This window comes from Paenibacillus sp. FSL H7-0331, from assembly GCF_001956045.1.
On the sequence record NZ_MRTH01000009.1, the window covers coordinates 115343 to 295594 of the forward strand.

157 protein-coding genes and 1 pseudogene (1 of these 158 running past the window's edge) are annotated in these 180252 nt (G+C 45.0%); 128 read left to right on the plus strand and 30 right to left on the minus strand.

The genetic code is table 11. From position 1 onward, the window contains the following. The 3 genes in view from queA to yajC are tightly spaced (at most 34 nt apart) and all read left to right on the plus strand, a layout consistent with a single transcriptional unit that may run on beyond the window. Positions 1-339: the 3' portion of a tRNA preQ1(34) S-adenosylmethionine ribosyltransferase-isomerase QueA gene (queA, locus tag BK127_RS15325; RefSeq protein WP_076231625.1), read on the plus strand. The gene continues 714 nt to the left of window position 1, outside the view; 339 of the gene's 1053 nt are visible here — the last part of the coding sequence; its start codon lies beyond the left edge, outside the window; the stop codon is at positions 337-339. Between the two features lie 34 nt (positions 340-373). Beyond that, positions 374-1507, plus strand: coding sequence for a tRNA guanosine(34) transglycosylase Tgt (gene tgt, locus BK127_RS15330; RefSeq protein WP_076231627.1), 1134 nt, complete (start codon positions 374-376; stop codon positions 1505-1507). Positions 1508-1538: 31 nt separating this feature from the next. Then, a complete protein-coding gene (gene yajC / locus BK127_RS15335; protein ID WP_076231629.1) occupies positions 1539-1871 on the plus strand; it encodes a preprotein translocase subunit YajC in 333 nt (110 codons plus the stop codon). Between the two features lie 62 nt (positions 1872-1933). On the opposite strand, the gene BK127_RS15340 is transcribed toward yajC, so the two are convergent. Then, the gene (locus tag BK127_RS15340) at positions 1934-2293 is read right to left on the minus strand and encodes a TIGR04086 family membrane protein (protein WP_076231632.1); all 360 of its coding nucleotides are present in this window, start codon (positions 2291-2293) and stop codon (positions 1934-1936) included. A 137-nt stretch (positions 2294-2430) separates the two neighbouring features. Here BK127_RS15340 and BK127_RS15345 point away from each other — a divergent pair, with 137 nt between their 5' ends. Continuing rightward, positions 2431-3732, plus strand: coding sequence for an ArsB/NhaD family transporter (locus tag BK127_RS15345; RefSeq protein WP_076231634.1), 1302 nt, complete (start codon positions 2431-2433; stop codon positions 3730-3732). Positions 3733-3832: 100 nt separating this feature from the next. Here BK127_RS15345 and BK127_RS15350 read toward each other — a convergent pair whose 3' ends face one another. Genes BK127_RS15350 through BK127_RS15365 form a run of 4 tightly spaced genes read right to left on the minus strand, consistent with a single transcriptional unit; the run spans position 3833 to position 7421 of the window. Beyond that, positions 3833-4729: a metal ABC transporter permease gene (locus BK127_RS15350; protein WP_076231636.1), complete on the minus strand. Its 897-nt coding sequence runs from the start codon at positions 4727-4729 to the stop codon at positions 3833-3835. After that, positions 4726-5661, minus strand: a complete 936-nt coding sequence (locus BK127_RS15355) for a metal ABC transporter permease (RefSeq protein ID WP_076231639.1) — start codon at positions 5659-5661, stop codon at positions 4726-4728. The genes BK127_RS15350 and BK127_RS15355 overlap by 4 nt, the downstream gene beginning before the upstream one ends. A 5-nt stretch (positions 5662-5666) precedes the next feature. Beyond that, positions 5667-6431, minus strand: coding sequence for a metal ABC transporter ATP-binding protein (locus tag BK127_RS15360; protein WP_076231641.1), 765 nt, complete (start codon positions 6429-6431; stop codon positions 5667-5669). 21 nt (positions 6432-6452) lie between these two features. Next, positions 6453-7421, minus strand: a complete 969-nt coding sequence (locus tag BK127_RS15365; RefSeq protein ID WP_076231913.1) for a metal ABC transporter solute-binding protein, Zn/Mn family — start codon at positions 7419-7421, stop codon at positions 6453-6455. A 275-nt stretch (positions 7422-7696) separates the two neighbouring features. Here BK127_RS15365 and BK127_RS15370 point away from each other — a divergent pair, with 275 nt between their 5' ends. Then, on the plus strand, positions 7697-8365 hold the full coding sequence (locus tag BK127_RS15370) for a DUF421 domain-containing protein (RefSeq protein WP_076231644.1): 669 nt from the start codon (positions 7697-7699) through the stop codon (positions 8363-8365). Positions 8366-8392: 27 nt separating this feature from the next. Here BK127_RS15370 and spoVB read toward each other — a convergent pair whose 3' ends face one another. Beyond that, complete coding sequence (gene spoVB, locus BK127_RS15375; RefSeq protein WP_076231646.1) at positions 8393-9958, minus strand: stage V sporulation protein B; 1566 nt, start codon at positions 9956-9958, stop codon at positions 8393-8395. Between the two features lie 160 nt (positions 9959-10118). Between spoVB and BK127_RS45545 the strand changes: the two genes are divergently transcribed. From BK127_RS45545 to BK127_RS15445, 15 genes are all read left to right on the plus strand, one after another. After that, positions 10119-10649, plus strand: coding sequence for a post-transcriptional regulator (locus tag BK127_RS45545; protein WP_305954300.1), 531 nt, complete (start codon positions 10119-10121; stop codon positions 10647-10649). Between the two features lie 113 nt (positions 10650-10762). After that, a complete protein-coding gene (gene secD, locus BK127_RS15385) occupies positions 10763-11989 on the plus strand; it encodes a protein translocase subunit SecD (RefSeq protein WP_076231649.1) in 1227 nt (408 codons plus the stop codon). After that, on the plus strand, positions 11979-12890 hold the full coding sequence (secF, locus tag BK127_RS15390) for a protein translocase subunit SecF (RefSeq protein ID WP_076231651.1): 912 nt from the start codon (positions 11979-11981) through the stop codon (positions 12888-12890). Before secD ends, secF begins: the two co-directional genes overlap by 11 nt. 54 nt (positions 12891-12944) lie before the next feature. Then, entirely contained in the window at positions 12945-13907 is a 963-nt protein-coding gene (locus BK127_RS15395) for a cation diffusion facilitator family transporter (protein ID WP_305954301.1), read from the plus strand. A 63-nt stretch (positions 13908-13970) separates the two neighbouring features. Continuing rightward, complete coding sequence (gene recJ / locus BK127_RS15400; protein WP_076231655.1) at positions 13971-16412, plus strand: single-stranded-DNA-specific exonuclease RecJ; 2442 nt, start codon at positions 13971-13973, stop codon at positions 16410-16412. Continuing rightward, on the plus strand, positions 16409-16921 hold the full coding sequence (locus BK127_RS15405; protein ID WP_076231657.1) for an adenine phosphoribosyltransferase: 513 nt from the start codon (positions 16409-16411) through the stop codon (positions 16919-16921). Before recJ ends, BK127_RS15405 begins: the two co-directional genes overlap by 4 nt. Positions 16922-17066: 145 nt before the next feature. Beyond that, complete coding sequence (locus BK127_RS15410; RefSeq protein WP_076231659.1) at positions 17067-19259, plus strand: RelA/SpoT family protein; 2193 nt, start codon at positions 17067-17069, stop codon at positions 19257-19259. Between the two features lie 22 nt (positions 19260-19281). Next, positions 19282-19722 carry a D-aminoacyl-tRNA deacylase gene (dtd, locus tag BK127_RS15415; RefSeq protein WP_076231661.1) on the plus strand — a complete coding sequence of 147 codons (441 nt, stop codon included), beginning with the start codon at positions 19282-19284 and terminating at the stop codon, positions 19720-19722. 148 nt (positions 19723-19870) lie between these two features. Then, a complete protein-coding gene (locus BK127_RS43705) occupies positions 19871-20047 on the plus strand; it encodes a hypothetical protein (protein WP_179097493.1) in 177 nt (58 codons plus the stop codon). A gap of 260 nt (positions 20048-20307) precedes the next feature. Beyond that, positions 20308-22266, plus strand: a complete 1959-nt coding sequence (locus tag BK127_RS15420) for an FAD-dependent oxidoreductase (protein ID WP_076231663.1) — start codon at positions 20308-20310, stop codon at positions 22264-22266. Between the two features lie 442 nt (positions 22267-22708). Further along, positions 22709-23986, plus strand: coding sequence for a histidine--tRNA ligase (gene hisS, locus BK127_RS15425; protein ID WP_076231665.1), 1278 nt, complete (start codon positions 22709-22711; stop codon positions 23984-23986). Between the two features lie 49 nt (positions 23987-24035). Beyond that, positions 24036-25817 carry an aspartate--tRNA ligase gene (aspS, locus tag BK127_RS15430; RefSeq protein ID WP_076231667.1) on the plus strand — a complete coding sequence of 594 codons (1782 nt, stop codon included), beginning with the start codon at positions 24036-24038 and terminating at the stop codon, positions 25815-25817. Between the two features lie 244 nt (positions 25818-26061). Continuing rightward, positions 26062-26814: a tRNA threonylcarbamoyladenosine dehydratase gene (locus BK127_RS15435; RefSeq protein WP_076231669.1), complete on the plus strand. Its 753-nt coding sequence runs from the start codon at positions 26062-26064 to the stop codon at positions 26812-26814. 161 nt (positions 26815-26975) lie between these two features. Next, positions 26976-28301: a replication-associated recombination protein A gene (locus BK127_RS15440; protein ID WP_076231671.1), complete on the plus strand. Its 1326-nt coding sequence runs from the start codon at positions 26976-26978 to the stop codon at positions 28299-28301. A gap of 331 nt (positions 28302-28632) precedes the next feature. Next, positions 28633-29973 carry a hemolysin family protein gene (locus BK127_RS15445; protein WP_076231672.1) on the plus strand — a complete coding sequence of 447 codons (1341 nt, stop codon included), beginning with the start codon at positions 28633-28635 and terminating at the stop codon, positions 29971-29973. Positions 29974-30081: 108 nt separating this feature from the next. On the opposite strand, the gene mnmA is transcribed toward BK127_RS15445, so the two are convergent. After that, positions 30082-31173, minus strand: a complete 1092-nt coding sequence (gene mnmA, locus BK127_RS15450) for a tRNA 2-thiouridine(34) synthase MnmA (RefSeq protein WP_076231674.1) — start codon at positions 31171-31173, stop codon at positions 30082-30084. A 169-nt stretch (positions 31174-31342) separates the two neighbouring features. Here mnmA and cymR point away from each other — a divergent pair, with 169 nt between their 5' ends. The 5 genes from cymR (at position 31343) to BK127_RS15475 (ending at position 34981) form a co-directional block, all read left to right on the plus strand. Further along, on the plus strand, positions 31343-31762 hold the full coding sequence (gene cymR / locus BK127_RS15455; RefSeq protein ID WP_076231676.1) for a cysteine metabolism transcriptional regulator CymR: 420 nt from the start codon (positions 31343-31345) through the stop codon (positions 31760-31762). A gap of 25 nt (positions 31763-31787) precedes the next feature. Further along, on the plus strand, positions 31788-32936 hold the full coding sequence (locus tag BK127_RS15460) for a cysteine desulfurase family protein (protein ID WP_076231678.1): 1149 nt from the start codon (positions 31788-31790) through the stop codon (positions 32934-32936). 50 nt (positions 32937-32986) lie between these two features. Next, a complete protein-coding gene (locus BK127_RS15465) occupies positions 32987-33511 on the plus strand; it encodes a PRC-barrel domain-containing protein (RefSeq protein ID WP_076231680.1) in 525 nt (174 codons plus the stop codon). Between the two features lie 11 nt (positions 33512-33522). After that, positions 33523-33720 (plus strand): hypothetical protein, encoded by a 198-nt coding sequence (locus BK127_RS15470; protein WP_076231682.1) that lies wholly within the window; start codon positions 33523-33525, stop codon positions 33718-33720. 190 nt (positions 33721-33910) lie between these two features. Continuing rightward, the gene (locus tag BK127_RS15475) at positions 33911-34981 is read left to right on the plus strand and encodes an AI-2E family transporter (RefSeq protein WP_076231684.1); all 1071 of its coding nucleotides are present in this window, start codon (positions 33911-33913) and stop codon (positions 34979-34981) included. Between the two features lie 735 nt (positions 34982-35716). On the opposite strand, the gene BK127_RS43710 is transcribed toward BK127_RS15475, so the two are convergent. After that, a complete protein-coding gene (locus BK127_RS43710; RefSeq protein WP_179097494.1) occupies positions 35717-35872 on the minus strand; it encodes a hypothetical protein in 156 nt (51 codons plus the stop codon). A 160-nt stretch (positions 35873-36032) separates the two neighbouring features. Between BK127_RS43710 and alaS the strand changes: the two genes are divergently transcribed. The 9 genes from alaS (at position 36033) to BK127_RS15520 (ending at position 46056) form a co-directional block, all read left to right on the plus strand. Then, positions 36033-38669, plus strand: a complete 2637-nt coding sequence (alaS, locus tag BK127_RS15480) for an alanine--tRNA ligase (RefSeq protein WP_076231686.1) — start codon at positions 36033-36035, stop codon at positions 38667-38669. 105 nt (positions 38670-38774) lie between these two features. Next, entirely contained in the window at positions 38775-39038 is a 264-nt protein-coding gene (locus BK127_RS15485) for an IreB family regulatory phosphoprotein (RefSeq protein ID WP_076231688.1), read from the plus strand. A gap of 61 nt (positions 39039-39099) precedes the next feature. After that, the gene (gene ruvX, locus BK127_RS15490) at positions 39100-39519 is read left to right on the plus strand and encodes a Holliday junction resolvase RuvX (protein ID WP_076231690.1); all 420 of its coding nucleotides are present in this window, start codon (positions 39100-39102) and stop codon (positions 39517-39519) included. A gap of 5 nt (positions 39520-39524) precedes the next feature. After that, on the plus strand, positions 39525-39836 hold the full coding sequence (locus BK127_RS15495) for a DUF1292 domain-containing protein (RefSeq protein ID WP_076231692.1): 312 nt from the start codon (positions 39525-39527) through the stop codon (positions 39834-39836). Beyond that, positions 39837-40169, plus strand: a complete 333-nt coding sequence (locus BK127_RS15500; RefSeq protein WP_256711328.1) for a DUF1292 domain-containing protein — start codon at positions 39837-39839, stop codon at positions 40167-40169. Positions 40170-40226: 57 nt separating this feature from the next. Beyond that, positions 40227-41339 carry an endolytic transglycosylase MltG gene (gene mltG, locus BK127_RS15505; protein ID WP_076231696.1) on the plus strand — a complete coding sequence of 371 codons (1113 nt, stop codon included), beginning with the start codon at positions 40227-40229 and terminating at the stop codon, positions 41337-41339. A gap of 26 nt (positions 41340-41365) precedes the next feature. Further along, a complete protein-coding gene (locus BK127_RS15510) occupies positions 41366-42295 on the plus strand; it encodes a peptidase U32 family protein (RefSeq protein WP_076231698.1) in 930 nt (309 codons plus the stop codon). Between the two features lie 33 nt (positions 42296-42328). Then, positions 42329-43609, plus strand: a complete 1281-nt coding sequence (locus tag BK127_RS15515) for a peptidase U32 family protein (protein WP_076231700.1) — start codon at positions 42329-42331, stop codon at positions 43607-43609. A 386-nt stretch (positions 43610-43995) separates the two neighbouring features. Beyond that, positions 43996-46056, plus strand: coding sequence for a methyl-accepting chemotaxis protein (locus tag BK127_RS15520; RefSeq protein WP_372237357.1), 2061 nt, complete (start codon positions 43996-43998; stop codon positions 46054-46056). 64 nt (positions 46057-46120) lie between these two features. On the opposite strand, the gene BK127_RS15525 is transcribed toward BK127_RS15520, so the two are convergent. Together BK127_RS15525 and BK127_RS15530 are read right to left on the minus strand one after the other, a co-directional pair. Beyond that, entirely contained in the window at positions 46121-47050 is a 930-nt protein-coding gene (locus BK127_RS15525) for an NAD-dependent epimerase/dehydratase family protein (RefSeq protein ID WP_076231702.1), read from the minus strand. A 53-nt stretch (positions 47051-47103) separates the two neighbouring features. Continuing rightward, on the minus strand, positions 47104-48129 hold the full coding sequence (locus BK127_RS15530) for a metallophosphoesterase family protein (protein WP_076231703.1): 1026 nt from the start codon (positions 48127-48129) through the stop codon (positions 47104-47106). A gap of 369 nt (positions 48130-48498) precedes the next feature. Here BK127_RS15530 and BK127_RS15535 point away from each other — a divergent pair, with 369 nt between their 5' ends. From BK127_RS15535 to BK127_RS15560, 6 genes are all read left to right on the plus strand, one after another. Beyond that, the gene (locus BK127_RS15535) at positions 48499-50316 is read left to right on the plus strand and encodes an APC family permease (protein WP_076231705.1); all 1818 of its coding nucleotides are present in this window, start codon (positions 48499-48501) and stop codon (positions 50314-50316) included. Positions 50317-50403: 87 nt separating this feature from the next. Beyond that, positions 50404-52992, plus strand: coding sequence for an ATP-binding protein (locus BK127_RS15540; RefSeq protein ID WP_076231707.1), 2589 nt, complete (start codon positions 50404-50406; stop codon positions 52990-52992). After that, the gene (locus BK127_RS15545; protein ID WP_076231709.1) at positions 52989-53480 is read left to right on the plus strand and encodes a chemotaxis protein CheX; all 492 of its coding nucleotides are present in this window, start codon (positions 52989-52991) and stop codon (positions 53478-53480) included. The genes BK127_RS15540 and BK127_RS15545 overlap by 4 nt, the downstream gene beginning before the upstream one ends. 28 nt (positions 53481-53508) lie before the next feature. Continuing rightward, positions 53509-53874 carry a response regulator gene (locus tag BK127_RS15550; RefSeq protein WP_076231710.1) on the plus strand — a complete coding sequence of 122 codons (366 nt, stop codon included), beginning with the start codon at positions 53509-53511 and terminating at the stop codon, positions 53872-53874. A gap of 246 nt (positions 53875-54120) precedes the next feature. Continuing rightward, entirely contained in the window at positions 54121-55350 is a 1230-nt protein-coding gene (locus tag BK127_RS15555; RefSeq protein WP_076231712.1) for a DUF2157 domain-containing protein, read from the plus strand. Then, positions 55343-55885 carry a GDYXXLXY domain-containing protein gene (locus BK127_RS15560; protein WP_144026469.1) on the plus strand — a complete coding sequence of 181 codons (543 nt, stop codon included), beginning with the start codon at positions 55343-55345 and terminating at the stop codon, positions 55883-55885. Before BK127_RS15555 ends, BK127_RS15560 begins: the two co-directional genes overlap by 8 nt. Positions 55886-56076: 191 nt before the next feature. Here BK127_RS15560 and allB read toward each other — a convergent pair whose 3' ends face one another. Together allB and BK127_RS15570 are read right to left on the minus strand one after the other, a co-directional pair. Then, positions 56077-57477, minus strand: a complete 1401-nt coding sequence (allB, locus tag BK127_RS15565; protein WP_076231714.1) for an allantoinase AllB — start codon at positions 57475-57477, stop codon at positions 56077-56079. Between the two features lie 185 nt (positions 57478-57662). After that, positions 57663-58394, minus strand: coding sequence for an IclR family transcriptional regulator (locus tag BK127_RS15570; protein WP_076231716.1), 732 nt, complete (start codon positions 58392-58394; stop codon positions 57663-57665). A gap of 592 nt (positions 58395-58986) precedes the next feature. Between BK127_RS15570 and BK127_RS15575 the strand changes: the two genes are divergently transcribed. The 8 genes from BK127_RS15575 to BK127_RS15610 all read left to right on the plus strand — a co-directional run bounded on the left by BK127_RS15575 (position 58987) and on the right by BK127_RS15610 (position 65087). Beyond that, positions 58987-59811, plus strand: a complete 825-nt coding sequence (locus tag BK127_RS15575; protein WP_076231718.1) for a substrate-binding periplasmic protein — start codon at positions 58987-58989, stop codon at positions 59809-59811. Between the two features lie 46 nt (positions 59812-59857). Further along, positions 59858-60514, plus strand: a complete 657-nt coding sequence (locus BK127_RS15580) for an amino acid ABC transporter permease (protein ID WP_076231719.1) — start codon at positions 59858-59860, stop codon at positions 60512-60514. 37 nt (positions 60515-60551) lie between these two features. Beyond that, complete coding sequence (locus tag BK127_RS15585; RefSeq protein ID WP_076231922.1) at positions 60552-61301, plus strand: amino acid ABC transporter ATP-binding protein; 750 nt, start codon at positions 60552-60554, stop codon at positions 61299-61301. A gap of 47 nt (positions 61302-61348) precedes the next feature. Continuing rightward, positions 61349-62323 carry an NAD-dependent epimerase/dehydratase family protein gene (locus BK127_RS15590; protein WP_076231721.1) on the plus strand — a complete coding sequence of 325 codons (975 nt, stop codon included), beginning with the start codon at positions 61349-61351 and terminating at the stop codon, positions 62321-62323. Positions 62324-62389: 66 nt separating this feature from the next. Continuing rightward, positions 62390-63145, plus strand: a complete 756-nt coding sequence (locus BK127_RS15595) for an SDR family NAD(P)-dependent oxidoreductase (RefSeq protein WP_076231723.1) — start codon at positions 62390-62392, stop codon at positions 63143-63145. Between the two features lie 64 nt (positions 63146-63209). Next, positions 63210-63995, plus strand: a complete 786-nt coding sequence (locus BK127_RS15600) for an SDR family oxidoreductase (RefSeq protein ID WP_076231725.1) — start codon at positions 63210-63212, stop codon at positions 63993-63995. A gap of 18 nt (positions 63996-64013) precedes the next feature. Further along, a complete protein-coding gene (locus tag BK127_RS15605) occupies positions 64014-64640 on the plus strand; it encodes a fumarylacetoacetate hydrolase family protein (protein ID WP_083689356.1) in 627 nt (208 codons plus the stop codon). 48 nt (positions 64641-64688) lie between these two features. Next, positions 64689-65087, plus strand: a complete 399-nt coding sequence (locus BK127_RS15610; protein WP_076231729.1) for a VOC family protein — start codon at positions 64689-64691, stop codon at positions 65085-65087. A 131-nt stretch (positions 65088-65218) separates the two neighbouring features. Here BK127_RS15610 and BK127_RS15615 read toward each other — a convergent pair whose 3' ends face one another. The 7 genes from BK127_RS15615 to BK127_RS15645 all read right to left on the minus strand — a co-directional run bounded on the left by BK127_RS15615 (position 65219) and on the right by BK127_RS15645 (position 74412). Next, positions 65219-67402: a cellulose biosynthesis cyclic di-GMP-binding regulatory protein BcsB gene (locus BK127_RS15615; RefSeq protein ID WP_076231731.1), complete on the minus strand. Its 2184-nt coding sequence runs from the start codon at positions 67400-67402 to the stop codon at positions 65219-65221. 64 nt (positions 67403-67466) lie between these two features. Next, positions 67467-68258 (minus strand): diguanylate cyclase domain-containing protein, encoded by a 792-nt coding sequence (locus BK127_RS15620; protein ID WP_179097496.1) that lies wholly within the window; start codon positions 68256-68258, stop codon positions 67467-67469. Positions 68259-68612: 354 nt separating this feature from the next. Continuing rightward, positions 68613-70361 carry a hypothetical protein gene (locus BK127_RS15625; RefSeq protein WP_076231735.1) on the minus strand — a complete coding sequence of 583 codons (1749 nt, stop codon included), beginning with the start codon at positions 70359-70361 and terminating at the stop codon, positions 68613-68615. Positions 70362-70388: 27 nt separating this feature from the next. Beyond that, entirely contained in the window at positions 70389-71618 is a 1230-nt protein-coding gene (locus BK127_RS15630; protein ID WP_076231738.1) for an efflux RND transporter periplasmic adaptor subunit, read from the minus strand. Positions 71619-71662: 44 nt separating this feature from the next. Next, positions 71663-73270: a DHA2 family efflux MFS transporter permease subunit gene (locus tag BK127_RS15635; protein WP_083689332.1), complete on the minus strand. Its 1608-nt coding sequence runs from the start codon at positions 73268-73270 to the stop codon at positions 71663-71665. A gap of 38 nt (positions 73271-73308) precedes the next feature. After that, positions 73309-73962 carry an HlyD family secretion protein gene (locus BK127_RS15640; RefSeq protein ID WP_076231740.1) on the minus strand — a complete coding sequence of 218 codons (654 nt, stop codon included), beginning with the start codon at positions 73960-73962 and terminating at the stop codon, positions 73309-73311. Positions 73963-73986: 24 nt separating this feature from the next. Continuing rightward, positions 73987-74412 carry a MarR family winged helix-turn-helix transcriptional regulator gene (locus tag BK127_RS15645; RefSeq protein WP_076231742.1) on the minus strand — a complete coding sequence of 142 codons (426 nt, stop codon included), beginning with the start codon at positions 74410-74412 and terminating at the stop codon, positions 73987-73989. 243 nt (positions 74413-74655) lie between these two features. Here BK127_RS15645 and BK127_RS15650 point away from each other — a divergent pair, with 243 nt between their 5' ends. Next, positions 74656-75084, plus strand: coding sequence for a MarR family winged helix-turn-helix transcriptional regulator (locus tag BK127_RS15650; protein WP_076231744.1), 429 nt, complete (start codon positions 74656-74658; stop codon positions 75082-75084). An 89-nt stretch (positions 75085-75173) separates the two neighbouring features. Further along, positions 75174-76019: a lipoate--protein ligase family protein gene (locus tag BK127_RS15655; protein WP_076231746.1), complete on the plus strand. Its 846-nt coding sequence runs from the start codon at positions 75174-75176 to the stop codon at positions 76017-76019. A gap of 365 nt (positions 76020-76384) precedes the next feature. Here the strand turns inward: BK127_RS15655 and BK127_RS15660 are convergent, their stop codons facing one another. Beyond that, positions 76385-77110: an alpha/beta hydrolase gene (locus BK127_RS15660; protein ID WP_076231748.1), complete on the minus strand. Its 726-nt coding sequence runs from the start codon at positions 77108-77110 to the stop codon at positions 76385-76387. Between the two features lie 210 nt (positions 77111-77320). Between BK127_RS15660 and pdhA the strand changes: the two genes are divergently transcribed. From pdhA to BK127_RS15730, 14 genes are all read left to right on the plus strand, one after another. Continuing rightward, the gene (gene pdhA, locus BK127_RS15665) at positions 77321-78394 is read left to right on the plus strand and encodes a pyruvate dehydrogenase (acetyl-transferring) E1 component subunit alpha (RefSeq protein ID WP_076231750.1); all 1074 of its coding nucleotides are present in this window, start codon (positions 77321-77323) and stop codon (positions 78392-78394) included. A 19-nt stretch (positions 78395-78413) separates the two neighbouring features. Next, positions 78414-79394, plus strand: coding sequence for an alpha-ketoacid dehydrogenase subunit beta (locus BK127_RS15670; RefSeq protein WP_076231752.1), 981 nt, complete (start codon positions 78414-78416; stop codon positions 79392-79394). 165 nt (positions 79395-79559) lie between these two features. Next, on the plus strand, positions 79560-80975 hold the full coding sequence (locus tag BK127_RS15675) for a dihydrolipoamide acetyltransferase family protein (RefSeq protein ID WP_076231755.1): 1416 nt from the start codon (positions 79560-79562) through the stop codon (positions 80973-80975). Between the two features lie 4 nt (positions 80976-80979). Further along, entirely contained in the window at positions 80980-82398 is a 1419-nt protein-coding gene (gene lpdA, locus BK127_RS15680) for a dihydrolipoyl dehydrogenase (protein ID WP_076231757.1), read from the plus strand. Between the two features lie 158 nt (positions 82399-82556). Then, complete coding sequence (locus BK127_RS15685) at positions 82557-84746, plus strand: alpha-galactosidase (RefSeq protein WP_076231760.1); 2190 nt, start codon at positions 82557-82559, stop codon at positions 84744-84746. Between the two features lie 145 nt (positions 84747-84891). Beyond that, positions 84892-87363: a bifunctional diguanylate cyclase/phosphodiesterase gene (locus BK127_RS15690; protein WP_076231762.1), complete on the plus strand. Its 2472-nt coding sequence runs from the start codon at positions 84892-84894 to the stop codon at positions 87361-87363. Continuing rightward, complete coding sequence (locus BK127_RS15695) at positions 87357-88400, plus strand: HD domain-containing phosphohydrolase (RefSeq protein WP_076231764.1); 1044 nt, start codon at positions 87357-87359, stop codon at positions 88398-88400. The genes BK127_RS15690 and BK127_RS15695 overlap by 7 nt, the downstream gene beginning before the upstream one ends. A gap of 18 nt (positions 88401-88418) precedes the next feature. Next, on the plus strand, positions 88419-88976 hold the full coding sequence (locus tag BK127_RS15700; RefSeq protein ID WP_076231766.1) for a heme NO-binding domain-containing protein: 558 nt from the start codon (positions 88419-88421) through the stop codon (positions 88974-88976). Continuing rightward, positions 88969-90666 carry an ATP-binding response regulator gene (locus BK127_RS15705; protein ID WP_076231768.1) on the plus strand — a complete coding sequence of 566 codons (1698 nt, stop codon included), beginning with the start codon at positions 88969-88971 and terminating at the stop codon, positions 90664-90666. Before BK127_RS15700 ends, BK127_RS15705 begins: the two co-directional genes overlap by 8 nt. A 5-nt stretch (positions 90667-90671) precedes the next feature. Then, on the plus strand, positions 90672-90827 hold the full coding sequence (locus BK127_RS44810; protein WP_332843720.1) for a response regulator: 156 nt from the start codon (positions 90672-90674) through the stop codon (positions 90825-90827). A 168-nt stretch (positions 90828-90995) separates the two neighbouring features. Then, a complete protein-coding gene (locus BK127_RS15715) occupies positions 90996-91589 on the plus strand; it encodes a TetR/AcrR family transcriptional regulator (RefSeq protein ID WP_240414267.1) in 594 nt (197 codons plus the stop codon). Between the two features lie 25 nt (positions 91590-91614). Next, positions 91615-92820, plus strand: coding sequence for an HlyD family secretion protein (locus BK127_RS15720; RefSeq protein ID WP_076231772.1), 1206 nt, complete (start codon positions 91615-91617; stop codon positions 92818-92820). After that, entirely contained in the window at positions 92801-93955 is a 1155-nt protein-coding gene (locus BK127_RS15725; protein ID WP_076231774.1) for an ABC transporter permease, read from the plus strand. The genes BK127_RS15720 and BK127_RS15725 overlap by 20 nt, the downstream gene beginning before the upstream one ends. Beyond that, positions 93952-95766: a hypothetical protein gene (locus BK127_RS15730; protein WP_076231776.1), complete on the plus strand. Its 1815-nt coding sequence runs from the start codon at positions 93952-93954 to the stop codon at positions 95764-95766. Before BK127_RS15725 ends, BK127_RS15730 begins: the two co-directional genes overlap by 4 nt. Positions 95767-95837: 71 nt before the next feature. Here BK127_RS15730 and BK127_RS15735 read toward each other — a convergent pair whose 3' ends face one another. Continuing rightward, complete coding sequence (locus BK127_RS15735) at positions 95838-96359, minus strand: NUDIX hydrolase (RefSeq protein WP_076231778.1); 522 nt, start codon at positions 96357-96359, stop codon at positions 95838-95840. A 137-nt stretch (positions 96360-96496) separates the two neighbouring features. Here BK127_RS15735 and BK127_RS15740 point away from each other — a divergent pair, with 137 nt between their 5' ends. After that, positions 96497-97180: a DUF2238 domain-containing protein gene (locus BK127_RS15740; RefSeq protein WP_076231780.1), complete on the plus strand. Its 684-nt coding sequence runs from the start codon at positions 96497-96499 to the stop codon at positions 97178-97180. Between the two features lie 81 nt (positions 97181-97261). On the opposite strand, the gene BK127_RS15745 is transcribed toward BK127_RS15740, so the two are convergent. Beyond that, on the minus strand, positions 97262-97957 hold the full coding sequence (locus BK127_RS15745) for a hypothetical protein (protein ID WP_179097497.1): 696 nt from the start codon (positions 97955-97957) through the stop codon (positions 97262-97264). Between the two features lie 102 nt (positions 97958-98059). Here BK127_RS15745 and BK127_RS15750 point away from each other — a divergent pair, with 102 nt between their 5' ends. The 26 genes from BK127_RS15750 (at position 98060) to BK127_RS15870 (ending at position 130074) form a co-directional block, all read left to right on the plus strand. Then, entirely contained in the window at positions 98060-98728 is a 669-nt protein-coding gene (locus tag BK127_RS15750; RefSeq protein WP_076231783.1) for an HD domain-containing protein, read from the plus strand. Positions 98729-98835: 107 nt separating this feature from the next. After that, the gene (locus BK127_RS43715; RefSeq protein WP_179097498.1) at positions 98836-98988 is read left to right on the plus strand and encodes a hypothetical protein; all 153 of its coding nucleotides are present in this window, start codon (positions 98836-98838) and stop codon (positions 98986-98988) included. Positions 98989-99118: 130 nt separating this feature from the next. Continuing rightward, the gene (locus BK127_RS15755; protein ID WP_076231785.1) at positions 99119-99856 is read left to right on the plus strand and encodes a DUF429 domain-containing protein; all 738 of its coding nucleotides are present in this window, start codon (positions 99119-99121) and stop codon (positions 99854-99856) included. 188 nt (positions 99857-100044) lie between these two features. Further along, positions 100045-103401, plus strand: a complete 3357-nt coding sequence (locus tag BK127_RS15760; protein WP_076231787.1) for a glycosyl hydrolase — start codon at positions 100045-100047, stop codon at positions 103399-103401. 70 nt (positions 103402-103471) lie between these two features. Further along, positions 103472-104386, plus strand: a complete 915-nt coding sequence (locus BK127_RS15765; protein WP_076231927.1) for an ABC transporter permease — start codon at positions 103472-103474, stop codon at positions 104384-104386. A 98-nt stretch (positions 104387-104484) separates the two neighbouring features. Next, a complete protein-coding gene (locus BK127_RS15770) occupies positions 104485-105351 on the plus strand; it encodes a carbohydrate ABC transporter permease (protein ID WP_076231789.1) in 867 nt (288 codons plus the stop codon). Positions 105352-105472: 121 nt separating this feature from the next. Further along, positions 105473-107815 (plus strand): AraC family transcriptional regulator, encoded by a 2343-nt coding sequence (locus tag BK127_RS15775; protein ID WP_083689336.1) that lies wholly within the window; start codon positions 105473-105475, stop codon positions 107813-107815. Positions 107816-107974: 159 nt separating this feature from the next. Continuing rightward, on the plus strand, positions 107975-109540 hold the full coding sequence (locus BK127_RS15780; RefSeq protein ID WP_076231790.1) for an extracellular solute-binding protein: 1566 nt from the start codon (positions 107975-107977) through the stop codon (positions 109538-109540). A gap of 168 nt (positions 109541-109708) precedes the next feature. Then, a complete protein-coding gene (locus BK127_RS15785) occupies positions 109709-111496 on the plus strand; it encodes a sensor histidine kinase (protein WP_083689337.1) in 1788 nt (595 codons plus the stop codon). Next, positions 111489-113039, plus strand: a complete 1551-nt coding sequence (locus tag BK127_RS15790; protein WP_076231792.1) for a response regulator transcription factor — start codon at positions 111489-111491, stop codon at positions 113037-113039. The genes BK127_RS15785 and BK127_RS15790 overlap by 8 nt, the downstream gene beginning before the upstream one ends. Before the next feature lie 109 nt (positions 113040-113148). Beyond that, entirely contained in the window at positions 113149-114477 is a 1329-nt protein-coding gene (locus BK127_RS15795; RefSeq protein WP_076231794.1) for an ABC transporter substrate-binding protein, read from the plus strand. A gap of 246 nt (positions 114478-114723) precedes the next feature. After that, positions 114724-116070 (plus strand): ABC transporter substrate-binding protein, encoded by a 1347-nt coding sequence (locus BK127_RS15800; protein WP_076231796.1) that lies wholly within the window; start codon positions 114724-114726, stop codon positions 116068-116070. Positions 116071-116264: 194 nt separating this feature from the next. After that, positions 116265-117587, plus strand: coding sequence for an ABC transporter substrate-binding protein (locus tag BK127_RS15805; RefSeq protein WP_076231797.1), 1323 nt, complete (start codon positions 116265-116267; stop codon positions 117585-117587). Positions 117588-117777: 190 nt separating this feature from the next. Next, on the plus strand, positions 117778-118617 hold the full coding sequence (locus BK127_RS15810) for a carbohydrate ABC transporter permease (protein WP_256711337.1): 840 nt from the start codon (positions 117778-117780) through the stop codon (positions 118615-118617). After that, positions 118614-119429, plus strand: a complete 816-nt coding sequence (locus BK127_RS15815) for a carbohydrate ABC transporter permease (RefSeq protein ID WP_076231801.1) — start codon at positions 118614-118616, stop codon at positions 119427-119429. The genes BK127_RS15810 and BK127_RS15815 overlap by 4 nt, the downstream gene beginning before the upstream one ends. Before the next feature lie 105 nt (positions 119430-119534). Then, complete coding sequence (locus tag BK127_RS15820; RefSeq protein ID WP_256711331.1) at positions 119535-121244, plus strand: cache domain-containing sensor histidine kinase; 1710 nt, start codon at positions 119535-119537, stop codon at positions 121242-121244. Next, on the plus strand, positions 121241-122767 hold the full coding sequence (locus tag BK127_RS15825; protein WP_076231802.1) for a response regulator transcription factor: 1527 nt from the start codon (positions 121241-121243) through the stop codon (positions 122765-122767). The genes BK127_RS15820 and BK127_RS15825 overlap by 4 nt, the downstream gene beginning before the upstream one ends. A 99-nt stretch (positions 122768-122866) precedes the next feature. Beyond that, positions 122867-123853 (plus strand): S66 family peptidase, encoded by a 987-nt coding sequence (locus tag BK127_RS15830; protein WP_305954304.1) that lies wholly within the window; start codon positions 122867-122869, stop codon positions 123851-123853. Between the two features lie 156 nt (positions 123854-124009). Beyond that, on the plus strand, positions 124010-124909 hold the full coding sequence (locus tag BK127_RS15835; RefSeq protein WP_076231806.1) for a carbohydrate ABC transporter permease: 900 nt from the start codon (positions 124010-124012) through the stop codon (positions 124907-124909). A 1-nt stretch (position 124910) separates the two neighbouring features. Continuing rightward, on the plus strand, positions 124911-125753 hold the full coding sequence (locus BK127_RS15840) for a carbohydrate ABC transporter permease (protein ID WP_076231808.1): 843 nt from the start codon (positions 124911-124913) through the stop codon (positions 125751-125753). Positions 125754-126341: 588 nt separating this feature from the next. Further along, positions 126342-126887: an RNA polymerase sigma factor SigY gene (gene sigY / locus BK127_RS15845; RefSeq protein WP_076231810.1), complete on the plus strand. Its 546-nt coding sequence runs from the start codon at positions 126342-126344 to the stop codon at positions 126885-126887. After that, positions 126868-127236: a YxlC family protein gene (locus tag BK127_RS15850; protein WP_076231813.1), complete on the plus strand. Its 369-nt coding sequence runs from the start codon at positions 126868-126870 to the stop codon at positions 127234-127236. Before sigY ends, BK127_RS15850 begins: the two co-directional genes overlap by 20 nt. Next, on the plus strand, positions 127233-127439 hold the full coding sequence (locus tag BK127_RS15855) for a sigmaY antisigma factor component (protein WP_076231815.1): 207 nt from the start codon (positions 127233-127235) through the stop codon (positions 127437-127439). Before BK127_RS15850 ends, BK127_RS15855 begins: the two co-directional genes overlap by 4 nt. Before the next feature lie 2 nt (positions 127440-127441). After that, positions 127442-127816, plus strand: a complete 375-nt coding sequence (locus BK127_RS15860) for a hypothetical protein (RefSeq protein WP_076231817.1) — start codon at positions 127442-127444, stop codon at positions 127814-127816. 27 nt (positions 127817-127843) lie between these two features. Next, on the plus strand, positions 127844-128950 hold the full coding sequence (locus tag BK127_RS15865) for a rhamnogalacturonan acetylesterase (RefSeq protein ID WP_144026470.1): 1107 nt from the start codon (positions 127844-127846) through the stop codon (positions 128948-128950). 38 nt (positions 128951-128988) lie between these two features. Further along, positions 128989-130074: a Gfo/Idh/MocA family protein gene (locus tag BK127_RS15870; protein ID WP_076231820.1), complete on the plus strand. Its 1086-nt coding sequence runs from the start codon at positions 128989-128991 to the stop codon at positions 130072-130074. An 85-nt stretch (positions 130075-130159) separates the two neighbouring features. Here BK127_RS15870 and BK127_RS15875 read toward each other — a convergent pair whose 3' ends face one another. The 3 genes from BK127_RS15875 to BK127_RS43720 form a co-directional block, all read right to left on the minus strand. Further along, on the minus strand, positions 130160-131161 hold the full coding sequence (locus tag BK127_RS15875) for an ABC transporter substrate-binding protein (protein ID WP_076231822.1): 1002 nt from the start codon (positions 131159-131161) through the stop codon (positions 130160-130162). A gap of 179 nt (positions 131162-131340) precedes the next feature. Continuing rightward, complete coding sequence (locus BK127_RS15880) at positions 131341-132030, minus strand: response regulator transcription factor (protein WP_076231824.1); 690 nt, start codon at positions 132028-132030, stop codon at positions 131341-131343. After that, positions 132023-132754, minus strand: a complete 732-nt coding sequence (locus BK127_RS43720; protein WP_179097499.1) for a sensor histidine kinase — start codon at positions 132752-132754, stop codon at positions 132023-132025. Before BK127_RS43720 ends, BK127_RS15880 begins: the two co-directional genes overlap by 8 nt. 911 nt (positions 132755-133665) lie before the next feature. Between BK127_RS43720 and BK127_RS15890 the strand changes: the two genes are divergently transcribed. Together BK127_RS15890 and BK127_RS15895 are read left to right on the plus strand one after the other, a co-directional pair. After that, positions 133666-134013 carry a helix-turn-helix domain-containing protein gene (locus BK127_RS15890; RefSeq protein WP_083689340.1) on the plus strand — a complete coding sequence of 116 codons (348 nt, stop codon included), beginning with the start codon at positions 133666-133668 and terminating at the stop codon, positions 134011-134013. Positions 134014-134063: 50 nt separating this feature from the next. Then, the gene (locus BK127_RS15895) at positions 134064-135509 is read left to right on the plus strand and encodes a discoidin domain-containing protein (protein WP_179097500.1); all 1446 of its coding nucleotides are present in this window, start codon (positions 134064-134066) and stop codon (positions 135507-135509) included. Between the two features lie 60 nt (positions 135510-135569). Here the strand turns inward: BK127_RS15895 and BK127_RS15900 are convergent, their stop codons facing one another. Then, a complete protein-coding gene (locus BK127_RS15900; protein WP_076231830.1) occupies positions 135570-136151 on the minus strand; it encodes a TetR/AcrR family transcriptional regulator in 582 nt (193 codons plus the stop codon). Between the two features lie 162 nt (positions 136152-136313). Here BK127_RS15900 and BK127_RS15905 point away from each other — a divergent pair, with 162 nt between their 5' ends. The 21 genes from BK127_RS15905 (at position 136314) to BK127_RS16005 (ending at position 160651) form a co-directional block, all read left to right on the plus strand. Further along, complete coding sequence (locus BK127_RS15905; protein WP_076231832.1) at positions 136314-137597, plus strand: MFS transporter; 1284 nt, start codon at positions 136314-136316, stop codon at positions 137595-137597. Positions 137598-137800: 203 nt separating this feature from the next. Continuing rightward, positions 137801-138580 carry a response regulator transcription factor gene (locus tag BK127_RS15910; protein WP_076231834.1) on the plus strand — a complete coding sequence of 260 codons (780 nt, stop codon included), beginning with the start codon at positions 137801-137803 and terminating at the stop codon, positions 138578-138580. After that, entirely contained in the window at positions 138577-140379 is a 1803-nt protein-coding gene (locus BK127_RS15915; protein ID WP_076231835.1) for a sensor histidine kinase, read from the plus strand. The genes BK127_RS15910 and BK127_RS15915 overlap by 4 nt, the downstream gene beginning before the upstream one ends. A gap of 161 nt (positions 140380-140540) precedes the next feature. After that, on the plus strand, positions 140541-141314 hold the full coding sequence (locus BK127_RS15920; protein WP_076231837.1) for a helix-turn-helix domain-containing protein: 774 nt from the start codon (positions 140541-140543) through the stop codon (positions 141312-141314). Between the two features lie 209 nt (positions 141315-141523). Then, positions 141524-142360, plus strand: coding sequence for a phytanoyl-CoA dioxygenase family protein (locus BK127_RS15925; protein ID WP_076231839.1), 837 nt, complete (start codon positions 141524-141526; stop codon positions 142358-142360). 84 nt (positions 142361-142444) lie between these two features. Next, complete coding sequence (locus BK127_RS15930; RefSeq protein WP_076231840.1) at positions 142445-143560, plus strand: amidohydrolase family protein; 1116 nt, start codon at positions 142445-142447, stop codon at positions 143558-143560. Between the two features lie 212 nt (positions 143561-143772). Continuing rightward, positions 143773-144183: a Rieske (2Fe-2S) protein gene (locus BK127_RS15935; protein WP_076231842.1), complete on the plus strand. Its 411-nt coding sequence runs from the start codon at positions 143773-143775 to the stop codon at positions 144181-144183. 54 nt (positions 144184-144237) lie between these two features. Continuing rightward, positions 144238-145320, plus strand: coding sequence for an amidohydrolase family protein (locus tag BK127_RS15940; RefSeq protein WP_076231844.1), 1083 nt, complete (start codon positions 144238-144240; stop codon positions 145318-145320). A gap of 68 nt (positions 145321-145388) precedes the next feature. Next, the gene (locus tag BK127_RS15945) at positions 145389-146897 is read left to right on the plus strand and encodes an extracellular solute-binding protein (protein ID WP_076231846.1); all 1509 of its coding nucleotides are present in this window, start codon (positions 145389-145391) and stop codon (positions 146895-146897) included. A 94-nt stretch (positions 146898-146991) separates the two neighbouring features. Beyond that, the gene (locus BK127_RS15950) at positions 146992-147957 is read left to right on the plus strand and encodes an ABC transporter permease (protein ID WP_305954303.1); all 966 of its coding nucleotides are present in this window, start codon (positions 146992-146994) and stop codon (positions 147955-147957) included. Between the two features lie 18 nt (positions 147958-147975). Then, complete coding sequence (locus BK127_RS15955; RefSeq protein ID WP_076231850.1) at positions 147976-148854, plus strand: carbohydrate ABC transporter permease; 879 nt, start codon at positions 147976-147978, stop codon at positions 148852-148854. A gap of 437 nt (positions 148855-149291) precedes the next feature. Then, complete coding sequence (locus tag BK127_RS15960; RefSeq protein WP_076231852.1) at positions 149292-151640, plus strand: AraC family transcriptional regulator; 2349 nt, start codon at positions 149292-149294, stop codon at positions 151638-151640. 219 nt (positions 151641-151859) lie between these two features. Beyond that, a complete protein-coding gene (locus BK127_RS15965) occupies positions 151860-153377 on the plus strand; it encodes a type 2 periplasmic-binding domain-containing protein (protein ID WP_076231855.1) in 1518 nt (505 codons plus the stop codon). An 83-nt stretch (positions 153378-153460) separates the two neighbouring features. Next, the gene (locus BK127_RS15970) at positions 153461-154381 is read left to right on the plus strand and encodes an ABC transporter permease (protein ID WP_076231857.1); all 921 of its coding nucleotides are present in this window, start codon (positions 153461-153463) and stop codon (positions 154379-154381) included. Positions 154382-154396: 15 nt separating this feature from the next. Then, a complete protein-coding gene (locus tag BK127_RS15975) occupies positions 154397-155266 on the plus strand; it encodes a carbohydrate ABC transporter permease (RefSeq protein WP_076231859.1) in 870 nt (289 codons plus the stop codon). Between the two features lie 46 nt (positions 155267-155312). After that, positions 155313-156116 carry a histidinol-phosphatase gene (locus BK127_RS15980; RefSeq protein WP_076231861.1) on the plus strand — a complete coding sequence of 268 codons (804 nt, stop codon included), beginning with the start codon at positions 155313-155315 and terminating at the stop codon, positions 156114-156116. 23 nt (positions 156117-156139) lie between these two features. After that, positions 156140-157108 (plus strand): ComEC/Rec2 family competence protein, encoded by a 969-nt coding sequence (locus BK127_RS15985; protein WP_076231863.1) that lies wholly within the window; start codon positions 156140-156142, stop codon positions 157106-157108. A gap of 34 nt (positions 157109-157142) precedes the next feature. After that, positions 157143-157871, plus strand: a complete 729-nt coding sequence (locus BK127_RS15990; RefSeq protein ID WP_076231865.1) for a glycerophosphodiester phosphodiesterase — start codon at positions 157143-157145, stop codon at positions 157869-157871. A 57-nt stretch (positions 157872-157928) separates the two neighbouring features. Then, on the plus strand, positions 157929-158933 hold the full coding sequence (locus tag BK127_RS15995) for a zinc-dependent alcohol dehydrogenase family protein (RefSeq protein WP_076231867.1): 1005 nt from the start codon (positions 157929-157931) through the stop codon (positions 158931-158933). An 85-nt stretch (positions 158934-159018) separates the two neighbouring features. Then, entirely contained in the window at positions 159019-159723 is a 705-nt protein-coding gene (locus tag BK127_RS16000; protein ID WP_179097504.1) for an MgtC/SapB family protein, read from the plus strand. 49 nt (positions 159724-159772) lie between these two features. Continuing rightward, entirely contained in the window at positions 159773-160651 is an 879-nt protein-coding gene (locus BK127_RS16005) for an ROK family protein (RefSeq protein ID WP_076231871.1), read from the plus strand. 456 nt (positions 160652-161107) lie between these two features. Here BK127_RS16005 and BK127_RS16010 read toward each other — a convergent pair whose 3' ends face one another. Then, positions 161108-161680, minus strand: coding sequence for a substrate-binding domain-containing protein (locus BK127_RS16010; protein WP_076231873.1), 573 nt, complete (start codon positions 161678-161680; stop codon positions 161108-161110). 4 nt (positions 161681-161684) lie between these two features. On the opposite strand from BK127_RS16010, the gene BK127_RS16015 reads away from it, so the two are divergent. Together BK127_RS16015 and BK127_RS16020 are read left to right on the plus strand one after the other, a co-directional pair. Further along, a complete protein-coding gene (locus BK127_RS16015) occupies positions 161685-162038 on the plus strand; it encodes a beta-galactosidase trimerization domain-containing protein (protein WP_179097501.1) in 354 nt (117 codons plus the stop codon). A gap of 92 nt (positions 162039-162130) precedes the next feature. Further along, a complete protein-coding gene (locus BK127_RS16020; RefSeq protein ID WP_179097502.1) occupies positions 162131-162691 on the plus strand; it encodes a hypothetical protein in 561 nt (186 codons plus the stop codon). On the opposite strand, the gene BK127_RS45685 is transcribed toward BK127_RS16020, so the two are convergent. Further along, positions 162648-162887 (minus strand): spore germination protein, encoded by a 240-nt coding sequence (locus tag BK127_RS45685; protein WP_083689345.1) that lies wholly within the window; start codon positions 162885-162887, stop codon positions 162648-162650. The two genes, BK127_RS16020 and BK127_RS45685, sit on opposite strands and share 44 nt — an antisense overlap. Positions 162888-163026: 139 nt before the next feature. Then, complete coding sequence (locus BK127_RS16030; RefSeq protein ID WP_076231880.1) at positions 163027-163224, minus strand: hypothetical protein; 198 nt, start codon at positions 163222-163224, stop codon at positions 163027-163029. A gap of 386 nt (positions 163225-163610) precedes the next feature. On the opposite strand from BK127_RS16030, the gene BK127_RS16035 reads away from it, so the two are divergent. The 5 genes from BK127_RS16035 to BK127_RS16055 all read left to right on the plus strand — a co-directional run bounded on the left by BK127_RS16035 (position 163611) and on the right by BK127_RS16055 (position 171400). Then, the gene (locus BK127_RS16035; RefSeq protein WP_076231883.1) at positions 163611-165392 is read left to right on the plus strand and encodes a cache domain-containing sensor histidine kinase; all 1782 of its coding nucleotides are present in this window, start codon (positions 163611-163613) and stop codon (positions 165390-165392) included. Positions 165393-165396: 4 nt separating this feature from the next. Next, positions 165397-166587, plus strand: a complete 1191-nt coding sequence (locus BK127_RS16040) for a response regulator transcription factor (protein ID WP_076231885.1) — start codon at positions 165397-165399, stop codon at positions 166585-166587. Positions 166588-166610: 23 nt separating this feature from the next. Next, positions 166611-167891, plus strand: a complete 1281-nt coding sequence (locus tag BK127_RS16045; RefSeq protein ID WP_076231887.1) for an ABC transporter substrate-binding protein — start codon at positions 166611-166613, stop codon at positions 167889-167891. A 262-nt stretch (positions 167892-168153) separates the two neighbouring features. Next, on the plus strand, positions 168154-169668 hold the full coding sequence (locus tag BK127_RS16050) for a glycoside hydrolase family 68 protein (RefSeq protein ID WP_076231889.1): 1515 nt from the start codon (positions 168154-168156) through the stop codon (positions 169666-169668). A 115-nt stretch (positions 169669-169783) separates the two neighbouring features. Beyond that, positions 169784-171400 carry a glycoside hydrolase family 32 protein gene (locus BK127_RS16055; protein ID WP_083689347.1) on the plus strand — a complete coding sequence of 539 codons (1617 nt, stop codon included), beginning with the start codon at positions 169784-169786 and terminating at the stop codon, positions 171398-171400. On the opposite strand, the pseudogene BK127_RS46075 reads toward BK127_RS16055, so the two are convergent. Then, a pseudogene (locus BK127_RS46075) lies at positions 171341-171607 on the minus strand (IS4 family transposase); the annotation flags it as partial. The gene BK127_RS16055 and the pseudogene BK127_RS46075 overlap by 60 nt on opposite strands. 341 nt (positions 171608-171948) lie before the next feature. Here BK127_RS46075 and BK127_RS16065 point away from each other — a divergent pair. The 7 genes from BK127_RS16065 to BK127_RS16095 all read left to right on the plus strand — a co-directional run. After that, positions 171949-173409 (plus strand): glycoside hydrolase family 32 protein, encoded by a 1461-nt coding sequence (locus BK127_RS16065; RefSeq protein WP_076231891.1) that lies wholly within the window; start codon positions 171949-171951, stop codon positions 173407-173409. Between the two features lie 45 nt (positions 173410-173454). Then, positions 173455-174810: an ABC transporter substrate-binding protein gene (locus tag BK127_RS16070; RefSeq protein WP_076231893.1), complete on the plus strand. Its 1356-nt coding sequence runs from the start codon at positions 173455-173457 to the stop codon at positions 174808-174810. A gap of 88 nt (positions 174811-174898) precedes the next feature. Further along, complete coding sequence (locus BK127_RS16075) at positions 174899-175792, plus strand: carbohydrate ABC transporter permease (protein ID WP_218639015.1); 894 nt, start codon at positions 174899-174901, stop codon at positions 175790-175792. Then, the gene (locus BK127_RS16080; protein WP_076231895.1) at positions 175792-176625 is read left to right on the plus strand and encodes a carbohydrate ABC transporter permease; all 834 of its coding nucleotides are present in this window, start codon (positions 175792-175794) and stop codon (positions 176623-176625) included. Before BK127_RS16075 ends, BK127_RS16080 begins: the two co-directional genes overlap by 1 nt. Before the next feature lie 77 nt (positions 176626-176702). Further along, positions 176703-178448, plus strand: a complete 1746-nt coding sequence (locus BK127_RS16085; RefSeq protein ID WP_076231897.1) for a sensor histidine kinase — start codon at positions 176703-176705, stop codon at positions 178446-178448. Positions 178449-178477: 29 nt separating this feature from the next. After that, complete coding sequence (locus tag BK127_RS16090; RefSeq protein ID WP_076231899.1) at positions 178478-180046, plus strand: response regulator; 1569 nt, start codon at positions 178478-178480, stop codon at positions 180044-180046. 78 nt (positions 180047-180124) lie between these two features. Continuing rightward, the coding region (locus BK127_RS16095; protein ID WP_144026472.1) for a hypothetical protein at positions 180125-180252 on the plus strand (128 nt) is incomplete at its 3' end.

The following is a 180252-nucleotide window of genomic DNA, read 5'->3' on the forward strand; positions in this document are numbered from 1 at the left end:
GAAGAGGCGGCAGCCCGTATTAATGCGGCCAAAGCAGGAGGGCACAAGGTAATCGCTGTAGGCACCACTTCGGCGAGAACGCTGGAAACTGCAGCACGTAACTGTCAGCAATCCGGGCAAGTTGAGGCAGGCAGCGGATGGACGGGTATTTTTATTTATCCAGGCTATACCTTTCAAATTGTGGACGCCTTATTAACGAATTTTCATTTACCGAAATCGACACTGCTTATGCTCATCAGCGCTTTGGCTGGGAGAGAGCAGGTACTGGCCGCTTATCGCGAGGCCGTTGATCAGGAATACCGTTTTTTTAGCTTCGGAGATGCAATGTTTATTTATTAGTTCGATATTAGTTCAGCAGGAAGAGTGATTAGAGATGGCAATAACCTACGAGCACATCAAGACATGCAAGCAATCGGGAGCCCGTTTGGGACGAGTTCATACACCTCATGGGATTATCGAGACACCTACGTTTATGCCCGTAGGTACTCAGGCTACCGTAAAGACGATGAGTCCGGAAGAATTAAAAGCGATGGACGCGCATATCATTTTAAGTAACACCTACCACCTGTTCATCAGACCAGGACATGATATTGTAAGACGTGCAGGCGGACTGCATGGTTTTATGAATTGGGACCGTCCGATTTTGACAGACAGTGGTGGCTTTCAAGTATTCAGTCTTAGCAACATGCGTAAAATCACGGAAGAGGGCGTTGCCTTCAAGTCGCATCTGAATGGCGACAAGCTGTTCATTTCTCCTGAGAAATCGATTGAGATACAAAACTCGCTGGGAGCCGATATTATTATGGCTTTTGATGAGTGTCCACCGTATCCTGCCGAGCATAGCTATGTGAAGAAATCATTGGAGCGGACAACCAGATGGGCGGAACGCTGCTTGCAGAGTCATGCTCGCCCGCAGGATCAGGCGTTATTTGCGATTGTACAAGGCGGAATGTACGAGGATCTACGTAAACAAAGTGCAACTGAGTTGACTTCCATGGATTTCCCGGGTTATGCTATTGGTGGACTGAGTGTTGGTGAATCCAAGCCGCTAATGTATGAGATGCTGGATTACACGGTTCCAATCCTGCCTGCGAATAAGCCCCGTTATTTGATGGGTGTCGGTTCGCCCGATGCACTTATTGAAGGTTCAATTCGCGGAATTGATATGTTTGACTGTGTTCTGCCAACTCGTATTGCCCGTAATGGTACGGTTATGACCAGTTCGGGAAGACTAGTGATTCGTAATGCCCAGTACGCAGAGGATTTTGGCCCGCTTGATCCTGAATGCTCTTGCTATACCTGCACTAATTATTCCAGAGCATATATCAGGCATTTGATTAAAGCGGATGAAACGTTTGGTATTCGTCTCACGACCTATCATAACCTTCATTTTTTGGTTGAGATGATGCGTCAGGTTCGACAAGCGATTCTTGAGGATCGTCTGCTTGATTTCCGTGATCATTTTTTTGACAAGTATGGATTACATGAGAACGGAAGAGGTTTCTAAACTATAGTTTAAGTTAAAAGGGGAGATTGAAATGTCGTTTTTAGTTGCAGCTGATGCTGCTGCTGCTGGAGATCCGGGACTACAAGGGTATTTGGTTACATACGGTCCGCTTGTACTGATGTTTGTTGTGTTGTATTTCTTATTGATTCGTCCTCAACAAAAGCGTCAAAAAACTCGCGGTATGATGCTGGGTAATTTGAAAAAAGGCGATAAAGTCGTAACGATTGGTGGCCTTCATGGTACTATTCTGGAGATTTCCGACGATACGATCGTTTTACGAGTTAATGATGTGACGAAGCTTACATTCGAACGTTCAGCAATCAATGCCGTTTCGAACCAACCTGCCGTAGATGAGAAGAAATAGGTTGCTGTAAGGGAAAATGCGAGCCTCCACTGATATGGATGGACTCGCATTTTTGTTGTACGTTATTTTTTGAAGTTAATGCCGAGGATGCCTCCGAGTGCACCTGATACAAGTGTCAGCGCTGTCAGGTACAAGGTTTGTTGACTAAATCCGGCATCATAAGTCAGAAATCCAATGAGCCATATGATACAGGTGTACACCAACCCAAGCATGCCTCCGTGATACCAGCCTTTAGTTCCACTTCGTTTGCCCGCTGTCATGCCACCGATCAGCATGGCTATTCCATGAATGGACATGGTGTAGCTGTACAATGAGCTTTCCTGTAAATTGGTCGCAAGCATCAGCAGCGAGGTCATAAGTGTTCCGAGCAGCATGAATATCATAGCAACCATTAATCCGGATAATAAGGGGGAGGACTTCATTCCGGCTCTCTTCCTTTCAGATAGAGGTTCTTATCATCATTGTATGGGCCCGTACATAAAATTAGTACAGGTTGATCCGTTCCTGCACAATCAAAAATCGGGGAATGGCATTATTGTGAGTGAAAGGAAGTGATTGTATGGGTACGGTTCACACCCTTGCCAACTGGCAGGTACTAGCTGCTATTATTATTGCTTTATTCACTTTAATTTGGATTGTCACTGGACTGATTCATCGCACGTATGTAGCGCTTGGCGCCGGACTGCTGATGGTCGTATTGGGCATTGTTGAAGCTGGATCGGTCTTTTGGTACCATCTGCCCTGGCAGGCGATTGGGCTTTTGATGGGCTTGATGATTATGATCGGATTGACAAATCGAACGGGCGTTTTTGCGTATGCGGCTGCCAAAGCAGCGCAGAGCTCGAAGGGAAGGCCGTCCATCCTGCTTATTGCTCTGGCGCTGCTAAGCACCGTAACAGCCGCTTGGCTGGATAATTTAACCGCTATTTTATTGCTCATTCCAGTTACCATTTCCATCGCCAAGGTGATGAAAATCAGTGCGGTTCCTTTCGTGATCACTATCATAATAACCGCGAATCTGGGTGGTACAGCGACGATGATTGGCAGTCTGCCCAATAGTATCATTGGAACAAAGGCCGGACTGACCTTTAATGATTTCTTGATGAATCTCGTGCCTCCTGTGCTTATCATTTGGATAGTGACGGTAGGACTGTTGAGCCTTATTTATGCAAAAAGCTGGAGGACTACACAAATTTCGATGGTTGAACTGATGTCCATACAACCAGGCTCCTATGTTAAGGACAAAGGATTGGTTATTAAGGTCTTGACGGTATGGGCTCTTGTTCTGGCCTCTTTCATGCTGCATCCGCTGCTGCACTTTGAGGTAGCCTATGTAGCGTTAGCAGGCGCAGTATTGATGTCTCTGGTCAATTATAAAACGTACAGCTGGACTGAGATTTACAGCTCTGTGGATTGGAACACCTTATTATACATTTGTGGTTTGTTCATTGTAGTTGGCGGGCTCATCGAAGCTGGTATTGTTCAAATTATCGTGGTAAAAGCAATGGAGCTTACCTCTGGTAATTTGATGTATGTCTCGATGCTGATTCTATGGTTAACAGGACTGGTTTCAGCAACAACGGATCACACCATGTTTGTTGCACTAATGGTTCCCATCATTCAGGATCTGGGTTTACAATCCCAAGGTGCATTACATCCACTATGGTGGTCATTAGCACTTGGGGCGGGATTAGGGGGCAGTGGTACATTAGTTGGGGCAACAGGCAATCTAATTGCGGCTGGACTCGCTGGTAGAGCAGGGCATCCCATCTCATTCGGAGCTTTTTTGAAAGCAGGAGCGCCAATTACGCTGGTCTCGCTTTTAATAGCAACCGCTTATGTGAGCTATATGTATTATTAATACAAGCTTCTTAATAACTTGGCAAACAGCCGTGCTCGTCTTGATGACGAATACGGCTGTTTGGGTATTGACAGATTGCTGGCGTACCTAACGGTTACCGTTACACCTGTGTTTGTGTAACGTCTTCGTGAATGAATTGTTTTTGTTTCCATTTACGAACCAATACACCGTGTGTAGGTGAAAATAACAAAGCCAGAACGAAGAAGAAGCCTGCTATACTGATCATGCTTCCGGCAATCGAGGCGTCTAGTAGATGAGCGACATAATAGCCAATAATGGAGCAGAAGCAGCCAATGATGATGCTGTAGATGATCATCTTGCTTAATTTTTCTGTAAGCAGATAGGCTGTTGCGGGAGGTATGACGAGCATACCTACAACGAGGATAGCGCCGACACTTTCAAAGGATGCTACGGTACTGATAGAAACGAGGCCCATCAACAGGTAATGAAACAAAACAACCGGAATTCCTACCGCAGCAGCCATTGCCGGGTCAAACGAGCAAATTTTGAACTGCTTGTAGAACAAGGAGATCACAATAACAGTGAGCAGCAGAGCCAGACCGACACCCCAAACCGCTTTGGGTCCGATCTCAATCCCACCGATATGAAGTGTATTCCAGGGTACATAAGCAATTTCCCCATACAGCACACAGTCGAGATCGAGATCAATATCCTTGGTAAAAATGCTGATCAGAACAACCCCAACTGCGAAAAGTGCAGTAAACACAACACCAATCGCTGCATCGGATTGCACACCGCTATGATGGAACAATTGAATCAGAAAGACGGTTATGAGACCAATCGCCGCAGCGCCAAGCATCATAAATAAAGAGTCTCTGGAACCGGTGATCAGAAAGGCTATGACGATACCAGGAAGTACGGCATGACTGATTGCATCTCCTATCATCGCCATCTTTCGCAGCACTAGGAAGCAGCCTACAATTCCACAGGTGCTGGCGACCAAAGCTCCCGTTAGTATAATCCAGAAGGTGCTCATCCCACTTCACCTCTCTGCTCCAGTTGTAGTGTGTTTTCCTCTTGCAGTACATGGTTGCGAACCGAGGCGCGAACGAGCAGCTTGGAGATGACACCCCTGCGGGGAGCGGCTAATAATGAGAGGACAAAGAGGGCGGTCGCCGCAAGCACAGTTAAGGGGCCCGTCGGTAAATTGTTGCCGCTCGCGCTGATCAAAGTGCCTATGAAACCACTCAGGGCACCGAACAATCCTGATATCACAATCATGATACCAAGCTTATCGGTCCAATACCGTGCGGATACAGCTGGGGTAATGAGTAGAGCAGCCATTAGAACGACGCCTACCGCTTGGATTCCCACAACGACGGCTATGACTATGAGAAACATAATTAACTGCTCCAGAAAGGCAACAGGGTACCCCATACCGCGGGCAAATCCGGGATCAAAGCTGACCAGCTTGAATTCCTTGAACAATAGCGCACTGACGCTGAGCAAGAGCAGACAAATGATCGAAATAGTAATCACATCGGATCTAACCATCGAAGCGGCCTGACCAAACAGGAATTTATCCAAGCCACTTTGATTACCGCTCCCGCTGTGCTGGATCTGCGTGAGCAGCACGATACCGAATCCAAAAAACACAGAGAGTACGATAGCGAGCGCGGAGTCCTGCTTGATTCGGGTATGCCGTGTCACATAGCCAATTCCGAATGTAGCAATGATTCCTGCAATAGCTGCCCCAACCAGAAACAGAAGAATGGACTTGGAGCCGGTCAACATAAAAGTGATGCAAATTCCGGGAAGTGCCGCATGCGATAATGCATCTCCCATTAAGGATTGCTTACGCAAATAGGCAAAGCAGCCGATAACGCCACTGCTTAATCCAAGCAGCATACAACCGAGCAGTATCCACTGTGTATTCGGATCGAGAAATAATTGAAACCACGAGAACATACCTTTCACCTCGTATCTATAAGTAATGCCGAGCGGTTATCGTGATCCAGCATCGTGAGTCGGCCACCATATGTTTCCTGGAGCTTAGCCGATGTAAAAGCATGCTCCGTTGGACCAAAGGCAATGATCTGTACATTCAGCAGCATGACCCAATCAAAATACTCCTTCACTGTGGCGAGATCATGATGGACGACCAGCACAGTCTTTTTTTGCATTTTCAACTCGTTCAGCAGTGTGATAATAGCTTTTTCTGTAGCGGCATCGACACCAACAAACGGTTCATCCATAAAGTACAACTGAGCATCTTGAGCCAAGGCCCTTGCCAAAAAAATCCGCTGCTGCTGACCGCCGGAGAGCTGACTGATTTGCCGATCTGCAAAGTCAGCCATACCGACCTTTTCAAGGCATTCCATGGCGATTTTCTTTTCAGCCTTGCCGGGACGTTTAAACCATCCCAGATGTCCATAACGTCCCATCATGACGACATCAAGCGCATGGGTAGGGAAATCCCAGTCAACGGATTCACGCTGCGGTACATAGCCGACAAGATTCCTTTGTTCTGCATAGGGACGTCCGTAGATAGATACGTCACCTGTCAGGCTTGGAATCAGTCCGAGCGCAGCCTTGATTAAAGTTGATTTTCCAGCGCCATTCGGACCAACAATTCCAATCAGCTTTCCCTCAGGTGCTTCAAAGGTAACATTGCGAAGTACAGGCTTCTTTAAATACGCGACAGACATATTCGTAATTTGCAGCGGCGTTGTGCTCATCGTTCATTCTCCTTTTTGAACTTATTTTAGGGCTTTGACGATCGTATTGACATTGTGACGAACCATCCCGAGATAGGTGCCTTCAGGTGTACCGGATTCACCCATAGCATCGGAAAACAGCTCACCGCCGATAGTCAATTCGTGGCCCTTTTCCTTGGCTCCTTGAATAACGGCATCGATCGCTTTTCGAGGAACACTGGACTCAATAAATACGGCTTTTATTTTATTTTTGACAAGAAAATCACGCAGGTCTGTGACATCCTTGGTTCCTGCCTCGGATGCTGTGCTCATGCCTTGCAGACCCATTACCTTAACTCCGTAAGCATCTCCAAAATATCCGAACGCATCGTGCGCGGTAACGAGCACTCGGCTTTGCTCTGGTATCGATTTAATCTGTTCAGCTACCTCCTTATGCAGGACATCCAACTGCTTGAGATAGGCTTCTGCATTTTTCCTGTAATCCTCGCTGTGTGTTGGATCTTTCTTGATCAGAGTGTCACGAATCGATTCCGCTGCCTGCATCCAGTGTCTGACATCAAACCAAATGTGTGGGTCGAATTCACTGTCCATTTCGGCACCGGAACGCAGCTTGGAGCGATCGATTTTTTCGGATACAGCGACAGTTGTTTTCTTTTTGGCCATCTTTTCGAAAATCTCGCCCATTTTCCCTTCAAGATGAAGACCATTGTAGAAAATAACGTCGGCATTATCCAGCTTTTGAATATCTCCCTGTGAGGCTTTATACAGATGGGGATCAACACCAGGCTTCATCAAACCTGTAACTGCAACATGATCTCCACCAATCTGCTGCACTACGTCTGTAATCATGCCTATGGTGGTTGTTACCTTGAGCTTAGGCTCACCGGATGCCGGTTTGCCAGACGTATCGATGGTGGAGCAAGCGGCTATAAAGGCCATAAAACTTATACTGCATACAATAAAAATTAACTTATGAAGAGCTGAGGATGCTTGTTTCTGACTTACCTTCATCATTGTGATCACTCCTTAAAATGTTTTCTGGATACAAATATTTTGGTGTAGGGAAACAATTAGGGCAAAAAAATAGGCTCGAACCTATATCTATATGCATTTTATCCTACAGCAAAAATGTTTGCCATGCAACAATTATTTTCCGTAAGACAAATAATTTCCTTTGGGAAACATTTGAACGCTATGCTGGCAACAATTCGCAAATCAACTTGAGTATGAGGGGTATACATAGAGGTCACAATAGGCTTGGAATATGCTCAGGAGGGTCAACCCATATGCTGATGCTTTTTTTTCGCACCATTTTCGTGTACTTTATTGTGTTTGTTACGATGAGAATTATGGGAAAAAGAGAAATTGGCAAGCTGTCCGTTTTTGATTTGGTGATTTCGATCATGATTGCAGAAATTGCTGTATTTGTACTTGAGGATATGAATAAGTCGCTTATGGATGGTATTTTGCCGATGTTCACGCTGGTAGGGGTTCAACTGATCATTGCCTATCTGTCTTTAAAAAATGAAAAGATTCGCAGACTTTTTGAAGGCAAGAGCTCATTGATTATTGAGAATGGAAAACTCAACCGTGAGGAGATGAGACGACAGCGCTATAATCTGGATGACTTGTTGCTGCAGCTGCGTCAAAGTAAAGTGATGGACGTAGCCAATGTCGAGTTCGCCATTCTCGAGCCCTCGGGCAAGCTCACTGTCGTCGAGAAAAAGGAATCTGCTGCAGCACCCGCCGAGGGGAAAAGTGTTTTCCGTTACGAGGGCTTGCCGTTACCACTGATTATGGATGGCAAGGTGCAGGATGAGAATCTGGAGAAGCTGGGGAAAACACGGTTCTGGCTTAAGAGTGAACTTCAGCTGCAAGGAATCAAAGAGTTCAAGGATGTATTCTTCTGTACTTTTGATCACCGTGGAAAATGGTTTGTGGACCGCCGCAGGTAACATCTTATTCACTAGCTTTGAATAAGTTTACTTGATAAGCTTGCGTCCAAGCAGAAGAACACGCGTCAGATCACTGCGGTCAATAAGTCGCAACAGAACTGAACAGGATAAGTAGATAATCACGCCAGTGATACACGATACCGCGAAACGCACAGCTTCGACATCCATCCAGTGCGTATACATCAGGATATAGCTGCACCAGCCCGATACCAGCATGGCTAAGCCGACCTTGGCAAAGTCAATCATCTGCATCCGGAAATGAAGCAGTCTTACCACACTGTGCCAATGCAGTACCGTCACGAGCATGATATTGATATTGATAGCCATTACAGCCCCGAGAATGCCAAACTGAGGCTGACCTGCAAGTCCGACTATAAGAGCAAGCTTGATCACTGAGCCAATTAATGTATTAACCAAAGCCGAGCCGGGTCGATTCAATGCCTGCAGGCTGGCTTGCAGGGGTGCCTGAAAATAAATAAAGAGAGCCACCGGAGCCATCATTTTCAACATAGGAGCGATTTGGCTTTGTCCATACATCAGATCACAAAGCGGCTCGGCCAATACAAACATAATCATGACAAAAGGGGCTCCTGTAACTAAGGCTAGCTTGAGTGATTGATGAAGCCGATTATGAATGGTTTGCATATCGTTACGTGCGGCCGCTTCCGACAATGAGGGAATGAGCGAAACGGATAAGGAGTAGGTCAACGCGCTTGGAAGCAGCAGAATCGGAATAATCATACCCTGAAGCATCCCATATTGTGCTGTCGCCAGCTTGGTTGCAATTCCTGCCGCGGCGAGACTGCGAATAATGAGAATCGATTCAAGAAAATAAGAGCATGAGCCTACCAGCTTACTTCCGGTGATGGGCATGGCCAGCTTCAAGAGATGTTTCAGATTTGCCAAACGGCCGACAAGCGGCACGCTTCCGATTTTTGCAATGGGAAAAGGGGTTGTCTGGCTGCGACTGCGTCGATAATAGAGGTATAGTACCAACAGAGCAACGGCTTCTCCCACCATGACTCCAGCCATTGCTCCTGCGGCCGCGTATTCAATACCATAAGGAAGCAAGGCATAGGCAAAGGCGAGCACAGTGAAAATACGTATGAACGTTTCTGCTACCTGTGATACTGCAGTCGGGATCATATTTTGTCTGCCCTGAAAGTAACCGCGCAGCACAGAGCCAATTCCGACCAAAATGATAATTGGAGTCATACACAAGAAGGTGTAATAGACTCTGGAATCGGTTAGCAAATGGTTGGCAATCCATTGTGCGCCAAGCAGACTGGCCAGAGTGAACAGGATAGCGAGCGACACCGTAAGTGTCATCGCCAGCCGGAGTATGCGTCTGATTCTGCTTTCATTATTTTCTGCTTCTGCTTCAGCAATAAGCTTGGCGACAGCAATCGGTATGCCTCCGGTTATTAAGGTTAAAATAACAATCATAAACGGGAAACCCATTTGATATAACCCCACGCCTTCTGCTCCGATAAGTCTGGGCAGCGTAATTCGGGGAATAAAGCCAAGAATACGATTTACAATTCCTGCTGCCAGTAATATAAGCGTTCCCTTCAAAAACGATTGTTTGGTCACATCGATTCCTTCTTCCTCCCGAGACTACTAACATGGATATGCAGTACCTGTCCCTATGCATGCACAATATTTAACATGGAGATCAGGATACAGAAGGAAAATCCTGCTTGGCAGCGAATATGAGTAAGAGGAAGATGGTTTAGGGCAGGAGGTTGTGAAGGTGGAGCATGATGGGCGCAAGGAAGAGCAGGATGCTCAGCATTCAGAAGATCAAACGAAGCAAGAAACTATCGAGCAAAAACAGACTTTTCTTGAGCTGACTACGGAAACCGAATTGGACGAGACAGCAGCCGATGTGCAACAGACAGATCCTCTTGTAATTGGACAGGAGGACATTCCTGAGGTCATTATGACTAATGACGATGTTAGTGACGATGTCGAGGAGCTTGAAGATGGTGAGGAATTGGAAGCTTTCTCAAGTGAGGAGCTTGATGAGGAGCCTGTTACATTATCGGAAATGGAACTTAACGAGCTAATTGAGAGCATCTGTACAAGTAAGGCGGAGGAATTTAGAATGATCGGCTATGAGCATGTTACCGGTAGAGAAATCTGGGAATGCGTTAGCGATAAATATCAGAAAACAGGGATGCCTGCGCTTCATCAAATTGTGAATGACATTTTGTCGTTAAAGGTGACGAAATTTATGAACTGGATGACGATGAGTATATATAAAAGCAACCCTTTCGCTTAGAAGGGGTTATTTTTTTGCTGCTGGCAGAGACGTGTCGTAAATCATCAAATTGACTCGTTTTTAGCAGGTGAGTATAATAGGACTATTGAGATTGGAAGGAGATCGTTACTCATATGAAACGGATTGCAATATTTGTGGCTGTAGTGCTTGTTACATTGGCGCTAGTGGCCTGGACAAGCCCGAGTTTAGTTAACAAAATTAAATTGGGTTTGGACTTAAAAGGTGGTTTCGAAATTCTTTACGTAGCGGAGGCTATAGAGGAAGGTAAGCCCGTTACTGCGGAAGCTTTAAAAGAGACAGCGAACAGTTTAATGAAAAGGGCGGATGAGCTGGGTATTGCTGAACCAGAGATTACGACCGAAGGAAAAGACCGGATTCGTGTACGTTTGGCTGATGTAAAAAATGAGGATGAGGTTCGTAAGGTTATTAAAAAGCCAGCCGAGCTCACTTTCCGCGGTCCAGATGGAACGAAAGAAATGCTGGGCAGTGATTTTGTGGAAAACGCAGCCAAAATTGGCTTCGACCAATCCAATCGTCCGCAGATCAATATCAAGGTCAAAGATCCTGAGAAATTTAAAAAAGTAACCGAGAAGCTCGTAGGCAAGCCTTTGGCTATCTATCTGGACGAGCGTCAGCTGTCTGCACCGGTTGTTAATACGGTTATTACAGATGGCAGTGCGACGATCTCCGGTAACTATACGTTTGAGGAAGCTACTGAACTTGCATCAACCATCAATTTGGGTGCATTGCCGTTGAAGCTGACTGAAAAGTACACACAGGTTGTGGGAGCATCCTTGGGTAAAGCTTCGTTGGAGCAAACCGTAAGAGCGGGTTTGATCGGTTCCATCCTGATTTTAATATTCATGATTATTTTTTATCGCTTGCCTGGCTTTGTTGCAGCGATAACTTTGATTACATATACATGGCTGCTGCTGGTCGTGTTTGACTGGATGAATGCCACCTTGACACTTCCTGGTATTGCCGCCTTTGTACTCGGTATCGGGATGGCTGTTGATGCCAATATCATCACCTATGAACGGATTAAAGAAGAGATTCGCAGCGGAAAAAGCTTGCTGTCCTCTTTGAAATCAGGCTCCAAGCATTCCTTCCGGACGATTATGGATGCTAACATTACGAATATCATCTCTGCCGGTGTGCTTTACTATGTAGGTAATGGTGCCATCCGTGGGTTTGCGCTTACGACCATTATGAGTATCGTACTAAGTGTTTTGACCAACATATTTTTTTCAAGAATGTTATTGTACTTAATTATTAAAAGTAACAAGTTCAAGAAACCTTCTTATTACGGTGTAAAGGAGGCGGAAATTCGTGGATTATAGAGACCATTTTGATTTTATGAAAAACCGCAACAAATTTTTCACCATATCTATCGTTTTATTGATTGTAGGAATAATCGTCACATCGATTTTTGGCTTGAATTTCGGTGTTGACTTTAAAGCAGGTACGGGTCTTGATATTAACGTAGGTCAAGCTGTAACGAAGGAAAAAGCGGAAGAGGTCTTTACCGGCATCAATCTGAAACCTTCGGTTGTATCCATAGGCGGGAATAATGATCATGTCTCCGCCAGATTTGATATCATACTTACAGATGATCAAATCAAACAAATTAATGCAGCTATGGTTTCCACTTTCGGGGATAAGGTTTCCCAGGAGGTCAACACCGTATCTCCGGATATTGCACGTGAGTTAGGACTTAAGGCGATCTATGCCGTAGCTATTGCAAGTATCGCGATTTGTATTTATGTAAGTATCCGATTTGAGTGGCGTTTTGCTCTCGCTGCCATTATTGCGATTTTACATGATGCTTGTGTCGTTATTGCGATGTTTGCGATTTTCCGTTTTGAAGTCAATCTGCCATTCCTGGCAGCAATTTTAACTACTATCGGTTATTCCATCAACGATAAAATCGTTATTTTTGACCGGGTTCGTGAGAACCTTCGTTTTTCTAAAATTAAATCCACACAAGATCTTTCCAATTTGCTGAATAATAGTATTTGGCAGACGATGAGAAGAAATGTTTACACAGTTCTTACTGTATTGCTCGCAGCTATTTGTTTGTTTGTATTTGGTAGCGAATCGATCAAGCTTTTTGCACTTGCCAAAATTATCGGATTAACATCCGGAGCTTATTCTTCGATTTGCATAGCCAGCCCATTGTGGTATTTACTGAAAAACAAATCATTGAGTTCTAAACCAAGAGCAACTGCAGTAAAAGAATAATAGCTGGCCGCGTGAACTGAACGGTTCCGCGGCCTTTCTATCAATTTTTAGGGAGTGGCTCTTTTGACAGAGGAACGTTTTCAAAAAACGGAATTCGCCTACTGGATCGGAATCATTGGAAATATTTTTCTTGCTGCCCTGAAAGGTGTATTCGGTTATATCTCAGGAAGCAAGGCGCTCATTGCTGATGCCTTGTACTCAGTTTCAACTGCTGGACATTCATGTGCCATGCTGATGGGACAGCGTGCTGCCAAACAACAACCGGATGGAAATCCTCTCTATAAGCAAGGGAAGGCTGAATCCATTGCCGCCATTATTGTGTCGGTATTACTATTGGTTATTGGTATCGAGATTTGTTTTTCATCCGTTAAAACGATTTATTATGGAGTGGATTCGCCTCCGAAAGCTACTGCACTCATTGCGATTGTGCTGTCGATCATTCTTAAAGAAACGATGTTCCAATATCAATACCGTCTGGGTAAAAAAATGTCGAATCAAGATTTAATTGCAAGCGCCCGGAAGCACCGTTTGGGGATGTATTCTTCATTTGTCGTATTGATCGGTGTAGTGGGTGCGCTATCAGGTAATTACCTGGGAAATAATTATTTATATTACCTTGATCCGCTTGCAGGCTTATTGGTAGCCGTACTTGTTGTGAGAATGGGCTACCGTCTTGTAATGGAGTCCATTCACCAGACATTAGAGCATGTACTTCATGATGAGGATGTAGCAGAGCTGATGCGCACGGTGCAGGTTATTAAAGGGGTAATTGCTGTCGAATATTTGCGTGCACGTGAACAGGGACACTATGTGATTGTGGATATCAAAATCAGTGTAAACCCACGAATCAGTGTGCTTGAAGGCCATGACATTGCAAAAACGGTTAAGCAAGCCTTAATGAAGCGGCATATCCATGTTGCTGAGGTTTATATTCATGTCAATCCATATGATGCGGGATATCCCTATAAAAATAATATTGATTTGGAGCAGGACCAATTTTCATCGATGCTTCATTAGGAAAGCTAAGTAGATGCTTAACGAAGCTAGTTTTGCAACGCAAAACTTTCAGGAGGGTAAAATATGCTTCACGCAAAGGCAAAATGGAACATAACTGAAGCGGATGACGATCAAGTGGAAAAGCTGGCGCAGGAGCTTCAGATAGAACCATTACTTGCTCGTCTGCTTATTGCCCGAGGAATGACGAATATTGAACAAGCCAAAGCTTTTCTTGACGAAGGAACGGATTGGAATCATGATCCGTTCCTTTTGGATGGAATGGGAGAAGCGGTTTCCCGTATTCGATTGGCTATTGAACAAGGTGAAAAGATTCGCATCTACGGAGATTATGATGCAGATGGGATCAGCAGCACCGTATTGATGATCCATTTGCTGAATCAAATGCAGGCAGCCTTTGATTATTACATACCGCACCGGATTCATGAAGGGTACGGGTTAAATAACAAAGCTCTCGATTTAGCTCTCCAGCACGGAGTTCAATTAATCATTACGGTTGATACGGGTATCAGCGCTGTTGAGGAAATTGCTTATGCCAGACAGTTGGGTCTTGAAGTGATTGTGACGGATCATCACGAACCACCGGAACACCTGCCGCAGGAGTGCATCATTATAAATCCCAAAAAACCAGGCTGTCCTTATCCGTTCAAGCAGTTGGCTGGTGTAGGTGTAGCTTTCAAGCTGGCTCAGGCTTTACTGGGCCGTTGGCCTTCGGAGCTGCTGGAGTTCGCAGCCATCGGTACGGTCGCCGATTTGATGCCCTTATTGAATGAGAATCGAATGATCGTCAAGCAAGGACTCAAACGCATGCAGTCTTCATCCAATCCTGGGATACGCGCTCTGTTTGATGCGGCGGGTATTAATTTGAAGGATGTCAATTCCACGCATATCGGCTTTACTCTGGCCCCTCGAATCAATGCCAGTGGAAGGCTTGAACATGCCGACGATGCCGTTCGTCTGCTCATTACTGATAATCAGCAGGATGCCGAACAGATGGCCTATCAGCTGGATCAGCTAAACAAAGAACGGCAAAGAATTGTTGAAGAGATGACCAAGCAAGCCTATGAGATTGTTCAGGAAAGCAAATCAGCGCCGCTCAAGCAGGTGCTGGTCGTTGCCCAAGAGGATTGGAATGTAGGTGTGGTAGGCATTGTCGCCTCCAAACTGGTTGACAAATATTATCGCCCCACGCTTGTGTTAAGTATTGATAAAGAAACGGGCTTGGCAAAGGGCTCTGCACGATCGATAGCAGGCTATGATTTATATCAGGCATTAAGTCATTGTCAAGATCTGCTTGATCATTACGGAGGACATCAGGCTGCCGCAGGATTGACGCTCTCGCGAGAGCATCTGCCTGAGCTGGAAAGGCGTTTGAATTTGCTGGCTGAAGAATGGTTGTGTTCGGACGATTTTACCCCCTATATGAATGTAGATATGGTTTGCTCGCTAAAGGAAATTGGAGTGACAACGGTTCAACAGCTGGAATTGCTTGGGCCTTTCGGTATGGGGAATCCCACACCCAAGGTCATTATTAGCAATGCTGCATATAAAGAGCTTCGTACCATAGGTAAAGAACAGCAGCATGTAAAAATAACATTAAAGACAAGCAAGGATGAAAGTGCCGCTACCCTTGATGCCGTAGGCTTTCATAAAAGCGCGCTGCTGCCCTGGATTTCTTCTACAGCAGCAATGGATGTTCTTGGAGAGCTGTCCATAAATGAATGGAACGGAGTCCGTAAGCCTCAGGTAATGATTCAGGATTTGCGGATTGCTCATATGCAGATGTTTGATTGGCGGGGCATTGCCAAGATAGAGCCTAAGCTCGCCGAGCTGGCGGAACGTGTTGATGGGCGAAGCTCAGGTGGTGACGCACGGGCTGGTATTCTCATGTTTCATGCCAGTAATACAAGCATGCTTGGCTCCATCGTGAACAAGCTTCCGGTGTGGGTGTTGGCGAAAGAGAATGGCAGCAGCCTGATGCCTTCGAACGAGCTGGCTAGACAGAGCAATCTGTCCATGGTGACCGATATGATTCTTTTCGATCTTCCTTCAGAATTATCAAGCCTGGGTGCAGCTCTTAGTTCAGCAGTCGGTATGGAGCGTGTCTATGCGATATTTTATCAGGGTGGAACTGTTTATGAAGGTGCTCTGCCATCGCGAGATATGTTTAAGACCGTGTACGGAGCCGTTCAACAGCAAGCAGCAGCGAGTCCGTCTGCAGCTTTCATAGCCAGTCTGTCGAAGCGTTCAGGTCTTTCTTCCAGTCTTATTCAATTTATACTGGATGTGTTTACCGAGGTGGGCTTAATTACACAATCTGCAGGCAGCTATAGGCTCGTAGTCAAACCTGACAAAAAAGATCTCACTCAATCTCAGATTTACCAAAATCGACAGCTTCATGTCGAGGTAGAGCAGGCATTGCTCTATTCAAGTGCTCAGGAGCTGCATGAATGGCTGATGGAGCAAAAGCAACAATCAAACAAACCATTACTGGAGGGTATTATATGAATTTCAAACCGTATATCCGTGTTATAGAAGATTTCCCGCAGCCTGGTATCAGCTTTAAAGACATCACGACCTTATTGCAAAATGGGCCCGTTTACCGGGAAGTTATTAACGAGCTGGCGCGTCAGTTAAAGGAAGTCGAAATTGACTGTATCGCCGGACCGGAAGCAAGAGGATTCGTTATTGGTGCGCCGCTCGCCATCGCTCTCGGAGTAGGCTTCATACCGATTCGGAAAAGCGGCAAGCTTCCCGGCCATACCATTGAAGCGGATTACGCTTTGGAATACGGCAAGGATAAGCTTGCCATGCACCAAGACGCGATTCAGCCAGGTCAAAAGGTGCTGATTGCTGATGACCTTCTTGCCACAGGAGGAACGATAGCGACCTCGATCAATCTGATTGAGCAGTTGGGTGGACAAGTGGTCGGAGCTGCCTTTTTGATTGAGTTGTTAGAGCTGAATGGACGCGAAAAGCTGGGTCCGATAGATATTATTTCATTGGTAACCTACTAAAAGGTACGCTTTGAAACAAAACCCGGACAAAGGATCCGGGTTTTGTTTTCGACAAAATATGTCGAAATGTCGTAAATAAGTTGACGTATTGCCTATGAAAAATGCATAATGGACTAAAATCGAATTAAGGGAATGAGTAAAGCGAATGGGGATTGAGCAGCTTCTTGAAAAGGCGTCGGGGTTTATAAAAGAACATGATTTGAAGCGTATCAGGGAAGCATACGAGTTTGCTGAGCAGGCCCATTCCGGGCAAGTTCGCAAGTCGGGCGAGCCCTATATTTTACATCCATTAGCAGTTGCGGATATTGTTGTCAACATGCAGATGGATGCAACTTCAATCATCGCCGCGCTGCTCCATGACGTTGTTGAGGATACAACCGTTTCGCTGGACATTGTTAATGCCAAATTCGGGAAAACCTGTGCCATGATTGTAGATGGCTTGACCAAGCTTGAGAAAATTAAATTCAAGAGCAAAGAAGAGCATCAGAACGAAAATTACCGCAAAATGTTTGTTGCGATGGCTCAGGATATTCGGGTTATTCTTATCAAATTGGCCGATCGCCTGCACAACATGCGCACATTAAAATATCAGTCCGAGGAAAGCCAGCGGCGTATTGCTGATGAAACACTGGAAATATTTTGTCCAATTGCCAATAGACTGGGGATCTCTGCGATCAAATGGGAAATGGAGGACATCGCTCTTCGTTACCTCAACCCGCAGCAATATTACCGGATTGTCAATTTGATGCAAAAAAAGCGTGTCGAACGTGAGCAATATATCGAGGACGTCGTGCATAATGTCAGCGAAAAGCTCTCCGAAATGGGAATAGAGCCGGATATTTCAGGGCGCCCCAAGCACATCTACAGCATTTATAAAAAGATGACAGCTCGCAATAAGCAGTTCAATGAGATTTACGATCTGCTAGCGCTCCGTATCATCGTGGACAATATAAAAGATTGCTATGCTACACTTGGTATCATTCATACACTTTGGAAGCCTATGCCAGGTCGGTTTAAGGACTATATCGCTATGCCCAAATCCAATATGTACCAGTCTCTGCATACGACAGTAATTGGCCCCAAGGGGGAGCCGCTAGAGGTTCAGATCCGTACAGGTGAAATGCATAGAACCTCGGAATACGGTGTAGCAGCACATTGGGCCTATAAAGAGGGCAGTGTCGTACCGTCAGGCAGCTTTGAAGATAAGATGAGCTGGTTCCGGGAAATATTGGAGCTTCAGCAGGATGCCGAGGATGCTTCCGAATTTGTAGAGTCATTAAAGATGGATTTTTTCTCCGATCTTGTGTTTGTTTTTACGCCCAAAGGCGAGGTCATCGAGCTGCCAGCAGGTTCAGTCCCGCTTGATTTTGCTTATCGCATTCATACCGAGATCGGTAACCGTACTATTGGTGCCAAAGTAAATGGTCGTATCGTTTCGCTGGATTATCGTCTGAAAACCGGAGATATCATTGAAATATTAACCTCTAAGCATTCCTATGGACCGAGTCAGGACTGGATCAAGCTGGCCCAATCCTCACATGCTCGCAGCAAAATCCGGCAGTGGTTTAAGAAGGAAAAGCGCGAGGAGAACGTAGAGAAGGGTAAAGAAGCAATCGAGCGCGAGCTGAAGCGATTGGGACTGGAGCCATCGGCTCTTATGAAAGACAACGAGCTTATGGAGGTCGCCAAAAAGTTCAACTTCCATGAAGTCGAAGATATGTTCTCTGCGGTTGGCTTTAGTGGAATTACTGCTGCACAAATCGTTACCCGTCTTACCGATAAAATACGTAAAGAAGCGGAAGAAGCACAGCAGCAAGCGCTCCAGCTTACCAATGAGATTAAAGAAGTCAAGGGAGCCACAGCCGAGAAGAAAAGTCGGCCTACACACGGAGTTCGAGTTAAAGGCGTAGACAATTTGCTCGTTCGTTTTGCACGCTGCTGCAATCCGGTTCCAGGGGATGTTATTGTTGGCTACATTACTCGTGGCCGAGGTGTTTCGGTGCATCGTGAGGATTGTACGAATATTCCCGCAGACGATGGGAGCGAAGAAGGTAATCGCCTGATCGAGGTGGAGTGGGTAGATTCGGTTGAAGCCAGCTATAACGTAGAAATTGAAATTGCGGGACATGATCGAATGGGCTTGTTAAATGAAGTGCTGCAGGCCGTTTCCGAAAGCAAAACAATCATATCGGCTGTCTCTGGCCGTTCGGACAAAAACAAGATGGCGGTTATTCATATGTCGATATTGATTCGCAATATTGAGCATTTGCATTCTGTCGTTGAAAAAATCAAACGGATCCGTGATATTTATTCGGTACAACGGATCATGCAGACATAAACTTAATTGAGGTGTGCGCAAGGTGCGTATTGTTGTTCAGCGTAGTAAGCAGGCTAGCGTTGTGGTGGATGGAGTCACGGTCGGTTCGATTCGGAACGGTCTTGTGCTGCTGGTTGGTGTCACTCATGAGGATACCGAGCAGGATACCCGATATGCAGCTGAGAAAATAGCCGGGTTACGCATATTCGAGGACAAGACAGGTAAAATGAATCTGTCCATCACCGAGACAGCAGGCCAAATCTTGTCGGTTTCACAGTTTACGCTTTATGGGGACTGCCGTAAAGGAAGACGTCCCAACTTTATGGCTGCTGCCAGGCCGGAGCAAGCTGAACCCTTATATGAGCAGTTCAATGAGCATCTTCGCAGGCTTGGCTTACAGGTGGAAAATGGAGTGTTCGGCGCAATGATGGATGTAGCCTTAGTTAATGACGGCCCGGTTACCTTAATTATTGATAGCCGATAGCTGTTCTTTCTGCCTCAAACCGCTCTTACGATATGCTGCGCATACGGTATGGCATACGGATAAATGCAATTCAATGTGGAAATAATAAGCTCAGCAGTGAACGAGCCGTCAACTCGATCAGCTAGTACTGAAAAGGAGCTTGTTTCCTATGCATAAGTCTGTTAATCAAAATATCGTTTATCGACCTGAGCAGCAGCTGCTATCCTGCGGCTTGGGGGAGTCTGTAGGAATGGTTGCTGCCAGTTTGAACGGCAATGAAGTCACTGCAGACTATTCATCGGTTACAGAGCAGCTAAAGCAGCAGCCTCGCCGAACCTATCGTTAACCACATGCAGATCAAGTAAATCGTCAGGGCATGCTCTGGCGGTTTTTTCTTTTGTCTCTTCCTGACCTGTGATACACTTAGTCTAGTTTTGGGTTCATTCATGGGTCGATTAGTAGCGGACAAGCATTAAATTATGATCATTTGTTGAATTTTAGCGAACATTTGCAACCATTGTCACCTATAGCTCGTATTTAAAAGGTGCGGGTAATTTTAACTCACAATTTTATCGAATTATAAAAATGATACTTACGAGGTGCAGGATGGGGAAAGCAGGTTATTCAAGTGGAAATAGTAAGGGATGGCAGCTGGCAGTGTTTGCTGTGCTGCTCGTGGCCGTAATAGGAGCAGGTACATATTTGTTAGCTACGAAGATGACTTCATCAGGAGGACCTGGTAAGCCACAGCAGCTAACCGTAGTGAAAAGCAGCAAAATTATTAAAAGCAGCTATGATCTTATAGTAGTGGGAACTGATCCGGAAGGCTTGGCTGCAGCGGTATCGGCAGCACGTAACGGTCTCAAAACACTTTTAGTGGATGGGTATGATCGTGAGATCCTCGGAGGATTAATGACACTGGGGTGGCTGAACAGTCTGGACATGAACTATGAGCCCAGCAAAGGCTTATTGTCGAATCATGACATTCTGAATAAAGGGATATTCAGTGAATGGTATGGACGTATTGAAGGGGATTCCTTCGATGTGGTAACAGCGGCTAATGTGTTTAATGATATTGTGAGCAAAGAAGATAATATCGATTTGCTGTTGAAAACAAAGAAGATCGAGCCGCAGATGGCCACAGCAGGAGCTGGAGCGCTTGCCCGTGTAACGGGTATAGTCGTTACCAAATCAGATGGCAGCAGGGTTGCTATCGAAGCGAAGGCGGTTATTGATGCAACACAGGATGGAGACATAGCAGCAGCAGCAGGTGTTCCTTTTACAGTGGGACGCGAAGATTTGATGGACCCCAAAAGCCGGATGGCGGTCACAGCTGTATTCAGACTTAGCGATATTACGCCTGAACGCTGGGCCAGCTTTAGCAAGCCGATACAAGCTGAGGACAAAGGGCTTGGTGTATACGGAATCAATGAAATGAGTCTGTGGGGATTAACCAAAATGCAGGACTACCCCGCTGTTAATAAAGAAAAGGTAAGAATGCGCGGCCTAAACGGTGGACGACAAAACGATAATACGATGCTCGTTAATGCACTGCAAATTTTTGGCGTCGATCCTTTTGATCCTAAATCACGGCAGGAAGCCTTCCAGATTGCCAAGGACGAGCTTCCTAATGTTCTGGCATATCTGAAGGAGCAGTACCCTGAATTTGAAGGTGTAGAGCTGGCAGGAATTGCACCTGAGCTATATGTGCGCGAATCACGCCATATGCAGGGTGAATACAGATTGTCGATTATCGATTTGCTGGAAAATCGGGATCAATGGGACCGTATCGCATTTGGCGGATATCCGGTTGATATTCAACGGACAAGCCCCAAAGATAATGGGGCAGTCGTGATTGATCCAGATAAATATGCGGTGCCTTACCGCAGTATTGTACCGCTTAAGGTAGATGGATTGCTGGTCGTTGGCCGAGCCGCGAGCTATGATACACTTCCTCACGGCAGTGCGCGAGTTGTACCGGTGGGTATGGCTGAAGGCGAAGCTGCCGGTGCATCGGTGAAGATCGCAATCGATAAAAATATAAGCTTCCGGCAGCTATCGGCATCCAAAGAATCCATTGCCAAGCTGCATACGATGCTGAATGACCAAGGAATGGACTTAAAGCCGTATAGTCTCAAACCTGCCCCTTACATGGAACACAAATCGTATGAGGGGTTAAAGACAGCTGTAAGCCTGGGACTTTCCAGCGGTGGTTACAGGAATGAATTCGATCTGGATAAAGCTTCGAATCAGCAGCGGATGGTCAATATGCTGGAAGGCATGCGCAAGTTCAAACCCGGAGCGATGTCAGGCAGTGCTTCGGCGGTAATCGCCAAGGCTAATGAACCTGCCAAGCAATCATTGACGCTGGATTCAGCCGCGCAAATGATTGCATCCTTGCTGAAGCAGGACGCTACTCCAGCGAATGCTTTGAACAATTTATTGACTAAGGGCATCCTGAACAAAGAGACCGTAGACGGGATTACCAAAAAACAGGAATTGTCGAATGGGGATACTTACATGCTCATTAATGATGTATATAAGTATATTAAAGCGGCAAAATAAACTTATTGAACGCAGTGCTTAAATGGAATAACACACATTATCAAGCAAATGGCTTGACTTTGCCAAAATTCGCTATTACAATAATGGTTATTGAATAGGATTATATATCCGTTGATGGGATCAAGTACTTCGTATCCTCGCATATCCAGAGAGGGAAGCTCAAGCTGCAAACTTCCTTATGTGAAACGAACGAACAGACCTCCCGGAGGACAATCGGGGAACCACAGTAAATGGATACTGTGCAGTAGTCGAATTGCGTATTGCGGGCGTTAACCGCTTTGAGTGTGTATCTTGATGGTTAAGATGTTAAGATGCAAATCGTGGGTGGTACCGCGGGAAGACTTCGTCGATAAGTCTCTCGTCCCTGACAAATTGATGTCGGGGGCGGGAGCTTTTTTAATTTCCGTCCATATCCGGCAAAAGAAGAAAGGAGCAGCCTTATATGAGTATTCAGAAACCGAAGGGGACCCAGGATCTGCTTCCTGGAGAGATCGAAAAATGGCAGTATGTAGAATCCAAAGCACGTGAATTGTGCCAACGATTCAATTATCGTGAAATTCGCACACCGATCTTTGAGAACACCGAGCTATTTCAACGGGGTGTTGGTGAAACAACGGATATCGTGGAGAAGGAAATGTATACGTTTGAAGCTAAAGGTGATCGCAACAAGCCGCTAAGCTTCTCGCTGCGTCCGGAAGGAACAGCTGGTGTTGTCCGTGCCTATGTGGAAAATAAGCTGTTCGGTGAGCCAGACGTCAGCAAGCTGTTTTATATCGGACCGATGTTCCGATACGAGCAGCCGCAAGCCGGACGATATCGCCAGTTCCATCAGTTTGGCATTGAAGCCTTCGGATCGGTGGACCCAAGTATTGATGCGGAAGTGATCGCGCTGGGATACACATTTTATAATGAGCTTGGTATCAAGAATGTGACCGTCGATATTAACTCGGTTGGAACTATTGCTTGTCGAGACGTATTCAAGCTGAAGCTGCAGGAGTTTTTTGCCCCGGTAAAAGACCAGCTGTGCTCCGATTGCCAATCCCGCTATGATCGAAATCCGATGCGGATTCTGGATTGCAAGGTGGATCAAAAGTTTTGCGAGGGCGCCCCGACCATTCTGGAATATTTGGACGAGGAATGTACCGCTCATTTTGCCGCGGTCCAAGAACATCTGAGTGCCATGAACATTCCCTACCGTATTAATCCACGCTTGGTCCGCGGACTTGATTACTACACGCATACGGCATTTGAGTATAAGGCGGCAGGTATTGGAGCTATTGATACAATTGGTGGAGGCGGCCGTTATAACGGACTTGTAGGCCAAATTGGTGGCGGCAGCAACGATCAGCCTGGAGTTGGTCTTGGACTGGGTCTGGAACGTACTCTGCTAATCCTACAGGCGCAAAATGTGGAGCTTCCTGCTGTGAAGCTGCTCGATATTTATCTGGTTGGTCTGGGAGAAGCTGCAGAGAAGGAAGTTACCAAGCAATTGCAATGGCTTCGACTGGCTGGCCTGAAGGCAGAAAAAGATTATTTGGGCCGTAAAATTAAAGCGCAAATGAAATCGGCTGATCGTTACAAAGCTTCCTATGTTGCAATTCTCGGTGACGATGAGCTTGAACGCGGTGAGATCACGATCAAGTCGATGGTGAGTGGCGAGCAGCAAACCGTGAAGCTTGACCAATTTGTAGCACATATGAAGTCTATAAAGCTGAACTAAGAATTTTGATCTAACTTTATCTAACAAAACCTGGAGGTTGATGATAGTCATGTTGTTGAAAACCCATCATTGTGGAGCGTTAACGAAAGCAAATGTAGGAGAGACCGTTATTCTGAACGGCTGGGTACAAAGAAGACGCGATTTGGGCGGCGTATTGTTCATTGATTTGCGTGACCGCAGTGGTTTGGTACAAATCGTATTCAATCCTGATTTTTCAGGTGAAGCCTTAACTATAGGTGACCGTGCACGTAATGAATACGTTCTGGCAGTCAGTGGTAAAGTTGTTGAGCGTGATGCAGCTACGATTAATGCCAACCTGCAAACGGGTGAAATCGAAATTCAGGTTACTGAGATTGAAATCTTGAATGCTGCCAAAAACCCGCCATTCTTCATCGAAGACGGAATCGAAATCGACGAATCTTTACGTTTGAAATATCGTTACCTGGACCTGCGTCGTCCGGAGATGCAGCGTACGCTGATGCTGCGTTCCAAAGCTGCCAAAGTATTCCGTGACTTCCTTGATGCCAATGGCTTTTTGGAAGTAGAAACACCGATTTTGACCAAAAGCACGCCTGAAGGCGCGCGTGATTATTTGGTGCCAAGCCGTGTGCATCCGGGTGAATTTTTTGCTTTACCGCAATCTCCACAAATCTTTAAGCAGCTGCTTATGGTAGGCGGCTTGGAGCGTTATTACCAGATTGCACGCTGTTTCCGCGATGAAGATTTGCGTTCGGACCGTCAGCCTGAATTTACACAAGTCGACATCGAGACCTCCTTCCTGTCGCAGGATCAATTGCTCGATATGATGGAGGAGCTTACTGTTGAGCTGTTCAGAGTGACTACTGGCACCGAGCTTGCACGTCCGTTCCAGCGTATCAGCTATGCTGATGCTATGGGCAAATATGGCTCGGATAAGCCAGATTTGCGTTTCGGCCTTGAGCTTAAAGATGTATCCGATATCGTAGTAAACTCCGGTGTTAAAGTATTTGCTTCCGTTGTCGAAAAGGGCGGTCAAGTCAAAGCGCTTAATGCCAAAGGCTGCGGCAGCTGGAGCCGTAAGGAAATTGATGACTTGGGCGTATTCGCTGGACGCTATGGCGCTAAAGGTCTTGCTTGGGTAGTGCTCAAGGAAGGCGAAATGAAAGGCCCGATCGTTAAATTCTTCTCCGAAGAAGAGCTTGCCGCGTTAAAGACTCGTCTGGAAGCAGAAGAGGGAGATTTACTGTTATTCTCGGCAGACAGCAAAAAGGTTGTTGCTGATGTATTAGGTAATCTTCGTTTGAAAATCGGACGCGATCTTGGTCTGATCGACGAGAACGAATTCAAATTCGCGTGGGTTATGGACTTCCCGCTGTTGGGCTATGATGAAGAAGCCAAACGTTATGTTGCCGAGCACCATCCGTTCACCCGTCCTAATGAAGAAGACGTACATTTCTTCGATACCGACCCAGGCAAGATCAGAGCGCAAGCTTATGACTTGGTACTAAACGGCTACGAAGTTGGCGGCGGCTCCATGCGGATCTACAAGCGTGAGGTTCAAGAGCAAATGTTCCAAGCTCTCGGCTTCAGCAAAGAAGAAGCACAAGAAAAATTCGGCTTCCTGCTGGAAGCTTTTGAATACGGAACTCCTCCACACGGCGGTATTGCCTTCGGTTTTGACCGTCTCGTAATGTTAATTACAAAACGCACCAACCTGCGTGAAACGATTGCGTTCCCTAAAACCGCGAGTGCTACCGACTTACTAACAGATGCACCAGGCCCAGTAGACGACAAACAGCTGGAACAATTGTCAATCCGCTTAGCCCTTAAGCAACCCGCTGCAAAAGCGTAATAAGTAGTAAGTAAGCCCTGCACCAACAGTCAAGCTTGTCCCGTAGGGGCTAAAGCGCTCCGAGAAATCGCAGTCTATCAACCAAGCATCATACCAACAGTCAAGCGTGTCCCATAGGGACGGAAAGCGACCCGAGAACCACACCGTCTGAGCACAACAAAGGGAGTCCAGAGGGCAAAGCCCTTTGGGGCCCTCCCTATAGGGAGGGTTTGGGAGGGTCACCACCGAAAGGAGTAGTTTTTTCATGCTGCACCAGTTTTCAAGAACGGAGCTTGCCATCGGACCGGAAGGTCTGGAAATCCTGCGTAACAGTTGCGTAGCGGTATTAGGCATCGGAGGCGTAGGCGGGATGGCTGCTGAAGCATTAGCCCGTACAGGGATTGGGCGGCTCGTGCTGATCGATAAGGATGTAGTCGATATTACGAACATTAACCGTCAGGTGCATGCTCTGATGTCGACAGTTGGCCAGCCCAAAGCCGATTTGATGCGCGACCGTATTTTACAAATCAATCCTGAATGCGACGTCGTTTCCTTGCGAATGTTTTATACGGAAGAAACGTACGAGCAGTTGTTTGCTTATCCTTTGGATTATGTTGTGGATGCTTCGGATACAATCAGCTACAAAATTCATTTGATCAAACAATGCCTGGAACGTAAAATACCGATCATATCGAGTATGGGTGCGGCTAACAAAATGGATCCTACCAAGTTTCAGGTTGCCGATATTTCCAAAACCTCCATGGACCCATTAGCCCGTGTCATCAGAAACAAGCTGCGTAAGGATGGAATCAAAAAGGGAGTTAAGGTCGTCTTTTCGACGGAAGCCCCCCTTAAGCCGAGAGTGGACGTTACGCAGAAAATCGTTCCGGAAAATGCGCCTGAAATTCGTAAGGCTAAGCAGCCACCGGCCAGCAATGCCTTCGTGCCGCCTGTAGCGGGATTGATTGCAGTCAGTGTGGTAGTGAAAGATTTACTGGAAAAATCGAATCAGGACTGAGGATTTTGGAGTGTAGTGGGCACAAATGTGACCACATTTTGTAAACGCCTAAAAAGTCCTTTATAATGTAAAGCATAGGGGAAGCTCCGTAAGGAGTTCTCCTGTGCTTTTTTTACTATTTGAAATCTAGATATGAATACGATAGAGGTTGTGAATGAAGCATGGATTTATTTTCATTAGCAGAGGAGAAAAGCCCGGCAGGGAAGCTGCTCGCAGATCGGATGCGACCGGTTACGCTAGATGAATATATTGGTCAGGAACAGATCGTCGGTCCGGGTAAGCTGCTGCGCCGGGCTATAGAAGCAGATCAGGTATCATCCATACTGTTATACGGCCCACCAGGAACAGGAAAGACAACGCTTGCGAACATTATTTCGCATGCTACACAAGGCACTTTTATCAAATTGAATGCGGTGGATGCTACCGTCAAAGATGTGCGTGAAGTCATTGAACAAGCCAAAGACAATAAGACGCTGTACGGTCGCAAAACCATTTTGTTTCTGGACGAGGTGCATCGATTCAATACGTCACGTCAGGATGCGCTGCTTCCTGCTGTCGAGCAGGGTATTATCGTGCTCATTGGGGCTACGACCGAGAATCCATTTCATCATGTGAATGGCGCACTCTTGTCAAGATCCACGCTGTTTGAGCTGCAGGCCTTAACTCAAGAGCACTCGCTTGTGGCGCTGCACCGAGCGCTTACTGACCGAGAGCGCGGCCTTGGCTCGTTGCCTATCGCAGCTACGGAGGAAGCGCTTGCGCATATTGCTCGCATGGCTGGGGGCGATATTCGCCGCGCACTTAATGCGCTTGAACTTGCTGCGCTAACGACTCCGCCGGATAGGAGCGGAGCGGTACACATTACGCTGGAGGTGGCAGAGGAGTCGATACGGCGTCCTACCGTCAAAGCAGATGAATCGACTCAGTATGATGTGCTCTCAGCCTTCCACAAGAGCATCCGCGGCTCCAGTGACGCAGCGCTGTTCTGGTTCCTCTATGCGGTAGAGAAGCTGGGCATGGATCCGATGACCTTTCTGCGCCGCCTGATAGTAGCGAGCAGCGAGGATATAGGTTTGGCTAATCCACAGGCGATGCTGCAATCCGTAACGGCGATGGATGCCTATCATAAGATCGGCTGGCCGGAATCAAAATATGTGATTGCTCAAGCCATTTTGTTTGCTGTTGAAAGTCCCAAATCCAATGCGATTCCACTCGCTATTGGCAAAGTCATGGGAGCCTTTGAGCTTCTGGGCGCAGCCGAGGTACCCCTGCATTTACGTGATGCGCATTATAAAGGTTCGGAGAAGCTTGGGCATGTTGGTTATCAATATCCTCATAACTTTCCTGGGCACTATGTGGACCAGCAGTATTTACCGGACAAGCTCAAAGAGCAAACCTTCTACGACGCAACCGAACAGGGCATGGAGGATAAAATAAGGCTTAATCAAGAGCGCAGAAACGGGCAAAAGCAGCGAAAATCGCGATAATGGGTCAGGCTGGCCCATTTTAGCCTCATTTAAGGCTAATTCTCGGTATAAGTTTAACTGATCAAGCTTTTTGACTGTTTTGTTTAACTTTTAAGCATAGCCCACGGTTTGACTGTATAGTTTAATCATATATAATTTAATTATAGAGTTATATTATGCTCGTAAAAGAATGACGAAGGCTTCTTAATTAAGCATCGAAACATTTTTTTGCATACTATACCAATATTTATGTTGATAAGCTCTCACATATATCAGTTTCAAATGTCTCAAAAAATTGTGAATTTAGGGGAGGTGTACCTATTCATCTCGAACGAGGAGAATAGGAAATTAATTGAGTAGTGACCCATTACCGATACTTTGGAATTTAAGTTTAGTTTTGCTTTTGGTATTCTTAAACGGCTTTTTTGTGGCAGCAGAGTTTGCTTTGGTCAAGGTTCGTCATAGCCGCATTGATGTGCTGGTTAAGGAAGGTAACCGCAATGCCAAGTTTGCTCAAATCATCATGAGAAACCTTAACGGATACTTATCAGCCTGCCAATTGGGAATTACGCTTGCTTCCCTTGGGCTTGGTTGGATTGGTGAACCAGCAATAGCTAAACTGCTCCAACCGGTGTTGCAGCCGCTGCAAATCCCTGAAACGATCCAGCATACGATTTCGTTTATTATTGCTTTTACGATCATCACCTCTTTTCATATCACACTGGGAGAACAATTCCCCAAGACCTATGCGATTCGCATGCCAGAGAAAATTACGCTGATGGCTGCGGGCCCGATGATTCTGTTTTACAAAATCATGTTTCCATTTATTTGGTTTCTTAATGGTACTTCCAACTGGATGCTGCGCAAATCTGGAATAGAGCCTACAGACGAGCATGAGACAGCTCATACGGAACAGGAAATTCGCGGCTTGATGAAAGAAAGCAATAAAAGCGGACTCATTGATAATGCTGAATTAACTTTAATGGACAATATTTTTGAATTTTCGGAAACCAATGCCCGTGAAATTATGATTCCTCGTACTGAAATGATATGTTTGTACGCTAATCTATCCTACGAGGAAAATCGACAAATTGCTGTTACGGAAATGCACACCCGTTATCCGGTCTGTGATCCAGACAAAGATAATGTCATTGGGTTTGTGCATATCAAGGATTTGTTGAAGTCAGACCGCGGTATTGGCAATATCAAAAAAATTATTCGTCCGATCACCAAAGTCCCCGAGTCGATGCAAATCAGTGCGCTGCTTAAGCTGATGCAAAAAAGAAAAACGCAAATGGCGCTGCTCATTGATGAGTATGGCGGCACATCGGGATTAGTCACTTTTGAGGATATTATAGAAGAAATTGTCGGCGAGGTTCAGGATGAATTTGATGAAGAGCGTCCGCAGATCGAAAAGCGTGATGATTCAACACATTCCATTGACGGGCGGATGCTGATTGAAGAAGTGAATAGTTATTTTGGTGTAGAAATCGAATCTGATGACTACGACACTATAGGTGGTTGGATTTATGCACAGGTAGAAATGCCTCCAAAAAGAAGCCAACGGATAGATTACAATAATGAATATGAATTTGTGATTGATGAAACCGATCATTTACGAATCTCGCGAATTTTGGTCATTAAACGCAGTGAGCAAGATGAACAAGAGGTTACGCTCCCAATGAGCATGTAATAAAAAAAACGGATATCCACCTGCAGCATGTACTCTTACAAAGAGTGGCTGCAGCGGATAGTCCGCTTTTTTGTGTGTTGTGAAGTTCTTAGCTGAATTGAGGAAAGGTTAAGTTATAACCGTATCGATAATAGCACCGCCAAGACAAAGCTCGCCATCATAAAATACGACCGATTGGCCTGGTGTGACCGCCTTTTGCGGTTTGTCAAAAATAACCTCGCAGGTACGTTCCTTCTCGTTAAAAGTGACGCTAACCCCTTGATCAGGCTGCCGATAACGGAACTTGGCTGTACAGCGGTATTCCTGTTGAGGCAGCGTTCCGCTGATCCAATTTAGATCTGTTGCTCTCAGTCCCAAGGAATAAAGGCTTGGATGCTGCTCACCCTGCACAACATACAAAACATTAGTTTCCAGGTTTTTGCCTGATACGAACCAAGGCTCTCCACTGCCGGAGCCGCCACCGATACCAAGACCCTGCCGCTGTCCTAAAGTGTAGTACATCAATCCGTCATGCCGTCCTTTGACTTCCCCCTCCAAGGTCTGCATATCACCAGGCTTGGCCGGCAAATAGCCGCTTAGAAATTCCTTAAAGTCCCGTTCCCCGATAAAGCACACACCTGTGCTATCCTTCTTCTTCGCAGTTGCAAGACCTGCCCGCTCCGCTATGGCTCTCACTTCCGGCTTCGGTAGATGTCCGATCGGGAACATGGCCTTGGACAATTGGTATTGATTAAGTGCATTCAAAAAATACGTTTGATCCTTGTTGCCGTCAATACCCCGTCGTAAGCGGTATATACCATCCTGCTGGTCTACTTGCGCATAGTGTCCGGTTGCAATGTAGTCTGCACCAAGCTCAAGCGCTTTGTTCAGAAACTCCCCGAATTTAATTTCACGGTTGCACATCACATCCGGATTCGGTGTCCTGCCCTTGCGATATTCATCCAGAAAGTATTGAAATACCTTATCCATGTATTGTTTCTCAAAATTTACCGTATAATAGGGAATGCCGATTTGGTCGCATACTCTGCGGACATCCTCGGAATCTTCTTCAGCGGTGCAGTGGCCCCACTCGTCTGTGTCATCCCAATTTTTCATAAAAACACCGATAACTTCGTATCCTTGCTCCTTTAAAAGCAGAGCTGACACGGAGGAATCGACACCGCCGGACATACCGAGAACGACTCGTGTTTGCTTATTCATTATGGATTTTCTCTCCTTGCTGCTTTACGTTTATCTTGTATTATACATGGGTTATACTGAATAATAAATATTTCATCAATATGACACGGTTTTTCTCCCAAAATACAAGGATTTATGATACCATATATACGATACCAACATGTATTGAAATGTAAATGAGGTGCTTGACTTGAAAATTTCTACCAAAGGCCGATATGGTTTAACAATTATGATGGAACTGGCGTCCAGGTACGGAGAAGGACCCACCTCATTAAAAAGTATTGCCGAAAAGCATCAGCTTTCCGAGCACTATTTGGAGCAATTGGTAGCCCCTTTGCGTAATGCAGGTTTAGTTAAAAGTATTCGAGGAGCCTATGGGGGCTATATTTTGTCCAAGCTGGCAGAAGATATTTCTGCGGGCGATGTGATTCGGGTACTGGAAGGACCGATCAGCCCTGTTGATTTCACGGAAGAGGATGATCCAGCCAAACGCGACCTGTGGGTACGCATCCGGGATAGCATCGCAACAGTGCTTGATTCCACCACATTGAAGGATTTAATCAGCTTCAAGGGTGAAGGCGTCAGCGATAGCTACATGTTCTATATTTAATTCAGATGAAGATAATGGAGTTATCATGACGATCTATTTGGACCATGCAGCAACAACCCCGGTTCATCCCGAGGTTCTCGAAACCATGCTGCCCATTTACACACATTACTTTGGAAATGCCTCCAGTACGCATAGCGCCGGTAGAGAAGCACGTTCTGTTGTTCAACGATCAAGAGATTCGATAGCTTCTTTACTTGGCTGTGCGGCTTCACAGCTTGTTTTTACAAGCGGAGGTACCGAAAGCAATAACATGTCTATATTAGGTGCAGCTGCTGCGCGCTCATCTTTGGGCAAGCATATTATAACGGTACAGACTGAACATCATGCTGTATTGCATACATGCCAGTATCTAGAAAAGCTGGGCTTTGAGGTAACCTATTTGCCTGTTGACACGAATGGTCAGATCGAATGGAATCTGCTTGAACAGGCGATTCGATCCGATACTATTTTGATCAGTGTGATGTATGGCAATAACGAAGTAGGGACGATTCAACCGATTGTGAAGATTGGGGAACTGGCCAGAAGTAAAGGGATCTGGTTCCACGTCGATGCTGTTCAGGCTTTGGGAGCAATGGAGCTTAGTCTGAATAGTCTTCCTATTGATTTAATGAGCTTTTCTGCGCACAAAATTCAGGGACCCAAAGGAATCGGAGCCCTTTATATAGCTAAACAAATTCAGCTAGAGCCGATTTTGCATGGTGGCGCTCAAGAAAGAAAGCGGCGTGCAGGTACCGAGAATGTACCGGGAATTGCAGGTTTTGCAAAAGCATTACAAATTTTTATCGATCATAGGTATGAAATGCAACAAAAGATGGAAAAACTACGTATAGAGATGATAACGAGGCTGCAAGAGCAATTGGGAAAAGACCAAGTGGTGGTCAACGGTCACCCGACAGCGCGTTTGCCCCATATACTCAACCTTAGTTTTCCTGGCATTTCATCCGAAACGATGCTGATGAACCTCGATATGGAGGGAATCGCTGCTGCCAGCGGATCTGCTTGTACTTCGGGATCATTGGAAGTATCACATGTGCTTCAAGCTATGAAGCTATCTGAGCAGGTAACCGCATCAGCTGTCCGATTCAGCTTCGGATTCAGCAGCAGTTTACAAGATATTATGACTTGCACAGAGAAAATTGTAACCATTGTAACTCGTATACGTAATAATTATTAGTAAGAAGTGTTTCATTCATTTGCAGCTATTGCATCGGGAGGATACAGCGCTTGAAAAAAGCTCGTGATGTGATAGGATTACCGATCCTTTGTGTACAAACAGGTAAACAAGTCGGTACAGTCAAGGATCTATTGCTGGATGAAGCTTGGCAGATTGAGCTCGTACTTCTGGAGAACAGGCATTGGTTTTCAGTATCAAACTGTGTTGCCTGGAAGGATGTTATTGCACTGGGTGAAGATGCTATAACCATTCACAACGAAGAGGCTGTCATCCAGTTGGATGCTCAGGATCAAGTGTACATCTCGTTGCTGAATGGGGACCATAAGGTGAAGGGAATGCCTGTTGTAACCGTCAATGGTCAGCATTTGGGTATTGTGGATGATGTTTATCTGGACCCCGAGCTGGGTAAAAAAGTAATAGGCTATGAATTGACCGAAGGTTTTATTTCCGATCTGAAAGAGGGGCGCAAATGGCTGCCCTTACCGGATTCTGTAACAATGGGTGAGGATGCAATTATAGTCCCCGTTCACTGTAATGAATGGTTGACTGAAATAGTCAAATCAAATGAGGAATAGGGTGATACCAAATGTTACGTTGTCCGAATTGTAATTCGAAGGATATTGGCAAAATAGGCTCGCATCAGTTTTATTGCTGGGGCTGCTTTATTGAACTTAGTGTGAACGGAGAGAAAATGTCCGTATATCAAGTTGAAGAAGACGGTACTTTAAGCTCTCTCGATGATCTGTTTTTTGAAGAGGAAATGCCGCATATTCATGCAAACTGATAAATTATCGAATCAGATGTATGTCGAATCGCATTCGCCCTAACCGCTTGAATCATGCAGCGGCTGGAAGCGAATGCGATTTTTTTGTGTTATCCAAGGGGATTAAGATGCAGGGTTGTACATATACTTATAGAAGTTGAGCGATTTGGACAAGAATGGCTTGGACATGGAACTGAGGTGGTGAGAACGCATGAATCATTTTTACAAAAGCAGAGTATTTTCAATTATGATACATATACTGCTGGGTCTGCTGATCCTGCTGGTTTTATTGAAAATTCGTCCGATCTGGCTCGGAATTTATCATTTTCTGCTTGAGATCCTGGCTCCTTTTATTATCGCAATGATCATATCGTATGTATTGAATCCTGTTGTATCCCTGCTTAACGCACGCAAGGTGCCGAGGACGGTGGCTGTTCTACTGATTTATGCGGTTTTCATTGTGTCCACAACGGTTATACTAATGAACTTGATTCCGATGTTCATTAACCAATTGAATGAATTTAATGAGCATATTCCACAGCTGGAAATGAAGGCTCAAGGCGTTGTCGATACGATGAACAGTATGCAATTTGTACCGGACACTATCCGGACTGGCATCAATCAATCTCTGATGAAGCTGGAAAACGGCGTATCACATGCCATATCGAAGTATATTGACGGAATTGGCAGTACGATCAATATGATATTCATTGCTTTTATCGTACCTTTTTTGGCTTTCTACATGCTCAAGGATTTTCAACTGATAGAAAAAACCGTACTGGCTACGGTACCTAAAGCAAAGCGCAAACAGGTTTACAAGCTGCTGATGGATATCGATACGGCTCTCGGTAATTATATTCGCGGACAGTTTTTAGTATGTGTGATTATTGGAATACTGGCGTATCTGGGTTATTGGCTGGTGGGAATGCCGTACGCGCTGCTGTTGGCTTGTCTGGTTGCCGTGTTTAATATTATCCCTTATCTGGGCCCTTTCTTTGGGGCGGCCCCCGCTCTTATAATGGCCTCGACCATTTCCTTTAAGATGGTGCTGATGGTCGCTGTAGTGAATGCAGTCTGTCAAATTCTCGAAGGCAATGTCATTTCGCCTCAGGTAGTAGGTCGCTCGTTAAAAATGCATCCGCTCCTGATTATATTTGCTCTGCTTGCGGGTGGGGAGATAGCGGGTGTAATCGGCTTGATTCTGGCGGTTCCGTTGTTTGCTGTCATCAAGGTAATTGTTCAGCATGTTTTCCAATATTATGTACATCGGAGAACAACGTAAACAAGAAGATTGAATTGTTCTCCAGGCGCATCTTCCTAATCCGCTGCTTGGCCGGCTTGTTGACATTCCTTTCAAGAAACGTATATAATCGTATACAAGTATATAACTGAAAGCGTTGATGAAATCAAGTAAACCATAGTCCATTATCCAGAGAATAGGTTATAGCCCATTGCTGCTTGCACGAGGCTAGCTGAGAGAACCTTACTAATGAAGGATGGTTGAAAGCTCATTTCGGAGTGCGGAACAAATCCGCCGGATGGACTCGTTACAAGTCTTGTTCAAGGAGATTGTACAGCAGGCTTGCGTCTTAATTGACAGCTGTGCAGTAACCAGGGTGGTACCGCGATCAATTCGTCCCTGTTAGCAGGGGCGTTTTTCTGTTTAAAAGAGGTTTTGGGGAGTGGAATCGAGGTTTTGCTTGGCTTGCGGAGAAGTAAAGTTCAAAGGCGGGGAATTTGTGCAAATGCTAATGTCCCCTGCGTGCGCAAGGGATGTGCCTTCGGCCGCTGTTGAACCTGGATGATCTTGATTAGACGAAGTGGTAATCATCCATGTTCAAAGGCGGCACGTAAACTCTACGGCACAATCCCTTGCTCCCTCCGGGACCCATTTGCACAAATTCCTTCCTGCGGAAGAACTTTACCTGCTTCGCTTGGGGGCAAAACTCCTACTCCATCCCCAATAGGGGGTGGAGTAGTGAACCCCACGCTGCGCGAAGCTTCCCTTATCTAAAGGCTAGCGTGTCCCGCAGGGACGATGCGGCTCCAGAACCAAAACAGCAGCACCCAGCAAGCGCACGTACTTGAACTTGTACTCACGCACTTGCTCAAACACCACAGTCAAGCGTGTCCCGCAGGGACGAAAGCGGCCCGAGCACACGCATGAACTCAAAAGGCATAGCACCACAGTCGAGCGTGTCCCTGAGGGACATAGCGGCCCGAGAACAACGCAGTCCGCTACGCTCCCACGGGAGTCCAGAGGGCAAAGCCCTTTGGAGCCCTCCCTTTAGGGAGGGTTTGGGAGGGTAAAAAAACCACCGGAGGTATTTAATATGAAAGCCAGTGAAATCCGTTCCAAATGGCTCGCATTTTTTGAAAGTAAAGGACACCGCATTGAACCGAGCGCGCCGCTCGTTCCGCACAACGATCCATCCTTACTGTGGATCAACGCAGGGATGGCACCGCTCAAGGCTTATTTTGACGGACGTATTGTTCCTGAGAATCCGCGGATTGCCAATTCGCAAAAATGTATTCGTACCAATGACATTGAAAATGTCGGCAAAACACGCCGTCATCATACTTTTTTTGAAATGCTCGGTAACTTTTCAATCGGTGATTATTTTAAAGAAGAGGTTATTACCTGGGCATGGGAATTTCTGACGAGCCCGGAATGGATCGGCTTTGATCCGGAACGTTTGTCGGTGACGGTGTACCCTGAGGATACCGAAGCTTTTGAATTTTGGAACAAAAAAATCGGGCTTCCGGAAGAACGGATCTATAAGCTTGAAGAAAACTTTTGGGATATTGGCGAAGGACCTTGCGGACCTTGTACCGAAATTTTTTATGACCGTGGCGATGCGTATGGGGATTTGAGTGATCCGGAATGCTGGCCTGGCGGAGAAAATGAACGTTTCCTTGAAGTATGGAATCTGGTGTTTTCCCAGTTCAACCATAACAAAGACGGCAGCTACACACCGTTGCCTAATAAAAATATCGATACAGGAGCAGGTCTGGAGCGTTTTGCCTCGATTTTGCAAAATGTGGACTCCAACTTTGATACGGATTTGTTCATGCCGATTATCGAGCAAACTGCCAAGCTTGCGGGTGTGAAGTACCATGTGAATACAGAAACCGATGTAGCGTTAAAGGTTATTGCCGATCATATCCGTACGGTTGCCTTTTCGGTAGGTGACGGCGTGCTTCCTTCCAATGAAGGGCGCGGCTATGTCATTCGTCGTTTACTGCGTCGTGCCGTACGTTACGGGAAAGTAATCGGTCTCGATAAACCGTTCCTGCACACGCTGACCCCCATTGTTGGTGAAATCATGGGGATGTACTATACGGAGGTTGTCGACAAACGTGAGTTTATCGAGAAGGTGATTCGCACCGAAGAGGAGCGTTTCCATGAAACCTTATCCGATGGTTTGGCTATACTTGCTGAATTAACGGAAAAAGCCAGCTCCGAGGGCAAAACACAGATCAGCGGCGCGGATGCATTCAAGCTGTATGACACGTACGGTTTCCCTTTCGATTTAACAGAGGATTTTGCCTCGGAAAAAGGTTTGACGGTAGATCGTGAAGGGTTTGACAGCTCAATGCAGGAGCAGCGTAATCGTGCCCGGGCAGCTCGCCAGGATTCGGACAGTATGAAGGTACAGGGCGGACCACTTGCTGAGCTGACGGTTAAAAGTGAGTTTGTTGGTTATACTGAATTGGTAACTACTGCTAAAGTGATTGCTGTGGTGCATGAGAATCAATTTGTCGATTTGGTCGGTTTGGGCGAGACGTGTCAGGTGGTGCTGGATGTCACTCCTTTCTACGCGGAGAGCGGTGGACAGGTGAGCGATCACGGCTATCTTGCTTCAGGGGATGTCCGTTTAAAAGTAGTAGATGTCAGCAAAGCACCGCATGGTCAGCATGTGCATACTGTTGTAGTTGAATCGGGTGTGCTGCGTAAGGGTGATACCGTTCAGGCAGCGGTCAGTGAAGAAATGCGCGAGGACATTATCAAAAATCATACGGCCACTCATTTGCTGCATAAAGCTTTGAAAGATGTGCTGGGTGAGCACGTGAATCAGGCTGGCTCATCGGTAGCTCCAGAGAGATTGCGTTTTGACTTCTCGCATTTCGGCAGCATTACTGCTGAAGAGCTGCAGGATGTCGAAAAACGGGTTAACCAGCAAATCTGGAAAAGCACGCAAGTTTCGATTACACTTAAACCAATTGCTGATGCAAAAGCAATGGGGGCGATGGCTTTATTTGGTGAGAAATATGGCGATGTTGTCCGTGTTGTTCAAGTAGGCAGCTACAGTCTGGAGTTGTGCGGAGGCTGTCATGTGGCCAACACTAGCCAGATTGGTCTGTTCAAAATCGTCAGTGAATCAGGGATCGGCTCCGGAGTTCGCCGGATTGAAGCCGTGACTGGCCGTAATGCTTATATGTATATAGATCAACAGCTGCAGCTGCTGCGTGATTCGTCAGGACTGCTGAAATCCAACATTCAAGAGGTTCCCAAACGAATCGAGGGTCTGTTTGTTCAACTGAAGGAATTGGCAAGAGAGAATGAATCCCTGAAGTCGAAGCTTGGCAAAATCGAGGCGGGCTCTTTAACGGACCAGTTGAAAACCATTGCAGGAGTACCCGTGCTAGCCGCGCAGGTCAATGCTGGGGATATGGATTCACTTCGTAGTATTGTGGATCAAATGAAGGTTAAGCTTGGTTCAGCAATCATCGTGTTGGGTGCGATTGCGGATGACAAAGTGAATCTGGTAGCAGCCGTAACACCGGACCTTGTGGCTCAAGGCTTTCATGCCGGTAAGCTGATCAAGGAAACAGCTGCAATTGTTGGCGGCAGCGGTGGTGGCCGTCCCGATATGGCGCAAGCAGGAGGCAAGGATGCTTCCCAATTGTCGGCGGCACTGGAGAAGGTAGGACATTTTGTAGAAAATCAAGCGATGTTGAAAAAATAATTTTGCACTGTCAAGAGGAATCTTTCGACAAATAGCGAATATCTAAGTAAGGTAACGTGTTTTGTTAGCTACTATTCATCATTTTTGTTTCTAGGGGGTGTAGGGATGAGCTCGATGGATAAAACGATGAAGTTCAATGTAAAAGCGGAAGAAATCGAAACATCACCCAAGGAAGTTATATTGGCTGTATATGACGCGCTGCAGGAAAAAGGCTATAATCCGATTAATCAAATTGTAGGCTACCTATTATCCGGCGACCCGGCTTATATTCCACGCCATAATAACGCTAGGAGCATCATTCGCAAGCGCGAACGTGACGAGTTGATTGAAGAGCTGGTCAGATCATATTTGCAGCAGCATAAATCATAAGATGCAGGGCAGGAAATTTAAAATATCACATGATTGCCTGCCGTTGGGAGTTTAGCATAAGATGGAACGTTTGATGGGTTTGGATTACGGAGACAAAACGATAGGTATCGCCCTTAGTGACGAATTGGGCTGGACAGCTCAAGGTCTTGAGGTCATCCGGAGAACAAGCTCAGAGAAAGATATGGCAAGACTTCGTGAATTGATTGCGCAGTACAACGTTCACGGACTTGTCGTAGGCTTGCCCAAGAATATGAACAATACCATAGGTCCTCGTGCAGAGCTGTGTATCGCTTTTGCCGAGTCCCTGCGAGAAATTTTCGCATTGCCCGTACATCTATGGGATGAGCGGTTGACAACGGCCTCTGCACAGCGTGTGCTGATTGATGCTGATGTCAGCCGCAAGAAAAGAAAGCAAGTCATCGATAAGATGGCAGCTGCGCTCATTTTGCAAAATTATATGGATTCCAATACGAAGAGGTGATTGGCGTGACTAAAGAAGAACAACTTCAAGAAGAAGAACCGGAAATTATTTATATCCCGGATGAAGAAGGTAATGAAGAAGAGTTTGAAGTCATTATGAAGTTCGAGGTTGACGGTTCCGATAAAAAGTACATGATGGTTGTGCCGGTCGACGCGGAAGAGGAATCCGATGAGGTGTATGCTTTCCGTTATGAAGAAGACGGAGACGACCTGCAGTTGTTTACGATCGATAACGAAGAAGAATGGAATATTGTCGAAGAGACCTTTAATACATTGATGGATGAGGATGTCGAAGAGGAAGAAGAAGACTCCAATTAATTGAAACGACAACAGGAGGCGTTCTTTTTGTTCACATTAAAGGATGTAAAGTTAATAAGTCAGTTGCGCAGCACCTACGGAGATGATATTATCTTGTATGATGATAATGAACAATCCGTTGTTTACAAGCTGCTTACTGAGTTTCAACTGGGTGATCAAGGCTATGCGGTTGTGAAGCAGGATCAGCCTGTTATTGGAGAGCCTGAGGTTTTCCGGGTTACAACAGGCCCAGATGGAGAGCTTGAGCTGGAAACCATAGATGATGATGACGAATGGGAAAACGTGACTGAGCTATATGATGAGATGACGTTTTCTGAGGATAGTGCGTTGTAAACAAGATGTTGGTTTCAAACGGAGTGAGCGGAGACAATCCGCTCTTTTTCGTTGTTTATGCGTACTTGGTCGAAAGGAGTAGTAGTGGCACCGTTCAGTAGAGTGAAAACCATTATAGGTACATTGATTGTGATAGTTTTAATAGTAGTCGTAGTAGCTTCTGTAGGCACGACTTTATATGTGAAGCAAGCCTTACAGCCTGTTCCTGAATCCTCTAAACCGCAAACGATTATGATCCCACCAGGTATGAGCCCGTTCTCCATTGCTGAGCTGTTGGAACGTAAAGGTTTGATTCGCAGTGCACGAATTTTTACTTATTATTTGAAATATGTTCAGCAGGGCAGTAAATTTCAGGCAGGCGAATATGAAATGCTTCCCGGGATGACCAACGATGCCATTATTGATACTTTAAATAAAGGTTTAACAGTTAAAGAGCAGGGGATCAAGCTTACCGTACCCGAGGGTTACACCGTAAGGCAGATCGCGGATAAGGTTCAACAGCAATTTGGAATCGATCCGGCATTATTCATAGAGAAGGCACAGCAGGAGAGTCACTTTACGGCCCAAGTATTCACGAAAATGGCAAATCAAGCACAGCTGAAAAGCAGGCTGGAGGGGTATTTGTTTCCTGAGACTTACGAATGGAGCAAAGACATTAAAGTGGAGGATATGCTCAATAATATGATGCTGGAGCTCGACAAGAAGCTGGAGCAGCTTCCGGACAACTGGCAGCAAGCGATGGCGGACCGTGGACAAAGCTTTCATGAGATGCTGACCATTGCTTCGTTGATCGAACGTGAGGCTGTATTGGATGAAGAGCGTCCTCTCGTCAGCGGCGTCATTCATAATCGATTGCGCAAGAAGATGGAGCTGCAAATCGATGCCACTGTTCAATACTTGTTTGATAAGCCAAAGGATCGATTATTTGAAAAGGATTTGCAGACGGAAAGTCCGTATAACACTTATTTGCACAAAGGCTTGCCACCTGGTCCTATTGCGAGCCCAAGTCTTTCGTCAATTAAAGCGGCGATATACCCGGCAGACAACAACTACCTGTATTATGTCACGAAAAAGGATGGCACCAAAGCGCATTACTTTGGCGAAACCTTTGATCAGCACCAAAAAAATATAGCGGTCAGCAAGAAAAACGAAAGTACGCTTAAAAAGTAATTTTTTTATTGAAGGGTGAGAGTACAATGAAAAAACCAGAACTGTACATTTCTGCCGGAACAGCAGAAGAAGCACGGCGTTATGTAGAGGCCGGAGCCGATGCGGTATCGGTCGGTGAGCACCGTTATGGCATGCGGTTATCTGGCGAGGTCATGCTGGACGAGTTAAGTGATTTAATTCCCTGGTGCCATGAACGTGGTGCCAAGGTATATGTGATGGTTAACAAAATTATCGATAACGAGATGCTTGCGCAGCTTCCGGATTATTTACAACGTGTGCAGCAACTGCAGGCAGATGCGGTTGTATTCGGCGATCCAGCCGTTTTAATAGCAATGCGCCAGGCTGCACCGGGTTTGCCGCTGCATTGGAATGCCGAAATGACTTCCACGAATTATGAAACAGCCAATTATTGGGGCTCCAAGGGATCGAGGCGGGTCGTCTTGGCCCGGGAACTGAATATGGATGAAACCCTTGAAATAAAAAGCAAGCTGCCGCACATGGAAGTACAGGTGCAGGTGCACGGCATTACGAATATATACCATTCCAAACGCAGCCTGGTAACCAATTACGAGGACCATCAGGGACGCGAACAAGGCGCATCGAAGGGGCTTGAGGATGGACTGTTTCTGATCGAGCAGGAACGTAAGGATGAGCGTTATCCGCTGTACGAGGACGAGAATGGTACGCATATTATGAGCTCTGATGATATTTGTATGCTTGAAAACCTGCATGAGCTGATTGAAGGTCATATCGATAGCTTGAAAATTGAAGGCTTATTAAAGTCACCTGAATACAACGAAGCTGTAATCAAAGGGTATCGCCTGGCGATTGATACCTTCTGCTCTGACCCGGAAAACTACGTATTCGAAGAACAATGGGTGGATGCAATTCGTGAGCTGCAGGACCCAAGACGTGAGCTGACGTTCGGCTTTTTCTTTAAAGAACAAGTGTATTAAACTAGAATTGGATAGGTAAAAGGAGTGATCGTGATGACGATGATACAGCAGCAGCTTCTTGGCAAGCGAGTACGTCTGGATAAACCGGAGCTACTGGCCCCGGCTGGTAATCTGGAAAAGCTGAAATTTGCTGTCCATTATGGAGCTGACGCCGTCTATATTGGGGGTCAGCAGTATGGACTGCGTTCCAATGCGGATAATTTTTCATTCGATGAGATGCGCGAAGGTGTGGAATTTGCAGAACGTTACGGGGCCAAAGTGTTCGTTGCTACTAATATTTATGCCCATAATGAAGATATCGAAGGGTTGGAGACCTATTTACGAGGTATTCAGGATGCTGGTGTAGCAGCGATTATTGTCGCGGACCCGGTTATTATTGAAACCTGTAAGCGGGTTGCTCCCAAGCTTGAAATTCATTTGAGTACCCAGCAGTCTACGATGAACTGGCAGGCTGTGCAATTTTGGAAGGAAGAAGGCGTGGATCGTGTTGTGCTCGCGCGTGAAGCGAGTATGCAGGAAATTGAAGATATCAAGAAAAACGTCCATGTGGAGATCGAGGTTTTCGTTCATGGCGCGATGTGCAGCTCCTATTCAGGGCGCTGTGTCTTATCCAACCATTTTACCGACCGTGATTCTAACCGTGGTGGCTGCTCGCAATCCTGTAGATGGAAATATGATTTGTTTACAACGGAGCAGGATCAGCAGATCGGGATTAAGGAGCTTCCTTTATTTCAGGCCGAGGACGACGCCTTTTCGATGAGCTCCAAGGACTTATCGATGATCGAGCATATTCCTGAGCTGGTACGCTCGGGTGTAGATAGCTTCAAAATCGAAGGCCGGATGAAAAGCGTTCACTATGTGGCTACAGTCGTTAATGCATACCGTCAAGCGATCGATGCATATTTTGCTGATCCTGAACATTATGAGATGAAGCCCGAATGGCTTTACGAAATCCAGAAGGCTGCCAATCGGCCTTTGAATACAGGATTTTTCTATGAGCATCCGGATCATGAAGACCATATCTTTGAGCCGGAGGATAAAGCAGCGCCTTATGATTTTGTAGGTGTAGTCACAGCTTATGATGCGGACAGCGGCATAGCGACCATTCAGCAGCGTAATCATTTTAAGCCGGGTCAAGAGATTGAATTTTTTGGACCTACGGGAACCTTTTTCAAGCAAAACGTTCCTGCTATCTATGATGAATCGGGGCAAGAACTCGATGCAGCGCGGCACCCTCTTCAATCGATCCGGATGAAGCTGGATCAGCCCGTTCAACCTATGGATATGATGCGTAAAAGAATGCGCAAAGCATAAAAACGGATAAAAGAAGCCTCTAACTCCTGAGGCTTTTTTTGTCTAGGGTCATAATACCCATGGACAGTAATGGAAAAAAGTAATATGATCCAAATGGTCGAAAAAAATGCAAAAATCGCCAAAAAATTTAAAAATGAAGCATTTGGACTATTTTATTTCCAATGAAAGCGATTTATAAAAAGGAATTACAAAAACGATGTCGAATATCATTTTTAATGTTATTATGTCATCACTATTGTGCAGAAGAAACTATATCAGATTAGGTGGTGGTTCCTTTGAAAGGAATACTGTCTGTGCTCAACGAATGGACAGCAAAAATCGGCAATTTCTTTAAAAATCTTATGTCAAAAAATGAATCCAACAAAGGAGCTTCGAGTTCACAGCATATGAAAAATTCGATGAGTGGTCTTCGTTTGGAAAATCCAATTAAATCCGTCGGCATGAAATTATTTTTAATTTTTCTCGTGAGCATTCTCTTTTTCGTATTGACAGTAGGATTCACGTCGTACAACATTTCCAAAGGTGTGATTCAGAAAAAGGTAGCAGATGCTTCTGAGCAGACGATCATTCAGGCAGGTCAAAAGCTGGATATCATGTACACGGTCTATGAGGATCTGTCGATGCAAATTTTGTTGGACGACGAGATGAAAAGGCTGCTTGTTGACTCGGAAGCCGTTAATAAAGGAAGCTATGATTATTTGCAAATGCGCCAAAAAATCAGTGATAAATTAAACGTGTATACATACTCGAACAAAACGATTAAAGCTTTGCATTTATTTCGTCCTACAGGTGAGCCTATCGCCGCTTCGGGAGGCTCTACAAGCAAAGAAACTTTGATTCAGGAACCGTGGTTCAAAAAAATTACGGATGACAACGGTCGTGCCTCCTGGATCGAAACTAGAACCTCAGGCTTTGTAGATACATCCTCAGGAAGCAACACCGCGGCCTTTGCTCTTGGACGTGTATTGAAAAATACTTCCACCAACAGCACACAAGCGGTTCTGCTTATGGAAATTAACGTAGATGCTGTAGGAAAAGAATTAGCTGATATTCAAATGGGTGAAGGTGGACAAACCATTATTATTACCCCTGAAATGAATATAGCTTATGCTACTGATAAAGCTGCTATTGGCAAGCCGACCGTTTTGGATATCACTCCTGATATTCTGAAGGATGAAGCGCGCAGCGCGATGAATGGTAAAAAGGACTTGCAGCTGGTGTACTATAAATCGGCCAAAACAGGGTGGTACCTGCTGGGTGCAATGCCAATTGCTGAGCTTGTTAAGGATGCTAAGGCTATTTCCAATGTTACATGGATTATGGCACTCGTAGCAGCATTGATTGCTGTAGGTATCGGGATTCTGGTAGCCAAAATGATTGGAAAGCCTGTGATTATGCTTCGTAACCTGATGAAAGAAGGAGAACAGGGGAATCTGACTGTTCGGATGAATGTTCAATCACAGGATGAGATCGGCCAATTGGGTCATAGCTTTAATCAGATGATGGAGAAAATTACCGTACTGGTTCAGCAAACCAATCGTTCGGCTCAAGAAGTATTAGAGACTGCAACCGAGTTATCGGATGCGTCCAAGAAAACGGCTACTTCCGCTAAGGAAATTGCGATTGCCACAGAAGAAATAGCCGGAGGAGCTTCAAGCTTGGCGGTTGAATCGGAACGTGGTAATGAGTTGACACATAGCATCGGCATGCAAATGAAAGCTGTCGTCAATTCCAATATTGTCATGGGTACAGCTGCAACAGACGTTCAGAAATCCAGTGAACAAGGTATTCAATACATGTCCGAGCTGATTCTGAAAACGAATGCTACCGAAGAAATGACCAGGAATATGGTTGAAAAAGTCGATAATCTGAAAGAAAGCACGCGCTCCATCCGTAAAATTCTTGAAGTATTGAGCAATGTCTCCAAGCAAACCAATATATTGTCCCTTAACGCAACTATCGAAGCTGCCCGTGCGGGTGCTGCCGGTAAAGGTTTCATGGTTGTTGCTGACGAAATTCGCAAGCTTGCTGATCAATCTCGTCAATCGATTGCAATCGTTGGACAAATAACCGAGACGATTCAAAAGGAAATTGATGAAACGGTCAAAGCTTTATCGAATGCGTACCCGATTTTTCAGGAACAGATCTTGTCTGTAAAAGAAGCTGATTTGATCTTTAAGGAAGTACAGAGTCATATGGGCGGATTTATTGGACAGCTATCCGAGGTAACAGAATCAATCAGCCAGCTTGATGCGTCCCAATTGGTTCTTAATGACGCGATGACTAATGTTAGCGCGGTTGCAGAGGAATCCTCGGCAACATCACAGGAAGTCGCATCACTCAGCTCCGAGCAGTTGAACATTAGCTCCGGTTTGGTTCGTTTGTCAGACAAGCTTGAGCAGTTATCCAACTCGCTGCAAGAATCTCTTTCCAAATTTGATGTTTAATTAAGCTGATGATGGCATGCAGCAAAAAACCTCCAACCACTTAAAAATGGTTTGGAGGTTTTTCTCATTTCTGTACCGTATAGGCAGCATGATAATAATTGCACGTTTCCTGCAAGCCTTGCCGTAAAGTATAAACGGGTTCCCATCCCAGATACTGCTTGGCTGCCGTGTTATCCAATCGACTGTGAAGAATATCGCCAGCGCGTGGCGATTCGAATTTAGGTGAATAAGGAGTATCACACAGCTCACACATCAACTGGAGCAGCTCGACAACAGTCGTTTGAACGTTCCAGCTGATATTGTAAATGCCCCGGCTCCCATGTGTCAAAGCTGCCATATTGGCTCTAACGATATCTTTTACATAGATGAAGTCTCTCGTCTGATCCCCATCTCCGAAAATTAACGGCTGCTGCTTCTGCAGCAGCTTGTCCACGAATATGGATACGACTCCGCCTTCACCTTTGGGATCCTGACGAATGCCATAAACATTCGCATAGCGTAGAATCGTGTAATCCAATCCGAATAAAGAGGAGAAAGCTTCAATATAATGCTCAGGCGTGTGCTTCGAGATGCCATAAAATGAAAGTGGTTTTAGGGAGTGACGTTCATCAACACCCAAATATTCAGGTGTACCATAAACGGCTGCCGATGAAGCATAGATCAGCTTTCTCACGCCATGATTACGGCAATGCTCGAGAATAGCTATAGTGCCCAGGATATTAATCTTGGCATCAAGGAGTGGCTGCTTGAGAGAGGTCTGTACATCGATTTGCGCGGCGTGATGAATGACAATTTCTGGATGTATCGCTTCAAATAGTTGAGAGAGCTGTTCGCCCAATATATCAGCCTGATAGAAGGATGCCTGGGGGTTAATGTTACTTGTTTTGCCTGTAGAGAGGTTATCGAGTATATGTACGTGGTGTCCGTCCTCAATCAGCTGATCTACAATGTGAGAAGCAATGAAGCCTGCGCCTCCTGTTACAAGAACATTCATGAGTAAACCTCCAATGATAAATTAGAAGAAATTTCTAATAGAAGCTACAGAAACTACTTTAACAGAGGTACTGTCCAAGATGCATTGTCAATCCAGGTACGGTTGCTGAACTCCCGCCCTTTGATAACGACCTGGTGCGGATACACTTCAATATACATGCCTTGAGCAAGTGATGACGTTTGTCCTGGCAATGTACTACGGGTACGACCAACAGATGCATTGTTAAACCAATGGAAGGGGGTTTTCCAGTTATAGTGATCTTCGCTCTCAAAGCTTCTGTGTGTATGTCCGGATATGACGAAAACATTTTTATAGGGCTTCAAAATACCGATAAACTCATTCGCGCGGATCAATTGATGAGTTCGTCCATCTGTCCCAAGAGCAGGCAGCGGTTGATGAATAAATACGAGTGATGGTTTACCGTCCTCATGAGACTTCATAATCTCGCGAAGCCAATCGAGCTGCTCGTCCGAGTACCAGGCTCCCTCGCCAACCTCCGGTCTTTCTTCTACATAAGCCTCCTGTGAGACCATAATCAAATGAACTCCGTTAATCCAGGCGTCGATATAAGGTTTATTCCCATAAGCCCCATAAGCGAGAAAATTCTGGAATCGGGCACGGGACATGGCATCGGTCTTGCCGTTAGGTACAGTTTCTGTTGAAAATTCACCCTTGGCCGTCAGCCAGACATCGTAATAATCATGATTGCCCATGTTGCCATAAATTTGTGGAAGCTCGTATTGATTCAAAATCTTTTTGAGTAACATATAATCGCTTAATCGACCAAAATCAGTTAAATCCCCCCCAAGCACGATAGCATCGAGTTTCGTTTCCCAATTGGTAATATCTTGAAGTGCCAAGTGCAGTTTGTCTGACATGGATGATTCATTGATCGTGATATGTAGATCGCTAAGCACGAATAATGAAATTAAGGGTTCATTGGATACGGCTTCAATGAAGCCAGCGGTGGAATCTGCTGTTGTTTCTGCATTGACAAAAGGTAGGGAGCTTGCAGCTCCAGCAGATAAGAAACCTAAAGATAGTAAGCTTTTTTTGATAAAATTTCTGCGTGTTATCACAATCGTATCACCCAATCAGTCTAGGGCCTGTATGAAATCTGGTCTGACAGGTCACCCTAAAGTTTGTTTTATAATGAAGTTTCTCTTCTATTATAACTATACGAGAGGATGATCTCAATCCAATCAGAAATCAAGTATAAATTAAACTTCCAAATAATCGAGATAAAGGGGCAATAAGTGGCGATATAGTTAGGGAGATCAGGATGAATACGCTATTTTGAGCCTATTCAGTCTTAAAACCGTATTAAATCTAATATTCAAGGAACTACTGCGACTTTACGGTAAGAGCCTCGCGATTGTATTATACATCATGTGTGTAGTTAACAGGTTTAAAACGAACCTAATCAGGGAGAAGAGGAAGTCAATCACATGGTAAGTAGAGTAAAACGTCTTTTTATTGGAAGGCCTATGAAATCAGAAGAGCTTGGTGAAGAAAAGCTAAGTAAGTTAAAGGCTTTGGCTGTATTGTCATCAGATGCTCTATCCTCGGTAGCTTATGGAACCGAACAAATTCTACTCGTTCTCATGACGGTGGGTGTGGCTGCACTATGGTATTCGATTCCCATTTCTGTGGCGGTTCTGGGACTGCTAACGATTCTGATTTTATCTTATCGGCAGACCATTTTTAATTATCCTGCAGGCGGAGGAGCTTATATTGTAGCCAAAGATAATTTGGGTCTGTCAACGGGCTTAATGGCGGGCGGTTCTTTGCTTGTAGACTACATTTTAACAGTTGCGGTTAGTTCCTCTGCCGGCACGGATGCCATTACCTCAGCATTCCCCAGCCTTCATGACCATCGTGTATTGATTTCCTTGATTATGATCACGTTTTTGACGGTATTGAACCTGCGCGGCATTTCAGAGTCTGCTTCTGTGCTGGCTTTGCCGGTTTATTTGTTTGTTTGCTCAGTTTTTATATTGATTGTTTGTGGAATTTATAATTATATAACGGGCGGGGTCAGTGCGCCACAGCCGGTCTCTGGAATGACGATGTCGGGTGTCGGCTTGTTCCTGCTATTAAAGGCGTTCAGCTCTGGCTGCTCGGCGCTTACGGGGGTTGAGGCGGTGTCCAATGCAATCCCTAACTTCAAAAAGCCAGCTGAAAAAAATGCCGCCGCGACGCTTGTAATGATGGGTGTTATTCTCGGAAGCATGTTTATCGGGATTAGTCTGCTAGCTTACTGGTATGGGATTCAGCCAACGGAAAAAGAAACGGTTGTTTCACAAATAGCGGCATCTACCTTTGGCCGGGGAACGATTTATTACATCATTCAGGGTGTTACTGCCCTTATCTTGTTTTTAGCCGCAAATACTGCCTATTCAGCCTTTCCTCTGCTGGCATTTATGCTGGCCAAGGATAAGTTTATGCCGCATATGTTCATGGTTCGTGGTGATCGGCTTGGATTTTCCAATGGCATTATTATATTGGGTGTTCTGTCTGCACTGCTTGTCATTGTATTTCACGGAAATACGGAAAATTTGATTCCACTCTATGCGGTTGGTGTGTTTATTCCGTTTACTTTATCGCAGCTGGGTATGATGGTCAAATGGATCAAGCTCAAGCCGAACGGCTGGGGCTTGAAGCTGATCATTAATTCAATCGGGATGCTAACGACACTGGTCATTACTTTTATTTTTATCATAACGAAATTTAGTCAGGTGTGGATGGTATTTATCTTTTTGCCAGTTGTTATGTTTATTTTCTACAGCATTCACAAGCATTATCTGAATACGGCAGATGAGCTGAGAATTCAAATTGATATCGACAAGCCGGTTATTAAAGGAAGCACGATCGTGATCCCTGTCGCCGGTATTACCCGTGTAGTGCTTAATACGATTAGCTACGCCAAATCATTAACGGATAATGTGGTGGCGGTGTATGTAGGCTTTGATGATGAAGACATTCAGAAGATGGAGGCCAAATGGGAGGAATGGAATCCGGGTGTACGCCTTATTGTGTTACGGTCGCGCTACCGGAGTATCATGAAGCCGTTGATCCGATTTATTGAGACGGTGGAGTGGAAAACAGCGGATACCGATCACATTACGGTATTGATTCCGCAATTCATTACGAAGTATTGGTGGCAAAATATATTGCATAATCAAACAAGTTTATTGATTCGTGCGTACTTATTTCAACAAAAGGACATCGTAATCGCCACAGTTCCCTTTCATTTGAATCGGTAAGTCAACAATTGTCTTTTCATGGGTGAAAGAATCAGGTAACATGGAATTAAATGGCTTGCAGACGTGTTGATGGGGGATATTTGTACAATGAATCAAATTCACAAGCAGCGTTCCTTTATGAGAGAACTATTGATCTGGGTTGTGCTGCTTATAGTAGCTCCACTGGTTACCGTATCCATTCTTTTTTATCAACATGAAATGTCCGGAATGAACAAGATTGAGCAAGAGAAATCGATTCTAACGAATCAAACTGCTCAGAAGCTGGTCGAACGTCTCGGAGATGCTATTCTCGGGATTACCGTTACAAACGGGTATTGGGAGGATAACCGACAAGCTGTACTGAACAATGATTTACGATGGATCCAGGACAATGTTGGTGTAGTACCCGATGTAGTGCCCAATATTGATTTTGTAGCGGAAACCGATTTACAAGGCAACGTGCTGGTGCAATCCGGGGATGTAGAAGAGTTGAAAACCAAGGTCTTGTACCCTTTTATTCTTAATAAGTTTCAAAAGGAACCGAAGTTTTCCGGGATCGTAAATACGTCCAAGGGACTCGCCATTGTCGCTGTAGCACCGGTTACGAGTAATAAGGGAGAAGCGGCCCCCGTAGGTCTTGTCATATTTGGCAGACTGCTTTCCGATGAAATTATAGTTGGCTTAAAGGATACGCTGCAAGCCGATATTGCGCTTCTCCTTAACTCTGGACAGTTTCTAACTTCTACAAAAGAGATCTCGACAGAGCGGCTGCATACTTACGTGGATACTATGAAAACAGATGGCGTGGAGCATTTCAATCTGGAGCGCCGCGGAGAGCTATTGGTTGCGCAATCTGCAGCGCCTTTGCTGGATATGGAAGGGAAAACTATCGGGTCGCTGTACGCAGAGCAACCGACACGATCGACGACTGAAGCCGCCGACCGACTTCGCATTCTCGGACTTTGCTCACTTGGGGGCATGCTGCTGCTGCTCGGGCTTGTTATTCTTATGGTAAGACAGCGAATTATTTTGCCATTGCGTCACTTCACGTTAACTCTGGAGGAAGTTGCTGCCGGACGTACGGTTAAAGAGATGCCTAAGCATGTTCTGCATGCAGAAGCACAAATTGTCGGAGCCATTGATAAGATTATGCAGTGGAACCAGGTACTGGAGCATACGGTTGCCGAGCGAACCGCCTCCATTCGTTCCTTATTGGATAATGCCAGACAAGGTTTTATGTCGATTGGCCCTGACCTTCGGGTGATGGGAGAACATAGTGTGGAGTGCACACGTATTTTTCAACAGGATATTGCCGGAGAGCGACTGGGATCACTGTTCTATGCAGGTGATGAGCAGGAAGCGGCGCTGCTGGAATCGATCCTCGACGAATTTTATAATGAGCAGGACGAATGGAAAAGAGAATTAATTTTCTCGCTGCTGCCTGAAGAGGTACTTATACACGGAATGGTTGTCCAGGTGGAGTTCAAGTATTTGCAGGCAGCCGAATCGAACACTTCACAGACGACTATTGGCGGGGCTATCATGGTCATGCTTACGGATATTACCGAAACCCGTAGATTGGAAGAGCAAATGAATCGTGAACGCAAAAGACTGCAAATGGTCGTTCATGTGATCACGCATTCCGAGGATTACGCACAAATTACGAGAAGCTTCGAAACCTTCTGCAATACGGAGCTAGTTGAGCTCTCAAGTGGTAATGAATCGGTTGAGGATAAGCTGCTTGAGATCTATAAATCGATTCATACGTTCAAAGGCAGCTTTGCCTTGCTGCAATTTATGCATATCGTACCTCAGCTCCATGAACTGGAATCGGAACTGATGGAGCTGCTCGGACGTGAAGTCAAACCGACTTGGGAGGAGCTCGAGCAATGGCTTCGTTCGTTGCGGTTAAATGAATGGCTGGACAAGGATAGCCTGCTTCTGAAGGAAGCTCTGGGTGATGCGACATCGGAGATGGGCATGGAATATGAAGTGAAATTAACGAAGGAACAATGGCAGCACTTGGAACGTGAATTAAGGATGAGGCTGACCCTGGCAGAGGACAAGCTGTGGCTTGCTGAACTAAGGAAATGGCGCTTTAAGCCATTAAAGGCTTTGATACAGCACTATCCGGCCTATTTATCGGAGCTGGCTGAACGTAACGGCCTCCTTTTGCATCCAATTGAGCTGAATGGAGCAGACATTCCTGTTGATCCGGATCGTTTGAATGGTTTGACGCAATCCCTTGTTCATATTGTAAGAAATATTGTTATTCACGGTATTGAGTCGCCGGAGGAACGAGTCGAGCAAGGCAAGGATGAATATGCAACGGTCAGCTTCTCCATCGAGCAAGAACAGAACGAACTCACCTTGACGATTTCCGACAATGGCCGTGGCATTGATCTGGAAGCGGTAAGATCACGAGCGGAATCCAGAGGTCTGCTGCCTCCTGATAATGAAGCGATGCCGTTGTCGAACGAGCATATTGCCAATTTGATTTTCAAAGATCAGCTATCAACGACAATGCATACTACGGAATGGTCAGGTAGAGGAATTGGCCTATCGGCAGTAAAAGCGGAAGCTGAAAAGCTGGGTGGAACGGTTCGGGTATCCACGTCAAAAGGTAGCGGCACTGCATTTATTGTGAAGCTGCCATACGAAGATATTACGGGTGCAGAAAGGGTCGGATCACTGTGAATCACGAGGAACAATATTTTCAAGCTTTTATGGCTAAATCGGCAGCTTACATAACTGGGCTTGGGATTTCTGGCTTGAGGGAGCTGGAGGATGATGAAGAAGGATTATATTTGGAGGATGTAACGGCCTTTATTCAGCTTAGTGGTGTTATTCAAGGCGGTGTTATTCTTACTGTCGATCATGGTTTGGCAGGGGCGTTGGCTCACAAATTTATGCTAGAGGATATTACAGAGGAAGAAGCGGCGCAGTACGGGGTTGAGGTGGTCGCAGAAATAGCTAACGTCATTTCTGGAAATGCTTTGACAGACCGTGATGAACATGATATTTTTTTAGGAGCGCCCTTGGTGATCGTGACCAAAAAAGCGGAGCTGCGATCCAAATTCAGCAATTTTTTCGTAAAAAGATTCCAAACCAATTCCGGTAACTTCTATTGTATATATATCCCTTCACAAAATAAATCCGAGCTTGCTCGTATACTCGCAATATAATCTACCTATGTTTGGAGGATTCAAAGCAGTGGCTAACGTTATGATTGTTGACGACTCTACGGTAATGCGCAGAAATATCAAGCTCATTCTCGAGCGCGCTGGACATAAAGTGGTAGTAGAGGCGACGGATGGCAGAGAAGTGCTGGCAAGTTATATTAATCATAAGCCGGATTTGGTTACGATGGATATTACAATGATCAATATGGATGGTATTGAGGCGCTGCAAATTTTGCTGAAGTCCTTTCCTCAAGCCAAGGTTGTTATGATCAGTGCGGTTGGACAGAAGCAGCAGGTGTTGGACGCGATCAGATCCGGTGCCAAATCGTATGTCGTGAAACCCTTTGAGGCTGATAAGCTGTTGGAAATCATCGGAAAAGTGTTAATGGCCGGTTAAAAGCAAAACGTACATAGGTATATCCCATAACAGCCGTCAACAGAGAGATTCTGAGGATGGCTGTTTGTTTGCGTCTACTGAAGTCAATTAGGGTACTATAGAAAGATAGTACTTCTTTTCCTGGAGGGGTCGGGTATACTTATCAATAGGTAGAGACAATAGATGCTTACGAAGTAAGCTTTCTACGAAAACGGTAGTGAATGCTTACGATGTAAGTTTTCTACGAAAACTTTGAGGTGGTGCACAATGAGCAGAAAATGGCTGGAGCATGAGGGTCCCGAATGGGTCAATAAACGTATTATAACCCGGGAGCAATATGAACAAATATTGGATCTGTACCATGATAATAAGCATGCAATTGGGGTGCTGCCGCTGCTCGGCAGCATACTCGTTGGCCTGGGGATATTAAGCTTTATTGCTGCGAATTGGCAGGAGATCCCACAGCTGGTTAGACTGATCCTGATTATCGTACTGATGGTTGTTTTCTATGCAGGTGGAGAGCTGTTCCGCAAAAATGACCACGACAGGCTTGGGCTTGCCATGACGGCTTTGGGACTCACCTGCTTCGGTGGGGGTATTGTCCTCATTGCACAAATGTTTCATTTGGTCTCCTACGATATTACTTCGTTCATCATCTGGGGTTCGGTGGGCACGCTGCTCACGTATTTGTATCGAAGCAAGCTTTTGTACTTGATGAGTTTGCTGATTTTCACAGTTGCCCAGTGGTATGGGGTTGTTGAGCATCATCAATTTAGTTATGTCTGCTTCGCTATCATGGTTGTTGGATTAGGCTATTATAGCTGGAGACGTCAGCATGTTGGTGTGATCTGGTGCTTTGCGGTAAGCTTCATGCTGCAAGCCTTGATGCTTGTCATCGAACAGGAATGGAAGTTCCTCTGGATATTTGTTCCTGTGATGCTATTGTACACTCTGGGGGATTGGATTAAGGATCGGAGCTCAGGATTTGCGCTGCAGTCCGTACCGCTGGCGTCAGCATTTCTGTTTGCCATCGTGATGGTGCTAGCCTTTGATGATTTTACGAGGGGCGACCGTCTGGAATTGCTGGCACAGATTCCTTATTTCATGGGGGCCTTGTTATTGCTATTCGCTGTATCCTTGTATGGTAAATGGAAGCATAACCGGATCTCGAGTGCATTTGAATGGATATTGGCAGTACCGTTTATCTATTTACATTCAGGTATTGCCGTGATGTATTTGCTGGCCTTGTTCACCTTTTCCTTTTACGTATTATGGAGAGGGTATATGGAGCAATGGCGCTTCAAAATTAATTTTGCTACGGTGTTGTTTATATGTACCACGATGGTTGCTTATTTTAAATTAACATGGGATTTTATGGATAAATCATTGTTTTTTATTATTGGTGGTTTACTTCTGCTAACGTTAAGCTGGTTTTTAAACCGCAGGAAAAAAGTTGTTCTCCGGGATGCCAATGAAGGGGGGAACCACAATGAGTGATCAACCGATGGAAAAAAAGCGCCGTTTAACGTTACTTCTGATTATAGTCGTGCTTCAAGTGTTGTTCCTCGGTGGAATTGCAACCTCCTACTACGCTGTTGGCTGGTTTGGCACCGAAATTAAAATTAAAACCGTACCTGTTGATCCACGCGATTTTTTATACGGTGACTATGTAACGCTCGGCTACGAGATTAGTACGCTGAACCCTCAATTATGGAGGGAGTCTGCTAATAAGCCAAGTCAAGGTGAAGCAGTTTATGTGCTGCTGAAGCCTTCTGCCAATGGACTGTATGAAGCGACGGGAATTTATCGCAACAAACCTAGCACGCAAGCAGGTGAGGCTGTATTAAAAGGAACCGTCGATTACAGCTGGGATGACCTGCTTCGTATAGAATATGGACTGGAGCGGTACTATGTGCCGGAAGGTACAGGCAAAGAGCTGGAAAGAGAAGCCCGCAATATGATCGTAAGAGTGAAGATCGCTCCTTGGGGACAGGCGAGAATTAATGGCCTTGAAGAAGTGACACCTTCGTAAAGGTGAGTTGGAGATACAGGAAGATTAGCAGTGAACCAAGCTTACTTCGATGGTTTAAGGATTGTAATGATATAAAGGGTTTATGAATATAAGGCAAAAGGGCACCCGACGGGTGCCTTTTCTATTGTAGTGATAGTGTGTCTACGTCCATCCATATAGATGAACCTCTTTCGCCCGCTGCGAAATCTGCATTAAGGCTGCGTTCGCGGTATGAACTGTCCCCATCCTTTTGCCTTATCGTCAACTTTACCTTGCTCTGCGACTACTTTGCCCCGCACAATCGTATGGGTCGGGAGCCCTTGAAGCTCCAAGCCTTCATAGAGCAACGCCGTTTCTCTGGCAACGGTATAAAGCTCATGAATATTTACGGTTCGTTGTGCACGCATGTCAACTATCGTTATGTCAGCATCGGTGCCAATCCCAAGAGTGCCTTTATTCGGGAACATCCCGAACGTTTTGGCCGGATTCACAGACATGAGCTCAACCAGCTTATGCAAGGAAAGCTTTCCTTTACTCACTTGATCAAGCATAAGAGGCAGCGTTAACTCTGTACCGGGGAAGCCGGCAGGGGATTTCAAAATATTCGCATATCCAAGCTCCTTGAGAGCCTTCGGGAAAGGGGAATGATCACTCGAAATATAATCGATGGTTCCGTCCTCGATATAGCTCCACAACGCTTCAATTTGTTGGGGACTGCGAAGAGGAGGATTACACTTGCCATAAGGGCCGATCTTCTCCAGATAGCTATCATCAAATATTAAATAATGAGGGCACATTTCGGCATAAATACGAATTCCGTCCTGCTTGGCACGCTTAATGATTTTTAACGCTTCAGGACTTGACACGTGACAGCAGATGACCGGAACCTGCAGCTGTTCAGCGAAAAATACAACCCGGTTAATAGCGCTGGTTTCCACTAGCGTATTCCTGGCTAACAAATGCTTGTTATAATCCCCTTCAACAAACGTGCGTTCTGCAAATTCCGAGAAATAGCTTAACAGCTCTTCATGTTCGGCATGCAGGGCGAGCGGCAGACCGGTTTGCGAAATTTGCTTAAAGCCCTCATACAAATCGCGGTCACGAGTCATAGTAAAACCTTCGAATTCCTGCTCTCTTCCTGCTGGAGCTTTGTGCATAAACGTTTTGTATGCGGATATTCCCTCATCTGCGAGCGGTATGATATCATCCAGATGGTCACTGCCGGCAGCACCGTACAAACCGTAATCGATTAAAGCCTCCGTTTTCAATATTTCCTTACGATTGATCAATAGCTCTGTGTTATACGTACATGGAAAAGAGTTCGGCATTTCAATGATGCTGGTAATTCCGCCAGCTGCCGCGGCACGAGTTCCGGTAAAGAAAGTTTCCGTAGAAGCCGGATCTTTGGCAGGTTCCCTGAAGTGAACATGTGCGTCAATCATACCGGGCAATACATATAAACCCTCAGCATCAATGACACGTTCCGCCTCAAACTGGGTATGGAGCTCAGAAATTATATGAATCTTGCCATCCTTAATTCCGATATTGGCTAACTGGAAGTCTTCTTCTGTTCGGTATACAAGCCCGTTTTTTATCCATAGATCAAGCTTCATGTTTATGCCTCCAAATGATAGTACCTGAATTGGAATTTTTGTTTATTATCAAATAGTGATAATTAATTATTATTAATTGATAATAATCATAATTGATTCTTTAAATAATTTCAATAACGAAATTGATCTGCACACAAAAAAGCCGCATCCTCTGGATAGAAGATACGGCTCCGTACAGCGTACTGCTATATATTTTGCTCGATTTGCTGGGCTGCCTTTTTTAAGCTTGCGATCAATTGCTCTTTATCCTTCTGAATCATTCGTTCCCTTGGACCAGCGACACTGAGTGAGCCGATGATTGTATGAGTTGAGAAGATCGGTACCGCATACGTATACACGCCTTCGTCGAGCTCGTTGTCAGATTCGGCATAACCAAGAGTTCGTATATCTTTCAAATTGTCCAGCAGTGCATTCTTGTCGGTGATTGTATTTTCTGTATGCTTTTGAACAATACCATGCTTGAACAATTTGTTAACGGCGTCATTGCCCATATAGGCCAGAATGGCTTTGGACGAAGCACCCGCATACAGGGGGATAAATTTGCCGGGTTCAGAAGAGACTTTAACCATGTGAAAGGAGGACGAGATATTTTCAATACAAATCGTTTGAAAGCCGGATAAAATAACCAATACCGTCGTTTCCTGAGTTTCGTTCATCAATTGTGTCATAACGGGCGTAGCTGCGAGCGAGAGTTCGTTGTTTAAGTTAATCATGTTATTCATTTCCAGAAAACGAAGCCCCAAACGGTAAGTCCCTCTGTTCGTCTCCATAAGATATTTCTTCTCTTTCAGAATGCGGATGTAACGGTACACGGAGCTTTGAGGAATATTCATGATTTCAGAAATCTGAGGAACACTAAGCTCTCTCGTTTCCAGCGTATACAAATCCAAAATTTCTAATGTTTTGCGTGTACTCACTTTTTTCATCCTTCCGACAAATATTTTCTAAATTAAATTCTTATGTTGAAAATTGAGAGTAGACGAAATATAATGTTGTTAATCGACTTTAATTATCAATTATCAATATTATATTATCAATAATTGATAATTAGATCAATAATTTCTAAAATACTTTCTCAGGGAGGGACAAACGCTCGGTTCCACACTGTTTTATTTATTAGATCACAAAAGGGGAAAAAGATAAAGATCGAATGTCCCAAACCACTTAAAAATGATAACGCTTTACAAATGTTACATTTTATTACACGACATAATACTTTAATTGTAAATCCGTTTATTCGCTATTTTAATGTTAGTTAACATGACATAAAGTTATTGACAACTATTTTTAGCTGTTGTAAAGTTAGACCCACGTTATATTTCACTACATGAAAACACAAAATTCGACAAAATCCTCAGAAGCGTTTGTATGTGCTCAAAACGTTTTGTCGAACCAAATGGAGGTTGGGATAACTGTAAAACGGGGGTCGAAGCACGGTTTCATTTTCGGTTCAGGTCATGCAATTGTTCATGCTTAGCGATAACAAACCATTTTAGGAGGCTAATCAATATGAAAAAACAAACTTCCCTGGTACTCGTTCTTATTCTTTCCCTGGTACTGCTAATCAGTGCTTGTTCCAGTTCTGCTCCTGCAGCTAACGGAAAAACGGATGTGGGTAATGCCAAAGGTCTTTTGGCTGATATCAAGAAACGAGGTACGATCGTCATTGCAACAAGTGGCAACAATGCACCGACTATTTTTCCAAATGAAAAGAACGAGTTGGTAGGTATTGATGCCGATTGGGCAAAAATTATTGCGGACCATCTGGGTGTCAAAATTGAATGGAAACGGATGGATTTTAGTGGAATCATTCCAGGCTTGATGACAGGTAACTTCGACATTGGTTTGTCTGGTATCGGTGTAACGGAAGAAAGACTAAAAACCCTGGATTTCTCCGAGCATATTGCGTATGACGAGGTTGTTGCCGTATATAACAAGAAAACAACGGGAATCAACAGTCCGGATGATATTAAAGGACGTATTACAGGTGTTGTAACGGGTTCCTCCAACGGTGATGCTCCAGCACGTAAAATCGGTGGATATAAAGAATTGAAGACCTATCCGGGACAAGCTGAAGCCTTTCATGATTTACAAAACGGCCGCATTGAGGTCATGGTTACCGGTAAAATGCTGGCTGGACATTGGACAAAAACAGAAGGCAAGGATTACATGGTATCTCCTAAAGGGATGGAAGGTCGTAAACTGGCTGTAGCCATGAAGCAAGGCGAGACTGATCTGAAAAATGCTATTAATGAAGCGATTCTTGCCGCCAAAAAGCAAGGGAAATATGAAGAAATTGCCCAAAAATGGTTAGGCTCCACGTTCTCTCAATAATGCCATATTAGCTAGCGCTCAAAATCAGTTGAAGGAGTTGATTACCATGATCAAGTGGGACGTTATTATCACTTATTTTCCAGCTCTTTTGGAGGGCGCTCTGATTACTCTGGAGGTTTCCTTGCTGACTATGGTTATTGCTACCATTGCGGGAACATTTCTGGCGCTCATGCGCATTTCCAGTAACCGGACTATGCGTTCCATCTCTATGGTCTATATGTGGATCATGCGGGGAACACCCTTGCTGCTTGTATTGTTTTTCGTCTATTATGCCTTCCCGAGCTGGGGTATTCGTCTTCCGGCGTTCGCAGCTGCGATCTTGGCCATGTCGATGAATTCTGCAGCGTATAAGGGAGAAATTATTCGCTCCGGCATACAGGCTATCCCACGTGGTCAAATCGAATCGGCTATGGCCATCGGGATGAGCTATGGACAAACGATGAGACGTATCATTCTTCCACAAGCGGTCAGGATTATCATTCCGCCATACATTAACAATTCCATTTTGCTAATCAAAAACTCGGCATTAGTTTCCTCTATCACGGTAACTGATTTAATGCTGAACAGCCAACAAATTTACAGCGCAACCTACCGTCCTGTTGAGATACTGGGTACAGCCGGCGTGCTTTACTTAACGATGACCAGTTTACTCATGTGGTTTCAGATGTGGGCCGAGAAAAAGCTGTCCTATTATAACCGCTAAGGGATTTTGAAGCAGAGGAGCTGTTGACATGAAACCGATTCTACAAATTCAAGGGTTGCGGAAATCGTATGGTAATCATGAGGTATTAAAAGGTGTTGATTTGTCGGTTAATAAAGGAGAAGTTATCGCTGTTATCGGTCCAAGTGGCACGGGGAAGAGCACCATGCTTCGGTGTATTAATTTCTTGGAGGAGCCAACAGCGGGTTCGATCTGGCTTGGCGACGAGAAGGTGGAAAGTCTGCCTTCCAAGGCGAAAGCAAGAACGTATCATCCGCAAATAACGAGGCTGCGGACTCGGGTAGGCATGGTTTTTCAACAATTTAATCTATGGCCGCACAAAAGTGTTCTGGAAAATATAATTGAAGGTCCAATGTTATTAAAGAATGTAGCTAAAGAAGAAGCGATCAAGAAGGCCAAATATCTCCTCGAATTGGTGAAAATGGTTGATAAGGCTGATAAATATCCGGCAAGTCTTTCTGGGGGCCAGCAGCAGCGTGTAGCTATTGCCAGAGCACTGGCTATGGAGCCGGAAGTGATGCTCTTTGATGAAGTGACCTCAGCGCTTGATCCCCAGCTGGTAGGGGAAGTGTTGGAGGTAATGACCAATCTGGCCCAGGCGGGCATGACGATGCTTGTTGTGACTCATGAGATGAAGTTTGCCGAGAATGTATCCAGTCGGGTGCTATTCATGGACGGCGGCGTTATTGCCGAGCAAGGTACGCCCCAGCAGGTGTTCCGAAATACGGAGCACGAAAGAACACGGAAATTCCTGTCTTCTGTCCTGTAAGAATGGACGGTTGATTCCAGTACCCTATATGAAGCAGGGGGATTATTATGATCATTGTTACTGGCGGCGGCGGATTTGTGGGCAGTCATATCGTAGAGCGTCTGGCTCATCGTGGTGAAGAAGTGCTGGCCGTAGATCTGCATGAGCCTGCCCAGCCCGTTAAGTCGCTTTGGCAGTCTTATGGCAGGTTCATTCGGTTTGAGCAGGTGGATATAACAGATAAAGAATCCTTGACTGCGCTCTTTTCCCGTAATCCTGCGAAGGGGGTAGTCCACGCGGCAACGATTACTCCAACCGCTGAACGTGAAAGGGAGGAACCGGAGCGTATTCTGCACATTGGCGTCGTGGGGAGCTCACTCGTTGTAAACACGGCTGCCAGAAATGGCGTCAAAAGATTTATTTATCTGAGCTCAGCGTCCATATATGAACCCATAACAGATCCGCACTGCGTTCTGGGAGAGATGGAGCGGCTGCAGCAAACAGGATTGTATCCATTGACGAAGGTAGCGGGTGAATGGATAACACGTTATTTGTCCGAAGGCACTGGAATGGAGGCTGCGTCTGTGAGGATTGCGGCTTGCTATGGTCCGTTGGAACGAAATACTGGCGCTCGGACTTCCATGTCTCAAGTGTGGAAAGCTGTTCACAGGGCCAAAGATCGGAAGCCGCTTCTTGTAGGCTCACCTGACTATATACTAGATTTCACCTATGTCAAGGACATTGCTGAAGGTATTGTTGAGCTGCTGCTCACCTCGAATATGGAGCATGATGTTTACAATATTTCGGGTGGAAGCGGCTATTCGTTGATGGAATTAGCGGAAGCTGTAGCCGGGACGATACCCGGTACGGAAATACGGGTTACGGAAGAGCGATCCGACGATGTCTTATTTGCCAAGGATGGCAGCCGCGCTGGTCGATTGGATATTACACGGCTCACAACCGATACACGGTTCGTGCCTGTTTATAATCTTAATTCTGGATTGGCCGATTACGTGAAATGGCTTGAGACGCATAAATTTTAGTGGAGCTGTCTGGCTGCACAGCTTGCTGATGGCTTACTGATGCAGGAAATGGAGTGATGGAGCATCATGAGAGTTAAAGGAAAGATTGTTCTTGTCACTGGAGCCGGTTCGGGAATTGGTCGAGCGATAGCGTTATTGTTTGCAGCGGAGGGAGCATCCATAGTTGCATCGGATATATCAGAGAATGCGGTTCAGACCGTTGAACAAATTAGGACCCAAGGCGGACATGCAGCTGTCGTCATCGGTGATGTTGGCGATCAGGATGCATGTAACCGAATGGTGAATACGGCACAAGAGTCCTTCGGAGGTTTGCATGCCGTTATTCATGCGGCAGCGATTTCGCGCAAGGGTACGGCAACAACGATGAAGGAGGAGGATTGGCGGGACGTTGTTAACGTCAATCTGAACTCCGCATTTTACTTAAGCAAGGCCGCCGTACCGTTGCTTTGCCAAGGTGGTGGAGCGATTGTATTCATTGCCAGCCAGCTCGGACTTGTCGGCGCCAAAGATTCTATCGCCTACTCGGCTGCTAAAGGTGCCGTGGTGAATATGGCGAGATCGATGGCTTTGGATCATGCGCCGGATGGAATACGGGTCAACAGCCTTTGTCCGGGGCCGATTGACACCCCATTTCTCCATGCCTCGTTTCAGAGGCAAGCCGATCCGGAAAGAGCCAGAGCGTTAGCGCTCGATAAAATCCCTTTGGCTCGTTTTGGTACGCCGATAGAAATAGCGAATGCAGCTTTGTTTCTTGCTTCAGATGAGGCTTCTTTTATTACAGGCGCGACTCTGGCTGCAGATGGCGGTTACACGGCCTGGTAGCAAAGGGGCGGGGAATAGCGTTATAGCATTATTCATACCGATAATTTATGAAGGAGTGGATCATATGGATTTAAATTTGCAAGGAAAAGTAGCTTTGATCATCGCCTCCAGTCAAGGTCTGGGTAAAGGTATTGCTGCTGAATTGGTAAAGGAGGGCGCTAACGTGATGTTAACGGGCCGGGATCAGGACAAGCTTCAAGCCGCCAAAGCTGAGCTTGAACAGCTCGGGACAGGTGAAGTGGCGTACCAAACGGTTGACATTACGAACCCTACTGATATACAACAACTTGTACAAGTGACCCGCGATACGTTTGGAACCATTGATATTCTCGTTAATAACGCAGGTGGTCCCCCGGCAGGAACATTTGAACAGTTCTCGGATGAGCAATGGCAGGCTGCTTTTGAGCTCAATCTATTAAGTTACATCCGGGTAATACGTGAAGTGCTGCCTGATCTGAAAAAACAAGGTGGACGCATTATCAATATGGCTTCTTCCTCCATTAAAGTGCCTATTCCTGGATTACTACTATCAAATACGTTCCGGGCCGGAATCGTAGGGTTAACTAAAACATTAGCTGAGGAGCTGGCTCCATACAATATTCTTGTTAATACGGTTGCCCCTGGTCGGATTGCTACTGATAGAGTTGCCTTTCTGGATGATGTCAAAGCCCAAAAGACCGGTAAAACGCGTGAACAGGTAGAGGAAATGTCCAAACAATCCATTCCGCTTGGTCGTTATGGGACTGTGGAGGAATTTGCGAAGGTAGTCACCTTCCTGGTATCGGATGCGAGCTCTTACATCACAGGAAGCTCCATACTTATTGACGGCGGAATGATTAAATCTATCTAAGAGGACGAGGTGCTTGAAGTGAGCAGCATTCGCAACATTTATTGTGTTGGCAGAAACTATGTTTTGCATGCAAAGGAATTAAATAATGAGGTACCGACCTCTCCCTTTCTTTTCTCCAAGCCTACACATGCGCTGGTAGAAGCGGACGGCAGCCAGATTGTTCTGCCTGGTGATCGTGGTTCCGTTCATTATGAGGCCGAGCTTGTTATTCGTATTGGAAGACCCTATGAAAAAGGAATTACGGTTGATGAACTGGTGGATGGGTTAGCTATAGGCATTGATTTTACTTTGCGTGACGTTCAGAACGAAATGAAGAAAAAAAGCTACCCTTGGTTATTGGCCAAAGGTTTCCCGAATTCCGCACTCGTGAGCAAGTTTATTGCTTTTCCAGGAGTTGAAGCATGCAAGTCTAAGGATTTTGCTCTTGTCAAAAATGGTGTAGAAGCTCAGCTTGGCAACATTAAACAGATGCTGTTTGATTTACAAACCATCGTAGATTTCTGCGCGCTTCATTTTGGCTTAGGGGAGGGCGATATTATTTATACAGGAACGCCTGAAGGTGTGGGTCCGGTTAACGACGGCGACCACATGAGCTTGCACTGGGATGGCCAAATTGTTGGGGAATGTACCATCCAGCTGACTTGATATTTATCAATTTGCATGAACTACTATATGAGATCGGGAGACATTAACTTGATTAAAAAAGCGGAGCATATCGCGATTATTGTCACAGATATGGACAGGTCTATCGAATTTTATGGCGGGATGCTCGGATACAAGCTGCGAATCAGAGGACAGAACCCAAGGAGAGAGATGGCCTTCCTGTATCATGAGGATCAGCCTGGTTTTGAGATTGAGCTCATTTGCGATCTCCAACCGGAGGGAGAGTATTCGGATAAGGGCATCGTCAACCATCTGGCATTTACTGTCGATAATATAGAGGAAGCTATGGATTATTACCGTATTAAGGGGATTGAGTTCAATTCCAACAAGCCCAATACGGCTATTGACGGCGCTCAAACTATTTTCTTTACTGGACCGGACCAAGAACTGCTTCAATTCGTACAACCAGTGAAGAGGGAGCGGGTTTAGAGGCTTCACCCGGTTTGCTTTCCTTAACCAAGTAAGGATCAAGGCTTGCTCCAAGATATGAAAAGGACCTGACGGTTAGCTAGCCGCCAGGTCCTTTTTGAGTTATATTTGTAATTTCTATTTAAGCATTTTTACTTGCGCTTAAGTGTTAACCAAATGACACCGGCAATCACAGCAAGCATGCCTATAAAAGCAATGATGAATACTACACCATTTAATTCGAATTGATCGCGACCTGTTAGAAAGTCACGCACCTGATTGGATTTTGGTTTGGCGTTTGCCTTGAGGGGAACCGGTTCTTCAGCAAATTCATGAACTTTATTCAGACTATCGATAGCGACAAATTTACCGGATATTTTGCCACTTTCAACAGGACTTGTTAATACATCACTTATCGAGCTGATCCGATCCGGAGAAGTTGCAGCCATAAGCAGCAAGGTTTTGTTCTCATTCAGTGGAGAGCGAGACAATTGGATAACCGCTGAACGGCTCTGTAAATTACTTAATAATTCTACATTTTTGGCAAGCGAAGTCATTTGATCGCCTTTAAATTGTACGGAGCTGTCAGCGAACCCATTCATGAAATCAGGGATATCTTTGCCTGTGCCAATATACAGAACGTTACGATCCCGAAGCAGATCCTTGAGCCCTGCCGCGGATACTTTAGCCATAGTTAAATCAGTGTTGTCCTGTGCGCTTCTGCCGATAATTCCAACAGCAGTCATAGCTATGTTCAGCTCTTTCGTGCCGATTTTGTCAGGAAAGAGGAAGGTGGCCTGGTTCCAACGGTTGTTCACTACAAAGGAGTAAGGTATCGATTGCAGATTAAAGCTTTTTCTTTCAACAGGCGTGTACGTTAAAGAAGAAGAATTATCAATAACGGCCCAGTTTCCAATCAAATTCGGGTCTACGCAAGCTTCCTGCTGCTTATTCTGTGTCAGGTTTGCAAATTGGAAGGTAACTTCAATCTCAAGTCTCCGGGAAGCTCCGATAGAATCTTGGGTGAAATCAATTTCCAGTAATCCTGAATCGCTGGTTGCCTCGCTGAGCCTATGACTGTCAACAGGTATACCATTCAGCTTAACCGCTATGACGGAATTTCCGAGATCGATGGACTTGGAATGCTTGAATGCTAATGTAAGCCGTGCACCATTCTCTATATCCGCATAGGCAGGAAGATTGTAATTAATTGTGGTACTGGCTTGCTGCATGCCACCTATGGAGAGATTGGAATAGCCGATTTTCTCCAAGGTCACCGTATAGGGACTACCTTGCTTGAACGGATTTAAAGCCTCCGTTTTTTTCAAAGAAGCAGGAATGGAGGTTGTTTGACCAAGCAGCTGAGCATATAGCGATTCATTCGTTAATATAGATACTGCATTATTGAGTTTTTCTTCCTTGCCTGTTATGACCAAACCGTTTAATTCCGGATTCCACGGAGATTGGCCTACCCCGATAAAGCCTTGTCCTTGAAGGGCCGGGTCAGCTTGCTTGCGATAGGCATCTTCTATGGCTTGGCCGCGTTCCTTCCAATGACCTGTCTGTCCGATCCAAATCGTGTTGTTCTCACGTAATATCGTATCGGTTAGATCCGATTCCGCATAGATCGGAATATTGATTCGGCTGGCTGATGCTTGGGCTGAAAAAAACTGTACCATACGAGCGGCTGCAGTGAACTCCACCTGCTCGATTTCGTCGGGGACGACCAGGATGGATTGAAGCGGCTGTTGGCTGCCTTTTTCGAAGAATGGGCTTGGATACCAGGTCAGATCAGCATTCGCGTAATTTTTACCGACATTCAAGTGAATGCTGCTATTTTTACTTACAGTCAACCAATTGGCAGGATTATTCGGGTCTGGACATGCATTATCGGAAATGACCATATGTGTGATAAGGGACAGCTTACGATAACCCGGATTTGTAAGGTAATTGGCGATATCCGCACGTAAGTGAGCCTTCTCTTTATTGGAATTGTCCAGTAGCACACTACCTACTGGCGTATCGTCGATTAATAGGGTCAAGGTTGAGGTTTTGGATAACAGCGTTGTAGCATGTCCAAATTCGATGTCCACGAATGAACCAGGAAGCACCTTTCGACCTCTACCAATCTCAAAATATACGTCTTCGCGGGCATTTTCGCCTTTAAGCGTACGATCCTCCGAGAAAACCGGGAAATTTTCACTGTTTTTTGGAGTGGCGCTGGTTGAGTTAGGCACAGTACCGGGCTCTAATGCCCAGATGGAAGGCAGGTTGACGGTGGAGAAAAGAACCAAAAGAAATAATATAAACACACTGGAACGCAATAAAGGTTTCATCGAAATGAGTCACTTCCTTAGGGATTTCTTTGACGGATACGTTCGATCGGTGAGCTGTATTAGGTTAAACATCGCTAAATTTTAATTCCTGTTGAGCCTTCTCCAATATTTCATAGCAGGTCATGCCATGTGGAGGGCAATCTACTTTGCTATGTCTAAGCTTGGCAGTAACCGTACCTTTGCCGCGAGGACGGGTGAGCAGCATGGAGTTAAAATGATCATCGAGCCATAGCTCGGCTATGCTGGAATTGGCTCTCTCTGTTCCTGACAGGAGCATCGCGAATTGGCCTTCCTCCAGGTATGCCTTAATCTCAACCTCAGGCATAATATCATTAATAAGTTCGGCGACCTTATTCAGAAAAAGCTGAGTTTGCTCGTAACCATACTCTTTAAAAAAATCGTGAAACTGATTGATTTCTACTATTATAAGGGACAGCTTGCGTTTGTTGCGTACACCCAAAAATATAGCTTCCTCAAATCGCTTCAGAAACAGATCGTGATTAACAAAGTCCAAGGATTCCTCAATGACAAAAGGTTCATCGATATAGGACTCACTGTTTTTTCTATTGTTTGCGAGCGGGCTTCTGCCCTTGTTTTTGGATTGACCGCCCCGTTTGTTAATTCCCCCAATGAGAGAAAAGAACGGAAAGCAAAGCAACCAGATCAATTCGTTCCAGCCGACAGTGGCTATATGATTCCTCACATACAATTGATAAACAACGGAGCTCCCGTATACGGCAATAACAAAAAAAGTAAGCATCAACGTGTGATCGGTTCTACGAAAATAACCGACGACTCCTAACAATATAGCAACTATAAACCACAGCGTATTCGTTGGATAAACCTGGTTTGTCATTATAAGATAAAGAGTTAGAAACCCAATTGAAAGCACTTGAAGTAAAATATTAGCATACATTCTGTCCGGCGATTTCATTTCTTACATTCTCCCTCCAAATCATTCTTGCGTATTCACAAAGCAGTTCTAGGTTCGACATGACTATATTCCCCAGAGTTTATGAATTCACCTTTTTTTCTAAAAAAAAACGAAATTTCAACAAATTATTTTACTAAGATAAACGAAAGTAGGGAGGACTGCAAACTAATTTTTAGTAAAGTTTATTAAGTTGGATTCACAAGCAACAAAAAGGCTACTGACTGGCGCAAACTTCTGCCCAGTGTAGCCTCTGATGTGGAATATGGATATACGTATTTAATTGTTCAGTGTAGCAACCAAGCTTCTTACTGGACCATTTGGAGTTTCGATGACCTCATAAATTTTCAGGACGATCGGATTTTCCAACTGATCGGATGTCGAATCCGTGAAATAAATGAGCTGTTCGCCAGAGGTCAAACGGCCTTCACCGTTCAGGCTTTGCGTATTGGATGCAATCCGTCTGCCATCCTTGGTTTCTAATTCAATTAAAAGCTTGTTGTAATTGCTATCGACCATCACGGGCTCAAGTGTCTTTAAATCCATATTGATACGCAGCTTATAGCTGTATTTGTAGCTTAAGGTTGATGGGTTGGATAGGGCAATATTCGTTAACGCCCAATCGTGAATTGTAACCTCGTAAGGATACATATTCAGCTTTACATTATCCTTCACTGGTTTGTTGACTGTCAGGATCGATTGTGCAAAATTGATTTTGTACGGTGCTGCCGTTTTATTATCAATTAAACGCAGATTATATTGATCCACCGTACCGCCAACTGGAAGCACAAACGAGTAGTTGACGAGATAATCCGTTCCAGGTACGACCAGACTGGTTGATGCATTGATTCGATTCCCGGCGTAGATAAAACCATTACCCATCAGTTCAGCGGCAAACTGGGGAACTGGCAGCGGCTTATCGCCTTTGTTGGAGAATCTCATTTTGATGATCCCGGTGCTGTAGCCCATTCCTTTATTTTCATAAATTTGAAAATCGGCAGCGGATATATTGATGTTAGGGTTGACCACGTTGTTGATCGGATCGATTGGGATTTGTGAATTCAGTAAGTAGGCAGATGCTTTGGTGCTGTCTGATACCAGTTGTTCGGCTGTAGGCGCGCCAAAGCTGAGACGACCTATATAATAGGTAAGGTTAGCTGAAGCGTCTGTCCGGTTTGGAATTTTAAACGATTCGGGTGTAGATAACGTGAAGCTGATCAGCTGTGTATCCAAATCCGTTGGAACCGTCCAATAAATGTATTTCTTTTCACCAGGATCTATGGAGCTGACGGTTTGATCGGCTCTTGAACCTTTGTAATTCTGCGTGCTGGATTTGCCCTCGATAATAAAACCAGGAATAACCTCGGTTTGTTTGCCGGGATTTTGTACAAGCAGCTTGATTACCTGAACGGGAGTTTGATCCTTGAAATCTGTAGTCATGTTAATTGGCGTATAGGTCAAAGCTGAATCCAGTGAAGGAATCGTGAATGCTTCTCCCCATTTTTTGATAAGCGCAGGGTCTGAAACGATGGATTGATCACCGTACCAAACCAGATTGGAGATGGGCAGATCGAGCATAGTCGTTTCGACCTTCGGATAGACGTCTTTGTTCACATCGACCCAAACGATACTTGTCGGCTTCAGATTATCGGGTAATTCGACCTGAGCCATATAACTGAGTGTGATATTGGACAGCGGAGGGACCGAAATGGCATTGTCGGAGCTGCCGCGCAGCACATATCGTGCTCCATTGTCTGTCACGATCCGAATTTCGTAATCGGGGACTCTTACCGTATCGTTGGAAACATTATACATTTTGACAATAGTGCCGATACGCGTGCCAGTTAAGGTATGCTCACTCAGCAAACCATTGATCTTGACCTGAAGTGGTCCGGTCAGCGTGGAGGGATAACGTGTATCCACAGCTGCGGCTTGCGTCTCATCAGCCAATGCGGCGAAGTAAGGGAATGATAGAAGAAGTGATGATATCAAAATGACGGACAGAGCTTGCTTTCTAACTTTTTTCATTCAATAGCCTCCATTTACAATTCAAACTTATTTTCGCAGTTCAATTTTGTCTTTGTCCTTCAAATCCTGGGTACCGGACACGATGACTTGTTCGCCTTCCTTGATGCCATCCGTAACTTCCCGATTCGTATCGGCAACCCGACCCAAAGTAACCTTACGTTTCTCTGCCTGATCGTTAGCTGCGACAAACACATAGTTGTCATTACCTTCCTTGACGATGCTTGCGGTCGGGATTGTCACGACATCTTGAGTAGAGCCTCCGCCCAGCTGCAGCTTTACTCTCATACCTGATTTCAGCTTTTGATCGGGGTTGGGTACGCTTAGCTCCAGCACGTAGGTTTTGCTTTGCGGGCTCATGACATCAGCCAGATAAGTAATCGTACCTGTCATAGAGGCATTGCCCCCCTGTGTAACAAAAGGAATGGTGGTTTTGCCTTGAATATATTTCATAGAGCTTTCGGTAATGTCAGCATGAACTTTAATCGGGTTCAATTGCTGGATAACACCGGCTACATAACCGGCCTGCACGGTGATACCCTGTTCAGGAAACAGATCGGTCAGCACGCCGCTGATCGGTGCTTTCACTTCAAAATCAGATAAGGTTTTGTCAATATCTCGAAGTGACAGCTCTGTTGATTGCTGCTGAATACGTAGTGTAGCGAGTGGATCGGTTGCATCCAGATTAGCCAGCTGCTTTTGCGCTGTATCCAGGTCAAGTCGATTGGTCTTGATCTGGGTTTCGATCTTCTCCAGCTGAGCTTTGGTAGCAAGCCCCGCATCGTAGTCATTACGTGTATTGTTATAGCTTTTTTCCTGATCGGCGATCAGGATTTCGAGCTTCTGCACGGTATTGGTAAGAACTCCGCGATTCGTAGAAATGTCTTCGCGGGTTTTGTTAATTTGCGCCTGCAGATTTTGCAGCGTAAGATCGGTTTTTTCCTTGTTTCTGGCAGCATCCACAGAATCGAGTACGAGCACAACGTCGCCTTGATTCACGGTGTCACCGCGTTTTTTGAGAATTTCTTTTACATCGCCACTTACTTTGCTCAGCATGTTGACCTGGGTAGAAGAGACTACATCCGCATCAAGCTCGGTTTTATCTTCCATCTTTTGTTTGGCGGCAGGTGTGGTTTTGACTGATTTGACTTGACTGCTGCTGGCACTCGTTGTTGAGCAGCCGACTGCAACTGCTCCGCTTATAGCGAGGATAAGTCCGGTTTGAATCCATCGTTTCCACTGGACGGGATTATTGTTCATTTGAATAGATGCCCCTTTACAATAAAATCGGTAATAATAGCTAATTATTCGCCCATCACGTGCTGTTTGGGTGCGCCGCTTACTTTGGTATTTCTCAAAAATAAGGAAAGCACGGCAGCTATAAAAGATAGTACAGCCGTAATAATAAATACATCGTCCAAGCCCATGACAGTGGCCTGCAGTTGTACTTGACCGTTCAGGTAGGCCAGTGCGCTTGAGCTTGCCTGTGTAGCCGATTGTCCCATGCCCATATACTGATTCTGCAGCTGTGAGAATTGAGTTGCGATGTTCGTTGAGAACATATTCAATTGATCAGAAAGATCCGCGATATGAAAAGTGCGACGATCTGAATAGAGCAGTCCAAGCCAGGCAATGCCGAAAGACGAGCTGATCTGTCTAACGGTGTTGGACAACGCAGTTCCCTGACCCATCTTGTTCATCGGAATGGTGTTCATGCCAACGGTTTGAATCGGCATCATCATCAAGCCCATTCCCATTGCGCGAAACACGAGCCAGAAAATGAGGGTAGAAAATGCAGTTGTAATATCCAAGGCCGAGGTTAGATAGAGAGCCACTCCTGTAAGAAGAAGTCCGATGATTGCCAACAATCGAGCGCCGAATTTATCGAAGAGAGCACCGGCTATCGGCATCATAATTCCCGACATCACGGCCTGCGGCAGCAGAATCAGACCTGTCTGTACGGCAGATAAGCCGGAGAGGGTTTGTAAAAATACGGGCAGCAGGAACAACACTCCCATCATGATCAGTGTCGAAATACTGGAAATGACAAGTGAAAGTGTGTAGGTGCCGTTTTTTAACAAGCTTAAATCCAGTAATGGATAGTCGATCGTTAGTTCAATAGCGACAAAGATAAGGAGACAGATCAAACCTATCGCTATAAAAGCGATGACCTCGTGGTCCGACCAGCCTTTCTCGGTTACCTTGCCGACTCCATACAGCAGGGACGCTAATCCGATACTGGAGGTAAGAAAGCCCCAAAGATCGAATTTACTGGCAACAGGAGATTTAAATTCCTTCAAGACCGCCATTGCCAGGAAAAAATCGAGAATACCGATGGGCACATTAATGGTGAAAATAAGTCTCCAGTCCAAATATTCGACGATGTAGCCGCTTAGTGTAGGACCTGTGGCAGGCGCGAACATAACGGCAATTCCGAATAAACCCATCGCCATTCCGCGTTTTTCTGCAGGAAACATTCGAAATATCATAGCCATGGAAATGGGCATCAGTGCACCACCGCCAGCCGCCTGGATAATGCGGAAGATGATCATTGAGCTGTTGCTCCAGGCAATTCCGCATAAACCAGAGCCGATTGTGAATATAATCATGGCCAGCAGGAAGATGCGCTTATAACCAAAGCGGTCGCCCAAATAACCGGTTACCGGAACCAAAGCTCCGCTCACTAACGCATAAGCCGTTACAACCCATTCGATCTCGGATTGATTGACCCCGAAGACAGACATCATTTTGGGAATTGCGACATTCACGATACTCATATCGAGAATAGCCATAAAAACGGCGATAATGACGGCTAGCATAGCGAGTCCGGATCCTTTGCTCTTGCCTTCAGCGGGCTTCTCCGGAGCTGTATGTATTGCCGGTGCTTCCATGGATGGATCCTTTGTTGACACTCGGTTTCCTCCTTTCTCTGTGTTGCTGGTTAAGCGATTTATTTCTCAATTTTGACGGTTGCATTGAGTCCAGGCACTAATCGTTTACCTTGGTAGCTATCAATCGAAATTTTAACGGGAATCCGTTGAATGACCTTTGTAAAGTTACCGCTTGCGTTAGATGATGATAATAGTGAAAAGGAAGAATTGGTTCCAAGACCAAGGCGCTCCACATGACCTGTGATAACGGCATCCGGATAAGCGTCCACTTTAATCGTGACTTTATTGCCAATCTTGGCATCGGCGATTTCTGTCTCCTGCAGGTTGGCTGTGACATACAGCCTATCCAGATTCGCACTCATCGCAATTGCACTGGTGGGGGATACCATCTGATCTTTAACGCCGTTAAATTGAATAATCGTGCCTTCCTCTACAGCAATGATCTCTTGTAAAATAGCAGGTGTATTGCCACGAGCTGGTGTTGTTTCAACCATCCCGAGGATGTCACCTTTTTTGAAGGAATCGCCTTCCTTGTAATTCCACTCAATCAGCTTGCCAGCTCCGGGTGTGCCGATTGCGCGTAAATCACCTGCAATTTTGGCGTCCTCCGTATTGATATACTTGCTGGCCATCGCAAAATAGTAAGTGCCGCCAGCTCCGCCTCCCAAAAGAATAATAGCTAAAACGGTTAAAATAATAATTTTTTTCTTCATAATATGGTTATAGCTCCTCTCTATTTATATTGGATCTTGGATATTAGTCAGCATTTTGCGGGCGATAGTAATAAACTGCTCACATTCCTCAGGTTCAAGACTGCTGATCATGCTGCGGAGTACTTGTCTGCGCCGTTCCTTTTGTTCGTAGACCAGCACTCTGGCTTCAGGGGTTAGTTCTACCCAAACGACTCTACGATCAGTTTCATCACGGGTACGTGCGACATGTCCGTCACGAACCAATCGATTAATGGCCAAGGTTGTCGCGCTCGGAGACAGGTTGAGCTCGTCGGCGAGATTACTCACAGTGGCCCGTTTCTTATTATCCAAAGTGATGAGAAGCAAATACTGCTGCTTCGAAAAGGTGAGGGATCCCCATTTATTCGTTCGGTGCATACCCATTAATATTAACTCTTCCATTCGATCCAGCTGATGCTCCAAATCATCCATAAGGTTTTACCTCCTTTTCCAGTGAATACAACTGATTAAGATTAGATTTACACGAAAGATATTTTATACTAATTAGTTTTAAGTTAAAACTATACAACAAAAAATATCACAATTACCAATCTATCGTCAACACAAATATTTAGGCATATAGACCTGTGCTGAACAAAAGCTTGGGCAAGTTCTCCATGCATGGTAAAATGAACTTTACAACGACAATTATTAAGATAAAGGGGCATAAAGCTAATGACTGATCACCGCAACCTCTTGGAGCTGGAAGAGGCAGCGAGACAGCTGTTTCGTAAAATATCGGTTTCATGGTCCAAGTTTAATGAAAATGGGATGACGCCTGTTCAGGGCTTTTTGTTAGAGAGACTTGAAATTGAGGGGCCTCTTAAGGCATCTCAGATTGCTGATATGCTATGCTATACACCCGGAGCCATCACTACCTTATCGGACAAGCTGATAGCTGCAGGTCTCGTCGAAAGGGAGAGGACCGATGAAGATCGTAGAGTCGTTTACTTAAGCATCACAGAAGCGGGAAGACAGATGCTGGGAACGATTAGATTGCAGCGTAGAGCAAATGTTGAAAACTTTTTTGGTGATTTGGCGGATGAGGACATTCAGCATTTGATTCGGATATTCAAAGAAGTAGTATATAAGGACAAAGGATAGCATCCCACTGTGTATAATTGGATTGCGCATTACAATGGGGATCTGGTTGCGATGAACGGTTTTACAGACCTAAGGAGGCTTACAACAACATGGAATTAGAGGAATGGTCATTACCGGGGGATATGTTGATCTGGGACCGGACCGAGCAGACGGAGCAAAGTGATGTGCTTGTCCCTTTTGCATTGGACGAGCTGTTGACCAGAGGAGTGGGAGTTGGTGGAACACCCATTGTTCATCTATGGAGGCATCCACGAGCTTTTGTGATGGGTTTGCGAGACAGCCGTTTACCTTATGCCTTACAGGCGATGGAGTGGCTTGAAGAGCAGGGCTATTCGGTAATTGTCAGAAATTCCGGTGGCGCCGCGGTACCACTTGATCTGGGTGTCATCAACATAACGCTGATTATGCCCAAGCGTCAGGGAAATATTGATTTTCGTCATGATTTTGAAACGATGTTCCGATTAATCAGTGAATCCCTGCATAAGGTAACATCCGATGTATCAAAAGGCGAAATCATCGGTTCGTACTGTCCTGGCGATTACGATCTCAGCATAAGGGGACGCAAATTTTGCGGAATTGCCCAGCGGCGCCAGGCACATGCTATCGCAGTCCAAGCATTCGTTGTTGTACGCGGTATTGGCAACCATAAGGCCGAATTGGCCAAGCAATTCTACAATATAGCCATAGGTGAGACGGCAGTCGAAGGTACGTGTGATACCGGAGGGCTCTGTTTTCCAAAAGTAATGGAAAACAGCATGGCCAGTCTGGAGGAATTGATCGGGTTAAAAGACGAGCAGTCCTTCATTGATTCTATAAAAGAGTCGGTTAGAGCGCACAGACCTCAGACCGATAACCAAGCATCCCTGGATCTACCTAATGAAACCGAAATAACAACAATGGTCGAAACCCTGCGAACCCGATATGGATTAAAATAAGTAAATAAACAAAAAACGGAGGCAATGTCCCGTATGGGACGATCCACCCCGTTAATATTGGTCTGCTCTTTCTGATCTCGAAGTCAAGCGTGTCCCGTATGGGACGAAAGCGCCCCGAGAACACAAAAATTCTGCATACGTCGAACTCACCCAATCGAGCCCCAAGCGTGTCCCGCAGGGACGAAAGCGTCCCGAGAACACAACATTCTGCATACGTGGAACCCATCCAATCGAGCCCCAAGCGTGTCCCGTATGGGACGAAAGCGTCCCGAGAACATAACCGTCTGCACACGATCCAGGGGAGTCCAGAGGGCCAAGCCCTCTGGGGCCCTCCCTTCAAGGGAGGGTGGGGAGGGTGCACCCCCTTATAGGAACAACTTCAACGCCTCTGGAAGCTCCTTTTGCCAAAAGCCCCATACATGCTTGCCAGGCTTTTCTATATAAGTAAGGTTGCAGCTTCTCGCTTCGAGGAGCTGTTTGGTTTGTCGGTTTGCCTCAAGAAAATCGTAAGTGCCTCCTTGTGTAGCGATTTCCAACTCGTCCGTTCCAATCAGCATGTACAGCTTCAGCCAGGACAAATCGGTTTCCTTGGCAACTTGATCTTGTGTTTGCTGTAAAAATGCACCGGATAAGGATAGGACATTGCAAAATAGGCTACGATAATTTAAGGCTAGATGCAAAGATACGGTTCCTCCCAATGAGTCTCCTGCAATGATACGATCCTTGGCAATGCTGCCCACAGGGAAACGACTTTCAACGAAGGGCAGAAGCTCCTGTGAGAAAAAATGCGTGTAGGCTTCAAAACGCGCTTCCCCTGGAGCATACTCCGAGGTTCTCGTCGCGACGTCAACATCGACGCCAACAATGATCGCAGGCTGAACTCCCTCATCATAAATCAGATGGTTCATGAGTGTAGCGATGCGTCCAAAATTAAAAAATTGCTCACCATCCTGACAATATATGACAGGATATGTGTTTAGCTCCTGATAACCAGGCGGTAAGAGGATTCGAACTGGCCTTTCTTGACCCAATGAGGTAGAGGGTACCTTTTCTTTTACAATCGTTCGTTTATAATAAATGGCTTCGTCCATAGGGGTTTCCTCCTGTTGTATTAGTATAGTTTTGTGGATTTTATTAATCTGTACTATATATTTTTTAAAACTGTTATATAGGGTAGGACTAATAAAAATCATATTTTTCAAGTAAGTAGTTGTGTTCTGAGTGAAAACAGGTTTATAATACTACTATAACAGAATTCCAGCTTTAATGGCATTGAAATCCTACTATTGAGGTGAATGTACATGAGTAAGCCGTATGAAGTAGCTGTAACTGAGGTACAGCCTTTATCCGTTCTAGCGCCTGACGGCACTGTCGTAAATGAGCAAGAAATGCCGAAATTGAGTGACGAGCAGTTAAAAGAATTAATGAGACGTATGGTATTTACGCGTACTTGGGATCAACGGGCTGTTAACTTAACCCGTCAAGGCCGTCTTGGCTTCTACGCTCCAGTATCGGGTCAGGAAGCAACAATGATCGGTAGCGAATTTGCTTTAAATTCAGATGATTTTGTATGTCCGGGTTATCGTGATATGCCGCAAATCGTATGGCATGGTCTTCCGATGTATCAGGCATTCCTATATTCCCGCGGTCATCAGCACGGCGGACAAATTCCGGAAAATGTACATGTACTTATGCCGCAAATCATTATCGGTGCACAAATTCTTCATGCAATGGGCGTTGCCATGGCATTCAAAAAACGCGGAGAAAAACGTGTATCCATTACCTATACAGGTGACGGCGGTTCGTCCGAAGGCGATTTCTATGAAGGTATGAACTTTGCAGGTGCATTTAAACTTCCTGCGATTTTTGTTGTGCAAAATAACGGCTATGCGATCACGACTCCATTCTCCAAGCAAACCGCAGCAGCATCTGTTGCTCATAAAGCAGTAGCAGCGGGTATTGTAGGTGTGCAAGTAGATGGTATGGATGTTCTGGCTGTAGTTAAAGCCGTTCAGGATGCTGCTGAGCGTGGACGCAATGGAGAAGGCGCGACATTGATCGAAGCGATCACATACCGCTTCTTGCCGCATTCCATGTCCGGTGACGATCCGTCCAAGTACCGTACAAAAGAAGAAAGCACGGAGTGGGAACAAACCAAAGATCCTTTGAACCGTTTCCGTTTATACGTTACAGCCAAGGGCTTGTGGTCGGAAGACGAAGAAGCCAAGGTTGTAGAAGAAGCGAAGCAAGCAGTTGCTGACGCCATTAAAAAAGCAGAAGCTGTGGAGAAAATGACGATTCCCGGCTTGATCGATAGCATGTTTGAAGTAACACCGTCCCATCTGGAAGAGCAAAAAGCAGATTATTCAAAGTAAAAGGGAGGAAGAGTAAGCCATGGCACAAATGACAATGATTCAAGCGATCAAGGATGCAATGCGTGTTGAGTTGGAACGCGATCCGAACGTAGTCATATTCGGTGAAGATGTTGGTAAAGTCGGCGGTGTATTCCGTGCAACGGAAGGTCTACAGGCTGAATTTGGCGAGGAACGTGTATTCGATACGCCTTTGGCTGAATCCGCAATCGGTGGTTTGGCAGTGGGTATGGGGATTCAAGGATTTCGCCCGGTTGCTGAAATCCAATTTGTCGGTTTTATTTATGAAGCATTAGACCAGATTTGTGTTCAGGCAGCACGGATGCGTTATCGCTCAGGCGGTCGTTACAATGCACCAATTACATTCCGTACTCCTTTTGGCGGCGGCGTTAAAGCAGCTGAGCTGCACACAGATCCGTTGGAAGGTTTGTTAACTCAAACACCGGGAATTAAAGTAGTGGTTCCTTCCAATCCTTATGATGCCAAGGGCCTGCTGATTGCGGCTATCCGCGACAATGATCCTGTATTTTTCATGGAGCATCTGAACTTGTACCGTTCTTTCCGTGCTGAAGTGCCGGAAGGCGATTACACAGTGGAAATTGGTAAAGCAAAAGTAGTTCGCGAAGGTTCTGATGTTACCATTATTACCTACGGCGCTATGGTGCATACTTCTTTGAAGGCAGCTGAAGAAATCGAAAAAACTCGTGGAACCAAGGTAGAAGTCATTGATCTTCGTACTTTGATGCCGCTTGATATCGATACAATCGTGGAATCGATCAAGAAAACGAACCGCGCTATCGTTGTACAGGAAGCACAAAAATCGTCTGGTATTGCTGCTGAAGTAATTGCACAAATTAACGAAAAAGCGATTCTGCACCTTGAGGCTCCTGTACTTCGTGTAACACCTCCGGATACCGTATATGCATTCTCACAGGTTGAAGACCAATGGCTTCCTAATCCGGCCCGTATTATTGCTGGACTGAACAAAGTATTGGATTTTTAGGATAACGAAGCAAGTTTTGCTACGCAAAACTCTATAGGGAATGCTTACGAAGTAAGTTTTCTACGAAAACCCAGCAATGCTTACGAAGTAAGTTTTGCTACGCAAAACTCTAAGGGGAATGCTTACGAAGTAAGTTTTCTACGAAAACTTTTAGGAGGTTACAATATGGCGGTATTTGAATATAAATTCCCGGAGCTTGGTGAAGGCATTCACGAAGGTGAAATCGTCAAATGGCTGGTAAAGCCAGGCGATGTCGTCAACGATGAGACCATCATTATGGAAGTCCAAAACGATAAATCAACAGTAGAAGTACCTTCTCCTGTTGAAGGCAAGATCGTCGAAATCAAAGTTGCCGAAGGCACAGTTTGTACTATTGGCGATCTGATCGCTACGATCGAGGTTTCTGGAGAGGTTCCACAGCAAGCAGGTCACGGTGAGAGTGCGGCTCCGGCAGCACCAGCTGAGGCTGCTCCAGCAGCGAAGAGCGATGATCAAGCTGCTGAGTGTGCAGTTGGCGGAGCGGTCGCGGCTAATGTCGCGAACTCGAAGCTGGATACGCCGCTGGCAGGCGGAGCACCGGCTGAAGGCGCGGCTCAAGCCGATGCAGCAGCCGGCGGTAAAGCACTGGCTACGCCAAGCGTGCGCAAGCTCGCTCGCGAGAAAGGCTTGAACATCGGGCTGGTCACAGCTAGCGGCCCTAACGGCCGCGTGACCAAGGAAGATGTTCTCGCATTTGCCGCAGGCGGAGGCACAGCCGCGGCAGCACCATCCGCTGGAAGCGAAGCTCCGGCAGCAGCTGCGGAAGCAACTTCGAATGCAGCAGCAGCGCCGAGCAAGCCAGCAGTCGCTTCAAGCGCAGCGGCAGCAGTTAGCGGTGAGCGCATCGAAGAACGCGTTCCATTCAAAGGCATTCGCAAAGCGATCTCGAACGCGATGGTTAAATCCGTATACACAGCTCCACATGTAACCTTGATGGATGAAGTAGACGTAACCCAACTGGTTGCCCTTCGTGCGAAGTCCAAACCAATTGCTGAGAAAAAAGGCGTTAAGCTGACTTACCTGCCTTTCATTGTAAAGGTTCTAGTTGCAGCAGCGCGTCAATTCCCGGCTTTAAACGCGATGATCGACGAAGAAAAGAACGAAATTGTCTACAAAAAGTACTATAACATTGGTATCGCAACCGATACGGATAATGGCTTGATCGTACCTGTTATTCAGGATGCGGATCGTAAAAATATTTGGACAATCGCTGAAGCTATCAAGGATTTGGCAGCACGCGGTCGTGATGGCAAGCTGTCAGCAGCGGAAATGAAAGGCGGCACGCTGTCGATCACGAATATTGGTTCGGCTGGCGGCATGTTCTTCACTCCCGTTATTAATTTCCCTGAAGTGGCAATTTTGGGTACAGGACGTATTACTGAGAAGCCGGTTGTGAAAAATGGTGAGATCGTAATCGCTCCAGTGATGGCTCTTTCCCTAAGCTTCGATCATCGGATTATTGATGGCGCGACAGCTCAAAACTTTTTGAACTATATCAAGCAATTGCTGGCTGATCCTGAGCTATTAATCATGGAGGTGTAACATAATGGTAGTAGGCGATGCATCTGTAGAAATCGACGTGTTGGTCATCGGTGCAGGTCCCGGTGGGTATGTGGCTGCTATTCGTGCCGCTCAATTGGGTAAAAGTGTTCTGATCGTAGATAAGTCGGAAGTCGGAGGTGTATGCTTAAACCGTGGCTGCATTCCTTCCAAAGCTTTAATTCATGCTGCTGAAGAGTTTGAGGCAGCAAGCCATAACTCATCTATCGGGATTGTTTCCGAGGGCGTCAAGATTGATTTTACAAAGGTACAGGAATGGAAATCCGGTATTGTGAAAAAGATGACAGGCGGCGTAGGCCAACTGCTCAAAGGTAACAATATTCAGGTGTTCAATGGCGAAGCCTTGTTCATTAACGAACATGAAGCTCGCTGCTTCAATGATAATGAAACAGCCCGCTTTCGCTTCAACGACTGCATTATTGCAACAGGCTCACGCCCGATTGAATTGAAAGCATTCCCTTATGGCGGTCGTATTCTTTCCTCCACCGAAGTGCTTGATCTGAAAGAGGTTCCGGAAAGCATGATCGTTATCGGCGGCGGCTACATCGGCATCGAGCTTGGACAAACGTATTCGAGACTGGGTACAAAGGTTACAGTTCTGGAAGGCTCAGACTCCATTTTGCCAGGCTTTGAAAAGGAACTATCCAATCTGGTTGGCCGTGGCTTGAAAAAAGGCAATGTTGAGGTATTTACAGAAGCTTTGGCTCAAGGCTGCGAGCAAACGGATAAAGACGTTACCGTTACCTTCACAGTTAAAGGCGAGGAGAAAAAGGTTACTGCACAATACGTGCTGGTAACAGTTGGACGTCGCCCGAACACTGATGGCGATCTGTCGCTTGAATTGGCAGGCGTTGAAGTGGGTGAACGCGGTTTGATAAAAATCAATGAAAAATGCCAAACCAATGTTCCGCATATTTATGCAATTGGTGATATCGTCGCAGGTCCTGCTTTGGCGCATAAGGCTTCTTACGAAGGTAAGGTAGCGGCTGAAGTAATTGCCGGACAACCAAGCGTAATTGATTATAAATGTATTCCAGCTGTAGTATTCTCAGATCCGGAAATTGCAAGTGTAGGCTTGAGTGAAACTGAAGCCAAGGCACAAGGCAAAAATACAACTGTGGGCAAGTTCCCATTTGGTGTAAATGGCCGTGCATTGACGATGAATACCTCTGACGGTTTTGTAAAGCTGATCGGCGACAAGGATTCAGGTCTGCTCTTGGGCGGACAGGTTGTCGGTAAGCAAGCCTCTAACATGATTGCCGAATTGGCTTTGGCCATCGAATTGGGTGCTACTGTTGAGGATATCGCGCTTACGATTCATGCACATCCTTCATTGGGTGAAATTACGATGGATGCAGCTGAAGTATTATTGGGACACCCGATTCATGTATTGGGTAAAAAATAAGATCGATGTACACAAGCCTGGAGCCTCGCTGCTCCGGGCTTTTTTTGTTGATAATCCTACATTTATCCATACGACATTGCAATTATCCATTAACAGATGCGATTGAACATTGTAGGATACTCCTTGTAGATCATTTTTTATAAAAAGGGTGTGTTCACATGGGGATTCAATTTGACGCAGAGCAGCAGTTGTTTCATCTTCAGGCTGCTGATACGAGCTATGGCCTTCAAATATTGGAATCAGGTTACGTGGTCCACTTGTATTGGGGCCGGAAAATAAATCATCTAAAAGCTTCACATTGGCTTCAACTCGGGAGAGACCGGTCCTTTTCTCCAAATCCGGATCCTGCTGATCGAAATTATTCGCTCGACTGGCTGCCGCAGGAGTACCCGGCCTATGGGAATTCTGATTACCGTCAACCTGCGATTCAGATTCAGCTGGAGAATGGCTCCACAATAACGGATTTCAAGTACGAATCACACCGTATTATAGCTGGTAAGCCAACTCTGGACGGACTTCCATCTACCTATATTGAGCATGCAGATGAAGCACTGACACTTGAGATCACTTTGATAGATGGGTTGACTGGACTCAAGGCGGTATTAACTTATACAGTTTATGAAAATCATAATGTGCTTACGCGTTCAGTTCGTTTGATCAACGAAGGACTACAAACGCTCAAGGTGCTGCGTGTGCTCAGCATGAGTATCGATATGGCCGATAGTGGCTATGACCTGCTGCAGCTATCAGGAGCTTGGGCACGAGAGCGGTATGTAGAGAAGAGAGCGCTCGTCCCTGGCACTCAATCCATTGAAAGCCGCCGCGGTGGCAGCAGTCATCAGCAGAACCCATTCATTGCTTTGCTGGCGAAGGGCTCCACAGAGGATCATGGTGACGTATATGGATTCAGCCTTGTGTACAGCGGTAGTTTTCTCGCCTCCGTGGAAGTAGACCAATTTAATACGACACGTGTAGGCATGGGTATTAATCCATTTGATTTCAGCTGGTTGCTGGAGCCCGGGCAGTCTTTTCAAGCGCCGGAAGTGGTGATGGTTCACTCTGCAAACGGGCTTGGCGGGATGTCACAGACGTATCATGAGTTATATCGCACGCGACTGTGCAGGGGGACTTTCCGTGACCAGTCACGACCTGTATTGATCAATAACTGGGAAGCGACGTATTTTGACTTTACGGCGGATCAGATCGAGCAAATCGCAAAAGCCGGCAAAGAGCTCGGGATTGAGCTGTTTGTGCTCGATGACGGTTGGTTCGGAAAGCGCAACGATGATAAAACCTCTTTAGGCGATTGGTTTGTTAATCTGGAGAAGCTCCCTGAAGGATTAGGGAACCTGGCTGAGCGGATCACCAAGCTGGACATGCAGTTCGGTTTATGGTTCGAGCCTGAAATGGTTTCTGTCGAAAGTGAGCTGTATCGGGCGCATCCAGACTGGTGCTTGCATGTACCGAATCGAACGAGGTCCGAGGGAAGGAATCAGCTGATTCTCGATTTATCGCGTTCCGAGGTTTGTGATTATATCGTGAATACGGTATCGGGTGTACTTAACAGTGCCCCAATCACTTATGTCAAATGGGATATGAACCGATCTATGACCGAAATCGGCTCGGCTTCATTACCTCCTGAGCGACAAAGAGAAACGGCTCACCGCTACATGCTTGGTCTATATTCGGTGATGGAGCGTATTACGTCGGCTTTCACACATATTTTGTTCGAGAGCTGCTCCGGTGGCGGAGGACGGTTCGATCCAGGAATTTTGCATTATATGCCCCAAACCTGGACAAGTGACAATACCGATGCGGTGACCCGCTTGAAAATCCAGTATGGGACGAGTATCGTCTATCCGATCAGCTCGATGGGAGCCCATGTGTCAGCAATTCCTAACCATCAGGTACATCGCAACACCTCACTGCAAATGCGGGGGGATGTCGCGATGTCAGGAAACTTTGGCTATGAACTGGATCTAACGAAATTTACGTCTGATGAACGAGAGCTTGCGAAGCAGCAGGTAGCCATGTATAAAGAGCTGCGTCAATTCGTTCAATTTGGTTCTTTTTATCGGTTGCTAAGCCCCTTTGAAGGGAATACTGCTGCCTGGATGTTTGTATCCACGGATGGGCAGGATTGCTTGGTATGCTATTTCCAAATTTTATGTGAGCCTAATGAGCCGACAGAGCGCATCAAGCTTAAAGGTCTTGATGCAGACTCTCAATATATCTGGTTGGGGACCGATGAAGTATATGGTGGCGATGAACTGATGTATGGAGGTTTTGTCTTGCCAGCACTGCAGGGGGATTACCAAAGTTTCCTTGTACGTCTGAAAAGAGTATAAATACAAATTGCAAGGCTGTTCCAAGAGTCTATGAGACTATGGAGCAGTCTTTTTTTTCTAAAATTTAAGTTAAATTTTCAGAAATTTTTTAGATTCATCGTGTATAATGGATTTTAGTATGTGCTTTTTTTGAAAGGGGAACAGAATGGAACATCTTCATGGTACTTACAACCCGCTTATCGTTATTATTTCTTATATAATAGCAGGAGCAGCCTCTTATTCTGCATTGGATTTGGCTGGAACTATTAGTTTCACTAAGGGAAAAGCACGGGCTCTCTGGCTAATTTGTGGAGCCAGTTTAATGGGATTGGGTATCTGGTCTATGCATTTTGTCGGAATGCTGGCATTTTCTTTACAGATGGAGGTTACCTACCATATCGAGCTTGTGGTGTTATCCGTTGTCCTGGCTATAGCAGCTTCGTATATTGCCTTGTACATCGTTAGTAATAATGAACAAAGAGTCCGTCAATTGGTCACTGGCGGTGTTTGTATGGCTGCAGGTATTTGTGGCATGCATTATATCGGGATGGCTGCAATGATGGTTGATATTACATACAATTTCTGGTTGGTTGGTATTTCTATACTGGTAGCTGCCGTAGCCTCTAGCGCGGCACTTTGGCTGCTATTTTATTTTCGCGAGAACCAATCCCGCTATATCGTTTTTTATAAGTTGATAAGCGGACTCGTGATGGGAGCGGCAATAGCTGGCATGCATTATATCGGAATGGCAGCGGCTGAGTTCTATCATGGGGAAAAGACTTTGATTGCATCTGGCATGCAGATCGAACAGGGGATTCTGGCTTATATCATTGCAGCAGGGACACTGATTACCATTGGATTCACATTGTTCGGTATTTACATAAATAAACGATTATCTCATAAAGATTCAACGATTTTGGAACACGAAAGATGGTACCATTCCCTGTATGAGAATAACTCTAATGGTATTGTATCGGTCGATATTCATGGTAATATTATGGGCTTTAACCGTGCTGTGACCCAAATAACAGGTCTAGAGGAAGCAGACTTCATTAATAAACATATTTCCCATATCGGGTTGCAAATTACGGAAGAGGAACGAGAAAATACAAAAAAGTTTTATTACGAATCGTTCAAGAAGCATCCGCAAAGCTATGAGACCGCATTAATAGCTAATGGAAAACGGTTCGATTTGAGTATTATAAACGTGCCTGTAGAGATTAAGGGGAGACTTGTCGGCAATCATATTATCGCTAAGGACATTACAGAAGAGAAACAGTCGAAGGAAATGGCACAGCATCTTGCTTATCATGATGAGCTGACAGGACTACCAAACCGGAGAAGGTTTAATCAAGTGCTTACGGAAGCCATCGAGGCAGCCCAGGGAACGGACTTGACTTTTGCGGTTATGGTGCTGGATATTGATCGATTCAAGATCATTAATGATTCGTTGGGACATACCTACGGAGATATTTTTCTGCAAGAAATGTGTGAACGCATTCGGACAAGCGTAGAAAACTATAAAGTGACGCTGGCTCGAATCGGCGGTGATGAATTTACTCTCGTATGCGACAACAGTTATGATGAAAGTAAAGCGATTGAAATTGCAGAACGAATTATCGAGGCTGTACAGCTGCCATACCGACTTAAGGACAATGATTTCTACATTACAGCCAGTATCGGGATTGCTATTTATCCTCAGCATGGAGCCGATGATGTGCAGCTGCTCAAACATGCAGATACGGCGATGTATGAGGTCAAGAAAAACGGAAAAAACGGCTATCTCCTGTTCACGAGCAAGCTGGATTACGAGCTTCAGGAAAAAATAGAGCTGGAAAGTGATTTGCGAAAAGCTATCGAGCGTAATGAGTTTCTACTTTATTACCAGCCGCAAATTCGCCCGAGTGATAATTGTATGATAGGCGTTGAAGCCTTGGTACGATGGATGCATCCAACCAAAGGTATGCTGCCGCCAGGAATGTTTATCTCCATAGCCGAGGAGACAGGAATGATCTATGAACTCGGAACATGGGTGCTGCGTGAGGCTTGTGCACAAATGCGGGCCTGGCATGATGCTGGAGGGCCATTGATTCCTGTTTCTGTTAACTTGTCCTCTCAGCAGTTCCATCAGACAAATCTGGTGACTCAGATTAAGAAAATTCTCGAAGAAACACGCCTTGAGCCCCAATTTCTGGAGCTGGAAATTACGGAAAGCATGATGATGGATGCTTCGATATCTTCGGAGATTTTGAATGAATTAAGTGATAGCGGCATTCGGATCAGCCTCGATGATTTTGGGACAGGCTACAGCTCGTTAAGTTATTTGAAGCTATATCCGATTCATAAGCTCAAAATCGATCGTTCTTTTATTACCGATATAACCAGCGATGACAACGATAGAGCGATTGTCGCAACAATCATATCGATGGCGAAGCATTTGAATATGGAAGTCATTGCAGAAGGGATTGAGACTAAGGATCAGCTTGATATATTGCTGGATAATGAGTGTCAGGAAATACAAGGCTTTTATTACAGTAAACCCTTATCTGCTGGTGATGTAGAGCAAGCTTTTTTTGTACCCATGAGGATACAGAGTCTACAGGCTAGTGAACAACCGAATGGAGCGAAAGTATGGTAGAGGAAAGCCTTAAGCTGGCAAAAATATTGATTGTTGATGACCAGGAATATAATCTGAGTCTCCTGGAACGGATCCTGGACCGCGCAGGATACAAGAACCTGAACAGCAGCACGAACCCTCGTCAGACTATGCCTTTAATTGAACAGCTGGACCCGGATATTGTGCTGCTTGACTTACACATGCCGGAAATGGATGGGTTTGAGGTACTGCGCTTGATCCGTGAACATACCAATAAAGACAGCTATTTACCGGTTCTTGTGCTTACGGCTGATATAACGCCAGAAGCCAAAAAAATCGCACTGCAAGCAGGCGCTAACGATTTTCTGACAAAGCCGTTTGATCGAACCGAGGTTGTTCTTCGCATTCATAATTTGTTAAGAACCAGATATCTTCATCTGCAGCTTCAGCAGCAAAATGAGCTGCTTGAGGAACGCGTACAAGAGCGAATGAAAGAGCTGCAGCAAGCGAAAGCTGAAATTTTGCAATTGCTTGGCCGCGCTTCAGAGTATCGTGACGATATGACCGGTCAGCATACACAACGAGTTGGGCGGCTGTCGGGCTTGATTGCTGATCGATTGGGACTTCCTGCTCGGCAGGTGGAGATGATCCGAATGGCAGCGCCGCTTCATGATATCGGTAAAATCGGTATTCCCGATGAACTGCTGTTAAAGCCGGGTCGCTTTGAGCCTGAGGAGTTCGAACGGATGAAGCTGCATACGACCATCGGCGCCAGTATTTTAGAAGGAAGCTACTTTGCGGTTTTGAAAATGGCAGAAATTATTGCCGGCTCTCATCATGAAAAATGGGACGGAACAGGTTATCCACAAGGATTAAGTGGTGAGACTATTCCGATAGAAGCACGGATTGTCGCGCTTGCTGATTTCTATGATGCATTGACGCATGAACGTCCTTACAAAAAAACGTGGACGTCTGAGGAAGCGATCACTGAAGTGAAAAATCAGCGCGGGCAACATTTTGACCCACAGATTGTGGATGTATTCATTGACTTATTTCACGATAGCGCTGTTAATTTTTGATACGAGGAGGTTGTATAAATGAAGGGGATTGTGTTCACGGCATTTATTGAAATGGTAGAGCAAAAGTTTTCTTTGAAAATTCTCGATACGATCATCACCAATGCTCAATTGCCTTCCGGAGGAAGCTATACAACTTTAGGTACATATGATCACAGCGAAATGATTCAGCTTGTTGTTATGCTCAGCGAGCAATCGGGCATACCTGTTGCTGATTTGGTTAAAGTATTTGGTGAATATTTGTTCGTTCAATTGGTTGAAATGTATCCGCAATTTGTAGATACGAACCGGACCTTGTTCGAGTTCTTGTTAAAGGTTGACAGCTATATTCATGTTGAGGTGCTAAAGCTGTATCCGGATGCCGAGCTGCCCGGGTTCGAATATGAAACTAGCGGTCCCGACGCATTGGTGATGATCTATCGTTCATCTCGTCCGTTCGCTGATCTTGCTGAGGGTTTAATTCTTGGTTCCATCCAGCATTATGGGGAAGCTGTGGACATCCAAAGGGAAGATTTATCAAATGGCCCAGTGAATACTGCCCGATTTACTCTAACAAAGCGGGGAGGATATCATGGATGAAATTGCGATGCTTCGCAGACAGCTCGAACGAGAAAAAGCCGCCCGTAAGGAAGCAGAAAAAATAACGGAGCAAAAAACTCGTGAAATTTATTACATCAATCAGGAGCTGCGACGGTTGAATGACAATCTGGAAGACCTCGTGGCCGAGCGCACAGCGGAGCTGGGAAGAGCCCATGATGAAGCTATTCAAGCGAATATGATCAAGAGCCAATTTCTTGCAAACATGAGCCATGAGCTGAGGACACCTCTCAATGCGATAATCGGTTATAGTGAAATGCTGATGGAAGAAGCGGAGGAAATCGGCGAATTGGTCTTTGTGGAGGATCTGGGGAGAATCAACAAGTCGGGCAAACATCTGCTTGAGCTGATTAATGATATACTCGATATTTCGAAAATTGAAGCTGGTAAGATGGATATGTACTTTGAGTCCTGTGATCTGACAAGCTTGATTCATGATGTCATGACTACGGTGAAGCCACTGGTGGAAGCGAATGGAAATCGTGTGGAGATTCATAATGTTGAAGGCGAGATTATAAGTGATGTAACGAAGCTGAGACAAATTTTATTTAATTTATTAAGTAATGCAGCCAAGTTTACTAAAGAAGGCACTGTGTATATCGAGGTTAGCTATGAAACCCGTGATGATCGTCCAGGCTGCTCCTTTAGCGTCAGAGATACGGGAATCGGTATGACACCTGAACAGATAGACAAGCTGTTTCAACCATTCACACAAGCGGATTCGTCGACAACCCGTAAATATGGTGGGACTGGACTCGGTTTAGCGATCAGCCAACGGTTCTGTGAATTAATGGGAGGAACGATATCCGTTCGCAGTGAGCTCGGTCAGGGAAGTGCCTTCACTTGCTGGCTTCCCCTCCAGGCTTCTGCGCAGGCTAATTCTGCATCACTGGCATTCCTGAATAAGCTGCCAATGGAGCTTGAGCAAGCGAGCATCCTTCTCATTGACGATGAGCCTGCCAACCAGCAGCTGATGCGGCGGTATTTGGCTAAGGAAGGCTGGACATTAGCTTTTGCTGAAAGTGGGCAGGAAGGTCTGAGTCTTGCGAGAAAAATTCGTCCGAAGGTAATCTGTCTGGATATTTTGATGCCAAGTATGGACGGATGGACTGTACTTTCCTTACTCAAGAATGATCCTGATTTGCAAAATATACCTGTTATTATCCTCTCATTAACGAATGACAAGCATTTGGCCTATTCATTGGGTGCATCCGAGTTTTTGAACAAGCCGGTGAATCGGGAGCAGATGATCAAGGTATTGGACAAATTTGTTTCGAATCATCAGGATCACTCCGTATTGGTCATTGAGGACGATGTGGTTTCAAGTGAAATGATGACCAAAATGTTAACCAAAGAAGGCTATGACGTAAGCCAGGCTAATAACGGACGGACTGCGTTAAATGGCATGGAGCACAAAATCCCGGATTTGATTCTCTTGGACCTGATGATGCCGGATATGGACGGTTTTCAATTTCTCTCTGAGCTGCGTGAGCACGAGAAGTGGTGTCACATTCCCATTGTTGTAGTAACTGCGAAAGCAGTTACTGCAGAGGACCGTTTGAAGCTGAATGGTTATGTGAAGGATATTTTGCAAAAAGGAACGTTCGATAGGGATTCACTAATAGCAGAGATTCGCGGACTGATTCCCGGACCCCCACAGGATCCAGGCTAAGAGATATACCAGTCATTGCTTTAACTGCCCATGCGATGATATCAGATCAGGAAAAGGCATACGCAGCTGGCTGTGATGATTTTGACACGAAGCCGATTGACCTGAACCGATTGCTAGAGATGATATCCGCGGCATTGACCAAGCAGAAGCACCTACCATGAAAGCTATGGAGTGCTTCTTTTTTTATGCTGATTTATAGATTGACAAGGGGCATCAACGGGTGTATTATCCAATTATAAGCAATTTGAACAAACGTTCAAAACAATTGTTCAAAACAAACGTTCAACTCATAAACAATGATATTTGATAGATCAAAGGAGGCTGAAATGATGCAGGATAGTAAGGATGTAAAACTGAAAATTTTGGATGGAGCGAAGGTGCTGTTTGCTCAAAAAGGCTTTGAGGGGACAACGGTTCGTCAAATATGTGATCAAGCAGGTGTTGCATTGGCGTTGGTATCGTATCATTTTGGTGGCAAGGAGAACGTATTGTTGGCTTTGTATGATACATTTGCGCCGCAATTTTTGCAGGAGCCTTTCGTATTGTCTGATCCTGAACAGGATTTACGGAGGTTCATTACAGAATTCGTGCGATTTCGTAGGGAGGAGCCGGAGCTGATCAACATATTACAGCAGGAAATTATGATGCAAAGTCCGAGAGCGGAAAAGTTGCAGAAATGTGTGTTTGCCTTATGGATGCCTTTGAGAGAAATATTGATATCGGGGAAAGAGCAGGGACAATTTGAGTATGAATCATTGAGGCATACGCTGAACTTTATTGTAGGTACGTTAATTTTTTCGCGTGTCCACTCTTTTTTCGATCCTGTGTTTGTGCAGGATGATATCAAGGACAAGGATGAGTTGGAAGAAGTAGTCGAGCATACGCTCCGATTTATTTTCAAGGGATTGCAGGCTGCACACTAGACATCATGAGGGGAGAAGGAATCGTATGAAACGGAATTTGATACTATTGCTGGTATTGGGCGCAGCACTAGGGGGCGGAGGATACCTGCTCGCTGCTGAGGGAAAAGATGCAGTGTCTCTGGCAGCAAAACATAAGGGGAGTCTTTTGACGGCGGAACAGGTTAATGTGTCGTTTCAAGGCGTGGGTGGTAAAATCATTGATTTGGCGGCAAAGGAAGAAATGAAGGTAAGCAAAGGCGATGTGCTGATGACGCTTGACCCAACGGATATCGATTTACAGCTGCAAAAGGCGCAGGCGGACATAGAGGTAACAGCCATCAAGGTAAAACAAAGTGAAGATGCGTTGAATGTCGCACAGGATAAGCTGGGCAATGCCCTGAAGCAGGCGCAAATTGGGGTGGAGCAGGCCAGGACCTCACAGGAGCAGGTGCTTGAAGGCGCGCGATCGGAGGATATCGAACGTCAGAAGCTCGCGGTAGCGGCAGCAACCGAAGCACATACCCACGCGTTGAAGCTGTACAATCAATTGCTCAATATTGAAGATACATATGATAAAAATCCATACGCCTACAAGGACCATCGCGATGCGTTGGAAAATGCACGCAGTCAGCTGTCCACCTTGGAAAACGCGCGGGACCAGCAGCAGCAGGCTTTAAACAAAATGCTTAATGGTGCTTCTCAGCAGGATAAGCAGCAGGCATCGTTATTAACAGATAAAGCTAATGCGATATTGGAGCAGAATATGCTGACGGGGCAGGACATTGCGAATCAACGAATTGGCTTGGATACACTGATCAAGCAGCAGGAGCAGCAAAACATTCTTGTACAATCCCTGCAGGTCCAGAAGGAGCGGATGGTATTGAAAGCTCCTGTTGATGGCAAAGTAGCCAGAATTATTCCCAAAGCAGGCGAAAATGTGGGATCGGGGACTCCATTAATCGTGCTGGAAACCGGTAAATTGTATTTTGATATGTATGTAGATGAGCGCCAGGTGACGAAGCTGCAGCCAGAAGGCACGGTTCCAGTACGTTTTGCAGCACTTCCTGATCAATTAACTGGGCGAATTCAATTTGTCACAGCCGCTCCTCAGTTTGCGGGATTAAGGATGAGTCGGGAGAAAGGAACAGCTGATCTGACAATGTTTCAAGCCCGTATTGAGGTTGATCGGATCGATAAATTACTCCCCGGGATGACGGCGGAGGTGCATATAGATGAAATCGCTGCTCGATGAATGGAAATTTGTGCTGCAAGGCAAGTTTGTACTTATTATTTTAATCGTTCCACTGCTCGTATCGGCACTATTTGGTTACTTGTTTCAAAACAGCCAGATCAATGAGGCTCCAATTGCTGTGGTGGATGAAGATAACAGCTTGTACAGCAGACAATTTACAGATAAAATCAATGCTTCTCAATATATGAATGTCGTCGATGTGTTTCACTATACAGTAACACCGGATACATTGATGGCGAATGAAGCTTATATGGCAGTCATTTATTTGCCTCGTGGGATGGAGCAGCTTCGACTCCAGGGCAAGCAGGTGAATGTGGGGGTTTTGATCGACAATTCGATGCCTGCTGCGGTTAGTAATATCCGTAATGGAGTTCAGGAGCTGTTCACCGTAGAGAACACGACAACCTCGATGGGCAAGCTGAAAGCGATGGGCGTATCGGATGAAGCTGCGGCTGCGATTATTGCCCCTCTTTCGATGCAGCAAAGGCTGCTGTACAATCCGACATCCGATTTTATCGCATTCATGGTTATCGGATTCGTGAATGTTACGGCACTTGGAATTACAATTGGCGGAGCAGCCGCGATCGTACCGCGATTACGCCTTGAGGGTAAACTACAAGAGGAGCTCACGCATCCGATCGGCTTATGGCTGAGAGTGCTGCCTTATGCGATGAGCTCAACCATCAGCTTGCTTCTTGTATTCGGAGTGTTGAAGCAGCTTGGGGGCTTACGGTTTGCCGGCAGTCCGCTGGCGTTTCTCTTACCGTTGATTCTTTATACACTCGTAGTGACCGTTATCGGAATGCTCGTCGGTTGGACGGCGGCTGATCCTGCCAAGGTTACCTTGCGAACGTATCCTATTGTATATCCATCCTTTATGCTATCAGGCTTTCAGGTGGCCTCAATAATGCTGCCTCACTCGGCACAAATGCTGGGCAGTCTGCTTCCTCTTACATGGTTATTCAAATTTATCCGTGGCATCGGTTATCGTGGTGGAAGCTTGACTTATTATGCCAGTGAAATCGGGGTGCTTGTTCTGATGCTGGGTGTGCTGTCCTTAGGTGTCGGTCTGATGATCATGAAAGAAAACCGTAAGCTGAGTTTGAATAACAAGATGAAGGAGATCACAGCATGAGCAGAAAAATGAAATTTGCAGCAGTCGCGGTCGGCTTTACCATTTCCTTGTTTCACTTTATTCCTCCGGTAGCGGCAGAAGCTTCAGAACCCTTAGCGACAATTCTACCGATAGACGCTGGAGGGGTTTCAATATCCAAGCCGAACTCCTATATATTAAATGATACTTTAAAGGTAGAGATTAAAAGTGTGCTGAACGAAACGACCTCGGAAGGACAACGAATTGCCGTTGTGGTTCGTGCGAAAAGCACGGCTTCCAAAGTGGTAAGCATACCGGATATGGAGCTGAGGGTGAGAGCGGCTGATGGCTCCGAGTATACGCTTCAAGCCAGTGTGTTCAATGCCCATGCCATCCGCCCTCAGACCAATGAAGAGCTGAGCTATATGGCCGTGGTTGATCGCAAGGATACGTTCGAATTGAAGGAGCTTGTGTGGCTATCTGTGGATTGGTATACATATCCGAAGACGGAAACAGAGCTGTTGATCATCCCTGTATCGGGATACAGCTGGAATGGAGCGTTATCCTCCATACAAGACCCATCTGCCAAGAAGACATGGAATGAGTCCTTCCCAATTCCGAATATCGATTCACCGTTGATTTATAAGCCGGCAGCGATCCATAAAGAAAGCACTCCAAAAGGCACCATTCATACGGTAAAGCTGCTGGTGGAGAATCGTTCTACGAAAAAAGAAATGTTACCGTCACTTAGTATGGATGGCAGAGTCGGTGCTGCTGGAGTAAACACAACTTTATTCAACGGGGCAAATGCCGAACAGAGCGCGATAACGTTGGAGCCGGGAGAAAAGCGCTATCTGTATTTCCAGATTCCTACGGACAAAGATACGATATTAAGCAGCTTGAATGTGCTAAGTTCAGAAAACTTCAGACAGATGGATGCCAAAGGAACAGTTACACAAGTAGGTTATTCGATTGGTAGATTGAATATTGCGCTACCACAGGGTGGCCAGGCTGATCTTCCGGTGCAAAGCTTGGCTTATCAGTATGGCACTGACTTTTCTTTTGACAGCTTGTCAGATACGATAGACCCTCATATGTCCGTTTCGTTGGTTGAGATGCACATGCATGAGAATGAGGGAGAAGGCTACAATACGGTGATCGGTAAATTCAAGCTAAGCAATAACGGAGATCAACCGCTGCCTTTGCCTGTTTTTCAAACGAAGCTGGAGACCGAATCCGGTGCTGCATACAGCGGTAACCGACAAACGACAACCACGCAGGATATTATGCCGGGAACTGCTTATATATTGAGCTATTCCTATCGGATGCCGATAGATATGAAGGATCGTACTATTGTACTGAAAATACTTGATGCGAATGGCTCCACAACGGCATCTTCAGCAGCTCCAGTGACGAACACTATCGGTGCCTATGCTGTAGCTTTGCAGCAGGATGTTATGGATGCGGAGAAGTTATCCTTTTATCCATTCCAAGTGAAGCTCAACGACTGGTCCCTGATGGCCCGAACGAGCGCCCCCTCTGCTACATCACCCATTACTTATACGTACAGGCTTAAGCTTAGCCTGGACATTGAGCGTGAGGAGAAGATGATCGTGGATAAAGACTTTTCCAAAATGTCGCTGGAGCTCATAGATCCAACAGGCAAGCTGTTATCGGTCAAAACCTTGAATTTTACCGGTGTTAACCGATTGGTGAGCGGTATGCAGTTTGTTACCTTCGATAACCTGCGCACTGACGAGCAGGAATATCCGCTCAGTATCAACGTCTACGAAACAATTGCAACCCCGACAGGTGAAGTTAAACGGCTTATGACCGTGCTGCAGGAGCGCTAATGTAAAGCCAATTTGTTTCACTCACATAGATAAACTGGACAGACAGCGAGAGCTGTCTGTTTGTCTGTCTGTTAGTGCTTGAAAGCTTCTACCTGTTCTGCGACCAACTCGATGGGGGTTGAATTATGGCGAATCAGTCTTCCGTCGCTATAGACACAATGATGTTCATAACAAGCAGGATCGTAAATCAGAGCATTTAAAAATACAGGAATATTCGAAGCCACTCCCTGGTTTCGAGGATTCAGGATCCAATCAATCTGCTTCCAGTCTAAAATACCCTCTGTCGTTTTGATCGGGGTGAAATAGGGGAATTGTGTCGGCAATTCAGCTGCATACAAGTACATACCGCCCAAATCTTGACCATCCACCGTCCAGGTCACAATCCCTTTATAGGAAAGCTCATAATCAGCTGCTGTCAAATTTACTTCCTCGCTGATCTCACGAATCATCGATTGTGTGGGAGATTCCTCCGGCTCCAGCTTACCACCGACACCGTTCCAGCAGCCCATCCAACTGGGCTTTTCTCTATTTAACAATAGAATGCGATCACCTTGTTTAATGAAGCAAATGTTGTATTTCAGTCTTGATTTCATCTGATCTCTTCCTCATAAATCCGATTTTACTAAGGATACCATAGAGGCTCGTCCCTGAATACCATATAATGGATAGGTTATGTATAATGAAGAAACAGAAAATAGTAGATGTGTGAGAGATAGAGGGGGAATCAACAATGCTTCATCAGTTGTTTATCAATGATCAAATCCCGTTCAGGCGTAATGGGCTGCTGCAGGGACTTATCATTAGTTATGTGATATTCTGGGTATGGATGTCGATCGAACCTTACAACAGCTTTGGCTGGTGGCTGGAAAACCTGCTGATTTTCGCTGCTGGTGTGACACTGCTGGTGACGTATCGCGGGTTTCATTTTACCAATTTGTCTTATTTGCAGATCGTGCTGTTCCTTGCCTTGCATACGTTCGGTGCTCATTATTCATATAACACGAATCCGGTGGATAAGCTGATCCATTCACTGTTTGAATTTCCAAGAGATGAGTACGATCGAGTGGTTCATTTTTGCTATGGCTTATTGATAGCCTATCCGATTCGTGAGCTGATCATAAGGCTGATGAAGCCAAGCGGCTCATGGGCGTACTTTCTGGCCCCGATGTTAGTGCTTGCAAGCGGTGCGTTCTATGAGCTGATCGAAATGTGGACGGCTTTTATCGTGGCACCCGACATTGGTACTTTATTTCTCGGTACGCAGGGTGATCCTTGGGATGCGCAGCATGATATGGCAGTTGCCTTGTACGGTTCGATCATCGCGATGATTGTAACGGCGGTTGTCAAGGTCATGACAAATAAGCCCGTCGTGGCTCGACAACCAAAGGAACAGCGACGGACTGAAGCTCTTTAACGGTACAATATTCATGATGAATGCGAGTAATCCCATATTGAGCGAAAAGGTCTGGTACGGAAAGGTTGCCTGCGATTCGAACTATCGACGGCGTGTGGGTTTGGTAAGCCTGGGCCTTATTCGGCGGGAAGCCGTTGCGGCCACAGGCATAACCTTCATGGTTTGGGTCAACTGATTGTAAACCAGACCCCATTGTTTGCCGGGTTTCAGTCCGAACCTTCGCATATTGATGGCGGTAAGGCGAAAATCGGTTTCCAGCTCGTTTTCCGGGATTACAACCTTCAGCTTCTTGCTGATGGACCCATTAGCTACGGTAATGACCATATTTGGTGTGCTAGGGATACCGAGCCAGCTCAGTAACGTATAGCCGATAATGATACTGCCATCCCGATGCTTGCGCGGTTCCGATACAAGAAAACCATGAGCCTGGCTGGTCGTGATTCTGCGTATACGAAGTCGGTTAACGTTCGGATCGTAGACCAGTGTAAATCGGCTGCCGTGACGCATACGGAATTTTCTTGCAGTCAGTGGATCAACTTCGATATAGTTAAACGAGCAGTCGCTTCCTTGTTCATGAACGACTCTTACTTTGCCTTCGAGATCGGCTCGCTGTAGAGTGACCTCATATCCGTCGCGAATGAGGTGAAGATCGTTGGGCAACCCGCCTTCGCAATTATAAATAATAACAATTGTGTTCTCAGCCAATTCTTTGGAGACCTGAATGTCTACGACGCCACTTGCCACGATACGCTCACTCCCTGTCGATCCTAGTTGCACGGATACGGTAATTTATACTTCTTTACCATATGCGCTTGCGTATTTGTTCGTTTGGATGGTTGTACCGGGAAAGTTCATTAATAGGATGAAAAGGGGATAACTATGGAACAGCAGCATGTAATAGACGAAGCAAGACGATTTGCGAGGGAACAGCTTGGAGATGATTCCAGTGGTCATGATTGGTGGCACATTGATCGGGTAACCCGAATGGCAGTCCTTCTTGCCAGCAAAGAAGGCGCAGATGTGTTCATCTGTGAGTTAGCCGCTTTACTTCATGACGTAGCCGATGAGAAGCTGAATCCATCACTGGCGGCAGGGATGGCCAAGGTTAGTGATTGGCTGGCTGTACAGGAGCTCGAGCCTGCAGCAGTTCATCAGGTTATGGATATTATAGGAAGTATTTCATATAAAGGCGGGCATAATCCTCCAGTCGTATCGATAGAGGCACAGATAGTGCAGGATGCCGATCGTCTGGATGCGATTGGAGCTATTGGTATAGCACGGACATTTGCCTATTCAGGCTGGAAAGGGCAGCTTATTCATGATCCAGAGCTGTCTCCGCGTAAGGAGATGACAGCAGAAGCTTATCGCAGCGGCAAATCTACAGCGATTGCGCATTTTGATGAGAAGCTGCTGAAATTGAAAAATTTGATGAATACCGACACCGCCAAACAGATTGCGGAGGATAGACATCGTGTGATGGAGCAGTTTCTGGAGCAATTTCATCAAGAATGGCATGGCTTGGAGTTGGATAGGGACACATCACATTGAAAAACCGGCTCTCCTTCAAATAAAGGAGACCGGTTTTTTGGTCTATCAACAGACGAGTACGCCGAAACAACAAGCTGTTACGATGACTGCTGAGCAGGACAAAGCCGTTGCGTCGCAAGCATCTGCTGACTCGTCGTACCGAGCCGTTGATGACTAGCAGATTGCGACAGGGCGATGCGCTGCCGATCACGCAAAATCCCGTAAAAATCGGTACACGTGAGGTGTTATGGCGAAAGCGAATGGTAACCAAGTCAGTGTGAACTGCCATCAGATTCACCTCCTTTATTGGTAATCTGCTATAGTTAATGCTAGATATGAGATTTAGGAAACGGACAAACATTGCCGTATCTTGATAATTTCAAAGATAAAAGGATAAAGAGGTAAATAGAGATGACCATACAAAGTTTTGTAGGCATTGATGGGTGTAAAGCAGGCTGGATGACCGTTATACTTTCAACAGAGGGGAATTGGACGGCGAAGGTATATAAGGAGCTGAGTGAGCTGTGGAGGGACTATGGCGATGCGAAGCTGCTGCTGATCGATATGCCGATAGGACTGCCTTCCTGCATGACCGCTGTAAGGTCATGTGATCTAGAAGCCCGACAGCTGCTGCAGCCTAAGCGGGCTTCAAGTATTTTTTCGGCACCGATTCGTGAACTGCTTGATGTGTCTTCGTATAGTGATGCCAATGCGCTTAGTAAACAACTGACATCCCGTGGGTTATCCAAGCAAGCCTGGTTTATCATTCCCAAAATCCGGGAGCTCGACCAACTGCTGCAGATCAGTCCGATAGCTCCAAAGAAGCTGCGAGAGTCGCATCCGGAGCTATGCTTCACCACATTGTCAGGCGCACCGATGCTGCATAACAAGCAGACCGAAGCAGGTTATGAAGAACGCATAGAGCTTTTAGAGCTGTTGTACCCCAAAGCCCGAACGATCGTCCAACACACATTGGCTGCTTATCCACGGAAGGCTGTGGCAAGGGACGATATTGTGGATGCGCTGGTGCTAGCTATTTCCGCGCTGCTGAGTAGAGGCAATATATTGACAGTTCCCTTTATCATGGAGAGGGATGAAACAGGACTTCCCATGCAAATAACGTATCCTCCTAAAAGCCTTGCTGAATAAGGCTTTTTTTGCTATTCATGCACCTGATTGACATGGGTACTGCAAGGATGTTGAAGCTGTGCAAAAATGTCTAAGTGCTATCTCACGTAGTGGGGAAAGGATACAAAAGAGTATGATTGTTGATCGAACGGATGTATTTTATAGTGAACCTACAAGAACTCATTATAGATCAGGGAGGCAGCTCAATCATGTTTGATATGCAAAGGTTTAAACAACCAGTGGCGGCAGATCGTATTCATCCGTTCTGGTTTTGGAATGGTGAAATGGAAGATGGTCAAATTCAATATCAAATCGATGAAATGGCAGATAAAGGTTTGGGCGGTGTATTCATCTGCGCCAGACAAGGCCTGAAAATTCCTTATTTATCGGAAGCCTGGTTTCAAAAGGTGCGTGTTGCGGTTGAAGCAGCAGAGAAACGCGGATTAAATGTCTGGCTGTATGACGAATATCCCTATCCGAGCGGTATTGCCGGCGGGGAGGTTACACTGGAGCATCCGGAGGCCAAGCACTACACGCTCACACATACTACACAAAGAGCACTGGGTGGTGAACACCTATCGTTAGAGCTGCCTTGGGCACGCATTGTTTATGCCAAAGCAGTCCCCATTACTGCGGATGGTCGCAGGAATTGGAATGAAGCGATACCGATCCGTGATTCCATAGGTAACTTTCAAGCCGATTCGATTTTTCAAAAAACCGGTCTGACTGCCTATAATCAAAAACGTTTTTTTACTTATCGTACGATTCAGAAGCTGGATTGGACTGCTCCTGATGGCGAGTGGGAAGTATTTATCGCTCAGGAAAAAGAAATAGAAGATTTTAAATATTACGGTACGTTCGTTGATCCTTGCAACCGGGAAGCCATGGCAACTTTTATTCGACTGACGCATGAGAAATATGCGAAGTATCTGGGAGAGTTTTTTGGCACGACAATCAAAGGAATGTTCACTGATGAAATCGGTCTGCTCGGCAGTATTCCTTGGTCACCACAGCTGGCTGGATTTTTCCTCGAGCTGAATGGCTATGATTTACTGGAGCATCTGTACGCACTGTTGGACCCCGAGGCAGAGGGTGCGGCCAAGATACGCTACGATTATTATCAGGCAGTCCACTTGCTGCTGAGAGAATCGTATCATAAGCAGGTTCATGATTGGTGCGAGCAGCACGGTCTGGAATATGTCGCAGAGGTACCTTCGGTAAGACACACGACCCAATTGTTCAGTCATGTGCCTGCCGGTGATACTGCACATGAGAAGCTCGGGCGATCGCTGGAGTGGATACTTAATCATAGGGCGTTTGAATTCCGGAGCAGTGCGAAGATGGTCAGTTCTCTGGCACGTCAGTTAGGACGGGAACGTAATCTGATCGAATGCTTCCACAGCGTGGGCTGGTCGATGACACTTCAGGATGCACGATGGATGATCGACAGGATGGCTGCTCAAGGAACGAATTTTTTTAACTTTCATGCCTTTTTCTATACAGTTGACGGCTTGACCCAGCATGATGCGCCGCCTTCGCAGTTTTTGCAAAATCCGTATTGGGCGCATTTCCGAAAGCTGGGTGACTATACGGGACGGATCAGCTATGTGATGAGCAGTGGAGAAGCTGTAATTTCGACTGCAGTTCTGGAGCCGATAACGTCGTTATGGGCTCGTATGGGCAATCCGTTCCATGGTTTTTCACATGGCGGCACCGATACAGTAGAAGAACAGCGGTTGAGCAGTTTAAGAGCATGGTGGGTGCGTATCTTGTACCAGCTGAGTCTTGAGGGCAGAGACTTTGATCATTTGGACCCGGAACTGCTGGCAACTGCGGAAATCAGCAACGGTACGATCAAGCTGGGTAACGCGCGTTACTCGACATTGGTTCTGCCGCCGCTTACGAATCTGGAAAGCGGAGCCTGGAAAAGCATACAGACATTTTTGCAGCAAGGTGGCAAGGTGATCAGTATGGGGCAGCTGCCTTATGAAGCCATTGATTCGTCAACATCGGATCTGTCCGAGATTACAGCAGCGTTCGGATTAACTGGAGGCGTAAAGGTAAGCTTTTGGGAACTGAACTCAATGGGTAGTTCGGAGTCTGACGCAAGCTCATATCAAGAGCACGACTCTATCGATGGTGAACTTCAGAATTGGTATAAAGGAGAGCATAACGCTTACCACCTTCCTTTTAAAGCGTCAGCTGATGAGCAGCAAGTGCTGAAGCCTTTTACAGAGCTGCTGGATAAGCTGGAACCGATGGCAGTGCGACTTCAGCCTGCTTGCGGTGAATGGGGCTTGATGCTGCAAACACGTCTTGTTGCGGAAAATAAGGCGCTTGTATTTATTAGCAATCAGGAATCCATACAACGCCAGGTTGAATTGCAGATCGAACCTCATCTGTGGGGTAAGCAGACAATAACTGCTGAATCCTACTCGCTCGAATTCCGTGAGCTCTCCTTGGATACAGGCGAGGCTGTCGATCTGCAAGGCAAATATGCACAAGTAGGCACCTCGTGGGGACTGCCCCTGTCGATAGCGCCATTTGCATCAAGACTGATTGAGGTCGTCCGTACTTCCCACGGCAATGTCAATCTGTCCCAACAGCAATCCGATCCAGGCAAGCCATGGGCGTGGACATTGGATGCGTCAGCTGATTGGAATATGCGTGCACAGCAAGCGAATGTGCTGCGTCTGGATACTTTCCGGTTAACACTTAGTGATGCAGCTGCATCCGCAGACAGCTTTTCTACCGTTGGTGCTGACGTGGGCGTGAAAACGTTCATAGACCAATGTGCTGATTTGGCTGAAACCTCGGCGCTGCCTGTCATGATGCAGCAAACCTTCGGGACGCCGATGGAAGTCTCACTAGCCTACCCGCTTCAAGCACGTTATTCAGTGGAATTCGTGGTGAAGCAGCTGCCTGAACAGGTGGAAATGCTGATGGATGATAGTGCCATTGCAGGCTCGGCAGTCATTCGAATCAATGGGCATGTACTGGATATTCATAATTTCAAAGCGGTCTTTGTCTATGACCATATGAATAGGTCCCAGGAGATCACAAGCCTTCTGCAAGAGGGAATTAATCTGCTTACCGTAGATATAGAGATAGGACAGGATAGCGATGGCATTGTAGATGCCTTGTATGTGACAGGTCCATTCGAGGTCCATTTTGATGAAACTAATCGGGCAGTGCTGTCGGGTCCAGAGGTACACAAGCTGCCTTTACAGGCAGGGCCATATGACGGCTATCCGTATTATGCTGGTGTTTTCTCGTTTACACAAAATGTAGAAGTGGCACCTACCACGGATGCGGCAAGCTTTGAGCTTTCCTTTGAAGGCTGGGACCCCCATTTCCATGATTGTGCTGAAGTACTAGTGAATGGCACATCACTCGGTGTCTGCACCTGGTCGCCTTACTTATGGGAAGGACCTGCCACACTGCTGCGAGAGGCGGATAACCATGTAGAAGTCAAAGTGACGAATACATTGATCGGTCTGCTAGAAGGCAAATACTTCGATTATGAGGAACACGCTGTTAAATTGATTTCGCAAAGAAAGGGGTAAAGCCATGTCTGCTGCACAACAACCACGAATTGCCCCCGGTACGAACACGGTACCTACCGGTGCAAGACGGATGACACGTCTCCGCCGTCTTGGCCTCGATCTACGCAGGGATAAATACTTATATTTGCTGGCGCTGCCGGGCTTGCTGTTCTTCTTATTATTTAAATATATACCGATGGGAGGCATCGTGATCTCCTTTCAAAATTATTCGCCATTCGCGGGGATTACGGGCAGCGAGTGGGTCGGTTTGGAGCATTTTCAACGATTCTTTTCCAATCCCGAATTTATGCTGCTGTTTCGCAATACGATGGCGATTAACATTATGAATTTGGTTCTGTTTTTCCCTTTACCGATTCTGCTTTCCTTGCTGCTGAACGAATTACGAAGTGTGCTTTATAAACGGCTGGTGCAATCAATTGTGTACATGCCGCACTTCTTATCATGGGTTATTATCGCCGGACTCACCTTTCTGTTGTTTGCGAAGGGTGAGGGCTTGGTCAATAAAATATTGGAATCACTCGGCGCTAGCCGGATGGATGTATTGACCAATCCAGATACGTTCTGGCTCATGCTTACGCTGCAATCCATCTGGAAGGAATGCGGATGGGGAACCATCCTGTTCCTCGCAGCTATGGCCGGGATTGATCCACAGGTGTATGAGGCAGCCAAAATCGATGGTGCCAACCGATTGCACCAAATGTGGCATATTACGCTGCCGGGAATCCGTAATGTCGTGATTATTTTGCTCATTCTGCGCTTGGGCCATATGATGGATGTCGGCTTCGAGCAGGTATTTCTGATGTATAACGGAGCTGTTTCCGAGGTAGCTGAGGTATTTGATACGTATGTCTATCGCGTCGGTATTCAGCAGGCGCAATTCAGCTACAGTACGGCGGCTGGATTATTCAAGTCGGTTGTAGGTCTGCTCATGGTCGTGATGGCCAACTGGATCGCCAAAAGAATGGGCGAAGAAGGCGTATACTAGCTTACAATCGTTCTCGCCTTGACCTTGAAACCAACAGCGATCAGAAGAAGATAACAACACAGACATATGTATTCAACGTACTTTTAAGGAGGTTCCTCATGAAATCCAGCTTAGGCGATCGCATGTTTAACATCATCAATATCTTATTTCTGGCCTTGGTCACGATTGTGACATTTTTCCCGCTTTATTATGTGTTCATTGTTTCGTTCACGGATCCGGTGGAATATTTGCAGAAAAGCTTTATTTTGTTCCCGGAGAAATGGTCTTTGGACTCCTATAAATATTTGCTATCCACCAAGGCTTTTCCGAATTCTCTCGGTGTCAGTGCTTATTTGGCAGTCGTCGGCACAGCTTTAAGCTTGATTGTTACAGCGGCGCTGTCCTATACGCTTTCCCGTAAAAGATTACGCGGCCGACAGCTGATTCTGCTGCTGATCTTATTGACCATCCTGTTCAGTCCGGGAATCATTCCCAACTACATGGTAGTCCGCCAATTCGGACTGATCAACAGCTTATGGTCACTCATAATACCGGCGCTCGCGAGCGGCTGGAATGTTATATTGATGAAAGGTTTCTTCGACAGTGTACCGGTTGAACTGGAGGAATCTGCGCAGATCGATGGCTGTAACGATTTGTCGATTTGGTTTAAAATCATTTTGCCCTTATCGCTTCCTTCTCTGGCGGCGTTCGGATTATTTTATGCGGTTGGATACTGGAACCAATTTTTCAATGCACTGATTTATATTACGGATGCCTCCAAATGGCCGATTCAGGTTATGCTGCAAAATATGCTGCTCAATGCGAATAATACCGATCTGCAGGCCGACGTGCTTACGGTTGCCCCTCCGGCAGAAACCTTAAAAATGGCAGCGGTTATCGTGGCAACGGTGCCAATATTGCTCGTGTATCCATTCCTGCAGAAGCATTTTGCGAAGGGTGCCATGGTCGGATCTGTGAAGGGCTGATCGATTGAACAAGAGATCCGGGAGGTACGCAGGCAGGATAGCAGCGGCTTGTTGTCGAACATAGCTGAATAGTGTGTCATAACTGCGTAGACTCCCACAAAAGGTTGGAAGGTGAGCGATATTGGATCGAATTTGGAAGCGATGGTTTGGGATTGCCTCAAAATACAAATATAACAGCCGATTTTTTCGTAAAAGCCTGGTAATGATGCTGCTGGTCGCGAGCATTCCCGGATTGATCATCGGTGTCAGTATTTACTGGTTGGCTTCGGACAATATGGAGGGTGAGCTGCAGCGACTGCATCAAAATCAGATCAAGCAGCGTGCGGAAAATATTGACGATCAGCTGGCTTATTTGGAGCTGACCTTCTCGCATTGGGCGTTTGATTCCAAATTCGATGAAAAACTGAAAACATTGGATATTGCCTATAATTTCGAACAGGTTCAGGATTTGTATCGGACACTGCTCGTGATGGAAGGCGCACACCCGCTGCTGGAGCGGGTTGAGTTGTTTCTCGATAAGCCGCGGCCGCTGATCTTCAACAAGCTGCAGTATACGTACATTACCGAGTCTGCAAGCCTGCAGCCTTATGAATCGCTGCTCAAGAAGGAGCGATCCGTTTTTTGGACGAACGCTTACCCTGAGGCGCCAACCAAGGATTCTGTGCCCAACTCCTTATCCTTGGTCAACAAAATTCCCGGTGGCAGTACAGAGCCATTCGGTGCCATCGTAGCAACGATTAATCAGGAAAATCTTATAAAAATGCTAAAGACGCTGACGCCTTACAATGAAGGGGAGACGATTCTCCTGACCGGAGATGGCAGCTGGAAGCTATCAAGCGGTGGCATTGGTAAGTTTACAGATATCGATATAGCCTTACAGCAGGAATATTTGAAGCACAGCTCCAAATCGGAGTCCTTCCTGTTTGAACACAATAAGACAACGTATTCGGTCTCTTACGGACAATTCTCACGGCTGGGCACAACCTGGGTCTATATTTCGGCCGCCCCGCTAACTTCCATAACCGCGCCGGTTGTACTTGTGTCCAAATGGATCTTGTTCATCAGTCTGTCAGGCCTGCTGCTCGCGCTGCTGATGTCATGGTTCGTTTCACATCGGATGTATTCGCCTGTCGAGCGGCTGGTCCGGCTGCTGTCCGGTGATAAGGGGACGGAGCTGAGCGATGAATTTGATCTGTTTGAAAAGCAGTGGAATCATCTGTCCAAAGAGAGTGAAACGATGCGATCCAAGCTGACCGAGCAGCTGCCGCTGCTGCGTGAGGGATTTTTCCTGCAATTGGTGCAGGGTTATTTTTACTCACTTCAGGAAAATGATCTGCGGGAGCGAATGAAGCATCACGGCTGGAAAACGGATAATCGGCAGTTTGTGGCATTAATGTTCCAATTAACGGGTTTTTCCAATTTGCAAGGCCGGTTTTCCTCAGGAGACGAGGATTTGGTTACGTTCACGGCAGCTAATATTATTGAGGAGCTGACAGGAACCCAATATGAGCAGGTCGAGGTTATCAATTTTCACAATTTTTCCGTAGGCTTGCTGTTGTCATTTCCGCACGATCATCCCGCACGCTGGCTTGAGGATGATATCAGCGCCTTTTGCCAGGAAGCGACCCAAACGATCAATCGTATTCTGAAAATGCAGGTGACGGTTTCGATCAGCAAATCGACGTATCAGGTGAAGCAAATTCCGCATTTGTTTGAGGAGGCGAGACAGGCGTTGGTATACCGCGATCTGCTTGACGACAATCAAATCATCAAGACGGAGCTGCTGTCCAAATCAAGCACACTGATGGAAAGCACTTTCCCTTTTACATTGGAAAAAGAAATCGTGCATGCCATCCGCAATGGCTTGGAGAATGAGGCTGTAGAGCTGATCGAACAATTCATGAAGGAATTGTCAGCAAGCGGTTCGACAGAGCTGGCCGTGCAGCAGGGGATGCTGCAGCTGCTGGGAAGCATACGGTATGCCGTTCTGCAATCCGGTATGAATCCCGTTCAATTGTTCGGTGGCGTTAACCTGTTCGAGCAGCTGGCACAGCTTAAGGAGCCGGAGGAAATGCTCAAATGGTTCCAGTACAAGCTGGTAGCTGTATTCGTGCAGGAGCTGATCAGCCGGCAGGATTTTCATCTTAAGCAAATGGTAGAGAAAGTAATTCTTCATTTACGCGAAAATTACATGACGATGCTGTCGCTGGATTCTTGTGCAGAGCTGTTTGGGACCAGTCCCTATACCTTAAGTCGAGCCTTCAAGCATATATCCGGAGTTAATTTCATTGACTATTTGACCGATATTCGGATTGATAATGCCAAGGGACTTCTGCGTGAGACAGAAATCAAAATCAATGAAGTCGCTGAACGTGTCGGTTATCAGCATACGTACTTCAATCGTATATTCAAAAAATACGAGGGGATTACTCCAAGCCAGTTCCGCGAGCTCAATCGCTCCTGATAGGGATTAAAGCTTGTCACATCAGCCTGTGCAATAGCTGCAACAAAGTCCAAACCATGTAAATCGCGGCTTACAAAAGAGTATGATTGTTGGCAAACTCTCAATCGATTAACGTCAATGGTGAGCCATCGAAATATAGAACTAAAGGGAGGATCACCAATGAATGCAAGACGAAACACGAAAACAGCAGCAGCTTCCATAGCTGCAATTCTGGCACTCTCGGCCGTATTGGCAGGCTGTTCCGGAGGAGCTAAAGAAAGCGCCCCGGCAGCAGGGAAAGCAGCAGATGGAAAGATGGAAGCCAAAACCGAAGCGCCGCTTGAGGTCAGTATCATGACGATTCTGCTTACACCTTCACCAGCTGCAGATGATAATCCGATTAAAAAAGCAATTGAAAAAGCAACGAATTCCAAGATGAAGATTCAATGGGTATCCGGCAACAATTACGCTGACAAGCTGAATGTAACACTTGCTTCCGGTGATATTCCAGAGCTGATTCTGATCAATGATCCGTTTACCTCGGTATTCCGTAATTCCGTGACACAAGGTGCATTCTGGGACGTAGCTCCTTATATTAAGGATTATCCGAATTTGAGCAGCAAAATTTCCAAAACTGCCTGGGATTTGACAAAAATGCAGGATGGTAAAAACTATGGGATTCCTCGGCCGCGTCCATCCGAATCAGATAACTTCTTCATTGTTCGTAAAGATTGGCTGGACAATCTGGGTTTGAAGGTTCCGACAACAACCGATGAGCTATACGACGTTATGAAAGCGTTCGCGGAAAAAGATCCCGACAAGAATGGCAAGAACGATTCCGTACCTTTTGCTGCCAATGTCAATCCGACGGATATGGGTGCCTTAGGACAGATTGAAAACAGCTTCACGGGTGTAAACGGAAGATGGAAGCTGCTCGACGGCAAGTTTGTGCATACAAGCTTTCTTCCTGAGACGCGTAAATCGCTGGAGTATTTGACGAAGGCTTATAAGGAGAAGCTGATTCCGGAAGATTTTGCAGCGTTGAAGCTGACGCAAACCGGGGATCTGTTTAAAGCAGGCAAAGCAGGGATTATTTCTGATAAAGCGGGAACGATGGTCGACTATTACGATAAGTTGAAGGTCGTTCAGCCTGATTTCAAGCAGGAAAACTTTTACCCGATCACAAGCATTAATGGCTACAATCCTAAGGGTCCAGGCTTCTCCGGTATGATGTCGATTCCGAAGTCCGTGCCTGAAGCCAAAATGAAACGTATTCTCAAAATGATGGATACCTGGATGAGTGATGAGGTATTTGCGATTCAGCAGTATGGCTTTGAAGGCACGCATCACACGGTGAAAGACGGCGTCAAGGTGATTAATACCGAGAAGCTGGCCGCAGACAACGGAGCCGATTTTAATCAGATTGCCTATGTAGCCGATCCTTATGCAAGCTCAACCAAAGTATTCTTCCCTAAGGAAGTGAATGCTTTGTATACCAAAATTCAGGATGAACGCGCCAAGAACAGTGTAGCGGATATCAGTACAGGACTGTTCTCGCCAACCGTGCAAAAGGCATTGCCTGAATACGAAAAGAAAGTTCAGGATTTGAAAACAAAAATCATTTTGGGCAGAGAACCAATTACTGCCTGGGATGAATTTGTAACTAAAATGAAAGCCGACGCGGATATGGTCAAGATGAGTCAGGAAATGACCGAAGCCTATCAAAAGCGCAGCGGCGGCAAATAATAAGACAAAACGCGGGGAGCAGCCTTTTCTCGCAGCATATCAGAACCTTCAAAGCCACGAATCAAGTGGTTTTGAGGGTTCTTTGTATGTGAGCTATTGGCTAGATTGCTTGCAATATTGTAACATAGAGGGGAATCCGACATAGCTGCAGAAGGGAGTCGTATAATAGTGAGACCATTTATGTTTGCAATCAAGCCTTCCTACTATGCGAATTTAAAAATAAAACATAAGGTATTTTCGATCATATCGCTGGTCATGGGTATTTGCTTTTTGGGTACTTATTTGTCTCTGCAGTATGTGTATTCGATTTATGACGAGCAGTTGTACTCCAAATCGTCACAACTGCTGAATTTATCTTCCAGCGGCATCGAAAATGAGCTAAAGAAGCTCGATCGTATCTCCTATAATATTGTTACGGATTTGAAGGTTCAGGAACTGCTGCTATCGTTGAATGAATTTACACCAGAATTTGAAAAATACAAAATTCGTTCTTATGTTACGGATCGACTTGTCCAATATGCCGGTAATGAAAAATATATTTATTCCATAGAAGTGACGGATGTGCTGAGTGGTGAAGCTGTAGCCGGCCAGGCCTCCAGATCCTCAACTGCCAAAAAACAAATGATCCTGAACGAATCGGCCAAAGGCGAAGGAGGAACCCGTTGGATTGTACCTGATGCAGAGGATTCCTATTTAATAGCTGCCAGGGAAATACGCTCCTATAATGGTACCAATTTTGACCTTGATCGTCTGGGCACCTTAACGGTTAGAATTTATTTTGATAGAATTGCCGAAAATGTGTTAGAAGGCACTGAATTAAAAAATGGCGATTTACAGGTTACCTCCAACAACTATGTGATCTATCCGATCAGTAAAGGACCAGAGAAGCTGACGCCGATTCCCGTGGAAGCCTATATGGACCGTCAAGACTATGCCATCAAGCCCTACAATGGGCAGCAGTATTTTATTTCCCAGGTTCGCTCTGAATATTTGGGATGGACTTATCTCAGTCTGACACCGTTTGATAAAATTTTCACAAAAATTATTTTGATGAAAAACATCTTGTTCGTTAGCTTTGTCGTTATTTTACTTCTGTTAATGGCAGTGGCCATCAAATTTGCCAGAACGATGACCAAGCCGATTGAGGAATTGATTGGACGGATGAGGCAGGTTCAGAAGGGGGATTTCAGCCTCGCAGGTATGGAAAACTCGGATTGGACCTCTATCCAAATGGACGAGGTGGGTCAGTTAAGGCGGACGTTCCGGATGATGATTCAACAAATCAACGAGCTGATTACGGAGAACTATTCCAAGCAGATTACGATCAAGGAAACCCAATTTAAAGCTCTGCAGGCACAAATCAATCCGCATTTTTTATACAACACCCTGGAATCTATCAACTGGTTAGCCAAATCAAATGGACAGCCGCAAATTTCAAAAATGGTCGAATCGCTCGGATTTTTACTGAGAAGCTCGATCAGCCTGAAAGAAACCTTGATTACGGTGGGCGAGGAGCTGGATATCGTGATGAATTATATTACGATTCAAAGATTCCGGTTCGAAGAGAGGCTTGTATTTGAACTGGATGTCGCTGAAGACACCAGATCGCTGCTGCTTCCGAAGATGACCTTGCAGCCGCTGGTTGAGAATTCGATCCACTATGCACTGGAATCGATGCTGGAACCGTGCCATATCCGGATCTGGACGAAGAGAGAACCCGGAAAGCTGATCATTGTAGTGGAGGATAATGGTCCGGGCATGGAAGCAAGCCTGCTGGAGCAGGTTCGGAGAGGTGAAGCACCTACTCGCGGAAGCGGGATAGGGCTCTCCAATATTGAGGAACGAATCGTCTTGGCTTTTGGCGAAGGTTATGGCGTGTCCATTGAAAGTGAAGTCGAGAAGGGAACCCGGATTTCGATTACCATACCAGATGAAATGAGTGAGCGGCATGTATAAAGTATTATTGGTTGATGATGAGCGAATTATTTTGGATGGGATATCGAACGTGGTCAATTGGGAAGCGGCGGGAACGGTGCTTGCCGGTACGGCCCGAAATGGCATCGAAGCCTACGAATTTGTTAAGCAGAACCCTCCTGATATTATTATCAGCGATATTAAAATGCCAGGGATGGACGGGCTGCAGCTGGCAGCGAAAATGTTCGAGGAATACCCTCAGATCAAGCTGGTCCTGCTGTCTGGCTTCAGCGAATTTGAATATGCACGCCAGGCGATGCGCTACAAGGTCAAGCATTATTTGTTGAAGCCATGTAATGAAAACAAAATTCTGGAAGCATTGGTCGAGCTCGTAGATGAGTTGAACCATGAGGAGCAGCGGGAACAATTCGTACGCAATATGAGGTACGGTCTGGAGAAGGTGCTGCCGCACGTTAAGGAGCAATTCCTCAAGGAATTCGTCACGAACAAAACCTACGGCAACCGCGACTGGGAATATTACCGCAAGCTGTTCGACCTGGATCTCCAAAATCGCAAGGTAAGGCTGATCTTGTTTCAATTGGAGGGACATTTTGAGTTTGAGCATATGTTTGCCGTGAAGAACATTGCTGAGGAGCTGCTGCAAAAAACCGTTCTAAGCTCCACAGTCGGCGGACAGGTGTTAATAGTCGTTGAGGATGCGGAGTCTGTCAGTGAACTGTACGATTGCATTCACCAAATTCGCGAAACTTTTTTACGTTATTACAAAATTGATCTGACCATCGCGCTTAGTGAAGCAGATGAAATCATCCGGGCACGTTCCCTGTACAAGCAGACGCTGGAATGCCTGAATTACCGATTTTATTTGGGAGAAGGCAGCTTGATAACGAAGCGGGATATTGTGGGGGTAGAGCAGCCTGAACTCAGAGAGTTTGCTTATGACGAGGATAATTTGATGCTGCAAATTAAAGCAGGACTGTGGGAAGAGGCCAATAAGGAGATTGATTTGTTTTTCCAAAAGCTTGCAGGTCTTCGTTCCAATATATCGACGTCCAAATCTTATGTGATTCAGTTGCTTATGGCTATCATTCGACTTGGAAATGCAGATGCTATGGTGAATTATCGAGACCACCTGGTCAAGCTGATGGATCTGGAAACCTTGCAATCGATCCAGACCTTCTTTAAGGAAGTGGCAAGCCAAATTACACTCAGCCATTATGAGCATACGAAAAACAAGCATTGCGCAATTACCGATAAAGTGCTGGATATCATTAACGGACATTTGGGTAACACAGAGCTTTCCCTGAATTGGGTAGCTCATCAAATGCTGTATATGAACTCCGATTACCTGGGCAAGCTGTTCAAGAAAAGAACGGGTGAAAAGTTTTCCAATTATGTCATGAAGGTGCGGATCGCCAAAGCGACTGAACTGCTCGAGCAGAAGTCCGATATCAAAATATTTGAACTGGCCGAAATGCTCGGTTTTGGAGATAATCCGCAATACTTTAGTCAGGTCTTTAAGAAATACGCAGGCTGCACACCTTCCGAATATATTAAGGCTACATGATCAAGCTCTGTTTTTTTAACAAGCAGGACGGTATATTAGGTTCATATTTGAACGAAAAAGCGTAATAATAGACCTTGTGCAGGAGTAGAGACAAGGGGGACTGTACTTGATGAAAAAGACATTAATGCTTCTGGTTTCTGTATCATTGCTACTAACATCGACAGCTTGTGGGGCAAATACAGCCGTACCAACAACGAAGGACACAGCTATTAATCCGGAGACTGGAGCAGCAGGCACCAGCAAGGAAACGATCAAACTTCGTTTTGCATGGTGGGGTGGGCAGTCCCGTCATGATTATACATTCAAGATCATTGAGCTGTATCAGAAGAAACATCCCAACGTCAAGATTGAAGCTGAATATGCGGCATTTGACGATTATTGGAAAAGGCTCGCTCCACAGGCAGCTGCGAACGATTTGCCCGATATTATTTCCATGGATATATCTTATCTGAGCCAATATGCGGGAAGAGGCCAACTGGAGGAATTAACTCCCTACCTCCACAACAATACGATTGATGTTAGCGCGGTGGCTGCCAACACACTTAACAGCGGTCAGTATGGCGGCAAGCTGTATCAAATCACAGCTGGTGTCAACGCGCTTGGTTCCACGCTTGATCCAGAGTTGGTTCGTAGAGCGGGTATCGCAATGCCTCCCAGGGATTGGACCTGGGATGATCTGGAGGTTCTCGGCAAACAAATGAAGGCAAGCGGTAAGCTGCTGGGTGATTATATGCGATACGAAGTGTTTTTTCCCTACTACCTGCGTTCAATTGATCAAAAATTGTTCGATCCGGACGGAACATCTCTCGGTTATACCGACGATAAGGCATTTATCGATTATTACAAACGTTATCAAAAAATGTATGACGCCGGTTACTTCCTGAGTCTGGACAAGCTCGCGCTGAAGAAGCTCACCCCAGAGGATGATGAAATGGTGATGGGCAACGCGCTGTCTTCCTTCACTTGGTCCAATCAGTATGCAGCTTGGTCAGCGGCTGCCAAACGTCCGACAGAGCTGCTCCCGCCACCGGGACCGAACAGCAAGAAAGGCTTATTCCTCAAAGCAAGTATGGGATTTGCGATTACGAAGAACTCAAAGCAAAAGGCAGAAGCTGCCAAATTCATCAACTTCCTTATTAATGACATCGAAGCCAACCAAATCATGAAAGGCGAACGTGGTGTTCCGATATCGTCTAAAGTTAAGGAAGCTTTGAAGCCACTGCTTAATCCTGAAGAATTAAAAGTATTTGAATATGTAGCTTGGGCGGAAGCGAACAGCAGTCCTGCTGATGCCCCCAGTCCAATTGGCTCGGTTGAAGTGGAAAAGCTGTTAAAAGATATAAGCGAGCAAATCCTGTATAAGAAGATTTCAATTGAAGATGCTGCACCCCGGTTTCGTACAAATGCTAACGCGATTCTGGCTAAAAATAAAAAATAATCTGTATTTCGTGATCAAAAGGCGACTTTTGGATCATTCCCTGTCAAGAATCAGGTCAGTTCATGCTTTAGCTGAGACCTGATTCTTCTTTTTTTGAGAAAAAAAGGATCTCATTCCGTTCAAAATGTCTGTGCAGGATGAAATGTCTGTTTTTTAAACAAGGATAACGGTTTTTTGAATTCATATTTTGATCAAAAAGAGTGATAATAATTCTTGTAGAACTCGAAATAAAGGGAGGATACAGATATGAAGAAAGCGCTAACATTAATCTTATCTGCAGCATTGCTAGTTACAGCCTCGGGATGTGGAGCTACCGCTACACCATCAGCCGGAGCGGATACAACGAAAAAACCGGATGCAGCCACACCTGCTCCAGCTCCAGCAGCAACAACAAGCAAAGATCCTGTGAAATTGCGTTTCTCCTGGTGGGGCGGTCAAGCAAGACATGACTATACACTGAAAATTATTGAATTGTATCAACAAAAAAATCCCAACGTCAAGATCGAAGCCGAGTATGCAGCATTTGACGACTATTGGAAAAAGCTTGCTCCGCAAGCAGCTGCTAATGATTTGCCTGATATTATCCAAATGGATGATGCCTATATCAGTCAATTCGGTGGTCGCGGGCAGCTTGAGGATCTACGTCCTTATATGGAAAAAGGAACGATTGATAAAACCAATATCTCTCCAGCTTACCTGAAAATCGGTGAATATGACGGCAAGCAATATCAATTAACAATGGGTGTGAATGCACTTGGCCCGGTTATGGATGCAGACCTGTTGAAGAAGATCGGCGCTCCTGTACCTGCCAAGGACTGGACCTGGGACGACATGGAAGCTTTGGCTAAAAAGTTCAAGGAAAACGGCAAGCTGTTCAGCGATCGTGTCGATTACAAAACATTTTTCCCTTACTACCTGCGCAGTGTAGATCAAAGAATCTATACAGCTGACGGTACAGCACTTGGGTATACCGATGACAAGCCGTTTATCGACTTCTTCAAACGTTACCAAAGATGGTATGATGCTGGTTACGTATTGACTCTGGACAAGATGGCACAAAAGAAATTGACGCCGGAAGATGACGAAATGGTGTTGGGAAATGCAGGTGCTTCCTTCGCTTGGTCTAACCAATATATCGCATGGACTGCAGCGGCCAAACGTCCTACTGAAATCATCGCACCTCCAGGCAACACAGGCAAAAAAGCATTGTTCCTAAAATCAAGCCAAGGCTTGTCAGTTACCAAAAACTCCAAGAATAAAGAAGAAGCAATCAAATTCGTTAACTTCTTCATCAATGATCTTGAAGTTCACAAAATCATGAAGGGCGAGCGCGGAGTTCCCATTAACTCCAAAATTCAGGAAGCTCTCAAACCGCTCTTAAAGCCAGAAGAAACCAAAGTATTTGAATATGTAGCATGGGCAGCAGAGAACAGCAGTCCGAACGATCCTCCATACCCAGTAGGTTCCGTTGAAGTTCTGAAGGTTCTGCAGGATGTAGGCGAGCAAATTCTCTACAAGAAAATTTCCGTAGAGGATGGAGCTGCCAAGTTCCGTAAAGAAGCGAATGCCATCCTTGCCAAAAACAAAAAGTAATGAATGAAACCGATCAGGACATGAGCAGCTACTGAAGCTCTCGTCCTGATCTTTTTTTGTTACCGAGCAGCTGCTGGAGTAAAAATGAGCGCTTTTATCGTAGATTAGTATCTCATGTAAACGCATACAGTAATGGTACAATACATATTAGAAATAACAATTAAAGGAAATTGATTAGGGGAGGAAATGAAGATATGAAGAAATGGACCCAAGGTACTTTATTTTTATTGCTTGTCAGCTCGGTTCTTGTAGCAGGCTGCTCGAGTCGGACCGGACAAGCGGGAGGAGAGGCGCCGAAAACGGAACCCCCAGCGAAAACAGAAGCAGCTAAACCGGCACCAAGCACCGGAGGGGCCAAATCCAAGCTTTCTGTATACAGCACCGTAAATGATCCACCGGTTCAAACGATTTACAGGGAAATTGGTGAAGCGTTCAAAAAAGAAAATCCAGACATAGATGTGGAGCTGCAGTTCCCAGGAACGGAGTATGAGAATTTACTAAAGGTCAAAATGGCTGCTAACGATTTACCCGATGTGTTCGATACCCATGGCTGGGCTCAGATCCGATATGGTAAATATTTGGCAGACCTTCGCGGAGAAGCCTGGGCTTCACAAATGACGGATACGATCAAAAATGTCGTGACGGATAAAGATGGCAAAGTGTACGCTCTCGTTATTAGTGAAGCGAAGGACGGAATCGTGTACAATGCTGACCTTCTGAAGCAATACAGCATCCAACCACCCAAAACCTATGATGAACTGATGGCAGCAGCAGAGAAAATTAAAACCGAGTCAAAGGGTGACGTCACACCGTTCTACTTCTCTGGAATCGATAACTGGATGATCGGCTCTTATTTGGATATTTTCTCGACTTCTGCGTTCATTAGTGCACCCAAAAATGATGCCGAAGCCCTGATGAACAATACCTTTGACTGGAACAAGTGGGCTGATCTGTCGCAAAAGCTGTTGGATCTTCAAAAGAAGGGCTACCTCAATAAGGACGCGCTGACTGCCAAATACAGTGATATGCCCAAGCTGTTCGCTAACGGTAAGGTAGCTTTTGCTCTATCCGGCCCATCATTCGCTGATGAAGTGAGTAAAGTAAATACCAATCTGAAAATGGGCTACATTCCGGTTCCTTCTATGGTAGCTGGAGATACTCCTAACTTCTCCGGTGGCGAACGGAATACGATGGGGATTTTCAAGGATACCAAACGTATGGAAGAATCGAAGAAGCTGGTTGCGTTTTTTGCCAAAAAAGAGAACATGACCAAAATTGCGAATTCAACCAAATTACCTCCTGGACTCAAGGGCGTCGAAGCCAATCATAATTTTTCCGCTTTTTATAAAGAGTTTGAGAACATTCGTGTATTCCCTTACTTTGACCGTGTCTATTTGCCCAATGGCATGTGGGATGTTATGTGTAAGCAAGGAACCGAGCTGCTGGCTGATCGGATAACCCCACAGCAGTTTGCCCAAAACATGAAGCAGGAAGTTGAACGTCTACGCAAAAAATAAGGAGAGCTTATGGACAGGGGGCTCGCTCTAGCGGGCTCCCCATTGCTCTTTCCAGGAGAGATTGGAGGACATCATGCCAAGAACCACTTCAGAGCCAACAAGCCGGGATAACCTTTCGAGGCTGAAAACCACGGAGCAGCAAACTAATCGTTTGATCAAATGGAGCCGTTCGGCCTCCGTGCTTAATCTTATGTACATTCCAGCGTTAGCCTTGTTTAGTGTGTTCATCTTATACCCTTTTATAAAAGGGATTCAAATTTCATTTACGAACTGGGATGGTTACTCACAGGAATATGGCTGGGTACAGGTGGATAATTATATACGGATGTTCAAGGATCCGATTATCGGGAATACAATCAAAAATACGTTTATTTATGGTATAGGCAGCACATTTTTTCAAAACCTGGTAGGCTTGATGTACGCACTGCTGTTAAATCAAAGCATACGTATGCGCGGCTTGACGCGTACCATCATTTATTTGCCTGTCATCATCAGTCCGCTAATTATGGGGTATATTTGGTACTTCTTTTTCCAATATAACGGTGGAGCGCTTAATGATATTATTCTTTTATTTGCCAATGAACCGATCAACTTGCTTGCCAATGACAAAATCAACGTATGGTTGATTACCTTCGTTAACACATATCAGTATTTGGGGATCGCGATGGTCATTTTTTTGGCAGGCTTACAAACCATACCGAAAGATTACTACGAAGCCGCTCAAATTGATGGTGCAACGAAGTTTTCCCAATTTATCCATGTGACCTGGCCTTTACTTGCTCCATCTGTGACTATCAACATTGTTTTGAATCTGATAGGCGGCTTTAAGCTGTTTGATGTGGTCGTTTCCTTAACAGGCGGCGGTCCGGGTTATGCATCCGCATCGTTATCGACATTGATGTATCAGCTTTATTTTGCCAGACAGGATGCGGGTTATGCGGCAGCATTGGGTAACCTGATGTTTGTTATCATATCCATCATCAGTATCGGTTCGCTGTATTTCCTTCGTCGAAAGGAAGTGACATCATGAGTACGATATCGAAGCCTTTAAAATATATATCTATTCTGATCTGTTTGCTGCACATTCTTCCCTTTTATGTTCTGATCACAACATCCTTCAAAGCCGTGGATGATCCAAGCTCCAAGTGGATATTGCCCGGCTATCTATATCTCGATAATTTCTACAAAGCTTGGGAGCAGGCCCATTTGGGCAGCGCTTTTATGAATAATATGATCATCACCTTTGTGAGTGTACTCCTCGTTATTATTCTTGGCGCTGCATCATCTTATCCACTTGCTCGCTATAAAACCAAATGGAATTCATTCATCTATACATTGTTTATTTCTGCGTTGATTGTTCCGCCGCTGACGATACTGGTCCCCCTATATAAGCTGTACGTGGATCTTCATGCCTTGAATACGTTATGGGGCATCGTACTGCTGCATGTAACTTTTAACCTGCCGATCACGATTTTCCTGTACAGCGGATTCATTGGTACCATTCCAAGAGAGCTGGACGAAGCGGCGATGATTGACGGCTCCAGTCATCTGGGTCTTTTCTTCAGGATCATCTTGCCCTTACTCAAGCCGGTGACAGCTTCGGTTATTATTTTAACGGGAGTCGCGGTTTGGAATGACTATTCATTTTCTGTATTTTTTCTGCAAAAAACAGAGGTGCATACATTAACCGTTGCTCTCTCAGCCTTTTTTGGTCAATACAACAGCAACATCGGGTGGGTCGCTTCAGGTTCATTAATGGGTGCTGTTCCGATGACGATTCTGTACTTGTTTTTACAAAAATATTTTATACACGGGCTCTCTTCGGGGGCCATTAAGGGGTAATGCATTTCGAATATACGGAGGGGTGGCTGATGACGTATAATGTTGGAAATGATATCGCTTCCAACAAAGGGGAATTTATCGATGAGGCTTGCGTATTCCTTACGAATGAAATTGACGATGCTCTTCATCATATCGATCATTGTTCCGGTGCTAATCATTATCTGGGCTATGCCATCCTACTTTCACAGTCTGATTTCGGAGGATACCACGGCTTTGACAGAAGGGACTTTAACGACACTTTCCGGTAATTTGGAAACGTATCTTGAAGATTTGGAGCGATTAACGGTAGCTCCATACTGGAGCGCCGAAGTGATGCAAGCGCTGAAGGTAAAGGCAAGTGAAACGAGCGAGACCGAGCTCTATACGAAATACTTAACAGAAAAATCATTAACGGGGACGCTCCCCATTTTCCTGAAAAACACGAGAAAAGATATTTTAGGCACCATTCTTCTGCCTTTTGATGGCTCTGCCTATGTAACTTCATTAACGAATGCGAATGAAGCCACGGAGAACTTCCCTTTTACGAAGCAGGATTGGTACAAGAAGGCGCTTGAAGCGGATGGAAGGGTCAGTTTTATTAGTGTGCATCCGCAGGATTATTTGAAGTACCGCACTACTACCCAAGTATTTTCGGTAGCACGACTCATTAAGGACCCGGATTCAAGCCAGCCGCTGGCTGTGATTATGGCTGATGCCGATACGGTGGTGCTGGAGCGAATTGTTCGTGATATCCGCTTTAATGTAAGCTCGATTATCGCTATTTATGATGATAACGAAAAATTGATTTATTCCACGCATCCTTTATCCAAAGAGTTGGAGGAGAAGGCGATTCTGGAAGGGCCGAATGGTCAAACCGTAGATTCCTATGTAGTCGTGTCCAAGCAAATATCAACGGCCAAATGGACGGTTGTTGTGCTGCTGTCCAATACAGAGCTTAAGGAAAAGGTGCGCTGGATGTACGCGGCGGGTGCTCTTTTTGCTGGAGGCGGTATCGTACTGACCTTATTGGTTTTCTTTGTCTTGTCGAGTGCAATCATTAAACCGTTCAAGGAAATGATTCTCGTTATGCGCCGGGTGCAGCGAGGAGATCTGAAAACCCGATTTTCTTTTCGTGGGAGGGATGAAATCTCGGAGCTGGGTGCCGCATTCAATACGATGATCGATCAGCTTGGTGATCTGATTGACAGTGAATATAAAGCCGTTTTAAGCAAACGCAATGCCGAATATCGAGCGCTGCAATCGCAAATCCAGCCTCATTTTTTGTACAACACGTTGAATGGCTTTATTGGATTAAATCGGATGGGTGATCGCAAGCTGTTGGAAAAAGCGATCTTTTCCCTGAGCAGCATGCTGCGGTACATATTGGAGCATAACGATTGGACGACACTTGGAGAAGAACTGCAGTTTTTACGCCAATACGGCGAGCTTCAGCAAATTCGGTTCTCCGATAAGCTAACGGTTTATATTCAATCCGACGCAGATGTGCATGGGATCCGGCTGCCCAAGCTGCTGCTCCAGCCGCTTGTTGAAAATGCGATTATTCACGGAATCGAGCCGATGGATCGGCCCTGTCTGCTTAGAATTGAAAGCCATTGGCTGCGTGCAAGTGATCGTGAAATGCTGGAAATAGTGATTGCGGATAATGGAATGGGGTTCTTACAGGATAAGGTAAATGAGAAGGTGGATATCGGTATGGCCAATGTCAGAGAGCGACTTCATTTGGCCTATGAGCATGCGGAACTATCTATATACAGTAAGCCTCTTGAAGGAACGACGATAACCATTCATATTCCTGTTCAGGGGGGAACACTATGAGGATTGTCATTGCTGACGATGAAAGCCTGGTCAGGATCAGCTTAACCAGCATGATCGTAGAAATGGAGGGGGCCTGGGAGCTAGCTGGAGAAGCCACGAATGGTGCGGAGCTGTTGGAGTTGATTAGGCGGGAAAAGCCCGATATCGTACTTGTCGATATTCGTATGCCCCTGCTGAACGGATTACAGGCAATGGAGAAGGGCTCGATCATTTCGCCGAATACGTACTGGATTATCGTGTCTGGTTATTCAGATTTCTCCTATGTACAGGAGGCATTGAAACGTGGGGCGGTTGATTATCTACTCAAACCAGTCAGTCCTCAGGATCTGGAGGAAGCCTTAATCAAATCCTCGCAGGAAAAGCAGAAACGACAGCTGCTGCTGGGTAAACGGTTTGAAAATGAGTTGGTTTCCCTCGTTCATGGATTAACGGATGTTCACATGCTACCCGATGACAGTATGATTCCGCACGTTCGGTTTCAAATTGTGATGATTTATAACGATGGCAGCCATTGCGATGTAGGAAAAATGGTTGGACGATCACCGTACTTAGATAAGCTTCGGTGCTCGATGGATGCCTATTCAGCTTCCGGGGTTTATGGAGTTTTCATCCTGATGCCTATGGGAGGAGCCGCATTTATTACGGCATGGAATCAGGCAGATCACTGTAGATCGAACACATTGGTCCAGCAGCTGCTCACCAATCTGAAGGAAGCGGTTCATCAAGACGGGAACAACCGCATAGCGATTACCGCGATCTTTTCTGAGGAGTGTGAGAATTGTAACGTGCTGCTGGAGCGGCTTGACGAGCTGCAGGCTTGGGGCCCGCTGCGCGCCGTGAATGGAATTAATTGCTGCTCTTCTGCGGCTGAATTAGCCAAATTATCCTCCAAGGAGGGCGTAGAAGAGCTGGCAGCCATTCTGCTCAGGCTGAATCAATGCTATAAAGAGAAGGATTACATGACATATGCCAAAACGGTAATTGATTTGGAGCGTTGGTCCCATAAGCATGAAGAAAGCTGTTTAAGCACCTTAAAGTCTGCAATCTGCGATTTCATCCACGTAGGTCTGGATTGCAAGCTGGATCATACACAAACTTTCTCACATTGGAAAGATGGCTTGAGTCGCCATGGCGAGCAGCTTCTCAGCAGTGGGGAAGGGATAGGCTGCTCGCTTGTGGATATGTCAATCGCCTATATTGAGCAAAAGTATATGCAGGATATTAGTATTACTCAGGTTGCCCAGGAGTTAAATGTAACACCCAATTATTTGAGCACATTGTTTCGCAAAAAAACAGGTACGACCTTTATCAAATATGTCACCCATATCCGCATGCTCAAGTCGAAGGAATTGCTCGCCTTGCCCAATGCCCAGGTACAAAAGGTTTCCGAGCAAATGGGTTACCTCAGCACTCGGCACTTCACCAAGCTATTTAAAGAACATACGGGCTGTTATCCTTCCGATTATAGAAAACAGCTTCTGCAGCAAGAGACGCAGACGAAAGAGCAAATTAAATCCTATTAATGGAATCCGGACTTATGCGCAGAGACGTATAAGTCTTTTTGTAATGATTGTGTACTACAAATTATGAAGTAGCTTTCACTCTGGAAATATTTAATAGCAATCACAGCCCCTTCCAGCGGGGTTAGCAAACCTTTGCATGATGTACTTAAACAAGCTAAATGTGTGTTAGAGGAGCTTGGCTACAGGGTTGTGGAAGGAAACACAATCTGGTCTCAGCATAAATGTGTCAGTGCTTCGAAGAAGGTTAGAGCGCAGGAACTGCAAAGCTTTTTACTAGATGAACATGTGAGCGCTATCATTCCTCCTTGGGGTGGTGAATTTTTGATGGAAATTCTTCCGCTGCTGGATTGGGAACTGTTGAAGGCAACTGCGCCTAAGTGGATTCTTGGATATTCGGACATCAGTACATTTTTGTTTGCGTATACATTATTAACCGGATTTGCGACAGCACATGGAACGAACTATATCGATCTTCGCTCTGCTACGCCAGGTGTTATCAGCTCGCGATGGGCAGCGGTCCTGGGTACTGGTGCCAATGAATCTGTCGAGCAAGTATCTTCAGATTTATACCAATCATCTTGGGACTTCCCCAAACCGGGCTTTAATCTGGATACACCCACGGTATGGAAGATTCTTGGTAAGGAAGACGATCCAACCTACGAACAGCAGATGACTGGAAGATTAATAGGCGGCTGTCTCGATACGATATCGATATTGATCGGTACTCGTTATGCACCTGTACAAGAGTTCTCACAGCAGTATTGCCATGAAACTGGAATGGTGTGGTATTTGGAAAGCTGTGAAATGAATGCCGCTGAGCTGTATCGGCATTTGTGGCAAATGAAGCATTGCGGTTGGTTTGAGAATACGAATGGAGTGCTTATCGGTAGACCAGCAGGCTATTCCCCTACACAAGACTTTGGATTGCAGGATGCGCTGCATCAAGTATTTGATGATTTGCATATACCTGTCATTTATGAGGTGGATATTGGTCATGTGCCACCTCAGCTGACACTGGTAAATGGGGCTTTCACCTATGTATCCAGCAGAGCAGGGAAGGGAAGCATAACTATGTCCTATACTTGATATCTACTAATTCGAGGGCAGCAGAATGGTGTCAAGAGTCTGTATTTTGAACAAAGTGGACGGTTTTTTAAATTCCTAACCCTCTCAAAATCTTTATAATAGAATATATAGGAAAGCAACACATACTGCATACTACTTGTATAGGGGTTGAAATTCATGACTAAGCTGTGGGAAAAGGACAATGTTGTCGGATACGTGTTTGCAGCTCCGTTTATACTCGGATTTCTCATTTTCACTTTATTTCCGATTGTATCTTCCTTGTATTATTCATTTACCGAATACAATTTAATGGAATCACCAACTTGGATCGGGCTCGGAAATTACGAGAAAATGTGGGATGACGATAAAATATGGAAGTCCCTGGAGGTCACCTTTACTTATGTATTTGCAAGTGTTCCGCTGCGACTGGGTTTTGCATTATTCGTAGCTATACTGCTTAATAAAGCAATCAGTGGTATTGGTGCTTACCGTTCTGCTTACTATCTTCCTTCCTTGATCGGTGGTAGTGTCGCGGTTTCGATTATGTGGATTCAGATTTTTGGCGATAAAGGGCTCTTGAATTCAATGCTTGGTGTCATTGGCATTCAATCAGATACCTCTTGGATCGGAAGCCCGGGAACTGCTTTGTGGACATTGATAGCGCTTTCAGTTTGGCAATTCGGTTCCTCGATGCTAATCTTTCTGGCAGGTCTAAAAAATATCCCGATTTCCTACTATGAAGCAGCGGGTGTGGACGGAGCGAATGCGGTTCACCGCTTTTTCAAAATCACATTGCCTTTGCTTAGCCCAATTGTATTGTTCAACCTGATCATGCAAACCATTGGCGCCTTTATGACCTTTACCCCGGCTTACATTATTTCAAGAGGTGAGGGCGGTCCGCTCGATAATACACTTTTATATTCCCTGTATTTGTACCGAAGAGCTTTTGTATTTTTTGAAATGGGATATGCCTCCGCAATGGCATGGGTGATGCTCATTCTGATCGGCTTACTCGCTCTCGCTATTTTCAAATCATCTGTATATTGGGTTCACTACGAGTCGAAGGGAGACAAATAACATGACATCCAGCACAAGACAAGTAAAAGCAGTCCTTTATCATGTATTCATTGGCGGATTGGCTCTTATTATGCTGTATCCCATCATATGGCTCGCAGCCAGCTCCCTTAAACCAAGTAGTGAAGTATTCTCAACAGCCTATAACCTGATTCCAAGCAGTATTCAATGGGTCAACTATACATCCGGCTGGAAAGGTTTTGCCGGCAACACGTTCACCACGTTCTTTAAGAATTCGTTCATCATCGTTATTTTGTCGACAATCGGTGCTGTTGTCTCCTCAGGCCTTGTCGCTTATGCACTTGCTAGAATTCCGTTTAAAGCCAGATCCTTCTGGTTCGCCTGCGTCATGTTCACTATGATGCTGCCGCACGATGTTACGGTTATCCCGCAATACGTTATGTTTGCAAAGCTGGAATGGTTAGGTTCCTTTAAACCTGTTATTGTACCGAGCTTTTTCGGGATGCCTTTCTTCATATTCCTGATCATGCAATTTATCCGTACGATTCCACCAGAAATGGATGAGGCCGCAAAGATGGACGGCTGTAACAAATATACGATCTTTTTCCGGATTATTGTGCCATTGATTGTTCCTGCATTGATGACATCTGCGATCTTCTCCTTCTATTGGAAATGGGACGATTTTATCAATCCGTTGCTGTACTTGAACAAGCCTACCTTATATCCGGTTTCTCTAGCGCTGAAGCTGTTCCTCGATGGCGATTCGCTTAACAACTGGGGTGGTATGTTCGCCATGTCGACACTGTCGCTCTTGCCGATACTGATCGTATTCTTTATTTTCCAAAAATTCATTGTTGAGGGTATTAGTACGAGTGGATTGAAGTAAGGTAAAGCGGAGGTATGTTTGTGTGCGGGTGGCTGCGCGGCCATAGTGTTCTTACGATCGCTGTTGTTCACGGGTTTTCTCATTAGGTAAAAGATTAATAGGTGAAAACCCGTGAACAAAGGCGAGCGCTACGCTTCTCCAGAACATTATGACCACTCCGCTTCGTACTTACCTCGCTTTAAAGATTAGGGATAGAGGGCAAGTGCAAGTGCAAGGACAATATTTAGAGCAAATGCTGAGGGCAAGAGCAAACTGAAGTATTGGATTTAAGCATGAGAGGTATAATAATGCCAACGTTGCAATTTGATGACAACGAAATTCGTGCAGTGATAGATAAAGTTGTAGAGCGTGATATTGAAAGCTACAGAAATGTGCCGCATAAGCGATTGCAGGGTTGGGGATAAGGATTGGCATTGACTTTCCTGTCATCGCTGCTTGCACGTCAGGGTTGGTGAAATTCTACATGAAGAGGCTGAAGGCTGGAACATGCCGCGGCTTCTTTTTTTCTTTTTGGGGGGCAGTGAACTTTAATGCCATCTCAGTCGTATAATAGGTGTTTCGAACATAGTCGAAGGGAAATGGCTCGTGATGACGGACGAACAGCAACTGATTTACCAAGCGCAAAAAGGCGATAGTGTTGCGCTGTCGAAGCTATTCCAACAGCATTACAGCTATATATTAAAGTATGTGATCAAGCTCACGATGAATGTGCAAACGGCCGAGGATTTGACACAGGAAGCACTGATGCGTTCCATGGAAAAGCTGCATCTTTACAATGGAAAGTCGAAATTCTCCTCCTGGTTGATCACGATTGCTACACGACTTTATATGGATGAGCTCAGAAAGAAGAAACGTGAACGGAATTGGCAGGAACAGGAGCAGCTTCAGTCTGTCCGCAATCTACAGTGGCAGCTAACGCAAAGCGGGGGTGAATGGTCTGATGTTTTGAATGCCCTGCATAGGCTGTCGAGCGATATTCGGGTACCGATTATTTTGAAGCATTACTATGGATACAGCCAGGAAGAGATCGCCGATATGCTGGATGTGCCTGTCGGAACGGTCAAATCCCGGATCCACAACGGATTAAGGAATCTGCGAAAGGAGCTTAATGAGCATGAAGAAGTCCGAGACTGACAATCACCACCAGAGGTCCAATACGGACATTGATAAGCTGCTTGATGTAGAGGATGAAGCGATTACTGCTGCGCTTCGTGAAGGTTGGGACGGTTTGGATCAGCACATCCATGTATTCACACCAGAGCTTGACTGGTTTCAGCAGCAGATCCAACAGCGACAAGCGGTGAACCGCAAGAGATTGGTTCTCGAGCTCGGTTTGTTTGTGATAATTGCTGTTATATTATTGTCTTTATTTATATCACTGACCCTCTGGGCACCCGCTATATTTCTCATCATCCAGCTGATAGCGGTTCTAATTGTTCCGTTTGTACTGGTAACGCTGCTCAGAAAGCGGGTGGAAGCATGAAGCTGGAGCCTTCGGAGGTGCCGATTTGGGCATGGATCTTGCTTGGTGCCATCCTGTTGTCGCAAAGTATTTGGCTGTTCTACGATGCGCGTAAGCGTGGATTGTACCCGTGGTTCTGGGGCGTATGGGGTTTGTTTCAATTTCCTTTACCAACATTGATTTATTTGTTGTTTGCACGTAAAATTTTTAAGAGGAGGACATGAATATGTCAAGATCTGTCGAATTTACGAAGGATATGCTGATTTTGCATTTAACCGGATTAACGAGTGTGGGGGCTCTAAGACGCAGAGTTGAAATACCGTACACCGAGATCATTCAGGCATCGGTCAGCGATTTTAAGTTATCCATGTTTCAATTTCGTGTAGGTACTTCGATCGCTGATGTGAGGGAAGGTCGGTTTTTGATTGATGGCCATTGGTGCTTTATATCCTATGAAAATCATAATGATGTGGTTGTGCTTGAATTGAGGGATCATGAGTTTAAACAGGTCGTTTTTCAAATTGAAAATCCGGTCGAAACCGAACGGCTTATTGCAGAGCACAGGCTTGAGTATATAAAAAACCGGGGCATGCAGCAGTAAATTTAGATGATGGCGAGGAAACGTACTGTGGGATCAGTATTTAAGTTTGATTTTGGTTTGGGGCCAGCGGAGAACAGCTATGTGAAAATTGGGGCAGAATCCTCCTATGATGTATCATTGGGGTATGGCTTTACAGATGTGAATCAAGTGTATGCCATTGACAGAGAAGAAGCCGGTAGGCTGCGCAGAGATTTTTGTATTCCTTTAAATACGGCTTTTATCGTCGATGTCCCTGACGGCAATTATCATGTCACCTTGATGGTCGGCGATACCTTAACGGCTACGGAGACAACCGTCAAATCGGGTGAGGGCCGTCTGCTGCTTCATCGTCTGCAAACCGCAGCAGGTCAATTCATCAAGCGCAGCTTCGCTGTACATGTAAGTGGGGGACAGCTCATTCTGGCATTCTCAGGCATTGCGCCGCGGGTAAATGCATTGGAGATTGCAGCGTCCTCCCAGATTGTGACCGTATTTCTGGCTGGTGACTCTACTGTCACGGATCAGGAGGCCGAGGGTTATCCCTATGCGGGCTGGGGACAGATGCTACCGCACTGCCTGAATGCTTCAGCCGCGGTAGCCAATCATGCCAAATCGGGTCGCAGCTCTAAAAGCTTTATTGATGAAGGACGATTGGAAGCCATTCTGCAGCTTATTCGTCCGAACGACTATCTGTTTATCCAATTTGGGCATAACGATCAAAAGCCGGATCTGGAACGGCGTACCGAGCCTGCTACCACCTATAAGCACTTCTTAAAATTATATATCGACGGCGCACGTGAACGGGGCGCGTTACCCGTATTGGTCACAGCGGTTCATCGTCGAATATTTGACGAAAATGGCTTGATTATTAACACGCATGGAGAGTATTTGCAAGCGGTTAAAGAGCTGGGTGAGGCCGAGGAGGTTCCGGTTATTGATCTTGCCGACAAAACGCGAAAGCTCTATGAGGCTTATGGCGCGGAGCGATCCAAAAGGCTATTCCTTTGGTCGGTGCCCGGCGAATTTCCGAACCACCCATCGGGTTCGGTTGATAATACGCATTTTCAGGAGCGGGGTGCGATTGAAGTTGCCAAGCTCGCAGCTGAAGGGATCAGGCAAGCCCAGCTTAATCCGCTGATGCTGTTTTTAAACTAAAACACCGCATTACAATTGTAAAGGGAGGGTTACGAACAATGGGGAAAAAGGCTAGATTCAGTATCATCGGCGGTGGTTTCCGCACACAAGCATTCCTGCGCATTGCCAAAGAATTGCCTGAACGCTTTGAGGTGTCCGGTCTGGTCGTTCGAGACCCGGACAAGGGACAATTCATTGAGCAGGAGTGGAACGTACGTACATATCGTACTCTGGAAGAGCTGCTGGAGAAGGAGCAGCAGGACTTTGTTGTCGTATCGGTAGCGCGTACGGTATGTCCTGACTTCCTGTTTGAGCTGGCAGAACGCGGTATACCGGCTTTGACAGAAACGCCACCTGCCCAGGATGTGGAAGGACTGCTCAGACTGCATGAGCTTACGCTGAGCGGAGCCCGTATCCAGGTCGCCGAGCAGTATCATGATCAGCCACTCCATGCGGCAAGGCAAGCTTTTGTGGAATCGGGGCGACTGGGTACAATTACGGAATCTTATGTATCAACCGCCCATGATTATCATGGGATGAATCTGATGCGTAAGCTGCTGGGAGCCGGCTATGGGAAGGTCAAGATTCGTGCGATGCGGCATGAGACACCGCTAATGGGCGGACCGACACGAAGTGGCCCTCCTACTGAAGAAACGCTCATTCAGTCTAAACGGGATATGGCATGGCTTGAATTTGAGGATGGCAAGCTTGGCGTTTATGACTTTTGCAATGATCAATACAGGTCGTGGGTTCGTTCCAATTTGGTCAGTGTAAGAGGTGAGCGGGGAGAAATTGTGGATCAGCGCATTAGCGTGCTGGCTGATTATGCGACACCGCAGTATTTGGATTTTAAACGGATTAATAAAGGAGAAAACGGCAACCTGGAAGGCTATTTCCTGCAAGGGATCATGGCCGGTGATCAGTGGATGTATCACAATCCTTTTGTTGGATCGCGTCTGAATGATGATGAAATTGCAATCGCAACATGTTTGGCCAGAATGGCTGAATATGCGGCGGGTGGTCCAAATAGTTACGGACTGCGGGAAGCGTCGCAGGATCAATACCTCGGTTTGATGATTCAGCAGGCGATTGCTTCAGGCGGAGTGGTCGCTACGGACGTGCAGCCGTGGGCAATAATCGACTAACCATAATAAAACCTCTCTCATCCCCTGATCGTAAGATCGGACGGATGGAGAGGTTTTTCATTTCTTATTAACAATATGACGCTGCTTACTTTACTTCAAAGTAGGTAACGATTTCATCCAGAAGCAGGTTAGCCGCTTGAATGCCGCCAGCCGAGTTCCAGATCACATCATTAACTTTTACGACTTTGTTGGCTTTGGACACGTTCAAGTTTTTGAATAAAGGGTCCTTTAACCAATTATCGGCCACATTGGCTGCATCTGTCTTACCGGTATTTTCAGTTACAAAATAGAACAGGACATCACCATCCATACTAGGGATCGATTCCTTGGTCATTTTTTCAAATGAGGCGTCCTTATCCTGGGAGGCAGGGCGGGCAAATCCAAGCTGAGACAAAAGTAGACCCGCAAAGGTTTGCTTTTGATACATACGGACCTCCGCAGCGGAAAAGCGTACAAGCGATATTTGGGTAGCTGCCTTAGCTCCAAGCTTGGCTTTTACTTCCACAACACGTTTTTCGAACGCTGCTATAGCTTTCTCACCTTCGGCTTTCTTGTTCACCGTTTCTGTATACAGCTTAAAATTCGTTTTCCAGTCCCCTGATAAATCAGCTGAGAATACGGTAGGAGCGATGTTCTTCAATTGATCATAAATTTTGGCTTGTCTGACTTTATTGCCAATAATTAAATCGGGCTTAAGACTGGCGATCAGTTCAATATTCGGTTGTAATTCATCACCTAGAACAGTGACATCCTTCATATCGGCTTTAATATGATCATACCAGGGTTCTCCGTACCAGGACTTGACGGCGCCAACCGGTTTAATGCCGACTGCAAGCAGCGCTTCTGTTCCTTCATTCGTCAGAATAACAACGCGCTTCGGCGTACCTGTTAAGGTTTCTTCTCCCATAGCATGTTTAATTACCCGTGGGGCTTCAGCCTGTGCTGAAGCGGCTGCTGATGAAGCTGGTGTGGCTGCGACTGGGGTCGTTTGTTGGGGATTGCTTCCGCAGCCTGCTGCTATGAACAATAGAATAACCGATACTATAAGCAGCAACGGACTACGGGTAGATCTCAGTAATGATAGCATGAATGTCTCTCCTCTGAAAAAGTAAATGGCCTTAACAAACAGAAAAATGATAATGGTTATCATTATCATTAAAATAATAAGGGATATGAAGGGCCACGTCAATTGCTAAATCAGATTCTGGAGCGCTGGTTCAGGAATCAAGTTTAATCCGAGACTTATGTGATATGAATATGAACTCATTAAAGATCATTTTCGTGAAGATAGGCGACGGCCTCAGACCGGCTGGAAACCTTCAGTTTTTTGTAAATCGTACTCAAATAATTTTTTACGGTACCAGTTGTCAGAAACAATTCTGAAGCGATAGCTTGGTTGGACTTTCCTTGTTTTAGATTCCTTAAAATGTTGCGTTCCTGGATCGACAAGCCATTCAACTTTTCATCGTGTTGTTGATCGGGGTAAGCTGGTGCCATATTGTCCTGTGACGATCGGTTTTTATGCTGCTCGGAAGAATGGAGCATCCGGGCAAGTCGCAGCTGAATGCTGTAAGGGTAATTGATTCTCCCACCCATACAGTCCTGAATCGCAGAAAGCATCTTCTCAGTCTCAATGCCTTTGACCAAAAAGCCGCTTGCTCCATGACGAATCGCTTCCCATATGTAGTCTTCATCCTCAAAGGTTGATAATATCAGCACCTTAATCTCAGGAAATTGCAATTTGATTTGTCTGGTTGCCTCCAATCCATCCAGCTTCGGCATATGGATGTCCATCAATACTAGTTGAGGACGATGCAGTTGTACCTGTGCTAGTGTGGCTATTCCGTCACCTGTCTTGGCTACTACGGCATAGTTGTCCTCCATGCTTAGAATGGCCGCCAAACCATCACGGATTAAAGGTTGATCGTCTGCTATAAGGATGGTTGTTTTAGACAAGTTGCTCACTCCGCTCGATCGTTTTTGCTTGATATGGGATCGTTATTTCCAACGTGACACCGCCAGCCAAATTGTGGCTTGAAATCGCAAGCTTTCCGCCAACATCTGCAACTCTCTCGTTCATAGCGTTCAGGCCAAAGCCATGAACGATTTGGAGTGGAGGTTTGCCATTGTCGGCTAACATAAATCGGATGTACGCAGAGTCATAGGTTAATGAGAACTGAAACAAGGTGCTGGCACCATGCCGAATTCCGTTCGTTATGCCCTCTTGCAGTGCACGATAAATCGTTAGCTCGATCATGGGCGACAATTCTGGAATCGTAGTATCAATTTCGCATGCAATTTCCACATTTGTCAACTTTTCTGTTTCCTCAATTAACCCCATAAGCTCAGGTATGAACGGGTGACTCGGGAGGTTTTCACGCAACAGATGTACTGAGGTTCGTACGTCGTCCAGTCCGCTGAGAATATTATCTTTCGTTCTATCGATCATTTCCAAAGCAAGCGAATAATGACTTTTCCCGATAGCATGTGCGGCTGTTTGCAGTCCTGTTAACGCTGATGTCAGCGTATGCCCAACCGAGTCATGAATTTCACGGGATATTCGTGTTCGTTCTTGTAATATGGCTTTGCGCTCCAACTCAATCGAGGCGATTCGCAGTTGTTCATTATCTCTGGCCAATTGATTTTTTTGCTGAAAAGCGATTTTTGCAAGAAAGCTCATTCCAAAAATGGCGAAGTATTCGATGATTCGAGGAAAAGCAAAGAAAATTTGTTCGTAAGGGGGGAACTGTTTGAAAATCCAAAGGCTCAGCAAACAGCAGATATAGCTCACTATAGTAAAAATAAGCGAACGGTTTCTGGAGTGATGAAAAGTAAATTCACCTATGAGAATCAAAACATAAACCTGTGCAAAAAAGTCCTCTGAAACTACCCATATGATAAGTGCTAGAGCCTGCTGAGAAACTAAAAATAGAACGCCAGTCCTTCGGTGCAGATCGACCTTCAGGATATAATCCCGAAACAGGACGACTGCGATAAAAGTACAAGTTAGTAAACAAAGTCCAATAGAAAAATTAGTCGTATGGAGTAGTAAGGTGACGGATGCTACTAGTACAATTGCAGTCAAGATTAAAGTTAGATTTCTATTTAATTGCGTATCCATGGCATACCCTCACATGAAGTGAAATATCTAATGACTTTATTTTACCATAAACATGACTTAAGTCATATTATTTAGAAAATAATGTCGAGATATGACCAAAATACTGTTTTTCTAGTGAATTTCTTCATCTGGGTTAGGCCATTAGAATCATCTATAATAGAAGAGTATGATAGACTAGGTTAGATATAGGTGTTTAAATAGGTATTGTCGCCCAAAGATGCTAGTGCCTATATAAGGTGTAGGTCAAAAGGACTGGGATTTATGTCAGTGGAAAGTCATATAGCTGTGGACCTGTTCAGCAATTACAGATGAAAATAGAAATTCAAGGGAGGCATGGATCATGGTTCTGATTTTATGGAATGTACTAGGCGGCGTTCTTCTAATTTCGACTCTATGTCTGCTTATCGGTTTAATAAGGGGAGGCAAGCCTGAACAGGTGAAGCTCTCTATTGACAGTAGGAAATCGTCATATGAGGAACGGAAAATCTCATGAAAATGACGGTATGGAATATGAGATATTGAATGAGCTCCAGATTCAGAGAATAGGTCCCGCTATGCAAGATTTTTTAGATTGTAATCAGTTTACGCAGCGAGAATCGGAAATTCTAATACTGATTGCTGTATATGGTTTTTCCAATCGCGAAATTGCCGAGTATTGCGTAATCAGTGAAAAAACTGTCAAAAATCATCTTGCCAATATTATGAAAAGGATGGGCATTCGCTCGACACGGAAGCTGCTTTCCTTACTGTTCAATCATGTACTAAACGTTCGTGAACAAGATTCCGCTAATCACAATCAAGTTGCGACTATGTTATGATCAAACCTATGGATGGAGGTATTTATATTTCAGCTGTGAATAAAGGAGTAATGATTGCATTTTTAATAATGGCCATTTTGCTGTCCGTTGTGTTTGCATCAAACCTCGTTAATGCAGCAAGTGAACCAAATCTTGCTTTAAATCCGAGTCAGACAGGTTACCCCGAGGCTACAGCATCCTACACCTGCGGCTGTGACAATGTATGGAGCGCCGTTAATGGCACTTTTTACTTCAAAGGTAATGAACCTCGTGACAGATGGACCAGCTATTATACCGGGAGTGAAACGGATTGGTTGGCTATTGATTTTGGGTCACCTACAACGTTTAATCAGGCTAAATTATACTTTTATAATGACGGAGGTGGGGTGATTCCTCCAGCGAGCTATCTTGTCCAATATTGGAATGGCAATAGTTGGGTAGAAGCGGCAAATCCAATAAAGACCCCAGAAACACCTACCGCCGCTGTAGATAACGTGGCAACACCGGAGAACACTTTAAATATAGTGAATTTTGATACAGTGACATCGACTAAATTAAGAATTGTATTTACCAACACAAGCGGTTATGCTACCGGGCTTGTTGAGCTTGAAGTATTCTTACATCAATCCGCCGATCAGATTGCAGCTTCTGCAATGATAGCGCAAATTGAACAATTGCCGATCCAGGGAGCTGTCTTATTAACGGACAAACCGGCTATCGTCGCCACTCGTACCGCCTTCGATAATCTCACAGTAAACCAAAAGAATCTGGTCACGAATCTGAGTAAATTAACAGCGGCGGAAGCAGCCATAGCCGCACTGGAAGCAGCCGTGGCAGATCAGATTGCAGCCTCTGCAATGGTGGCGCAAATTGAACAATTGCCGATTCAGGGAGCTGTTGTATTAACGGACAAGCCAGCTATCATCGCGGCTCGTACCGCCTACACTAATCTCACTGTGAGCCAAAAAAGTCTGGTCACGAATCTGAGTAAATTAGCAGCAGCGGAAGCAGCTATTGTAACGTTAGAAACGGCCTTAATTCCGGGTGTGAAGAACGTGGGCATACTATCTGCTTTTGGCAACGCAGAGGGAAATACGATAACGTTAAAATTATCTTCGGTCCTGGATGTGACGTACAGCATGCAGGCGGACAAATTTCAAGTTATCGTCAATGCAGCTCCAATTCCAGTAACTCATGCCGTCTATGATTCGATAGATCCCAGTCGTCAAACGATCAAATTAACATTTTCCTCGCCTGTATTATTGAATGAAACCCTGGTTACTTTTTTAGCACATAGCGGAGCGTTCAAAACGAGCAATAATGAATTGAATAATGCGATTCCTTCCAGACCTGTCATTACATTCAAAGCACTTGATCTGACGCTGGATAATCGTATTGGTGTGGACGATATCGTTCGCACGATGAGCAGTCCTGCTATGCAAATCGACGTCAATCAGGATGGGATTTTTAATCGAGAGGATCTATTCATGTTATTGAGTCAGATTTCGGTGCGTTAACTTTAGTCAGTTCATCAAACCTCCATTGGGAGGTTTTTTGTTTTGTGTAATTATAACAGGTTAATGGAGCAAAGTAAGGATGGACTCCACAGAATTGTCAATAAAGGCACGATTGGGACGTGATTTCATGAGCACAGTAAGTCCGATTAATGACACGACAAGTGTCTGCGCCAAAGCGGTTGCATTCGCAGCTGGATCGAGCTCACCCGATTGCTGGCCTCGTTCGATCGTTTCTTGAAATATGGCGGACAAATACATCTGATGCTCTCTGGTCAATATTTCAAATTTGGCATCATGAGGGGAGAGCTCTACCATCGTATTAATGCAAAAGCATCCCCGATTAGGCGCCTCTTCGTATTCCTGTGCCACCAGATTTTCAAAATAGGAACGAATTGCATCTTTGACTGATGGATTCTTTTGAAGTTGAGCTCTTACACTTGAAGCGTGGGACTGGGTATACTTTCGAAGTGCAGCTTCAAATAGTTCCTTTTTATTCCCGAATGCTGCGTAAATACTGGGTCGTTGAATACCCATTGTAGAAGTCAAATCACTTAATGAGGTGGCCTCGTATCCTTTCTCCCAAAATACATGCATAGCTGCCTCTAATGCCTTGTGCTCATCAAATTCACGAAGACGTACCATGTGGAACCCTCTTTTCATATCGATCAGTATAGTATGATTTTATTATTCGTTTGCGATATTGTCAAATCCATTGACATAATAAATGATAACTTATATATTATTAACCATCATAACATACTGATCAGTATAAAATGATGATTTATATATAAGGAGTGTTAGCACATGGAAAAGCTTGATGAACAAGCATTAGTTGTCTATGAGGATTCAAGCGGTGTAGAACCCAGAACGACTGTAGAGTCTACTAAATCCGGTTCAGGTATGGTTCCATCCCTTTCACGCTCCATTACGCTGTTGTTGGCAGTTGCCTGTGGGCTGGCTGTAGCCAACATCTATTTTGCGCAGCCACTGCTTGACACGATAGCTAACGAATTCGGTATCGCTTATTCGTCGATTGGGATTATCATTACGATTACTCAAATATGTTATGCGTTGGGGCTTTTCTTGCTGGTACCGCTTGGCGACCTGTTGGATCGGCGCAAGTTGGTTGTCACTATGATGCTCATATCTGTTCTTGCACTTATAACTGTCGGTTGTGCACCTAATAGCGCTGTTATGTTGATAGGTATGGCGGTAGTCGGGTTACTGGCCGTAGTCGTGCAGGTGTTTGTCGCATATGCGGCGACTTTGGCTGCGCCTGCCGATCGAGGGCGTGTTGTTGGCTTGGTGACGAGCGGTGTGGTTATTGGTATTTTGCTGGCGCGTACCTTTGCTGGTGTCTGGACCGATCTTGCCGGATGGCGTGCGGTTTATTTGATCTCTGCGGCATTAACACTGGTAATGGCTTGTGTGATGTTCCGGGTATTGCCTCACCAGGGAAAAATGACAGCGGCGTTATCATATCCCAAATTGCTGCGCTCGGTGTTCATGCTGTTTGTTCAGGAACCGGTATTGCTTATCCGTGCCGTGATCGCTTTGTTGATTTTTACTGCGTTCAGCATCTTGTGGACTTCGCTGGTTCTGCCGCTCAGTGCACCGCCACTTTCACTGTCACATACCGCAATCGGATCGTTTGGGCTTGCAGGTGCTGCGGGAGCGTTAGCGGCAGCGCGAGCAGGACAACTGGCTGATCGTGGGTTAGGGCAGCGAACAACAGGTATAGCTCTTGTCGTATTACTGGGATCGTGGCTGGCAATCGGCTTTGCCGAGCACTCATTGTGGGCACTAATTGTTGGTGTGATCGCCCTGGACTTCGCCGTGCAGGCTGTGCACGTGACTAGCCAGAGCATGATCTTGAGCGTTCGTCCGGAATCGCGCAGCCGTCTTACAGCGGGCTATATGATCTTTTATTCCATCGGCAGTGCAACGGGTTCGGTGGCTTCAACCTTCGTGTACGCACATGTTGGCTGGATCGCCGTATGCTTGCTGGGTGCTGCGGTCAGCGCCTTAGCGCTGCTCTTTTGGGCATTAACCCGGCATTTAACGCCAACGTCTGATACAGCCAGCTGATACAAGGCGCAAGCATCAAGTAATCCAAGAGGAAAAAATGAGATGATCATAGTCAAATGACTGTGATTTTTTTCGTGCTGTCCTTTACGCTTGGATGAATCCTCAAGTAGAATGAGCTTGAAGGTGCCTATAATTCTGTTGATCAGTCGAGGATGGTACGATGAGGATCCAAAGTACCTTTTGGTTACGAAAGGAGAGAAGCTATGTATCGCGTTTTAATTGTAGATGATGAGCCTTGGGTGCTTAAAGGTATACTCAACACGTTCAGATGGGACGATTTCGGTTTTGTGGTGATAGCGGATACAACCGATCCTTTGTTGGCCTACGACACCATCCTTAAACAGCAGCCGGATGTGGTCATGACGGACATCAGGATGCCGGAGCTGACGGGGATAGACCTGATGAAGCTGTGCCGGGAGCAGGGGATCAAAGCAGAGTTCATTATTATTAGCGGAGCGGCTGATTTTCATTATGCGCAGGAGTCGATTCGCTTGGGCTGCTTTGATTATATGTTGAAACCGCTTCAATTCGATGCGGCGGATGCTTTGCTGGAGCGGTTGAGCCACCATTTGGAGTCGATGCATCTACCAAAAGAAGTCGCGGCAAGAGAATTGGAGCCAAAAGCCGAGAATGCTGCGCCGAGCCCGCTCATCAATGAGAATTTCAAACAATTGCTGGACTATGTTAATCATCATTATGAGGATGAGCTTTACCTGAAGGAGCTTTCGCACAAATTTTATATCAACTACACGTATTGCTGTGATTTATTTCAAAAGGCTACGAAATCTACCTTCAACGAATTTGTAACCCGTCTGCGCATGAATAAAGCCGAACAGCTGCTCAAGGAAAGCCATTTATCGGTTCACGAGGTTGCCCGGACAGTAGGCTATAAAGACTGCAATTATTTCAATAAGGTTTTTAAAAAATGGTTTGGCATGACTCCGACAGGCTACCGCAAGAGCCTGCAGGGGGATGAGGCATGAGATTATTAACGAAAATGACTTTAATGCACAAGCTGCTGCTCATTGTCGGCATATCCACGCTGATGATATTTTCACTGCAAATTTACTACTATTCCAAATTTTACGGGCTGACCGAGGACAAGGAAAATGTACATACCTCCAAAATCTTGAAGCAGGTGGAGGAAAAGGTGATTTCCTATGCGCAGGATATTAAGGATGCTGCACTGGCCTCCTCTTACAACACGATGACACATGACTATTTAAGCTCGGATGACCCGATCTACAGACTTCGACTCAACAAGATTGTGATAGAAATTATGTCCGGTATTAAAGCCTCCAACAAGAATATTCAATCGATAATGATCGTGGATAAAAACAACAATATTCTCGGCGCCTTAAACCCCGAGGATTATGTAGTCCTTGAGGAGTTTGAGAAGAAATACAGCTTGCCTGTTTTTCGTTCGCAAACGAAATTTTTCGGGAAAGTATTTAATAGTGAAAAAATGGAGCGGCCCGCCTACTTCTTTTATCATTCCATTTCTTCCACGCTAAACAGTGACAGCACAGTTTCGGATTTGGGAAAATGTATTGTCGTTTATAAAACAGAAATTTTGGACCAGCATATAACCAACATTAAGAACACACCCAATTCATTACTGATGATTCTCGATAATGAATCCCACATTGTTACGGCGGATGAAAGCTCGATGAAAGGAACTTTTTTTGATAAATCGATTTTTGGAGGCATGGAAGGCGACAGCAGGGAGCATCAGGTGGAATATCGTCAGAAGCTGAACCATGTTCAAATCAACGAGATTGAACTTCTGGATTGGAAAATTGTCAGCATGATTCCGATTAACGAAATGACCGACGAACTGCGGGCTATCCGCAACAGCGGTTTTATGATCGGCACGGCGATGACGCTGCTTATTTTGGTGATGGGCCTGCTGTTTATCCGAAGTGTGACGCTGCCCTTTGGGCGGATTATACGTTTTGTCAATTTTATCGGGAACAATGACGGCAAGCAAAGACTGAAAATGTCGATCGGCAATGAAATGGGTTTTTTGGCTATTGAAATCAACAGGATGCTGGATCGGGTTGACGAAGCGAATGAGCAATTGCTGGAAGCCAGCATTTCATTGTATCAGATGGAATTAGCCAAAAAACAAGCTGAATTAGCTTCTCTGCAAAGTCAGATCAACCCTCATTTTCTGTATAATACGTTGGAATGCGTTCGAAGCATTGGGCTTGCCAACCGGGTGATGGAAATTGTGGAGATCGCTACATCGATGGCCAAAATATTCAGGTACAGCATCAAGGAGGATCATTTTGTCCAAATCAACAATGAGATGGATTGCATTCAGGATTATATGCGTATCATGACGATCCGATTTACTGACAAATTCAGTGAGCACATCAGCATCGAAGACAACGTTCTGAGTATGAGGATTCCACGAATGATCCTGCAGCCGATTGTTGAAAATGCGATTTATCATGGACTGGAACGGAAGAACGGCAAAGGGATTTTGACCATAAAGGGCTGGGTGACGGCGGACAATGTGGTACGCTTTGAAATTGCCGATAATGGCAAAGGGATACCTGCTGCAGAGCTTCACAAGCTTCGCCAACGCTTACAAGCGGCGGATATCGGTCAGAGCTTTTCCACGGAAAAAGGGCTGGGCTTATTGAATATCCAGCGGAGAATCAAGCTTGCTTTTGGCGAGCCGTACGGCATCGAAGTTAACAGCATCGAGAATGAAGGGACTCAGGTTAGCCTGCAAATCCCCATCTCCTTTGACGAGCAGCCTGCAGTGCGTTGAAGAGGTTCTGCTGCATGATGGACACCACTTTTTGTCATATTCATGATTGAATCTTAATGCTGTAAGTTCCGAATTTATTACCCTATCGTCCGAAACGAATCTCTGGAATTCCCTTGGAAAACGTTTACAATTAAAGTGATAATACAAGGAGGCGGATGTGGATGTTTAACCTGCACTCATGTTATGTGAAGGAGCTTGACAGCAGCTGGAGGATGGATCGCACCGTAACCACACATGATTTACTGATTTTTATTACAAGCGGCAAATTGATTTATTGGGTTGATAATGAGAAAATCCCGCTGCAGCAGGGTGATATTTTGTACATTCCGGAGGGTTCGCTGCGCAGCGGAGCAGCTCTTGAATACCATCAAAGGTATGCAACGGTGTTCAGTTCGACAGGAGCCGATCAAGGACTGCTGCCGATACTGGATAAGAAAAAGAGCTTTAAAATGAAAATTCAAAACTCTGCGTATTTCAAGCTGAGATTCTCGCAGTTAACCCATCATTGGCAGATGAAGGGGCCTTATCTGGATACGACCTGTTATGCGATTCTGCTGGAGATGCTCAGTATGATCAACAGCGACCTGGATCACAGGGAGCTTGGTACACGGAAATTGAAGCTCGTTACCGATATCAAAAACTATATCCACAATCATCATCAGGAATCCATCAAGCTGCAGGATTTGTCGGATTACAGTGGAAAAACGCCCAATTACATATCCTGTTTATTTAAGCAAGTGACCGGCTTTACACCGATAGAATATCTTCATGATGTGCGGATCTCGGTAGCGAAGGATTTGATGCTGAGCAAATCGATAACAGTTCGCGAAATTGCCGAACAGACGGGGTTTTGTGACCAGGCTTATTTTCATCGTGTTTTTAAAAAGGTAACCGGTTATTCGCCGACAGATTTTTTGAATGAAAAATACGGATAGATTTAACTTTCATAGAGGCACTTGCACAGAAATGCAGCAGGTGTCTTTTCTTTCTAAAAAACTTTGCCACAATCGTAAGATCGTACAAAGAGGCGGATATCGTTAATGGTGCAGAAGGCTGAAAGGGACTATGCTGATAGAGAAGAAGAAAGCTTCTACGCTTGAGATAGCCAAGTAGCCATCATAATTTGAAATGGAGGAAATGATCAATGGAGCCATCGAGTTTGCAGTATGCATTAACAGAGGAAGAGCGTCAAACGTTTAACAAGACAGGGTACCTGATCCTGGAAAATGCTTTATCTCCCGAGCAAGTGGCAGCGCTTACCAAAGAGGTTGACCATATATTCGAAACGAAGGTAAAGGCCGGTCATGATACAACCAAGGCTTTGTTTCATCCCAACTTTATTCCGGATCACCAGCTTTTCCTTGATTTACTCGATTATGAAAAGGTACTTCCTAAAGTATGGGGAATTCTCGGCTGGAACATTTATTTGTATCATGCCCATATGATCGTTACCCCACCGAGTGGCGCAGAGCAGAACGATAAAACGTTCGGCTGGCATCAGGACAGCGGGCGGATGAATATCGAAATGGAATCGGAGCCGCGACCACGTATGTCGTTGAAAGTAGCGTATTTTTTATCGGATATTTCCGAGCCGGGACGCGGCAATTTCTGGATCGTGCCCAACAGCCATTTGAATAATACAATGGTCAGACCTGAGAGTGGGATCGGTCAGCTCGAAGGAGCGATTCCCGTATGTGTGAAGCCGGGAACGGCCGTGTTCTTCGACCGGAGGTTGTGGCATGCGGCAAGTCCGAATTGGTCTGACATTACGCGCAAAGTGCTCTTCTATGGTTATGGATACCGTTGGATACGGACAAAGGACGACATGACGGTACAGGATCTGTATCCGAAGTGTGATCCGATTCAGCGGCAGCTGCTGGGTGACGGGATTAACTGCAACGGTTATTACACACCAACGGATGAAGAGGTGCCGCTGAAGATATGGTTGAAGGAGCATGCACCTGGGCAGGTGGGCAAATAAATAGGTGGAGCAATGCACAGGTAAATGGATGAGTTCAACGATAGAGCGACCATAATGACTATGCTTAAGCAAGGGGGATATGCGATGTCAGTAAATGAGCAGACAGCAGTAAACGAACCTTCGGACGCTTCCAGAGCAGCAAGAAAGAAAGTGAAGCACGGCATTATCGATTGTGATGTGCATCCGATACCCAAAAGTATGGATCAAATTAGGCAATACTTGCCGAAGTTCTGGAAAGAACGGTTTCGGGGAGGAGGGAGAGGGTTGTTTTACGGCAACCCCTCCCACGGTATGCGTCAGGATTCGCTTCCACCCGACGGAGGACCTGCTGGCTCAGACCCGGGCTTCATGCGCAAGCAGCTGCTTGAAGCCAATAATATCAAAACCGCGATCTTGATTCCGCGCGAGAACAGCTGCCAGTTTCCCGATCTGGATTACGGCAATGCAATTGCTTCGGCCTATAACGAGTGGATCGCAGATACGTGGATCGGTCCGGGCGATAATCATGACGGCATATTCAAGTCGTCGATCGTTATCAATCATAGCGATCCAGCCTCCGCTGCCAAGGAGATCGACCGTTGGGCAGGGCACAAGCATTTCATCCAGGTGACTACCGATTCGGGTGCCAGATTTCTGATGGGACACCGCAATTTTCATCCGATATTCGAAGCGTGCAGCAGACATCATTTACCGCTTGCTCTGCATCCGGGATTAGATGGGATTGGCATTAATATTCTTCCGTCTCCAGGCAATCCAAGCCATTACATTGAATGGCATACCTGTATGTCCCTCAGCTTTCAGGCGCATTTGGTCAGTCTCTTGACGGAAGGAACGTTTGAGCGGTTCCCGGATCTGCGTATCGTGCTGGTCGAGGGCAGCTCGACATGGCTGGTTCCGTTGATGTGGCGGCTCGATATGGAGTACAAGGCATTACGTCACGAAATTCCCTGGGTCAAAAAGCTGCCAAGCGAATATTTGCGTGACCATGTGCGGATTACTTCGCAGCCGTTGGAAAGACCAAGTAACGATGAGGATTTTATGGATATGTTAAGAATGATGGATGCCGAGCACCTGCTGATGTTCTCCTCGGATTATCCGCACTGGGATTTTGACAATCCGAAATCGGCATTTCCCAAGCTTCCGGAGAAGCTGTATAACCGAATCTTTTTTGAAAATGCGGAGGAGTTTTATGGATTATAAGTCCGGTGAATAAGTATCCGCTGCGCGGTCAAATATCCTTCCAATCACTGTTGTTTCCTGTATTTTTATTATTTTGTAAGACACTTAGCGGTAAAAATACTGAAACAAAGGTGAACGCTAACGCTTTTCCAGGATTATTTGACCGCTCCGCTCTTTATTCACCAGACTTATAAAGTAAATATGTATAGTAGAACAGAGGGGAGAATCGGCAGATGGGCAAGCATTTGGTAGGAGTTACCAGTGAAATTTTACCGGGTCAAAGGAAAATTGTTACGGTAGAAGGCATTACGATGGGTGTTTTTAATGTTAATGGTACGTACTACGCAGTGAAAAACAGCTGTCCTCACCAGCAGGCGCCATTATGTGTGGGCAAAGTATCGGGAACGACGCTTCCCTCTCAGCCAGGAGAGTTTCTGTATGGCAGGGAAGGAGAGATTCTCCGCTGTCCATGGCATGGCTGGGAATTTGATCTAACGAACGGGCACTCGTTGTTCGACCCCAATCGTTGCTGGGTGAAAACCTATGAGGTTGAGGTAGAACTGCCTGAGGAGGAGCAGCCCAAGCTGGAGACGTTCCCGGTCAGTGTCGAGGAGGAGCGCGTTATGGTTTCTGTGCACAGATAATGTACGTTTATTCGGCAAGGTGGCAGAAAACACAGAAAGGGGCGGTACCTCATTATGGAGGAACAGATAAAGAGCACTCATAATCGAAGCACCAATAAAACCGGAATCATTGATTGTGATGTACATCCCTATCCGAAAAACAAGGAAGAAATCCAGTCCTACATGAAGCAGCCTTGGCGGGAACGGTTCAATAGTGGGGGTAGGGGGCATTACGGTAACCCAGTGCATGGGGATCGGCAGGATGCCAAGCCCCCCGGCGGGGGACCCAGCGGCTCCGACCCTGAATTTCTGAGAGAGCAGCATGTGCTGAAATATGGTATCGATCATTGTATTCTCCTTCCTCGTGCCTTCTGTAATTTACTCCCCGATCCGGATTTTGCAACCGCCGTAGCTGCTGCATTTAACGATTGGCTGGCAGATACCTGGCTCGGCAAATACAATGGCGACGGTGTATTCAAAGGATCGATTACGATTGCTCACCAAGATCCATTAGCGGCAGCGGCAGAGATCAGAAGATGGGCGGGCCACCCGCATTTTGTTCAGGTGATGACGGATTCCGGTGCAAGGGCACCATTCGGACAGCGGCAGTATTATCCGATTTATGAGGCCTGTGCGGAAGCCGGACTGCCCTTGGCCATTCATCCGGGTACGGACGGTATGGGCATTAATATCCAGCCTACTCCGGGGTATCCCACCCATTATATTGAGTGGCACACCTGTCTTTCGCTCGGCTTTCAGGCGCATCTGGTTAGCTTTATCACGGAAGGAGTCTTTGAACGGTTTCCCGGGTTTAAAGTTGTGTTAGTAGAAGGCGGCGTATCCTGGCTGCCGGCTTTAATGTGGAGACTGGATGCTGAATATAAAGCTCTCCGTTATGAGGTTCCCTGGGTGAAGAAACGCCCGAGCGATTATTTGCGCGACCATGTACGGATCACTTCACAGCCATTGGAGCGGCCTGACAATGACAGCCACCTGCTGCAAACGCTGGAAATGATGGACGCGGAGCATCTGTTGATGTTTTCAAGCGACTACCCGCATTGGGATTTTGATTCCCCGAAGCTTGCATTTCCTAAATTACCTGAGCCGTTATGGCAGAGAATCTTTAAAGAGAATGCCAAACAGCTTTACAAACTCTGATTAGCCACATACTTGTAAGCGTTTATCTAGGACGCATTAAAGATTTCTATAATGAGGGGATGATTGGCATGCAAAGTAAAGTGTTGTCAAGAACAGCCGGGTATCTCGCACTGGGTATGACCTTATCTGCGCTGGCAGCCTGTAGTGCGGCCCCAGCAGCCAATGATGCAAAGGGCACGGACAGTCAGCCGACTGCAACAGACAATAAGCCCTTTGCCTATAGCACGATGGTATCAACCTTTGCTGCGGTTCCCGACATGAAAAATCAATTTTGGACCAAGTTTCAGAAGGATAACAACCTGCAGCTGGCTATTGAATGGATTCCAGATGTCGAATTTCAAACGAAGCTGAATCTGGCGATGGCGACCGGGGAATTGCCGGATGTCGTATCCGCTCAGAACCCTCATGATATCGGTACATTAAACGCGGTAGATAAAGGGGTTTTTTGGGATTTGGGTCCAATGCTCGGGGATTTAAGCAAATATCCGAATCTGAAAAAGAACATACCCGAAGCAGCATGGAAGTATTCCAAATATAAAGGCACGTATTTCTTTATTCCGAGAGCCCGCTCTCAAATTAATACAGGCTGGATGATCCGCAAGGATTTGCTGGATGATGTTGGTCTGCCTTTACCCAAAACGACAGATGAGCTGTACACAGCGTTAAAACAGATCAAAGCCAAGGATACAGGCAACAAGCTGATAGGCACGCTGTTTTTTGAATCGATTGCTTCTTCCTTCGGCACCTTTACCCCACAATACAACAAAGAAGGCGGCATGTACCGTAATTTACTAAGCGATGCTTATACGGACATGGTGGATTGGTACCATAAATTATATGCGGACGGCTTGATGTCCAAGGAGTTTTCCGCAGTCAAAGGCCTTGAGCCGGATAATTTCTTCGGTTCCGGTAAAACGATATTTCATACCAAAAATTTCTGGCATCAATACCGGATGGATCAGGAAAATAAAAAGGTCAACCCCAAAGCCAGTGTAGAGCTGATCCCGTCACTAAAAGGGCCAGGGGGCTACAGCGCTTATTTGGAGCCGGGGTTTACAGGCGGTCTATTCATTTCCAAAAAAGTGCCTGAAGAAAAAGTTAAAAAAATTCTTGATGTTTTCAATATGGCAGCCAGCGATGAAAATTCCCAAGCGTTATTTTATGGATATGAGGGCGTCCACCATAAGGTGGAAAATGGAAAGTACATCATGACCGATATCGGGCTCAAGGAAATTCAAAGCTTTACGAATGATCCGTTTACAATTAAAAGAAACGAGTGGGATAAAGTAGACAGCCCGCTTGCCCCGATTGAAGTCGATTTGGCAAATCGCGAAAAAGTGAAGCCATTATATAAGGAGCTGACGGTCGATCCCTTCCGGATTATCCGTTCGACGACCTGGACGGCGGAATGGCCGAAATTTGCAGATGAATTTGAAAAGAAAAGAACGGAAGCCATTATGGGCATCATTACGATGGATCAATACAAGCAATATATTGAAGGCTTAAGGAATAACGCCGTATTGAAAAAATCGTTCGTAGAGCTTGCCGCAAGCTATAAGGAATACTTCGGGAATTAATCAACCCAGGTCAACGGAACGGACGAACGGGCGGCTGACAGCTGGCTGCACCTATCCGTTGACCCTCCCATTTTTTAATGGAAGGAGCATGATGATGGAAGTTCAAAAGGCTGAATGGAATAAAACGGCAGCAAACTCCCGGGAACGGGTCCGTTCGCGTTCAGCATGGTCGCAATATGTGAAATACAGGCATATGTATTTGCTGGTGATACCCGGATTTCTGTTTTTTACTGTATTTAAGATGGTACCGATGTGGGGCCTGCTGCTTGCTTTTAAGGATTACAGCCCCATTGATGGATTTGCTGCCAGCCCGTGGGTGGGACTGAAGCATTTTAACGAGATGTTTGCGGATGAGCATTTTTATATCATGCTGCGCAATACACTATTAATCAATGTATTCGGGCTAGTGTTCTTTTTTCCGCTGCCTGTGCTTTTGGCAATTATGCTCAACGAGGTTCGTCACGAAGTGTTCAAAAGGGTGAATCAATCGTTAATCTATATGCCGCATTTTTTGTCATGGGTCGTGATTGCGAGTCTGACCTTTTTCATGTTATCTGTTGATGTCGGCTTGATTAACAAGGTCATACGGGCTGTCGGTTTGGAGCCTTATTCCTTTCTGAATGACAGCAAGCTGTTCTGGGGAATGGTCACGGTACAAAGCATATGGAAGGATGCGGGCTGGGGAACGATTATTTTCCTGGCTGCCATAGCAGGCGTCAATCCGGAGAGGTATGAGGCAGCCGTTGTGGACGGCGCGGGTCGATTCAAGCAAATCTGGCATGTTACTTTGCCGGCCATACGCCCGACGATCGTCATCCTGTTAATCCTCCGATTGGGCCATATTACCGATGTGAATTTTGAGCAGGTTCTGTTGATGATGAACCCGTTAGTGCGTAATGTGGGCGATGTATTCGACACGTATGTGTACAATAACGGAATCCTCCGTGGTATGTACAGTGTGGGGGTAACAGTCGGATTTTTTAAAGGCCTTATTGGTCTGGCGCTGGTCATGGCCTCGAATTATATTGTCAAAAAACTGGGACACGAAGGCATTTACTAAAGGCTGGGGGAATCGACCATGAGCTTTGTGCAGCACAAAAAAATAACGCTTTTTGATATCGTGAATTATACGTTGTTGGCGATCATCTCGGTATCCTGTCTGTTTCCTTTTGTTTATGTGTTGAGCTTGTCCTTGACGGATCGAGCCGTGTATGTTCCATATACCTTCCATTTGTTTCCTGAAAAATGGTCTTTGGCTGCATATGCCTATATTTTGTCATCGGATAGTTTTCTGAATGCCTTGAACAGCACATTGTTTATTACGATTGTAGGCTCGATTTTAAATTTGGCTTTTACCTTTACGATGGCTTACGGCTTGACCGAAAAAAGATTGCCCCACCGGAAATGGATTTACGGGATCGTTGTATTTTCTCTGGTGTTCAGCGCAGGGTTAATCCCCGGCTTTTTTCTGGTTAAGGAGTTGGGCTTGATGAACTCATATTGGGCACTGATCCTCCCGTCGCTGACCAATGCATGGAGTCTGATCGTGGTCAAAAGCTTTATGGATTCATTGCCGGTAGAGGTGATGGAGTCAGCCAAAATCGACGGCTGTACGGACCTGGGTGTTTTTGGCCGTATCATCCTGCCGCTCAGCAAGCCGGCCTTGGCCGCATTTTTTCTGTTTTTTGCTGTGGCTCATTGGAACACCTACTTTAATGCTCTTATGTTTTTGACCGATTCCAAAAAATGGACGCTGCAGGTACTGGTCAAGTCGCTGGTTCTCGATAACCGCGCTTCAACCTCCGGCATGGAAGCCTCTATCGGCGACTCAGCCCCACCGTCGGAGACTGTCCGTTCCGCGGCGATCATCCTCGCGATCCTTCCCATCCTGTTCATCTATCCTTTTTTGCAAAAGCACTTTGCGAAGGGTGTCATGGTTGGTTCAGTGAAAGGGTAATCCTAAACGTGCTGTGGCGAAGTAAGCAAAGGTAATATTTGTAAATAATAGAATTGAGCAAATAAACGACTTAAGCCTTGCCCTGAATTGGGCGGGCTTATTTTTGTATTAAAAAAGTAATTTATTTCCATTTATAGGGTTTACAGATTGGATGCTTCCAAACCCCCTGGGTAATTTTATAAGATTGTATTAGCATCCGAAGCCTTCTTTTTTATAATATCTGAATGTATAAGTTTTCAGCAGAGCTGAATATTCTGATATTGCAAGAAAAGCAACCTATTGGACACGAACGTATCTTCACTGAATAGGCTTCGATCAGAAGCTTTTCTTATATCGTATTGTTTTCAAATCATGATATATTGAAGGAGCGGAATGAGCAGGTGTTACCGACAAGGTGCATAACCCGTGAAATTTAGTGGAAGGTGCTTGTGATAAAAATGAATACCTATGTCAGAAAGTTATTTCATCGCAGAAAGTTTTTCGTGAAGCTTTTAACCTACTCCTTGTTGATTGCCATCATTCCGAATATGGTTACATCAATCTTGGCTTATGTAAATGTCACGAAAGTATTCCGTCAGGAAGCCAGCACCAAAAACCAAGTTCTTCTGACTCAAATGAAAAGCGCGATGGAGATCCTCGTACAGCAAATACAAGAGAACAATAAGCAAGTCATTTATAATACGTCGTTTCGTAATTTCGAGAATTTTCCCAACGGGTATTATTATGAGAACTTGTCGGGTAATCTGAAAACAGAGGATTTGCCGACCAACTATTGGTATTTGAGAAACAAAGATGAAGCAGTAAACAGCATCAATCTGTTCAAACTGTCCAGTTCCTATGTGGATACGGTTTATTATTATGACCGTGACAAAAGCATCGTGTTAACTTTCGGCGGCGAAACCTTGCTCAAACAATACGACTATGGTTCCTTTTATGATAAGGACTGGTTTGATTCACTGGACCGATTCGATGAGCGTGGCATGGTTTTTCTCGATACCCGTCCAGCCATGCAAGCGAATCAAAGCTTGAAAAATGTGATCACTCTGATCATCCGTTCAAGTGTGTCCAATGCCTTCATTATTAATTTGGATGTGGACAAGCTTGAGGATAAGATCGTATCCAAGCTGTCGGATCAGGATAACCTGCTGATCGTCTCCCGGGAACGGGGATTGATTTTCAAATCCCACGGGGAGAAAACGACTGACGAATTGCTTGAACTCATCAAGGACGATACACGTGTGTTCCAAGATACCAATAATACCGTTATCCAAAAAAACATGCTGATCACCAGCACGTTCTCTCCCGAGCTTGGCTGGTCGTTCGTCAATTATACGAGTATGGACAGCTTGGAGCAAGGATTGAATTACTTGAAGCAGCAGATTCTCATGTCATCGTTGTTTTTGATTTTTGCGACCATTTTGATTGCCTTTTTATCTTCCAAAAAGCTGTACCGGCCTCTTCAGCAAGTGATGGATACGATGAGAGTACAAAAACAGAAAGCAGATGGCAGCTCCAAACCAGAGTTGAAGGATGAATTTCAAGACATTGCCGATTTCGTTCGGTTGACCGTATATGAGAAAGAACGGATCATTGACAGATTGCAGGAAAGCTTGCCTTACTATAGGGAAAAATTTATTCTTTCGCTACTGAAGCCGAGTACCCGGACAGAAGAAGAGATTAATGCCAAGCTTGATTATTTAGGAATCGAGTTTGAATTAGGTCCTGTCATTTGTTTTGTCGTATCCATGGATAACTATACTATATTGTTGGAGGCGGAAGATCCGAAAATTATTGATTTGTACCGAATCAAGGTCATTCATTTACTGCAGCAGTGCAATTATGACGGCGAACAGGTCCTGATCACTGAAGTGGAGGATGACAAGCTCGCAATTGTAATGACTATGGGAAACTTGTCATTGGATAATGTCTTTTTGATTGCTGAAGGTATGATGCAGCAGCTACAGGAATCAATGGGAGACGGATTTACAGTCGGCATTGGCAGTCCGTGCAGCGATATGTCCACACTTCCTGGTTCGTATCACGGCGCATTGGAGTCGCTGCAATTTAGATTTTTATATGGCGGCAATCAAGTCATTTTTATTGGTGACGTATCTTTGATTTCCAGTGGGGACCAGGATTGGTTCAAACAGTTGTCCGAAGCGTATGTCTCAAACATTAAATTGGGGAAATCGGAGGATGCTAAGCAGACGTTGGACGCCATTGTGGAGAACATCAAGGAGAAACGCATCCACTACAATGAAGCCCGTTCTTTCTTCGCACAGCTGCTCCAGGGTCTGCAGTATGGGATTTCGGCGATCGGAGGTAAGACGGATACGTTGTTCGGGCTGGATCCCTATCAGAAGCTTGCGAATAAACAGAGGATTGAGGATATTACCGACTGGTTCGAAGAACTTACGGATCGAGTGATTGTATCCGTGTCGGAAGAATTTAATGCCAAAGGAACCAATCATATTACCAAAATACTGGATATCATTGATGCGGATTTGAGCCAAGACCTGAGCTTAAATGCAGTTGCCAGCCGCTTGTCGCTCAATCCTTCCTATGTCAGCCGGTTGTTCAAGCAATTTGTTGGCAAGACGTTCGTTGAATTTGTGACGTCTCGGCGGATTGAACAGGGAAAGCTGCTACTGGAAACGACAGACATGAAGGTTGGCGATGTGGCCACAAGCGTTGGCTACCAGAATTCGTATTATTTTATTAAGCTGTTCAAAGAAGCGACGGGCATGACCCCTGGAGAATACCGTAAGCAGCACGTGCGGGAGTAATACAATCTTGATATCACTTTTATTAAAATCAAGGAAAGAAGCCGATTAGATGGGCACACACCACCATTTTCCGCATTAATCTTTTGACATGGTGAAACTACTATATATTTCATCGTTTTAAGCATGCTATGCTCTGATTGCGGGATGAAAGCGCTTCATTCAAGAAGGTCTTACTAATGACCGCGAACAAATGAAAACATATGGGGAGGTAAAAAGAGAATGAACAGAAAGTGGATTGGAACGACCGTTGCCGCATCAATGATGGTCACACTCGTTGCTGCGTGCTCCAACAATACGCCGGCTAAACCAGCGGCGGGAGGTACGGTTAAAGAACAGTCTAAGGACGCTTCCAAAATCGTCATTTATATGAACACGAATGCGATCTCCCGCAAACCGGAAGGCAGTGACCCGAAAGCGCTGGAAGAAGTGACGAAATATGTTAAAGAACAAACTGGCGTAGAAGCAAAGGCAATCATCCCTCCTAAAGGCTCCGAGAAGGATAAGCTGAATGTTCTGCTCGCCTCAGGCGACCAACTGGATGTCTTTCAAGGAGGCTGGGATGAATACAAACAGGCCATTATCCCACTGAATGATCTTCTGGACAAATACGGTCCCGACATCAAGAAGGCGTGGGACGCCGATGCTTGGAAGCTTATGACGGATAAGGACGGGAAAATCTGGGGTATTCCACGAATTATTACGACAGCTCCTTTCCCGCTTTGGGTTCGGGCTGACTGGCTGCAGAAGCTGAACCTCCCGATGCCGAAGACACTTGATGAATTCGAGAATGTGCTTAAAGCCTTCAAGGAAAAAGATCCAGATGGCAACGGGAAGGACGATTCCATTCCAATCCTGCTGGACGACCGGTTTCAATATGGCTTGGTCGGCGCTTTCACCGAGAACGGCTACAGCAATTGGATAGACCCAAAAGATAACAAACTGAAAATTCCCGAGCTGCAGCCAGGTTACGTCGATTTCTTGGCGAAGATGGCAGATTGGTACCAGAAGGGCTACATTTATCGTGAAACGTTCGCCAAGTATGATGTACTGGAAATGTTGAAGACCAATCGTGTCGGTGCGGTGGACATCTGGTATTCTAGTTTGACTGTTAATGCTCCGAAAGTAGCACAGACGGTGAAGGAGATGGACTATCAAGCAATTCCTGATATTAAAGGACCTAAAGGTTACTTCCAAACGGCATATCCTGGAACATCTTCAGCCATGCTCGTAACTAAATCTTCGAAAAGTCCGGAAGGGGTCATTAAATTCATTAACTGGCAGTATCAAAACGTGGAGAACCACTTGACTGCCTGGTACGGTTTAAAGGACAAACATTGGAAATGGGCTGACGAGGGCAAGAAGACCGTCGAGGTATTCAATCCAAGTCCATACGCCGGAGAGTTTATGATTACTCTTGGACTGGCTATGGAAAGAAAGTATGCTACGAATGATCCACTGCGGGTTAAGCACTCCGATTTCCTGAATAATGAATTAACCAAGTTTGACAAAGTGAAAATGCCTCTCGATCTCGGTGTCATTTATGACCAGATGGCTCTGAAGGAAAAGGTACCGAACGCGGGCGATTTGGATCGTCTCCGGAAAGAGGAAGTTATCAAGTTTATTATGGGTGCCCGTCCAATTAGTGACTACAATAAGTTTGTAGATGAGCTATACAAGGCAGGTCTTGATAAACTGATTGATTTCCAAACGGAACAGTATAACAAACAAAAGAAATAAGCCCATACTGCGTATCGGCAGGTTAGGTTTATCTGGACCTGCCGCATCGCCTTATTGAATGGCTGGATGGGAGAGTTACAACTATGAATTCACAGAGTATTGGAAATATTTGGAGAAGGCAGAAGTTTTATTATTTTCTGATGCTTCCCGGTCTGCTTTACTTCTTCATCTTTCATTACATTCCGATGTTTGGTGTATCGATCGCGTTTAAGGACATCACACCTTTTGATGGTATCGAGGGAATATTCGGCGGCGAGTGGGTAGGCCTCACACATTTCAAGCGTTTTTTCGATTCCTATTATTTTTGGAATGTGCTTGGAAATACCGTTATCATCAGTTTGTATAAACTGTTTTTTGGTTTTCCCGCTCCGATCCTGCTCGCTCTATTATTGAATGAGGTCACGAGCAAATGGTTCAAAAAAAGCGTGCAGACCATTTCTTATTTGCCGCACTTTATTTCCATGGTTGTTGTTGCCGGGTTATTGACCAATTTGTTGTCAACAGACAATGGGATTCTGAACGCCATTCTAAGCGCCCTCGGTAAAGAAGCAGTTTCCTTTTTGGGTGAGCCGGCCTATTTTCGAACCATCTTGGTCATTTCCGATGTATGGCAATCGATAGGTTGGGGCAGTATTTTATATCTTGCAGCCATGGCGGGGATCGATCCGCAGCTTTATGAAGCTGCCAAGATGGACGGAGCCAACCGTTTACGGCAAATGTGGCATATTACTTTGCCTGGCATTAGTTTTGTCGTATCCATTCTGCTCATCTTGAATGTAGGCAAGTTTTTGGAAGCCGGGTTCGAGCAGATCTTTCTATTGTATTCTCCGTCCGTGTATCAAGTTGCGGATATCATTGATACGTATGTATATCGGCAAGGCCTGCTGCAAATGCAATATTCTTTCGCGGCCGCCATTGGTGTGTTCAAAAATATTGTGGGTATGGTCTTAATTCTGCTCGCCAATTACATCGTCAAAAAAATGGATCAGCCTGGGCTGTGGTAAGGGGAGGGAAATACTATGATTAACAAAAGAGAAAAAACAACCCAATGGTTGATCTACATTGTCCTTGTCCTCGTATCTCTAGCCTTTTTACTGCCATTTTTGTCGGTTTTATCTACTTCCTTGGTTAGTGAAAAAGAGTGGATGCGGCGAGGTGCCTTTATTTTATTCCCTGAAGAGTTGGATTGGACAGCTTATCGGATGGTTTTATTCGATAGCACATTAATTTGGGGTGCGTACCAAGTTACTCTCTTCCGTGTACTGGTGGGAACAGCACTGAATTTGATTGTGACTGCCATGCTCGCTTACAGTCTGGCCCGCAGGGAATTGCCGGGGAAAAATATCGCCGTTACTTTCATTTTTATTACGATGATCTTTCACGGCGGTTTAATCCCGAGTTATTTGCTTATCAAGTATATCGGTTTGCAAAATTCGTTATGGGTATTAGTTCTGCCATCGCTTGTTAGTGCGTGGAATACGTTCATTATGCGCAATTTCTTCATGTCGATTCCGATTGAGCTTGAGGAATCAGCCGTAATTGACGGCGCCTCACCAGCTAAAGTGTTAATGAAGATCATTGTCCCTTTATCGATGCCGTCGTTTGCTACTATCGGGTTGTTTTACGGGGTTTATCATTGGAATGAATGGTTTCAAGCCTCTATCTATCTGAATGATACACACAAGTATCCGGTTCAGGTGTTCATGCGCAATATATTACTCAGCGGTTCACTTCAAGATGAACAAATGGATTTGACGAATGAATTACCGCCTGCCGATACACTGAAATCAGCAGTCATTATGGTCAGCACTTTGCCTATTTTATTGGTATATCCATTTATTCAAAAGTATTTTGTAAAAGGCACACTGGTTGGTTCCGTAAAGGGATGAGCTGGATGAAATTATTGGTTGGAACCAATTGGGAGGAAGTCATAAAATGAAGTTTGATTTGCACACACACCATCATCGCTGCGGGCATGCAGTCGATGAAATTGAGAGTTACATCCGCTCCGCTATCGACTTAGGTTTGTCGGCAATCGGGATTTCAGATCATTCTCCATATTTTGCCGCAGAAGAGGACCATCCCTCACCAGGATTGGCGATGGCGAAGAGTGAGTTTCCAAAGTATATCGAAGAGGTGGTGAAGCTTAAGAAGCAGTATGAAGGTAAAATTGAAGTTTTAGTAGGTGTGGAGTCGGATTATTTTACGGATTCGATAAAGCTGTATGCGGACATATACCGTAAATATCCCATCGACTATCTCATTGGATCTATCCATATTTCGGGCGGCAAGCATATATCGGATAGAGGTCTGTGGACGGTGCTTGATGAGGAGCAGTTGGAACTGGAGAAATTCATCTATTTTGACCTGCTGCAGCAAGCAGCCAAAAGCGGCGTGTTTCAAATTATTGGCCATATGGATTTAATCAGACGATATTATAAGGATTTCATGCAATCATGCGGTCCGCTAATTGAAAAGACGATGCAGGTATTTGCAGAAACCGATGCGGTGTACGAGGTCAATACCTCAGGGATCGAGCGTGGGGAAGGGATTAATCCGTGCCGAGAGGTGCTTGAAATAGCCAGTCATTATGGAGTTAAAGTCACCTTTGGCTCCGATTCGCACCGACCTATGCGGGTAGGGGAGCATTGGGATTCAACAATCACCTTATTGAAGCAATTGGGCTATAAGGAATTGATCATGTTCCGCAACCTTAAGCCTGTAAGTATATCGATTTAATGCGAGTGCGAGGGGAAATAGCGATGAAACAGCAGCATGCTTATCAACCTGAGACGGGATATTTGCGCATCAAGACCTTCAATCTGAACTCAAAAGAACATACGTCATTGGGTGTGCCGGTGGAAATGCCTGCCGACAGCTTCCTGTTCAGCTACTTCCAAGCGAAAAGGACGTTTCATATCCTGATGGATGCAGGCAAGAAAAACCAGTGCCAGCAGATCATTATCCCTTATTTGCTGGAGTCTGGCATTACACGAATAGATATGGCAATTCTCACCCATCCCCATCAGGATCATTTTGGCGGTTTCATTGATATTTTGGAGCATCCGGACATTGCTGTTGACCAGATCATTTATGCTCCCGTATCTGAAACTGACGTCGAAAAAGGCGGGGTAGCCGATCAAAACTATGATAATTGGCAGCAATTTGATGCTGTCCTTCAGCGAAATAAGCATCTCCATCGAGCTATTAGTAGAGAGAATATTGGCGAGCAAATCCGGATCGATGCTGATTTGTATTGGGACATCATCGATGTTCCGTTGTTTCAGCAGGATGAAATGGAGTCAAGCGTTAATTTGAATAACTTGAATTTGGTATTGAAGCTAAGCTTTAAAGAGTTTACCGCACTGTTTCCAGGTGATTGCGCTGCACAGCAGACGGAAGGCATCCTGCAGTCTGCTGCCAGCAAGCAGCTGTCCAAGTTGTTCTTGCTTAAAGCAGCACATCATGGTGGAGACCAATCCATTAACCGGGAATTGATAGAAGCTTGTGATGCACGGGTGGTTATCATCCCGAGTAATTATTATATTGTTGAAAACAAGGCCGCTTTTGCTGCAAACAACCATCTTTATAGTAAAAATGGTGCCAAAGTGTTCAGAACGGATGTATTCGAAACGATCGAATTAACGACAGACGGCTACAGTGTGACCTGCAGTGCCGAAGCACAGGACTACAGCGAAACCGTATATTTTTCGTCATGCAGCCGCAATTAAAAACAATAAACTTTTAGTTATGGAGGAATTTTATATGAAAATCAGAGGTATTGCACATCGTGGTTATCCCAAGAAATTTCCAGAGAATACATTGTCGTCGTTTCAAGCAGCTTGCGATTTAAATTTTACCCACCTGGAACTGGATGTTCACTTGAGTAAGGATGGTGTTCCGGTTGTTACCCATGATTATTCCATTGACCGCTTGTCCGACGGGAAAGGATTTATTCGAGATTATACGCTGAAGGAATTGAAGCAATTCTCAATTGAAGGGACGGAAACGATCCCGACGCTTGAAGAGACGATGGATTTGCTCAAGGGTAAAATTAAAGTGCTTATCGAACTGAAGCAGGCCGGTGACATGTATCCCAATCTGGAGGAAGCAACGCTTAACGTCGTTTACAGTACAGATACACTGGAACAGTCACAGATTATATCGTTCGACCATTTCTCCCTCATGCGGACGAGAGAGCTTAATAAGGACATTGAATTAGGGGCGCTTTGCAGCGGTAATATGCCGCACGTATTCCCTTTTATGAAAGAAATGCGTTGTACCTTTCTGGGTTCACAGCTTAAATTCCTGACACCGGCGTACGATAAGCTTATGAGAGATAATGGCATTATTTGTGGTCCCGGAGTGATCAACTCTATGGAAGAAATGGAGATCATTGCGGACAAATATCCGGCCGCATTGGTTACGACCGATGAACTGGAGCGTTGGGCTGACTTATATAAAAGCAACCCGAAATTGCGTCTCGAGGTTTAATCATTGTGCCGGTTCGTATGAGGTGTGGTTATATGACTGGATGAAGGAGATAGAGCAATGAAAGCAGCCGTACTCAAAGAAGCTCACCAGATTGAAGTTAAGGAATGGAAAACAACGGAGCTTAAACCCGATGAAATGAGGATTCAAGTCAAAAGCTGCGGCATTTGCGGCACAGACCAGCACATTTATCACGGAAATCCAGGCTCCGCAGCCGTAACCCCACCGATTGTGCTCGGCCATGAGCTGGCTGGTATCGTCACAGAATTCGGGGAGCACGTGAAGCCATTTAAAGCAGGAGACCGGGTATCGATAGACCCGAATATGTACTGCGGAAGCTGCCGATATTGCCGCAATGGCCAATCGCATCTATGTGACCACCTTCAAGCTGTTGGTGTTACACGTGATGGAGGCATGGGTGAATATGCAATCGTACCCGCTGCGAATTGCTATTTGCTGCCGGATTCGATGAGCTTTGCGGAGGGGGCAATGGTTGAGCCACTTGGCTGTGTGCTACATGGCTTCAAGAAAGTCGACATTCGCCCGATTCATTCCGTGCTGCTGATCGGTGGTGGCTTTATCGGACAATTATTCCTGCAATTGGTGAAAAAGCAAAGTGCAGCAAGGATCGTGGTTAGTGAGCCTGCTGCAGAAAAGCATAAGGCGTTGTTGGCACTGGGTGCTGATGAGGTCGTGCAGCCAACCGCTTCAGTAATGGAGCAGCTCAAGGGAGAATTCGACGTAATCATTGAATGCGTGGGACGCAAGGAATCGATGGAGCTTGCCATTGAAGCTGCAAGAAAGGGTGGGCAGGTGCTGCTATTTGGCGTCGCCAATCCGTCAACGCAAATCCAAGTGTCACCTTATGCGATTTTCACCAAGGAGCTTTGTATATTCGGTTCCTTTATTAATCCACATACGCATGAAGAAGCAATCGCTCTGATTGACCAAAAGATCGTCAAGGTGGAGCCTTTAATCAGCCATCGATTTCCGCTAAGGGAAGTACCGCAAATCATGGGTAATTATGCAGGAATGAATGTGACCAAAGGGGTCATCGTTTATTGATTTAGAAAGCGAGAAGAAAGAAGTGAACACGTTGAACGGAATATCCAGCATTTGGTTCATTAGCAACGGTGAGCTTCTATGGCGGATGGTGCTTGCTGTTGTTCTCGGTGGATTGGTTGGCATGGAGCGTGAATGGCATAACCATGCAGCAGGCTTCCGTACACACATTTTGGTATGTTTGGGGTCAGCCACCATTATGCTGCTCTCGATCTACGGCTTCTCCGAGTTTGTTGCGGAGGTCAACGTACGGATTGACCCTGCCCGTTTGGCGGCTCAGGTCATTAGCGGTATTGGTTTTCTTGGAGCTGGCGCTATTCTCCGTAACGGTTCTTCTATTAAAGGGTTAACTACGGCAGCCTCGATTTGGGTTGTAGCAAGCATAGGCTTGTGCGTTGGCGCGGGGTTCATATACCCTGCCTTTGTTGCGACGCTTCTGGTTCTTATCAGCCTTCTTCTGTTAAACAAATGGGAGAAGTATTTGCTAAGGCACCGCCGAAATAATGATGTCACGGTCAAAGCACATGATGATCCCGGTATGCTTGGAAACATTGCTTATAAATTCAGTGAACAAGGCATTCAAATCATAAATGTAAAAATGACGCATGATTTGGATCAAATGGATGACGAAGACGGGAGAGCGAAAACCCAATTCTATTTTAACCTGCAGGTTAAGGATCGGAATAAAATCTTATTGGCGGTCGAGCAGATCAAAGGACTAGATTCCATTCTTTCAGTTGAAACTAGTCCTGGCCATGATAGGGTGAGGGTTCACCAACGATTGCCTATGTGATCGTTATAAATGGTGTAGGAAGTTACTTGCTTAAGGGGGATTTACGTCAATGATTTTGGGTGCAATTGAAGCCGGGGGTACGAAATTTGTTTGTGGATTAGGCAATGAGCACGGTGAGATCATAGAACGTGAGAGCTTTTCTACAACAACACCAGACGAGACAATGGAACAGGTTGTTCGTTTTTTTAAAAATAAGAAGGTTGAAGCGATTGGTATCGGTTCTTTTGGTCCGGTGGACTTGAATAAAAAAAGCACTACCTATGGTTATGTGACAACGACACCGAAGCCCCATTGGAATCAATACCCTATTTTGCAAGAACTTCAAAAACATATTCATGTCCCAATCGGTTTTGACACAGATGTTAATGCAGCAGCTTTAGGAGAAGCACAGTGGGGAGCGGCAAAAGGGCTGGACAGCTGTGTATATGTCACGATTGGTACTGGAATTGGGGCTGGAGCCATCGTCGAGGGGAAATTATTGCATGGCTTGCTCCATCCAGAAATGGGGCATACCCCTGTAAAACGGCATCCGGAAGACAAATATGCAGGAAATTGTCCCTATCATCAGGATTGTTTGGAGGGAATGGCTACAGGTCCTGCGATTGAAAAAAGATGGAGTCAAAAAGGGCATAATCTACAGCAAAATGATCAGGTCTGGGAGTTTGAAGCTTATTATTTAGCCCAAGCAGTAACGCACCTCATCTATATTCTTTCACCCAAAAAAATCATTCTGGGTGGTGGTGTCATGAAGCAAAAGCAACTATTCCCTCTGATCCATGGCCAAGTTACTCAGATGTTAAACGGCTATGTACAGATGGATGAGCTTGTCTCAGGAATCGACCGCTACATCGTATCACCTGGTTTGGGCGACAATGCTGGGCTTAGTGGAGCATTGGTGCTTGCCGAGCATGAGCTTCTTCAGCTGTAAGACCGTCGGCTGATCGCTCGCAATCCTGTTATAGATTATAATGCAATCCCCCGATCCAAAAAGGCATTGCCAAATCGAGTTTTTCTAATTTTAAGGCTATCACCCACATATGATGATACTAATCGCAACGTGGGGGTGACTGAGTATGCCTGGACTGTTCTCGGCAATAGCTTTGTTGGCAGCCGGGAATCAACATTCGCGTAATTTACTCGTCGAACATAACTTACGTCTCGTCGCGCTCAACTACGCAATACTCAAATCTGCATGCTCGTGGGACAAACTGTAATGAGATCGAGGATCATAATGAAAGAGTGAATCCTATGGATTAATCATTGCAATAATAAGCATAATATGGTGTATTAGTTTTGTTCGGAAGCACTGGTAAAAAATCTCCAAGCAGAAGTGAACTGCAAGAGGGTTTTTCTCATGTGTCCATAACGATAGGGTGCATTGAGCCTAAACAAGAGCTTTCAATCCATATGGATTGAAGGCTTTTTTTATTGTACGCCTACCATTGGCGTCATCTCTAGGGTGAAAGTCCCGATTGGGGGTTGGCAAGCTCCTACCATTAGCCATGAGCAAGGGTGTCCGTCGCGAGGTGGAATCTGAAGGAAGCTGGAGAGTTGTCATGTTTATTTGATTAATGATGCTTCGACAAGCGAAGTGGCCAATATCATTGATTGGCTGGGAAACGGTTGTAATGTCTAATAAGGAAGCCCAATCCACATCATCAAACATCACCAGACTGATATCATTCGGGAACGAGAGACTTAGTTCTTTGCAAGCTTTTACAGTATCTCTTGCAATAATATTGGTACCTGCAATAATGGCTGTTGGCTTTATATCATTTATTCTTCGTATGATCATATCTCTTGCGTCCAAATCTTTGTCTAAATACATGATGTTGGAATCAGCAACAGGCAAGTTTTCTTCTGCGAAAGCTTTTGCATATCCTTCAGTGCGCTGGGCGCTGTAGTTACTAGGGTTGCGGCTGTCTCGGTATATTTGGCTATCCACGCCTAATTGCAAGAGGTTGCTAGAGCTATTGATTGCCTTCTATGATCGGGAGTCGTTTATTCCAAAGGGAAAACTTGCTGGCGATGCCTTTCGAGGGATGTATTATGCGATGCTGAGAAACCGTATCCCGTTTGATTTGGTTCATGTTGGCCGCATGGAAGAAGAGGTTTTATCGAGGTATAAAGTATTGATTTTGCCCAATATTGGTGCACTTTCCGACGATGAAGCCGAAAACGTGCGTAAATTCGTACAACGTGGCGGTTCGGTGATCTCTACTTATGAAACAGGTGTCTATGATGAATGGGGCCAGCAAAGAACAGTAGGAGTATTGGATGACTTGCTTGGGATAAGACACCGTTCCCCAGCATAGGTCGATTAGGTCATTCGTACGCCCATCTTCATGGTTCACATGAGCTTCTATCCGGGTTGGAAGAAACCGAAGTCACTCATAACAGCGAATATATGTGTCCTGTACAAGCGAAAGAGGGAACAGATACATCTCTTTTAACTCTAAGTCCACCTTATATCAGCTATCCGCATGAAATGGCTTACAGTCTCGTCGGAGATAGTGGATTGCCTCTAGTTTTGCTGACGGAGGGAGTCAAAGACGAAGGTCGCCGTGTATATTGGTCTGGTAATATTGATGCATATTTCTACACTACGAATTCGCCTGATTATGCACAACTGCTGCTTAACTCCGTGCGTTGCGCATTCCCAGGAGAACAGAGGGTGGAAGTAACCGGACCGGGATTAATCGAAATGCATCCATATCGGCAGGATGGGAACTTGCAAGTACACTTGGTCAACTTAACCAATCCAGACATTTGGAAGGCTCCGGTACATGAACTTTTGCCTGTGGGACCACAGACAATACGGATTAAGATTCCAGAAGGATATACAGTCGCTTCAGAAGCAAAATGTCTTGTGTCTGAGCGTACTTTGCCAGTGACAATAACCGTGGACTGGGCAGAAGTTCAGCTTACCGAGCTGTTGGATCATGAGATCGTTGTCTTTTATCTGTAACCAATATATCCAGGTCTTTCACGTGTGCCAGTCGGCCAACATATATATTTTCGGTGAACCCATCTTTAGGACCGCGAATAACGGATTGGGACGAAGGCTCCTCTACGGCTCTTTGCATCCATTTGGAAGTACTTGCGGATATGCCCCGATCCCAACCCTCTGCAAGAATAACGGTATCCCGCTGTATATAGCTGATATAAGGCCATCTATTTTATTAAAGGTATTTGTGGCGCTGACCGTAAGAATCTTATTTTTAATGACCGCAAGTGAATCGAATAAACTTCTCTGTTGAACTGTGTTTACTTCTGCATCGGACATGATCGGACTTAGTGTGTTCATGTTATAATGACCTCAGTCTTAGTTAGGCCCTTTATATAAACAATAGCCATTGGCAAACCATTTGCTCCTTGAAACGTGCGAATCGTAATATCCGAACTGTTCCCAGTTAACGTTAAGATTTTTTTGATATTTTGCTGAAGGATGTTCGAAAGTAATTCAGCCTTATCGGTGTTTACCTGCAAAAATTTGTTCATCAATAGCATCCACCTAGAAGTATAATCTAATAACTGTAAATTTTCCTTAAATTAGAGAAATTATGAATTCGGTAGTTAAAGAACTCAAGAATCAACAATTTACATGGATTCCAATACTTTCATGGAGAGTTTTTGAAGGAGCATAAGCGTACCTATTTCCTTTTCCAAAGTAATTGTCCCATCACACGACTTCATTTTAATCAAGTTACCATGGATCTAAGAGCTTTGCACCACAACCGCTTGAAACATCTCTACGGACTGATTTTTTCATCAAAGGCCGAATTCTATATCAGCTGGAGAATACCTTTACAGATATTGGCGAATGCAATCACAATGCTAAAAGGCTAGAATGATAGCAAGGTGATACTATAAAAGGAGCATTTTTTGTGAAAAGCATTCAAAGCCGTTTATTAATCATGCTGCTTGTTTTTATTATTCTTCCGTATTTTCTGTCCATGCTGTTGATTTATCAACAAACGAAAGAGAATGTGGAGCGTCATGAGCTTGAGAACAGCCGCGAGCAAATACAACAAGCGTCCGAAGATCTGGGGCAATACTTTGAAGACATCGTTAATCTTCCGTATATTTTATACCGAAATCCCGACTTGTTCATGATTTTCGAAAAAGGCTTCGAAAGCTCCCTTTATTCCAACCAACTTGAAATCTATAAAGGCATGACAACCTTTTATCTGATGAGGAGCGAAATTAGGCAGGTTCGGTTATACATCGAAGAAGGAAAAAACTCATTTACGGTTTATAATGCGATGATAAGTTCCCGTAAGCGGCAGCCGGATTTATTGAAACAAGCTTCTATTCAAAAGCTAATGAACTCTGATTCGAACTTTCTAATCGAACCGCCTCATCAGATTGAAAATTATAACAATACATCAATTATGCCCCAATCGGACAAAACGATGGTTTTGACGATTCATCACAAAATCTTGGATGCCCTTTCGAAAGAATTTCTCGGTATCATCACGATAGACATCGATTTGGATAAATTTGCTCGTATATCTAATCATTTTCTTCAAAAAAATGAAGAATCCGTATTGCTTTCCGATTCGGATGGTCATGTCATCTATGCAAGTGATGAAGCCATGATTGGCAAGTCCGTCCCGACAGAATTACAAAAGGAAATCAATCAGTCGGCTGCAGGCGCACAGTTTTCGAACGGCGATATTATCTTTTCCAGAACGTTGTCGGAACCGTTAAACCAATGGCACTTTGTTAAGATAACCCCAAGCAAATTTTTATTTAAAGACGTGAGGAAAACCGCCTACACTAACATCATCGTGGGTGTCATCGTGGGAGGTCTGGGCTTGATAATGATAGCCATTATTTCATACAAGATTACTCGTCCAATCAAGCAGCTTAGCCGAAAAGTGCTGAGCATTGAAGGAGGGAATATGAATGTTCCGTTTGACGATAAGAGGGAAGATGAAATCGGCAATCTGGAAAGGCACATCAAGGAAATGATGAACCGGATCAATCGTCACATCGACCGTGAGTACAAGTTGGAGATTGAGAACAGGAAGAACCAGCACAGGGCGCTAAAGTCCCAGATTAATCCTCACTTTTTATACAACTCCCTTCAATCCATTGGTGCGGTTGCCTTATTTACCGAATCTCCGAGAGTATACGAATTGGTAGTCTCCTTATCCAAAATGATGCGGTACTCCATTCGTGTGGATCAAAAGGCCACGGTTCGGAGTGAAGTGGATTATGTAAGAGCGTATTTGAGCCTTCAAGAGGAGCGTTTTCAAACCGATTTTAGCCATTCCATCGATATACCCACAGACCTTCTTGGTATTTCGGTTCCGAGTATGATTTTGCAGCCGCTCGTTGAAAACTTCTTTAAACACTGTTATGAAGAGGGGGGCGAACAAGCTCACTTGCGTATTTCCGGTGAAGTACGAGGTGGATATTTGAATCTGGTTGTGGAAAATAACGGTCGCAGTATGACGAATGATGAGCTGACGGCATTAAAAAATAAAATCTACACGCCGGCTCACGAAGGGAACTACTCGCTTGAGCATATCGGCTTGAAAAATATTCATGACCGCTTGGTTCTTAATTATGATCCGACTGCGGGAGTTGCACTCGATTCGATGCAGGGACAAGGGTTTTCCGTGCGGCTAGTGATTCCACTCTACCTCAAGGAGGATTGACGTAATGAAAGCTCTTATCGTGGATGATGAGTTCAATGTAAGGAAAATCATCCGGTTTATGGGAAAGTGGCAGGAACACGGGATTACCGAGATTTTGGAAGCCAGAAATGGTGAAGAAGCAAAAGCGTTGATTGATCTGGAATGTCCGGAAATCATCATGACAGACGTGAAAATGCCCAAAAAGAACGGGATTGAGTTGATCGAGTGGTTGGATGCCAACTCCTATCCGGGAAAAGTGATTTTAATTACAGGGTTTGACGACTATTCCTTTATGCGTAAAGCGATTAAGCACGGCATCTTCGATTATTTGCTGAAGCCGATCGAAGATGAACTGCTAAATGAAACACTTGCGGGAGCGGTAGAAACCTGGAAAAAAGAAGAGGAAGAACGCTGTAATATGGAGCCGGGCTTCCATGAAGAGGTCAAGAAGTTTCGCTTAAACAGGGGGATTACTTCAGCTTGTAACGGAGAACATTTTGATTCCGACGAAATTGCCTTGTCTCTTCCCCAAGCGGATGCATACGATCTTACATTGATATATTTTTACCAAACCCAGCATTCGGATCCCTACCTCCAGCATTTGACCGATGAGCTGGTTATTCGGGAGTGGGGGAATGCCTTTGCCCTTCAGAACGACCCAAATGTCTGTGTGATCCTTTCTGTCCACGGCCAATTTTTCCCGATAGAGGAATGGATTACCAAGTACATTGATATTCCCGTTCGTCTGGTTAGCGGCCTTCCACTGACATCGCTTACAGAACTTCCGTTATCATTTCAAGCAGCGCAAAGGGCAATGGCCGAGCAAAACTTCAGAGCCATACATCGTTTGACGGATTTGGATGATGCCAGGCGTATGCATGACATTGTTGCTTTTGTAGATGAACATTATATGCAAGAGTTAAGTTTGGACAAATTGTCAACCCTGTTTTTCCTGAGTCGGGAACATATCTCGCGACGATTTAAGCAAGAAATAGGAATGACCTTATCAAACTACGTTATTCAATTAAGAATTAAACAAGCTAAGCGGTTGTTAAGCCAAACGAACGAGAAAATGTACTCGATTGCATTAAAGCTCGGGTATCAGGATGAAACTTACTTTTCGAAGTTGTTTAAAAAAATGGTTGGCATGACGCCTCTTAAGTATCGGATTGAGGAGAGAAAACGGGACATAACGAAATTGGGATTGACTCATTAAAGTTATACATGTAGGGGGAAATCATGAAAATCAAGGCTTTTCAATGCATCTTGGTTGGGCTGCTTAGTTTATCGATTTCTGCTTGCGGGGTGGACAATCGTTCGGTGAAGCAAATGGATACCAGGAGTCTTGATCAGAAAATCACTTTGGAGATACTTAATCCCAAAGTGGAAATTTCCACGCAGTTCGAACAAATGGTAAAGGAATACGAGAAGGAAAATCCGAATGTTAAACTGAATATTTTAACATTTGGCGGAGGGGCAAACTACCTTGCCGAATTAAAAGCAAGATTTGCAGCAAATAAAGGACCCGATATCTTTCCTAACGGCGGTTACGAAGAAGCGAAGTCATGGAAAAGGTATCTAGAGGATTTATCCGATCAGCCGTGGGTGGAAAATGTGTATGATGAGGCTCTTAAGCCGATGAAGATAGACGGGAAAATTTACGGGATGCCTATAAATTTGGAAGGCTACGGCTTTATTTATAATAAGGATTTATTCGCAAAGGCCGGTATCGACACACTGCCAAAAACGCTTACCGAATTAATGGTAGTGGCGGAAAAGTTGCATTCCGCAGGTATTACCCCCTTTGCAGTCGGATATTCAGATAGTTGGTTTTTCGTTCTTATGTTGAATATTGCTTTTGCCCAACAGGACGACCCGGACGCTTTTATTCAAGCTTTGAACGACGGGACGCAAACAATCGAGGGGAACAAAAAGTTCGAAGATCTGACTCGAATGCTGGATTTGACTGTTCAATACGGCAATAAAGATTTTCTGACGACAGACTATAATACGGAAGTCTCTTTGTTTGCAACCGGTAAAGCGGCGATCCTTAAACAAGGGAATTGGGCTCAATCTAAGATTGATCAAATAACGCCGAATATGAGTATCGGTTTTTTGCCCATGCCGATTAATGATGACTCCAGAAACGATGCCTTGCCGGTGGGTGTATCCAATAACTGGGTCGTAAATAAAGAAGCTTCGCAGGAGAAAAAGAAAGAAGCCAAGAAATTCTTAAACTGGATGGTTTCTTCGGAACAAGGCAAAACATTTATGAAGGAACAATTCCATTTTATATCTGCGTTTAAAAATATAGAGACGGACCGATCAGGACCGCTCGCGGACGATATTATTCGTTACTCAAATGAGAAAAAAACGTTGTCCTGGAACTGGTTTAAATTTCCTTCGAGGGCAAGAGATGAGTTCTGCTATGCTATGCAAGCGTATGTAGGCAAACAACTTAGCCGCAATCAATTGCTTCAGGAACTCCAAAAATCCTGGGTAAAGGCTGAGCAGAAATAATTAGCTCTTCGCTCTACTGGGGGGTACAGCCACAAAAATTAGAATTATAACCCTTTTGTCTCTGAAGTGTAGTATCAGGGAGGTAAGGGTTATTTTGTGTTTGTGATCGATTGGTCCTGAGATCCTATAAGGTTCGCAAATAATTGAATCAATATAAGCCTGAATATCTATCAATGTACGACATGTTCATAACTTTTCCTTTGCATTAAAATACAAACTGTAGACAGAAAAAAATATGAAGTAGAAAAGGAGTTGTAAGATTATGAACATCAAAAAAATTATTAAACGAGCAGCAGCAGTAAGCTTGACAACAGCAATGTTGGTAGGAGGTGGTGCTCAAGCTTTTGCGAAAGAAAAAGACAGTATGGATTACAAAGAAAAATATGGTTTTTCCCATATAACACGCTCTGACATGCTGAAAATACCTACCCAACAAAAGAGTGACCAATTTAAAGCACCTGCATTCGATGCATCAAAAGTTAAAAACATCCTTTCGGCAAAAGGTTATGATGAGGTGGGCAATCTGATAGATTTAGATGTTTGGGATAGCTGGCCGCTGCAGAACGGTGATGGAACGGTAGCAAATTATAATGGCTACAATATCGTGTTTGCTTTAGCTGGAGACCCTAAAAGAGGATGGGACACGTTTATTTACATGTTCTATCAAAAAGTAGGCGACACATCCCTTGATAGTTGGAAGAATGCGGGCAGAGTATTTAAGGATAGTGATAAAAACGTCCCCAATGATACGATTCTAAACAATCAAGCAGAAGAATGGTCAGGCTCTGCAACCTTAACCTCGGATGGAAAAGTTCGCTTATTTTATACAAATCGCCATCCTTGGTCACCCGATTCCGGGTTTTATGGCAAACAGACTTTAACAACAGCACAAGTCAATGTATCCCGACCGGATATGAGTACGCTTAAAATTGATGGCGTTGAGGATCTCAAATCGATCTTTGATGGTGGAGACGGCAAAATCTATCAAAATGTTATGCAAGGTATCGAAGCGGAGAACTATTCCGATAACCATACTCTAAGAGATCCTCATTATGTGGAAGACAAAGGTCATAAATATCTAGTTTTCGAAGCGAATACGGGGACAGAGGTTGGTTACTCAGGAGCAGAATCGTTATATAATAAAGTTTTCTATGAAGGAAGTGAAAAATTCTTCCAAGCTGAAAAAAATAAACTGCTGCAAAGCCCTAAGAAGCGTAGTGCTGAGTTAGCTAATGGCGCACTGGGTATTATTGAATTAAACGACGATTATACGCTGAAAAAAGTAATGAAACCGTTGATTGCATCGAACACAGTAACAGATGAAATCGAACGTGCCAACGTATTTAAAATGAATGGTAAATGGTACTTGTTCACAGATTCTAGAGGATCTAAAATGACTATTGATGGGATAGGTAAGAATGATGTATACATGTTAGGATATGTGTCGGATTCCTTAACCGGATCATACGAACCGCTAAATGGAAGCGGACTTGTTTTAAACATGAATCTTGATCCTAATGATCTTACTTGGACTTACTCCCACTTTGCAGTACCGCAAGCTGATGGCAAAAATGTGGTCATCACAAGTTACATGACGAATAGAGGTATTTTTGCAGATAAGAAATCTACCTTTGCGCCGAGTTTCTTGCTGAATATTAAAGGATCCAAAACTTCTGTTGTAAAAAATAGTATCCTTGAACAAGGGCAATTAACGATCGACAGCAAAAACAACAAACCATACCAAACCAACGTTCAAGATAGCGATGATGATGAATAACAAACCATTTTTTGTGGAAAAGCAGCCTAAACATAAGAAAAGAAAATGCTGATTGTATATCGGCATTTTCTTTTTATTTAATAAAAAGCGGTGATTCTATTTGGAAAAAATAGTAATGAATAAGAAATCAAATAAATGGTTAGCTATTTTTATAATTATACTCGGTATATTCATTGTCATTGGATTATGGCCAAGTCAAACAGAAAATGATAGTAAAGAAACTGTGCTTCATCATAAGCCAACTTATCGATCAACGTACCATTTTACGACTCCGGACAAATGGAAAAACGACCCGCAGAGGCCAATTTATTTGGATGGAAAATATCATTACTATTACCTTTATAATGGTGATTATCCGCATGGAAATGGCACTGAATGGCGGCATGCAACATCCACGAATTTGGTGCAATGGAAAGATGAAGGGGTGGCCATTCCTAAATATACTAACAGAAATGGTGATCCATGGACGGGATCAGTCGTTGTGGACGATACAAATACGGCTGGCTTTGGAAAAGGGGCTCTTGTGGCGATCGTGACACAGCCCTCTGCTGATGGGGGGAAACAGGAACAATATTTATGGTACAGTACGGACCATGGAAATACGTTTACATCTTATCGTGACGATCCCATTATGCCGAATCCGGGGACAAAAGATTTTAGAGACCCGAAGATCATCTGGGATCATCAGATTAATAAATGGGTGATGGCAATAGCGGAAGGGACGAAGATTGGTTTTTATGAGTCTATGAATTTAAAAGATTGGCAATATACAGGTGGTTTATTTACAGAAAATATCGGGATTGTAGAGTGTCCTGATCTTTATTTGATGCGTGCGAATGACGGGACCTATAAATGGATTCTTGGTGTCAGCGCTAATGGTAAGTCGGCAGGTCAACCAAACACTTACGCCTATTGGACTGGACACTTTAACGGAAAGGAATTTTTCCCTGATCAAAGTGACCCTCAGTGGTTAGATTACGGCTTTGATTGGTATGGTGCTGTCACGTTTGAAGACGGGAAATACAGCGATAAATACAATCATCGGTATGCTTTAGCTTGGATGAATAATTGGGATTATCCCCATAATACGCCAACCCTTCAAGAAGGGTTTAACGGAACGGATTCGATTGTTCGTCAAATTAATCTAAAACAAGAAGACGATCATACGTATCGTTTGGTTTCACAACCCATTGAAGCATTAAATCAATTGACTAATACAACGGATTCGTTAAAACAAATAGAGGTTAATGGCACTACAACTCTTCATGTGACAGGCGATGCATACCAGCTTGAGACAGATATATCGTGGTCAGAGATCAAGAATGTAGGATTAAGACTTCGAGAATCAGCAGACAAAAACCGTCATGTAGATGTCGGGGTGTTTACAGAAGGTCAATATTCTTATGTCAATAGAGCTTTTACAGGGCAACCCGACAAGAGTGGTAAATATGTTGAAAGTAGGGCACCATTTGATGTGATTAAGAAGAACGTTCACTTAAAGATTCTCGTCGATAAAACAAGCATTGAAGTCTATATAGATGATGGGACCATCGTCTTTTCCAATGAAATTTTCCCGGAATTAATCGATCAAGGAATTACCCTTTTTACTGAAGGCGGCACCGCGATCTTTAATATTGTTGTAATCAAGCACTTCAACAAAGATCAAATCAATCTTTCGCCAAGCAAATTGGAGGTGGTTGAGAAGCCGGTAAACGACATCCTTGCCGGGTAACCTTTGTCTACGATCACTTTCCAAGAGACGGAACCAGTTCCGACCTTTAAAGACCAAAGAAAACAAAAGTTGGAAGATCGCCAGGCTAGAAAATCCGAACGACTTGGAGATGCCAGCCTGGCGAAGTAGATGGCTGATTTGCAAGGTAGAGAACAAGTTAGAAAACCGAGATTTAGTCTTTTCAGGCAGAGAAGTTTGGTGTACCATGAGGTTACACACCCTTCTTTGTTTGGATGGTTGCTCGACACGTCCATTTTACCAAATGAAGGGTGTTTTCTGTCAAGTACGGAACTTTTTTACCTCTAACCCTTTTAACGGCAAGACGTTGCATTAATTTTCAAGGTGCGAAAGTTTAATTCTTGCACCACAACCGTTGGAGAAATCTAGTAATGCATCATTATGAACCTGAGTTACTAAAGATTGATTTTAAATTATTCGAAAAAATATATGACACTATATAAAAATATTAGAATATTTTATGTTTCTTTCTTAACCTATAATGAATTTTGAAGGGGAAATACATTATAGGCTAGTCAGGGGGAAGCATATTGAGTAATTTGTTTTACAGACCAAAAAACGCTTGGATAGGGGATGTGATTCCGTTTTATCAGGACGGACAATTCCGATTATATTACCTCCATGAAAGACGCAATAAAGAACAATATGGAGAAGGTATGTCGTGGTATGAAGTACGGACGCATGATTTCGTACATTTCGAAGAATGTGGTGAAGCTCTCGCTCATGGTTCGATTAACGATCAAGATCTTCATTGCTATACAGGCAGCGTGTTCGAAGCGGGCGGGAAATATCATATGTTTTACACGGGGCATAATCCTCATCCGCCGTTTTGTGAGAATGGCGAAGGGTTGCAGTGCGTCATGCACGCCGTTAGCGATGATCTGCAAAAGTGGACAAAACTACCTGAGGATACGTTTTATGCCGATGGTGACCTGTATGAACGTCACGATTGGCGTGATCCTTTTGTGTTTTGGAACGAGGAAGCAAGTGAATATTGGATGCTCCTTGCCTCAAGATTGAAAACAGGTCCTTCGCGGAGAAGAGGCTGCATCGCATTGTGTGCTTCCAAAGATTTGTCGCGTTGGGAAATCCGTGAGCCTTTCTGGGCACCGGGTTTGTATATCACACACGAATGTCCGGATTTATTCAAAATTGGCGACTGGTGGTATTTGGTTTATTCCGAATTTTCGGAGAGATTCGTCACGCGCTATCGAATGAGCAAATCGTTACAAGGACCCTGGATTGCGCCAAAGCATGACGCTTTTGACGGACGAGCCTTTTATGCCGCGAAAACCTGGTCGGATGGCAAACTTCGTTATGCGTTTGGCTGGAATCCAAGCAAGGAGCTTGAGAATGATTACAATGAATGGCAATGGGCAGGCAATCTTGTAGTGCACGAAGTCATTCAGGAGGCAGACGGAACATTAAGTGTGAAGGTTCCGGAATCGTTCGATAGTTGTTTTAATCAAAAGCTGCCGTTTGAATTTTCTTCTTGTTTGGGTGAATGGAATATTGAAGGGAATACTTTAACGGTCAATCGACCAGACAAATTCTCCTGCGCAATGGCCGATATGATGCCAAAGTGCTGCAAAATCTCAGCAACGATGCAGTATCAATCGAATACTAAAGGTTTTGGGATCATGCTGAGAGCCAGCGACGATTTTGAAAACGCTTATTATATTCGACTCGAGCCTGATCGCAATCGTCTCGTTTTCGATATGTGGCCGCGTCGGGTTAAGGGAGAGGCGCAGTGGCATGTGGCCGGTGATCGACCCTATATGGAAGAACTGGAAATACCAATCGAGTTGACTCCGCAAACGGAATATGTAATAAAAGTATTTGTAGATGACTCCCTGTGTGTGGTGTATGTGGATGATAAAGTTGCTATGACCGCACGCCTCTATAATTTAAAACTAGGCAGATGGGGCGTTTTTGTTAATGAAGGCGAAGTTTCATTTGAAAATGTTCAGATCACGGGTATCGATGTATAGCAAAAATTTTATAAATTTATGACTATGACTAGGGAGGGAAGTTACATGAAAACGCTTAAAAAATTGGGTTTTCTATCTTTGGCAGTATGTGTGATATTGGTTCTGTTGGCGGGTTGCGGAGGAAACAATGAGAAAACGGATGTAGCAACGCAAAGTGATCCAGGAAAAGTCGAACAAACGGACAAGAAGAAAGTAATAAAATGGTTTATCGCCCGTGGCGTGGATGGCCCGATCGCACAAACCGTGAAGGAGATTGCCGATGAATTTACCAAGACTCATCCGAATTTCCAATTGGTTTTGGAAGGTATTGGTGATAGGCCTTCCTATTTACAAAAACTAAGAACCTTGATAGCCAGCAACGAAATGCCGGATATGTTTGATACTGACCCGGATGCATATGCTGATAAACTGGTAAAGCTAGGGTTGCTGGTCGATATGAAAAAAGTGCTTAAGGATATCGGAAAATATGATGATTATCGTCCAATCGCACTGCAGTATCAACAATTCGCGGATGGAAGTATGTACACGTTGCCGCTAGAATACGGGATTGAAGGATTTTGGTACAACATTAAAATATTTAATGATTTGGGACTAAAAACGCCTACCACTTTTGACGAGCTGATGACGGCGAGCGAAACGCTGAAGAAAAACAAAATCACTCCGATGGCTGTCGATGGAAAAGACAATTGGCCGGTATTACGGTATTTAGCTTTCAAGCCATTCCGCTTAACCGGCAACGACTTTATCGAAAAAGTTAAGAAGGGGGAAGCTTCATTCACCGAACCAGCAGGTATGGCAGGCATTAAGTTTTTACATGAAATCGGTGAAAAGAAATATTTCCAGCAAGGCTTTTCAGCAACCGATTATACGGCGGCAAGGGATTTATTCTTAGCGGGTAAAACGGCAATGTATTACATGGGTACATGGGAAACAATGAATTTTGCCAATGAAAACATCAGCGCTGAGATGAAGGACAACATCGGTTTTTTCAAGCTGCCAACAATGGATGGCGCAACAACCAAACCTAATGATTATTTCATCAATTCAGGAATAGGTGTAGCCTTTAACGCCAAAACCTTTGATTCTACAACACAGGAATTTTTGAAATTTTTATTAGAGAAATATCCGGAAGCGTACACGAAAAAAGGGCAATTCTCTCCGTTCAAATTCACTTTGGGCACAGATGTGAAGATGCCGGAAATCTTTAAGAGGATGCAAAAAGAAATGGAGCAATCCGGTACAACCTATGCGGTGCCTTGGGATACCCGCTTCGATCCGGCTACAAATGAACTGATCGGCAATGAAATTAGTGCGCTTGTACTTGGAGCCTCCAGTCCTGAGGAATTTGCGAAGAAAATGGATGCTGCTATCAAAGAAAACGCACCAAAATATTTTAAATAGAAGCAGCACACATGAATCCAACCACCGACATACGTTGGTGGTTGGTTCTTTCTTGAAAAGTAACTACAACATGGAAAGGTGTGTACACATGAATAAAATTTTGCGCAATCGAACAGCAATTTTAGTGTTCCTATTGCCGGCTTTAGCCATTTATTCGTTTACCGTTTTTATCCCGATCCTCTGGTCGCTATTTTATAGTTTCTATTCATGGGATGGAATTTCTGGAATGAGCTTTAATGGCGTACAAAACTACGTAAAAATGCTGACCCGGGACGATACTTTCTGGGATGCCTTTTACAATAATATCATTTACGTATTGATCATTGTGTCTATGCAAGTGTTTCTCGGCTTGCTTGTAGCGCTCATGGTAACGAAGATTGGAAAAGGACGGAATCTACTTAAAACCTTGTATTTTACGCCTGCAATTATTACCTCTGTAGGGATTTCACAGTTGTTTCAAAATATTTATTCTTATGAACCTATAGGTCTGGTGAATTTTATCTTAACCAAACTTGGTTTGGAATTTTGGGCTAAAGCTTGGCTTTCCGACTTAAACATCGTATTGACGGCCGTCTCCGTTCCCGAAGGCTGGCGATTTATTGGGCTTTATATGATTATTTTGTATTCTGCGCTCATTTCTATACCGAAGGAGATCATGGAGGCGGCAGAAATGGATGGGGCTACCGGCTGGAGGTTGTTTGGCAGCATTACATTCCCTTTAATCAAGCCTGTATTTATCGTAACTTTAGTTATGGCCACCACCGGTGCATTAAAAGGGTTCGACATTCCTTTTTTACTGACAAACGGAGGTCCTATGCATAGGTCTGAGCTGCTTTCGACATATATGTACAAAACGGCTTTCTCCAGCTTGGACTACGGATACGGCAGTGCGATTGCTGTCTTTATCGTAATCGAAAGCTTGTTGGCAGTATTTCTGATTAGAAAGCTAATCCGGGTCGACGATCAAAACGGAGGATACTGATGAAAAAAACTAATTTTAAAAGTTATCTATTTTACTTGATGGCCATTCTCGTACTTATTATTCAAGTGTATCCTATCATTTGGATTTTCTTGTCAAGCTTGAAAAACAGCAAGGAATTTTCCAGTAGCAATCCTTTAAACATCCCGATACACCCTACCTTTGATAATTACGTTAACGCATGGAATGGTGGACACATCAGTGTTTACTTCATGAACAGTCTTATCGTTGCGGTAGTTTCGATTATTGGTATCGTCGTTTTAAGCGCTACTGCGGCTTTTGCGATGGAGAAGCTTCAATTCAGAGGAAGCGGAAAGCTATTAATTTATTTTTTAGGCGGTATTATGGTTCCAATTCAGGTTACGCTTATTCCGTTATTCATGATTTATAAGGAGCTGGATATTCTTAATACGCATGCTTCGCTTATTCTTCCTCAAGTAGGTTTTGCCTTGCCCGTATCGATTTATTTGTTTGTCAGCTTTTACAAATATATTCCGGGTGAGGTCATTGAAGCAGCTATTATGGATGGTTGCAACGTTTATCGGATATTTTTAAAAATCATTTTACCCATGTCGAGAAATACAATTGTAACGGTAGTCGCTATGAACAGTATTTTTATTTGGAATGAATTCATTTTTGCCAATACCTTTATTAACGATGCCTCTTTGAAAACAATACCGGTTGGATTAAAGGATTTTGTCCAAGTTTATGGTCTTACGGATTGGGGATCAACTTTTGCAGCCATTAGTTTAACCACGCTGCCGACGCTGCTGGTTTATTTCTTTTTTAATAAAAGCGTTATCTCGGGTATGGCAGCCGGAGCGACCAAAGGTTAATTTTACATGTACTTTCGTATACAAAAAATATACAATTTAGGAGTAGAGTAAACCATACTAAAAATTGAGGGATGCACATGTTCAAGTTCAACAAAAGAGGCGGTTTCGTAACGATCAGACAGAAAATTATCCTGCTGGCTATTGTTTCGACCTTGATCCCATTGTGCAGTATCGGTACGTTCACGTTCTTGTATTTCATTAAGGTTGTTGAAAATAAAATTTCAGATACGACGTCCAATTTATTGAGTGTTATTAATTGGAATATCGACACCTTCGAGGTGGATGTGGAAAGCATCGCTAAGATGGTGCTTTCATCGAAAGATATCCAGTATTATTTATCCGACGAGACCAATGATTTTAAGGAAATGTACAAGCTGCAAACGTCCACCCGAGATTTTCTAATTAATCTCGCTAACAACAAATCTTACATTAATTCCATTTATGTAGGCAGTGACAAACAGGAGTATATTACGATCAATAGGAATGAGGGTGTTCATTCGGGCAACATCTATCAGACCATCATAGGCACAGAATGGTACCAAACCGTCAAAAAATATGATGGCCGCGGTGTTTGGTTTAACGCTGTTGGGGATGCATCGGTCAGTGGACAAAATTTGCTATTATTCGGCAAGCTGTTAAAAAATTTGGATACGCTTGAACCAACAGGAATCCTGATGATTACAGTCGACCGTAACGTATTTGATCAAATGTTTAAAGATATATACCGGGTTGGCGGTGATAGGATCATCATTTTGGACTATAAGAGGGTAGTCTATAATAGTGGCTCCTTGATCGGTAAACAGTTGATTGATGATAAGGAGGTCGCAACGCTTAGTGGTCTTCCTGAGAAGGGCAGAACCACCATTGAAATTTCCGGAAAAAAGTATATCGTCAATTACAGCACGAATGAGAGAACAGGCTGGAAAGTCGTCAGCATGATTCCATATGAAAGCATCCTTAAAGAGGTCAATATTATCAAGGGGCTAACCATTTTGTTAATCGTGGTTTCCTTTACACTCGCTATTATAGGATCCTATCTCATATCAAATAGAATTACGAAGCAGCTGGTTTTATTGAATAAGGTTGTCAATAAGATTGCCCTAAGGGAAGGCATTCACAATTATCACTTCAAGAATACGGATGAAATCGGAATCATAGGCAACCAATTTATTCATATTCATAATATGAACAGCGATCTGACGATCAAACTGTACGAGTCCAAGATCAAAGAGAAGGAAGCAGAACTTCTTGCGCTGCAAAGCCAGATTAATCCTCACTTCTTGTACAACACGCTGAATTCGATCTACTGGATGGCCGAAAAAATTAAGGCCAAGAATATTTCGAAAATGGTCATTTCACTCTCCAAGTTTTTCAAGCTCAGCCTCAATAACGGCAGCTATATAACGACAGTGGAAAATGAAATCGAACAAATTCGCAATTATTTGGAAATTCAAAACATTCGATACGATAATAAGCTGATTGTTTCGATTGAAGTGGAGCCATCTATATTGAAAGAAAAAGTAATTAAGCTCCTAATTCAGCCGTTGGTGGAGAATGCAATTTATCACGGTCTTGAATTGAAGGAGGGCGAGGGACATATTACGATAAGAGGCATGAAAAAGGAGCATGTTCTCGTGTTTGAGGTGATCGACGATGGGATCGGCTTTGATACTGAACATATTTCCGCAAAAAGCAAAGGATATGCGCTCAAAAATATTGAAGAAAGAATTAAACTCCATTACGGCGAATCCTATGGTATTAGCGTTGAGAGTGAACCCCTGATCGGAACAAAAGCTGTAATAACAGTTGGAATCATATCTTAAACGATCTTTTTAAGGAAGGAGGAATCAACGTGTACAAATTATTTATCGTGGATGATGAGAAGCTGGTTGTGGATGGTTTGAAGTCAATCATCGAATGGGAGAAGCATCAGATTGAAGTGATTGGTTCGGCGATGGACGGAACGAATGCGCTCGCAAGGATTCTGGCGCTTAAACCGCATATCGTTATGACGGATATTCGCATGCCGGGCATGAATGGTTTGGAATTGATTCAGCATCTCAGAGAAAAAGCTCCCGATATCGTATGTCTAATTATTAGCGGATATTCGGAGTTCAACTATGCCAAAAGCGCGATTGAATTGGAAGCGATCGATTATCTAATCAAACCAATCGAGCTGGATGAGATTGTAAAATCGGTCAAGAATGCTATTGTAAAATACGAAAAGAAGCAGAATGAAAAAAAAAGTGAATCGTTGCTAAAACATAGTGATTTCATCAGTCAAAGTCTTTTCTTCGATTTGATGATGGGACGTAGAATTATAGAAGATGTAACCTTCGGGGCAGAATCCGATAATTATACAGCCGTTGTTGCAGAGAGTACGTCCAGATACTGGGAGAAGGCGATTCAAAGGTCGGATGTGCCAACCATAATTGCAGAATATTTTCATGAGCGCGGTTTTCAGGCCTTCACTTATATATATCAAACCAGCCTGCTCCTGCTTTGCTCCTATCAACGCGGACGCAACATTAATGTCGCCGATAAGCTTCGCAATGCATTAAGCGGGATTCACCCGCTTCTGGAAAACGTAATGCCCGAATATTCAATGGGCGAAATAACGATGGGAGTAGGAAAAACCTGCTTTAGGGTTCAGGACGTCCATGACGGTTTCAAATCGGCGCGTGAAGCTTTGAAGTTCTGTCAGTACACGAATAAACCGATCACCTTTTATCATGAAATGGTTTTAGCGGAGCAACATCAGGAAACATTGACAGTGGAAGCGATTGTCGAACATTATTGTGAGATTCAAGGCTTTCATGCCTTTGAATTGTATTCGAAGATCGACCAATTGACAGGGTTTTCCCATCAATCAATGCTTAAACCGACCAAGCTTAGGGAAATTTACTTTCATTTGATCAATGTTATTTTCACAACGGTGATACATGAATATGAAGTTCGTTTGGAAACGGTTCTTGGCGAAAGATTTGAGATGTACGACAAATTGAACAAAATGATATCCATTGACGAAATGGGTCGATGGATGAAAGAGCAGGTTGAAAAGACGGACGAGTATCTGAAATCTCTTAAAAGCTCTTACAAGGAGAAACTCATCCATGACATTAAGCTGTTTATTCAAAGGAATGACAGCAAAGATTTAAAGCTAAACGATATTGCCGATCAATTTAATATAAGTCCGGCTTATATTAGCTCGTTATTCTCCAAAACGGCCGGTATGACCATTGTTGACTATATTACTGAGCAGCGTATGGAGAAAGCCAAAGATTATTTAAGAAACAGTAATGATAAAATATTGAAAATAGGCGAGATGGTTCATTATGATAACCAGCGATATTTTTGCCAAGTATTTAAAAAGTATGAGGGTTTAACGCCTAGTGAATATCGGCAAAAACACGGTTTGTAGGTGGAGTCTGGCGTGATAAGTAACTTTTAAACAGCATCGAAATACTTTTCGTCGGATACTTTTAGGGAGTGTGAGAGAATGTCTACAACAGATTATAAAGAGAGATACCGCCCGCAATTTCATTTTACTCCGGCTACGCAATGGATGAATGATCCGAACGGCCTTGTCTTCTTCGAGGGAGAATATCATTTGTTTTATCAATTTCA

Bases quoted from the DNA above. Each gene is read 5' to 3' on its own strand.
- BK127_RS15870 (WP_076231820.1), top strand. From the start codon at position 128,989: ATGGGGAAAAAGGCTAGATTCAGTATCATCGGCGGTGGTTTCCGCACA.
- BK127_RS15595 (WP_076231723.1), top strand. From the start codon at position 62,390: ATGAGAGTTAAAGGAAAGATTGTTCTTGTCACTGGAGCCGGTTCGGGA.
- BK127_RS15800 (WP_076231796.1), top strand. From the start codon at position 114,724: ATGAAGAAAGCGCTAACATTAATCTTATCTGCAGCATTGCTAGTTACA.
- BK127_RS15755 (WP_076231785.1), top strand. From the start codon at position 99,119: ATGACCATACAAAGTTTTGTAGGCATTGATGGGTGTAAAGCAGGCTGG.
- BK127_RS15965 (WP_076231855.1), top strand. From the start codon at position 151,860: ATGAACAGAAAGTGGATTGGAACGACCGTTGCCGCATCAATGATGGTC.
- BK127_RS15970 (WP_076231857.1), top strand. From the start codon at position 153,461: ATGAATTCACAGAGTATTGGAAATATTTGGAGAAGGCAGAAGTTTTAT.
- BK127_RS15805 (WP_076231797.1), top strand. From the start codon at position 116,265: ATGAAGAAATGGACCCAAGGTACTTTATTTTTATTGCTTGTCAGCTCG.
- BK127_RS15835 (WP_076231806.1), top strand. From the start codon at position 124,010: ATGACTAAGCTGTGGGAAAAGGACAATGTTGTCGGATACGTGTTTGCA.
- BK127_RS15840 (WP_076231808.1), top strand. From the start codon at position 124,911: ATGACATCCAGCACAAGACAAGTAAAAGCAGTCCTTTATCATGTATTC.
- BK127_RS15750 (WP_076231783.1), top strand. From the start codon at position 98,060: ATGGAACAGCAGCATGTAATAGACGAAGCAAGACGATTTGCGAGGGAA.
- BK127_RS15365 (WP_076231913.1), bottom strand. From the start codon at position 7,421: ATGAAGGTAAGTCAGAAACAAGCATCCTCAGCTCTTCATAAGTTAATT.
- mnmA (WP_076231674.1), bottom strand. From the start codon at position 31,173: ATGAATAAGCAAACACGAGTCGTTCTCGGTATGTCCGGCGGTGTCGAT.
- BK127_RS15350 (WP_076231636.1), bottom strand. From the start codon at position 4,729: ATGAGCACCTTCTGGATTATACTAACGGGAGCTTTGGTCGCCAGCACC.
- BK127_RS16000 (WP_179097504.1), top strand. From the start codon at position 159,019: ATGGTGCTTGCTGTTGTTCTCGGTGGATTGGTTGGCATGGAGCGTGAA.
- BK127_RS15645 (WP_076231742.1), bottom strand. From the start codon at position 74,412: ATGGATGATTTGGAGCATCAGCTGGATCGAATGGAAGAGTTAATATTA.
- BK127_RS15475 (WP_076231684.1), top strand. From the start codon at position 33,911: ATGAATCATTTTTACAAAAGCAGAGTATTTTCAATTATGATACATATA.
- BK127_RS15715 (WP_240414267.1), top strand. From the start codon at position 90,996: ATGCAGGATAGTAAGGATGTAAAACTGAAAATTTTGGATGGAGCGAAG.
- BK127_RS16040 (WP_076231885.1), top strand. From the start codon at position 165,397: ATGAAAGCTCTTATCGTGGATGATGAGTTCAATGTAAGGAAAATCATC.
- BK127_RS15975 (WP_076231859.1), top strand. From the start codon at position 154,397: ATGATTAACAAAAGAGAAAAAACAACCCAATGGTTGATCTACATTGTC.
- BK127_RS15825 (WP_076231802.1), top strand. From the start codon at position 121,241: ATGAGGATTGTCATTGCTGACGATGAAAGCCTGGTCAGGATCAGCTTA.
- BK127_RS15345 (WP_076231634.1), top strand. From the start codon at position 2,431: ATGGGTACGGTTCACACCCTTGCCAACTGGCAGGTACTAGCTGCTATT.
- BK127_RS15670 (WP_076231752.1), top strand. From the start codon at position 78,414: ATGGCACAAATGACAATGATTCAAGCGATCAAGGATGCAATGCGTGTT.
- BK127_RS15820 (WP_256711331.1), top strand. From the start codon at position 119,535: ATGAAATTGACGATGCTCTTCATCATATCGATCATTGTTCCGGTGCTA.
- BK127_RS15955 (WP_076231850.1), top strand. From the start codon at position 147,976: ATGAGCTTTGTGCAGCACAAAAAAATAACGCTTTTTGATATCGTGAAT.
- aspS (WP_076231667.1), top strand. From the start codon at position 24,036: ATGTTGTTGAAAACCCATCATTGTGGAGCGTTAACGAAAGCAAATGTA.
- allB (WP_076231714.1), bottom strand. From the start codon at position 57,477: ATGAAGCTTGATCTATGGATAAAAAACGGGCTTGTATACCGAACAGAA.
- BK127_RS15945 (WP_076231846.1), top strand. From the start codon at position 145,389: ATGCAAAGTAAAGTGTTGTCAAGAACAGCCGGGTATCTCGCACTGGGT.
- BK127_RS15460 (WP_076231678.1), top strand. From the start codon at position 31,788: ATGACGATCTATTTGGACCATGCAGCAACAACCCCGGTTCATCCCGAG.
- BK127_RS15985 (WP_076231863.1), top strand. From the start codon at position 156,140: ATGAAACAGCAGCATGCTTATCAACCTGAGACGGGATATTTGCGCATC.
- BK127_RS15990 (WP_076231865.1), top strand. From the start codon at position 157,143: ATGAAAATCAGAGGTATTGCACATCGTGGTTATCCCAAGAAATTTCCA.
- BK127_RS15655 (WP_076231746.1), top strand. From the start codon at position 75,174: ATGGAATTAGAGGAATGGTCATTACCGGGGGATATGTTGATCTGGGAC.
- BK127_RS15855 (WP_076231815.1), top strand. From the start codon at position 127,233: ATGAAGCTGGAGCCTTCGGAGGTGCCGATTTGGGCATGGATCTTGCTT.
- BK127_RS15560 (WP_144026469.1), top strand. From the start codon at position 55,343: ATGAGTGATCAACCGATGGAAAAAAAGCGCCGTTTAACGTTACTTCTG.
- BK127_RS15905 (WP_076231832.1), top strand. From the start codon at position 136,314: ATGGAAAAGCTTGATGAACAAGCATTAGTTGTCTATGAGGATTCAAGC.
- BK127_RS15725 (WP_076231774.1), top strand. From the start codon at position 92,801: ATGAAATCGCTGCTCGATGAATGGAAATTTGTGCTGCAAGGCAAGTTT.
- tgt (WP_076231627.1), top strand. From the start codon at position 374: ATGGCAATAACCTACGAGCACATCAAGACATGCAAGCAATCGGGAGCC.
- alaS (WP_076231686.1), top strand. From the start codon at position 36,033: ATGAAAGCCAGTGAAATCCGTTCCAAATGGCTCGCATTTTTTGAAAGT.
- BK127_RS15770 (WP_076231789.1), top strand. From the start codon at position 104,485: ATGAAATCCAGCTTAGGCGATCGCATGTTTAACATCATCAATATCTTA.
- BK127_RS16085 (WP_076231897.1), top strand. From the start codon at position 176,703: ATGTTCAAGTTCAACAAAAGAGGCGGTTTCGTAACGATCAGACAGAAA.
- BK127_RS15860 (WP_076231817.1), top strand. From the start codon at position 127,442: ATGTCAAGATCTGTCGAATTTACGAAGGATATGCTGATTTTGCATTTA.
- BK127_RS15940 (WP_076231844.1), top strand. From the start codon at position 144,238: ATGGAGGAACAGATAAAGAGCACTCATAATCGAAGCACCAATAAAACC.
- BK127_RS15525 (WP_076231702.1), bottom strand. From the start codon at position 47,050: ATGAATGTTCTTGTAACAGGAGGCGCAGGCTTCATTGCTTCTCACATT.
- BK127_RS16070 (WP_076231893.1), top strand. From the start codon at position 173,455: ATGAAAACGCTTAAAAAATTGGGTTTTCTATCTTTGGCAGTATGTGTG.
- BK127_RS15580 (WP_076231719.1), top strand. From the start codon at position 59,858: ATGATCAAGTGGGACGTTATTATCACTTATTTTCCAGCTCTTTTGGAG.
- BK127_RS15850 (WP_076231813.1), top strand. From the start codon at position 126,868: ATGAAGAAGTCCGAGACTGACAATCACCACCAGAGGTCCAATACGGAC.
- BK127_RS15930 (WP_076231840.1), top strand. From the start codon at position 142,445: ATGTCAGTAAATGAGCAGACAGCAGTAAACGAACCTTCGGACGCTTCC.
- BK127_RS16020 (WP_179097502.1), top strand. From the start codon at position 162,131: ATGTGTCCTGTACAAGCGAAAGAGGGAACAGATACATCTCTTTTAACT.
- BK127_RS16005 (WP_076231871.1), top strand. From the start codon at position 159,773: ATGATTTTGGGTGCAATTGAAGCCGGGGGTACGAAATTTGTTTGTGGA.
- BK127_RS15705 (WP_076231768.1), top strand. From the start codon at position 88,969: ATGGATGAAATTGCGATGCTTCGCAGACAGCTCGAACGAGAAAAAGCC.
- ruvX (WP_076231690.1), top strand. From the start codon at position 39,100: ATGGAACGTTTGATGGGTTTGGATTACGGAGACAAAACGATAGGTATC.
- BK127_RS15590 (WP_076231721.1), top strand. From the start codon at position 61,349: ATGATCATTGTTACTGGCGGCGGCGGATTTGTGGGCAGTCATATCGTA.
- BK127_RS15360 (WP_076231641.1), bottom strand. From the start codon at position 6,431: ATGAGCACAACGCCGCTGCAAATTACGAATATGTCTGTCGCGTATTTA.
- BK127_RS15895 (WP_179097500.1), top strand. From the start codon at position 134,064: ATGATTGCATTTTTAATAATGGCCATTTTGCTGTCCGTTGTGTTTGCA.
- BK127_RS43705 (WP_179097493.1), top strand. From the start codon at position 19,871: ATGCATAAGTCTGTTAATCAAAATATCGTTTATCGACCTGAGCAGCAG.
- BK127_RS15780 (WP_076231790.1), top strand. From the start codon at position 107,975: ATGAATGCAAGACGAAACACGAAAACAGCAGCAGCTTCCATAGCTGCA.
- BK127_RS16045 (WP_076231887.1), top strand. From the start codon at position 166,611: ATGAAAATCAAGGCTTTTCAATGCATCTTGGTTGGGCTGCTTAGTTTA.
- BK127_RS15555 (WP_076231712.1), top strand. From the start codon at position 54,121: ATGAGCAGAAAATGGCTGGAGCATGAGGGTCCCGAATGGGTCAATAAA.
- BK127_RS15370 (WP_076231644.1), top strand. From the start codon at position 7,697: ATGCTGATGCTTTTTTTTCGCACCATTTTCGTGTACTTTATTGTGTTT.
- BK127_RS15510 (WP_076231698.1), top strand. From the start codon at position 41,366: ATGAAAAAACCAGAACTGTACATTTCTGCCGGAACAGCAGAAGAAGCA.
- BK127_RS15650 (WP_076231744.1), top strand. From the start codon at position 74,656: ATGACTGATCACCGCAACCTCTTGGAGCTGGAAGAGGCAGCGAGACAG.
- BK127_RS15620 (WP_179097496.1), bottom strand. From the start codon at position 68,258: ATGACAAACCAGGTTTATCCAACGAATACGCTGTGGTTTATAGTTGCT.
- BK127_RS15340 (WP_076231632.1), bottom strand. From the start codon at position 2,293: ATGAAGTCCTCCCCCTTATTATCCGGATTAATGGTTGCTATGATATTC.
- BK127_RS15735 (WP_076231778.1), bottom strand. From the start codon at position 96,359: ATGAAATCAAGACTGAAATACAACATTTGCTTCATTAAACAAGGTGAT.
- BK127_RS15675 (WP_076231755.1), top strand. From the start codon at position 79,560: ATGGCGGTATTTGAATATAAATTCCCGGAGCTTGGTGAAGGCATTCAC.
- BK127_RS15440 (WP_076231671.1), top strand. From the start codon at position 26,976: ATGGATTTATTTTCATTAGCAGAGGAGAAAAGCCCGGCAGGGAAGCTG.
- BK127_RS15740 (WP_076231780.1), top strand. From the start codon at position 96,497: ATGCTTCATCAGTTGTTTATCAATGATCAAATCCCGTTCAGGCGTAAT.
- BK127_RS16055 (WP_083689347.1), top strand. From the start codon at position 169,784: ATGAATAAGAAATCAAATAAATGGTTAGCTATTTTTATAATTATACTC.
- BK127_RS15520 (WP_372237357.1), top strand. From the start codon at position 43,996: ATGAAAAATTCGATGAGTGGTCTTCGTTTGGAAAATCCAATTAAATCC.
- BK127_RS15760 (WP_076231787.1), top strand. From the start codon at position 100,045: ATGTTTGATATGCAAAGGTTTAAACAACCAGTGGCGGCAGATCGTATT.
- BK127_RS15485 (WP_076231688.1), top strand. From the start codon at position 38,775: ATGAGCTCGATGGATAAAACGATGAAGTTCAATGTAAAAGCGGAAGAA.
- hisS (WP_076231665.1), top strand. From the start codon at position 22,709: ATGAGTATTCAGAAACCGAAGGGGACCCAGGATCTGCTTCCTGGAGAG.
- BK127_RS15685 (WP_076231760.1), top strand. From the start codon at position 82,557: ATGGGGATTCAATTTGACGCAGAGCAGCAGTTGTTTCATCTTCAGGCT.
- BK127_RS15730 (WP_076231776.1), top strand. From the start codon at position 93,952: ATGAGCAGAAAAATGAAATTTGCAGCAGTCGCGGTCGGCTTTACCATT.
- secD (WP_076231649.1), top strand. From the start codon at position 10,763: ATGAAACGGATTGCAATATTTGTGGCTGTAGTGCTTGTTACATTGGCG.
- BK127_RS15355 (WP_076231639.1), bottom strand. From the start codon at position 5,661: ATGTTCTCGTGGTTTCAATTATTTCTCGATCCGAATACACAGTGGATA.
- sigY (WP_076231810.1), top strand. From the start codon at position 126,342: ATGACGGACGAACAGCAACTGATTTACCAAGCGCAAAAAGGCGATAGT.
- BK127_RS15810 (WP_256711337.1), top strand. From the start codon at position 117,778: ATGTACATTCCAGCGTTAGCCTTGTTTAGTGTGTTCATCTTATACCCT.
- BK127_RS15470 (WP_076231682.1), top strand. From the start codon at position 33,523: ATGTTACGTTGTCCGAATTGTAATTCGAAGGATATTGGCAAAATAGGC.
- lpdA (WP_076231757.1), top strand. From the start codon at position 80,980: ATGGTAGTAGGCGATGCATCTGTAGAAATCGACGTGTTGGTCATCGGT.
- BK127_RS15815 (WP_076231801.1), top strand. From the start codon at position 118,614: ATGAGTACGATATCGAAGCCTTTAAAATATATATCTATTCTGATCTGT.
- BK127_RS15410 (WP_076231659.1), top strand. From the start codon at position 17,067: ATGGGGATTGAGCAGCTTCTTGAAAAGGCGTCGGGGTTTATAAAAGAA.
- BK127_RS15600 (WP_076231725.1), top strand. From the start codon at position 63,210: ATGGATTTAAATTTGCAAGGAAAAGTAGCTTTGATCATCGCCTCCAGT.
- BK127_RS15935 (WP_076231842.1), top strand. From the start codon at position 143,773: ATGGGCAAGCATTTGGTAGGAGTTACCAGTGAAATTTTACCGGGTCAA.
- BK127_RS16080 (WP_076231895.1), top strand. From the start codon at position 175,792: ATGAAAAAAACTAATTTTAAAAGTTATCTATTTTACTTGATGGCCATT.
- mltG (WP_076231696.1), top strand. From the start codon at position 40,227: ATGCGTACTTGGTCGAAAGGAGTAGTAGTGGCACCGTTCAGTAGAGTG.
- BK127_RS15790 (WP_076231792.1), top strand. From the start codon at position 111,489: ATGTATAAAGTATTATTGGTTGATGATGAGCGAATTATTTTGGATGGG.
- BK127_RS15890 (WP_083689340.1), top strand. From the start codon at position 133,666: ATGAGGAACGGAAAATCTCATGAAAATGACGGTATGGAATATGAGATA.
- BK127_RS15980 (WP_076231861.1), top strand. From the start codon at position 155,313: ATGAAGTTTGATTTGCACACACACCATCATCGCTGCGGGCATGCAGTC.
- BK127_RS16050 (WP_076231889.1), top strand. From the start codon at position 168,154: ATGAACATCAAAAAAATTATTAAACGAGCAGCAGCAGTAAGCTTGACA.
- BK127_RS15920 (WP_076231837.1), top strand. From the start codon at position 140,541: ATGTTTAACCTGCACTCATGTTATGTGAAGGAGCTTGACAGCAGCTGG.
- BK127_RS16030 (WP_076231880.1), bottom strand. From the start codon at position 163,224: ATGAACAAATTTTTGCAGGTAAACACCGATAAGGCTGAATTACTTTCG.
- BK127_RS15690 (WP_076231762.1), top strand. From the start codon at position 84,892: ATGGAACATCTTCATGGTACTTACAACCCGCTTATCGTTATTATTTCT.
- BK127_RS16075 (WP_218639015.1), top strand. From the start codon at position 174,899: ATGAATAAAATTTTGCGCAATCGAACAGCAATTTTAGTGTTCCTATTG.
- BK127_RS15995 (WP_076231867.1), top strand. From the start codon at position 157,929: ATGAAAGCAGCCGTACTCAAAGAAGCTCACCAGATTGAAGTTAAGGAA.
- BK127_RS15915 (WP_076231835.1), top strand. From the start codon at position 138,577: ATGAGATTATTAACGAAAATGACTTTAATGCACAAGCTGCTGCTCATT.
- BK127_RS15535 (WP_076231705.1), top strand. From the start codon at position 48,499: ATGGTAAGTAGAGTAAAACGTCTTTTTATTGGAAGGCCTATGAAATCA.
- BK127_RS15630 (WP_076231738.1), bottom strand. From the start codon at position 71,618: ATGAACAATAATCCCGTCCAGTGGAAACGATGGATTCAAACCGGACTT.
- pdhA (WP_076231750.1), top strand. From the start codon at position 77,321: ATGAGTAAGCCGTATGAAGTAGCTGTAACTGAGGTACAGCCTTTATCC.
- recJ (WP_076231655.1), top strand. From the start codon at position 13,971: ATGCTTCACGCAAAGGCAAAATGGAACATAACTGAAGCGGATGACGAT.
- yajC (WP_076231629.1), top strand. From the start codon at position 1,539: ATGTCGTTTTTAGTTGCAGCTGATGCTGCTGCTGCTGGAGATCCGGGA.
- BK127_RS15435 (WP_076231669.1), top strand. From the start codon at position 26,062: ATGCTGCACCAGTTTTCAAGAACGGAGCTTGCCATCGGACCGGAAGGT.
- BK127_RS15875 (WP_076231822.1), bottom strand. From the start codon at position 131,161: ATGCTATCATTACTGAGATCTACCCGTAGTCCGTTGCTGCTTATAGTA.
- BK127_RS15660 (WP_076231748.1), bottom strand. From the start codon at position 77,110: ATGGACGAAGCCATTTATTATAAACGAACGATTGTAAAAGAAAAGGTA.
- BK127_RS15540 (WP_076231707.1), top strand. From the start codon at position 50,404: ATGAATCAAATTCACAAGCAGCGTTCCTTTATGAGAGAACTATTGATC.
- BK127_RS15615 (WP_076231731.1), bottom strand. From the start codon at position 67,402: ATGAAACCTTTATTGCGTTCCAGTGTGTTTATATTATTTCTTTTGGTT.
- BK127_RS43720 (WP_179097499.1), bottom strand. From the start codon at position 132,754: ATGAGCTTTCTTGCAAAAATCGCTTTTCAGCAAAAAAATCAATTGGCC.
- BK127_RS15575 (WP_076231718.1), top strand. From the start codon at position 58,987: ATGAAAAAACAAACTTCCCTGGTACTCGTTCTTATTCTTTCCCTGGTA.
- BK127_RS15910 (WP_076231834.1), top strand. From the start codon at position 137,801: ATGTATCGCGTTTTAATTGTAGATGATGAGCCTTGGGTGCTTAAAGGT.
- BK127_RS15925 (WP_076231839.1), top strand. From the start codon at position 141,524: ATGGAGCCATCGAGTTTGCAGTATGCATTAACAGAGGAAGAGCGTCAA.
- BK127_RS15420 (WP_076231663.1), top strand. From the start codon at position 20,308: ATGGGGAAAGCAGGTTATTCAAGTGGAAATAGTAAGGGATGGCAGCTG.
- BK127_RS15625 (WP_076231735.1), bottom strand. From the start codon at position 70,361: ATGAAAAAAGTTAGAAAGCAAGCTCTGTCCGTCATTTTGATATCATCA.
- BK127_RS15950 (WP_305954303.1), top strand. From the start codon at position 146,992: ATGGAAGTTCAAAAGGCTGAATGGAATAAAACGGCAGCAAACTCCCGG.
- BK127_RS15515 (WP_076231700.1), top strand. From the start codon at position 42,329: ATGACGATGATACAGCAGCAGCTTCTTGGCAAGCGAGTACGTCTGGAT.
- BK127_RS15640 (WP_076231740.1), bottom strand. From the start codon at position 73,962: ATGAAGAAAAAAATTATTATTTTAACCGTTTTAGCTATTATTCTTTTG.
- BK127_RS15405 (WP_076231657.1), top strand. From the start codon at position 16,409: ATGAATTTCAAACCGTATATCCGTGTTATAGAAGATTTCCCGCAGCCT.
- BK127_RS15900 (WP_076231830.1), bottom strand. From the start codon at position 136,151: ATGGTACGTCTTCGTGAATTTGATGAGCACAAGGCATTAGAGGCAGCT.
- BK127_RS15700 (WP_076231766.1), top strand. From the start codon at position 88,419: ATGAAGGGGATTGTGTTCACGGCATTTATTGAAATGGTAGAGCAAAAG.
- BK127_RS15960 (WP_076231852.1), top strand. From the start codon at position 149,292: ATGAATACCTATGTCAGAAAGTTATTTCATCGCAGAAAGTTTTTCGTG.
- BK127_RS15795 (WP_076231794.1), top strand. From the start codon at position 113,149: ATGAAAAAGACATTAATGCTTCTGGTTTCTGTATCATTGCTACTAACA.
- BK127_RS15765 (WP_076231927.1), top strand. From the start codon at position 103,472: ATGACACGTCTCCGCCGTCTTGGCCTCGATCTACGCAGGGATAAATAC.
- BK127_RS15720 (WP_076231772.1), top strand. From the start codon at position 91,615: ATGAAACGGAATTTGATACTATTGCTGGTATTGGGCGCAGCACTAGGG.
- BK127_RS15695 (WP_076231764.1), top strand. From the start codon at position 87,357: ATGGTAGAGGAAAGCCTTAAGCTGGCAAAAATATTGATTGTTGATGAC.